This is a genomic window from Brevundimonas sp. NIBR10, from assembly GCF_027912515.1.
GTDB lineage: Bacteria > Pseudomonadota > Alphaproteobacteria > Caulobacterales > Caulobacteraceae > Brevundimonas.
This window is the reverse complement of sequence record NZ_CP115464.1, coordinates 505131-732599: the sequence shown is the minus strand read 5'-3', so window position 1 is coordinate 732599 and position 227469 is coordinate 505131. Positions and strand designations below refer to the sequence as shown.

General features: G+C 67.5%; 220 protein-coding genes and 1 tRNA gene (2 of these 221 running past the window's edge). 92 read left to right on the top strand and 129 right to left on the bottom strand.

The genetic code is table 11. From position 1 onward, the window contains the following. The 3 genes in view from O5K39_RS03550 to O5K39_RS03540 are tightly spaced (at most 48 nt apart) and all read right to left on the bottom strand, a layout consistent with a single transcriptional unit that may run on beyond the window. On the bottom strand, positions 1-1338 hold the start of the coding sequence (locus O5K39_RS03550; protein WP_271145906.1) for a TonB-dependent receptor. The gene continues 1602 nt to the left of window position 1, outside the view; only the first 1338 of its 2940 coding nucleotides appear in the window; its start codon is at positions 1336-1338; the stop codon falls past the left edge of the window. Between the two features lie 48 nt (positions 1339-1386). Then, positions 1387-2385: a FecR domain-containing protein gene (locus O5K39_RS03545; protein ID WP_271145905.1), complete on the bottom strand. Its 999-nt coding sequence runs from the start codon at positions 2383-2385 to the stop codon at positions 1387-1389. Between the two features lie 12 nt (positions 2386-2397). After that, positions 2398-2892, bottom strand: a complete 495-nt coding sequence (locus O5K39_RS03540) for a sigma-70 family RNA polymerase sigma factor (protein ID WP_271145904.1) — start codon at positions 2890-2892, stop codon at positions 2398-2400. A gap of 3914 nt (positions 2893-6806) precedes the next feature. Here O5K39_RS03540 and O5K39_RS03535 point away from each other — a divergent pair. Then, a complete protein-coding gene (locus O5K39_RS03535; protein ID WP_271145903.1) occupies positions 6807-7331 on the top strand; it encodes a hypothetical protein in 525 nt (174 codons plus the stop codon). 7 nt (positions 7332-7338) lie between these two features. Here the strand turns inward: O5K39_RS03535 and O5K39_RS03530 are convergent, their stop codons facing one another. The 12 genes from O5K39_RS03530 to O5K39_RS03475 all read right to left on the bottom strand — a co-directional run bounded on the left by O5K39_RS03530 (position 7339) and on the right by O5K39_RS03475 (position 26451). Beyond that, positions 7339-7503, bottom strand: coding sequence for a hypothetical protein (locus O5K39_RS03530; protein ID WP_271145902.1), 165 nt, complete (start codon positions 7501-7503; stop codon positions 7339-7341). Positions 7504-7674: 171 nt separating this feature from the next. Further along, positions 7675-8805, bottom strand: coding sequence for a cysteine desulfurase family protein (locus O5K39_RS03525; RefSeq protein WP_271145901.1), 1131 nt, complete (start codon positions 8803-8805; stop codon positions 7675-7677). Further along, complete coding sequence (locus O5K39_RS03520) at positions 8802-10790, bottom strand: FtsK/SpoIIIE domain-containing protein (RefSeq protein ID WP_271145900.1); 1989 nt, start codon at positions 10788-10790, stop codon at positions 8802-8804. Before O5K39_RS03520 ends, O5K39_RS03525 begins: the two co-directional genes overlap by 4 nt. 1198 nt (positions 10791-11988) lie before the next feature. After that, complete coding sequence (locus O5K39_RS03515) at positions 11989-14223, bottom strand: hypothetical protein (RefSeq protein WP_271145899.1); 2235 nt, start codon at positions 14221-14223, stop codon at positions 11989-11991. Next, on the bottom strand, positions 14220-15791 hold the full coding sequence (locus tag O5K39_RS03510; RefSeq protein WP_271145898.1) for a hypothetical protein: 1572 nt from the start codon (positions 15789-15791) through the stop codon (positions 14220-14222). Before O5K39_RS03510 ends, O5K39_RS03515 begins: the two co-directional genes overlap by 4 nt. Continuing rightward, the gene (locus tag O5K39_RS03505; protein ID WP_271145897.1) at positions 15788-17671 is read right to left on the bottom strand and encodes a hypothetical protein; all 1884 of its coding nucleotides are present in this window, start codon (positions 17669-17671) and stop codon (positions 15788-15790) included. The genes O5K39_RS03510 and O5K39_RS03505 overlap by 4 nt, the downstream gene beginning before the upstream one ends. Then, entirely contained in the window at positions 17671-18483 is an 813-nt protein-coding gene (locus O5K39_RS03500; protein ID WP_271145896.1) for a phosphoadenosine phosphosulfate reductase family protein, read from the bottom strand. Before O5K39_RS03500 ends, O5K39_RS03505 begins: the two co-directional genes overlap by 1 nt. Before the next feature lie 52 nt (positions 18484-18535). Next, positions 18536-22015 carry a hypothetical protein gene (locus O5K39_RS03495; RefSeq protein ID WP_271145895.1) on the bottom strand — a complete coding sequence of 1160 codons (3480 nt, stop codon included), beginning with the start codon at positions 22013-22015 and terminating at the stop codon, positions 18536-18538. Then, complete coding sequence (locus O5K39_RS03490) at positions 21975-22952, bottom strand: DUF4007 family protein (RefSeq protein ID WP_271145894.1); 978 nt, start codon at positions 22950-22952, stop codon at positions 21975-21977. Before O5K39_RS03490 ends, O5K39_RS03495 begins: the two co-directional genes overlap by 41 nt. Positions 22953-22996: 44 nt before the next feature. Further along, the gene (locus O5K39_RS03485) at positions 22997-24070 is read right to left on the bottom strand and encodes an HNH endonuclease domain-containing protein (RefSeq protein ID WP_271145893.1); all 1074 of its coding nucleotides are present in this window, start codon (positions 24068-24070) and stop codon (positions 22997-22999) included. Between the two features lie 230 nt (positions 24071-24300). Then, positions 24301-25224: a nucleotidyltransferase and HEPN domain-containing protein gene (locus O5K39_RS03480; protein WP_271145892.1), complete on the bottom strand. Its 924-nt coding sequence runs from the start codon at positions 25222-25224 to the stop codon at positions 24301-24303. 165 nt (positions 25225-25389) lie between these two features. Beyond that, positions 25390-26451 carry a site-specific integrase gene (locus O5K39_RS03475; protein ID WP_271145891.1) on the bottom strand — a complete coding sequence of 354 codons (1062 nt, stop codon included), beginning with the start codon at positions 26449-26451 and terminating at the stop codon, positions 25390-25392. Between the two features lie 105 nt (positions 26452-26556). Here O5K39_RS03475 and dusA point away from each other — a divergent pair, with 105 nt between their 5' ends. Together dusA and O5K39_RS03465 are read left to right on the top strand one after the other, a co-directional pair. After that, complete coding sequence (dusA, locus tag O5K39_RS03470; protein ID WP_271147219.1) at positions 26557-27609, top strand: tRNA dihydrouridine(20/20a) synthase DusA; 1053 nt, start codon at positions 26557-26559, stop codon at positions 27607-27609. After that, on the top strand, positions 27606-28436 hold the full coding sequence (locus tag O5K39_RS03465) for a sulfite exporter TauE/SafE family protein (RefSeq protein WP_271145890.1): 831 nt from the start codon (positions 27606-27608) through the stop codon (positions 28434-28436). Before dusA ends, O5K39_RS03465 begins: the two co-directional genes overlap by 4 nt. Positions 28437-28706: 270 nt before the next feature. On the opposite strand, the gene O5K39_RS03460 is transcribed toward O5K39_RS03465, so the two are convergent. Next, complete coding sequence (locus O5K39_RS03460; RefSeq protein WP_271145889.1) at positions 28707-29237, bottom strand: TIGR02281 family clan AA aspartic protease; 531 nt, start codon at positions 29235-29237, stop codon at positions 28707-28709. A 117-nt stretch (positions 29238-29354) separates the two neighbouring features. Then, on the bottom strand, positions 29355-29561 hold the full coding sequence (locus O5K39_RS03455) for a DUF1289 domain-containing protein (RefSeq protein ID WP_271145888.1): 207 nt from the start codon (positions 29559-29561) through the stop codon (positions 29355-29357). 165 nt (positions 29562-29726) lie between these two features. Here O5K39_RS03455 and O5K39_RS03450 point away from each other — a divergent pair, with 165 nt between their 5' ends. Beyond that, positions 29727-29882, top strand: a complete 156-nt coding sequence (locus O5K39_RS03450) for a hypothetical protein (protein ID WP_271145887.1) — start codon at positions 29727-29729, stop codon at positions 29880-29882. A 91-nt stretch (positions 29883-29973) separates the two neighbouring features. After that, positions 29974-30786 (top strand): crotonase/enoyl-CoA hydratase family protein, encoded by an 813-nt coding sequence (locus tag O5K39_RS03445; RefSeq protein ID WP_271145886.1) that lies wholly within the window; start codon positions 29974-29976, stop codon positions 30784-30786. A gap of 37 nt (positions 30787-30823) precedes the next feature. Here the strand turns inward: O5K39_RS03445 and O5K39_RS03440 are convergent, their stop codons facing one another. The 4 genes from O5K39_RS03440 to O5K39_RS03425 all read right to left on the bottom strand — a co-directional run bounded on the left by O5K39_RS03440 (position 30824) and on the right by O5K39_RS03425 (position 33781). Beyond that, positions 30824-31873, bottom strand: a complete 1050-nt coding sequence (locus O5K39_RS03440; RefSeq protein WP_271145885.1) for a histidine kinase dimerization/phosphoacceptor domain -containing protein — start codon at positions 31871-31873, stop codon at positions 30824-30826. 85 nt (positions 31874-31958) lie between these two features. After that, on the bottom strand, positions 31959-32135 hold the full coding sequence (locus O5K39_RS03435; RefSeq protein WP_271145884.1) for a hypothetical protein: 177 nt from the start codon (positions 32133-32135) through the stop codon (positions 31959-31961). 36 nt (positions 32136-32171) lie between these two features. After that, the gene (locus O5K39_RS03430) at positions 32172-32714 is read right to left on the bottom strand and encodes a phosphoribosyltransferase family protein (RefSeq protein ID WP_271145883.1); all 543 of its coding nucleotides are present in this window, start codon (positions 32712-32714) and stop codon (positions 32172-32174) included. A 65-nt stretch (positions 32715-32779) separates the two neighbouring features. Then, entirely contained in the window at positions 32780-33781 is a 1002-nt protein-coding gene (locus O5K39_RS03425; RefSeq protein ID WP_271145882.1) for an MJ0042-type zinc finger domain-containing protein, read from the bottom strand. A 66-nt stretch (positions 33782-33847) separates the two neighbouring features. Between O5K39_RS03425 and O5K39_RS03420 the strand changes: the two genes are divergently transcribed. From O5K39_RS03420 to O5K39_RS03400, 5 genes are all read left to right on the top strand, one after another. After that, complete coding sequence (locus tag O5K39_RS03420) at positions 33848-34558, top strand: ATP-binding cassette domain-containing protein (RefSeq protein WP_271145881.1); 711 nt, start codon at positions 33848-33850, stop codon at positions 34556-34558. Beyond that, a complete protein-coding gene (locus O5K39_RS03415; protein ID WP_271145880.1) occupies positions 34555-35436 on the top strand; it encodes an ABC transporter permease in 882 nt (293 codons plus the stop codon). The genes O5K39_RS03420 and O5K39_RS03415 overlap by 4 nt, the downstream gene beginning before the upstream one ends. Positions 35437-35451: 15 nt before the next feature. Beyond that, a complete protein-coding gene (locus tag O5K39_RS03410; RefSeq protein WP_271145879.1) occupies positions 35452-36108 on the top strand; it encodes a YdcF family protein in 657 nt (218 codons plus the stop codon). Beyond that, positions 36105-36818, top strand: coding sequence for a lysophospholipid acyltransferase family protein (locus tag O5K39_RS03405; protein WP_271145878.1), 714 nt, complete (start codon positions 36105-36107; stop codon positions 36816-36818). The genes O5K39_RS03410 and O5K39_RS03405 overlap by 4 nt, the downstream gene beginning before the upstream one ends. A gap of 259 nt (positions 36819-37077) precedes the next feature. Further along, positions 37078-37494 (top strand): DUF2442 domain-containing protein, encoded by a 417-nt coding sequence (locus O5K39_RS03400; protein ID WP_271145877.1) that lies wholly within the window; start codon positions 37078-37080, stop codon positions 37492-37494. Positions 37495-37497: 3 nt separating this feature from the next. Here the strand turns inward: O5K39_RS03400 and hisC are convergent, their stop codons facing one another. The 4 genes from hisC to O5K39_RS03380 are packed head-to-tail and all read right to left on the bottom strand — an operon-like array spanning position 37498 to position 41259. After that, positions 37498-38595: a histidinol-phosphate transaminase gene (hisC, locus tag O5K39_RS03395; protein WP_271145876.1), complete on the bottom strand. Its 1098-nt coding sequence runs from the start codon at positions 38593-38595 to the stop codon at positions 37498-37500. A gap of 12 nt (positions 38596-38607) precedes the next feature. Next, the gene (locus tag O5K39_RS03390) at positions 38608-39339 is read right to left on the bottom strand and encodes a hypothetical protein (protein ID WP_271145875.1); all 732 of its coding nucleotides are present in this window, start codon (positions 39337-39339) and stop codon (positions 38608-38610) included. Further along, positions 39339-40388: a DUF2125 domain-containing protein gene (locus tag O5K39_RS03385; RefSeq protein ID WP_271145874.1), complete on the bottom strand. Its 1050-nt coding sequence runs from the start codon at positions 40386-40388 to the stop codon at positions 39339-39341. Before O5K39_RS03385 ends, O5K39_RS03390 begins: the two co-directional genes overlap by 1 nt. Before the next feature lie 40 nt (positions 40389-40428). Beyond that, positions 40429-41259 carry an LD-carboxypeptidase gene (locus O5K39_RS03380; protein WP_271145873.1) on the bottom strand — a complete coding sequence of 277 codons (831 nt, stop codon included), beginning with the start codon at positions 41257-41259 and terminating at the stop codon, positions 40429-40431. A 65-nt stretch (positions 41260-41324) separates the two neighbouring features. Here O5K39_RS03380 and O5K39_RS03375 point away from each other — a divergent pair, with 65 nt between their 5' ends. The 6 genes from O5K39_RS03375 (at position 41325) to O5K39_RS03350 (ending at position 47503) form a co-directional block, all read left to right on the top strand. Continuing rightward, complete coding sequence (locus O5K39_RS03375) at positions 41325-42857, top strand: Mur ligase family protein (RefSeq protein WP_271145872.1); 1533 nt, start codon at positions 41325-41327, stop codon at positions 42855-42857. Between the two features lie 74 nt (positions 42858-42931). Further along, complete coding sequence (locus tag O5K39_RS03370) at positions 42932-43621, top strand: PepSY-associated TM helix domain-containing protein (protein WP_271145871.1); 690 nt, start codon at positions 42932-42934, stop codon at positions 43619-43621. A gap of 20 nt (positions 43622-43641) precedes the next feature. After that, complete coding sequence (locus O5K39_RS03365) at positions 43642-44160, top strand: DUF2271 domain-containing protein (RefSeq protein ID WP_271145870.1); 519 nt, start codon at positions 43642-43644, stop codon at positions 44158-44160. Between the two features lie 12 nt (positions 44161-44172). Beyond that, complete coding sequence (locus tag O5K39_RS03360; RefSeq protein WP_271145869.1) at positions 44173-45003, top strand: DUF4198 domain-containing protein; 831 nt, start codon at positions 44173-44175, stop codon at positions 45001-45003. A gap of 98 nt (positions 45004-45101) precedes the next feature. Next, a complete protein-coding gene (locus O5K39_RS03355; protein ID WP_271145868.1) occupies positions 45102-46133 on the top strand; it encodes an FAD:protein FMN transferase in 1032 nt (343 codons plus the stop codon). Next, positions 46130-47503, top strand: coding sequence for a sulfite reductase subunit alpha (locus O5K39_RS03350; RefSeq protein WP_271145867.1), 1374 nt, complete (start codon positions 46130-46132; stop codon positions 47501-47503). The genes O5K39_RS03355 and O5K39_RS03350 overlap by 4 nt, the downstream gene beginning before the upstream one ends. Before the next feature lie 7 nt (positions 47504-47510). Here the strand turns inward: O5K39_RS03350 and O5K39_RS03345 are convergent, their stop codons facing one another. Both O5K39_RS03345 and O5K39_RS03340 read right to left on the bottom strand, forming a co-directional pair. Continuing rightward, entirely contained in the window at positions 47511-48386 is an 876-nt protein-coding gene (locus O5K39_RS03345; RefSeq protein ID WP_271145866.1) for an alpha/beta hydrolase, read from the bottom strand. Between the two features lie 72 nt (positions 48387-48458). Further along, positions 48459-50471 carry an AsmA family protein gene (locus tag O5K39_RS03340; protein ID WP_271145865.1) on the bottom strand — a complete coding sequence of 671 codons (2013 nt, stop codon included), beginning with the start codon at positions 50469-50471 and terminating at the stop codon, positions 48459-48461. Positions 50472-50736: 265 nt separating this feature from the next. On the opposite strand from O5K39_RS03340, the gene O5K39_RS03335 reads away from it, so the two are divergent. After that, entirely contained in the window at positions 50737-51045 is a 309-nt protein-coding gene (locus tag O5K39_RS03335) for a hypothetical protein (RefSeq protein ID WP_271145864.1), read from the top strand. A gap of 72 nt (positions 51046-51117) precedes the next feature. On the opposite strand, the gene O5K39_RS03330 is transcribed toward O5K39_RS03335, so the two are convergent. Next, positions 51118-53241: a S9 family peptidase gene (locus O5K39_RS03330; RefSeq protein WP_271145863.1), complete on the bottom strand. Its 2124-nt coding sequence runs from the start codon at positions 53239-53241 to the stop codon at positions 51118-51120. Between the two features lie 110 nt (positions 53242-53351). Between O5K39_RS03330 and O5K39_RS03325 the strand changes: the two genes are divergently transcribed. From O5K39_RS03325 to trxA, 9 genes are all read left to right on the top strand, one after another. Then, positions 53352-53618, top strand: a complete 267-nt coding sequence (locus O5K39_RS03325) for a type II toxin-antitoxin system prevent-host-death family antitoxin (protein ID WP_271145862.1) — start codon at positions 53352-53354, stop codon at positions 53616-53618. Continuing rightward, positions 53615-54001: a type II toxin-antitoxin system VapC family toxin gene (locus O5K39_RS03320; RefSeq protein ID WP_271145861.1), complete on the top strand. Its 387-nt coding sequence runs from the start codon at positions 53615-53617 to the stop codon at positions 53999-54001. Before O5K39_RS03325 ends, O5K39_RS03320 begins: the two co-directional genes overlap by 4 nt. A 38-nt stretch (positions 54002-54039) precedes the next feature. After that, positions 54040-54894, top strand: coding sequence for a 1-acyl-sn-glycerol-3-phosphate acyltransferase (locus O5K39_RS03315; RefSeq protein ID WP_271145860.1), 855 nt, complete (start codon positions 54040-54042; stop codon positions 54892-54894). Further along, positions 54891-55358, top strand: coding sequence for a tRNA (adenosine(37)-N6)-threonylcarbamoyltransferase complex ATPase subunit type 1 TsaE (gene tsaE, locus O5K39_RS03310; protein WP_271145859.1), 468 nt, complete (start codon positions 54891-54893; stop codon positions 55356-55358). Before O5K39_RS03315 ends, tsaE begins: the two co-directional genes overlap by 4 nt. Next, positions 55345-56442 carry an N-acetylmuramate/N-acetylglucosamine kinase AmgK gene (gene amgK / locus O5K39_RS03305; RefSeq protein ID WP_271145858.1) on the top strand — a complete coding sequence of 366 codons (1098 nt, stop codon included), beginning with the start codon at positions 55345-55347 and terminating at the stop codon, positions 56440-56442. The genes tsaE and amgK overlap by 14 nt, the downstream gene beginning before the upstream one ends. Beyond that, positions 56439-57194: a nucleotidyltransferase family protein gene (locus tag O5K39_RS03300; RefSeq protein WP_271145857.1), complete on the top strand. Its 756-nt coding sequence runs from the start codon at positions 56439-56441 to the stop codon at positions 57192-57194. Before amgK ends, O5K39_RS03300 begins: the two co-directional genes overlap by 4 nt. Next, entirely contained in the window at positions 57191-60310 is a 3120-nt protein-coding gene (gene addB / locus O5K39_RS03295; protein WP_271145856.1) for a double-strand break repair protein AddB, read from the top strand. The genes O5K39_RS03300 and addB overlap by 4 nt, the downstream gene beginning before the upstream one ends. Next, positions 60307-63768 (top strand): double-strand break repair helicase AddA, encoded by a 3462-nt coding sequence (gene addA, locus O5K39_RS03290; RefSeq protein ID WP_271145855.1) that lies wholly within the window; start codon positions 60307-60309, stop codon positions 63766-63768. The genes addB and addA overlap by 4 nt, the downstream gene beginning before the upstream one ends. A gap of 147 nt (positions 63769-63915) precedes the next feature. Then, a complete protein-coding gene (trxA, locus tag O5K39_RS03285) occupies positions 63916-64251 on the top strand; it encodes a thioredoxin (protein WP_271145854.1) in 336 nt (111 codons plus the stop codon). A 140-nt stretch (positions 64252-64391) separates the two neighbouring features. Here trxA and O5K39_RS03280 read toward each other — a convergent pair whose 3' ends face one another. The 4 genes from O5K39_RS03280 to O5K39_RS03265 all read right to left on the bottom strand — a co-directional run bounded on the left by O5K39_RS03280 (position 64392) and on the right by O5K39_RS03265 (position 69342). Further along, a complete protein-coding gene (locus tag O5K39_RS03280) occupies positions 64392-65669 on the bottom strand; it encodes a folylpolyglutamate synthase/dihydrofolate synthase family protein (protein ID WP_271145853.1) in 1278 nt (425 codons plus the stop codon). A 58-nt stretch (positions 65670-65727) separates the two neighbouring features. Beyond that, complete coding sequence (locus O5K39_RS03275) at positions 65728-67554, bottom strand: heparinase II/III family protein (protein ID WP_271145852.1); 1827 nt, start codon at positions 67552-67554, stop codon at positions 65728-65730. Positions 67555-67561: 7 nt separating this feature from the next. Continuing rightward, positions 67562-68224 carry a ribulose-phosphate 3-epimerase gene (gene rpe, locus O5K39_RS03270; RefSeq protein ID WP_271145851.1) on the bottom strand — a complete coding sequence of 221 codons (663 nt, stop codon included), beginning with the start codon at positions 68222-68224 and terminating at the stop codon, positions 67562-67564. Between the two features lie 218 nt (positions 68225-68442). After that, positions 68443-69342: a dienelactone hydrolase family protein gene (locus O5K39_RS03265; RefSeq protein WP_271145850.1), complete on the bottom strand. Its 900-nt coding sequence runs from the start codon at positions 69340-69342 to the stop codon at positions 68443-68445. A 135-nt stretch (positions 69343-69477) separates the two neighbouring features. Between O5K39_RS03265 and xth the strand changes: the two genes are divergently transcribed. Next, the gene (gene xth, locus O5K39_RS03260; protein ID WP_271145849.1) at positions 69478-70275 is read left to right on the top strand and encodes an exodeoxyribonuclease III; all 798 of its coding nucleotides are present in this window, start codon (positions 69478-69480) and stop codon (positions 70273-70275) included. A 4-nt stretch (positions 70276-70279) separates the two neighbouring features. Here xth and ispG read toward each other — a convergent pair whose 3' ends face one another. The 6 genes from ispG to O5K39_RS03230 form a co-directional block, all read right to left on the bottom strand. After that, positions 70280-71416, bottom strand: coding sequence for a flavodoxin-dependent (E)-4-hydroxy-3-methylbut-2-enyl-diphosphate synthase (gene ispG / locus O5K39_RS03255; protein WP_271145848.1), 1137 nt, complete (start codon positions 71414-71416; stop codon positions 70280-70282). A gap of 119 nt (positions 71417-71535) precedes the next feature. After that, on the bottom strand, positions 71536-72546 hold the full coding sequence (locus O5K39_RS03250; RefSeq protein ID WP_271145847.1) for a helix-turn-helix domain-containing protein: 1011 nt from the start codon (positions 72544-72546) through the stop codon (positions 71536-71538). Positions 72547-72849: 303 nt separating this feature from the next. Then, the gene (ptsP, locus tag O5K39_RS03245) at positions 72850-75123 is read right to left on the bottom strand and encodes a phosphoenolpyruvate--protein phosphotransferase (protein ID WP_271145846.1); all 2274 of its coding nucleotides are present in this window, start codon (positions 75121-75123) and stop codon (positions 72850-72852) included. Positions 75124-75244: 121 nt separating this feature from the next. Continuing rightward, on the bottom strand, positions 75245-76066 hold the full coding sequence (locus O5K39_RS03240) for a helix-turn-helix domain-containing protein (protein WP_271145845.1): 822 nt from the start codon (positions 76064-76066) through the stop codon (positions 75245-75247). Positions 76067-76363: 297 nt separating this feature from the next. After that, a complete protein-coding gene (locus O5K39_RS03235) occupies positions 76364-77746 on the bottom strand; it encodes a CocE/NonD family hydrolase (RefSeq protein WP_271145844.1) in 1383 nt (460 codons plus the stop codon). Positions 77747-77811: 65 nt separating this feature from the next. Next, positions 77812-78423 (bottom strand): DUF2306 domain-containing protein, encoded by a 612-nt coding sequence (locus O5K39_RS03230; protein ID WP_271145843.1) that lies wholly within the window; start codon positions 78421-78423, stop codon positions 77812-77814. 131 nt (positions 78424-78554) lie between these two features. Here O5K39_RS03230 and O5K39_RS03225 point away from each other — a divergent pair, with 131 nt between their 5' ends. Further along, on the top strand, positions 78555-79346 hold the full coding sequence (locus tag O5K39_RS03225) for a LytTR family DNA-binding domain-containing protein (protein ID WP_271145842.1): 792 nt from the start codon (positions 78555-78557) through the stop codon (positions 79344-79346). A 30-nt stretch (positions 79347-79376) separates the two neighbouring features. Here the strand turns inward: O5K39_RS03225 and O5K39_RS03220 are convergent, their stop codons facing one another. After that, entirely contained in the window at positions 79377-80651 is a 1275-nt protein-coding gene (locus O5K39_RS03220; protein WP_271145841.1) for an aspartate kinase, read from the bottom strand. A gap of 178 nt (positions 80652-80829) precedes the next feature. Here O5K39_RS03220 and ubiG point away from each other — a divergent pair, with 178 nt between their 5' ends. From ubiG to O5K39_RS03205, 3 genes are all read left to right on the top strand, one after another. After that, positions 80830-81609 carry a bifunctional 2-polyprenyl-6-hydroxyphenol methylase/3-demethylubiquinol 3-O-methyltransferase UbiG gene (gene ubiG / locus O5K39_RS03215; RefSeq protein ID WP_271145840.1) on the top strand — a complete coding sequence of 260 codons (780 nt, stop codon included), beginning with the start codon at positions 80830-80832 and terminating at the stop codon, positions 81607-81609. Next, positions 81606-81932: a hypothetical protein gene (locus tag O5K39_RS03210; RefSeq protein WP_271145839.1), complete on the top strand. Its 327-nt coding sequence runs from the start codon at positions 81606-81608 to the stop codon at positions 81930-81932. The genes ubiG and O5K39_RS03210 overlap by 4 nt, the downstream gene beginning before the upstream one ends. Before the next feature lie 110 nt (positions 81933-82042). Beyond that, a complete protein-coding gene (locus O5K39_RS03205; RefSeq protein WP_271145838.1) occupies positions 82043-82267 on the top strand; it encodes a hypothetical protein in 225 nt (74 codons plus the stop codon). A 10-nt stretch (positions 82268-82277) separates the two neighbouring features. On the opposite strand, the gene O5K39_RS03200 is transcribed toward O5K39_RS03205, so the two are convergent. The 7 genes from O5K39_RS03200 to O5K39_RS03170 are packed head-to-tail and all read right to left on the bottom strand — an operon-like array spanning position 82278 to position 86436. After that, entirely contained in the window at positions 82278-82811 is a 534-nt protein-coding gene (locus tag O5K39_RS03200) for a GNAT family N-acetyltransferase (RefSeq protein ID WP_271145837.1), read from the bottom strand. Next, a complete protein-coding gene (locus O5K39_RS03195) occupies positions 82766-83233 on the bottom strand; it encodes a DUF6265 family protein (protein WP_271145836.1) in 468 nt (155 codons plus the stop codon). The genes O5K39_RS03200 and O5K39_RS03195 overlap by 46 nt, the downstream gene beginning before the upstream one ends. Positions 83234-83260: 27 nt before the next feature. Beyond that, complete coding sequence (locus tag O5K39_RS03190; protein ID WP_271145835.1) at positions 83261-84085, bottom strand: helix-turn-helix domain-containing protein; 825 nt, start codon at positions 84083-84085, stop codon at positions 83261-83263. A 1-nt stretch (position 84086) separates the two neighbouring features. Continuing rightward, positions 84087-84521 carry a DUF1178 family protein gene (locus O5K39_RS03185; RefSeq protein ID WP_271145834.1) on the bottom strand — a complete coding sequence of 145 codons (435 nt, stop codon included), beginning with the start codon at positions 84519-84521 and terminating at the stop codon, positions 84087-84089. Positions 84522-84545: 24 nt separating this feature from the next. Next, positions 84546-85385 carry a carbon-nitrogen hydrolase family protein gene (locus tag O5K39_RS03180; RefSeq protein ID WP_271145833.1) on the bottom strand — a complete coding sequence of 280 codons (840 nt, stop codon included), beginning with the start codon at positions 85383-85385 and terminating at the stop codon, positions 84546-84548. Between the two features lie 5 nt (positions 85386-85390). After that, positions 85391-85648, bottom strand: a complete 258-nt coding sequence (grxC, locus tag O5K39_RS03175) for a glutaredoxin 3 (RefSeq protein WP_271145832.1) — start codon at positions 85646-85648, stop codon at positions 85391-85393. A 56-nt stretch (positions 85649-85704) separates the two neighbouring features. After that, positions 85705-86436: a ComF family protein gene (locus tag O5K39_RS03170; RefSeq protein ID WP_271147218.1), complete on the bottom strand. Its 732-nt coding sequence runs from the start codon at positions 86434-86436 to the stop codon at positions 85705-85707. Between the two features lie 54 nt (positions 86437-86490). Here O5K39_RS03170 and O5K39_RS03165 point away from each other — a divergent pair, with 54 nt between their 5' ends. Next, positions 86491-87393, top strand: a complete 903-nt coding sequence (locus O5K39_RS03165; protein WP_271145831.1) for a methyltransferase domain-containing protein — start codon at positions 86491-86493, stop codon at positions 87391-87393. 22 nt (positions 87394-87415) lie between these two features. On the opposite strand, the gene O5K39_RS03160 is transcribed toward O5K39_RS03165, so the two are convergent. Both O5K39_RS03160 and O5K39_RS03155 read right to left on the bottom strand, forming a co-directional pair. Continuing rightward, positions 87416-87589: a Flp family type IVb pilin gene (locus O5K39_RS03160; RefSeq protein ID WP_271145830.1), complete on the bottom strand. Its 174-nt coding sequence runs from the start codon at positions 87587-87589 to the stop codon at positions 87416-87418. A 47-nt stretch (positions 87590-87636) separates the two neighbouring features. Next, on the bottom strand, positions 87637-88047 hold the full coding sequence (locus O5K39_RS03155) for a (deoxy)nucleoside triphosphate pyrophosphohydrolase (RefSeq protein ID WP_271145829.1): 411 nt from the start codon (positions 88045-88047) through the stop codon (positions 87637-87639). Positions 88048-88193: 146 nt separating this feature from the next. Here O5K39_RS03155 and O5K39_RS03150 point away from each other — a divergent pair, with 146 nt between their 5' ends. Both O5K39_RS03150 and O5K39_RS03145 read left to right on the top strand, forming a co-directional pair. Next, a complete protein-coding gene (locus O5K39_RS03150) occupies positions 88194-88622 on the top strand; it encodes a DUF350 domain-containing protein (RefSeq protein WP_271145828.1) in 429 nt (142 codons plus the stop codon). A 4-nt stretch (positions 88623-88626) separates the two neighbouring features. Beyond that, positions 88627-89445, top strand: a complete 819-nt coding sequence (locus O5K39_RS03145; protein WP_271145827.1) for a serine protease — start codon at positions 88627-88629, stop codon at positions 89443-89445. A 189-nt stretch (positions 89446-89634) separates the two neighbouring features. Here O5K39_RS03145 and O5K39_RS03140 read toward each other — a convergent pair whose 3' ends face one another. Continuing rightward, positions 89635-90522 (bottom strand): isoaspartyl peptidase/L-asparaginase, encoded by an 888-nt coding sequence (locus O5K39_RS03140; protein ID WP_271145826.1) that lies wholly within the window; start codon positions 90520-90522, stop codon positions 89635-89637. Between the two features lie 174 nt (positions 90523-90696). Between O5K39_RS03140 and O5K39_RS03135 the strand changes: the two genes are divergently transcribed. Beyond that, positions 90697-91698, top strand: coding sequence for an NADPH:quinone oxidoreductase family protein (locus tag O5K39_RS03135; protein WP_271145825.1), 1002 nt, complete (start codon positions 90697-90699; stop codon positions 91696-91698). A gap of 11 nt (positions 91699-91709) precedes the next feature. Beyond that, positions 91710-92483, top strand: coding sequence for a 2OG-Fe(II) oxygenase family protein (locus O5K39_RS03130; RefSeq protein ID WP_271145824.1), 774 nt, complete (start codon positions 91710-91712; stop codon positions 92481-92483). On the opposite strand, the gene prfA is transcribed toward O5K39_RS03130, so the two are convergent. Continuing rightward, positions 92480-93547, bottom strand: coding sequence for a peptide chain release factor 1 (gene prfA / locus O5K39_RS03125; RefSeq protein ID WP_271145823.1), 1068 nt, complete (start codon positions 93545-93547; stop codon positions 92480-92482). The genes O5K39_RS03130 and prfA overlap by 4 nt on opposite strands. Positions 93548-93758: 211 nt before the next feature. Here prfA and O5K39_RS03120 point away from each other — a divergent pair, with 211 nt between their 5' ends. The 3 genes from O5K39_RS03120 to O5K39_RS03110 all read left to right on the top strand — a co-directional run bounded on the left by O5K39_RS03120 (position 93759) and on the right by O5K39_RS03110 (position 95850). Continuing rightward, on the top strand, positions 93759-94376 hold the full coding sequence (locus O5K39_RS03120; RefSeq protein ID WP_271145822.1) for a response regulator: 618 nt from the start codon (positions 93759-93761) through the stop codon (positions 94374-94376). Between the two features lie 112 nt (positions 94377-94488). Next, a complete protein-coding gene (locus O5K39_RS03115; protein WP_271145821.1) occupies positions 94489-95265 on the top strand; it encodes a sulfite exporter TauE/SafE family protein in 777 nt (258 codons plus the stop codon). Between the two features lie 78 nt (positions 95266-95343). After that, positions 95344-95850, top strand: a complete 507-nt coding sequence (locus tag O5K39_RS03110; RefSeq protein ID WP_271145820.1) for a hypothetical protein — start codon at positions 95344-95346, stop codon at positions 95848-95850. A 43-nt stretch (positions 95851-95893) separates the two neighbouring features. Here O5K39_RS03110 and O5K39_RS03105 read toward each other — a convergent pair whose 3' ends face one another. From O5K39_RS03105 to O5K39_RS03095, 3 genes are all read right to left on the bottom strand, one after another. After that, the gene (locus O5K39_RS03105) at positions 95894-96478 is read right to left on the bottom strand and encodes a YajG family lipoprotein (RefSeq protein WP_271145819.1); all 585 of its coding nucleotides are present in this window, start codon (positions 96476-96478) and stop codon (positions 95894-95896) included. Positions 96479-96595: 117 nt separating this feature from the next. Then, positions 96596-97282 carry a response regulator transcription factor gene (locus O5K39_RS03100; RefSeq protein WP_271145818.1) on the bottom strand — a complete coding sequence of 229 codons (687 nt, stop codon included), beginning with the start codon at positions 97280-97282 and terminating at the stop codon, positions 96596-96598. Between the two features lie 61 nt (positions 97283-97343). Continuing rightward, the gene (locus O5K39_RS03095; RefSeq protein WP_271145817.1) at positions 97344-98057 is read right to left on the bottom strand and encodes a YggS family pyridoxal phosphate-dependent enzyme; all 714 of its coding nucleotides are present in this window, start codon (positions 98055-98057) and stop codon (positions 97344-97346) included. On the opposite strand from O5K39_RS03095, the gene O5K39_RS03090 reads away from it, so the two are divergent. Then, the gene (locus tag O5K39_RS03090) at positions 98056-98697 is read left to right on the top strand and encodes a thiamine phosphate synthase (RefSeq protein ID WP_271145816.1); all 642 of its coding nucleotides are present in this window, start codon (positions 98056-98058) and stop codon (positions 98695-98697) included. The genes O5K39_RS03095 and O5K39_RS03090 overlap by 2 nt on opposite strands. On the opposite strand, the gene O5K39_RS03085 is transcribed toward O5K39_RS03090, so the two are convergent. Further along, a complete protein-coding gene (locus tag O5K39_RS03085) occupies positions 98694-99086 on the bottom strand; it encodes an NtrZ family periplasmic regulatory protein (RefSeq protein ID WP_271145815.1) in 393 nt (130 codons plus the stop codon). The genes O5K39_RS03090 and O5K39_RS03085 overlap by 4 nt on opposite strands. 349 nt (positions 99087-99435) lie before the next feature. Here O5K39_RS03085 and O5K39_RS03080 point away from each other — a divergent pair, with 349 nt between their 5' ends. From O5K39_RS03080 to holA, 4 genes are all read left to right on the top strand, one after another. Continuing rightward, positions 99436-99921 (top strand): DUF3576 domain-containing protein, encoded by a 486-nt coding sequence (locus O5K39_RS03080; RefSeq protein WP_271145814.1) that lies wholly within the window; start codon positions 99436-99438, stop codon positions 99919-99921. A gap of 154 nt (positions 99922-100075) precedes the next feature. Next, positions 100076-102664, top strand: a complete 2589-nt coding sequence (leuS, locus tag O5K39_RS03075; RefSeq protein ID WP_271145813.1) for a leucine--tRNA ligase — start codon at positions 100076-100078, stop codon at positions 102662-102664. Continuing rightward, the gene (lptE, locus tag O5K39_RS03070) at positions 102661-103152 is read left to right on the top strand and encodes an LPS assembly lipoprotein LptE (protein WP_271145812.1); all 492 of its coding nucleotides are present in this window, start codon (positions 102661-102663) and stop codon (positions 103150-103152) included. The genes leuS and lptE overlap by 4 nt, the downstream gene beginning before the upstream one ends. 10 nt (positions 103153-103162) lie before the next feature. Then, positions 103163-104215 carry a DNA polymerase III subunit delta gene (gene holA, locus O5K39_RS03065; protein ID WP_271145811.1) on the top strand — a complete coding sequence of 351 codons (1053 nt, stop codon included), beginning with the start codon at positions 103163-103165 and terminating at the stop codon, positions 104213-104215. A gap of 170 nt (positions 104216-104385) precedes the next feature. On the opposite strand, the gene O5K39_RS03060 is transcribed toward holA, so the two are convergent. The 7 genes from O5K39_RS03060 to O5K39_RS03030 form a co-directional block, all read right to left on the bottom strand. Then, on the bottom strand, positions 104386-104565 hold the full coding sequence (locus tag O5K39_RS03060; RefSeq protein ID WP_271145810.1) for a hypothetical protein: 180 nt from the start codon (positions 104563-104565) through the stop codon (positions 104386-104388). Positions 104566-104591: 26 nt separating this feature from the next. Next, the gene (locus O5K39_RS03055; protein WP_271145809.1) at positions 104592-105476 is read right to left on the bottom strand and encodes a ParB/RepB/Spo0J family partition protein; all 885 of its coding nucleotides are present in this window, start codon (positions 105474-105476) and stop codon (positions 104592-104594) included. A 25-nt stretch (positions 105477-105501) separates the two neighbouring features. Beyond that, the gene (locus O5K39_RS03050) at positions 105502-106323 is read right to left on the bottom strand and encodes a ParA family protein (RefSeq protein WP_271145808.1); all 822 of its coding nucleotides are present in this window, start codon (positions 106321-106323) and stop codon (positions 105502-105504) included. Continuing rightward, the gene (gene rsmG / locus O5K39_RS03045) at positions 106313-106879 is read right to left on the bottom strand and encodes a 16S rRNA (guanine(527)-N(7))-methyltransferase RsmG (RefSeq protein ID WP_271147217.1); all 567 of its coding nucleotides are present in this window, start codon (positions 106877-106879) and stop codon (positions 106313-106315) included. Before rsmG ends, O5K39_RS03050 begins: the two co-directional genes overlap by 11 nt. Positions 106880-106923: 44 nt before the next feature. Beyond that, positions 106924-108801 (bottom strand): tRNA uridine-5-carboxymethylaminomethyl(34) synthesis enzyme MnmG, encoded by a 1878-nt coding sequence (gene mnmG / locus O5K39_RS03040; protein WP_271145807.1) that lies wholly within the window; start codon positions 108799-108801, stop codon positions 106924-106926. Positions 108802-108961: 160 nt separating this feature from the next. Next, complete coding sequence (gene mnmE / locus O5K39_RS03035; protein WP_271145806.1) at positions 108962-110266, bottom strand: tRNA uridine-5-carboxymethylaminomethyl(34) synthesis GTPase MnmE; 1305 nt, start codon at positions 110264-110266, stop codon at positions 108962-108964. Positions 110267-110456: 190 nt separating this feature from the next. Further along, positions 110457-110696: a DUF6489 family protein gene (locus O5K39_RS03030; protein ID WP_271145805.1), complete on the bottom strand. Its 240-nt coding sequence runs from the start codon at positions 110694-110696 to the stop codon at positions 110457-110459. 106 nt (positions 110697-110802) lie between these two features. On the opposite strand from O5K39_RS03030, the gene O5K39_RS03025 reads away from it, so the two are divergent. After that, positions 110803-111774, top strand: a complete 972-nt coding sequence (locus O5K39_RS03025) for a quinone oxidoreductase (RefSeq protein WP_271145804.1) — start codon at positions 110803-110805, stop codon at positions 111772-111774. 40 nt (positions 111775-111814) lie between these two features. Here O5K39_RS03025 and rho read toward each other — a convergent pair whose 3' ends face one another. From rho to hemE, 4 genes are all read right to left on the bottom strand, one after another. Beyond that, entirely contained in the window at positions 111815-113251 is a 1437-nt protein-coding gene (gene rho / locus O5K39_RS03020; protein ID WP_271145803.1) for a transcription termination factor Rho, read from the bottom strand. 218 nt (positions 113252-113469) lie between these two features. Next, positions 113470-113937: a CopD family protein gene (locus tag O5K39_RS03015; RefSeq protein WP_271145802.1), complete on the bottom strand. Its 468-nt coding sequence runs from the start codon at positions 113935-113937 to the stop codon at positions 113470-113472. Then, the gene (hemH, locus tag O5K39_RS03010) at positions 113934-115004 is read right to left on the bottom strand and encodes a ferrochelatase (RefSeq protein ID WP_271145801.1); all 1071 of its coding nucleotides are present in this window, start codon (positions 115002-115004) and stop codon (positions 113934-113936) included. Before hemH ends, O5K39_RS03015 begins: the two co-directional genes overlap by 4 nt. Then, a complete protein-coding gene (gene hemE / locus O5K39_RS03005) occupies positions 115001-116035 on the bottom strand; it encodes a uroporphyrinogen decarboxylase (RefSeq protein ID WP_271145800.1) in 1035 nt (344 codons plus the stop codon). The genes hemH and hemE overlap by 4 nt, the downstream gene beginning before the upstream one ends. Positions 116036-116559: 524 nt before the next feature. Here hemE and O5K39_RS03000 point away from each other — a divergent pair. From O5K39_RS03000 to dnaQ, 5 genes are read left to right on the top strand one after another with little or no spacing between them, the layout of a single operon-like run. Then, positions 116560-117444 carry a pyruvate, water dikinase regulatory protein gene (locus tag O5K39_RS03000; RefSeq protein WP_271145799.1) on the top strand — a complete coding sequence of 295 codons (885 nt, stop codon included), beginning with the start codon at positions 116560-116562 and terminating at the stop codon, positions 117442-117444. After that, positions 117438-118049, top strand: a complete 612-nt coding sequence (locus tag O5K39_RS02995; RefSeq protein WP_271147216.1) for a nucleoside triphosphate pyrophosphatase — start codon at positions 117438-117440, stop codon at positions 118047-118049. The genes O5K39_RS03000 and O5K39_RS02995 overlap by 7 nt, the downstream gene beginning before the upstream one ends. Further along, entirely contained in the window at positions 118046-118873 is an 828-nt protein-coding gene (locus tag O5K39_RS02990; RefSeq protein ID WP_271145798.1) for a shikimate dehydrogenase, read from the top strand. The genes O5K39_RS02995 and O5K39_RS02990 overlap by 4 nt, the downstream gene beginning before the upstream one ends. Continuing rightward, entirely contained in the window at positions 118870-119490 is a 621-nt protein-coding gene (gene coaE, locus O5K39_RS02985) for a dephospho-CoA kinase (protein WP_271145797.1), read from the top strand. The genes O5K39_RS02990 and coaE overlap by 4 nt, the downstream gene beginning before the upstream one ends. A 27-nt stretch (positions 119491-119517) precedes the next feature. Continuing rightward, positions 119518-120222, top strand: coding sequence for a DNA polymerase III subunit epsilon (gene dnaQ, locus O5K39_RS02980; RefSeq protein ID WP_271145796.1), 705 nt, complete (start codon positions 119518-119520; stop codon positions 120220-120222). Positions 120223-120249: 27 nt separating this feature from the next. Here dnaQ and O5K39_RS02975 read toward each other — a convergent pair whose 3' ends face one another. From O5K39_RS02975 to sdhC, 5 genes are read right to left on the bottom strand one after another with little or no spacing between them, the layout of a single operon-like run. Next, positions 120250-121119 (bottom strand): tetratricopeptide repeat protein, encoded by an 870-nt coding sequence (locus O5K39_RS02975; RefSeq protein WP_271145795.1) that lies wholly within the window; start codon positions 121117-121119, stop codon positions 120250-120252. 26 nt (positions 121120-121145) lie between these two features. Then, positions 121146-121943: a succinate dehydrogenase iron-sulfur subunit gene (locus O5K39_RS02970; protein ID WP_271145794.1), complete on the bottom strand. Its 798-nt coding sequence runs from the start codon at positions 121941-121943 to the stop codon at positions 121146-121148. 1 nt (position 121944) lies between these two features. After that, positions 121945-123729, bottom strand: coding sequence for a succinate dehydrogenase flavoprotein subunit (sdhA, locus tag O5K39_RS02965; protein ID WP_271145793.1), 1785 nt, complete (start codon positions 123727-123729; stop codon positions 121945-121947). A gap of 7 nt (positions 123730-123736) precedes the next feature. Continuing rightward, the gene (locus tag O5K39_RS02960; protein ID WP_271145792.1) at positions 123737-124141 is read right to left on the bottom strand and encodes a succinate dehydrogenase; all 405 of its coding nucleotides are present in this window, start codon (positions 124139-124141) and stop codon (positions 123737-123739) included. Beyond that, entirely contained in the window at positions 124138-124590 is a 453-nt protein-coding gene (gene sdhC / locus O5K39_RS02955; RefSeq protein WP_271145791.1) for a succinate dehydrogenase, cytochrome b556 subunit, read from the bottom strand. The genes O5K39_RS02960 and sdhC overlap by 4 nt, the downstream gene beginning before the upstream one ends. Positions 124591-124785: 195 nt before the next feature. Between sdhC and O5K39_RS02950 the strand changes: the two genes are divergently transcribed. Both O5K39_RS02950 and O5K39_RS02945 read left to right on the top strand, forming a co-directional pair. Further along, positions 124786-125376, top strand: a complete 591-nt coding sequence (locus O5K39_RS02950; protein ID WP_271145790.1) for a hypothetical protein — start codon at positions 124786-124788, stop codon at positions 125374-125376. A 35-nt stretch (positions 125377-125411) separates the two neighbouring features. Next, entirely contained in the window at positions 125412-126038 is a 627-nt protein-coding gene (locus O5K39_RS02945; RefSeq protein WP_271145789.1) for an isoprenylcysteine carboxylmethyltransferase family protein, read from the top strand. Between the two features lie 3 nt (positions 126039-126041). Here O5K39_RS02945 and O5K39_RS02940 read toward each other — a convergent pair whose 3' ends face one another. Further along, positions 126042-126587: a hypothetical protein gene (locus tag O5K39_RS02940; protein WP_271145788.1), complete on the bottom strand. Its 546-nt coding sequence runs from the start codon at positions 126585-126587 to the stop codon at positions 126042-126044. 138 nt (positions 126588-126725) lie between these two features. On the opposite strand from O5K39_RS02940, the gene O5K39_RS02935 reads away from it, so the two are divergent. The 8 genes from O5K39_RS02935 (at position 126726) to O5K39_RS02900 (ending at position 137677) form a co-directional block, all read left to right on the top strand. Continuing rightward, on the top strand, positions 126726-127352 hold the full coding sequence (locus tag O5K39_RS02935) for an EipA family protein (RefSeq protein WP_271145787.1): 627 nt from the start codon (positions 126726-126728) through the stop codon (positions 127350-127352). A 152-nt stretch (positions 127353-127504) separates the two neighbouring features. Then, the gene (locus tag O5K39_RS02930) at positions 127505-129679 is read left to right on the top strand and encodes a prolyl oligopeptidase family serine peptidase (RefSeq protein ID WP_271145786.1); all 2175 of its coding nucleotides are present in this window, start codon (positions 127505-127507) and stop codon (positions 129677-129679) included. Between the two features lie 151 nt (positions 129680-129830). Next, positions 129831-132023 (top strand): prolyl oligopeptidase family serine peptidase, encoded by a 2193-nt coding sequence (locus tag O5K39_RS02925; protein WP_271145785.1) that lies wholly within the window; start codon positions 129831-129833, stop codon positions 132021-132023. Between the two features lie 81 nt (positions 132024-132104). Continuing rightward, complete coding sequence (locus tag O5K39_RS02920) at positions 132105-132848, top strand: DUF1223 domain-containing protein (RefSeq protein WP_271145784.1); 744 nt, start codon at positions 132105-132107, stop codon at positions 132846-132848. Between the two features lie 71 nt (positions 132849-132919). Further along, complete coding sequence (locus O5K39_RS02915; protein ID WP_271145783.1) at positions 132920-133648, top strand: hypothetical protein; 729 nt, start codon at positions 132920-132922, stop codon at positions 133646-133648. Positions 133649-133650: 2 nt separating this feature from the next. Beyond that, on the top strand, positions 133651-135387 hold the full coding sequence (locus tag O5K39_RS02910) for a CHAT domain-containing protein (protein WP_271145782.1): 1737 nt from the start codon (positions 133651-133653) through the stop codon (positions 135385-135387). Between the two features lie 77 nt (positions 135388-135464). After that, positions 135465-136709, top strand: coding sequence for an NAD-dependent epimerase/dehydratase family protein (locus tag O5K39_RS02905; RefSeq protein WP_348637136.1), 1245 nt, complete (start codon positions 135465-135467; stop codon positions 136707-136709). 2 nt (positions 136710-136711) lie between these two features. Further along, positions 136712-137677: an SDR family NAD(P)-dependent oxidoreductase gene (locus O5K39_RS02900; protein ID WP_348637122.1), complete on the top strand. Its 966-nt coding sequence runs from the start codon at positions 136712-136714 to the stop codon at positions 137675-137677. Between the two features lie 7 nt (positions 137678-137684). Here the strand turns inward: O5K39_RS02900 and O5K39_RS02895 are convergent, their stop codons facing one another. From O5K39_RS02895 to O5K39_RS02855, 9 genes are all read right to left on the bottom strand, one after another. Continuing rightward, positions 137685-138500: a hypothetical protein gene (locus O5K39_RS02895; protein ID WP_271145780.1), complete on the bottom strand. Its 816-nt coding sequence runs from the start codon at positions 138498-138500 to the stop codon at positions 137685-137687. A gap of 3 nt (positions 138501-138503) precedes the next feature. Further along, positions 138504-138962 carry a biopolymer transporter ExbD gene (locus O5K39_RS02890; protein WP_271145779.1) on the bottom strand — a complete coding sequence of 153 codons (459 nt, stop codon included), beginning with the start codon at positions 138960-138962 and terminating at the stop codon, positions 138504-138506. A gap of 1 nt (position 138963) precedes the next feature. After that, entirely contained in the window at positions 138964-139722 is a 759-nt protein-coding gene (tolQ, locus tag O5K39_RS02885) for a protein TolQ (protein WP_271145778.1), read from the bottom strand. 199 nt (positions 139723-139921) lie between these two features. Beyond that, positions 139922-140386 carry a YbgC/FadM family acyl-CoA thioesterase gene (locus O5K39_RS02880; RefSeq protein ID WP_271147214.1) on the bottom strand — a complete coding sequence of 155 codons (465 nt, stop codon included), beginning with the start codon at positions 140384-140386 and terminating at the stop codon, positions 139922-139924. A 14-nt stretch (positions 140387-140400) separates the two neighbouring features. Then, the gene (locus O5K39_RS02875; RefSeq protein ID WP_271145777.1) at positions 140401-140793 is read right to left on the bottom strand and encodes a hypothetical protein; all 393 of its coding nucleotides are present in this window, start codon (positions 140791-140793) and stop codon (positions 140401-140403) included. Between the two features lie 58 nt (positions 140794-140851). After that, a complete protein-coding gene (gene ruvB, locus O5K39_RS02870) occupies positions 140852-141886 on the bottom strand; it encodes a Holliday junction branch migration DNA helicase RuvB (RefSeq protein ID WP_271145776.1) in 1035 nt (344 codons plus the stop codon). Continuing rightward, positions 141883-142500, bottom strand: a complete 618-nt coding sequence (gene ruvA / locus O5K39_RS02865; RefSeq protein WP_271145775.1) for a Holliday junction branch migration protein RuvA — start codon at positions 142498-142500, stop codon at positions 141883-141885. Before ruvA ends, ruvB begins: the two co-directional genes overlap by 4 nt. Next, a complete protein-coding gene (gene ruvC, locus O5K39_RS02860; RefSeq protein WP_271145774.1) occupies positions 142497-143030 on the bottom strand; it encodes a crossover junction endodeoxyribonuclease RuvC in 534 nt (177 codons plus the stop codon). The genes ruvA and ruvC overlap by 4 nt, the downstream gene beginning before the upstream one ends. Positions 143031-143091: 61 nt before the next feature. Next, positions 143092-143796: an MgtC/SapB family protein gene (locus tag O5K39_RS02855; protein WP_271145773.1), complete on the bottom strand. Its 705-nt coding sequence runs from the start codon at positions 143794-143796 to the stop codon at positions 143092-143094. Positions 143797-143893: 97 nt separating this feature from the next. Here O5K39_RS02855 and O5K39_RS02850 point away from each other — a divergent pair, with 97 nt between their 5' ends. Both O5K39_RS02850 and O5K39_RS02845 read left to right on the top strand, forming a co-directional pair. Then, a complete protein-coding gene (locus O5K39_RS02850) occupies positions 143894-145105 on the top strand; it encodes a winged helix-turn-helix domain-containing protein (protein ID WP_271145772.1) in 1212 nt (403 codons plus the stop codon). 66 nt (positions 145106-145171) lie between these two features. Further along, complete coding sequence (locus O5K39_RS02845; RefSeq protein ID WP_271145771.1) at positions 145172-146854, top strand: M20/M25/M40 family metallo-hydrolase; 1683 nt, start codon at positions 145172-145174, stop codon at positions 146852-146854. 3 nt (positions 146855-146857) lie between these two features. On the opposite strand, the gene O5K39_RS02840 is transcribed toward O5K39_RS02845, so the two are convergent. Next, on the bottom strand, positions 146858-147943 hold the full coding sequence (locus tag O5K39_RS02840; RefSeq protein ID WP_271145770.1) for a phosphotransferase family protein: 1086 nt from the start codon (positions 147941-147943) through the stop codon (positions 146858-146860). A 30-nt stretch (positions 147944-147973) separates the two neighbouring features. Beyond that, positions 147974-149476: a glycerol kinase GlpK gene (glpK, locus tag O5K39_RS02835; RefSeq protein ID WP_271145769.1), complete on the bottom strand. Its 1503-nt coding sequence runs from the start codon at positions 149474-149476 to the stop codon at positions 147974-147976. Between the two features lie 111 nt (positions 149477-149587). Here glpK and O5K39_RS02830 point away from each other — a divergent pair, with 111 nt between their 5' ends. After that, positions 149588-150436 (top strand): hypothetical protein, encoded by an 849-nt coding sequence (locus tag O5K39_RS02830; protein WP_271145768.1) that lies wholly within the window; start codon positions 149588-149590, stop codon positions 150434-150436. Here O5K39_RS02830 and O5K39_RS02825 read toward each other — a convergent pair whose 3' ends face one another. Next, the gene (locus O5K39_RS02825) at positions 150437-151180 is read right to left on the bottom strand and encodes a TMEM175 family protein (protein ID WP_271145767.1); all 744 of its coding nucleotides are present in this window, start codon (positions 151178-151180) and stop codon (positions 150437-150439) included. Positions 151181-151639: 459 nt separating this feature from the next. Here O5K39_RS02825 and O5K39_RS02820 point away from each other — a divergent pair, with 459 nt between their 5' ends. The 3 genes from O5K39_RS02820 to O5K39_RS02810 all read left to right on the top strand — a co-directional run bounded on the left by O5K39_RS02820 (position 151640) and on the right by O5K39_RS02810 (position 154815). Continuing rightward, positions 151640-152989: a site-specific integrase gene (locus O5K39_RS02820; RefSeq protein ID WP_271145766.1), complete on the top strand. Its 1350-nt coding sequence runs from the start codon at positions 151640-151642 to the stop codon at positions 152987-152989. An 82-nt stretch (positions 152990-153071) separates the two neighbouring features. Then, the gene (locus tag O5K39_RS02815; protein ID WP_271145765.1) at positions 153072-153902 is read left to right on the top strand and encodes a type IV toxin-antitoxin system AbiEi family antitoxin domain-containing protein; all 831 of its coding nucleotides are present in this window, start codon (positions 153072-153074) and stop codon (positions 153900-153902) included. Then, positions 153889-154815, top strand: a complete 927-nt coding sequence (locus tag O5K39_RS02810) for a nucleotidyl transferase AbiEii/AbiGii toxin family protein (protein ID WP_271145764.1) — start codon at positions 153889-153891, stop codon at positions 154813-154815. Before O5K39_RS02815 ends, O5K39_RS02810 begins: the two co-directional genes overlap by 14 nt. A 100-nt stretch (positions 154816-154915) precedes the next feature. Here the strand turns inward: O5K39_RS02810 and O5K39_RS02805 are convergent, their stop codons facing one another. After that, positions 154916-155554, bottom strand: coding sequence for a hypothetical protein (locus O5K39_RS02805; RefSeq protein WP_271145763.1), 639 nt, complete (start codon positions 155552-155554; stop codon positions 154916-154918). Between the two features lie 304 nt (positions 155555-155858). Between O5K39_RS02805 and O5K39_RS02800 the strand changes: the two genes are divergently transcribed. Both O5K39_RS02800 and O5K39_RS02795 read left to right on the top strand, forming a co-directional pair. Beyond that, complete coding sequence (locus tag O5K39_RS02800) at positions 155859-156347, top strand: hypothetical protein (protein WP_271145762.1); 489 nt, start codon at positions 155859-155861, stop codon at positions 156345-156347. 692 nt (positions 156348-157039) lie between these two features. Further along, positions 157040-157306 (top strand): hypothetical protein, encoded by a 267-nt coding sequence (locus O5K39_RS02795; RefSeq protein ID WP_271145761.1) that lies wholly within the window; start codon positions 157040-157042, stop codon positions 157304-157306. Here O5K39_RS02795 and O5K39_RS02790 read toward each other — a convergent pair. From O5K39_RS02790 to O5K39_RS02735, 12 genes are all read right to left on the bottom strand, one after another. Further along, positions 157303-157707, bottom strand: coding sequence for an AlpA family phage regulatory protein (locus O5K39_RS02790; RefSeq protein ID WP_271145760.1), 405 nt, complete (start codon positions 157705-157707; stop codon positions 157303-157305). The two genes, O5K39_RS02795 and O5K39_RS02790, sit on opposite strands and share 4 nt — an antisense overlap. After that, the gene (locus tag O5K39_RS02785; RefSeq protein ID WP_271145759.1) at positions 157695-157901 is read right to left on the bottom strand and encodes a hypothetical protein; all 207 of its coding nucleotides are present in this window, start codon (positions 157899-157901) and stop codon (positions 157695-157697) included. Before O5K39_RS02785 ends, O5K39_RS02790 begins: the two co-directional genes overlap by 13 nt. Further along, positions 157894-158175, bottom strand: coding sequence for a hypothetical protein (locus O5K39_RS02780; RefSeq protein WP_271145758.1), 282 nt, complete (start codon positions 158173-158175; stop codon positions 157894-157896). The genes O5K39_RS02785 and O5K39_RS02780 overlap by 8 nt, the downstream gene beginning before the upstream one ends. Beyond that, positions 158172-158777 carry a lytic transglycosylase domain-containing protein gene (locus tag O5K39_RS02775; protein ID WP_271145757.1) on the bottom strand — a complete coding sequence of 202 codons (606 nt, stop codon included), beginning with the start codon at positions 158775-158777 and terminating at the stop codon, positions 158172-158174. The genes O5K39_RS02780 and O5K39_RS02775 overlap by 4 nt, the downstream gene beginning before the upstream one ends. Further along, positions 158771-159286, bottom strand: coding sequence for a S26 family signal peptidase (locus tag O5K39_RS02770; protein ID WP_271145756.1), 516 nt, complete (start codon positions 159284-159286; stop codon positions 158771-158773). Before O5K39_RS02770 ends, O5K39_RS02775 begins: the two co-directional genes overlap by 7 nt. Continuing rightward, entirely contained in the window at positions 159283-160500 is a 1218-nt protein-coding gene (locus O5K39_RS02765) for a TrbI/VirB10 family protein (RefSeq protein ID WP_271145755.1), read from the bottom strand. Before O5K39_RS02765 ends, O5K39_RS02770 begins: the two co-directional genes overlap by 4 nt. After that, the gene (gene trbG, locus O5K39_RS02760) at positions 160497-161525 is read right to left on the bottom strand and encodes a P-type conjugative transfer protein TrbG (RefSeq protein ID WP_271145754.1); all 1029 of its coding nucleotides are present in this window, start codon (positions 161523-161525) and stop codon (positions 160497-160499) included. The genes O5K39_RS02765 and trbG overlap by 4 nt, the downstream gene beginning before the upstream one ends. After that, on the bottom strand, positions 161504-163870 hold the full coding sequence (locus tag O5K39_RS02755; RefSeq protein WP_271145753.1) for a VirB8/TrbF family protein: 2367 nt from the start codon (positions 163868-163870) through the stop codon (positions 161504-161506). Before O5K39_RS02755 ends, trbG begins: the two co-directional genes overlap by 22 nt. Further along, a complete protein-coding gene (locus O5K39_RS02750; RefSeq protein WP_081836174.1) occupies positions 163867-164826 on the bottom strand; it encodes a toprim domain-containing protein in 960 nt (319 codons plus the stop codon). The genes O5K39_RS02755 and O5K39_RS02750 overlap by 4 nt, the downstream gene beginning before the upstream one ends. A 7-nt stretch (positions 164827-164833) precedes the next feature. Continuing rightward, positions 164834-165439: a DNA repair protein RadC gene (gene radC, locus O5K39_RS02745; RefSeq protein WP_052004993.1), complete on the bottom strand. Its 606-nt coding sequence runs from the start codon at positions 165437-165439 to the stop codon at positions 164834-164836. 984 nt (positions 165440-166423) lie between these two features. Then, complete coding sequence (locus tag O5K39_RS02740; RefSeq protein WP_271145752.1) at positions 166424-167542, bottom strand: nickel/cobalt efflux transporter; 1119 nt, start codon at positions 167540-167542, stop codon at positions 166424-166426. A gap of 7 nt (positions 167543-167549) precedes the next feature. Beyond that, a complete protein-coding gene (locus O5K39_RS02735) occupies positions 167550-167825 on the bottom strand; it encodes a metal-sensing transcriptional repressor (RefSeq protein WP_035308120.1) in 276 nt (91 codons plus the stop codon). A gap of 70 nt (positions 167826-167895) precedes the next feature. On the opposite strand from O5K39_RS02735, the gene O5K39_RS02730 reads away from it, so the two are divergent. Further along, complete coding sequence (locus O5K39_RS02730) at positions 167896-169215, top strand: MFS transporter (protein WP_035308117.1); 1320 nt, start codon at positions 167896-167898, stop codon at positions 169213-169215. Between the two features lie 31 nt (positions 169216-169246). On the opposite strand, the gene O5K39_RS02725 is transcribed toward O5K39_RS02730, so the two are convergent. The 8 genes from O5K39_RS02725 to O5K39_RS02690 form a co-directional block, all read right to left on the bottom strand. Next, positions 169247-169963 carry a transmembrane anchor protein gene (locus O5K39_RS02725; protein ID WP_271145751.1) on the bottom strand — a complete coding sequence of 239 codons (717 nt, stop codon included), beginning with the start codon at positions 169961-169963 and terminating at the stop codon, positions 169247-169249. A 13-nt stretch (positions 169964-169976) separates the two neighbouring features. After that, positions 169977-170705: a HupE/UreJ family protein gene (locus tag O5K39_RS02720; RefSeq protein WP_035308114.1), complete on the bottom strand. Its 729-nt coding sequence runs from the start codon at positions 170703-170705 to the stop codon at positions 169977-169979. Next, a complete protein-coding gene (locus tag O5K39_RS02715; RefSeq protein ID WP_035308111.1) occupies positions 170702-173890 on the bottom strand; it encodes a CusA/CzcA family heavy metal efflux RND transporter in 3189 nt (1062 codons plus the stop codon). Before O5K39_RS02715 ends, O5K39_RS02720 begins: the two co-directional genes overlap by 4 nt. 14 nt (positions 173891-173904) lie before the next feature. Continuing rightward, on the bottom strand, positions 173905-175167 hold the full coding sequence (locus tag O5K39_RS02710) for an HlyD family efflux transporter periplasmic adaptor subunit (protein ID WP_035308110.1): 1263 nt from the start codon (positions 175165-175167) through the stop codon (positions 173905-173907). Beyond that, a complete protein-coding gene (locus O5K39_RS02705) occupies positions 175164-176480 on the bottom strand; it encodes a TolC family protein (RefSeq protein WP_052004992.1) in 1317 nt (438 codons plus the stop codon). Before O5K39_RS02705 ends, O5K39_RS02710 begins: the two co-directional genes overlap by 4 nt. Positions 176481-176533: 53 nt before the next feature. Further along, entirely contained in the window at positions 176534-176980 is a 447-nt protein-coding gene (locus O5K39_RS02700; RefSeq protein ID WP_088582500.1) for a hypothetical protein, read from the bottom strand. A 315-nt stretch (positions 176981-177295) separates the two neighbouring features. After that, on the bottom strand, positions 177296-178420 hold the full coding sequence (locus O5K39_RS02695; protein WP_088582501.1) for an acyltransferase: 1125 nt from the start codon (positions 178418-178420) through the stop codon (positions 177296-177298). A gap of 880 nt (positions 178421-179300) precedes the next feature. Then, positions 179301-179576, bottom strand: a complete 276-nt coding sequence (locus O5K39_RS02690) for a metal-sensitive transcriptional regulator (RefSeq protein ID WP_088582502.1) — start codon at positions 179574-179576, stop codon at positions 179301-179303. A gap of 101 nt (positions 179577-179677) precedes the next feature. On the opposite strand from O5K39_RS02690, the gene O5K39_RS02685 reads away from it, so the two are divergent. The 6 genes from O5K39_RS02685 to O5K39_RS02660 all read left to right on the top strand — a co-directional run bounded on the left by O5K39_RS02685 (position 179678) and on the right by O5K39_RS02660 (position 188082). Continuing rightward, positions 179678-182032 carry a heavy metal translocating P-type ATPase gene (locus tag O5K39_RS02685; RefSeq protein ID WP_230307595.1) on the top strand — a complete coding sequence of 785 codons (2355 nt, stop codon included), beginning with the start codon at positions 179678-179680 and terminating at the stop codon, positions 182030-182032. A gap of 282 nt (positions 182033-182314) precedes the next feature. Beyond that, the gene (locus O5K39_RS02680) at positions 182315-182995 is read left to right on the top strand and encodes a DUF305 domain-containing protein (RefSeq protein WP_271145750.1); all 681 of its coding nucleotides are present in this window, start codon (positions 182315-182317) and stop codon (positions 182993-182995) included. Positions 182996-183050: 55 nt separating this feature from the next. Continuing rightward, positions 183051-183521, top strand: a complete 471-nt coding sequence (locus tag O5K39_RS02675; protein ID WP_035308099.1) for a DUF305 domain-containing protein — start codon at positions 183051-183053, stop codon at positions 183519-183521. 137 nt (positions 183522-183658) lie between these two features. After that, on the top strand, positions 183659-185521 hold the full coding sequence (locus tag O5K39_RS02670; protein ID WP_035308097.1) for a copper resistance system multicopper oxidase: 1863 nt from the start codon (positions 183659-183661) through the stop codon (positions 185519-185521). Continuing rightward, positions 185518-187137, top strand: coding sequence for a copper resistance protein B (locus O5K39_RS02665; RefSeq protein ID WP_240612155.1), 1620 nt, complete (start codon positions 185518-185520; stop codon positions 187135-187137). The genes O5K39_RS02670 and O5K39_RS02665 overlap by 4 nt, the downstream gene beginning before the upstream one ends. Positions 187138-187308: 171 nt before the next feature. Beyond that, entirely contained in the window at positions 187309-188082 is a 774-nt protein-coding gene (locus O5K39_RS02660; RefSeq protein ID WP_164952667.1) for an HAD family hydrolase, read from the top strand. 140 nt (positions 188083-188222) lie between these two features. Here O5K39_RS02660 and O5K39_RS02655 read toward each other — a convergent pair whose 3' ends face one another. From O5K39_RS02655 to O5K39_RS02635, 5 genes are all read right to left on the bottom strand, one after another. Beyond that, entirely contained in the window at positions 188223-188630 is a 408-nt protein-coding gene (locus tag O5K39_RS02655) for a copper resistance CopC family protein (RefSeq protein ID WP_052004988.1), read from the bottom strand. Positions 188631-188656: 26 nt separating this feature from the next. After that, entirely contained in the window at positions 188657-188983 is a 327-nt protein-coding gene (locus O5K39_RS02650) for a hypothetical protein (protein ID WP_183197649.1), read from the bottom strand. A 176-nt stretch (positions 188984-189159) separates the two neighbouring features. Continuing rightward, positions 189160-189738 (bottom strand): RNA polymerase sigma factor, encoded by a 579-nt coding sequence (locus tag O5K39_RS02645; protein ID WP_230307708.1) that lies wholly within the window; start codon positions 189736-189738, stop codon positions 189160-189162. 8 nt (positions 189739-189746) lie between these two features. Next, on the bottom strand, positions 189747-190187 hold the full coding sequence (locus O5K39_RS02640; protein ID WP_088582505.1) for a periplasmic heavy metal sensor: 441 nt from the start codon (positions 190185-190187) through the stop codon (positions 189747-189749). Beyond that, positions 190184-190465, bottom strand: coding sequence for a hypothetical protein (locus O5K39_RS02635; protein WP_088582506.1), 282 nt, complete (start codon positions 190463-190465; stop codon positions 190184-190186). Before O5K39_RS02635 ends, O5K39_RS02640 begins: the two co-directional genes overlap by 4 nt. 116 nt (positions 190466-190581) lie before the next feature. Between O5K39_RS02635 and O5K39_RS02630 the strand changes: the two genes are divergently transcribed. From O5K39_RS02630 to O5K39_RS02610, 5 genes are all read left to right on the top strand, one after another. Next, positions 190582-191235, top strand: a complete 654-nt coding sequence (locus tag O5K39_RS02630) for a DUF2231 domain-containing protein (protein WP_088582507.1) — start codon at positions 190582-190584, stop codon at positions 191233-191235. A gap of 96 nt (positions 191236-191331) precedes the next feature. Further along, complete coding sequence (locus O5K39_RS02625) at positions 191332-191886, top strand: nuclear transport factor 2 family protein (RefSeq protein ID WP_088582508.1); 555 nt, start codon at positions 191332-191334, stop codon at positions 191884-191886. Positions 191887-191940: 54 nt separating this feature from the next. Beyond that, positions 191941-192411, top strand: a complete 471-nt coding sequence (locus tag O5K39_RS02620) for a DUF411 domain-containing protein (protein ID WP_306418727.1) — start codon at positions 191941-191943, stop codon at positions 192409-192411. Positions 192412-192424: 13 nt separating this feature from the next. Further along, positions 192425-193147: a PepSY domain-containing protein gene (locus O5K39_RS02615; protein ID WP_088582510.1), complete on the top strand. Its 723-nt coding sequence runs from the start codon at positions 192425-192427 to the stop codon at positions 193145-193147. Further along, the gene (locus O5K39_RS02610; RefSeq protein WP_088582511.1) at positions 193144-193485 is read left to right on the top strand and encodes a hypothetical protein; all 342 of its coding nucleotides are present in this window, start codon (positions 193144-193146) and stop codon (positions 193483-193485) included. Before O5K39_RS02615 ends, O5K39_RS02610 begins: the two co-directional genes overlap by 4 nt. 282 nt (positions 193486-193767) lie before the next feature. Here the strand turns inward: O5K39_RS02610 and O5K39_RS02605 are convergent, their stop codons facing one another. The 3 genes from O5K39_RS02605 to copC all read right to left on the bottom strand — a co-directional run bounded on the left by O5K39_RS02605 (position 193768) and on the right by copC (position 196470). Further along, the gene (locus O5K39_RS02605) at positions 193768-195054 is read right to left on the bottom strand and encodes a type II restriction endonuclease (RefSeq protein WP_221415120.1); all 1287 of its coding nucleotides are present in this window, start codon (positions 195052-195054) and stop codon (positions 193768-193770) included. A 111-nt stretch (positions 195055-195165) separates the two neighbouring features. Beyond that, positions 195166-196101 (bottom strand): copper homeostasis membrane protein CopD, encoded by a 936-nt coding sequence (gene copD / locus O5K39_RS02600; RefSeq protein WP_088582512.1) that lies wholly within the window; start codon positions 196099-196101, stop codon positions 195166-195168. A gap of 6 nt (positions 196102-196107) precedes the next feature. Then, positions 196108-196470 (bottom strand): copper homeostasis periplasmic binding protein CopC, encoded by a 363-nt coding sequence (gene copC / locus O5K39_RS02595; RefSeq protein ID WP_088582513.1) that lies wholly within the window; start codon positions 196468-196470, stop codon positions 196108-196110. A gap of 172 nt (positions 196471-196642) precedes the next feature. Between copC and O5K39_RS02590 the strand changes: the two genes are divergently transcribed. The 5 genes from O5K39_RS02590 to O5K39_RS02570 all read left to right on the top strand — a co-directional run bounded on the left by O5K39_RS02590 (position 196643) and on the right by O5K39_RS02570 (position 203346). Beyond that, entirely contained in the window at positions 196643-197005 is a 363-nt protein-coding gene (locus O5K39_RS02590) for a hypothetical protein (RefSeq protein ID WP_088582514.1), read from the top strand. A gap of 278 nt (positions 197006-197283) precedes the next feature. Next, complete coding sequence (locus O5K39_RS02585; RefSeq protein WP_240612157.1) at positions 197284-198486, top strand: TolC family protein; 1203 nt, start codon at positions 197284-197286, stop codon at positions 198484-198486. Then, positions 198483-199820, top strand: coding sequence for an efflux RND transporter periplasmic adaptor subunit (locus tag O5K39_RS02580; RefSeq protein WP_088582515.1), 1338 nt, complete (start codon positions 198483-198485; stop codon positions 199818-199820). Before O5K39_RS02585 ends, O5K39_RS02580 begins: the two co-directional genes overlap by 4 nt. After that, complete coding sequence (locus O5K39_RS02575) at positions 199817-202966, top strand: efflux RND transporter permease subunit (RefSeq protein ID WP_271145749.1); 3150 nt, start codon at positions 199817-199819, stop codon at positions 202964-202966. The genes O5K39_RS02580 and O5K39_RS02575 overlap by 4 nt, the downstream gene beginning before the upstream one ends. Then, the gene (locus O5K39_RS02570; protein WP_271145748.1) at positions 202963-203346 is read left to right on the top strand and encodes a copper-binding protein; all 384 of its coding nucleotides are present in this window, start codon (positions 202963-202965) and stop codon (positions 203344-203346) included. Before O5K39_RS02575 ends, O5K39_RS02570 begins: the two co-directional genes overlap by 4 nt. Positions 203347-203995: 649 nt before the next feature. On the opposite strand, the gene O5K39_RS02565 is transcribed toward O5K39_RS02570, so the two are convergent. From O5K39_RS02565 to O5K39_RS02555, 3 genes are all read right to left on the bottom strand, one after another. Then, a complete protein-coding gene (locus O5K39_RS02565) occupies positions 203996-204805 on the bottom strand; it encodes a DUF4198 domain-containing protein (RefSeq protein WP_271145747.1) in 810 nt (269 codons plus the stop codon). Positions 204806-204935: 130 nt separating this feature from the next. Next, positions 204936-207839, bottom strand: coding sequence for a TonB-dependent receptor (locus O5K39_RS02560; RefSeq protein WP_271145746.1), 2904 nt, complete (start codon positions 207837-207839; stop codon positions 204936-204938). Positions 207840-208641: 802 nt separating this feature from the next. Continuing rightward, on the bottom strand, positions 208642-210576 hold the full coding sequence (locus O5K39_RS02555; RefSeq protein WP_271145745.1) for an FTR1 family protein: 1935 nt from the start codon (positions 210574-210576) through the stop codon (positions 208642-208644). Between the two features lie 283 nt (positions 210577-210859). Between O5K39_RS02555 and O5K39_RS02550 the strand changes: the two genes are divergently transcribed. Beyond that, the gene (locus O5K39_RS02550) at positions 210860-211600 is read left to right on the top strand and encodes a helix-turn-helix domain-containing protein (protein WP_271145744.1); all 741 of its coding nucleotides are present in this window, start codon (positions 210860-210862) and stop codon (positions 211598-211600) included. A 46-nt stretch (positions 211601-211646) separates the two neighbouring features. Continuing rightward, entirely contained in the window at positions 211647-212498 is an 852-nt protein-coding gene (locus tag O5K39_RS02545) for a sterol desaturase family protein (protein ID WP_271145743.1), read from the top strand. A gap of 14 nt (positions 212499-212512) precedes the next feature. Here the strand turns inward: O5K39_RS02545 and O5K39_RS02540 are convergent, their stop codons facing one another. After that, positions 212513-212668, bottom strand: coding sequence for a metal-sensing transcriptional repressor (locus tag O5K39_RS02540; RefSeq protein ID WP_271145742.1), 156 nt, complete (start codon positions 212666-212668; stop codon positions 212513-212515). Between O5K39_RS02540 and O5K39_RS02535 the strand changes: the two genes are divergently transcribed. Genes O5K39_RS02535 through O5K39_RS02525 form a run of 3 tightly spaced genes read left to right on the top strand, consistent with a single transcriptional unit; the run spans position 212606 to position 213676 of the window. Then, on the top strand, positions 212606-213040 hold the full coding sequence (locus O5K39_RS02535; protein WP_271145741.1) for a copper resistance protein B: 435 nt from the start codon (positions 212606-212608) through the stop codon (positions 213038-213040). The genes O5K39_RS02540 and O5K39_RS02535 overlap by 63 nt on opposite strands. A 17-nt stretch (positions 213041-213057) precedes the next feature. Further along, positions 213058-213441 carry a copper resistance protein CopC gene (locus O5K39_RS02530; RefSeq protein ID WP_271145740.1) on the top strand — a complete coding sequence of 128 codons (384 nt, stop codon included), beginning with the start codon at positions 213058-213060 and terminating at the stop codon, positions 213439-213441. 10 nt (positions 213442-213451) lie between these two features. Next, the gene (locus tag O5K39_RS02525; protein ID WP_271145739.1) at positions 213452-213676 is read left to right on the top strand and encodes an ammonium transporter family protein; all 225 of its coding nucleotides are present in this window, start codon (positions 213452-213454) and stop codon (positions 213674-213676) included. Between the two features lie 66 nt (positions 213677-213742). On the opposite strand, the gene O5K39_RS02520 is transcribed toward O5K39_RS02525, so the two are convergent. Beyond that, entirely contained in the window at positions 213743-214048 is a 306-nt protein-coding gene (locus O5K39_RS02520) for a toxin-antitoxin system, antitoxin component (RefSeq protein ID WP_271145738.1), read from the bottom strand. Positions 214049-214373: 325 nt separating this feature from the next. On the opposite strand from O5K39_RS02520, the gene O5K39_RS02515 reads away from it, so the two are divergent. After that, positions 214374-214844, top strand: coding sequence for a DUF411 domain-containing protein (locus O5K39_RS02515; protein ID WP_271145737.1), 471 nt, complete (start codon positions 214374-214376; stop codon positions 214842-214844). On the opposite strand, the gene O5K39_RS02510 is transcribed toward O5K39_RS02515, so the two are convergent. The 10 genes from O5K39_RS02510 to O5K39_RS02465 all read right to left on the bottom strand — a co-directional run bounded on the left by O5K39_RS02510 (position 214809) and on the right by O5K39_RS02465 (position 226382). After that, entirely contained in the window at positions 214809-215951 is a 1143-nt protein-coding gene (locus O5K39_RS02510; protein ID WP_271145736.1) for an acyltransferase, read from the bottom strand. The genes O5K39_RS02515 and O5K39_RS02510 overlap by 36 nt on opposite strands. Before the next feature lie 68 nt (positions 215952-216019). Next, positions 216020-216460: a hypothetical protein gene (locus tag O5K39_RS02505; RefSeq protein ID WP_271145735.1), complete on the bottom strand. Its 441-nt coding sequence runs from the start codon at positions 216458-216460 to the stop codon at positions 216020-216022. Next, positions 216444-216884: a DUF305 domain-containing protein gene (locus O5K39_RS02500; RefSeq protein ID WP_271145734.1), complete on the bottom strand. Its 441-nt coding sequence runs from the start codon at positions 216882-216884 to the stop codon at positions 216444-216446. The genes O5K39_RS02505 and O5K39_RS02500 overlap by 17 nt, the downstream gene beginning before the upstream one ends. Then, positions 216881-218971 carry a heavy metal translocating P-type ATPase gene (locus tag O5K39_RS02495; protein WP_271145733.1) on the bottom strand — a complete coding sequence of 697 codons (2091 nt, stop codon included), beginning with the start codon at positions 218969-218971 and terminating at the stop codon, positions 216881-216883. The genes O5K39_RS02500 and O5K39_RS02495 overlap by 4 nt, the downstream gene beginning before the upstream one ends. Then, positions 218968-219570 (bottom strand): cation transporter, encoded by a 603-nt coding sequence (locus tag O5K39_RS02490; RefSeq protein WP_271145732.1) that lies wholly within the window; start codon positions 219568-219570, stop codon positions 218968-218970. Before O5K39_RS02490 ends, O5K39_RS02495 begins: the two co-directional genes overlap by 4 nt. Further along, on the bottom strand, positions 219567-222788 hold the full coding sequence (locus O5K39_RS02485; RefSeq protein WP_271145731.1) for a CusA/CzcA family heavy metal efflux RND transporter: 3222 nt from the start codon (positions 222786-222788) through the stop codon (positions 219567-219569). The genes O5K39_RS02490 and O5K39_RS02485 overlap by 4 nt, the downstream gene beginning before the upstream one ends. Positions 222789-222799: 11 nt before the next feature. Beyond that, the gene (locus O5K39_RS02480) at positions 222800-223996 is read right to left on the bottom strand and encodes an efflux RND transporter periplasmic adaptor subunit (protein WP_271145730.1); all 1197 of its coding nucleotides are present in this window, start codon (positions 223994-223996) and stop codon (positions 222800-222802) included. Beyond that, positions 223993-225246, bottom strand: coding sequence for a TolC family protein (locus O5K39_RS02475; protein ID WP_271145729.1), 1254 nt, complete (start codon positions 225244-225246; stop codon positions 223993-223995). The genes O5K39_RS02480 and O5K39_RS02475 overlap by 4 nt, the downstream gene beginning before the upstream one ends. Before the next feature lie 57 nt (positions 225247-225303). Beyond that, positions 225304-225618: a hypothetical protein gene (locus O5K39_RS02470; protein ID WP_271145728.1), complete on the bottom strand. Its 315-nt coding sequence runs from the start codon at positions 225616-225618 to the stop codon at positions 225304-225306. A gap of 98 nt (positions 225619-225716) precedes the next feature. Beyond that, positions 225717-226382, bottom strand: coding sequence for a cation transporter (locus O5K39_RS02465; protein ID WP_271145727.1), 666 nt, complete (start codon positions 226380-226382; stop codon positions 225717-225719). Between the two features lie 75 nt (positions 226383-226457). Here O5K39_RS02465 and O5K39_RS02460 point away from each other — a divergent pair, with 75 nt between their 5' ends. Continuing rightward, on the top strand, positions 226458-226952 hold the full coding sequence (locus tag O5K39_RS02460; RefSeq protein WP_271145726.1) for a helix-turn-helix domain-containing protein: 495 nt from the start codon (positions 226458-226460) through the stop codon (positions 226950-226952). A 285-nt stretch (positions 226953-227237) separates the two neighbouring features. Here O5K39_RS02460 and O5K39_RS02455 read toward each other — a convergent pair. Both O5K39_RS02455 and O5K39_RS02450 read right to left on the bottom strand, forming a co-directional pair. Next, positions 227238-227312, bottom strand: a tRNA-Gly gene (locus O5K39_RS02455). 131 nt (positions 227313-227443) lie between these two features. Beyond that, a protein-coding gene (locus O5K39_RS02450; protein WP_271145725.1) for an SDR family NAD(P)-dependent oxidoreductase crosses the window boundary here: on the bottom strand, positions 227444-227469 show its final stretch. The gene runs 757 nt beyond the window's last position; 26 of the gene's 783 nt are visible here — the last part of the coding sequence; the start codon falls outside the window, past its right edge; the stop codon is at positions 227444-227446.

Here is a 227469-nt window from a genome sequence, read left to right as displayed (position 1 = left end):
GGCGATCGTGTGCTCCGTCTCTCCATCAGGCGACACGAAGAAGGGATTGGCGTCTGCGACCTCCAGGATGGTCGCCGCCGCGACATTGTCGAAGCCATAGGTGCGGCGGCTGAACCGCACATCGGCCGTCAGATCCAGTCGATCGCCGATCGATTGCCCGACCCGGCCATAGACACTCTGGCGCTCGAGCTCCGGCGAAAGATCCACGCCGAACGACGGCGCCTGCAGATTGGCCTGGCCTGCGGCGAAGTCTGCGGGCGTCCGCGCCGCCCCGGTCGCGTTTGGCCGGATGGCGAAGCTCGCGACATAGCTGCCGATCGCCGGATCGAACGCGACGATATTGCCGGGCGCGCTGAAGATGCCGCGCCAGTCCGATCCGCCGAAGGGCCTCAGATCGCCCGTCGCCGTATAGGTGCGGTCGCGGGCGTTCAGCGGGTTCTGATGCTGGTACTCGTAGGACAGGAGCGCCGAGCCGGATGACCAGGAGGTCCCGATGAGATGCGACGCCTGAACGGTCTCGGCCCCGCCTTGCGCCGCCGAAACCCGTAACCGGCTTTCCTGCCCGTCGAACGACCGGCGCATGATGATGTTGACGACGCCGGCGACCGCGTCGGCGCCGTACAAGGCGGACGCGCCGTCCAGCAGGACGTCCACGCGCTCGACTGCGGCCGACGGCAAGGCGGAAACATCGGCGAACTCGGCCATGAAGCCTGTGCCGGCCAGACGGCGTCCGTTGACCAGAACCAGGGTGGCGTCGGTTCCCAGCCCCCTGAGATTGACACCTGTCGCCACGACGCCGTTGGAGCCGCTGCCGTCGGCGCCGGCCAACAGCGCGCCCGGCGTGCCGCTGCCCTGATAATTTTGCGGCAGGTCGGTCAGGACCTCGGCGACCGTGCCGCGCCCCCTGCGATCCAGGGCGTCGCGATCGAGAACCAGAACCGGCGAGGCCAGTTCGCCAGACCCCTTGAGCAGGGTGCCGGTGACGACGACATCGTCCACCCGGATTGTCGATTCATCGGAGGCTGCGGCCTGCGTCCGACGCAACACGAACACGCCGGGGCGGGTCTGGGTCCAGCCGAGACCGGAGCCCGCCAGCAGTCGCGCCAGACCAGCTGACGGTTCATACCGCCCCTGCAGGCCGACGGTCTGCACGCCGGCCACCATTTCGGGCGTATAGAGGATCTGCTGGCCCGACTGGGCGCCAAACACCGGCAAGGCGTCACTGAGCGCACCGGACGGAATGCTGAAAGCGCGCGCCTCCTCGGCGGCGACGGCGGTGCTGATCGCGGCTACGGATACGGCCGCCAGCGCCCCGGCGAGATAACGGTACTGACTCATATTCTGGATCCCCTCCGACGCGCGAGGTGCGTCGAAGAGGTGGACGGCTCAGCCTCGGGTTTCTCCCAATGGCTTGCGCATATTTTTATCCGCCGTCAGACGAACCGATCCGTCGGGATCTGCCTCGGCCGTGAGTTGGAACAGTTCGCAGACCGCGGACACGAACGCCGCGCGATCGCTGGTATGGAATACGCCGCTGACCGGCTGAGACCGGGGTGTTCCCGGTGCGAGGACGATTTTGTCGGTGAGATAGCGATTCACCTCATCGACAGCCTGGCCGAGAGGCGTTCCCCGGAACACGAGACGTCCATCCGCCCAGCTGGTGGCATCGGCGACATTGATGGTTTGGGTCTGAAGTCCCTGCGGCGACACCAAAGCCCGTTGCCCGGCCGCCAGACGCTTGGGCGGGCCGGCGGGCAAGTCCGGACCGCTGACTTCGACGAGACCGGAAACCATCGACACGGTCACCCCAGCCTCGGCGCGTCGAACATCGAACACTGTGCCGACGGCCCGCACCTGGGTGGCGCCCGCCAGAACGATGAATGGCCGGGACGTGTCGTGGGCGACGGTGAAGAGCGCCCTTCCCCCTTCGAGTTCGATACGGCGTTGCCCGCCGCTGAAGGCGACCTTGATGCTTGATCCCGTATCCAGTCTGACGGTCGAACCATCGTCCAGCTGGACGAGGCGCTCCTCGCCCACATCTGTCGCATAGGCGCTGCGGCCCTGGAACCAGTAGGTCCCGCCGATGGCCAGCGCGATCCCTGTGGAGGCGACCAAAGCTCCGATCCAGACCGCACGACGATCGGGCGTCTTTTTGCGCGCCAACGCATCGGCGATGGCCGTCTGGATATCCGGTTGCCCCTCCAGGACCTTGGCCCTGGACCACATGGTCTGGACCTTGGCGTAGGCCTCGTCGTTCAAGGGATTCTGTCGCCAAGCGTAGAATTCGGTGATCATGTCGGTCGAGACGCTACGGTTCGCCAGCCGGGTGTGCCAGGACGCCGCCTCCGCATCAGCCTTCGCCACGCGACGCTGTTGATCGCTCATGTCGATCTCCTTTCAGAGAGACAATCGAGCCGTACAAAGGGCTGTCGCCTTTGTCATACGCCATTCTACGGTCTTGATGGAGATGCCCAACTGCTCACCGATCTGCGCGTGGCTCAAACATGCGAAGCGACTTAACACAAAGACATCGCGCAACGGCTCTGGCAAGCCAAGGACGATTTCTTCCAGCAGCACAGCTTCCAGTTGGTCGGATTGGGCCTGGTCGGAGCGACGCAGGACATCGGCGGATTTCTCGATGACGGCGCGGTGGCGGTGGCGATCGAGCGCGAGATTAATCGCGGTCCGCAGGAGGAAAGCCTTGGGGTGGCGGATGGCGTCGACGAGGTCGAGCGACGCGATGCGGACCCAGGTGTCCTGAACGACATCGTCGGCGTCCTGGGCGCCGAAGCGTTTGCGGACGGCGCGGGTGAGCCACCGGTCGTAGCGGTCGTGCAGCGCCGCCAGACCGGGGCCGCCTTGCCTGCCTATTCGTCCATAGCCATCCGTCACGGGCTCGCCTCCAAGTACAGAGGCGAGCCCGGCCGAAGCACCGGGTGTTGAGAACATGCTTGAGCACGCGCCGACGCCTTTAGCGTCCGAAGACGCCTGGACATGCACGCCAGCCACGCCGCTGCTGCGGAACCTGGAAGTTAAGTCATTTCAAGCGAGGTTCTCACGCCTCGGCATCCCGAGGGACGCTTGGCCACGGTGAATCACTCTGCGGAAGTTTGCAAGAGCAGAACCTACCCCGGCCAGTTCTGGGACCTTTACCCGCGCCCGAGTACGCCAATGCCCCGAGACGCTCGCTAAGGCACTGAGAGCGGTACGCTGCCCAGGCATCTCGCAAAAATCAACCAATGGAATAATACTATAACGATAAAAAAAAATAACATACAATATAAATATGGTCGGCACGATCAGCAATTGTGATTGGTTGTGTTGGCGATCCTCGGCGATCATGTGGCATATCGTGCAGCTGAGCCCGCGTTGCCAAGAGGAAACGATCGCATGTTCATCTCTATCTGTTGCTGCGTCCAGAACCGGTCTGAAGGCACCGACGAGGCGGACGCCGAAATATCCTGTCAAATCGGCCCCAATATCCGAGCGGAAAGAAAAAACACTTCAGTCTAAAATATCGTCGGCTCCAGATTGCGCGAAGGTCGGTGACTGATCTCGGCTGCGCCGCGCAGCGAGCGGATGCCCCCCCCCCCTAGGATGGATCGGTAATGCCCGGTGGCGCGTCCTGTGAGCTCCGCGCGCCCCTTCGGCCTAGGTCGGCGCTGAAGCCCGCCGTCGTCAGGGGGACCAAACACGACCACGGCCGACGGAGACGCCATTATCCCCGCGGCATGCTGAGCCGACCAAGCCCGCGTCCGTCGAGTTGAATCGTTTCGCCGCCATTACACAAGAAACATTGCCTGCACCAACGCCAGTGGCCGGCACCGCGATCCAGTCGGAGCTGCCCGCAATAGCGATCGGGTGGTCCTTGGTGCAGCGCCTGAATCGGGGCGGAGGCCATTCAACCCAAGTCATGACCTTCCCAAACCTCCCCGCCTAAAGCTCGTCCGCCCCTCCGTCTTGGCGGCCACCCGGTTGCACATCGCCCATAGGCTCCGTCTGTCCATCGCGAGCCACGCGTGCTCATTGTGCCGCCCATCGGCGGATTGCAGGATAGAAGGACTTTGAAGATTGATGGGATCTCCCCGCCCCCCATTTGATCCCGGTTGCGGCGAGTAATCCGGGCCAAGGTCTCCGGTCCCGCAAGCGCGACAGGGTAATTGTCGCGTGCCGCGCTGAATGCCGCAACCACATGCCACACCCGCCGCGAGTCTCGATCTCGGCGAAAGCCTCGAGCCCTCGACCAAGGGTGATCAAGCCGCCGTCCGATGCCCCGGTGATCACGTTGTTTCGCCACCGGCCGGGCCCGCGAAGATCCACGATCACCCCGCGCCATGCCGGGACGATCCTCGCCTCCGCCATCAGGGTGGAGCCAGGCTGTCCGCCCGGTGACACGTTGGGATATCATAATATATAAAAATATAATATATTATAAAAAAATAAATATATATATTATATATATATATTTGGGGAGGATTATATATATTATTTATTTGTTTTTTTATTTTTATTATTGTGTGTGATTGTTGTGTTATTATATAATTATTTTATTCTTATTATTTTTTTTTTTGGGGTGTGTTTTTTTTTTTAATTATTTTTATATTTTTTTTTTGTGTGGTGGGTTTTTTTTTTTTTTTTTTTTTTTTGGGGGGTTTTTTTTTTTTTTGTGGGTGTGTGTGTGTGTTTTTTTTTTAAAATAAAAAAAAAGAAGTATGGTTAAATAGAATAGATTAGGGATAATTTAGAAATGGAATTAGTTTAGAGGATAGGTATATGATATAAAGTAATGAGTAAGGATTGTTTTTTTTTATAAAATATTGAGAAGGAAGATAAGGGAGATATATAAAAAGGAGAATGGGATGGAATAATAGTGGGATTGTTTGGTAGAGTGAATTGTGAGAAGGGGGAAAGATGAAAGTTCTTTATTTAGGGATGTGAATGAAAGGGAGAGAAGGGAATAAGTAAAAATATATAGAGTTTTATGAAGGGTTAGGGTTAGGGGGTGTGAATTTTGATTAAATTGTTTTTTTTGAAAATGGGAGTTGATGATTATGAGAATATAAATTTAAAAGAATAAAGTATGATGAGTAGTGAGATAAAAATGTTAATAAAAGGAAGGTTGTTAGAGGATTGAATAAGTGTAAGGAAGTGAAAGTGAAAAAAGGTTATGAAGGGATAAGGTAAGGGCAGGGGTGGAAATCATTGGAGAGATTTGGGGGTTACGATTACACCCGCCGGCCGGGTCGTCATGTGGTTGGGCCGGGGTGGGAGCGACTCTGTACCATACAGCTCCGGCTTCCTGGAGCGATCCCGCGCTCGCCGCCCCGCCAGTACGTCCGGGCGCGAGCGAAGATCCCTCCTAAAGAACCCGTACTTGATCCCCGCGTCGGGGCGGGCTCGGGTTCCCGTACTGAACCCCACCGCTGCAGGACTGGACGCCACCGTCCATCGCCGATGTCACTTCGAGCACCGCCATCCGTCACCGCGCCCGGACCAAAGCGGGCTCCCCCCTGCCCCGGCCCCGGAACCCCACCGAAATCCGGATTCGCCGGACCGCGAACAACCCTACATTCGGCGTGCGTAAGCGACCGCCCCGCCTGTGAACCGCCAGTAACGACGTCGCCGCGTCCGAGGGACCATCGAACCGGCCATGCGCGCGATCTTTCCGGCGGATACCTGATCATCCGACCCGACAAGATCGCTACCCGAAGAGTCCTGGCCGCGGCGAGTGTCGTAGACCCGCCCTGTAAAGCGGCGACGCGTCGTCCCTGGGGGGTGTCTGCTGCTGAAACCCCGGGGCCGTCACCACGTCCGCCCGCGATCAGCGGGTCCGGCAGTCCCCCATGGTCACGATCTCGCGCGTGTTCGCCATTCCGGGGTCGGCCCGCAAATGGCGCGGCCGAGAGGCAGGCGGATGTTCCCGAGCGCCTAAGAATTGCTGGAGGCCTCAGGAAACTACCGCCGGCACAAGCACCGTCTGTATATCGCGCCCAGTCGTCGACTTGAGCAGTGTAAATGTGCGCGCCGCCGGGGGCTCGCTCTGCATGGATGAGCCGCCAAACTCCGCTGGGAACCGATACCCAAGTCCGCCCTGGCCGCCTGTCAAGATGATCTCAAGCTTTAAGCTCGAAAGAAATCATACCTGGCGGCCGATCCGGTGCACGTCTGTGTCCGGCCCAAGACCGCACGCCCCGCGTCGAGCACCCTGCGGTCCCCTGTCTCACCATCCGCCCGGCTCTCCCTCGCCGAGGGCTGCGCGGGCCTACTGACGCCAGGACCCCGGACCGATCGAGAAATCACCGTCGCACCCTTCAACTGTGATCGGCCGGCCCGTTCCGCATCCGGCCACGGCGTTCAAGGCGTCCAGCCGACAGGGTCCTGGGGCGTTCGACGAGCGTTCCGCACCTGGTGTCCCCCAGCTTGACACGGACATTCCGGACGGATTTGAGGGACTTCTTTCGGTCGTCGATCAGCTGCTCACGCGGTGGAGTGGATGTTTGGGAGGTCCACCTGGTCCCTTCTCCGAAGTGGCCCTGAGCCACGCGGTCTCGTGCCCTGTGCGAACGCATGCAGGCCCGTCGCAATGTTCGTAATCCTGATCTCTGGCCTTTCGACGCCATTATGAGGCCGGGGTCGCTGGCGACGCGGAAATGGTCCGCAGCAGGCGAGCTTCCAGGCCCCCGATGTCCGACCGGCGACATCTCGATCCATGATGCACACCGCTGCGCTGGACGCCAGACAGATCGAAAAACCTATGCGCTGGATCACTCGATCGCCAAGCGCGCTGGTGGGAACGGATCGATATTTTGAGCCGCAGCCTGGACATGTTCGTGCTTCGCGGGGTGTCGACGGTGACCACCCTGATCTGCGAGGATCTGGCGCGAAATGATCCTTGTCAGGAACTGGTGCGCGGCATCGGACCCAATCTCGTGGTGGCGCTGCTGATGGACGGACCACAGCTAAAGGACCGTTGGCCTGCGCGCTACGCCACAGTTCTGGCCGAGGATCCCGGCTCTTCGGTCTTGACCTTCACCAGCCTGGGCCTGATCGAGCGGGCCAATGACACCCGCCGGTTTCCTCCGGCCCGACAGGTCGGCCTCTGGCGCGACGACGGCGGCAAGACTGTGGAACTGACGTTGCCGCAGAACGCCCAGGCCCTCTGCCTGACCTTGCAGCCCAGCCATTTTCAGGAGCGCACCCTGGACGGACGAACCGACGACGGCGACGCCCAGTCCTGGAGACTGACGGCGATCGCGCCCGTGGGGCTCCCGAACCCTGATCCGCGTATCATGATGGGAGTGTGGCCGACGCCACCGCCGACTCCGGCGTGACAACCGTTCAGGCCGCCTCGTACTCGTACTCGTCGTCCTCGACCGCTTCAGGTTCGTCCTGGTGCGGCGCAGTCTTCTTGGCCAGGGCGATGGCGGCCGGCGTCATACCTTCAACCAGCAGACGCAGCGCCAGATCGTTCTGTTCTAGATAGATGACGCCGTACTTCAGCATTTGCGTTCCCGGTTCAGGAAGGACCCGTCTGAATCATTCCCGACAATTCGAAAATGGCCGCTTCCGTTCCACACTTCAAGAGTACGAGACTTCAACGCCTGGAGCATGACCGAGTTTCGCACGCCGTTTGTGAACGCGCCAATAAAATCGCGGGCACCCGTCCGCCGCCGCCTACGGAAGTACGGTACTCCGCATTGCGGAGAGTACGATGTCGATCTCCATGGCCGTCGTCCAGGACGAAAGGCTGAACCGCAAGGTCGATTTGGCGTCCTCATAAGACAGACCCATGGCTGAGAGGACGTGGGAAGGTGCCATGGACCCGCTGTCGCAGGCCGATCCCGAGGCGATACAGATTCCCTGCAGAGCCAGTTGATCCACCACATCCTCGGCCGACAAACCCGGCAGCGTCATCGAAAGCGTATTGGGCAGGCGCGGGACCGATCGACCATTAGTCCACGAGCCGGAATGGATGCTGTACAATCCCGCCTCGAGACGCGACCTCAGATCGACCATCGTCGCCCAGTCGTTGATCCCGCGCATCGCATGCTGGGCGGCCACCGCCAGTCCTGCGGCGGCGGCGCTGTTGGAGGTGCCGCCGCGGCGGCCATCGTCCTGGCGGCCGTGGATCAACGGCGCCAGCTCGATGCCCTCCCGGACGAAAAGCGCTCCCACACCTCTCGGGCCATGAAACTTGTGTGCTGACAGGGACAACAGATCGACGTCGGCGAGGTCTCCGACCAGATCCAGCGCAACACGCCCCACGGCCTGGGTCGCATCGGTATGGATCAGAACATCCGGCGCCCGGCGCCGGGCTTCTGCCGCGATCTCCGCCACCGGTTGAAGGACGCCCGTCTCATTATTGGCGAACATGACGGAGACCAGTGCCGTATCTGGCCGAACGACCTTGAGAATGTCTGCCGCATCCACCCGGCCGTCTTGTCCGCATCCGACATAGTCGACCTGCGCGCCACGGCGTTCAGCCGCCTCAGCCGCAGCGATCAACGACGGATGCTCGATAGCCGACAGCACGATATGACCTTCGCCCGGACAGGCGGCCTGGACCACCCAGCTATTGGCCTCGGATGCGCCCGAGGTGAGGACAATGTCCCGGTGCAGGTCTGGATCGCCGAGCAGGGCGGCCAGGGCGCGCCGTGCGTCGCTCGCCGGATCGGGATCGCCGCGGGCGACGGCGGCGGCCGAGGCGGGGTTGAGGAACCTGTCCGTCAAATAGGGCCGCATCGCCTCGAAAGCCTCGGGCAGCAGCCGGGTCGTGGCGTTGTTGTCGAGATAGGCGACGATCATAGAGGGTTCGCGAGGTCCGCGCAGATCGCATCCACCAGATCCACAAGCTCGTCTTCCCCTACAAAGGGGACCTGCGCATAGGTGGGCGTGGACCCGCCGCCGAGGATAGCCGCCAGATGTCCCTTGCCGAGAAGTCGCTCTGCCGCGCCGCCCTTCATCCCGAGTGACAGATCCGACGTTCCCGCGCTGTCGACCCTCAAGATCAAACGGTTGCCCAGATTACTGCGCAACTGCATCGGAAAAACGGTGTTGTCCGGCCTTTGCGCAGCGAAGATCAGATAGATGCCGGCAGCCCGTGCCTTGACGCTCAATCGGCTGACGGCTTTTTCGACCCCTGCCCGGTAGCTGTCGATCTGCATCCAGTCGGCGAACTCGTCGTGCACCATCCAGATCAGCGGCAGAGGGGTGTCCGTTTTCTGGTTATAGCTTCGGATATTCGAAACCCGTTGGGCTTTGAACAAGCCATAACGACGCTCCATCTCCTCCACGAGCCCGTCGAGCCGTTCGAGCGCAGCCTCCGGCTGGTCGACGATGCCGTCGACCAGGTGAGGCAAGGGTTCGAACGCATAGTAGTCGACGCCAGATTTGGGATCGATGAGATGGATTCGCGCCTGATCCGGCCGATTGGTCGCCGCGATCGCCAGGATGATGCTCTGGATAAGGACCGACTTGCCGCTGCCGGTGCTGCCGGCGACCAAGGTGTGAGGCGCCGGTTCCGGCTCCAGGAACAGAGGCTGTCCGTCGTCTTCCTTGATCGCGATCAACAAGCGTGTGTTCGGAACCGCCGGGTCAGTCACCCAATCGCGCCAGACTTCGCCGATGGTCAGAACTTCTCGCACCGGGCGCTGGATCGAAATATTCACGAGGCCCGGCTCCGAACGCACGCTGAGCACGCTGAGACCATGGGTGGTCTCCAGCTCACGCACCTTTCGCTCCACGGACGACACCGTAAGGTCGTTGGTGCCCTTGAATTTAAGCAGGGCGGCGTTGGGCGTCAGGATGGCCTGTTCCAACTTCTGCGTCATGCCATAGCCCCGCAGCGCGTTCCGGCAGCGCGCCGACACCTGCTCCAGCCAGTCGGCATCCGTCACCGGGCCAGGAACCGAAGGAGCGTTCTGAAGGCGTTGTCGGAATCTGCTGAGCGGAGTCGTCGCGACCCCATGTGTTTCGGCGCGCGGTTCTGCATCCTGCACGTCAGGGGCCGGCTCATTGACCGTCTCTGCGGGCGCATCTTCGCCCGACGGCGAACCTGGAGGAGACGGGGGTGCAGTAGGCAGAGCCAGGCCGCCGCCTTCCCCATCCGGGCCTGGCGCTTGCCCGCCGCGCACCCGGAGCCGAATGGCCGAGGGATCGGCCCTGTCGGCATAGGCTCGGAGGAGCTCGCGCAAACTGTTGGGGCCGAACATTTCCTGGGTGCCGGAATGCGTGTCCGCTACTCCGGTCATCTTGTCTTCCACCAAGATGTCGTCCGAAGGAGCCGCGTGAGCGAAGACATGCGAATAGCCCCGGACCCGGAAGCGACACTCGCCACTCCTCACTGCATTGACGATCGCCTCCGCGTTCACCGGCGGTCCGCCGGGATCGTGCAGGGAATCGCGCAACATTTCGGACAATCGCGCGCGCCAGATGAACTGATCTGCCGGTTTGTCCGCAGAGTTCAACGCGCGCTCCAGCCGGCGCAAGGTGTCTCGCAACTGGCGTCCGGATTCAGACGCCTTGCCTGAAGCATTGGCCACGCCGATATATTTGGCCTCGGTCACGATGAGATCGAGCGTCTGTGTTCCGTCAGGTCCACGGCCCGGCACCATACAAAGCAGATCGGCGATCTGCCGTTCGCTTTGACCAAGCCAGGCGGCGTAATCGTCCAGAAAGATCCAGGCGCTGGAAGCTTCTTCGTCAAGTTCACGCGCCTCGACGAGATAGCGGCTCAGGACCCCCGCCGATCGCAATTCATTGGCGTTGTTGACACCGCGTTTGGCTGCCACGCAGGGTCGATGTCGCCAGCTACACGATTGGCGTTCGACAATGAGACGGGACCGACAAGGGCTTTCCAGCGCTTCATCGTCGTACCCGGGTTCCAGGGCCTAGTAATCCGCGTCCGCAGCGTCGCCCTGTCGCAGAACCGCATCCGGCGGCCTGGGAGGAGTTGATGAGATTTCGCCTCCGGAGGGAGCGTGCTTATAGCGGATGATCCTTGATCTGGCTGTGTTCAAGCTGTTTGCGATCGAGCAGATCGTCGACATTCTGCGACCAAGGCGCCCTCGAGCACGGTGATGAGTCTTCCTCGAGGATCTCCTGCGTCCCTGTTGATCGAGCATAGATCGGTACTCGGCGCTCACCGGCATGAGAATATCGCCGGCGCTTGCGTGCTGTTTGCGCCCGCGCCTGTTCGAACAGATGCGTATACAGCGTCGAGATAGGTCAGGCGGTAGACGATTGTGCAGGACAGGCGAGGAGGTAGACAAACCGTCATGAAAGATCGCCCCGACCGACGGGGCAGGTTCGGCGCGACATTCGGGACAGTCGGACAGGGAATCTTCTGCGAGCGAGAGATGGGGCTATTGGTCACCCACCCGCCAGGGTAGCACCGCCCGGGATATCTCGTCATGACGCAGAAGACGTGTGTCATCGGGCGGGATACATCGAGACTGTCGGCGGGTGTTTCGTTTCACCAGGATCGAAATTTCGCGTCACGAAGCCATGAAATCCTGCGTCGGCTCGCTGGGTGCAAGCCGTCTGACACCAGGGGTCGCGCTGTCACGAGTTCTGCCGTACGCAGAATCCCGCCGAAGCTAGGCGTCCATTCTGCGGTTGGCGCTCAATTCACGCGCTGACTCCGTAGCATGTCGCCGTCCTCGCTTCGGATTCTGAACGGTGGCTCGGTTGACGACGGCCATTGAGGCCGGGCGGCTGGCGTAGCAAAGTTGTACAAGACCACCGAAGAGATTATCGGCTTCGTTGCGTGTTGCAGGCGGAGATAGGATTTGACCAGAAGTGACTCTCGACGTCTCCCGCGCGACCGGCGGCCACTGTTGTCGGCCGCCGGTCAGTCGCGTCTCAGGTCACTGCTGGTCCCGCGACTCGGCGGTTCGTTGCAAGCTGTAGCCGATCAGGGCTTGTCGGACATGGTCGAGGAGCTCAGGCCGGGTTTCGCCCGATCCAGGCTCGCTATGGCTCAGATTCTCAGGGGCCACCAAGCGGTTCCGCCAGCATGCGGACGCAGCTCGCCAAGAACAGAGACCACCCTGGCTCTGTGAAATGGGTAGGCTGGCGCTCTAGGAAGCTCGGCGAGGATAGGCGCTTTGATAAGGCCTCTCTCCAACGGCGACCCGTACTGGATGCGCTCATCGCGGCAGGGGTGTTGTCCAGGGCAAGAACGACGCGCCGACGCACGCGCTCGGAACTAGCGGGCCCTTGCGTCGCGGCGCGCCCACGCCGATGGACATAACGGGACGCAAAACGGGGACGCAGTCCCAGCGCGGGCAAATCCGCGTCGAGGATGGCGTGCAACAACGCGCTATAGGCGTTTGCCTGCACTGCGACGCTGTCGGCGACGAAGCCAAGGTATGTGATTTCTTCAATGGCGAGCTTGTAGGCAGTCTCGAAGGTCGCATAGGCCTCAAGGAGCCGTTTGCCGCCCTCGGCGGAAAGCAGTTCGAGATCGATCAATCCTTGAACCTGGAGCTTCCAGTCCTTGGTCAGCGACTGGGGCCGCGACTTCGGAACGAAAGCGCCTCGGTCGCGCGCTCCTGCCGGCTCCAAGGTCGAAACATCCTGAAGGTTTGGACCCGCGCCTCGAGAACGGGCGCGCGCCTGTTTGGCCGCGCATTCGATCAGGGGCGTCTTGGCCGAGTTCTCTCGCAGCCGGCCAAGATCTGAAGGATACGTCAGACCGACCGTTTTAAGGTCTCCTTCCCAGACGAGCTTGATCTCCGCCGTTCTGGACGCTGCGGCGAGCGGACCCTCCCCTTCCAGCCAAACCCTGAAATTCAGCTGGCGCGCCCGCTTGCTTGTGGCAAGCGCATTACGCCGCTTGTCCTTCGCGATGGCGTCAGCGAAATTGGGGTAGTTGAACGCATCCACGCCCTCGAAGCGGATCAGTCCATCAAAGGCTGATGAAAGACCGGCGTAACGCCCGGCGAAATAGGTGCAGATCTCGTGGTTGAGCCCGAGAAACCGGCTTTGCCCAGTCTCCTGGGCCCGAACGACCAGAACTCTCTTGTGCGCGTCCAGCGGTTGATAGGTTCGCCTGAGGCACTGGACCAGACCATCGAGGAAGTCCCGGCACTCAACCTTTTGCCCATATATGAAGCGCTCCCATAGCGCTGAGAGACGAGGATCCTCGCGCATCTCATCGGCGTGGCTGGCGTAGAATTCCTCGTCCTGAATTTGCTTGGCGGGATTCGCCAGGGGCCGGCGTTCGCGAAACTCATCGAGATAGTCCAGCTCGGCGGCGGTCACCAGGTCGCTCCGGACCTGATAGAACTCATGGGTCTCCGCCCCGATGCGGCGTTTGTCGGCCTTTTGCGCCTCATCAAAGAAGGGCGCGAGATCCGCCCAGTCATGTTCAAACAGCTTGATGGTGTTGTCGCTGACGCCGTCCGGAGCTTGAATATAATCATCCAGCGCGGCGTAAATCTCCGGAGCCAGGATCTCTTCCAGCGGTGAAAGTTTTTCGCGCAGGAGAGATCTGGGCAGCGGGATCTGCTTCAGATCCCGTTTGGCCATGAAGTTCTGACGAGACCAATGGCTCTCGAAACGCGCCTTCCAAAGCGACATCCAGGTCAACTTCTGGGGCGGAATATCATCGAACAGTCGCCGATGCCGCGGCAACCCTATGGTCAGAAGGGAATGGCCGTGGGCGTGAGGAAGCGTCGCTCCCTCCGCAAGTTCTGACCTTACAGAGGACAGAAAAGCGGCGGTCTGTCGCAGCCCGACGCGGTCAATCCTGATCAGGGCCCGGAATGCTGCGATCCATTGCGACCGATGAGCCTCGTCAAGTGAAAGACCAGCAGAGGCCTCGTCGATCCAGCTCGGAGCCAGAACGTCGTCCAGCAGGGCGTCCGCGTCAATCTTCTGTACCTGGGCGACAGACTGCTGCTGGCTGTCATCCGTAAGGACCATCAGTCGCCCTTCCCGGCTACAGTCTGCGTGGCGCAGTTCCGTTGCGGCAAGGTCGGTCAACAAGGTCGCGGGCACGTCCGCCATTCCTTCAAAGACGTGGCGAGGCAGGGTGATGTCCAGGCGTGCCGCCAGAGCGTCGTTCGCCTGGATCGCGGTGATGATGGCGACGACCTCGTCATTGGCCAGCCCCTGGATGACGAAGCGAGCGGCGCCCCTATCGCCCGCATCCGCATCCAGCTTGGCCGTCAAAAGACGCGCCGCCATTCGCCCAATCAGATCGAGGGCTTCAGTCATGCCGCAACCTTCGTCGCCAACGGATTGACGACGTAGGCACAGCCGTCGGACAGCCGTTTCAGCAAGCCCATGCTCGCTAGACGGGCTTCGAGCCGGTCCCGGTTTTTGGCGAATGAGGCATGATCGAAATCGGCCGGCGCAAGCGCAGCGCGAGCCTCCTCGGGACCGAAAACCAGCCCGGCGTGGGCGTACAGATCATCAAGAAAGCGGCTGAACTCCGTCTGGGTCTTGACCCGGGTCACCACCAACATCTTCATGAAGTCATCGTTCGGCGCATAGCGATAACGGTTGGTGCCGCGTTTCGAAACCAGACCCACATATCGCCCGTAGGCCGAATGGACCCGGCCCGCGCTATTGTCGAGCTTCGTCTCCACGGCGTCTTCGAAGGCATTGCGCAGACCGTCAAGCGTGCGGGCTTTTGGATCGTCGGTCTCGAAATTGGATTGGTCCAGAAGTAGCCCACGAACCTGATCCAGGCGCTCTTCCTCGCTCGCCACCTCATCCTTGGCCAGTTCGGTCTCGAATGATGCGAACAATCTCTCCGCCTGGCCATTCACGGCTTGCCTGACAAGCGCGTCATTGGTGTTGAACGAGGCGATCGAGCGCTGCCTTACCAACCCGCGGCGTGGAGCAATTATCTCGCAGACGAGGCTTGGCCGCGTCTCGGCCCCAGCTTGGCTGGCGGCGGTCTCGAGATGGTAGAGCATCACATGCAACGACGCCAACGGTGCGAGATAGGCGAAGGCGTCCTGGGCGGGAAGATCCAACGCAATAACCGACAGCCAGTCCTCCACCAGTCGATCGAAGGCCGGATGTTGTCGATAGGGCAGAAAGGAATTGCCCAGCATCTCCTGGCCGCAACGATCGTCGCTGGGGGCGCACAACAGCGCCGCCAACTTGTTTTTCGGCTGATCCGGTGCGAAGAAATTCTCGAAATAGGGGCGCAGTTCCCCGCCCCGGCGGGCGCGGCTCACCATGTAGTAGAGGATCTCGCCCGTCCGGCCGAAATTGCCGTAATCCCGACCCGGACCGTTGCGGCCGATTATGGCGTCGGTGAAGAGGGCGTTGATGCCAAAAGGGAAAATGAACCGGGAAGACCAGCGGACGTTGCCGGACCCTTCAAGGGTGGTTTGCCTGACCAGCGCCACAAGATCAGCGAAGTCCCGAAAATATTTAAAGTTTTTTCGCAGGTAGCCGTAGGTCTCTGCAGGCGCCGTGTCCGCCCCGGACATGTCGGCGAGCCACTTGGTCCATTTCGCTTCGTCGTCCCAACCCTCTCGGGCGATGTCGAACAGGTCGCCGTTGGCATAGAGAATGTTGCGAAGTCCCATACGATAGCGAAGTTGATAGGGCTGCGGAACATCGGGCTCCGCTGGCGTGAACATCTCGCGGCCTTCCCGAGCCTGGGCGTCGGCAACGTTCAGAAATTCGAGAAATAAAAGCCAGGGTGTCTGGCGCGCCCATATTCGATGACCGAAGAGCGCCTCTTCAAACCAGACAGAGACTTCCTTGAAGACCCGCCACGTCGCCGGCACACGGGCGACATTGTTTTCGTCGAGAAAGGTCACATCATCACGCTGAGTTGTCGCGGCATCACCGCGCCATTGGCCCCGAGTTCAAGGATGAAAAGGGGCCGAGGCTTGTCCTTCGAGATGTCATAGAACTGTCCGAGGACCTGGCTCTTGAACGCTAACACGTCCTCATTGCACTCCTTCGAGAAACTGCCGGGAAGCGCGCCCTGCGCGACCCGGGTGAGGAACTCGTACCTGACCAGAGTCAGGCGGAAGTCGAGAGGCGTTCGATTTTCCCTGAGGGTGACCCGCAGCGTGGGACGGCCCTCAGCATCGCGCACGATGGCGACCTCTTCGCCGTTTAGACTGCCCCGGACGGGCACAGCGTAGAGGACGATACTGCTGATGGGAGCGGTCGTCAGGTCGAGCCCGGTCGTAAGGTGGAGCCTGTCGGTCTCCCCTACCAGCATGCCTGTCCATACCCGGTTCAGCCCGCGAACGAGGTCGTGAACCACCCCCAGGTCGACATCGCGTTCGGCCGCCAGTGGAACCAGAACATCGCGCTGGAAATCTCCCGCGGCCTGGAAAACGCTCAGACGCCACGGATCATACACGCCCCCGCCTGGAGGCAGACGGAAGAACAGCCGACGCCGCTCTCTGACCAGGGCCTCCATGAATGCCGGACGCCCTTCACCGTCATCCTCGTTTTCGAGATAGGCGTCTCGCAACCGCTCGAATTCAGCACTCGCGCCATAGAACGGATCTGCAACAAGCCATTCATCATGTTTCGCCTTCAGTCGCTCGTCCTGGGCGCCGAAGATTATCAGGCTATCGAGCGTGTTGGTGGTTTCCTGACCGACGCGGAATCCGGCAAGATGGCGGAAGACGGCGTATTGTTCGCGCCGCCGATCAGACTTCAGATTGGACCCGAAGATATTGCTGTAGAGCGCGCACTCGTGGGTCAAGCCGGCGGCCACCACATGACGAAGGTCAGCTACCGAAGCGACTCCATCCGAAGCCCCCGGCCAGCCCAGGAGAGCGTTGACCAGCAGCAGCAAAACCTCACGGATCGAAATATGGAGACCGTTTGCGTCGAGAAGCGACGTCAAATCCATCAGGCGGCTGCGGACCCGGGTATCCTTGAGAAGATCGTAGTTCTTGCGTAGTGGCGATGCCGGACCGAACGCTGGATCGTCCGCTTCATCGACGAAACAGCGCCATTCGTCCCGCTCCAGCAGACAGGTCAGAGCGCGGTCAAAGATGTCAGCGGTCTTCATTCGACTGAGATCAATCAGCGAGAGTTCGAAATCCGACGTACGCTCGCGCTCCGTCGTCAGGAGTTCGCCGATCGCCACGCCAAGGGCCTCGGCGCCGATATCTGCCGGCGGGCGATCGAAAACCTGGACGAGCTTGCCGTCATTCGCGGCGATGATGAAGCGTTCACCGTCGCCTTCGCCTTTCACCGCAGCAACGAGCCGGCGGAGTAGATCAAGTTTGTCGTCAGGCCAGGCCTGTCCTGCAGCCGGCGCCCAGCCGCTGAACTCGAAAATAAAATGCAGACGTCGGACGCCATCCGGCGTCTCGACGTCGAGAGGCAGGTAGTTTCCTCGGTCGGCGCCCGTGGAACGCACATTGGAGCCGCCAAACCGATCCCACAGGAAGTGGCAAAGACTGGTCTTTCCATCGCCCGCTGTGCCGGTAAGGATCAGATTGGTCAGTTGCCCCGCCGCAGGATTCAGCAGTTCCTCCAGATGGGTTCTACGCGGATGTTCGAACTGTAGCGCCGGGATGCGATGCCGCTTTGAGTGGGTAGCGATCGTCTCCGCGTACATCCCCTCCACCTTGTTCACTGGGCCATAGGCGCGCAGGAAACTGATCCAGCGTTCGCCTGGCGTAGGCTCGGAAGGTGGGGCCGCCGCGGCGCTGTCGAAGGTCATCAGAGCTGGCAGATCATGCAGCCGTCTCGAGGCGATTCCTCGATTTCCAGTCCGCCCAGGACCGCGACAAGCGGCCGCTTGTGTTGACGGGCGCGGCGACGTTCCTTGGCCCGCTCCCAATTGTCCTCGATCTGCGCCATCCGCTCCGGCGCTTCGATGGTCTCCAGCGATTCGTCGGTCCAGTTGAAGACCTTGCCGTTCACCCGGTTGGGCTTCTCATAGGCCTTGGCCTCCTCGAACAGCTCGGGGTGGTGCTGCTTCAGACGGACCCATTCGATCTTCTGCTGATAGAAGCAGAAGAAGCAGCCCGACCTGGTCCGGCCCCATTCGGTATAGGGCGGCAGCCCCAGACCGGCGTCCTCGAGGATACGGACCACCCCCGCATAGTCGATGCCGTCGTCCCGGAAAGGAAAGACCGGTTTGATGTTGGGCTTGTGGCTGATGTATCCGACGCGGTCCTCATCGGCCCGGATTCCCACGTAGTTCACGCAAGGTTCGTCGCCGATGTACATCTCGAAGGGTTTGAGCTTCAGAAGCTCCGTACACCACCGACGCTTGCCCGACGGCAGCATCCCGCCCTTTGTGCGCAGGACATCGTCGAAGCTCTCGCGGGTCGTCGTGCGCACCACCCGCTGCCCGAGGTACGCCTCGAGTTTTTCAATATAGTCCAGGGTGTCGGGCAGCTCCTTGCCCGTGTCATGGAAGATGTATTCCATGTTCTCGACCCGGTCGCGCATGTAGATGGCGAGGGCCGTGCTGTCCTTGCCTCCGGAGAGGCTCAGAATATGACGCACTGGTTTCTGTTCGCTCATCGCCCCCACCCCAAGTTGTCTTCATAGGTGTGTTCCAGTCCAGCGAAAAGGGTCATTCGCCGTCCGTGCGTTGGTGGGCGACAATGGCTCGTGCCGCCGCCAGAACCCCGGCGGCCCCATATTTGTCGAGCAAACCGCCGAACTCGGCCTCCAGGGAAGCGAGTTCGGGGCTCGTGGACGCGCCACGAACCAGACCGTCAAACTCCCGACCGTCGGCCGAGGTGATCATGACGTGAAACGCGCTCTCGCCAGGCTCTGCAGTGATCCGGTCCTGACTGCTGGCCACGGTCGCGGCTACGCGATCGAACCGGCGCCCCAGCAGCTTGAGCCGATGCAGGAATTCCCGCTCCTCCACCTCGCTCCAGCGCTCGGCGGGTTTTCGCCCCATATTGCTGGCCAGCGACTCGAGCCAGGCCTTGGGCCCGAGCGCGACATCTGTCAGGCGCAGAACCAGGGCCTTCAGATCCGGCTCGACCACCACATCCTTCAGAGGCTCCGCGCGCCGGGCCAGGGTCGATTGCAAGGCTGAAATGGAGCCTTCAACGCCAAAGGCGCCGCGCAAGGCCGTTGCGATCCGCTCAAGCAGCGACGGATAGGCGTCGCGCAGCTCCACCACGGCGGTCGACATGGCCTGGACGAAATCGTCGAGGCGGGTTTCGTCCAGAGGCTCGTCAGCCTTGAAGGGCGCCAGACCGCACGCGATCGGGAGGTCCGTGAAGATCAGGGCGCTGGGGTCGTGGACCCGCAGCAGTACGCTGCGGACAGCGGCCGTCATTACGCTGACGCTGCGGGTTCGGCGTGCGTGATCCGGCAGTGCGGCGACGAAGGTCAACAGCGGCCGGACCACATCGAGCAAGTCAAGGTCCACCGCATTCGGCGAGACGCCCGCCACGCCCGCCAGTCGGGTAAAGACTTCCGCCCTCACCCCCTCGACAGCGCAGTGCTGGATGCTGAAGTGCTCGGACTCCTTGAGCATCCGGGCGAACTCGGGGGCGCCCACCTGCTCGAGGTAGGTGCCGTCCTCATAGACGGCGGTGTGATGCCAATGGATGGCGAGATAGATCGCCAGCATCAAAGGGAAGACGCCGTCGCGGACGCCGTAAGGCGGCAGGCGAAGCGCCTCGGCCAGCTCCAGGAACGGGACGTGACGATCTTCCTCCGCCTTGAGAAGTTCGCCGATCCGAAGAAGCGTGGGCGCCAGATGCAGGACGTCCCGGTCAGGCAGGCCGACCGACCATTGACCGTCCCGCTGGACATGCAGTCCGCCAGCCTCGATCAGCGACCTGTAAATCGCCATCTCGGGCGGCATATGGGTTTCGTCCAGCCCCAGAAGTGGCTCGGCGGACTTGATCGACAGGGCCTCGATCAACAGGGATCGCGCCCGGGCCGCAGCGCTCGACAAGACCCGACGATTGATCAGCTCATTGCGGACGATGGGCGCGTCTTCGAACGCAACGTCGCAGATGTCCGACAGGCCTGCCGCCAGATCCCGCCCGGAACGGATGTCGAGCGACCGGCCGCGATGGAACCAGCGCGTGGTCAGGGCGCCGTCGCCGCGCAGGTCGATCAGGGCGCTGATATTGCGACGAAGCCGATCTTCGGCAATCGCGAGCTGACGATCGATTTCCTCGCGCGCGATCCGATCTCCCGCCAGGCCAGGCGTGTTCTCCATCACCCAGCGCCATGCCTTGACGTCCCGCAGGAGCGGCGCAAGTCCGCCTACGGGTTCCGGAACTCCGACCATGAGAGTTGGCGCCCAGCCGGGGTTTGCTTCCAGCTGTGTCAGTATGGCGTCGCGTTCGTCCGCGCTGCGGCTGAGCGCGACCACGATGCGGCCGTCCTGACGAACGTAGTCCATCTCCAGAGCCAAGGTCGCCACCAACTGGCTGCGATCGGTGTAGAGGACATCAAAGTGGCGCAGGGCGCCGGTCGTCACATAGTGGCGTCGTGCCACCACAGGCTCGGTCGGCAGGATTTCGCGCAGCCCCGACAGGAGGCCACTGTCGATCTCGCAGGCCTTCAGGCCGGCCTCGAAAGCCGCTTCGATATCAACGCTGGTATGTGGCCACAGGCAGAGCCCCCCCCCCGCGCCCCGATCATAGATCAGCCGCATCTCGTCGGTGATCCTCGCCACCGCTCGTTCGGCGACTGCTCTCTGACCCGGCTCCGACCCTGCGACGGCCCAGACGAGCAGATCCGGTGTGAGGCTAAAGCCGCTGTCGTCGAGCAGGTTGATCACCCCGACGGTCTTCAGGGCATCAACCTCAAGGGCATCGCGCACAGGCGCAGAGCGGAGTACGCCCTCGATGACGGCCCAACGGGTTCCCGTCGATCCGGTTTCCAGGGCGCTGGCGAGATTTACGCTCAGATAATCATAGAGATCGTGCAGCCGGTATGGACGCGTCCGCCCCTTGGCGGCGCGCGCGTGGTCCATCAGGCCATGGGGTTCGGCAGACGACAGGAAGCTGAACAGAGAGCGCTCATTCTGGCCGAAACGTCGAAGTACCCGCGACAGCACCGGAAGGACCATCGGATCGAGCGGCAGGAGGCGAGGCGCGAGCGCGACAAGTTCGTCCTGAGGCGCCCCGGCGCCATACCAGCCTTCCGCCGCAACATGGCGCATAGTGAGCGCCGCCTCATTGCCGAGGGCGGCCGGCGTGTGTCCGGGATCAGCCTCGAGCGCTGCAGCAACGAGCACGGCCGCCTGTTCGATCGGGGGCGCGAACAGGAGCTCCTCAAAGCGACCTGAGACCTTTTGCCATTCTTTCTGACGCGCGGCCGGCAGATCTTCGGCGTAGGCGCTAACGCCTTGGTGAAGAACGGCTACGACGACGAGCGGCGTTGCCCCGCTGCGCTCGGCAGCGTCCGCCAGCCGTTGAAGCACGTGCAGATCGTCGCCGCCGGGCGACTGAGCGGCGTACTCAAGATTCTTGCCCAGTTCATCCAGCACGACGAGCAGACCGTCCGCCCGGCTCTGATCTCTGAGTTGATCCCCAAATGCTTCAATCGCTTCGACGATCGCCGTAGACCCGTCCTCACCGATCGCTTCGATCGCCGCCCGTAGGCGTCGCGATGGCTTCATTTTTAGCCGAGTCAGAGTGGCTTCGACCGCCCGCAAGAGACCACGGGCAAGCGGTTCACGTTCTCCTAAAACCAGAACGGGTTCGAGTCGGACTGCGCTGGGGGCCTTGGCGAACGATACCGGCAGAGCTTCCAGTTGCCCGGCGGCGTATTTGGCGAAGGCGAGACCGAAGCTGGACTTCCCGACCCCGTAGTCACCCGTGAGGCGCCAGGCGCGAACCGTAGACTGCGGGTTCAGGCTTTGGGCGAGCCGGCTATGCGCCGCCTCGATGAAGGGAGTGACGACATAGTGGTCGCTCGACTGCGGATCTTCGAAATCCCGGTCGATCTGAACAGACCGGAAGTGACGCGGATTGACGCGAAAGGCCGTCGTCGCAGCCCCGGCCGCTCCAGCGTTCGGACTTTTGACCTTAGTCATGGGACGAACTCCGGAGCGATGCGCCCCGCGCATAGGCCGCGGTCAGGGCGCCAAGACGATCCGGCAGCGGACTGTCAGTGCGGCGTAGCTGCTGCTGGCTCAGGCTTTCGTGAAGCTCGAAGCCCGAAGTTTGTATTGCGCCCAGCAGGTGCAAACGCTCGCGGACCTCGCCCTCGGGCATCCGCAAAACACGGCCCGGGCTTCGCGAGCCATGGGCGACCTCGTGGAAGGGCGCGGTTTGTTCATCGTCTGGACGGGCGTCCCACCAATCGATCAGACAGTAGTGGAAAAGCGCCTGGCTGACGCCACGCTTCCTGCCGAGGTCGAACCCATAAACATGTTCGCGCCGGCCTGCAGTCTCGCGCTCGCCGAACTGACGCACCAGAGCCAGACCCGCCAGCGGACTATCGAGCCCGTCCTCGAGCGCACGTCCTCCCTTGGGCGCGCAATAAGTTCTCAGCCAGACCTCAAAATGCTGCTTCATCGTCACCTCCGAAAGGACGCGATCGTCCTGTTCAGCGTGACGCGCGAAGCTCTCCACCACCGCGCTTGCCGAAAATGACGGCTCATTCCAGCGGTTGATCATCAGGTCCCAGGCGAAGAACGGAGCGACGCGCAGCGTGGAGATTTTCCAGTGCAGCCACCACAGCGTTTGCGGATCTTCAAGGAACGGGTCGAACCCGTGCGGACGGTTCAGGATCAGCGCCGCCTCATTGGTCAACGCCCAGCCGTTGGTTCCCTTGGTGGCGACGCCATAAGCCTCCAACCAGCAGCGCAGAGCCTCGACCATATTCTTGCCAAGACCCAAGCGGGTTACGGACTGCAGCGTGTTGTTGAGAAGGTTTGGATCCGCTGCGATCGCCTCCACAGCCTTCGGCAACCAGGCGATCCGCAGAGCGAAAGTCTGATGCCCGGAAAACCGGTGTTCGGGCTTCCTGATCGTCGGATTTTCGAGGTCGGCGAGGGTCACAATTACACGCTAGAGAAGTGTGGATCGGAACGCCACCCGCCTGCTCATACGCCTGTTCGCTGCCACGGCGCAAAGCCTTGATTGGCCGCAATTTGAAGCAGTGGCGCATAGTGAGCCCTGTACAGACCCTCCAGTTCGACCAATGGGAGGCCGCGGACGGCGGCGACGTCGCGACCGAAGGCCAAACTGTAGGATTCTAGAAGCCGACCCTCCGGGCCGAGTATCGTCATCAGGCGATGGTGAAGACCTGCAAGCGCATTAATGTCGGTGAGGTCAGGCAGACTGTCGCCCTTCGACGAATTGGTGGCCGCCGTCACCGGCGCGAGGTTCCAGATCAGATCGTGGGCCAGGAAACTGCGCGGCAAGACATGGTCGAGTGCGAAAGCGGCGAGCCGTTCGCCCGAATAGAGATCGTGCAACGGCTCGCTCAGGGCCAGAACTTCAAACGCAGCACGCTGGGCGCGGAGATTGCGTGGATTGGGCGGCCCGAGCTTGTTTACGATGGCCGGCGTGTGGGGGTTCCGGGATTGCAGGAATGCCGCCAGCTTCATCTGCGCGAACACCTCGATCATCGACCTCTGATCGCGGAGATAGGCGCGCCAGACCGGATCCATCACAACGCGCGTACGCCGACCCTCCCGCTTCAAGGCATAGGGGGGACCAGCGCCCAAACCGATTGAGTCGGCGGCGATCGCGACGATCGCCTGCGTCCGAAGGTCTTCGCGCATCGAGGGGGCGAGCGCCTCCAACAGCCATGGCGCAAGAAAGCGGGACGGCACATAGCGGGCTAGGGCATCCAGCCTCGAACGCCCTTCGGGCCAGGCCTTCAGAACGGCACGGACACGGGCGGGCGAAGCGGCGCCCGGAAGAGCGCTCCAAGCCTGCAGGTCGAGAATGACGTCCTGCAGACGATCCAACACCCCGAAGGACAGACGGTAGAGGGCGCTGGGCGCCCAAGCGAGCACCACCATTTCGGCAATGACGTCGTCTTCCGCAGGATCCTCATGATCATCGATCAAGTTTAGGAGCGACAAGAACCAGAAGAATTTGTAGGCGCTCGCCCGCGCCTCGAACGCGCGCGAAAGTCTGCTTGCCAAAACCGGCACGACCGGCCTCAAATCGCCGCCCTCTCCTCTCCTAACGGCGCGGACACCGGACACGAGACTGATTTGCGAAGTCGAGCGCCCTCCTCCAGCATGACCCTAGGCCAAGGCAAAGAGCGAACATGGCCCATGGACGATCAAGCGCCATCTCGGCTTCTGTAGGCTCGCCCCAACACACATGACAAAATAATCCACGACCGACCGAAGTATCGGTTCACAGTTTCAACCCTTCTTTGGCGCGGGACTCAGACATCCGTAGCCGGTGCTCTGAGTCCAGCCAGCCTGCGACTCGCAGACGCGGCGACTAGGTCGGCCAAGCCTCGGGCAGCCACGAACAGCGCTTCCAGATCTTCGACGTTCACATCGTACTGGTCGGAGTATCGCGCTTCGACGTAGGCCCGTTTCAGCGTCTCAAAGCGGCGCCGTTCAAGTTTCGTCTCTCTTGGCCAAGCGGCGATGAGGGTCTTGTCCACGTCCTCCGCCAACGACCGCAGGAACTTGATATTGTGCGAGCGCGGGAAATAGAACGTATGGACCAGGAGACTGAGGATGTAGGCCGTCTCAACGGCCTGATGCAGATGGAAAGCTGCACGCTTCCGCGCATGAGAACCTTCACCTGATCGCTCTAGCCATCGCGCGGCATCCTCCAGCCAAGCGTCCAAGTCGATCTGCTTGGCCTCTAAATATCGCTCAGCTAATGCCAAGGCGTTGCTAGGCGTCATTGGCTGCGGAACTGCCAACGGATGTCCAGGCAGCTCATAGAGAACAATCCCATCCCGAACGATGTCGGTCCAAAAATACTCCCCCCGGCCAATGGCGGCGTTCACCTCGGCCAGGTCATGGACGATGATGTTTACCGTACGGCCGATGCCCGGATCATGCAGGATCTTGTCCTCGGCAACGTACCAGTAGTCGGCGATGTCGGTCAGCTTCTCGTTGCTGACGACGATCAGCAGATCAAAATCGGAGAGGTAGCCGTTCTCGGGCTCATCGACCCAGTCGTCGCGCGCATACGATCCAAACAGGATGATCTTGAGAATCTTGCCGTGTTTGCGCCAGGTTTGGGTGCCGCCGGCGATGGAGGCGTCGAACTCGGTCAGCAGCGTCGTACGCACCCGAGCCAGCTCGGCCTGCTGCTTCTCGGGCAGGTGATCGATGTCACGTTTCATCGGTCAGAACCTGCGCCGGAATGATAGGGCGACCGCCCGGGTGGTGAGAACATGGCTTTAACATGCGCCCATGCCTTTGACCGAAGTCTGAACATACGCATGGGCGACCCGAGACGGTCTGAGCACCACTATACAGCCCGCGGCTCGCCGGAAAACCACCCATGGTCATGCCGCCAGCGCCGCAGCGATCGCGTGCAGCCCTTCCGGCTTCAGGTGCGTATACCGCCTTAGCATCTTCCAGTCCCTGTGCCCGGTCACCAGCGCGACCTGCTGGATTGCAAAGCCCGCTTCGAACAGCCGGCTCGTTCCCTCATGGCGGAGGTCATGGAAGTGAAGATCTTCGATCTCCAGTTTTCGGCAGGCGCGGGTGAAGGCCGTGCCAGCGGATCGATGATTGAAGGGAAAGATGCGCGCATCCTGGTTGTCCCGGAGAGCCCGCTGCTCTTCTGCCAAGGCCAGGCCATCGAAACCTGAAACCGATAGCAGGGGGATGCGCTGGTCGTTGCCCTTCTTCTGCCGGGGGTCCTTCCGATCCCGGATAGTCAGCATCTTGGTCCGGGTGTTCAGATCGTCCCAGACCACGCGAAAGATCTCGTCCTGGCGCATCGCGGTCGCGATGGCGAACTTGACGATCCGGCTCATTGGTATCCCCTGTCGCGGATTGTCGTCGAAATGGGCGATCAATCTGGCCAGCTCGTCTTCCGTCGGGCGACGGTCGCGGTCGGTCCCCTTTCCGATGAGGCCCAGCCTCTTAAGCGCGTAGCGCGCCAGATCGACGGCTTCGACCGAAACCCGCAGGCCGTGGACCGCGGCGGCGTGCTGAAGCACGAGTTTGATGATGCCGATGTCGATCGAGAGGGTGACAGGACCTGCGCCCTCCGCGGCCCGCGCCTTGCCGAACTCGATGAAGCGATCCCGATCAAGTTCGACGAGCTTCCGCTTGCCGAGCACCCGCTTCAACATTTTGAGCGTGGCGTCCTTCGAGCGACCCGGCGCCTTACCTACCTCTTTCATGTCAGCGATGTGCAGGTCGATGAGGTCGCCGAAGGTCGTGAGCTTCGAAATCCGTGACTTGCGCGGTGACTCTCCGCGATCGATTTCGCGCTCGGCTTCGACCGCCCAAACCTTGGCGTCATCATACCGGACGAAGGTCTCGCTCAGGGCTCTCCCCTTGCGACGAACCTGGACACGCCAGCGGCCGGATTTTTGTCTGCGGATCGAAGCCATTTTTCGGGTGCAAAACGGGTGCAATGAGATGTCGAAAAGGCGCGAAAAACGTCGTGGAGTAGCGTAGAAAAGTGCACACGAAATGCCGCGTGTGCACTGATTTATATAGGAAAAGACTTGATAAATCAAGCACGTAGACTGTCCATTGCACCCATGATGGACTGGACCGACCGGCATTGCCGGGCGTTTCACCGCGCCCTGACGACGAAGGCCCTGCTCTATACCGAGATGGTGACGGCGCCGGCGGTGATCCATGGCGACCGGGAGCGGTTGCTGGGGTTCGATGCGGTCGAGCATCCGGTCGCCCTGCAACTGGGCGGATCGGACCCGGAACAGCTCGCCGAGGCGGCCCGGATCGGCGAGGCGATGGGCTATGACGAGATCAACCTGAATGTCGGCTGTCCGTCGGACCGGGTCCAGTCGGGCCGGTTCGGGGCCTGTCTGATGCGCGAGCCGGCGCTGGTGGCGGACTGTATGGCGGCCATCGAGGGGGCGGTCTCGGTCCCGGCGACAGTGAAATGCCGGATCGGGGTGGACGACCAGGATCCGGCGGTCAGCCTGTTCGCCACTGTGGACGCCTGTGCGGCGGTCGGCATCGAGGTCTTCATCGTCCATGCGCGGATGGCCTGGCTGCAAGGCCTGTCGCCCAAGGAGAACCGGGACATCCCGCCGCTGGACTACGCCCTGGTGCGGCGGCTGAAGCGGGAGCGGCCGCATCTGAGCGTTTCCATCAACGGCGGGATCGCCACGCTGGACGCCGCCGAGGCCCACCTCGATGACGCAGACGGTGTGCAGCTGGACGGGGTCATGCTGGGCCGCGCGGCCTATCACGAGCCGGCCCTGCTGGGTCAGGTGGACCGGCGGCTGTATGGGGCCGAGACGGCGGACGTCGATCCGTATCAGGCCATCGACCGCTATCGGCCCTATCTGGCGGCCCGGCTGGACGAGGGCGTCGGCCTGCACGCCATGAGCCGGCACATGCTGGGGCTGATGCACGGCCGACCGGGGGCCCGGGCGTTCCGGCGCATCCTGACAGTCGAAGCCATCGCCAGGGGGGCGGGGCTGGACGTGGTCGACCGGGCCGTCGAGGCCGTGCGGGAGGCCGAGGCGCGTCGGGCCGAGCCGCGTGAGCCGGTTGTGGGCGAACAGTCCGCGTGACGATCCTGGGCCTGCCGCTGTCGGAGATCGCCGCCCTGCTGGTCGCCGTGGTCGCGGCGGGGCTGTTCGGGGGGCTGATCGCGGGCCTGTTCGGGGTCGGGGGCGGGACGGTGATCGTGCCGGCCCTGTTCTATGCCTTTTCCGTGCTGGGGCTGGGTGGAGAGAGCAATCTGCACGTCGCCATCGGGACGTCGCTGATGACCATCGTGGCGACCTCCTGGCGGTCGCTGGCCGCGCACCGCAGTCACGGGGCGGTCGATGAGGCGGTGCTGAAGACCTGGACACCCTGGGTCGGGCTGGGTGCCCTGGTCGGCGCGGGGATAGCGGGCTTCACCTCCATGGGTGGACTGGCCATCGTCTATGGCGTCTGCCTGATGGTCGTGGCGGCACAGATGGGGCTGTTGCCGGAGCGGATCACCCTGGCCAGGGACCTGCCGACAGGCTGGGGACGGCGCGGGGTCGGGACCGGGATCGGCCTGTTGTCGGCCATGATGGGGGTGGGCGGCGGCTCGTTCGGGGGGATGCTGCTGACCCTGTGCGGGCGGCCGATCCATCAGGCGGTGGCCACGGCCTCGGGCTTCGGCATCGCCATCGGGATCGCGGCGACCCTGGGGTTCGCGGTGTTCGGCTGGGGAGCGCCCGGACGGCCGCCGCTGTCGGTCGGATACGTCAATGTGCCGGCGGCCGTGCTGATGGCGCTGCTGACCACCCTGATCGCCCCCTATGGCGCAAGGCTGGCGCACCGGCTGGACAAGCGGGTGCTGCGGCGGGCGTTTGCCGTCTATCTGCTGGTCACAGCCGCCCTGGTGGTCATCAAGGCGCTCTGATCGCGTCGACGCGACGAAAAACAGAGTCCGAAAGGTCTGAATGGTCCGAAACGCCGGACTGTCCGGACTCCAAAAACAGAGTCCGTTGAGTCCGTTGAGTCCGGACTCCGTGACCGGGACGGCGGGCGTGGAATGTCAAAGACCGGACGCCCATCCTAACACAGGGGCGAGGGGCGCCAGGTCGAAGGGGTCGAGAATCGAGCAATCCCTTGCGCAGCAAGGGATCGGAGCCGCGAAGTTGCGAAACTGGCCCCCGTTCAGGGCCGTCCGTCAGGGGCGAAGGGTGAGGGCCGCAGGGGTGGCCTCGAAGGCCGAGAGGCGGCCCAGATAGCTCATGCCCAGCAGCGACTGCTCCAGGCCCGCCTCGACGACCAGGGCCTGGACGTCATGGACCTCGGCCGAGGCGATCGACACCGAACTGAGGGTGACGGCGGCGGCGCGGGCGGGCCCGGAGGCCGTGTTGACGGTGCGGGTGAAGTCGGCGGGCGTGAGCTTGAGCCCCAGACGAAGGGCGTCCTCGCGGGTCAGGGCCACGACACTGGCCCCGGTGTCGACCAGGACGCGGACGGCGCGGCCGTCGATCCTGGCCTCGGCCCAGTAGTGGCCGTCGGCGGCGCGCATGACCTGGGCGGTTCCGGGTTTGGCGGCCGGGGCGTGGGCGGCGGCAGGCACGGCGAGCACGGTCTCGGCCCGGGCCTCGCGGCGCGAGGCGTCGGTGTGGGTCAGCCAGAAGGCGACGCTCAGCGAGGAGGCCGTCGCCATCACCATCACGGCGGCGGACTGGAAGTCGAAGCGGATCATGCGGGCTCACGCGACAGAACCGCTTCTGCGGTCACGGGCATCCTGCATGGCCTGCGTTGGGATGCGGTGAACCGATGTGGTTGACGCCCGGTTAGCGAGCTGAGCCGTTCACCGACCTCACACCGGGCCCAGTTTCGCCGGGTCGATCCGGGCGCGGCGGTCGGGCAGGTCGGCCATGATCCCGGCGCGCTCGGCGTCGGTGAAACCGGCCCAGCCGCCGATCTCCGACAGGGTCCGCAGGCAGCCCAGGCAGAGGCTGGAGGCCCCGTCGACGACGCAGACCTTGATGCAGGGGGTGGCGATGGAGCGTGGCGGTTCGGTCACAGAAGAAAGACACTCATGCGAAAACCACTCCGGAGACGGACCATTTCTCTTGCAATTTATCCATCCGTATGCGATCTAAAATGCGACGCGAAACGACTGAGAGGGTGAAAGCCCCTGCGAGCACGACGTGTCTCTTTTCCCGTTCAACGAAAGGAGACATCAACGATGAACGACAAAGACAGGAATCTCCAGCACGCCATGACGTCCTTTGCCTTCTGGGGCGGGATGCTGGTGAACTCGAACCGACAGAACCGCGCGAACGATCGCGTGGTCAGCCATCCGTCGAACTTCGTGCCGATCGAGATCAAGCGGCCCCGATAGGCCGCCGGACGCCAGAAGGCGTCACATCCCGACTTGCACATCGAAGCCCCGGTCCCGAAAAGGCCGGGGCTTTGCAATTCCGGAGACGACCATGGCCCTGATCACCCAGGAGCGGCTGACCCAGCCGGGCGGCGGATCGGTGGTGGTCCTGACCCTGGACCGCGCCGAGCGGCTGAACGCCCTGCCCGACCTGACCGACGGCGACGAGGTGGCAGGTGTCTGTGAGGCCATTAACGCCGATCTCGAGGTCCGGTGCGTGGTCCTGACCGGGGCCGGGCGGGCCTTTTCGGCCGGCGGTGACCTGAATGCCATGAAGGCGCGGGGCGAGATGTTCGCCGGATCGGGCGCGGCGATCCGCGAGCAGTACCGGCGCGTCGTCCACCGGATCGTGAGGGCCTTCTATGGACTGGAGGTTCCGCTGATCGCGGCGGTGAACGGGCCGGCGTTCGGCCTGGGGTGCGACATCGCGGGGCTGGCCGACATCCGTATCGCTTCGGACCGGGCCAGTTTCGGCGTGCCCTTCCTGAAGCTGGGCATCATTCCCGGTGACGGCGGGTCGTGGCTGTTGCCGCGCAATATCGGCTATGTCCGCGCCGCCGAGATGCTGTTCACGGCTCGAGCGATCGATGCAGAGACGGCGGATTCCTGGGGGCTGGTCAACCGGGTGGTGCCGCATGAGGCCCTGATGAACGAGGCGATGGCCACGGCGGCCCAGGTCGCCGCCATGCCGCCGCGTGCCCTGCGCATGGCCAAGACCCTGTTGCGTCAGGGCCGGGACATGACCTTCGACCAGACGCTGGAATATTCCGCCGCCATGCAGGCCCTGGCCCATCTGACCGACGACCATATCGAGGGGGTGACGGCGGTGCTGGAGAAGCGGACCGGGGTGTTCACCGGGGACTGACGCCCGACGCCCGACACCTGATGCCTGACGCCCGGGCTCAAACGTCGCCGTGGCGGATCGTTACCGTCATGCCCGGCCGGGACGCGACCTCGATATGGGCGTCCAGCTGTCTGACCAGGGCCTCGACGATCGCTGTGCCGAGGCCACCGCCGGTGGCCGGGGCCGCGATGTCCGCCTTGCCGACGCCGTTGTCCGACACGACCAGGGACCAGGCCTCGCCTGCGCTTTCATAGCGCACCTCGACGTGTGCATCGGCCAGGGGCTCGGGGAAGGCGTACTTGATGGCGTTGATGACCAATTCGGTGACGATCAGCCCGATCGAGACCGCCTTGTCCGAGCCGATCATGCCGTCGTCGGCAATGACCCGGATGTCGATGGGCTGGATGTCCGCGATCATGGACGCACCCAGGCTGTCGCACAGCTTGGTCAGGTAGGAGCCGACCGCGATCCGGTCCAGACCGCCCGAGGCGTGCAGGTGCGACTGGACCTCGGCGACCGACAGGACCCGTTGATGCGCGTCCTTGAGGTGGTCGCGTGTCTCCTCCGAGGTCACCGCGCGAGCCTTGATCAGCAGGATGCTGGCGATGATCTGCAGACTGTTGGCGACGCGGTGCTGCATCTCCTGAAGCAGGATCTGCTTCTGGCGCAGCAGTTCCTCGGTGCGTTCCAGCAGGTCGGCTTTCTCGCGCTCGATCACCCGGCGGGCGGTGATGTCGGTGAAGGCCAGCAGGATGGTGGTGTTGGGGCTGGTGTCATACACGACCATGCGGGCGTTCAGCAGCATGGTGCGCCGGCCCAGGCCCGGAAAGTCGTGATCGACCTCGAACCCGTCCATGGCCGTGTGCTCGGGGATGATGGTCTCAAGCAGCAGGCGCAGGGCCGGAATGTTCCACTGCCCGTCGCCGAGATCGTAGAGCAGTCGACCGACCGTCTGGGCGGGGTCGACCTGGAAGGTGGCGTAGAAGGCCCGGCTGGCCAGCAGGACACGGAACCGCGCGTCCAGAACCACGAGGGGCTCATGGATGGTGTCGACGATCGCCTGAGCAAGCGTCTGCGCGTCCTCGATTCCGGGGATCGGCGTCGTCATCGCTGTCAAAAAGGTCCGCGCGGCGCGGGAAATCCCCGGCCGACAAGCAAGCTGTACGCCACTGGACGTTCGGAGTCGGATAAATCTAGGGGGCTGGTCCAGGTGTCGGCTGGATGCCCGACATCTCCTGCCACAAGGCCTCATTGGCGAGGTTGCGCCAATGGTCGGCCATAGCGCGCCATTCCGGGCCGTCGCCCGTGTTCGCGGCGGCCCTCTGGTCCATTTCGCGGGCCTTGGCCAGACATTGGTCAGCGGTGCGCATCCCGTCCAACGCGGGACGACGCGGATGGGTCCACCCTCAATCCAGGGCGCAGATGTCGGGCAGTCCGCGCAGGGCGCCGGCGTTGTCGAGGCCGTAGCCGACCAGGAACCGGTCGGGGGCGGCCCAGCCGACGAAGTCGGGCTCCGGCGCGCGCGGCAGGGGGAAGGGCTTCCTGGCGAAGACGCAGGTCAGGACCTCGGCCGCGCCGGCCTCTTTCGCGATGCGGACGGATTCGGCGAGCGACAGGCCTGTGTCGAAGACGTCGTCGAGGATCAGCACCTTGCGGCCCTGAAGCGAGCGCTGGAACGGGGCATGGACGTCGATCCGGCCCCGGCTGGTCTTCTCGTCACCGTAGGACGCGAGCCACAGGGCGTCGAAGCGGACGTTGCGTCCGATCCGCGACAGGGCCCGCGTCAGGTCGGCGGCGAACCACAGACCGCCGGTCAAGAGCACCGCCGCGACCGTCTCGTCGTCGATGACGGGGGCGATGCGGGCGGCCAGATCGGCGACGACCCGGGCGATCTCCGCCTCGGACAGCAGGATTTCAGGGGCGGCCGTCGGGGGGGAGGAAGGAGCCATGACCGCCGATACCGCCTGACGGGGGCGTCTGTCGAGCGCCGGGCTGCGCGCGACGCCCCTCGAGGTCAGTGATGGGCGGCGGCGGCCGGGGCGGGATGGGCGGCGACGGGATGGGCGTCGACCGGGGTCAGGGCCGGGGGCGTATTGACCTCGTGGCTGATGGCAGGCCGCAGGGCGCCGTGGTCGTCGGCGGTCGGAAGCGGGCGCTGGACCGGCGCATGAGCGGCGTCGGCGGAGGCATCGCCGTGCTCGGGTGCGGCGTGGGGATCGGCGGCGTGGTCGGCGGGGGCTGCATGGTCGTCGCCGTGCCCGGCCTTGTCGTCGTCGCCGTGGCCGGCCTCGGCGGCCTTGGCGGTGCGGCTTTCGTCGACGAAATCGACGCCGATGCCGACGATCTTCTGGCCCGGATCGGCGACGACGGCGGCGAAACCCTGGACCCCGCCGGGCAGGACCGGGGCGGCGTCGATGGTGATGATCTTGAAGCCGATCTCGGCCCCGTGAGCATCCAGCAGGGCGACGCGGATGGCGGGCGAGACGATCTCCTTGTCGCGGATGTTGCGGATCGCGCCCGAGACGATGACCTTGCCCGGATCATAGGGGGCGACCTTGATGGCCATGGCCTCGAACGTCAGCCCGGTACGGTTCACGGGCGAGCCGACCATGGCATAGGCGCCGGCGGCACGCGGATACAGGTCCACCACCTCGACCCGGAACAGCCAGGCGGCCCCCAGGATGCCGACGAAGACGCTGGCCAGACCGGCCCAGACGGCACCGTGGGTGGCGGCGCGGCGGACGCGGCGCTGTTCCTCGGCCCGTGCGCGGAAGACCTTGGGCAGTTCGGGGGCGGGCGTCTCGGCCAGGGTCTCGGGGACTTCATCCCGCTTGCCGAAGCCCGCCTGGACCGTGGTGGCGGGATCGGCGGGTTCGGACAGCTCGAGCGGCTCGTCGGCCAGGCTGGCGTGCCAGGTGTGGGCGCAGGTGCGGCAGCGGACGCGACGGCCGGTCGCGCCGATCGCTTCATCGGGCGTGAAATAGCTGGTGGCGCAGGACGGACAGGTCAGTATCATGCGGTCTGACTGCGGAGCTTTCTCAGCCCCCTCCCGTCGGGGCTTTGCCCCGGTCCATTAGAAAAAATGACTGCTCCGCCCCGTCTCGCCGCCGCCGATGAACCCGCGTCCGAAACCGTCCGCCTAGCGGGGGTGGGTTTCGGCTATGCCGATTCGCCCGACGTGCTGCGGGACGTTAACCTCATATTGCCCCGGGGCTCTTTCCACTTCCTTACCGGGCCGTCCGGGGCCGGAAAGTCGTCTCTGCTGAGGTTGCTGACCCTGGCCGAGCGGCCGACGGCGGGCCGGATCGCCCTGTTCGGTCAGGAGGTGACCGACCTGCCGCGTGCATCGGCCCCGGCTTTCCGGCGGCGGATGGGGGTGGTGTTCCAGGATTTCCGGCTGCTGGACCACCTGGACCTGTTCGAGAACGCGGCCCTGACCCTGCGGGTCTCGGGCCGCAAGGCCGGGTCGTACGATGCCGACGTCGAGGAGATGCTGCGCTGGGTGGGTCTGGGCGAGCGGATGGATGCCCGGCCGCCGCAGTTGTCGGGCGGGGAGAAACAGCGTCTGGCCATTGCGCGGGCCGTCATGGGCAATCCCGAACTGATCATCGCTGACGAGCCGACGGGCAGCGTGGACAAGGCCATGGCGGACAAGCTGCTGATGCTGTTCCAGTCGCTGAACCGGCTGGGGGCCACGGTGCTGATCGCCAGCCATGACGAGGCCCTGGCCGAGCGGTCGGGCGCGCGGCGGCTGCGGCTGGATCGCGGCAGGCTGACCGGAGCGGTCGCATGAAGTCGCCCTTCCCCAGCCGTCCGGGTCTGTTGCCGCGCGATGCGGCCGGCGAGAGCTGGCTGGCGGCGGTGATCGCGGTCCTGTGTTTCATGGCCTGTCTGGCCGCTGTCGGAGCGATGGCGGCCGACCGGGCGGCAAGGGGCTGGGCCGGGGAGCTGAGGGCCGAGGCGACCGTCCAGGTGCGGCCCCGCGTCGGCGAGACCGGCCCCGCCGCCGCCGCACGCGCCGCCGAGACCCTGGCCGGGGTCGACGGCGTCGAGGAGGCCGTGGCCATGGATCGCAAGACCGCGGAGGACCTGCTGCGGCCCTGGCTGGGCGAGGCGGCCCTGCCCGACCTGCCCCTGCCGTTTCTGGTCACCGTGCGTCTGGACCGGGAGGCGCCCGCCTCGGCCGTGGTGCTCAGCCGGGCGTTGGCCCAGGCCGGGCTGGACGCCAGTGTGGACGATCATTCCCTGTGGCGCGGCGAGGTCGAGGGGGCGGCGAACCTGATCACCGCCATGGCCCTGGCGGGGTTCTTGTTGACTGCAGGCGCGGCCGGGGCGGCCATCGTCTATGCGACCCGGGCGGGGATGAAGGCGCAATCGGCCGTGATCGAGACCCTGAGCCTGTCGGGGGCGACCGAGAGCGGCATCGCCTGGCTGTTCCAGCGGCGCTTCGGCCTGCTGGCGGCGGGGGCCGGACTGGTCGGGGCGGGTGCGGCGGCGGCCCTTGTGGCAGGGTTGCGGGCGCTGGGCGGAGAGGCGGGTCTGACCGCCGCCCTGCCCTTGGCCTGGAGCGACGTGCTGTGGCTCTCGCCATGTCCCCTGCTGGCCGCTACGGTGGCGCTTGTGGCGGCCAGAATCGCCGTGTTCGGAACACTTGGCGGCCGCAGGGCCTGACGATAGGGAGATCAGATGAAGTTTCTGACGCTTATCGGCATCGTCGCCCTGGTCTGGGTGGTCGGCCTGTTCGCCTTTGCGGACCGGGTGCGCGGCCTGACGCCGGCGGATCCTCCAGCACGGGCCGACGCCATCGTCGCCTTGACCGGACCCTCGGCCGAACGGGTCAACGCCGCCATCCGCCTGCTGGACCAGGGCAAGGGCGACCGGGTGCTGATCTCGGGCGTCAACAAGGAGGTCCGCCGCCAGGAACTGCGAGCCCTGACGCCGGGCTCGAACCGGCTGTTCAACTGCTGCGTCGACCTGGGGTTCGAGGCCGAGGACACCGAGGGCAATGCCCAGGAGATCGCCGCCTGGGCCCGGTCGCATGGCTATGACGACCTGATCGTGGTGACATCCGACTATCACATGCCGCGTTCGCTGGTGGAGATCCGCAGCGTGGCCCCGGGCATCCGGCTGCATCCCTATGCGGTCGAGACGCCGTCGCTGGACAATACGCGCTGGTGGAAGGCGGCGGTGACGGCGCGGCGGATGACGCTGGAATACATGAAATATCTTGCCGTCCTGGGCCGCGAGGGAATGCACCGGATCACCGGCCGGCACCGCGAGCGCGAGACTCTGACGCCCACGCCCGCCGAGCCGGAGACGGCGCAGTCGGAGAAGGCCGCGTGACCACGATCCGGTCGCTGCTGTTCGTCGCCTGGCTGTATCTGTCGATGGCGATCTTTGCCGTCGCCCTGTCGCCGGTGCTGCTGCTGCCCTATCGAGCGCCGATGACGGTGATCCGGATGTGGGCGCGGTTCGTGCTGTTCGGCCTGCGCTGGATCGCGGGGGTCCGGGTCGAGGTGCGGGGCCTCGAACATCGGCCGGTGGGCGCCGCCCTGATCGCGTCCAAGCACCAGGGCATGCTGGACGTCATCGCGCCCTTCGCCTTCCTGCCCGACAACTGTTTCGTGATGAAGAAGGAGCTGATGCCCCTGCCCTTCTTCGGCTGGTTCGCCTGGAAGACCAAGATGATCGCGGTCGATCGCTCGGCCCATTCCAAGGCGCTGAAGGACATGGTGCGCCAGGCCCGCGCCCGGTTCGGCGAGGGTCGCCAGATCCTGATCTTCCCCGAAGGCACGCGCGGCCTGCCCGGCGCCGCGCCCGACTACAAGCCCGGCATCGCCGCCCTGTACCGCGACCTCGACAGTCCGTGCGTCCCCATGGCCACCAACTCGGGCGCGCACTGGCACGCCAAGGGGTTCAGGCGGACGCCGGGGACGGTGGTCTATGAGTTCCTGCCAGTGATCCCGGCGGGGCTGAAGCGAGCGGAATTCATGGCTCTGCTGGAGGAGCGGATCGAGGGGGCGTCGACGGCGCTGTTGAAAAACCCAACATGATGGGTTATTTTCGCTGGCGTCATCCTCGCCCTTGTGGCGAGGATCCAGACACTCGGTTTGTAGAAGTTCACCCGGGTCGCGCGTGCGTACTCAGCATCGTGCCCCATCCAGCCGCCGGTGAGTCTGGATCCTCGCCACAAGGGCGAGGATGACGATGGTAAATTTGGGCGTCCCGACTCGATCCTTGTGAGGCTCGGGCACGGGCCGTCGGTTCGGACTTGAAAGCTGGTCGAAAGCCGACAGGAGATGAAGGCGAAGCATGGCTGAGGTCACAGACGCCGAGTTCGAGGCGGCAACCCGGCGCGGCGAGGAATCCTTGCTCAAGGACCCCCATGCGTCAGCCGTGCGCTATGACGCGGAGTCCGGGCGGCTGATCATCGACCTGACCAACGGCTGCACCTTCGCCATCCCCGCCAGTCTGATCCAGGACGTGCGCGACCTGCCGCCCGAAGAGATCGCCAAGGTCCAGCTGCTGGGGTCTTTCGGTTCGGGCCTGGAGTGGGAAGAGGCCGACATCCACTATTCGGTCGCAGGTCTGGTCTCCGGCCATTTCGGCAATCGCAAATATATGGACGCCCTGTGGGCCAGTCGCGCCGGCAGCGTCAGCACCCCAGCCAAGGCCGCCGCCGCCCGGGCCAACGGGGCCAAGGGCGGGCGACCGCGCAAGGCGGCGTGACGATCAGCCCGCCGCGAACTCGCTGAGCGCGTCCAGGACGGCGCGGTTCTGGTCTTCGGTGCCGATCGTGATGCGCAGCGCATTGGGCAGACCGTAGCCGCCGACGGCGCGGACGATGATGCCCCGGCTCATCAGATGCTCATTGGCGGCCGAGGCTGTGCGGCCCTCTTCGGGGAAGATGACCAGGATGAAGTTGCCCACGCTGGGCAGGACCTCGAACCCGAAGCCCCGGATGGCCTGGGTCAGGCGGGGAAGCCAGGTCTGGACCAGGTCGCGGGATGCCTTCTGGTGGGCCTCGTCGGACAGGGCGGCGAGGGCCGCTTCGAGGCCCGCGCAGTTGACGTTGAACGGCAGGCGGATGCGATCGACCGCCTGGCACACGGCCAGAGGCGCATAGCCGAAACCGATGCGCAGGCCGCCCAGACCGTGGATCTTGGAGAAGGTACGGGTGACCACGATATTGGCGGCGTCCCGGGCCAGCGGCAGGCTGGTTTCCCAGTCCGGCGCGGCGACGTATTCGGCATAGGCCTCGTCGACGACCAGGATGACGTTCGAGGCCAGGCCTGCGTGCAGGCGGCGAATCTCCTCCCCGGTGTTGTAGCTGCCGGTCGGGTTGGACGGGCTGGAGATGTAGACTAGCCGGGTCCGGTCATCGACCAGGGCCAGCATGGCCTCGACATCGCATTTGTAGTTCGTCTCGGGGGCCTGACGGACCTCGGCCTCGCAGCCCTTGGCGCTGATCTGGTAGGCGAGGAAGCCGTACTGGCTGACCACGACATTGTCACCGGCCGTCAGATAGACCTGGTTCAGCAGGGCGAAGACCTCGTCCGAACCATTGCCGAAGATCAGCCGCCCGGGCTCCAGCCCATAGTGGTCGGCGACCCCGGCGCGCAGCTTCAGGGCGTGGCCGTCGGGGTAGATGTGGATCTTGGACAGGGAGGCGGCGAAGGCCTCGCGCGCCAGGGCGCCGGCACCCAGAGAATTCTCGTTGGACGACAGCTTCATCGGCTCGGCGATGCCGGCGATGGAGGCCTTGCCGCCGACATAGGGGGCGATGTCGAGGATGCCGGGCTTGGGTGTCGGGGCGAGCGTGTCGGTCATGGCGGGCGGTTCTCAGTATACGGGGGCGGCGCCGATCACGCCCTTGAGGGCGCCGGGGGCTGCCGAAAGCCGCCCGTCCTGGGCCTGCACATAGCCCGCCAGCACCACCAGCTTCAACCCGCCCGCCGCGACGAGCAGATGGCCCGACAGGCCGACCTCGGCCAGGGCGGCGGTCAGCGGGGCTTCCGACTGAGCGCTGTCGGTGATCCAGAAGGTGCGGTCGTCGCCGGTAGGACCGGAGGTTTCCTTCGAGACCATCAGGGCGCGCGGCAGGCCCAGCGCATCGTCGGGCAGGGCGGCGATGATCCGCAGCTCGGGCCGGGCCAGAAGCCGACCCCACCAGGGCTTGGGGGTGTCGAGATCGATCACGGCGCGGGCTCCGGCGAGCGCCTCGCTCAGTGCGGCGTCGGGATCGGCGACGGCGCGGACGGGCAGGCCGAAGCGGTCGGCGGCGACCTGTTGCGACGCCGGGCCGCAGGCGACGAGCGGCGGGGCGGACGGGGCCGACAAGCGGCCCCAGACGGCACGCAGCAGGACGGACTGGCGATGGCCGGGGGCCGCCGCGAGGAAGGCGCGCAGGGCCAGGGCGTCGGCATCGGGGGTCGGCGGGGCATCGTGCAGGCGACCATCGGCGATCACGGCACCCAGGGCCTCGGCCAGGGCTCGATTGCGCTGCACCTCGGCGGGGTCCAGCTCCGGCTCGACCAGCAGGGGCGGCTCTGGCGAAGATGGCTCGGGTGGCATCAGAACAGTTTCGGGGCCGGGGCGAGGGCGAAGGGGCCGAGCCAGGTGCGGCCGTCGCGGAACATGAGCGTCAGATCGACGTCGCCTGCGCCGCCCGTGACCGCCGTCGCCGCCACGGCGCCCGCCGCCCCGACCCGATTGACCCCGCCGCCGCCCGATCGGGCCAGACCGGCGATGGCAGGCAGGGGCTTGACCGCCTGCAAGGCCAGCTGGCCTTCCAGGCGCCCGTCGGCGCGGGCCGACAGGGCGCCGCTGGACAGGGTCGCCTTGCTCTCGCCCGCCTGAAGCTCGCCGCGCACCCGGGTGAAGCGACCGCCTGCGCGGGACCAGGCCGACAGGACCCCGGCCGCATCGGGGCCGTTCAGCCGGTCAGCGTGTTCGACCACGGTCTCGATCTGGGCGGTCAGGGTGCCGTCCTGGGCCATGCCCCGGACCGGGCCGCCGGTGCGCCCCTGGGCCTCGATCAGGCGGAACAGCAGGTCCACGCTGGTCGCGGCCCCGGGCTCGGTGGCCGGGGCCAGATGGGGCCGCAAGTAGAATTCGATCTGTTTCGCCGCCGAGATCGGAAAGGCCTCGGCGCCGGGCCGTGCCACGAAGGTCGGCTGGGCCAGTTCGACCGCCAGATTGGGCCAGCGCTGGGTCAGGCCATGGACGCTGGCGCGGATGGCGGGGGCCTTGATGTCGACGACACCCTTGGCCGCGCGGGTCAGGGCCAGGCCGTCGGGCGCGACGATGACCCACTTGTCGGGGTTCCAGGCCTCGGCCTGGGCCACCAGCCGAGGCGCGGTAAGCGCGTGGCCGGAGGGCGCGCGGACGGACGGAGCGGACGCCTCGACCCGAACGCGGAAGGGCCAGCCGCCGACGTCGAGTTTCTGATAGCCGACGGTCCACCCGCCGCGATTGGCGATCTGGACCTGGGCCTCCAGCCGCTCGCGCACCTGTCCGGCCAGATAGACCCACCAGACGCTCCAGAGCGCCAGCGCGATCAGGACCAGGATGAAGGGGGCCAGAAGCCCGGCACGACTGCGACGACGAGGTTGGACGGTCATGGCGCGCTGATAGCGCAGGATTCAGGCGAAGGCACGAGACTCAGCCGAACGGCACGATCTTGTTGCCGCCGTCGTGGCCGATGTCGGCGGGGCCCAGATAGGGAATGCCCGAGCGCGCGCACCAGTAGCGGACGATCTCCTCCGGGGTCAGGCCGAAGTCGGGCTCGTTGTAGGTGATGTCGGAGACGCGGCCGAGGCGGATGCCGGCGAGTTTGCGCATCGACGCCTGGCCGGTCAGGTGGAACATCATCCGGTCGATCCGGTACAGGGCCTCGCCCACCTCCTCGATCATCAGGACGTGGTCGGTCAGGTCGGGCTCCAGCGCCGTGCCCAGCAGCTGGTCGATGATGGTCAGGTTGAAGGCGACGGCCTTCTTGCCGCCGGAAACCAGCGACGGCTCCAGCCAGGACTTGCCGCCGTTGACGAGCCAGTCGAGCGCCCCCTTGGCCGTCTCATCATGACGCACCGAATCCGAGGCCATGGGGCCGTGGGCGACGTGCTCAAATCCAGCCTTGTACATCCCGGCCAGCAGGGTACCGACGTCGGAATAGCCGAGATACCGCTTCTTGCGCGCCACATCGTTCAGGTGGGGCAGCACCGCCTCGACCATCCTGCACGAGCCGTAGCCGCCGCGCGCGAACCAGACGGCGTCGAAGCGCGGGTCGTTGGCGTACTCCAGGAAGCTCTCGGCCCGCGCCCGGTCGTCGCCGGCGAAATGGCCGTGCTTCATGAAACAGGCGGGATGGAAGGTGATGGCGATGTCGCCGTCCGGGTGGTGTTCGGCGACCCAGGCCTTGACGGCCTCGGCCCGCGCCGGATCGAAGCGCGAGGACACGCAGACGACGCCGATCTTGAAGCTGTTGGCCATCATGCGGCTGGTCTCGGTCCCCGCCCGTGCTAGTCAGGGCGGCTCTCAGCCTTCCCGGTTTCGCCGACATGAATCAAGACTACTTCTTCTGCGGTATCGGCGGGTCGGGGATGCTGCCGCTGGCGATGATCGTGCAGGCGCAAGGGGGCCGGATCGAGGGGTCCGACCGGGCGCTGGATCAGGGGCGGACGCCGGCCAAGTTCGACTGGTTGCGGGCGCATGGCGTGACCCTGCATCCCCAGGACGGATCGGGCGTGACACGCGCCGACCAGATCGTGGTGGCGACCGGAGCGATCGAGGACACGGTGCCCGACATCGGCGCGGCGAAGCGGGCGGGGGCGACGATCGTGACGCGGCCGCAGTTGCTGAGCCGGCTGTTCAATGCGGCACCCACCTCGGTGGGGGTGGCGGGGACCAGCGGCAAGTCGACCATCACCGGCATGATCGCCTGGATCCTGTCGCAGGCGGGGCGGGAGCCGACCGTGGTCAACGGCGCGGTGATGCGCAATTTCGCCGATGCGGACCATCCGTTCGCCAGCGCCATCGTCGGTTCTCCCGACTTGTTCGTCGCCGAGGTGGACGAGTCGGACGGATCGATCGCCCGCTATGATCCGACGGTGGCCGTCGTGTCGAACATCTCGCTGGATCACAAGTCGATGGAGGAGTTGCGCGACCTGTTCGGCGGCTTCACCGGCCGGGCGGGGACGGCGGTGCTGAACCTCGACAACGTCGAGACGGCGGCCCTGGCGCAAGGGATGGAGGCGGAGCGGGTCGTCACGTTTTCACTGGGGAATGCGGATGCGGGCCTGTCGGCGCACGATCTGGAACCGCTGGCGGCGGGGATGCGGTTCAAGTTGCGCTTTTCTTCTCCCCTTGCGGGAGAAGGTGGCAGCCGAAGGCTGACGGATGAGGGGTCGCACCGGCGGTTGGAGTGGGGGGAGCGAATTCAGACGTCCGACGACGGCGTGACCCCTCATCCGTCTCGCTCCGCGAGCCACCTTCTCCCGCAAGGGGAGAAGGACGTGATCCTCAATGTCCCGGGGGCCCACAATGTCGCCAATGCCCTGGCAGCCTTAGGTGCAGTCCAGGCCCTCGGCGTCGACCTCGACCAGGCCGTCGCCGCGCTGGAGACCTTCGGCGGGATCAAGCGGCGGATGGAGGTCGTCGGAACCGCAAACGGGGTCACCGTCATCGACGACTTCGCCCACAACCCCGACAAGATCGCCGCCACCCTGAAGACCCTGCACGCCTTCGACGGGCGGTTGCTGATCCTGTTCCAGCCGCACGGGTTCGGGCCGCTGAAGCTGATGCGGGACGAGTTCACGCAAGGGTTTGCCGGGCTGATGCGGCCCGACGACGTCCTGCTGATGCCCGAGCCCGTCTATTATGGCGGGACGACGGATCGCAGCGTGGGGTCGCAGGATATCGCAGGCGGCGTGCGGGCCCTGGGTCGGACGGCGGAGGCGTTGCCGGACCGGGCGGCGTGCGGTGACCGGATCGTCGCGCTGGCGCAGGCAGGCGATCGGGTCATCGTCATGGGGGCGCGGGACGACACATTGTCAGAGTTCGCCGCCGACCTGCTGGAACGGTTGAGGTCATAAGAAAAGCGCAACGGAACGTCCAACCTGAGGCGTTGGTATTGCAAATCGTTCGCAAGATATGGCACAGGCCTCCCGTGACCGACGCCGCAGCCCCCCCGCGCCCCCAGACGCCCGAGAAAGCCCCGGCCCAGGCTCCGGCCCAGGCCCCGGCGCTGAACCGGGCGCGCGCCTTCTGGCTCAAGCAGCTACACAGCTGGCACTGGATCTCGGCGGGGCTGAGCCTGGCCTGCATGATCCTGTTCGCCATCACCGGCATCACCCTGAACCACGCGGCCCAGATCAAGGCCGAACCCGTGGTGACCGAGCAGACCGCCACCCTGCCCGCGCCCCTGCTGGCCCGGCTGGCCGAGATGCCGGAGGAGACGACAGGCCCGGTGCCCGACGCGGTGGCGCGCTGGGCGTCCGATACGCTCAAGGCCTCCGTCGCCGGCAAGCCGACCGAGACGACGCCGGAAGAGGTCTATGTCGCCCTGCCCCGGCCCGGCGGCGACGGCTGGATCACCATCGACCGGGCGACCGGCGAGGCGGTCATGGAGGTCACGAACCAGGGCTGGATCGCCTATGTCAACGACCTGCACAAGGGGCGGAACACCGGGCCGGTCTGGTACTGGTTCAACGACATCTTCGCCGTCGCCTGCATCATCTTCGCGATCACGGGCCTGATCCTGTTGTGGCTGCATTCGCGCAGCCGGCCATCGACCTGGCCCCTGGTCGGGCTGGGCCTCGTGATCCCCGTCGTGATCGCCCTGATCTTCATTCACTGACCGACCGAGTTCGTATCCTGATGAAATTGCTTCCCCTCGCCCTCACGACTGCGACCCTGGCCACGGGTCTGGTCGCGACGTCCGCCTCGGCCGCCGATCTGAGCGTGTCGGTCGAGCTGCCGCGCATCAACAGCGCGTCTTATCACCGGCCCTATGTCGCCATCTGGATCGAGCGTCAGGACCAGACGGCGGTGCGTACCCTGGCCGTCTGGTATCAGCAGACCCGCAACAACGAGGGCGACGGCAAGGACTGGCTCAAGGACATCCGGACCTGGTGGAGGAAGGGCGGCCGCGCCATGACCATGCCCGCCGACGGAATCTCGGGCGCGACCCGCGCGCCGGGTCGCCAGACCGTGACCATGCCGGGTGCCCGCCTGTCGGGTCTGCCCGCCGGGCAATACAACATCGTCGTCGAGGCGGCCCGCGAGTTGGGCGGTCGCGAGTCCGTACGCGTTCCGTTCCGCTGGGGCGCGGCCAACACCGGCTCTGCCCGGGGCGCGACCGAGCTCGGCGCCGTTTCCGTCACCGTCACCCGCTAAGGAGGGCCCGATATGACCCACTTCAAGACCGCCGCCGCCGCCATCGCCCTGATGGCCGCCCTGGCCGCCCCCCTGTCGGCTCAGGCCCATCGCCAGTGGATCCTGCCGTCCTCGACCGTGCTGTCGGGGACCGACGCCTGGATCGGCATCGACGGCGGCATCTCCAACCAGGTGTTCGTTGCCGACCACAACGCCATGCGGTTCGACAACGTCAAGGTGACGGCGCCGGACGGCTCGACCGTGGCCCCCGAGAACCTGATGCAGGGCAAGTATCGCTCGACCTTCGACGTCCACCTGACCCAGCCCGGCACCTACAAGATCGCCAATGCGTCCTCGGGCGTGATGGCGACCTGGAGCCTGAACGGGACACCCGGACGCTGGCGCGGCCAGGCGGCGGATCTGGCGGCCAATGTTCCCGCCGGTGCCACCGACGTGGTCTCGGCCCCCTTCGCCAGCCGGATCGAGACCTTCGCCACCCTGGGGGAGCCGACCACGACCGTGTTCCAGCCGACCGGCGTGGGGATCGAACTGGTCCCCGTGACCCATCCGACGGACGTGGTGGCCGGTGAGGCCGCGACCTTCCAGCTGATCCGCGACAACAATCCCCTGGCCGACGCCGAGGTCACCATCGCGCGCGGCGGCATCCGTTACCGCGACAATCCCGAGGAGATGACGGTCAAGACCGACGCCGAGGGCAAGTTCACCGTCACCTGGCCCGAGGCCGGAATGTACTGGATCAACACCGCCTGGCGCGCGGGTGGCCCGGCGCCCGAAGGCATGGGACGCGGAGGCCCGCCGGTGGCCTCGGCGTCCTATGTCGCCGTGTTCGAGGTCCTGCCCTGAGCCAGGGGTCCAAAGGCGCGCCTCCGCCGGTCTTCCTCGGCGGGGGCGAAGCCGCGTCCGGCGAGGACGGGGGGGAGACGCGCGTCCTGATCCCGCCGATGGCCGAGCCCCCGGTCCAGCCGCCGTCCGACGTCGTCTGGGTCATGGGTGGCGAGACCATGGGCACCACCTGGTCCGCACGCGTCATCGCCCCGCCGGGTGCCGATCCGACCGCCACGCAAGGCGCCGTCCAGGCCGAGCTGGACATCGTCGTCGCGACCTTCAGCCCGTGGGAGCCGACCAGCGAGATCAGCCGGTTCAACGCCGCGCCGCCGGGACTGTGGGCCCTGTCGTCCACCTTCTGGACCGTGCTCGAGGCGTCGATGGAGATCGCCGACGACACGAATGGCGCGGTGGATCCGACGCTCGGGGCCCTGGTCGATCTGTGGGGTTTCGGGCCTGCGGGTCCGCGCCCGGCCGACAGCCCCGTCCCGACCGAGGACGAGATCGTGGCGGCCCAGGCCCTGGGCGGCTGGCAGGGTTTGCGGATGAACCGCGAGGCACGGGGGGCGATGCAGGTCGGCGGGATACGGCTGGATTTCTCAGGCATCGCCAAGGGCCACGCGGTGGACCGGGTGTCGGAGCGACTGACCGCGCTGGGGGCGACCTCGCATCTGGTCGAGATCGGCGGCGAGCTGCGTGGACGCGGCGTCAAGCCGGACGGCCAGCCCTGGTGGGTCGAGATCGAACAGCCCCCCGGCAGCCCCTCGCCCCGCACCCTGATGGCGATGGTCGATGTGGCGATGGCGACCTCTGGCGACTATCGCCGCGCCTTCATCCACGGGGATCGGCGCTACTCCCACACCCTGGACAACCGCACCGGACGGCCGATCGACAACGGCCTGGCCTCGGTGACGGTGGTGCATCCGTCGGCGATGAAGGCGGACGCCTTTGCCACGGCCCTGACCGTCATGGGGCCGTATGAGGGGCCGGAGTTCGCAGAGGCCTTCGGACTGGCCGCGCATTTCATCGAGCGGACGCCGCGCGGGGCTATCGAGCGGATGACCCCCCTGTTCGCCGCCATGCTGGTTGATACGGACGAGGCGGCGACCAGCGGAGCGGTGACGACCGGGCCGGTGACAATCCAGTGACCACGACCGATCCGATGTCCTGGGCCGCAGCGGGGGCGGCGGTGGCCCTATGGCTGGCGCTCACCCTGATCACCATCGCAGGTGTGATCCGTACACGGAAGATCGAACGTGCGCGGTCGGAAGGATTGGCGGCAGAGGCCGGCGAAGGGGCGACCCTGGTGGCCTATGCCAGCCAGACCGGCATGGCCGAGGACCTCGCGCGGATGACGGCGCGAGCCCTGACCGACGCGGGGCAGACGGCCATGGTGGTCTCGTTCGCCGAACTCGACTTGTTCATGCTGAAGGCGGCGCGGCGGGCCCTGTTCGTGGTGGCGACCACCGGCGAGGGCGATGCGCCCGACAGCGCGGCCCGCGTGGTGCGCCGGGTGATGGGCGAGATGACGACCCTGCCGGACATGACCTACGGGATGCTGGCGCTGGGGGACCGCAGCTACAAGGACTATTGCGGGTTCGCCCATGCGGTGGACGGCTGGCTGAAGCGATCGGGGGCCGAGCCCCTGTTCGATATGGTCGAGGTCGACGACGCGGATCCCGACGCCATCCGCCAGTGGCAGCATCAGCTCAACGCCCTGACCGGATCGAATGCGGCCGCCGACTGGACCCCGGCGGCCTATCAGCCGTGGCGGCTGGAGGCGCGGACCCTGGTCAATCCGGGCGGGCCGGGCGGCGAGGCGTGGCGGCTGAGACTGGTTCCGGTCGGTGCCCTGCCCGACTGGCGGGCGGGGGACATCGCCGAGATCGGCGTGCCGGGGCCGGACGGCGGAGACGCGCTGGCGGCCCGCGACTATTCGATCGCCTCCCTGCCCTCCGAGGGTGGGCTGGAGCTGTTGGTTCGGTTGATGAACCATCCGGACGGGACGCCGGGTCTGGCGTCGGGCTGGCTGGCGAAGACCGCTGCGGTCGGTGGCGATGTGCCGATCCGTATACGGACGAACAGCGGATTTCACGGGGCCGATGCGAAGACGCCGATCATCCTGATCGGCAACGGGACCGGCATCGCCGGCCTGCGGGCGCATCTGGTCGAGCGGCCGGTCGGTTCGGCCGAGGCCTGGCTGATGTTCGGTGAGCGCAGCCGCGCGCATGACGCCTTCTTCGACGACGATCTGCGGGCCTGGCTGGGGGATGGGCGGCTGACGCGGCTGGACCGAACCTTCTCGCGCGACGCCAACGACGGCCGCTATGTGCAGGCCCTGATCGACGAACACGCCGAAACGGTGCGGATCTGGGTCGATCGCGGCGCGGCGATCTATGTCTGCGGCAGCCTTGAGGGTATGGCGACAGGGGTTCACGCGGCGCTGGAGCGCGCCCTGGGCAGCGAGACGCTGATCACCCTGTCCGAAGGCGGACGATACCGGCGCGACATCTACTGATCGTCGGTCAGCTGCCCAGTTCGCGGTGCACGAAGGCCGAGACGTCGTCGAGCACCGGGGCCTTCTTGCGGAACAGGGGCGAGAAGGTCGCGATCAGGTCGGCGTGGTCCAGGCCAGGATAGAGTTTCGCCTCTGACCGACCGCCGACGTCCTGCATGCGCTGGTTCAGGATGACGGTGTCCTCGTCGTGGACCACCGTGTCGGCCGTACCGTGTCCCAACCACAGGGGCGGGGCGTCGGCGCGCACGAAGGTCACCGGCTGGGTCAGGGTCGGGTCCGGCGCGCGACCGAAGGCGTTGACCGAGGCCGGCACGTCGAACGGCAGGAACTCGTACGGTCCCGCCAATCCCGCCGCCGCCCTGATCAGGTCGGGCTTGCCGACGGCGGCCATGTAGCGGCGATCCAGGGCGATCATCATGGCCAGGTGGGCTCCCGCCGAATGTCCTGCGACGGCCAGTCGGGCCGGATCGCCGCCGTACTGCCCCACGACTTCGGCGACCCTGGCCGTCGCGGCCGCCGCGTCCTCAATGAAGGTCGGGAAGACCACATTGGGCACGATCCGATAGTCGGGCAGGGCCACGACGAAGCCGCGCGCCGCCAGCGCCTGGGCCGCCCAGCCGTACAGGGACCGCGACCCCGAATCCCAGCCGCCGCCATAGAAGAAGACCACCACCGGCCGCAGCGGCTGGCCGGGCCGCCAGTCGGGGCCGTAGAGGTCGAACCTCTGGCGCGGATCGTCACCATAGCTGAGGTCGCGGGCGATCCGGCGCACGCCCCGGTCCCGTGGGCCCAGGGTGTTGAGCATGCCCAGCGGCGAACAGGCCGCCACCAGCCCGCCCAGCGACACGGCGCCGAGGCCGGCGAAGATACCTCTACGGGTCATGGAATCCTGAAGTCCGAAAGCGATGCGATCAGATACGCACGAACCGGCCGTTCGGCTCAATCCTGTCCGCAATCACCGTGCCCCGGCGATCAGGGCACCGCAGTTGGCGTCCTTGGCCAGGCCAGGATCGACGAAGGCGAACAGGGCCGCGACCGGCGCGACCACCGCCCCCAGCACGGCCGTCAGCCCGCCCTGCGCCACCATCTGTCCGACATCGACGCCGATCCGGGGCTGGGCCAGGGGGCCGGTGACGTTGATGGGTGTCCACAGGCGCAGCAGGCGGGGCTTCTTGGACTCGCCGTCGATGCGCAGGTTCAGGGTCTCGTCGCCCAGGTTGATCGTGCCCGACCCCTTGGCCAGGACCACATCGGTATCGATGACCAGGGTTTGGGCCCGGGCCACGCCGCCCGAGACGTTGAAGTCGGCGACGGCGCAGCGGATCGGCGACCGGCCCTGATCCCCCCTCAGCAGTCTGAGCAGCCCCGCCGAGGCGTTGACGCCGAGCAGTTCGGCGAAGGCCGAGCGCATCTCGCCGTTCGGGACGACCAGGCTGATCGATCCCTTGGAGTTGGCCGCGAACCGATGGATCGAGGCCCCCGGCCCCTCCAGCCGAGCCCGGCCGAGCGCCAGGCCACTGATCGGGCTGGACCCGTTCGTCACCGGCACGATCGACTGCAGCGGATAGCCTGACAGCCGGAAGTCGATGGCCGAATAGGGGATGTCGCGCGTGGCATTGATCCGGGCGGTGCCGTTCAGCGAGCCGCGATTGAAGGTGAAGGCGACCGGATCGAGGTTCAGGATACCCGCCTCCAGATCGGCACCCAGCCGCACGGCCCGGATATCCAGGTCGTTGGCCTTCACCGAGGCGGCCCGGTAGGTCAGGGTTCCGTCCATCGTCCGCAGCCGATCCACGGCGAGGGTCGCGTCGGGCAGCAGCTTGCCGGGCACGCCGGACGACACGGTCGTGGTGTTGTCGCCCGAGGCGCTGGTCTGGGTCTTTGCGCCCAGGATGGCCGTGAGGTCGTTGATGTCGAGCCGCTGGGACGCCAGCTGGGCCTGGACCTTGAGGCGGCCCTGGGTCTCCACGGAAATGTCGCCCGACAGGTCCGAGGCCCCGACCTGGCCGCTGAAGTCGTTGAAGGTCCAGTGACTGTCGTCGCGCTTGAGTGCGCCAGAGATCCGGTAGCGCGGCGTGTTGGGCAGGGCGATGCCGACCAGCTGGTACAGATTCGCGAGGTCCTGGCCCTGCAGGGTCAGGGTCGCCTGGACCTGACCCAGGTCGAACGGCCGGGTCACCGAACCGTCGGCCGTCAGCCGTGATCCCGCACCGGCAAGATCGGCGGTGAAATGATAGGGCCGGTCACGGCGGATATTGATGAAGGGGCCGCCCTCGATGCGCAGCGTCAGGGGCGAGCGGTTGATCGCGCCCTTGCCGTCCAGCACGAACCCGGCGTCGCCGTCATTCGCCGTCTCGCGGGCATTGACCGTGGCGTCCAGGGTGAGGCCGCGCTTGCGCTCGTCCAGCACGATATGCCCGCCCGAGATAACCAGGCGCTGGATCACCGGCAGTTTCGCACCCTCGCCGTCGTCGGGCTTGTCGGGTTCGAGATCCCAGCTCTGCCTGCCGTCTTCGGTGGCGATCAGATTGACCTCGGCCCGGTCGATGGCCAGCAACGGCATCTCGATCTGACCGCCCAGCAGCTTGCGCAGCCGCACCGAGGCCTCGATCCGACCGACGTTGGCGGTGTCCGTATCCCTGAACCAGGCGGGCCCGCCGAACTTGAGATCGTTGATGATCACCGACGGCGTCCAGCTGAACAGACGCACGTCCAGATCGCCCTGGAGCGCGACCTCGCGATCATACTTCACCGAGGCCCAGCGCCCGATCGGCCCGCGCAGCCAGTTCCAGTCGAACAGCAGCAGGAAGATCACGATGGCCGCGACCAGAACGAGGAAGACGCCGCCTGCGACTTTTTCTGTTAGGCCGGGGCGGCGAAAGCTGGTGTAGACCGGGTCGTTGGCCTTGACCCAATCGCGCCATTCGCCGGCCCTGGCACCCGCCGGAACCAGGGCGCGTGTACGCACGCGGTCCCATGACAGCGCATCCTTCAGCCTTGAAATCATTCGGTTTGGCAAGCGCGGGTTCCGGTGCGACCCCCTTCAACGCGCCATGCTCCCATGTGGCGCCATGGACCGCAAAGATTCCGTCGGCCGCGCTTCATTAACGCTCCGTGACAGGAGCAAATGTCGTCCTCATGTCACTTTGTTGTCGCGCCATCTTTACAGAAGCGAAGATCGGCGCATTATCCTCCGAACCCAGACGTATTCTCGTGCCGGGAGGACCCAAAAAATGAACAAGATGACCGCCATCACGACCGTCGCCGCCCTGATGCTGGCCTCGGCGGCCCCCGCCCTCGCCGGTGACGCCCAGACCCGCAGCGCGCCGACCCCGCAACGTGTGGTGATGATGTGCGACGCCACGCCCGCAACCGTCAGCGCCTTCCGCCGCGAACACGGCCAGCGTCCGGTCTTCGTCACCGCCGATCAGGTCCTGTCGGCCCGCGCCACCGGCCAGCAATGGTCGGCCCCCCGCTGCATGACTGCGCGTGAGCACGGTCGCCTGGTCCAGGCCATGTCGAGCTACGCCGCCGCGCGCTGATCGCCCCGACCAGCAGACAGCAAAAAGGCCGCGGTTCGCACCGCGGCCTTTTCCTTGTCCGTCGCGACGGCCCTATTCGGCGGGGCTCAGGTACCGGTCCAGCCAGCCGAAGACCTCATTATGCCATTGCAGGCTGTTGGCGGGTTTCAGCACCCAGTGGTTCTCGTCGGGGAAGACCACCAACCGGCTCTCGATGCCGCGCCGTTGCAGGGCCGTGAAGGTCGACAGTCCCTGTGACGTCGGGATGCGGAAGTCGCGGTCGCCCTGGACGACCAGCATAGGCGTCTCCCAGTCCTTGACGTGATTGATCGGGTTGAAGCGATCATAGCCGCGCGGGTTGTCGTACTGGGTGCCGCCGTATTCCCATTCGGTGAACCACAGCTCCTCGGTGCCATAGGCCATGCCGTTGATGTCGAAGACGCCGTCGTGGTTGACCAGGCATTTGAATTCGTCGGACCATTTTCCGGCGATCCAGTTGATCATGTATCCGCCGTAGGAGGCTCCGAGAGCGCAGGCGTTGTCGCCGTCGAGAAACGAATACCGCGCCTGGGCCGCCGCCCAGCCCTTCTGCAGGTCTTCCAGAGGCCGGTCGCCCCAGTGCTGGCTGATCGCATCGGTGAAGGCCTGGCCGTATCCGGTCGAGCCGTGGAAATCGATCATCACCACCGCATAGCCCGCGCCCGCATAGGTCTCGGGGTTCCAGCGATAGGACCAGCCGTTGCCGAACGACCCCTGGGGTCCGCCGTGGATCAGGAAGGCGACTGGATATTTGCGACCCTCGACGTAACCGGCCGGCTTGATGACATAGGCGTGGACGTCCTCGTTGTTCCAGCCTTTGAAGCTGAACTGCTCGGCCTCGCCGAACGCCTTGCCGTCCAGCTGGGAGTTCACATTGGTCAGGGGCAGGGGCATTTCCCGGCCCAGATACGTCTTCGCGAACAGCTCGCTCGGCCGGGTCAGGCTGTCCTGGGCGAAGACGAAGCCCGACGGCGTCTGGACGAAGGCCGAGACATGGCCCGGGCCGGTGATCGGAACCGGTGCTCCGCCGCCCTCGACGGGAATCGAGAACAGCCGCGTCTGGCCGACGTCACCGGCGACGACATACAGGGTCTGGCCGTCCCGCGACCATTGCAGGCTGTCGGCCGACCGGTCCCAGCGTTCGGCGACCTTGCGGGTCGCGCCCGTCGCCACGTCCATCAGCATGATCTGCCAGCGATCGGCCTCGAAGCCCGGCCGCGCCATGGCCCGGTAGGCCAGGGTCCCGCCGTCCGGCGAGAAGACCGGTCCGGTGTCCCAGGCGTCGTTGGCGTCGGTCAGGTTGGTCAGCTGGCCGGGCGTTGCGGTCGAGACCTTGTAAAGGTCGAAATTGGTGCTCCACGGCTCGGACTTGCCGGCCTCGCGCGCCGAGAAGACGACGCCCGACCCGTCGGGGGTGAAGGCGAACTCGCTTTCGTCGCCGAACGGCTTGGAGGGGGTGTCGCCGTCGAAGCCCTTGGTCACCCAGACCGGGTCGCCGCCGGACGTGGGCACCACGAACAGATGGTTCTGGGTGCCGTCGGCCCAGGTGTCCCAGTGGCGCACGAACATCCGGTCATAGACCTGGCCCGTCGCCTTGTCCTCGTCGACCGCCCTGGTCCGCTCGACCGTGCAGGCGATGTCGGCACAGTCGGGGAAGACCGCCAGTGACACCACGACCTGGGAGGCGTCGGGGCTCAGGCGATAGGCGTTGACGTCGAGCGCCAGCGTCGTGACCTGGGTCGCGCCCGTGCCGTCGGCATTGGCGCGCCACACCTGGCTGGTACCCGACCGGCCCGACAGGAAATAGAGCTTGCCGTCCGATCCCCAGCGCGCCGTATTGGCCCCGCCGTCCGAGATGGCCAGCCGCCGGGGCTCGCCGTCCGCCGACAGGTCCTTGATCCACAGGCTGCCAGAGCGCCGGTTGGCCGCCACATCCGTCGTCGTCACCGAATAGACCAGCCACTTACCATCCGCCGACACCTGCGGATCGCCCAGCCGGTTGGCCGAAATCATGTCCTGATAGGTGAAGGCGTTGGGCACGGCGGGCGATGCCGGTGCCGGCGTCAGGGGCTGACCCGGATTGGCCGCCTGGGCCATGGCGGCGGGAGCGCTCGCGATCAGGGCCAGTGCGGCGACGCCGGAAAGCAGGGAGCCGGAAAGCAGCGAACGATAACGCATCGAGGTGTCCTCACTGAACTGTTGCCGCTGGCGTAGCACCGTCGCCTGCCGCGCGAAAGTTGTCGAAGTCGACGACCTTAGCTAAGGTGTGGGTCCAAGGAGCGCCGCCGATGACCACCGTCACCGTCCATCACGCCAAGACCCACCTGTCCGCCCTGATCGCAGCCGCCGAACGCGGCGAAGAGGTCGTGATCGCGCGCGGATCGGTCCCCGCAGCCCGGCTGGTGCCGATCGACGCACCAGCATCATCGCCGCCCCCCCGTGCGCCCCGCGTCCCGGGCCGCCTGAAAGGGCTGGTCGCCCTGGACGACAGCTTCTTCGATCCCCTGCCGGAGGACGAGCTCCGCCTGTGGGAAGGGCGCGGTTCCGAAGGGTGAGGCTGCTCCTCGACACCCATGCCCTGGTCTGGTGGCTGGACGACAACGTCGAGCTCAGCCGCGAGGCGGATGCAGCCATCCGCGATCCCGCCAATGACGTCTGGGTCAGCGCCGTCTCGGCCTTCGAGATCGCGCAGAAGCATCGGATCGGCAAACTGCCGTCCGCCGCCCGCCTGGCGCGCAACTTCGATTCCGACGTCCTCGCAGAGGGGTTTCTGTCCCTGTCGATATCGCCCGGCGAAGCGCGTCTGGCGGGAGCGATGTTGAATCCAGATCGCGATCCCTTCGACCGGATGCTGATCGCTCAGGCATTGCTCAACGACATGATCCTGGTCTCGAACGAGAAACTCTTCGACGGCTTCGGCGTCGCCCGCCTCTGGTAGCTTGCCCCCCGGCCCCGATCCGGCGACAAGCGCAGGACATGGAATCGGCCACCCCCACCGTCAGAGAGCCCCACATCTGCGACGTGCTGATCGCCGAGCGCGCGCCCCGGCTCACGCGGTCGATCGCTTGGCCGGTGGTGCGGCCGTTACTCTACAAGCTGCTGAACTATCACGCCGCGCGGCGGATGGCCGATGGGGTCGCCGGTCTCTCGGGTCAGGCGGCGTTCGACTATATGTCCGACCTGCTGGACCTGAAGGTGTCCACCCTGAACCTGGACCGCATTCCGGCGACCGGCCGGTGTGTCGTGGTCTGCAACCACCCGACCGGGATCGCCGACGGGGTCGCCGTCTATGATGCCATCAAGACGCGCCGATCCGACGCCGTCTTCTTCGCCAACGCCGATGCCTTGCGGGTCTCTGCCCGGCTAAACGAGATCGTCATCCCGGTCGAATGGGTGGTCGAGAAGCGTACGCGCCAGAAGACCCGCGCAACCCTGGACGCCGCCCGCGCCGCCTTCGAGGCCGAGCGGTGCATCGTCATGTTCCCGGCCGGACGACTGGCGCGGGTGTCGCGCGACGGCTCCCTGACCGACCCCGAATGGGCCTCGACCGCCGCGTCGATGGCGCGGAAGTACGGCGCTCCGATCGTGCCGATCCATGTCGCGGGCCCCACGTCGCGGCTGTTCCACCTGTTCGACCGGGTGTCGCAGGAACTTCGCGACATCACCCTGTTTCACGAGCTTCTGAACAAGCGAAAGACGGCGTTTCGCCTGTCGGTCGGCAAGCCGATCCCGCCGAGCCGGCTCGATGTCGACGCGACCCGCGCCACCTATGCGCTGAAGGCTTTCACCGAACGCGTCCTGCCGACCCAGCCGGACGCCGATTTCGCATGAACGCGGATATCACGATCCCCCTCGCCGACGCCGAGGCCACGACGGCCCTGGGGGCCCGGATCGCGCCCCTGCTGAGGGGCGGGGACGCCGTCCTGCTGTACGGCCCGCTCGGCATGGGCAAATCGACCCTCGCGCGGGGCCTGATCCGGGCCCTGACCCGACCCGACGAGGACGTGCCGTCGCCGACCTTCACCCTGGTGCAGTTCTACGAGACCTCACCCCCCGTCGCCCATTTCGACCTGTATCGCCTGACCCGGCCCGAGGAGGCGTTCGAGATCGGGCTGGACGAGGCGCTGGACGAGGGCGCGGTGCTGATCGAATGGCCGGAACGGCTGGGTGACGACGTTTCCTGGATCGCGGGGACCAATCTGTTGTGTATCACCCTGTCAGAAGACGGCGCGGGCAGGGTTGCGACCGTTTCTGTCGCAGGGACGTGGGAGGCGAGGCGCGATGACATCACCTGATGATCGCGAAGAGCAGAGGCTGGCCTTCCTGGCCTCGGCCGGGCTGGCCGACGCCGAGCGCGCGCCCCTGCCCGGCGACGCCTCCACGCGGCGCTATGAGCGGCTAACCACAAGCGATGGCCGGTCGCTGATGCTGATGGACCAGGCCGCCTCGGCCGAGAGCCCGCCGTGCGATCCGTCGTGGACGCCGGAACAGCGCCATGCGGCCGGGTGGAATGCCGTCGCCCGCTTGTCCGCCGGGCGGGTCGAGGCCTTCGCCGCCGTCGCCGCTCATCTGAGGTCGGTCGGCCTGTCGGCGCCGGATATCCCGGCTCTGAATGCCCCCGCCGGACTGGCGGTACTTGAGGATTTCGGAGACGCCCTGTTCGCGCGGGTGATCGAGGCCGGACAGGACGAGACACCGCTGTACCTCGCCGCCGTCGAGGCCCTGGCCGCCCTGCATGACGCGACGACGCCCGATGTGCTGACCGGCCCCGCCGGAGATTGGCCGCTTCAGGTCTATGATACGACAGCGCTTCAGGGAGGCGCCGATCTGTTCGTCGAATGGCTGCCGAGGCTTGATCACAGGCTGGCGTTCGACGATGCTGCCATCGCCGGCTGGCGCAAGGCCTGGGCCCCGGTGGTCGAGGCCGGTGAGGTGGGGGCCACGGTCATGGCCCACCGTGACTATCACGCCGAGAACCTGATCTGGCTGCCCGACCGCGTAGGCCCGGCCCGCGTCGGCATGATTGATTTCCAGGACGCGGTCCGCGCCCATCCGTCGTGGGACCTGCATTCCCTGCTCCAGGACGCCCGCCGCGACGTACCGCCCGCGCTGGAGGCCCAGGCGCTGGATCATTATTTCGCCCTGCGGTCCCGGGTGGACCGCACCGATTTCATGCGATCCTACGCCGGGTTGGCGGCCCTGAACGAGGCGCGGATTCTGGGCATCTTCGCGCGGCTGATCGTGCGTGACGGCAAGCCGAGATACCGCGAGTTCATGCCCCGCATGTGGGCGCATCTGAACGCCAACCTGACACGGCCAGGGCTGGAGACGGTCGCCGCCTGGTTCGACCGGCATGTGCCGAAGGACGTGCGCGCATGACCGCTGTCCCGACCACCGCCATGGTCCTGGCAGCCGGGCTCGGCACCCGGATGCGGCCCCTGACCGACGACCGCTCCAAGGCCCTGGTCGAGGTCGGGGGCAGGGCCCTGATCGACCACAATCTGGACCGGCTGGCCCAGGCGGGGGTCCGGCGCGCCGTCGTCAACGTCCATGCCTTCGCCGACCGGCTGATCGACCATCTGAAGGCCTGGCGAGGCGATCTGGAGATCGTCATCTCGGACGAACGCGAGCATGCCCTGCCTCTGGAGACCGGCGGAGGGATCAAGGCGGCGGCGGCCCTGCTGGGGAATGGGCCCATCGTCGTAGTCAATATCGACAGCGTCTGGATCGAGGACGGTGAACCGCCCGCCCGCGCCATCCGCGACCTGTGCGAAGGGTTCGACCCGGCGCTTGCGACGTGCTGCCTGATGCTGGCCCGGGCCGGGCGGACCTCGGGCCTCGACGGTCCGGGGGACTTCCTGATGGACGAGCAGGGACGGCTGACGGGACGACGCACGGCGGGGGCGGCGACCGCGCCATTCAACTATATGGGCGTCCATATCGTCGATCCCCGGCCGATCTATGCCCATCCGGAGACGGAGTTCGGCCTGTTTCCCGCCGGCGGCGGCCTGTGGGGCGGGTGGGCGGCCGAGGGGCGGCTGCACGGCTTCGTCATGGAGGGCGACTGGATGCACGTCGGCGATCCCGGTGCCCGCGACGCCGCCGAGGCGCGTCTGGCCGCGTCAGCGTGACCGAACGCTTCGATCCCTTCTCGGGTGGCGGCCCCCGATGGCGCGCCATCCCCTCGCATCGACCCTTCCTCGAGGATCTGGCCGCTGGCGTCCTCGACTGGCTCGGTGACGCCCCGCCCGAGACGCTGTCCGACGCCATCATCCTGTTGCCCAACCGGCGCGCGGCGCGGGCCTTCGGCGACGCCCTGTCGCGGCTCAGCGGCGATCGGCCCGTCCTGCTGCCCCAGGTCCGACCGCTCGGTGATCTGGAGGAGGACGAGCCGCCCTTCGCGCCCGGAGAACTGGGTCTCGACCTGCCCCCCGCCATTGCGCCCCTGACCCGCCGGTTCGAGATGGCGCGGATGATCGCGACCGAACTGCACGGCGAGTACGAGGACCGTCCCGCCCATTTCGGCCCGTTGCGCGCGCTGGAACTGGCCGATGCGCTCGCCGGGTTCCTCGATTCCTGCCAGATCGAGGAGGTCTCGGACCTGTCGGGCATACGGGGGCTGGTCGAGGCGGACCTGGCCGAACACTGGCGCACCTCGGCCGACTTCCTGTCGCTGGCGGTCGAGGCCTGGCCTCGGCGCCTGTCGGAGCTTGGCCTGATCGATCCGGCCGACCGCCGCGCCCGCCTGCTGCGCCTGCTGGCCGAGCGGTGGGACAACCATCCGCCGCAGGGTCCCGTCATCGCCGCTGGTTCGACCGGCTCGGCCCCCGCCGCCGCCGATGTGCTTGGGGCCGTGGCGCGCGCGCCCATGGGCTGTGTCGTCCTGCCGGGCCTCGACCTCGATCTGGACCCCGCTGTCTGGGCCGGCCTGGGCGAGGAGGAGCAGCACCCCCAGAACGCCCTGTGGCGGCTACTGGATCGGCACGGCCTCCCCCGCGAGGACGTACGGCCGTGGTTCCAGCCACCTCTCATCCCGGCGGTTGAGGCGCGTGGCCTGGCCCGCCAGCGCCTGATCAACGAGGCCCTGCGCCCCGCCAACGCCACGGCCGACTGGCGCGTCGAGATCGCCCGTATCCGCGAGGAGGCTGCGCCGTTGACGGGCACCGACCCGATCGCCCTGGGGCTTGAGGGTCTGTCGGTCCTGACCCTGCGCACCGAGGAGGATGCCGCCCAGACCCTGGCCCTGATGATGCGCGAGACGCTGGAGACGCCCCGCCCGGATGGTACGCCCCGGACCTGCGCCCTCGTCACGCCCGACGTGGCGCTCGGTCGCCGCGTCGCCGCCCGGCTGGAGCGGTGGGGGATCGTGGCCGACAACTCCTCCGGCGCACCGCTGTCGCGATCGTCGGCGGGAGTGCTGGTCGATCTCGCCACCCGCTGGATCGCCGATCCGCTCAAGCCCCAGACCCTGCTGGCCCTGCTCAAGCATCCGCTCGTTCGCATCGATCTCGGCGACGGCGACGTCGCTGAGGCCGCCCGCGCTTTGGAGCAATACGCCCTGCGCGGACCCCGCCTGCGCCGCTGGCCCCAGATTCTCTCTCGGCTGGAAAAGGCGGGCCGGCCGCATGAGGGTGGCAAGGCTCCGTCTGACTTCCACATCGCCCGCCTCGCTCTCGCCGGAGCCCTGGCTGAACGCCTGTGCGCCCTGTCCGAGGCCGCCTGTGCCGTCTTCACACCGTCCGGCCGACACGTTCGCGCGCCGCTCGACGCCGCCGCCGTCGCCCTGACCACGCTCGTGGAGGCCCTGGCCGGTCAGAATGCCTGGGCGGGCACGGACGGAGAGGCCGCCGCCGCCCTGCTGACCGGGCTGATCGAAGGCGGTGCCGCTCTTGGTGCCGTCAGTCCCGACGATCTGGTCGAACTGGTCGCCGGGCTGCTGGCCGAGACCACGATCCGCACCGGTGGGGCGACCCATCCCAATCTGCGCATCCTGGGGGCCATCGAGGCGCGGCTGGTGCGGGCCGACCGGATGATCCTGGCCGGGCTGGAGGAGGGCGTCTGGCCCGGTCCCGCCCCGACCGATCCTTTCCTGTCGCGCCCGATGCGCAAGACCCTGGGTCTGCCCCCGCCCGAGCGCCGCCTGGGCCAGACCGCCCAGGACTTCGTCCAGGCGGCTTGCGCCGATGAGGCGATCCTGGTCCATGTCGAGCGGCGCGGCGGCCAGCCGGCGGTCAAGTCGCGCTGGCTGTGGCGGCTGGAGATGCTGACGCGCGGTGCCCACACCGAGGCGGTGCCCGTCAGGATTGCCCGACCGACCGCCTGGCCCGACTTGGCCCGTGCCCTGGATGCGCCGGAGAAGCGCGTCCCCGCCTATGCGAAACGCCCCGCGCCCCGCCCGCCGGTCGAGCGCCGCCCGCGCAAGCTGCCGGTCACCGGGGTCGAACGGTGGGTGCGCGATCCCTATGCCGTCTATGCCCGCTATGTGCTGAACCTGCGCCAGATGGACCGTCCGGGTCAGTCGGCCGAGGCCCTCGCGCGGGGGCAGGCGGTTCACAAGGCGGTCGAGCGCCTGACCCTGTCCTGGCCCGACGTCCTGCCCGATGACTGCGAGGGCGAGATCGGCAAGCTGTTGCACGAGGAACTGGGCCACCACGGGTTCGAGGACGCCGCCATGGCGCGCGAGACGCCGCTCGCCCGCAACTGTGCCCGCTGGCTGGCCGGGTTCGAGCTGCGCCGTCGCGCCCGGGGCATCGACATCCACGTCGAACAGACCGTCGCCCACACCTTCGACGCCCCCGCCGGCCCCTTCACCCTGACGGCCAAGGCCGACCGGATCGAGCTGTCGTCGTCGGGCGCGGCAGTGCTGGATTTCAAGACCGGCCTGCCGCCCTCGGCCAAACAGGTCCGCACGGGGTTCGCGCCGCAACTGACCCTGACGGGCGCCATCCTGGCCGAAGCCGGTTTCGCCACCTCCGGCCCCGTCGAGCCCGAGGAACTGACCTACGTCCGCGTCGTCGGTCGCAAGGTCGCGGGCGAGGCCAGGGTCGTCACCGAAGGGGCCGAGGCGGCGGAATGGTCGCGGGCGGCGCTCGCCGGACTGAAGGCGCGCGTGGCCCGGTTCGACAGCCCCTCGACCCCCTATCTGAGCTGGGTCGCGCCGCAGTTCATGGGCAATTTCGGCGGCAACTACGACCATCTGGCCCGCGTCTGGGAATGGCACGTCGTCGGCGACGAGGGCGAGACATGAGCGCGGCATCCCCCGGCGTCCGCATCCTGCCCGACCCGCACCAGCGGATGGCGGCCGACCCGCGCCAGTCGGTCTTCGTCACCGCCAACGCCGGCTCGGGCAAGACCTCGACCCTGGTCGACCGGGTGGCGCGGCTGTTGCTGGAAGAGGTCCAGCCCGGCGAGATCCTGTGCGTCACCTATACCAAGGCCGCCGCCGCCGAGATGCAGGCCCGGCTCTATGACCGGCTGGGCGAATGGGCGGTCATGGACGATCGCGACCTGGAACAGAATCTGGCCGATCTGGTCGGCGGGATGCCCGATCCCGACCTGTCCAAGGCGCGCCGCCTGTTCGCCAAGGCGCTGGAGACGCCGGGCGGGCTGAAGATCCAGACCCTGCACGCTTTCTGCGAAAAGCTGTTGCGGCGGTTCCCGCTCGAGGCCGGGGTGTCGCCGGGGTTCACCGTGCTGGAGGATCAGGCGGCGACCGCCCTGTCGCACGCCGCGCGCGAGGAGCTGGCCCGTGAGGCCCTGAAGGACGAGGACGGGCCCATCGGCCGGGCCTATGCCCATTTCGCGGTCGAGCTGGATTGGGCGTCGTTCGAGGCCCTGCTGGCCAAGGTCGAGCAGGACCGCGTCCGGTTGATCGACTATGTCGCCCGCGTCGCCGACGGCCGCAGCCCCTCGCCCCACGACCTGACCGGGGCCGATCCGGACACGGACCTGGCCGGTCTTCAGGCCGACTTCATGCGCTGGCTGGACCGCGACGAATGGGTGGAGATCGCCGAGGCCATGAACACCGGCTCGGTCACCGATCAGGCCTGCGCCGAGCGGATGTGGGCCGCCGACTGGACCTTCCCCGAGGTCGCCGCAGTCTTCCTGACCAGCGGTTCGCCGCGCAAATCCATGGCGACCAAGAGCGCCCCGCCCCACGCCCGCGACTGGCTGACCCGGATGCAGGACAAGGTGGTCGCCACCCTGTCCGCCGTCCGCAAGGCCCGGGTGGCCGAGGACACCGTCCACGTCCTGACCCTGGCCCAGGCCCACGGCGCCCTCTACGATCAGGCCAAGGCGGCGCGCGGCGCCCTGGATTTCGGCGACCTGGTGGCCCGCACGGTCGAGCTGTTGACCACCCGCTCCAGCGCCGCCTGGGTGCTCTACAAGCTGGACGGCGGCATCGAGCACGTCCTCGTCGACGAGGCCCAGGACACGGCGCCTGAGCAGTGGGACATCCTGCGCGCCCTGACCGAGGACTTCTTCTCCGGCGCGGGCTCCAAACGGTTCGGGGCCGGCAAGGTCGAGCGCACCGTCTTCGCCGTCGGCGACGAGAAACAGTCGATCTATTCCTTCCAGGGCGCCCGGCCGGAGCGGCTGAATCAGGAGTCGCAACGCTATGATGTGATGGTCACCGGCGCGGGCTTCGACTTCCGGGGCGTTCAGCTGGCAACATCCTTCCGCTCGACACAGCAAGTATTGTCTTTCGTCGATGCGGTATTCGAAGGCCCGGCGCGAACTACGGCCCTTGTCGGCGAACAGGTCGCGGCCATCCCGAAACACGTCGCCATGCGCACCGGAGACCCCGGCTGCATCGACCTGTGGCCCCTCTATGCCGATGAGAAGCCGCCCGAGCGCGACGCCTGGGACGATCCGCTGGATCAGGAACCCACTCAAGGGGCGCGCAAACGGATGGCCGCCGACCTCGCCCGCGACATCAGACGCCAGGTCGAGACGGGCGTCGCCGTCCACGATCGTCGCGAACGATCCTTGCGCCCCTGCGGATACGGCGATTTCCTGGTGCTGGTCCGGCGGCGCGACGCGACCTTCGAGGAGATCATCCGCGCGCTGAAGTCGGCGGGCGTGCCGGTCGCGGGGGCGGACCGCCTCAAGCTGTCATCGCACATCGCCTTCGACGACCTGATCGTGCTGGCCCGGTTTGCTCTGTTCCCCGACGACGACCTCAGCCTGGCCGAGGCTCTGCGAAGCCCGTTGTGCGACATCGACGAGGACAGTTTGTATGACCTCGCGGGGGCCGATCCGGACCGTCGCGGCCTGTGGCGCGAACTGAGCCGCCGGGCCGGTGAACGGCCGGAGTGGGGCAGGGCGCGCGATCTGATGGCCTTCGTGATCGCCGCCCGCGACCGCGATCCCTTCGCCTTCTTCGCCGGAGTGCTGAACCGGATCGACGACACCGGCGTCTCGGGCCGCGCGCGGGTCCTCGGCCGGCTGGGGCGAGAGGCCGAGGAGGCGCTCGACGAGACCCTGAACCAGGTCCTGGCCGCCGAACAGCGCGGGGCCACCGACCTGGAAACCTGTCTGTCCATGCTGGAGGCCGCCCACGTCGAGGTGAAGCGCGAGCTGGAAGGCGCGCGCGGCGAGGTCCGGGTCATGACCGTCCACGGCGCCAAGGGGCTGGAGGCCCCCATCGTCATCTTGCCCGACACCACGGCGGTGGCGAAGGCGCAAGGACCCACCCTGATGGCGGTCGAACAGGCCGACGGCTCGGAAGCCTGGCTGATGTGTCCGGGGTCGGAGAAGGAGGATTGCGACGCCTCCACCCTGGCCCGCACCGCGCGTCAGGACCGGGTCAACGCCGAGACCCTTCGCCTGCTCTACGTCGCCCTGACCCGCGCCCGCGACCGGATCGTCATCCTGGGCCGGGGCAGCGCAAAGTCGAAACAGGGCTATAACGACGGCAGCTGGTGGGACGTCCTGACGGAGACCTTCGGGCGTCTGGACCCCCGCGATATCGGCGACGGCCGCCTTCGGATCGGGCCCGACCCCGTCGTCCTCGGCGCGAAGACGGCGGGCGGCCCGGGCGCCTCGGTCACGGTTCCCGACTGGGCCCGCCAGCCTGCGACGCCCGCCCCCGGTTTCCGTATCGCCGCTCCGTCGCGGATGGACGAGGCCCTGCGTATCCCTGCGCCGTCACCGCTGGCCGTGTCCGCGACAGGCGCGGGCAAGCCGCTGGGCCGGTTCCGGCGCGGCGACCTCATCCACCGGCTGCTGGAGCGGCTGCCCGAGATCGCGGCTGAGGACCGGCCGGACGCCGCCGTCCGGATCCTGGCCCGCGAGCGCGACCTCGACGAGGCCCAGCGTACGGAGATGATCGCGGCGGCCTTCGGCGTGCTGGATGACGCCCGGTTCGCGCCGGTTTTCGGGCCGGGATCGCGGGCGGAGGTGGCGCTGACCGGCTCAGCGCCCGGCCTGCCGGGCGGGGTCTCGATCTCTGGACGTATCGACCGGCTGGTGGTGACGCCCGACCGCGTCCTGGTCGTCGATTACAAGTCCAACCGTCCGGCGCCCCCGACGATCGCGGCGGCGGACCCGTCCTATGTGCTGCAACTGGCCGTCTATGTCGCGGTGCTGAAGCGGCTGTATCCCGACCGCGCCGTGGAGGCGGCGCTGGTCTGGACCGACGGCCCCGACCTGATGGAGGTCCCGGCCGATCGCCTGGACGCTGCGCTCGCAAACGCCCGTTGAACCCCGTTGAACTTAAGGGGAATCACCCCACATCTGCCTGAACGCAGAAGCGAGGCCTAAACGCCGACCTGCCGCGCACCCATCCATGGGCTCAAGCAGCGAGGGACCGCGTCCCGAGCGGTAGCCCCCTAAAAAAGGAGCCATGACATGGCGACAATGAAAGTCACCGACGAGAGCTTCGACGCCGACGTCCTGAAATCCTCGACCCCGGTTCTGGTCGATTTCTGGGCCGAGTGGTGCGGCCCCTGCAAACAGATCGGCCCGGCCCTGGAACAGATCGCCGACGAACTGGCGGGTCAGGTCACCATCGCCAAGGTCAATATCGACGACAGCCCCATGACCCCGTCCAAGCTGGGCGTGAAGGGCATTCCCACCCTGATGCTGTTCCGCGACGGCCAGCTGTCCTCGCTCAAGGTCGGGGCCATGCCCAAGGGCAAGATCGTCGAATGGCTCGCCGAAAGCGGGATCCAGGCGAAGGCCTGAACCTTTCTCCCTCCCCTTCATGGGGAGGGATGACGGCGAAGCCGTCAGGGTGGGGCTGTCTTGCATCTCGCGCTGCCCTGACGGACCCCACCCCGGCTTCGCTGCGCTTCGCCGACCCTCCCCATAAAGGGGAGGGAGAGCTAATCCGGCCACGTCTCCTCTGAGGCCCCCAGCACCTCGCCGGCCAGGTACAGCGAACCGCAGATCACGACCCGCCCGGCCCCGAGCCTGAGCGCCGTGGCGAGTGCCGCCTCGACCGAGGGCGACGCCTGCGCCCCCAGCCCATGCCCCCTCGCCACGGCCGCCAGCGCATTCGGCTCGGCACAGGCTCCGTCGAAGCCGACGGTGAAGACGTGGGCCTCAGACCCCTTCAGGGCCTCGAAGAAGCCGCCCGCATCCTTGTTGGCCAGCATGCCGACGATCAGGGCGAGCGGACGCGGTGCTTTGGCCTGACGGTCGGCCAGGGCCTGGACCAGGGCCAGCCCCGCGTGCGGATTATGCCCCCCGTCCAGCCACAGTTCGGCTTCCGCCGCGCGCGCGGCCTCGCCATAAGGTCCGGCCGCCAGCCGCTGCATCCTCGCGGGCCATCGCACGGTCCGCAGCCCTTCCGCGATCGCGTCCTCGGGCAGGTCCAGCTCCAGCGCCACGGCGACCGCCAGCCCCGCGTTGTCGATCTGGTGTGCGCCGAACAAGGCCGGAGCCGGCAGGTCGAGGAACCGCTCAAGGTCCTGAAACACCATCCCGCCGCGCTCGGCCCAGGCGTCGAAGTCGGTGCCCATGACGGTCAGGGGGGAGGCGACCCGCCCGGCCGCCTTCTCGATCACCGCCATGGCCGCCTCGGACTGGCGGGCCACGATGCCCCGGGCGCCGGCTTTCAGGATACCCGCCTTCTCGCCCGCCACGGCCTCGATCGTGGTGCCCAGGAACTCGGCGTGGTCCAGATCGACCGGCGCGATCACGCTGATCAGCGGTCGCTCGATGACGTTGGTGGCGTCCAGCGTCCCGCCCAGGCCCACCTCGACGATGGCCAGGTCGGCGGGGACATCCGCCATGGCCAGGAAGGCGGCGGCCGTGGTGCTTTCGAACACTGTGGCCTGCACGCCCCGCACCGCCTCGATCCGGTCCAGAATGGCTTCAAGCCGCGCGTCGTCGATCAGCCGTCCCGCCAAGCGGATCCGTTCGTTGAACCGCACCAGATGCGGCGAGGTATAGGTGTGGACCCGCAGGCCCGCCGCCTCCGCCATCGCCCGGATGAAGGCGACCGTCGATCCCTTGCCGTTGGTGCCCGCCACATGGATGACGGGCGGCAGCCGATGCTGCGGCTCGCCCAGCACGGCCAGCAGGGTACGCATCCGGTCCAGCGACAGGTCGATCTTCTGCGGGTGGCGCAGGCGCAGGCGTTCCGAGATCGGGTCCATGGTCCAAGCCGTATGGGCGGATGCCGGCGACTTCAAGTCTGCCGCAGGCGAGCCCGCGTCAGACCGGATCGCCCGCCGCGCCCGCCGGGCTGAGCTTCCAGCGAATCTTGGTCTCGGCGTCGGTGCGGGCCGAGCCGCGCACCACGATCTGGAGCGAGCGTCGGGTCAGGCCCTCGTCGATATGGACGCTGGGCTCGATCGCGACGTCGGGACCGTCGGTCCTGAACCACCAGCCCCGGCCGGAATGGCCGCGCAACAGGATCGAGCGACGGTCGCGGGCCAGCGAGGCCTGGACCCCCGGCTCCAGATGGAAACGCACCGCATAGGGGGCGGCGATGGCGCGGACGACGTCGCCCTCGACATGGCTGGGGGCCGGATGCAGCCGTTCCTCGGCGCGCAGTTCGTCCAGCCTCTGATCCAGATAGAGGCGGCGCTGGTGCAGCAGGCCGAAGGGCACGGCCCAGCCGTCGTGTTCCATCTCCAGCCAGACGGCACCCTCGGCCTCGCGGTGTTCGGCACCGACGTGGATCGGGCGACCGATCAGGCGCGGGCCCAGCAACTCGCCCTTCCAGCCGCCGAGGGGATCGCCCAGCGACTGTTCGCCGAGCGTCAGGGTCGAATGGCCGGGGGTCAGGCGCAGGGCCTGGCGATCAGCAGCGCGGGGGCTCCAGCCGCAGCCGGTGACGATCCGGTCACGACCACAGGCGATCTCGAGCGCCAGCGGCTGGGCGCAGGCGGCCTCGCCCCAGGCCCCGTGGGCGGGCCGGGCGGTGTCGGCCACCACGGTCAGCAGGGCCCCGTGGATACGACGCAGACCGCCCACGCTGCCAGCGATCGGGCCCCGGGCGGCCTCGGTCGGGGACCAGTCGTCGTGGGCGCGCGCAGCTGCGACGAGGGCCGCCTGGCTGGGTCCGCCACCCTGGAAACTGGTCAGCCGTCCGTCGGGCAGGGTCTGGACACGCAGGGCCGCCGTCAGCCGCTGGATCGCCCCGCCGATGGACTCCGGCGAGGTCTCCGACAACTGCGACAGGGCGTCTTCAAGCGTCAGCAGGTCCAGCAGCAGGGCCAGACCCGCTTCGGGATTGCGCGAGGCATGGCCCCCGTCGCCCGCCACCGTGGCCCGCAAGGCCCCGGCCAGGGCATGGATCGCACGCTTGCGCAGCGAGGCCCCCGAGGGTCCGGCGATGACGCAGCCCGCTACGGCGGCGGCGACCATCCGTTCGGCCTTGCCCGCCAGCCCACCGGGCGGTCGCAGCAGCTGGCGCGCCTGACGGCCCAGGATGTCGATCAGCCTCTGGCGCTCGGCCTCGGTGGCGACCCCGCCCAGCTTTCGCGCAGCGCAGGCCAGGTTGAACACCCGCCGCGACAGAATCTCGGGCCCCCAGGCGAAGGGCGACCAGCGGGCGAAATGATCGGCCCACAGCAGGGTCAGCCGCAGGGCCTCGCGCGCGCCCTTCTCGCCCTGGGTCATCAGGCCGGGCAGCCAGGCGAAGGCGTGCAGATCGACGGCGAAGGCCTTGGTCGGACAGGGCCGGTCCCAGACGTCGCCGCCCGCCTCGACCTCCAGCGTCGAGCCCGCCAGGGTCGCACGACCGGACAGCAGGGCCTTGCCGACCTGGGCGTCGGCGGGACGGAAATCGCGCGGCGTCGCCGAGAAGGCGGTGGCCTTGGCCCCCTTCAGTGTCAGCGTATAGCCGGGCAGGCCATAGAGCTCGATCCACATCTGGCGGGTCAGCAGCCGTCCGGCGATGGCGGGCCACAGGGTCGGGCCGGTGTGCGGTCCTCCCGCGCGGACGGGGGTGCGGACGGGTGCCCCACGCAGGCCGGGGATGGCCCCAGGCGGGGGGGCCTCGGCCTCCGTCGCACGGCGGGCGAAGGGGCTCAAGGCCATCTCAGACGGCCTTCAGGGCCGCGATATTGGCGGCATAGGCGTCAGGCCCGCCCCGGAACACGGCGGTCCCGGCGACCAGGGCGTCGGCTCCGGCGGAGACGCAGGCGGCCGCGTTGGCTGCGGTCACGCCCCCGTCGACCTGGAGGTGGGCCTGCGACCCGGCCGCATCCAGCAAGGCGCGGGCCCGTTCGATCTTGCGATACGACGCGTCGATAAACGCCTGGCCGCCGAAGCCCGGATTGACCGACATGATCAGCACCAGATCGACCAGGTCGATGACGTCCTCCAGCAGGCCCAGCGGGGTGCCCGGATTGAACACCACACCGGCCTTGGCCCCCAGCTGGCGGATGCGGCCCAGGGTCCGGTGCAGGTGGGGCCCGCTCTCGGGGTGGACCGTCAGGATGTCGGCCCCGGCCTCGCGATAGGCCTCCAGCCAGGGATCGACGGGCGCGACCATCAGATGGACGTCGAACGGCAGGCTGGTGTGCGGCCGCAGGGCCTTCACCACGTCCGGGCCGATGGTGATGTTCGGCACGAAATGGCCGTCCATCACATCGACATGGACCCAGTCGGCCCCCGCCGCCTCGATGGCGGCGACCTCCGCCCCCAGCTTGGCGAAGTCGCTGGCCAGGATGGACGGACAGATCAGGGGCGCGCGGGTCATGGTCAGGGGATAGGGCGCGTCGGCGGATCGGGCAAGCCGGAGCCGATCCTGTTCTTCTCCCGCGTAGCGGGGGAAGTGTCGCGTCCCTGAGCGTAGCGAAGGCAGCGACGATGGGGGTCGTGTGAAGGGGGCGAAGAAATCTGACGACCCCCATCGACCCTGGTCTCGCTTCGCTCGACGCCGGGCCACTTCCCCCGCTACGCGGGAGAAGAAAAAGCCTACTTTAGCCTCGCCTCGAACACGCCCAGCAGCTTGGTCCAGCCGTCGGCGGCGTCGGCGGCGTTGTAGCTGGCGCGGTAGTCGGCGTGGAAGCCGTGCTGGGCGTCGGGATAGACGTCGATGCGGCTGTCGGTCTTGCCGGCCGCGGTGAGGGCCGCGTTCATGGCCTCTACGGCCGTCAGGGGGATGCCCTGGTCCTGACCGCCGTACAGGCCCAGCACGGGGGCCTTCAGGTCCTTGGCCAGGTCGACGGGCCAGGGCGCGCCGGCCGCGATCTGTTCCGGCGTGGCGGTCGGCGACGGGGCCAGCTGACCGTACCAGGCGACGCCGGCCTCGATCTGGTCGAAGCGGGCGCAGGCCTGCCAGACGACCTTGCCGCCCCAGCAATAGCCGGTGATGCCGATCTTGTCGGTGGCCCAGGGCTGGGCGGCGACCCAGTCGAGGGTGGCGGAGACGTCGCCCATGACCTGTTCGTACTTGGCCTGGCTGACGATGGTGCGGATCTGGGCGAAGTCGGACAGGGGTGCCGGGTCGGCGACGCGGACGAAGAAGGCCGGGGCGACGGCGGCATAGCCCGCCTTGGCCAGGCGGCGGCAGATGTCCTCGATATAGGCGTGGACGCCGAAGATCTCCGACGCGACGATGACCACCGGGAAGGGTCCCGCGCCCTCGGGCCGGGCGACATAGGCCGGAAGCGCGAAGCCGTCCGGGGCCGGATAGGTGACGTCAGCGGCGACCAGCCCGGCCGTGTCCGTGACCACCGGCGTGGCGCTCTGGGCCAGGGCGGCGACGGCGTATCCGCTGAAGAACAGGCCGCCCACGGCACCGACCCCCAGGGTCCGGCGCGAGAATTTCAGGTCGTCGGCGGTCTGGCCTTCGGGACGGATCAGGACGGTCATCGGGGGGCTCCGGGCGTGCAAAGGGACTGGGCCGACCTTGCGCCCGGCAGCGAAAGCCGTCGAGAGCCCAACCCGTTCCATGCGACGATACGCGCGGGGTCGCGCCGGGTGCGGCGGGCCGCTAGAAGCGGGGCCATGACCCTGCGCATCGCCACCTGGAACATCAACTCGGTCCGCCTGCGCATCGACCAGGTCGCGCGGTTCGTGGCCGAGAGTGGGACCGATGTCCTGTGCCTGCAGGAAATCAAATGCCTGGAGGACCAGTTTCCCAGGAACGCCTTTGCCGAAATGGGAATGCCGTACCTGAAGATCGCGGGCCAGAAGGGCTGGCACGGGGTGGCCATCGCCTCGAAGCTGCCGATCGAACACAGCGACACATTTCGCGCCTGCAAGCTGGGTCACGCGCGGTGTGTGTCGGGTCTGATCGCCGGGGTCGATGTCCAGAATTTCTACATTCCGGCAGGCGGCGACCTGCCCGACCGGGAGCTGAACGCCAAGTTCGACCACAAGATGGATTTCTATGAGCAGCTGACCGAGACGGTCGAGCGTCAGGACCGGTCGCGGCGGCTGCTTATGTGCGGCGACTTCAACATCGCGCCCAGCGAGTTCGACGTCTGGAACCATAAATACATGTCCAAGGTGGTCAGCCACACGCCGGGCGAGGTCCAGACGCTGAACCGGCTTCAGGCGGCGGGCGGTTTCGCCGACGTGGTCCGTGACGCCTTTCCCGAGCCGCAGAAGCTGGCCTCGTGGTGGAGCTATCGCGCCCAGGATTTCAGGGTGTCGCAGCGGGGCCTGAGGCTCGACCACATCTGGACCTCGCCGGGGCTGACGCCGTCGGTGGTGCCGGGGTCGGCGACGATCCACGAGCCGGTTCGCGCCTGGGAGCAGCCCAGTGATCACTGCCCCATTACGGTCGATCTGGACGTCTGACGACCTATTCGGCGGCTTCCAGGGCCAGTTTGGCGGCGTCCAGTTCGGCGGCCTTGGCCTCGACCAGGCTGACGATGTGATCGACCATCTCGCCGTTGGCCAGTTTGTGGGCGATCTTGCCGTTCAGATAGACCATGCCGGATCCCGCCCCGCCGCCGGTGAAGCCGACGTCGGTATACAGCGCCTCGCCCGGCCCGTTGACGACGCAGCCGATGATCGACAGCGACATCGGCGTGGCGATGTGGGCCAGCTTCTCTTCCAGGATGCCGACCGTCTCGATGACGTTGAAGCCCTGACGCGCACAGGACGGGCAGGCGATGATGTTGACGCCGCGGTGGCGCAGGCCGAGCGACTTCAGGATGTCGAACCCGACCTTGATCTCCTCGACCGGGTCGGCGGCGAGGGAGACGCGGATGGTGTCGCCGATCCCCGCCCACAGCATGTTGCCCATGCCGATGGCGGATTTGATCGTGCCCGTGCGCAGCGGGCCGGCCTCGGTGACGCCGAGGTGGAGCGGGCAGTCGATGACCTCGGCCAGTTGCTGATAGGCGGCGACGGTCAGGAAGGGGTCGGAGGCCTTCACCGAGATCTTGAACTCGTGGAAGTCGTGGTCCTGCAGGATGCGGGCGTGGTTGAGCGCGCTCTCGACCATGGCGTCGGGGCAGGGCTCGCCGTATTTCTCCAGCAGCTCCTTCTCCAGCGAGCCGGCGTTGACGCCGATCCGCATCGAGCAGCCGTGGTCCTTGGCGGCCTGGATGACGTCGCGGACGCGGGAGGCATTGCCAATATTGCCGGGATTGATGCGCAGGCAGGCGGCGCCGGCCTCGGCGGCCTCGATGCCGCGCTTGTAGTGGAAGTGGATGTCGGCGACGAGCGGGACCTTGGCGGCCTTGGCGATGGTGCGGAAGGCGGCGGTCGAGTCCTCGTCGGGGCAGGAGACGCGGACGATGTCGGCCCCGGCCTCTTCCAGCTCGCGGATCTGGCCGATCGTGGCGTTGGCGTCGGACGTCAGGGTGTTGGTCATCGACTGGACGCTGATCGGCGCGCCGCCGCCGACCGGCACATTGCCCACCATGATCTGGCGGCTCTTGCGGCGCTCGATATGACGCCAAGGACGGATGTGGGAGTGGTCTGCGCTCATGACGCCATCAAGATAGGCGCTTTATCGTGGCGGGGCCATGACACCGAAGCAGAGTGATTAGTGGTTTGTGGCTGGTGTTTGGCGTGCCTGAAACCCACCCGACCAATCACGAACCCCTTCTACTGCGCCTGCACCGCCGTATTGATCGACGCTCGCGTCTGCACCGCAGCCCGTGCAGCGGCGATCTGGGCGGCTTCGACCTGGGCGGCGGTCTGGCGGGCGAGGGCGGCGGCGCGGGCGTTGAGCTGGCTCAGGGGGCTGACGGTCGCGGGAAGGGCGCCGCCGTGCTCGCCGTTCAGATAGACGTCGAAGGCGGCCGGGTCGGAGACGTCCACCGTCGCGGCCAGGTCGATCGGCGCGCGCCAGGCCTCGCCGGCGACCATCTGGCGGGCGAACAGGACCTGACCGTTGGCGGTCGAGACGACCAGCAGGCCGGCCTTCTTGGCCTGAAGCACGACCTGGGAGGCGGTGGCGGCGGCACCGTAGATGGCTCCGCGCGGATTGAAGGCCTTCTGCACCGGTCCGGCCTGGGCTGCGGCAGCGGCCGCGACGGCGGCGGGGTCGGTCGGATCGACGCCGGTCAACTGGGCCTCCAGGCCCGGGGTGACGTACAGGGTCGGGGTGGTCTGGTCGGCCGGGGCCGGGCGCGGCGCACCGACGGCGACCACCGACTGGCCGGGCACCTGGCCCAGGGACCAACTTTCGGGGATCTCGGCGATGTCGGACGGGGCCGGGGCATGCATCAGGTTGATGCGCTGGAACACGTTCCAGCCGACGACGGCCAGACCGACAGCCAGCACGGCCCCGATCAGCCGGGGCGAATAGCGGCGCACGTCCTCGAAGGCCACGCCGACCGGTGCCTGAAGCGGCACCGAGGCGTCGGGGCTTTCGCGCTTGAACCGTTCGACGGCCAGCTGTTCGTCCAGGCCCAGGGCGGCGGCATAGGCGCGCACATAGCCGATGGAAAAGACCCGCGACGGCAGGGACGAGAAGTCGCCCTCCTCAAGCGCCTTGAGGAAGCGGGTGTGGACGCGGGTGATGACGGAGTATTCGGCCAGCGACCGGCCCGAGGCCTCGCGAGTCGCGCGCAGGCCGGCACCCAGAGTCGCGGCGTCAGCGATGGAGGGCATGGGGTCCTTCCAGTCCGGATGAGCACGAAACTCGTCGGGAACGTTTCCCGTATCCAGCGCCATTAAGCCCGACCCCACTACCGACGAATCCGTTGGGTTCGGAGACGCCGTACTCGACCAGGACGCAAACGAAATCACATTCGTCGCCGTCACATCCGTCGATACCATGTCCGGTGTGACATCCGGATCAGCCCCCGCCAACCCGTCGCGTCCGTCTTGTGGATAACCCATTTGCATCGACGTATCAACGATCTGTTAGCCATGTCCGCTTTTCCCCTGACGCGTGTGTCAGGTCGGGACGGTTCAGATCGCGACGTTCAATTTCCGCGCCAGGCTTTCGATCTCGTTGCGGATGGAACCGGCCGATGAGCCCAGCAGGCTGGTCATGCCGCGCCGGGCGGCGGCAACGTCGGCGGACAGGATCATCCGCTTGACCGGCCCCACCCCACCGGCCGGTGCCGACAGCCGGGTGAAACCCAAGGTGATCAGGGCAAAGGCCTCCAGCGGCCGTCCCGCCAGCTCGCCACAGACGGACACCGGGGTCCCGGTCTCGGCGCAGGCCTTCTGGATGGTCTGCAAGGCACGCAGAGCCGGAGGGGACAGGGGGTCGTAGCGGTCGGAGACCAGAGGGTTGGTCCGGTCGGCGGCATACATGTACTGGAAAAGGTCGTTGGTCCCGACCGAGACGAAGTCGGTCAGGGGCAGCAGCGCATCGAGGTGCCACAGCAGGCTCGGGCATTCGATCATGGCCCCGACCCGCAACAGGGCGGGCAGGGGGCGTCCGCGACGCCGGGCCCACTGGCACTCGACGTCCATCAGTTCGCGGGCCGCGCGGAACTCCTCGACCGTGGCGATCATGGGGAACATGACGCGCAGCTCGCGCCCGGCCCCGGCGGCCAGAAGCGCCCGCAGCTGGAGCCTCAGCAGGGCGGGGCGGTCGAGGCCCAGGCGGATGGCGCGGCGGCCCAGCGCCGGGTTCTCCTCCCGCTCGGTGGTCTCCATATAGGGCAGGACCTTGTCGCCCCCGATGTCGAGGGTGCGGAAGGTGACAGGCCGGTCGCCGGCGGCGTCCAGCACCAGCCTGTAGAGCGCCGTCTGGGTGTCGAGCCGGGGCAACTCCTCGGACACCATGAACTGGAACTCGGTGCGGAACAGGCCGATGCCCTCGGCGCCGACGAGGTCGAGGTTGTCGAGGTCGACGGCCAGGCCGGCGTTGGTCAGCAGGGTGATCCGCTGGCCGTCGGCGGTGACGGCGGGCACAGCCTTCAGCTTGGCGAACTCGGCCTGGCGCTCGCTGCGCACGGCCATGCGCGACTGGACGGATTCCAGCATGTCCGGGCGGGGCCGCAGGTGGGCCTCGCCGGTCTCGCCATCGACGATGACGAGGTCGCCTTCGCTGAGCCGGTCGCGCAGGCCGGGCAGTCGGCCCACGCAGGGGATGCCCAGCGCCCGGGCGACGATGGCGGCGTGGCTGGCGGCCGAGCCTTCCTCGATCAGCAGGCCCTTGAGCGTCTCGCGCGGGTACTCCAGCAGATCGGCGGGGCCGAGGTTCCGGGCCACCAGGATGGCGTCGTCGGGCAGGACGCGGCCGCCCGGACTGTCGCCCGCCAGCACCCGCAACAGCCGGTTGGCCAGGTCCTCGAAGTCGTGCAGCCGCTCCTTGATGTAGGGGTCTCTCGCCTTGGCGAAGCGGGCGCGGTGTTCGTTCCTGACCCGGTCGACGGCGGCCTCGGCGGTCAGGCCGGAGCGCACCGTCTCCAGCAGCGACCGGTTCCAGCCCCGGTCGTCGGCGAACATCCGATAGGTTTCCAGCACCTCGAACGACTGGCCGGCCAGCTTGCCCTGCCCCCCTTCCAGCAGGGCGTCGATCCCGGCCTTGAGATCGGCCAGGGCCAGGTTGAGCTTCATCTCCTCCAGCACCGGATCGGCGGAGAGCAGCTTTTCGGGCGCGAGCGGCGCCTCGTGCAGGATGACGTGGCCGAACGCCAGGCCGTCGGCGAACTTCTGGCCCTTGAGCCGTTCGGGGCGGTGCGGCGCGACCTCGACGTCGCGCAGCTCCTCCTGGGCCATCAGTTCGCCACTGGCCACCGTCTCGGCCAGGACCATGGCGATGGTCTGGATGTCCTCGACCTCGTCGGGGTCGTAGCGCCGCTCGGCCCGGTTCTGGACCACCAGCACCCCGATGGCCCGTCCGCCGCGCAGCAGGGGCGCGCCGAGGAAGGCGTGATAGGGGTCTTCGCCCGTCTCCGGCCGATAGGCGAAGGACGGGTGGGACGGGGCGTCCGACAGGCTGATCGGCTCGGCCATCCGGGCCACCTCGCCGACCAGACCCTCGCCGGGGCGCAGCCGGGTCTCGTGGACGGCGGCGGCGTTCAGGCCGTGGGTGGCGAACAGCTCAAGCTCGCCCGAGCCGCGCCGCAGATAGATGGAACAGACCTCGGCGACCATCGACTGGGCGATGGTGCGCACGACGCGGTCCAGCCGCTCCTGGGCCGGAGCCGCCCCGGCCATGGCCTCGCGGATCTGGCGCAGGAGGTTGCGCGGCCCCCTCGTCGTCAATCCGCCGCCTACCGGCATCCCGCCTCCCGTGATGAGCGACCAAGATAGGCCGCAGGTGTGACGCTCGCTATAGCCGATCCACGGGCGGAGACCGAATGACGGGCGGTTACCGGCGGGCTGCAGCCTGAGCGGCCGCCCCTCAGGCGTCCAGACACCCGACGGCGGCCAGCAGGATGCTGAACATGCCGTAGAAATAGAGCTGGTAGCCCTCCGCGAAGGCCGGGGTCAGGACCAGCCGGTCGGACGCCGGCCCGTCGGCGATCAGGCCCGCGTCCCGCAGCGTGGCCAGCACCCGCCGGACATGGGTGCGCGACACCCCCAGCCGCCGTGCGAGAGCCGAGGTGTTGACGGCGACGGTGCCCTCCGGTGCCGCCCGGCCGTCTGCGAACGCCGCCTCGGCCAGGGCATAGGCGCACATCAGCCCCATCGATCGCCGCCCGACGCCGCCCAGCGGATCGATCAGCTCCTGATCCAGGGCAGGCGCGGCCAGATGGCGGCCGGCCAGAAAGGCGACGATGCGGTCAAAGACGTCGGAGCGGTCATAGGCCGCGACCATCGGCGCGACCCGGGCGTCGATCAGGGCCAGGCTTTGCAGCTCGACCCGGTAACAGGCGCGAAAGGCCTCGACCATGGCCGGAGCGGGGACATAGCGCCGCTGTCGCCCGCGCTGAAACGGGTCGATGGGCACGATCAGCCCTGCACCCTGCATCCGGGCCAGGATGGCGCTGGCCCGCCCGGCGCTGAACAGATCCCGCGCCGCCTCCTGCAAGCCCCGGTGGTACAGCCGGTCGGTCGAATGCAGATACAGGGCCAGGACCCCGAGCGCATAGGTCGGTATGTCGCCGATGCAGCGATAGAAGCCCGGATCACGATCCAGCAGGGCCAGGGGCGCATGGGTCGAATGACGCATGGCGGCGTCGAAACCGGGCCTCAGATGGACCTGTCCGGTCGGGGGTGTCATCGCTGTCTCGGTCGCCGCGCTCATACGCCGTCCCTCATCGACAACCGTCCCAAAAGTGTCCAGTGGCGAGCCGAAAATCTTTGTTCTATCGCCGATGACAGGGCGTTCCTGACGCCCGGCCGGACGGTCTCGTGGATCGTCTCTCACGCGGCGCTGGAATGCGCCCGACAGGGCTTCTGGGGTGTCGGGGGACCGCCTTGGAGCCCTGGAGAGACCCACACGCCGCGCGTTGCCCCACGGCGCGCGGTGTTGACCGTCCGGCGTGGGGGGGGGGACGACCGCCGACCCCAGGGGGCGCTACTGCCGCGTCGTCGCCCGGGCAAGGATGCGACCGTCGCCGTAGTCGCCCTCCAGCCGTCCCGCCCGCGCCCAGTCCAGCACGGCCTGATAATAGCCGGGCGCATAGCCGAGCGACGTACGGCGGCCGTCGGGACCGGTCTCGAACCGGACGATGCCGTGATCGGTGTCGGGATATTCCAGCAGGGTGATCGGGCGTCCCTGGGCCGACAGGGCGATCAGTCGGCGGCGCGTGGCGTCCGGCGGCGCGCCGGTGTCCTTCTCGGCCTGGATCCACAGCATCGGGGTGTTCAGGCTGACGAGCACGGGCAGGGGGTCGTAGTCCCACGATGTCCCGACATCCAGTTGAGGGGCCATGGCGGTGATCTGTGCATTGGGCGTATTCAGCAGCATGCCGGTGAACTCGCCCTTGATGTCGGCGAACCAGGGCTCGGCGCGATACCGGGCGCGGACCGCCTCCAGACCGTCGAAGCCGACTGCGCCCCGTGAGGCGACGAATGCGCCGGTGACCTCGGTGATCTCGCGGGCCCTGGCCAGCACGTCGGGGCCCCAGCCCTTGGCCTTGAGGTCCTGAATGACCTGATCACCGTCCTCAGAGAGCACGCCATAGGCCAGACCGAAGCCGACGGTGACGAAATCGACGGGCGTCAGGCTGGCGGCGAGCGGCGCGACCCATCCGCCCTGGCTTGCGCCATGCAGGCCGACCCGGCCCGCGCGCGCGCCGGCCAGCCGACGGGCCTCGATCACGGCCGCTGCGGCGTCTTCGGCGAGGACATGGAAGTCCTGGGTATATCTGCCTTCCGATCCGCCGGATCCCCGTTTGGCATAGACGAAGACGCCGACGCCCGAGGCAGGGGCGAACCGCTGGAAGGCATTGAAATCCAGCGCATTGGAGCCTTCGGAACCGTGGACCTCGACCATGACGGGAACGGGGCCGTCGCCGGGCGGCAGGATCAGTCGCCCCCTCAGACGGGTTCCGTCCTGGCCGACGAAGGTCGTCTCCTGCGCGTCGAGCGCCACACGGCGGCCCGGTCGGCCGTCGAACGCGATCCGGTCCTCGGCACAGGTCCCGAGCTGTGGCTGCGGGCCCTCGACACGGTTGGTCCAACCCAGGGTGCTGACCCAGCGACCGTCGGCATTCTGGACCATCCGGCTGGTGGACCCGTCCAGCCGACGCCACCGCAGGCCCGTATTGACGTTGGGCGCCAGATCCACCCAGCTGCCGTCATCCAGACGATAGACCCCGACATGGCAGACCGCAGCGGGGTCCGGGCGTGCGCCGACATCGGCCCCGGGGAGCTGGGCCATCGCTGGAAGAGCGATGAGGGATGCGGCGGCGGCAATGGCCGCGGCCAGGTTGGCGGCGAATGGTGTGAGGGACATGGACATTTCCGATCAGGGGCGTGGGTGTTTATCGAGCTCGAAGACAGGGGGCTTGGAGCCGTTTCTCAGGGCGTCATCTTGAGGGATGGGATTGGCCTGCGACGTCGCAGCCAGAGCTCCGCCGCGATCAGGTTCGGGGCCCAGGCGAGAAACGAGATGGCGCGGTACCAAGGCAGGAAGGGCAGATCGAGGACCTGCACCAGCGGCAGGTAGAGCCGCAGGGTGACGGCGGCGAGCGTCAGGGCCCACGAACGGATCATCCAGCGGCGATGCTCGACGAACCGGCCCTGCATGGCCGCGCGCCAACCCATCAGGGTCACGGCGATCCAGATGACGCCGAGGCTGCCAAAGCCCGCCGAGGCGAGCGGACCTGCGAACGATCCGGGAGCCAGCACCAGTCCCGCCGCGCCCCCGACCAGACAGCCCACGACATAGACCCGACCGACCCAGCGATGGGGTGGCCCCCTTCGCAGGACGGGCACGAACTGCAGCGATCCCAGCACCAGCGCCGTGACCGCTCCGGCGATGTGGATGAAGATGAACGGCACGCCCGACGGGTTGCCCAAGGCCTGTTCCGCCGTCTGGGGCGGATGGATCAGATATTTCGCCGAATAGCCCGCGATCCCGAGGCAGAGCAGGGCAAGGATCAGCCAGCCGATGCCGGCGGACAAGGACATCTTGCGGAACGGAGGTCTGATCGGGGGCGTGGGAACGGTGGGCACGGGAAGTCCTCGCTGGCGGTTTCGCCCAACCTCATTGCGAGGCAGTCAGAGGGTCGCTAGGCCTGACTTCGCGAACGGCGCCGTGGGTGCGCGAACGGGACGGCATGGACGGCAAGGCGAAGAGGCCAGGATCTGCGACGGCGCGGCGGTGGGCCATCGACCTCGGCATGCTGGCCGCCATCGGCCTGCTGATGGGATTCTTGGGGCCCTTCGACAGCGACAGTGCGCCCGTCGTGCAGCGCTATCTCTACTGGACGATCTGTCTGGTCGGATGCGGGCTGATCGGGGTGGCGGCGGACGATCTGTTGAGCCGGGTCGTGAGCGTGACGTGGCGGCGGGTGGCGTTGGTCTCGCTGCTGATCACGCCGCCGGGCACTCTGCTGGTGCTGGCCACCCAGAACGTGCTGATGGGGCAGCCGTTCGGCTGGGCGGTGTTTCTGGACCTGCTCTGGCAGGTGTGGCCGATCGTGCTGGCGGTCATGGCGGTGAGGGCCCTGGTCTGGCGGCGGCGGCCGACACGGATCGAGACGCGAACCATCATCGCCCCGCCCCTGCCCGAGGCCGAGGCGGTGTTCAGGCGACGCCTGTCCGCCAGACGGCGCGGGGCCCGTCTGATCGCCATCGAGGCTCACGACCATTATCTCAGGGTCCACACCGACGCGGGCGAGGAGCTGATCACCCTGCGGTTGGCCGACGCCCTGGAAGAGCTGGCCCAGGCCCATGGATGGCGGGTCCACCGGTCATGGTGGGTGGCCGCCGAGGCGGTGGAGGCCGTGCGATGGCGGCGCGGCGCGGGCGAGGCGCAACTCGTTGGCGGACTCAAGGTGCCGGTCAGTCGAAGCCATGGCGCGGTGCTGAAACAGGCCGGCTGGTTCTAGCCGTCGCGGATGTCGAACCTCGACGTCGCCCTAGAGCGCGTCCAGCCCGTAGGCGGCGTGCAGCGCGCGCACGGCCAGTTCGGCATAGGCGTCCTCGATCAGGACGCTGATCTTGATCTCGGAGGTCGAGATGGCCTGGAACTTCACGCCCTTATCGGCCAGGGCCTTGAACATGGTCTGGGCCACGCCGGCGTGGCTGCGCATGCCCACGCCAATGACCGAGACCTTGGCGACGTCGGCGTCGACGCGGATTTCCTCGAACTGGATGTCGGCCTGCGCCGCCTTCATCAGGTCGGAGGCGCGGACGGCGTCGCGCCGGCCAGTCGTGAAGGTCAGGTTGACCGCGCCCTCGGTGCGGGCCTGAGACTGGACGATCATGTCGACGTTGACGTTGGCCTCGGCCAGGCGGGTGAAGACGTCGGCCGGGGCATCGGTGCGGTCCGACAGGCCCAGCAGGGTGATCCGGGCCTCGTCGCGGCTGACGGTCACGCCCGATACGATGCGCTTTTCCACGATGTCTTCCTCGTCACAGATCAATGTACCGGCGCCGACCGGCAGGTTTCCGTCCTCGTCGGGTTCGACGAAGCTCGACAGCACGCGCACGGGCACGCGCTTGGCCATGGCCAGTTCGACTGACCGGGTCTGGAGCACCTTGGCGCCCAGGGAGGCCATCTCCAGCATCTCTTCGTAAGAGACGCGGTTCAGCTTGGTGGCCTTCTTCTCGATGCGCGGGTCGGTCGTATAGACGCCGTCCACGTCGGTATAGATGTCGCACGGGCACTCCAGCGCCGCCGCCACCGCGACCGCCGATGTGTCCGAACCGCCCCGGCCCAGCGTCGTGATCCGGCCGCCCGGGGTCACGCCCTGGAAGCCGGGGATGACGGCGATCTCGCCCAGATCCATGGCGGCGCCCAGCACCTCGCCCGGCACGTCCTCGATCCGGGCCCGGCCGTGGGCGTCATCGGTGATGATCGGAATCTGCCAGCCCATCCAGCTGCGCGCGTTCAGGCCCATGTTCCTCAGGGTCAAGGACAGCAAACCCGCCGTCACCTGTTCGCCCGAGGCGACGACGACGTCGTATTCGTCGTCCGAGAGCGGCAGGCCCGGCGCGGCGGGGCCCGCGCCGTCAGTCCAGGCGACCAGTTCGTTGGTCTTGCCAGCCATGGCCGAGACGACCACGGCGACCTGTTTGCCCGACTTGACCTCGGCCGCGACGATACGGGCCGCTCTACGGATACGCTCGAGGTCGCCCATCGAGGTGCCGCCGAACTTCATCACCAGTCGTGTGGTCGCAGGCGTGGTCATCGGTCTGGAGCCGCTCCGGGCGTTTGGGGTCAAGGCGTGCGGCCTTCTAGCGGCGCGAGGGGCGGTTCACAACGCAGCTTTGCTGGAAGGGGCGATCAGATCGCGTGACCGGGCCCCGAACGGGACTTGCGACGCCGCGACGCTTGACCCCCGGACGGATCGGCGCGAGGCGTCGGGGATGAGCGACGCACAGATCCTGAATGCCGACACCGCCGCCGGGCCCTCGATCGATCCGGCCGATGTGGCGCGGTTCTCGGCCCAGGCGGCCGAATGGTGGGACGAGCGGGGGCCATTCGCGCCGCTGCACCGGTTCAACCCGGCCCGACTGGCCTTCGTGCGCGACCGGGTGGGTGCCCATTTCGGGCGCAATACGCGGGGCAGGGCACCGTTCGAGGGGCTGAGCCTGATCGACGTCGGGTGCGGCGGCGGGCTGCTGGCCGAGCCGATGGCGCGAATGGGGTTCGCGGTCACCGCCATCGACGCCTCGGCCGAAAACATCGGCACGGCGCGGGCTCATGCGGAGCCGCAGGGACTGGACATCGCCTATCGGTCCGCGACCGTGGAGCAGATGGAAGACGAGGGCGCGGGCCCGTTCGACGTCGTCCTGACCATGGAGGTGGTCGAGCATGTGGCCGATCCCGAGGCCTTCCTGCGCAGTTGTTCGCGGCTGGTGAAGCCCGGCGGAATGTTGATCGTGGCGACGCTGAACCGAACCCTGAAGTCGCTGGCCCTGGGCAAGATCGCGGCGGAATATGTGCTGGGCTGGGTGCCGCCGGGGACGCACGACTGGCGACAGTTCCTCAAGCCCGACGAGATCCGGCTGATGCTGTCGGCAGAGCCCGTGGCGGTGTCGGGGCCGTTCGGCCTGTCGCTCGATCCCTTGACGGGGCGGTGGAGCGAGGGCGACGATGCGGCCATCAACTATATGATGATCGCGACAAGAGGTCAGGCGGCATGATCGAAATTCTGATGGCGGCGTCGCTGGCGTCCCAGTCCGTCGAGGAGATCCAGCAGGCCCCGCGCCTGGCCGGTGTGGTCGGTGTCTGTGCGCGCTGGGAGAGCGATTCCCTGCGGGTCGTCGAGGTGATCGTCGTGCGGCCCTCGGGCAATGCGACGCTGGACGCCGCCGTGCCTCCTACGGTCAAGGCGACGGCCTGGCCCAAGCCGGCCGGCGACACGGGCGGCTGGACCGGGCGCTGGGTCGCCATCGGCGGCGTGCCCATCCCGCCGGGGCCGCAGCCCGACTGCTCGGCCCTGCCCCCGCCACGACCCGCGACCTGATCGGCCAAGGCTTACGGCGAATTCATCCAGGTTGCGGTCTTGTAACGGGACAGGCGGCCGTGGGCGGTGAGAGACAGCAGATATCGCTCTCTCTGAACCGGACCACCGCCATGAAACGCCTTCTGATCCTTTCCGCCGTCGCGGCCGCCGCCCTGGCGACCTCGGCCTGCATCACGGTGATCGACGCCGATCACGATGACATGGCCTGGCACGGCGAGAACGCCCAGCCGTTCGACGCCGCCCGCAGCGAATGCCGCGCCGCCCCCCGCTATCAGGGCCAGGGGTCCGACGCCTTCCGCGACTGCATGGCCACCAAGGGCTGGACCCGCAGCTGACCTGAAGGGCTCAGAGCGGCCGGATCATGTAGCGGGCGTCAGACCCGTATCCGGCCAGCTTTGCCGCGATCGCCGGGCTTTCGCGCACCGCAAAGCCGTGCCGAGCCCAGAAGCCGGTCGCGTCATTGACGGCGACCAGGGCCAGGGCGGGCCAGCCCTGCGCCTGCGCCTGATCGGCCAGCCGCTCGACGATCTGACCCGTCGAGCCCTGCCCCCGCGCTTCGGGGTGCAGGCAGAGGTCATGCAGATACATCACCGCCGCATCGTCGGGGATGGCGGCGATCAGGGCGTTCAGCGCCGGGGCCTGGTCCTCTCGCCACGGATAGGCGACCAGATAGCCGAGCGGCCTGTCCCCGGCGTCGGCCAGGACGAAACAACCCCGGGGCCAGAGGGCCAGCCGGTTCGCGAAACAGTCCCGGTCCTCGAAATGATCGGGAAACCCGATCAGGGCGATGTCGGCGACCGCGTCGAGGTCGCCTTCGGCCATCGGTCGCCAGATCAGCGCGGGCAGCGGGTGTTCAGGGGTTTCGCCTCGAAGGTCCATGCCATGCTCCGCGCCTCACCACCGATCGTGCCCTCGATCCGGGCATACAGGGCGTCACCGGCCCGCTCATAGAGGATGCGCGTCGGGAAGTCGTTCGCGGCGTTCTCGAACACCGCCCGGTTCGCACCGCTCTCGATCAGTACGAAGCGGGTCGGCGGCGCGCCGTTCGGCTGGGCCACATAGGCGAGACCCTCGGGCGTCGGAACGATGTGCGAGACCTCGAACGACGGACGCCCCCGCGCCGAGATCGTGACCGCATGGCCGACCATCAGCCCGGCGCGCAGATCGCTCCAGGTCTCGGACACCTCGCCGCCGCCGGAACAGTCCAGCCAGTAGCCCGCCATCCACGAGAGGTCGGGCGACGGCGCGGGTGCCGGTGTGGCGATCTGGATCAGGGCGGCGGTCAGCAGGGCGGTCAGCATGGCGGTCTCCATCGGTATGGACCGACCCTAGAGCGGCGAATGGGGCGAGGGCTTGTAGGATTGCGACGCCAGGCGGCGGGCCAGTTCGACCTGGTCGCGCGCCCAGTCGGTGGCGGTGCAGCCCAGATATCGCCGGAAGTCGCGCGCCATCTGGGGCTGGTCGAAATAGCCGGCCTCCAGACCCGCCTCGAGCCAGGGCATGGGATCCGATGACGGATCGGCGGCGTGGTCGAATACCCGCCGGAAACGCAGGATCGACCTCAGTTCACGGGGAGAGATGCCGACGCGATCGCGGAACCGGCGCTGGAGCGCGCGCTGTTCGGCAGGGGCGCGGGCGAGGGTCGGCGCCTCTGCATGGGCGGCATCGACCTCGGCGCGGATCAGGGGGTCGATCGTCCAGCCGTGTTCGCGACGGTCCGCCTCCAGCACGGCGACCATGACGGCGACCTGTCCCTGCGGATCGCCTGCCGGGGCGGTGACACCCGCCAGCCGCCCGGTCATGTCGAGACGGCGATCCACGGCCAGATGCGCCGAATGGCCCAGCCAGTCGCGGGCGCCGTCGGGCTCGAACCGGACGGCCACCAGTTCGACCGGACCGACCGGCCGCAGGGCCAGGGGCCGGGTCATCTGGCCCGCGAACAGAGCCCCTGGCTGGAGGCGGAAGACGCCGTCCTCGCCCGCCTCCTCGTACGGCGAACCGATGTCGAGGATCAGTTCGGGACAGCCGTCCGGCGCGATCCGCTGCACGCCCCCGGACGGGTTCGGCGAGGCATAGGTCCAGATGGTGCGCACGAAGGGCCGCAGCGAGGCCGGCGGATCGTGTTCGGCGTAGTGATCCCCGCCTGCGCTCACGTCAGTTGATCTTGGCCGGATCGGGCGGGGCGGCGGGGAGGGGGGCGCAGGGGACGCCGTCGGCCTTCAGGGCCTTGACCTCGGTGGGGGTGGCCTCGCCGTAGATCTCGCGCTTTTCGGTCGTGCCTTCATGGATGGCGCGGGCCTCGCGGGCGAAGGTGTCGCCGACATAGTCGAAATTCTGCTCGACGTGGGCGCGGACCTCGCGGGCGGCGTCCATCATCATGGTCTGGAGTTTGGCGGCCATCTCGGGCGAGGCGTCGGATCGTTTCGTTCCGGCGACGGCGGGGGCCATGATCTGTTTCGACACGGCACGCGAGCCGCAAAACGGGCATTCGACCAGTCCGCGCGCCGCCTGGTCGTCATAGTCCGAGGACGAGCCGAACCAGGCCTCGAACGGGTGGGCGTGATCGCAATGCAGGGCGTAGCGGATCATGGGGCCGGTCTACACGGGGGAGGGTTAAAGAGGTGGCGCGAAATCGCGGTCGTGGCGCAGGGCGGGCACCGAGGCGCGGGCCTGTTCCACCTGGGCGAAATCGAGCGTGGCGTGAAGCACGGCCGGTTCGTCGTGGTCAAGGCGGGCGATGACCTCGCCCCAGGGCGCGATGACGATCGAATGGCCCCAGGTGGCGCGGCCGTCCTCGTGCACCCCGCCTTGCGCCGGGGCCAGGACATAGGCGCCGGTTTCGATGGCGCGAGCCCGCAGCAGGGTCTCCCAGTGGGCGCGGCCGGTCGGCACGGTGAAGGCGGCCGGGACCGCGATCATCACCGCCCCCGCCTTGGCCAGCTGGCGATACAGGTGCGGGAAGCGCATGTCGTAGCAGACACTGAGGCCCAGCCGGCCCCAGTGGGTATCGGCGACGCAGGCCCCGTCGCCCGGCCGGATGCCCGCGCTCTCGCGATACCGCTCGCCATTGGCCAGGTCGACGTCGAAGACGTGCAGCTTGTCATAGCGGGCGACAATGACGCCGTGGGCGTCGATCAGCAGCGACCGGTTGGCGGCGCGCGCATCGCCGGCATGGCCCGAGTTGACGATGGCCGAACCAATCAGGATCCAGACACCCAGTTCCGCCGCCAGATGGCGCAGGCCGATGACGACGGCGTCCTGATCCTCGTCCACGATGCCGACACGGCGGGTATCGGGACGCTGGTCCAGCCGGTTGCTGGCCTCGGGCGTCAGGATGAATTTCGCTCCGTCGGCCGCCGCCTGGCGGATCAGGGGCTCGACATGGGCCAAGGCCGCCTCCGCCGTCGCCGGGGTGCGGGTCTGGATCAGGGCGATGTCGAGCCCGTGAGACACGGCGATCAGGCTGCCAGAAGCGGATCGAGCCCGCCGCGCCGCTCCAGCGCCTGGATGTCGTCGCAGCCGCCGATGTGTTTTCCGTCGATGAAGATCTGGGGGAAGGTGGCGCGGCCGCCCGACTTCTGGATCATTTCCTGCTTCTTCTCCGGGTCGCTGGAGGCGACGATCTCCTGATACGCGGCACCCTTCTTGTTCAGCAGGGCCAGGGCCGAGGCGCAGTAGGGGCAACCGGGTTTGGTGTAGACGACGATCTCGGCCAAGGCATGGACTCCACAGGGGTTTGGGTGTGGCGTTCCGGTCGGACGCCTTCTGACGATTACATAGGCAGTTCGCGCGCGGTTCGCACCCTCGCAATGACGGCCAGGTCCACGGCGCGGGCCCCGGCGTCGATCAGAGCCCTGGCGCAGGCCTCGCCCGTGGCCCCGGTGGTCAGGACGTCGTCGATCAGAAGGATGCGCCGACCCTTGATCCGGCGACGACCGGCCTCGGTGACGGCAAAGGCCCTGGCGACGTTCAGGCGCCGACCCCGCATCGACTTGCCGCCTTGCGTCGTCGTGGGCCGTTCCCGCGTCAGGGCGTCGGGCAGATAGTCGAGGCCGGCATGGCGGGCCAGGGGCCGGGCGATCTCGGCGGCCTGGTTGAAGCGCCGCGACAACAGCCGCATCGGATGCAGGGGCACGGGGACGACGGCGTCGGCCTCGGCGATCAGATCGGATGCCGCGCGGCCCAGCCAGCGGGCGAAGAGGCCTGCGAACTGCTGCTGGTCGGCGTGCTTGAACTTGAGGATCAGGCCGCGCGAGGCCTCGTCATAGACGCAGGCGGCCCGGGCGCGGGCGAAGGCATAAGGGCTGGCCAGACAGGCAGCGCAGCGGGTGTCGGCGAAGGCCCCGCCGTCGAACTCGAAGGCCGCGCCGCAGCCGTCGCAGACGGGAGCCTCCAGGAACTGGACCCGGCTCCAGGCGTCGGCCGACAGGCCCGCAGCGGCCGTAGCCTCGCGGCTGTCATGGGCGACGGGCGGCAGGATCAGGTCGGCCAGGCCGCGCCCCATCTCGGTCAGGGTCGGAAGGCGAGGCAGGCGAAACGCGGCGCGGCCCGCTTGGCTTTGCGGCGTCGAACCCCCATCCTGAACCTCCATGAGCACCCCCTCCGGCCCCCGGTCATCTTCGACAGCCGCCGCCGCGCCGTCCGGCTGGCCCGGTCCGCCGCCCGCTTCGGATCGGCCGACTTCCTGCACGCGCGGGCCGCCGATGACGCGGTGAACAGTCTGGAAGCCACCCTGCGTGATTTTCCCGTCGCGGTCGACCTGTCGGCGCATCCGGGGCCGTTCCGGGAGCGGTTGAGGGACAGTATCGCCGCCGCGCGGGTCGGGGAGCCGCGCTGGACGGGGTCGCAGGCCGCCGCGGCGGGCGCGCAGGATCTGGGGCTCACTGACGGTTCGACCGATCTGATCGTGTCCCTGATGACCCTGCACTGGGCCAACGACCTGCCGGGGGCCCTGAGCCAGATCCGTCGGGCCTTGAAGCCGGACGGGTTGTTCCTGGGGACTCTGCTGGGGGCCGGGACGCTCAAGGAGCTGCGCGCGGTCCTGACCGAGGCGGAGCTTGAGGAGCGCGGCGGGACCCAGGCGCGGGTGTCGCCGTTCGCCGACGGATACGACGGCGCGGCCCTGTTGCAGCGGGCCGGGTTCGCCCTGCCGGTGTCGGACGTGGACCGGGTGACGGTGCGCTATCCCGACCTGTTCGCCCTGGTCCGCGACCTGCGCGCCATGGGCGAGACCAACCAGCTGGCCGGGACGGTCCGCCCCCTGACCCGTTCGATCATCGGCCGAGCCGCCGTCCTCTATGCGGAACGGTACGGCGAGGCGGACGGCAAGATCCCGGCCACCTTCGAGATCGTCAATCTCGCCGGCTGGGCCCCGCACGAGAGCCAGCAGAAGCCGCTGAAGCGGGGCTCGGCGACGACGCGGCTCGCGGATGCGTTGAAGGTGAGCGAGCGGCGGAACTGATCCCGCGTTCCGCTCGTCCTGCCTACATCGCGTCCCGCACCGCATACATGGCTGTGTTGAAGATGGCGGAGGCCTGGTTGCCGAAGGCGGTGACGGCCGAGACGATGACCAGGAAGATCAGGGAGATGATCAGGCCGTATTCGATGGCGGTGGCCCCGGACTCGTCGGTCAGGAAGCGGTCGAGCAGGGTGCGCATCGGTCGTCCTTTCCGGGTCTGTGCGCTGTCCTGGCGCAACCGTTGATCTAGAGCAGGTCGCGCAGCCAGGCGACCAGGGGGGCGTCGGCCGGCGGCATGGGATAGTCCGAAAGCTTGCTCGGCTTCACCCAGGCGAGGGCGGCGTGCTCGTGGGCCACGACCACGCCGGACCAGCGTCGGCACAGATACAGTGGCATCAGAAGGTGAAAGCTTTCGTAAGCGTGGCTGGCAAAAACGAAGGGTGCCAGGCAGGATTCGGTGACCTCGATGCCCAGTTCCTCGCGCAGTTCGCGGATCAGGGCGGCCTCGGGCCGCTCGCCGGCCTCGACCTTGCCGCCCGGAAACTCCCACAGGCCCGCGAGTTGCTTGCCCTCGGGCCGTTTGGCGATCAGCACCCGCCCATCGACGTCGATCAGGGCGACAGCGACGACGAGGACGGTGGGCAGGGTGTCGGACATGGCTTGGCCATAGCGCATCGGCGGCGGCGCGGAAATCTTTCGTCACAGAGTGTGGCGTCGGCGCGCTTGCGGATTGGGGCGGGATTCGGGCAAGGACGATCGACCGGCCGCATGGCCTAACCGCTTGAGTTCACGGACCGTCGTCCTTGCCCGACATCCTCGCCAGCCCCGAAATCCAGGCCTTCGCCAGCGGGTTCCCGGTGATGATCGGCCATGTGCTGCTGACCTTCGCCCTGCTGGCGCTCGGCGCGACCCTCTATGCCTGGCTGACGCCGTGGAAGGAGATCGCCCTGATCCGCGAGGGCAATGCGGCGGCCTCGGTGGCCTTTGGCGGGGTGCTGATCGGCCTGGCCATTCCGCTGGCGGTGTCGCTGTCGGTCTCGACCTCGCTGAGGGATATCGGGGTGTGGGGGATCGCGACCCTGGTGCTGCAGCTGTTCGCCTTCCGGGTCGTGGACCTGATCCTGACCGGCCTGCCGCAGCGGATCCAGGAGGGCGAGATCTCGGCCGCCGTGCTGCTGGTCGCGGCCAAGCTGGCCACCGCCCTGATCCTGGCCGCCGCCCTGGCGGGATGAGCGGGTGAGGATCCCCGACTGGGTCATCTATGGCGCGGTGATCGCCGGGCTTTTGATCGCCTCACTGACCGGCCGCGAGAACGCTGACGCTCCGCCCGCCCCACCGCCGCCCGACGCGGCCGAGGGCGCGCTGCTGGGTCCCATCACCCCGTTCGATCCGGCCATCACTGTTGATGCCCCCGACATACCGTTCCAGCCCGCCGCCGGGACCGCCTTTTCCATCGCCGAGACCGGCCGCTGGGCGACCGCCCGCCATGTGGTCGAGGGCTGCCGCCGCCCCGCCATCGTGATCGGCGGCGACCGGGCCGTGGCGGCCTCGGTGCGGCTGGCGCGACAGGCCGACATCGCCATCCTGATCACCGACGGGGGGCCGCCTGCCCTGCCGGTGCTGACGGAGACCCTGCGGATCGGCGAACGCGCCTTTCATCCCGGATTCCCGCAAGGCCGCGCCGGAGAGGCCTCCAGCCTGTTGCTGGGCCGCGAAACTCTGCGCGTCCGGGGGCGGGGCCAGCGCGACGAGCCGGTGCTGGTCTGGGCCGAGACCGGGCGCACCGAGGGTCTTGCGGGGACGCTGGCCGGGCTGTCGGGGGCCCCGGCCCTGGACCGCGAGGGCCGCGTCCTGGGCGTCACCATCGCCGAGAGCCCGCGCCGGGGCCGGATCTACACCACCTCGCCCGAGACCTTCGGCCCCGCCGTCCTCGGCGTCGCCGCCCCGGGGGCCCGGCCTCTGGACGAGCCGGTCACGGTCGAGAACTACGGCCGGGTGGCGGACACCCTGCGGCGGGAGTTGCGGGTGGCGCAGGTGGTGTGTCTGTCGGTTTGATTCTCCTCCATGTTCGCCGCTTGGCGAATGGGGAGGTGGCGCGGCGCTTCGTCTGCGCCGTTACGGAGGGGGCGACACGGTGTCTGGCGTGAGGGCTGCCCAAGGCTTCGCCGTCGATAGCGTGCGCCACCTCCGTCAGCTCGCAAGGGGCTCGCTGCCACCTCCCCATGCTTCGCACGGGGAGGAGAACTAGCGTCCGAACACCTCGACCCCGATTTCACCATCCGGCCGCAGCCAGGCGCGCTTCATGCCCTGACTGTTGAAGGGGTCGGCGATGTTGCCGGAGGCGTCCAGCGCGATCATGCCGCCGTCGCCGCCCAGGGCGCCGATCTCGTCGATGACCACGCGGGTCGCTCCGGCCAGGTCGTGGCCGCTGCGTGTCCGCCAGCTGACCTGGGCGGCGGCGGCGGTGCGGACGAAATACTCGCCCTGGCCGGTGCAGGACACCGCCACATGGTCGTCCGCCCAACTGCCTGCCCCCGGAATCGGGGTATCGCCGACCCGGCCGGGCATCTTTCCGAACACGCCCGCCGTGGAGGTGCCCGCCGCCAGGACTCCGTGGGTGTCCAGCACGCAGCAACCGACGGTGCCGTGGGACAGGGTGCCTGGCGGATGATTGTCCTCGCCCTGACCGGCATGGGTGAACCACGCGGCCTCGTCGCCGATCGGCTCCAGCCCCTGGTCCATGGCGAACAGGGCCGCGCCCTCCCCGGCCAGCATGACGTGGGGCGTGAGATCCATCACCGCCCGGGCCGCCGTGATCGGGCTCTTGAACCCTTGCAGGGCCGCGACGGCCCCGGCCCGGCGGGTCGACCCCTCCATCAGGCTGGCGTCCAGCTCATAGGCCCCGGCCAGGTTGGGCGAGGCGCCGCGACCGGCGACGTAGAGACCGGATTCCTCCAGCAGGCCGACCGCCTCCACCACCACGTCCAGCGCCGACGCGCCATCCTCCAGCCGCGCCTTCATGGCCTCGACCACCTCGCGCATGTGGACGATCTCGCGGTCGTAGTTGCGCTCGCGCCGGGCCCCGGCGCCGCCGTGCAGGATCAGGGCCGGGCGGGTCGTTCCAGCGGGCATGAAGGGCTCCAAAGTGCGGCCGCGTTCGATCGGGCCTTTTCTTATCGAGAGGGGCTGATTAGCGTTCCCGCGACGCGAACGCCACGGGGGCGTTGGCCGACCCTCACCTGACAAGACCGCCTCAAGCAGCGCAACGCGCGTTAGGCGGTCCGAGCGAAGCGAGACCCTGAAAAGATGCGCGCTGTCCTGTCCAAGGCCGTCGGCGGCCCCGAGACCCTGGTGTTCGAAGAGGTGCTGGACCCCACGCCCAAGCCCGGCGAGGTCATCATCGAGGTCAAGGCGGTGGGCATCAACTTCCCCGACACCCTGATCATCGAGGACAGATATCAGTTCAAGCCGCAGCGCCCCTTCTCGCCGGGTGCCGAGGTCGCAGGGGTGGTCGAGGGCGTCGGCGAAGGGGTCAAGGGCGTGTTCAAGGGCGACCGGGTGATCGCCGTGCCCGGCTGGGGCGGCCTGGTCGAGCGGATCGCCGTGCCCGCAAAATCCGTCATCAAGATGCCCGACACCATGTCGTTCGAGGAGGGCGCCGCCCTCATCATGACCTATGGAACCAGCTATTACGCGCTCAAGGACCGGGCGAACCTGAAGCCCGGCGAGCGGCTGCTGGTGCTGGGGGCAGCCGGTGGGGTCGGTTCGGCTGCGGTCGAGCTGGGCAAGGCCATGGGTGCCGAGGTCACGGCCGTCGCCTCGACCAACGACAAGGTCCAGTTCGCGCTGGAGCTGGGTGCCGACAACGGCCTGATCTATCCGGCGGGTGCCATGGACAAGGCCGCGCAGAAGGAACTGTCGGGCGAGCTCAAGTTGGCCTGCGGCAAGGACGGGCCCGACGTGGTCTATGACGCGGTCGGCGGCGACTATGCCGAGCCGGCGCTGCGGTCGATGGACTGGTACGGGCGCTATCTTGTGGTCGGCTTCCCGGCGGGCATTCCGTCCTTTCCGCTGAACCTGACCCTGCTGAAGTCGGTGCAGGTGATCGGGGTGTTCTGGGGCGCGGCCGTGGCGCGCGATCCGGCCGGCCACGCCGCCAATGTCGCCGATCTGCTGAAGCTCTACGCCGAGGGCAGGATCAAGCCGCGCATCTCCAAGACCTTCCCGCTGGAACGGGCCGGAGATGCGATCCAGGCCCTGGGCGACCGGTCGGCCATGGGCAAGACCGTGGTGACGGTCGAATCCTGAAGGCGCGGGGCGTGAGCGACATCCGGCTATCGCCCGATCTGGACGTCGCATCGCTGGCGGCGGCCTTCGCCGGGCGGCAAAGGCTGCATATCCCGAATATCCTGGCTTCCGCCTCGGCCGAGGCGGTGGCCAGCGTGCTGGAGGCCGAGACGCGGTGGAAGACCACGGTCGCGGCGGGCGGGGCCCATTTCGAGGTGCCGCTGGACGGTCGTCGGGCCGCCGACCCCGCGCGTCAGTCCTGGCTGGACGAGGCGGCGGTCGATGGGACCAGCCCGGTGCCGCAATACATCTTCGACACCCGCCGGCTGGGACTGGAGCGGGTCGGTCTGGATGACGGGCGCGACACACAGGACGCGGCCGACGCCGTCCTGGACTGGTTGAACAGCCCGGAATGTCTCGACTTCCTGCGCAAACTCACCGGTGATGACCGCATCGACCTGTGCGACGCCCAGGCCAGCCGCTATCGCCCCGGCCATGTCCTGACCGCCCACAACGACACCTCGGTGGGGAAGAACCGGCTGTACGGCTATGTGCTGAACTTCAGCCGCGACTGGCGGGCCGACTGGGGCGGCAACCTGGTCTTCTATGGCCGCGACGGACATATCGAGCACGGCTGGGTTCCGGCCTTCAATGCGCTGAACCTGTTCGTGGTGCCGACCCGCCACGCCGTGACCCAGGTATCATCCTTTGCGGCGCGGGACCGGCTGTCGATCGTCGGCTGGGTCCGGTCGCACCAGAAGGTCGGACCCCAGACCCGCGAAGAGGCGCGGTCGGTGGCCTATTAGGAGAACTCCGCCTCCAGGTCCGCCAGCCGGGCGGCCTGGTCCTCGGCGATCAGGGCGTTCAGCAGGGGATCGATGTCGCCCTCGATGATCTGGGGCAGGCTGTGCAGGGTCAGGCCGATGCGGTGGTCGGTCACGCGCCCTTGCGGATAGTTGTAGGTGCGGATGCGTTCGGAGCGGTCGCCCGAGCCGACCTGGGACTTTCGCGCATCGGATCGGGCATTGTCCTTCATCTGGCGCTGCATGTCGTAGAGGCGGACCCGCAGGTTCTTCATCGCCTTGTCGCGGTTGACGTGCTGGGACTTCTCCGACGACGTCACCACGATCCCGGACGGGAAGTGAGTGATGCGCACGGCGGAATCGGTCTTGTTGACGTGCTGGCCGCCCGAGCCAGAGGCGCGGAAGGTGTCGATGCGGATGTCCTTGTCCTGGATGTCGATCTCGACGTCCTCGACCTCGGGCAGGACGGCGACCGTGGCGGCCGAGGTGTGGATACGCCCTTGCGTCTCCGTCGCCGGGACGCGCTGGACGCGGTGGACGCCGCTCTCGAACTTCAGCCGGCCGAAGACGCCGTCGCCGGTGACGGTGGCGATGATTTCCTTGTAGCCCCCGGCGTCGCCCTCAGTCGCCGAGTCCAGCTCGACCCGCCAGCCGCGCGTCGAGGCATAACGCGAATACATCCGGAACAGGTCGCCGGCGAAGATCGCGGCCTCGTCCCCGCCGGTGCCGGCGCGAACTTCCAGCACGGCCGAGGCGTTCTCGTCGGCGTCACGCGGAGCCAGCAGCAGGGCGACGTCCCGCTCCATGTCGGGCAGCCGGGCGTTCAGGGTATCGAGCTCGTCGGCGACCATGGCCGCCATCTCCGGATCCTCGGCCATCCCGGCCAGATCCTCGATCTCCGCGCGGGCCCGGGCCAGGGCCTGAACCGCGTCCGCGACCGGCTTCATCTCGGCGTGTTCCTTGGACAGGCGCACGATCTCCTGGCCATCGCTGGCCGCGCCCATCCGCGCCTCCACCTGGTGGAAGCGGTCGAGCACCTGATCGAGCCGGGCCTGGGGCAGTCGCAAGGGAGAAGTCGCCTGTTCTGGAAAGAGGGCGGTCTTTACGCCGACAGACGCCGTGATGTCGATGCAGCCGGGCTCGCCTTGCGGCCGATGCGCGCGATGGCGAGATTGTGACCGCCGCGTGAGCCGCTCTCACGTTGGCGTCAGAGGCGGTTACGGACAGGGCGGCCGAGGCTTAGGTGCGGTGCTGCTGTTCAACCCGGAGGCTGCCCCGATGTTCGACCGTCCCCCCGAAACACCCACCACCAAGGCCCCGCTTCAGGACAGTATCGAACGCCTGTGCGCCCTCTACGATCGGCTGCTGGGTCAGGTTCACGGGGACGGGATGACCGAAACCGCCTCGGCCGAGCTCAAGGCCCTGGCCGGGGTCTATGACCTCGACATCGACCGATCCGACGCCGAAGTCTGGGCCGACCTGCGCGCCGTCCTGATCCGCCAGACCGCACCAGGCGACACCACCGCGCCCCTCTCCACCGAGACCTTCACCCTGATGCTGGTCGAGGATGACCCGGAGACGGCCGCCGACCTGACCGCCCTGCTATCCGAGGCCGGCCACCGCATCATCGGTCCCTTCCACAGCGCCGAAGCGGCCGAGGCGATGGCCGCGCTTCAGCCGATCGACCTGGCCCTCCTGGACATCAACCTGTCGGGCGAGGGGGACGGCATCGCGCTTGCCCGGACGCTCAAGACCCGCTGGGGCGTGCGCAGCCTGTTCCTGTCGGGCGACCTGCCGGCCGCCGCGCGCCATGCCGAGCTGGCCGAGGCCCTGGTGCTCAAACCCTATACGGGCCGTGAGGTGCTGGACGCCGTGGCCCGGACCGGAGCCAGCTGAGCCCCATCGCCCTGGCGATGCGAGGAATACTCCCCTCCACCGCTAGGATTTGTCGCTTTACCGTGGGCCGGTCGCGTCTGAAAACCCGACCACGGTTTCAACACAGGCCTCCATGCAAGATTTCTGGATCTTCCTGCTCGTCGGTTTCGGCGCCCAGATCGTCGACGGTGCCCTGGGCATGGCCTACGGCGTGATCTCGTCGACGGTGCTGCTGGCTTTCGGGGTGCCGCCGGCGACGGCCTCGGCCAGCGTCCACGCCGCCGAGGTCTTCACCACGGCCGCCTCGGCGGGCTCCCATGCCGTCAACAAGAACGTCAACTGGGGCCTGTTCGTGCCCCTGGCCCTGGGTGGTGCCCTGGGCGGTGGGATCGGGGCCTTCGTCCTGACCAGTATCGACGGCGATCTGCTGAAGCCCTGGATCACGGCCTATCTGTCGATCATGGGCTTCGTCATCATCTGGCGCGCGACCAAACAGACGCGCGAACGGATCTTTCCGACGAAACTGGCGGGGCCGCTGGGTCTGGTCGGAGGCTTCTTCGACGCCATCGGCGGCGGGGGATGGGGCCCCACGGTCACCACCACCATGGTCGGCTCGGGCCAGGATCCGCGCGTCTCGATCGGCACCGCCAACACCGCCGAGTTCTTCGTCACCGCCACCATCTCGGCGACCTTCCTGGCCGCGCTCCTGACCGGTCACTGGCAACAGGCGGACGGGGTCGTGAACCACGCCATGTCGGTGGTCGGCCTGATCGTCGGCGGTCTGCTGGCCGCGCCCTTCGCCGGCATCATCGCCCGGATCGCCCCCAAGCGCGTCCTGACCTATGGGGTCGGCGCGGTGGTCCTGCTCAGCGCCGGCTATCAGGCGCTGCGGCTGTTCGGAGTGCTCTGAAGCCACTCTCCCCGGTTGCAGCACAGCCGCTTTCGGCTAAGTCTCGGCCGGCGTCGGAAAGATGCGAGGGAGTGAAACATGCGTCTCGAAATATCCAGGGCGATCGTGGTTCTGGCGACAGGCCTTTTCTTCGCAACCGGTCTGTCCGGCTGTGTGACGTCGAGTACGGGTGATACCATCAAGCCGCTGTCGGCCGATCGGGCGCGCGATGCCTCGATCGGAGACATCGTTCTGGTGGCCAAGCCGGACACGGTGTCGGCCGAGTTCGCCGGCATCTTCGAGACGCGGGTGCGCGAGGAACTGGCCAAATGCGCGACGGGATCGAGTCCCTTGCGTCTCAACGTCCGCATCATCGAGATGAAGGGTGCCAACGCCGCGATGACCGTCCTGGTCGGCGATTCCAACGTCATTCGTGGCTCCGCCGCCCTGGTCGATCCGGCCACGGGAGAGATCGTCGGCGACTATGAGATCAACCAGTCCACGGGTGGCGGCGGCCTGATCGCGGCCGTCAGCATGGGTCAGGCCGAGGAACAGATGAGCCGGGCGTTCGGCAAGGCCCTGTGCGATCGGGCCTTCGCAGACTGACGGATCGGCCTCCCCATCCCGGGATCGGGAGGCCGTCGTTCGATTATTTCGACAGGGCGGTGGTAAAGGCCGGGTCGTCCATCAGGGTGGCCAAGGCCGCCGACAGGGCCTGGGAAAGGCTGGTCGCGGCATTGCCTCCATTGGCCAGTTGCACGCTCCGTTCGGCCGAGCCCTCGATGCGGCGGCTATAGACCTCGGCCCCCGAACGGCCGGCGACGGTGACGGTCATGGCGACCGTGCCCGTCGATTTGCCCGCGAACATCCCAACCGAGAAGTCGTTGTAGAAGGTCTCGACCGAGGCGTTGATGCGCGATCCGGCCTCCCCGACCGCATAGCCGCGCTGGCGCAGTTCGTCGGCGATGGCGGCGCGAACGATCTCGGTCACCTCTGTGTCAGAGCGAATCGCGGCCATCTCCATGCCGTAGCCGTTGATCTGGGCACCGATACGGGCGCGGTTTTCGGTACGCGCGTCGGTGGAGGCGACCGTGACCTGGATCGATCCGGCACCCGGCACTGGCGCGGCCTGACTGACGGTGTAGGGAACGGGCACGACGTCTTCGGACGTTGCGCAAGCTGAGAGGGTCAGGACGGCGGCGAGGGCCGTAACGCTGGCGAGACGAATGGACATGGATTCCCCGAAAGACGCTCCGACCGACACGGCCGGCGACGTCATTCTAGCGGGGTCGCCACAGAGGACCAGTCGCGTCGCCACGATAAGTTGCGCGGCAGGAAAATGGCTCTGGGCTCACGGCTGTAGCCGATAGCCGCCTGCATCGGTCAGCAGCAGCCGCGCCGCGCCCGGCTCGGGCTCGATCTTCTGGCGCAGGCGATAGATGTGGGTCTCGAGCGTGTGGGTCGTGACCCCGGCGTTGTAGCCCCAGACCTCGGTCAGCAGTTCCTCGCGCGAGATCGGCTTGGCCCCGGCGCGGTACAGATACTTGAGGATATTGGTCTCTTTTTCCGTCAGCCGGATCTTCTTGCCCTTGTCGTCGAGCAGAAGCTTGCCCGCCGGGCGGAACTCGTAGGGACCGATGGCGAAGACGGCGTCCTCGGACTGTTCGTGACTTCTCAGGTGGGCACGGATACGGGCCAGCAGGACCGCGAACCGGAAGGGCTTGGTCACATAGTCGTTTGCCCCCGAATCCAGCCCCAGCACGGTGTCGGCGTCCGAATCCTGGGCCGTCAGCATAATGACGGGGGTCGATACCCCGTCCTTGCGCAACAGCCGGCAAGCCTCGCGCCCGTCCATGTCGGGCAGGTCGACGTCCAGCAGGATCAGATCGGCGCGGATCTCTCGCCCCAGCCTCACGCCCTCGGTCGCCGTCGCGGCCTGGACCGTGCGGAACTCCTCGTGGAGGGCCAGCTGTTCGGCCAGAGCCTCGCGCAGGTCGTCGTCGTCGTCGATGATGAGCAGGGTTTTGGCTGTGGGCATGTCTTCAACAATGGCGAGGCTTGACCGATCCGCCAAGGGCAGGCCGGAAAATGAAGCGGAATCAGACCCTAGAGGGTGCCTCGGGCGACTTTCGTTCCCCGAAGATCGCCGATCCGACCCGGACATGGGTTGCGCCGAACCGAATCGCCGTCTCGAAATCGCCGCTCATCCCCATGGACAGGACCTTCAGGCCGTGGCGTTCGGCCAGCTTTGCCAGCAACGCAAAATGAAGTCCCGCCGCCTCGTCCACCGGCGGAATGGCCATCAACCCCTCGACGATCAGGCCGTAGTCGTCGCGGACGCTGTTCAGGAAGGCGTCGAGGTCGCGGGGGATGATCCCCGCCTTCTGAGGCTCCTCGCCCGTATTGACCTGGACCAGCAGGCGCGGTGCTCGCCCCGCCTTCTGGATCGCCGCCGCCAGGGTCCGGGCCAGGCTGTCGCGGTCCAGGGTCTCGATGACGTCGAACAGGGCCACCGCATCGGCCGCCTTGTTCGACTGCAGGGCCCCGATCAGGCGCAGTTCGACATCGACGGGCCGAGCGCGTTCTTCGGTCCAGCGGGTCTGCGCCTCCTGCACCCGGTTTTCGCCGAAGACGCTCGCTCCGGCGGCCAGGGCGGCGTCGATCGCCTCGCGGTTTTGCGTCTTGGACACGACGGTCAGGGTGACGGAGGCAGGATCGCGACCGCAGGCTTCTGCGGCGACCCGGATGCGCGCCTGCACGACGGCCAGCCGATCGGCGATGGACGCGGGGCTCTCGACGGGAGATGAGGGCATGATGGACCTCTCGGGTGACGCAAGGACACTGTGGGACGCCGCCGTGGCTCTAGCCCGCGCGGCCGCGCCTGTCAGCCCGCGCGGATTGCCGCCCCTGCTGTTCTTCACCGACCCGGTGCGCACGCCGGAGCCGTGGCGAACGGCCGAGCGCCTGCCGGAGGGGGCCGGCGTGGTGTATCGGGGCTTCGGAGCGCCGGACGCCGATGTCGTGGGCCGACGCCTGCGCCGGATCACCACCGATCGAGGCGTCAGATTGCTTATCGGCCTGGACGCCGATCTGGCCGAACGGATCGAAGCGGACGGGGTCCACCTGCCCGAACGGGCGGCAGGTCAGGCGACGGCGCTGCGGGCGCGGCGTCCCGACTGGCTGCTGACGGCGGCCTGCCATCGGCCTGAGGGGGCTGCGCCACAGGGTCTGGACGCCCTGGTGCTGTCACCGATTTTTCCCGCCGGCGGGACATCGTCCGTGAAGCCGGCCCTGGGGGTCGAGGCGATCGGGGCCGTCGTTCGGTCAACCGGCCTGCCGGTCTATGCCCTGGGTGGCATAGGTCTGGAGACGGTGGGCCGGTTGGCCGGGAGCGGCGCGTGCGGCTTGGCTGGGGTCGACGCCATCCAGCGGGCGTTCGGGCCGAAAACCTAGAACCGGAAGATCGATTCCAGACGGATGCGCGGCTGGGAGCGGCGATCGGTCTCGGCGGCGCGCGCCGGATCCTGGGCCGGGCGACCCAGGGTGGCAGCGGCACCGACGCTGATGCGCGGGGTCACGGAATAGTAGGCACCGGCTTCGGCGTCACCCCAGCGGGCTTCGCGGCCCACGGGCTGGTTCATGTTGAAATTCAGGCCCCAGCGGCCGTTCTCGTTCCAGCGCAGGCCACGACGTTGCGGGGCGGCCTGGGAACGCTGGGCGGCGGAGGCTTCGGACAGGGAAACGGCGGGCGCGCGCGAACGCGTCTGCGCGGAGGCTTCTCCGGCGACGGTCACAAGGGCGGCGGCCCCGATAAGTCCTGCGATGATCGCGCCGAACCGCATTTCCAACCCTTCATCGCGGCAAGGGTGCCGCGCTACAGACGAACCGGTGTCTTCACCGTGAACAGCCGCGATTAGACACCCCGCGACCGTTCGGTCAACGCAACGAGCCCAAATCACCCCGGTTCCAGTGACTCTGGACCGGGCTGTGGCCCATGCGTCACGCGACAGGTGGGGGCCGGGTCGACCGCTTGCAACGCCACGGGGGCAGCTTCGCCTTGTCATTGCCCCTTTTCAGCGTGTTATAGAGCCTCGCTACGGCGTCGACCTTGCACAGGCGGCGCTGTCGCGCCTGCGCGGCCTATCTGGCCCAAGCGGTTCGGCGTCCACAGACTTGACGGAGATTTTCTTGATGGCCCCCCACACAGCGACGGCCAGGACCCGGTCAACGACCCTGACCCGGGGCGTCGCGATCGCCGCCATCGCCTCCGGCCTGTTGCTGTCCGCCTGTGGCGGAATCCCCTTCATGGGCAAGCCCGACAACACGGCGGCCCGCACGGCCGCGGCCCAGGCGGGGATCGGCGTCAACGCCTATCTGTGGCGCGCCACCCTCGACACCCTCAGCTTCATGCCCCTGATGACCGCCGATCCCTGGGGCGGCGTCGTGAACTATGACTGGTACATCAACCCCCAGACGCCCAACGAGCGATTCAAGGCCACGGTCTTCATCCTCGACACCCGTCTGCGGGCGGATGCGCTGAACGTGACGGTGACGAAGGAGGTCAAGGACGCCTCGGGCGCCTGGACCGGCGCGCCCGTCGCCGCCCAGACCGAGACCGACCTCGAGAACGCCATCCTGACCAAGGCGCGTCAGCTGAACCTCGCCAACGCGGGCTGAGCCAGGCTCAATCCGCTCTCTTTTGGGGCGCTAACGCTCGGCTCGCGGAGCCTCGCTGCTTGAGCGCGACGCGCGTCCCGATTTTCTTGGGCCGTCTTGCCATTCGGGCTATGTGAGCGCGGAGGGGATCGCCCTCTCCGCTTCCAGGATTCCCGTGGCCCGTTACGACCCCAAGACCGCCGAACCCCGCCAGCAGGCGCGCTGGGCCCAGGCCGACGCCTTCGTCGCGAAGGATACCGGCCGGCCGAAATACTATGTGCTCGAGATGTTTCCCTATCCGTCGGGCAACATCCACATGGGCCACGCCCGCAACTATGTGATGGGCGACGTCGTGGCACGTCACAAGCGGGCGCAAGGCTTCGATGTCCTGCATCCCATGGGCTGGGACGCCTTCGGCATGCCGGCCGAGAACGCCGCCATGGAACGCGGCATCCACCCCAAGGGCTGGACCTACGACAATATCGCGGCGATGCGCGAACAGCTGAAACTGCTGGGCCTGTCGCTGGACTGGAGCCGCGAATTCGCCACCTGCGACCCGGAATACTACGGCAAGCAGCAGGCCTGGTTCCTGGAGCTGTATCGGCGTGGCCTGGTCTATCGCAAGGACGGGGTGGTCAACTGGGATCCGGTCGACAACACCGTTCTGGCCAACGAACAGGTCATCGACGGACGCGGCTGGCGCTCGGGCGCGATCGTCGAGAAGCGCAAGCTGAACCAGTGGTTCCTGCGCATCACCGACTATGCCGACGACCTGATCGAAGGGCTGAAGACGCTGGAAGGCCGCTGGCCCGACAAGGTCCGGCTGATGCAGGAGAACTGGATCGGAAAGTCCAAGGGCGCGACCCTGTGGTGGGACATCGTGGAAGCGCCGGACTTCCTGCCCGCCTCGCCTGAGGGTGAGCCCAATCACGCCCGTGACCCGATCGAGGTCTATACCACCCGCCCCGACACGCTGTTCGGGGCCAGCTTCCTGGCCCTGGCCCCCGACCATCCCCTGACCCGGGCGATCGCCGCCCACCGCCCAGACGTCGCCGCCTTCGCCGAGGCCTGCGCCCGGACCAGCACCTCCGAAGCAGACATCGAAAAGGCCGAAAAGCTGGGCGTCGACCTGGGCGTGCGGGTTCGTCACCCCTTCGACCCGGACAGGACCCTGCCCGTCTGGGCGGCCAATTTCGTGCTCTCTACATACGGATCGGGTGCCATCTTCGGCTGTCCGGCCCACGACCAGCGCGACCTGGATTTCGCCCGCAAATACGACCTGCCGGTCACCCCGGTGGTCAAGCCCGACGGGGCCGAGGACGTCGAGATTGGCACCGAGGCCTATGTCGGCCCGGGCTCCATCTTCAATTCCGACTTCCTGGACGGCCTGTCGGTCGAGGCCGCCAAGGCCGCCGCCATCGAGCGCGTCGAGGCCGCCGGTCAGGGCAAGGGGGCGACCATCTATCGCCTGCGCGACTGGGGCGTCAGCCGCCAGCGGTATTGGGGTTGCCCGATCCCGGTCATCCACTGCGAGGCCTGCGACGTCGTTCCGGTTCCGGCGGATCAACTGCCCGTCGTCCTGCCCGATGACGTGACCTTCGACGTGCCCGGCAACCCCCTGGCGCGGCATCCGACCTGGAAACACGTCAAATGCCCGTCCTGCGGGGCAGACGCGACGCGCGAGACCGACACACTCGATACCTTCGTCGATTCCAGCTGGTATTTCGCCCGCTTCCCCGATCCGACGGCCGCCGAGCCGATCAACGCAGCCGCCGCCGACCACTGGCTGGCGGTCGATCAGTATATCGGCGGGGTCGAGCACGCTGTCCTGCACCTGCTCTATGCCCGGTTCGTGACCCGCGCCCTGGCCGACGCCGGCATGCTGTCGGTGCGCGAGCCCTTCGCCGGCCTGTTCACGCAAGGGATGGTGGTCCACGAGACCTACCGCCGCGCCGACGGGGCATGGGTCGAGCCCACCGACGTGGACCTGACCAATGATGCGGGGGTCCGCAGCGCCCGCCAGCTCTCGACTGGCGAGACCCTGATCATCGGCGACATCGAGAAGATGTCCAAGTCCAAGAAGAACGTCGTCGCGCCCCAGGAAATCCTCGACAGCCACGGCGTCGACGCCGGCCGCCTGTTCGTCCTGTCAGACTCACCGCCCGAGCGTGACGTTCAGTGGACCCCCGGTGGGGTCGAGGGCGCCAGCCGCTTCGTCCAGCGCGTCTGGGCCGAGTTCGAAGCCTATGATGCGGCTCCTGAGGGCGACGCCACGGCCAACACCGCCCTGGTCCGCGAGACCCACAAGGCCATCAAGGCCGTGTCCGAAGGCGTCGAAGGCTTCCGCTTCAACTCGGCCATCGCAAAACTGTACGCCTTCCTGGCCACCGTCCGCGATGCGAAGGACGCCGGCGGCGAGGCGAAGGCGCAGGCCCTGTCGGCCCTGGCCCGGCTGATCGCCCCCTTCACCCCCCACCTGGCCGAGGAAGCCTGGGCGCGGCTGGGCCACGACGGCATGGTGCTGGACGCCCCCTGGCCCGTCTTCGACGCGGGCCTGGCCGCCGACGACGAGGTCGTCCTGCCCATCCAGATCAACGGCAAGCGCCGAGGCGAGATCACGATGCCGTGCGGTGCCGATCCCAAGGCCGTCGAAGCCGAGGCGCTCGCCAACCCGGCCGTTCAGGCCTATCTGGAAGCCAACGCCCAATCCATCCGCAAGGTCATCGTCGTGCCCGACCGCATCGTCAATCTGGTGGCCGGATGAGCCGGGGGCACCCGGCGGCGCTTAGCCTCGTCGCGATCGCGGTCGCGGGTCTGTGCACCAGCGCGTGCGGGTTCACGCCGATGTACGCCACGGGCGGAGTTCCGGTCATGTCGCGGATCGCGGTGACGGCCGAGGACAACCGCCTGGGTTATCGGCTGCGCGAGCAGTTGGAGGATTCCCTCGGCTGGGACCGGGGATCGCAGCCGGCCTGGCGGCTGACGACGTTGACGGAACAGAGCCGCCGCCCCCTTGGCCGCCGGATCGACGACACCGCCACCCGCTATGAATTGACCGTCCGCACGGCCTGGACGCTGACTCCGACCGGAGCCGGCACCCCCCTGACCGGCGTCGAGACCGCGACCCTGACCTACGCCGCTGCAGACCAGCCCTATGCCGCCATCGCCGCCCAGCAGGACGGCGAGGACCGCGCCGCCGCCGAACTGGCCCGTCTGATCCGTCTGGATATCCTCAGGGCGTTGTCGGAATGAGCCCGCGCCGATGATCCTGGCCAAGCGGCCCGAGATCGACCGCTTCCTGGCCCGTCCGGACGCAGGGATCCGGGCCGTCCTCATCCACGGCAAGGACCGCTCGGGCGTTTCCGAGCGCGCCACCGTCCTGTGCAAGACGGTCACGCCGGACCTGAACGACCCCTTCAACGTCACCGTCCTGACAGACAGCGATATCGACGGCGACGAGGCGCGGCTGGAAGAGGCCCTGACGGCGCTCAGCATGATCGGCGGGCGGCGTCTGGTCCGCGTGCGGCTGGGCGGCGACAAGGCCTCGATCGACAAGATGCTGGCGGCCGTGGTCAAGACCCACGGCGACGGCGGCTTCAACCCCGACGCCATGCTGGTCATCGAAGCGGGCGCTCTGGGCCGCGACTCGGCGCTTCGCAAGGCCGCCGAGGCGGGCAAGGGCTCCGCCGCCATCGTCTGCTACGAGGACGAGACCGGCGACGTGGCCCGCATGACCCGCGAGGCCCTGGCTGGAGAGAAGGTGTCGCTGACGTCAGACGCCCTGGACCGTTTCGTGTCCCGCCTGCCCCGCGAGCGCGGCCTGATGCGTCAGGAGATCGAACGGCTGGTGCTCTACATTGGCCCCGGGTCCGGTCGCCAGATCGATGTCGCCGAGCTGGAGGCCCATCTGGGGGTCGAGCCCGACGCCTCGCTTCAGGACGCGGCGCTGCAAGCCTTTGGTGGCCGTCCCGCGCCGTCGCAATCCGGCCTGCGCCGCGCCCTGGCCGAGGGCGAGAGCGCCGTCATGGCGGTGCGCCAGGCCTCGATCCATCTGGGCAAGCTGCGCCGCATCAATGTGCTTCAGGAAGCCGGCAGCGGGGCCAAGGAGGCCGCCAAGGCCGCCGGCGTCTTCTGGAAACAGGAGGCCGAAATGCTGCGTCAGGCCCGCGCCTGGCGTCTCGACGACCTCGACCGGGTGCTGGACAGTATCAACACCGCCGACGTGGCGACGAAGACCACGGGCATGCCCGAGGCGTTGATCGCCGAGCGGCTGCTGCTGGAGATCGCGGCGCGGGCCAGGCGGCTGGGGCTGTAACTGATCTTCTTCCCCCGCTTGCGGGGGAAAGCGGTCCGTCGATCGCGCAACGATCCAGGACCGATGGGGGAAGTCTTGCTTCTTCGCTTCCTTCACACGACCCCCATCGTCGCTGCCTTCGCTTCGCTCAGGGACGCGACACTTCCCCCGCTACGCGGGAGAAGAAGATATCATCCCCGCTTCGACGCCTTCTTGAAGGCGGGCTTGGCCATGGCGGCGCTCTTGGCCTGAGCGGCTTTTTCGGCGTGCTGGGCGGGCTTGAAGCCGCCGCCACCGCCGGCAGCACCGGCCTTCTTGGCGGCGAGGACGCGTTTCAGGGCTTCGGCGGGGGTCTCGGGCGTATCGTTCATGGCGTCAGCCTAGCACGGGATGGCCGCTACAGGCGCATAAGACGCCGACACAGATCATCGAGCTGTTCGAGCGTGGCGTAGGACAGGACCAGATCGCCCTTCCCGCCCCGATCGGCCAGCGAAACCTTCAGCCCCAGGGCGTCGGCGAGGTCGTTCTCCAGCGCCGCGATGTCGGCGGCACCCTCGCGGGAACCGCCTCCGGCCTTGGTTACCGGCGCGACCGGACCTGCAGCCGCCTTGCGGGCCAGGGCTTCTGTCTGGCGGACGTTCAGGCCGTCGCGATGGACCTGTTCGGCGAGGGTTGCGGGGTCGGGCGCGGTCACGAGGGCCCGCGCATGGCCGGCGCTGAGCCGTCCGTCGCGGACATAGTCGATGACGCCGTCGGGCAGTTGCAAAAGGCGGATGGTGTTGGCCACATGGCTGCGGCTCTTGCCGACGATGCCCGCGACCATGTCCTGGGTCCGCGCAAACTGTTCCATCAGCTGTTTGTAGGCCTCGGCCTCTTCGATGGGGTTCAGGTCAGCGCGCTGGACGTTCTCGATGATCGCGACCTCGAACACCTCGGCGTCGTCCATTTCGCGGATGACGACGGGCACTTCGGTCAGGCGGGCGGCCTGGGAGGCGCGCCAGCGGCGTTCGCCGGCGACGATCTGGTACAGGTCCGACTGGCCCGTGATCGGCCGCACGAGGATGGGCTGAAGCACCCCTTTGTCGCGGATGGAGTTGGCCAGTTCGTCCAGCTGTTCCTGGGCGAAGATCTTGCGGGGCTGGTGGGGGTTGGGCTTGATCTGCTCGATCGGCAGGGTGGTGACGCCGCGCGACGCATCGCCCGTGACCGACACCGGCTCATTGATGGTCTCACCCATCAAAGCGGACAGACCGCGACCCAGACCGCGTTGACGTTCAGACACTTCAGGCAATTCCGTTCGTTAAGGTTCAGGCGGCGAGTTGGGCGCGGCGACGGCGCTCGCGGCCGACCACTTCCTTGGCGAGGCGCAGATAGGCCTGGCTGCCAGTGCATTTCAGGTCATAGATCAGCACAGGCTTGCCGAACGACGGAGCCTCCGAGACCCTGACGTTGCGGGGAATGACGGCGTCATAGACCTTGTCGCCAAAATGGCTGCGCACATCGGCCGCGACCTGACCCGACAGGGCGTTGCGACGATCGTACATGGTCAGGACCAGACCCTGGATTTCCAGTGACGGGTTCAGGCTCTGACGGACCATCTCGATCGTCTTCATCAGCTGCGTCAGGCCCTCCAGCGCAAAGAATTCGCACTGTAAGGGCACCAGCACCCCGTCCGCCGCCGCCATGGCGTTGAGCGTCAGAAGGTTCAGGGACGGCGGGCAGTCGATGAGGACGTAGTCATACGCGGTATGGCCAGCATCGGCGGGCTTTTCGAGGGCATCGCGCAGCCGATACGACCGCCGGTCCGCCTGGCTCAGCTCGATCTCGACGCCCGACATGTCGGCGTCCGCAGGGATGATGAACAGGCCCGGTACGCTGGTCTGGACCGCCGCCTCGTGGATCGACCGTCCGTCGACCACCACGTCGTAAATCGTGATCCGTCGTGTTTCACGTGGAACACCCAGACCCGTGGAGGCATTGCCCTGGGGGTCCATGTCGACGATCAGGACCTTCTCGCCGATCGCGGCCAGGGCGGTGCCCAGGTTTATGGCGGTCGTCGTCTTGCCCACCCCGCCCTTCTGGTTGGAGACGGCAAGCACACGGGTTCGCTTTTCGCGTTCAAGAGCCACGGCGCAGTGTCCTGACGGTTAGGATTCGTCCGCGCGGATCGCTGCGGGAGACGGAGAGGTCTGCATCCACTTGCCAGACCTTGCGGGCCTCTTGCAACTCGGCTTCGGCCTTCTCTCCCTTGAGAAACAGACCTTGTGCACCGCGCTTCAGATAGGGCTGTGCATAACCCAGAAGTTTCTCCAACGGGGCGACCGCGCGGGCCGTCACGACATCGACCTTGATCTCCTGTTCCTCGGCCCGACCCCAGACGACGGTGGCCGGCAGGTCGAGCTGATCGACGATGGTCTGGAGGAAACGGCAGCGCTTCTGGAGCGAGTCGATCAGCCAGACATGGGCGTCGGCGCGGCCTTTCAACAGGATCGAAAGGACGACCCCCGGGAACCCTGCCCCGGCCCCCAGATCGGCCCAGGTCCGGGCATCGGGCGCGAGGTCGAGCAGTTGCGCAGAATCGAAGGCGTGCCGATTCCAGAAGTCCGGCAGGCTGTCCGGCCCGACGAGGTTCATCACCGCATTGGCCTCGGTCAGCCGATCGAGAAAGACGGCGAGGTCCGCCATCCGCTCGGGCCAGGCCCCGGTGGCCGTCTGGAATTCGGCGGGGGTCACGCGGCGACGTTGTCCGCTTTGGCGGAACGTTTCACGTGCGACAAAAGCGCGGTCAGGGCACCGGGCGTCATGCCCTCGATTCGCCCCGCCTGGCCCAGGGTCGTGGGACGCACCAGGCTGAGTTTCTCGCGCAGCTCGTTCGACAGCCCGCCGATCGCCGCGTAGTCGATCTCGTGCCCCAGGGCCAAGGCTTCCTCCCGGCGCAGGGCCTGAGCATCGGCCGCCTGGCGGTCAAGGTATACGGCATAGCCCGCGTCGATCTCGACCTGCTCGCGCACGGCAGCGGGCCAATTCGTGATCACGGGATAGGCCCCGACGAACGCCGACAGGTCCACGCCGGGATAGGCCAGCAGATCACGCATCGACCGCCGCTGGCCGTCGGGATTGACGGTGATTCCCAGCACCTGCGCCTCCTTGGGGGTGAAGGTTGTTTCCCGGACCAGGGCCGAGGCTTCGGTCAAGGCGGCCGCCTTGGCTCCGTACCGTGCGGCGCGCTCGGACGAGACGATTCCGAGTTCGATCCCGAGCGGTGTCAACCGTTGATCGGCGTTGTCGGCCCGGAGCGTCAAACGGTACTCCGCACGGCTCGTGAACATCCGGTAGGGCTCGGTCACACCGCGTGTGACCAGATCGTCGATCATCACCCCGATATAGGCCTGGTCCCGCCCCAACTGGATTTGCGAGGCACCTGAAGCCAGACGCGCCGCGTTGAGCCCCGCAATCAACCCTTGACTCCCGGCTTCCTCATACCCCGTCGTGCCGTTGATCTGACCGGCCAGAAACAGACCCGGCCGCCGTTTGACCTCGAGCATGGGGGTCAGCTCGCGCGGATCGACGTAGTCGTACTCGATCGCATAGCCGAACCGGAAAACCTCGACCGATTCCAGCCCGGGCATGGTCCGCAGAAACGCCATCTGGGTCTCGGGCGAGACCGAGGTGGAGATGCCGTTCGGATAGACCGTCGGATCGTCCAGCCCCTCGGGTTCCAGGAAGACCTGGTGCGAGGTCTTGTCGGCGAACCGCACGACCTTGTCCTCGATCGAGGGGCAATAGCGCGGGCCGCGTCCGGTCAGGTGTCCGCCATAGACGGCGCTTTCACCCAGATTGGCTGCGATGATGTCGTGGGTCGCCTGGGTCGTGTGGGTGATGCCGCAGGCGATCTGGGGCAAGTCGATCCGGTCGGTCAGGAAGCTGAACGGCACAGGGACATCGTCGGCCGCCTGCATCTCCAGCCGGTCCCAGGCGATGGTGCGGCCGTCTAGCCGCGCCGGGGTGCCGGTCTTCAGCCGCCCCATCAGCAGGCCTGCGTCATAGAGGTCGGCGGCCAGCCCGGTCGAGGGCGCGTCGCCGCGTCGGCCGGCGGGCGTCCGCTCCTCGCCGCAGTGAATCACGCCGTTCAGGAAGGTGCCCGTGGTCAGGACCACGGCCCCGGCGCGGATCGCCACCCCCTCCCCGGTCGTCACCCCGCAGACGCGGTCGTCGTCGAGGATCAGCCCCTCGGCGGTTCCGGCCATCAGGGTCAGGTTCGGTGTCCGGGCCAGCTCGGCCTGCATGGCCTCGCGGTACAGGCGGCGATCGATCTGGCTGCGCGGCCCCTGAACGGCGGCACCCTTGGAGCGGTTCAGTAGACGGAACTGGATCCCGGCCTTGTCACCGAGCCGTCCCATCAAGCCGTCCAGGGCATCGATCTCGCGCACCAGATGGCCCTTGCCCAGGCCGCCGATGGCCGGATTGCAGCTCATCTCGCCGATGGTCTCGAGCTTCTGGGTCAACAGCAGGGTGTGCGCACCCGACCGTGCCGCAGCCGCCGCCGCCTCACAGCCGGCATGGCCACCGCCGATGACGATGACGTCGAAGGTCGAAGGGGAGTTCATGGCGCGGGACATAGGGGAAACGGGCGTGTTTCGCCAGTGACCGAGGGAGGTTCGAGGTTCGAGGGCTAAGGGGCGAGGATCGAGGAAAGCGAGACTCGCCATCGATCACGGCGACGCTCCCCCTGCTCGAACCTCAAACCTCAAGCCTCGAACCTGTCCTCTACTTCCCGATGCAGAAGGTCGAGAAGACCTCGCCCAGGACGTCCTCGACGCCGATCGCGCCCGTGACGCGGGCCAGGGCGTCGGCGGCGCGGCGAAGGTCGTCAGCGGCCATCTCGGGGGCGATGTCGAGGGCAATGCGGCCTGCCTCGACGGCGGTGAGGGCCTCGGTCAGGCGCAGGCGGTGGCGTTCGCGCGTCACGGCCGGGAAGTCGGCGCCCGACAGATCATCGGCCAAGCGGGCGGCGATCCAGTCGTGAAGCTCCGCAAGACCCTGACCCGTCGTCGTGCTGAGTGTGATTGCGGCGTGGTCCGGTGACGTCCCCGGCGCGGCAAGGTCCGCCTTGGTCAGGACCAACAGGTCGTCGGGACGGGCGAAACCGGCGGCCACCCCCTCGGGATCACCGGGAGCCCGGACCCATAAACGCAGGTCGGCGTCGGCGGCCCTCGCCCTTGCGCGGCGCACGCCTTCGGCCTCGATGGGGTCGTCGCTGTCGCGCAGGCCAGCGGTGTCGGACAGGGTGACGGCATAGCCGCCGATGACAAGCTCGGCGTCCAGCACGTCCCGCGTGGTGCCGGCGATCGGGGTCACGATGGCTGCTTCACGTGAAACAAGAGCGTTGAACAGGGACGATTTGCCGGCGTTGGTCTCGCCGATCAGGACGATGCGATAGCCCTCGCGGACACGACGGCCCCGGTCGGCGTCGGAGAGGGCGGCCCGCAGATCCGCCGTCAACCGGTCCAGCACGGGCCCTGCGGTCCGGGCCAGATTGTCCGGGATCTCCTCGTCCGGAAAATCGATCTCGGCCTCGACCAGGGCCAGGGCCGTCAGCAGATCACGCCGGAACCCGCCGTAGGTGGCGCTGAGCGCGCCGTCGAGCTGGCCGAGCGCCTGGGCCGCCTGGGCTGTGGTTTCGGCATCGATCAGATCGGCGACCGCCTCGGCCTGAGCCAGGTCCATGCGGCCGTTCTCGAACGCGCGGCGGGTAAACTCGCCGGGATCGGCGGGGCGCAGGCCGAGCGCGATCAGCGCGCTTGACGCCGCCTCAACGACCGCCCGCCCCCCATGCAGATGCAGTTCCGCACAGTCTTCGCCGGTGTAGGAGTGCGGACCCGGAAAGCGGAGGACCAGCGCCTGATCAATGACGGTGCCGTCGTGGGTCAGGGTGCGCAAGGAAGTGAGGCGAGGCTCCAGCCTGCCTGCGCCGAGGGCCGCAAGAACCGCATCCGTCCCCGGCCCCGAAAGGCGCAGGATGGCGATGGCCCCGCGTCCCGGCGGGGTGGCGAGGGCGAAGATGGTGCTCATAGCTCTCCTCCCCGTTTCCGCAGCGAATGGGGAGGTGGCAGCGAGCCTCTTGCGAGCTGACGGAGGGGGCGACACGCTGGGGTGAATGGGAGGCGTGTGGCCGGAAAAACCTGGTCGCCCCCTCCGTCACGCCGCGAAGGCGCGGCGCGCCACCTCCCCATCGCTATGCGACGGGGAGGAGAGTCTTGCATCACGGCTTGGTCACCGACGTCGCCGCCGCCTGCATCAGCTGGCGGAACTGGTCCTGAGCCTGGAGGCCGAAGCTGGTCCAGGACTTCATCAGTTCCTCGGGCTGCATGGCCGACATGTTGGCGTCCATCCGCTTCTGCATCTCAGCGACCAGATGGTCGTTCAGCGGCTCGACATTGGGCAGGCCCAGAAAGGCGCGCGCCTCGGCGGGTTCGCACTCGATCTCGATATTGACTTTCACGGCGGCGCTCCGACCTAGAGTTCATGCGTTCATAGGCCGATCCGGCCCCCGAAAGGAACCCGCCAATGCCCACCTCGCACCCCTCGCCCACCAGGAACCCGACCTGATGCGCGCCGTCAGGATGGAGGCACCCGGCGGGCCCGAGGCTATGACCGTCATCGATGTCCCGACCCCCGAGCCCGGGCCCGGTCAGGTCCGCGTCCGTCATGAGGCCATGGGGCTCAACTTCATCGATATCTATCAGAGGACCGGCCTCTATCCCCTGCCCTGTCCGACGGGTCTCGGGCTGGAGGGGGCCGGCGTCGTCGAGGCGATCGGTGAAGGCGTGACCCGGTTCAAGCTCGGCGACCGCATCGCCTATGCCAGCGGTCCGGTCGGTGCCTATGCCGAGGCTCATGTCGTCGAGGCGGCCCGGGCGGTCCATGTGCCGGACGAGATTCCGCTCCCCGTCGCGGCGGGCGTGATGCTCAAAGGCATGACTGCGGAATACCTTGTTCGGCGAACGTTTCACGTGAAACAGGGTCAGGTCATCCTCGTCCACGCGGCCGCCGGAGGGGTCGGTCAGATCCTGTGCCAGTGGGCCAAGGGGATCGGCGCAACGGTGATCGGCACAGTCGGATCGCCTGAAAAGGCCACCTTGGCCCGGACGCGCGGCTGCGACCACACCATCCTCTATCGCGACGAGGACATCGCCGCACGAGTGCGAGAGATCACCGACGGCAAGGGTGTCGCCGTGGCCTACGACTCGGTCGGGGCCACGACCTTCGAGGCGTCTCTGGCCAGCCTCAGCCGGCGCGGGATGCTGGTGATTTTTGGCAACGCCTCAGGCCCGGTCCCGCCGTTCGATCCCTTGAGACTGTCGCGTGGCGGGTCGCTGTTCGTCACCCGGCCGACCCTCTTCGACTATATCGCCACCACCGAAGAGCTCGACGACAGCGCCGCCGCGCTGTTCGCCGAGATCGCCTCGGGACGCGTCAAGATCGAGATCGGCCGGACGTTCAGGCTGGAGGATATCCGGGAGGCGCACCGCACGATGGAATCCCGCGAGACGACGGGATCGAGCATCCTGGTGCCGTAGTCTCCTCCCTATCGCGCGGCGATGGGGAGGAGACGTCGCCTTACGTATTCATCGACTGGAAGAAGTCGGCGTTGTTCTTGGACTGGCGCAGCTTGTCGAGCAGGAACTCGATCGCGTCCTGCGGCCCCATGGGGTTCAGGATGCGGCGCAGGACATAGGTCTTGGTCAGCTGATCCTTGGGCGTGATCAGCTCTTCCTTGCGGGTGCCGGACTTCAGCACGTCGATGGCGGGGAAGATGCGCTTGTCGGCGACCTTGCGGTCCAGCACGATCTCGGAGTTGCCGGTGCCCTTGAACTCTTCGAAGATCACCTCGTCCATCCGGCTACCGGTGTCGATCAGGGCCGTGGCGATGATGGTCAGCGATCCACCCTGTTCCACATTCCGCGCCGCACCGAAGAACCGCTTCGGCCGTTGCAGGGCGTTGGCGTCCACGCCGCCGGTCAGGACCTTGCCCGACGACGGGACGGTCGCATTGTAGGCCCGGCCCAGACGCGTGACCGAGTCCAGCAGGATGACGACGTCACGCTTGTGCTCGACCAGCCGCTTGGCCTTTTCGATCACCATTTCGGCGACGGCGACGTGGCGGGTGGCGGGCTCGTCGAAGGTGGAGGCTACGACCTCGCCCTTCACGGTGCGCTGCATGTCCGTCACTTCTTCGGGGCGCTCGTCGATCAGCAGGACGATCAGGAAGACCTCGGGATGGTTCTTCTCGATCGACTTGGCGATGTTCTGAAGCATGACCGTCTTGCCGACGCGCGGCGGGGCGACGATCAGGCAGCGCTGACCCTTGCCCAGAGGCGCGACGATGTCGATGACCCGGCCCGAGCGATCCTTCAGCGTCGGATCTTGGATTTCCATGTGCAGCCGCTCGTCGGGATAGAGCGGGGTCAGGTTGTCGAACAGGACCTTGGTCGAGACCGTTTCCGGGCTCTCGAAATTGATCGTGTCGACCTTGAGCAGGGCGAAATAGCGCTCGCCTTCGCGTGGGCCACGAACGGCCCCGTGGACCGTGTCGCCGTTCCGGAGGCCGAAGCGGCGGATCTGCGAGGGCGAGACATAGATGTCGTCCGGACCCGGCAGGTAGTTGGCGCCGGGGCTGCGCAGGAAGCCGAAGCCGTCGGACAGGATTTCCAGAACCCCGTCGGCGATGATCTCGACCTCCTCGTCGGCCAGGGCCTTGAGGATGGCGAACAGCAGGTCCTGTTTACGCAGGTTGCCGGCGTTCTCGATCTCGAGCTGTTCGGCGAAGGCGACCAGGTCGGCGGGGGTCTTGTCGTTCAGTTCCTGAAGCGTGATCCGGCCTGACGGGACGACGGCCTCGCCCTCCTCCTCGTCCTCGGCTTCGGCGGCTTCGATGGCGCTGTCAGCGGCGGCGATCTCTTCCGGGGTCGCGTCGGGCGACTGATCTTCGGACGACGGCGTATCCAGGGCCTCGGCCTCGGAAGCGGCGGAATCGGTGTCGGATGCGTCGGTCATGTCGGGATAGCACTCGGCCGCGCGCCCGGACGCCAGGCGGCGCGGGACGGGAGGCTTGGAAAAGATTGGCCTTGTGGGCCGGAGGGAGGGCGTCGGGTCCGGCGGCGGCTTAACAAGCCAGGCGCACCGGTCGGCGCAGAGAGAAGGGCAGCGCAGCCGAAGCCACGCCTCACGCGCAGCGAAACCACGGATCGGGGGGCGGGGTCAAGCGTGACCGCCTAGCTAAGCGTCCACTCTGTCGTCACCGAGAGGACCATGACGATGGCCAGCAGGAAGGGAATCTCGTTGGTCATGCGCCAGAATTTCGAGGTCCGTACCGACGTCCCCGCCAGGATTCGCTTGCGCTCTGCCGACAGGAAGCCGTGCCAGCCGAACAGCAGGGCGACGCCCAGCAGCTTCACGACCATCCACGGCTGGGCGAGGAACTCGGGGCCCCGCATCTGCACGTCGAGATGGATCAGCCAAGCCCCGAAGATCAGCGACAGGGTCGCCGCCGGGTTCAGAATGATCTTCAGCAGCCGCCCCTGCCAGGCACGCAGCAGGGTCCGCATTTCGGTCTTCAGCGGCTCGGGCTTGTCGGCCTGTTCGGCGTCATAGGCATAGAGGCGTGGCAGGAACAGCAGGCCGGCCATCCAGGCGATCACGGCCAGGATGTGCAGGCCCCGGGCGATGTCATAAGCGTTCATGCGGCGCGGCTTTCCTGCTCGGCCTGATAGGGACAGGCCTTCCAGCGCGCCTTGCAGCCCTGACCACAGGGGGCGGTGGCGATGGTATCGCGGCCGAGCGCCCCGGTCACGGCCTCGGCCAGCTGGGCGATGAAGGGCGCGGCCAGGCTGACCGTGGGGGTGCGCAGATAGGGGGCGACGCCGAGGCTGTGGGCCAGTTCGCCGTATTCGATGTCGAGCTCGACCAGGGTCTCGATGTGCTCGGAGACGAAGGCCACCGGCACCACGATGACGCCGACACCGTCACTGGCCGCCTGGGCGATGCCGTCGGGTGTGGTCGGCCCCAGCCATTTCATCGGCCCGACCCGGCTCTGATAGCAGAGGACGTGGTCCACGCCTTCGCCCAACCCGGCCATCACAGCCGCGACAGTGGATTCGACCTGTTCCTGATACGGATCGCCCTTCTTCAGGACCAGGCTCTCGGGGATGCCGTGAGCCGAAAACAGGACCCGCACCGGCTCGTCGCCGGCCTGGATCAGGGCGGCCCGGATGCCCTTGACCTGGGCTTCGATCCATCCCGGGGCCTGGGGGTAGCAACAGACGGCGCGGGTGCGGCCGGGTCCTGAGTAGGCGGCGTTCCAGGCCTTGAGCGACGACTCGGTCGTCGTCGTCGAGAACTGGGGATAGAGCGGCAGCAGAACCACCTCGTCAGGCGCAAACGCCGCGACCTCGGCCGCGACCTGTTCCGTCAGCGGGTTCCAGTAACGCATGGCGATGAAGGTGCGCACCGTGTCGCCCGGCAGGCCCTCGGACAGCACCGTCTCCAGAGCCACCGCCTGTTTGCGGGTCTCGGGCAGCAGGGGCGAGCCGCCGCCGGCATCCATCATCGCGTAATTGGCCTGGGCCGAGGTCTCTCGCCGCGACGAGATCACCCGGGCCACAGCGTTCCTCAGAAATCCCGGCAGGCCGATGATGGCCGGGTCGCTGAACAGGTTGAACAGGAAGGGCTTGACGGAGGCCGCGTCATCGGGCCCGCCCAGGTTGAACAGGACGACCGCGATCCGACGGTCCGGGGTCGGGCCGGTCACTGCGCACCGATCCGCTTCAGCACCTGTTCGACATGGGCGATCGGCACATCGGGCAGGATGCCGTGGCCCAGGTTGAAGATCCACGGCCCGTCGCCCCAGGCCTGCATCAGCTGATCGACCCGCCGGTCCAGCAGATCGCCGCCGACGCGAAGCAGCAGGGGATCGAGCGCGCCCTGGATCGGCTTGATCGCCTGGACCCGTTTGCCGACCTCCAGCGGACAGGCGGTGTCGAGCGCCACGGCCTGGACGTCGACCTCACGGGCATAGCGTTCGGCATGGGCCGCCGAGCCGCGCGGAAAGCCGATCAGGGGCACGGTGACGCCGAGCTCGCGCGATCGGGCGACCAGACGCTTGTGGGGCTCCAGCACCAGCCGGTCGAACAGGTCGTCGGGCAACCCTTCTGCCCAGCTCTCGAAGATCTTGAGCACCTGGGCGCCGGCGTCCTGCTGCATCCGGAAATAATGGGCCGTCGCCTCGATCAGGACGTCGAGCAGCCCGTCGACCTTCTCGGGCTCGGCATAGGCATAGGACCGGGCCGTGGCGCGCTCGCCCTTGCCGATCCGGTTGTGGTGGCCGTCCAGCATATAGGTCGCCACCGTCCAGGGTGCCCCGGCGAATCCGATCAGGGCCCGTTCCGGCTCCAGAGCCGCACGAACCCGTGACAGCGTCTGGCCGATCGAGGCCAGGTGGTCGCCGGCCACCGGCGCCAGCTCCGCCATCCGCCCGACGACGGGCATTTCGCCCAGACGCGGTCCCTCCCCCGTCTCGAACCAGACATCCTGACCCAAGGCCTGGGGGATCAGCAGGATGTCGGCGAAGACGATGGCGGCGTCGAAACCGAACCGGCGCATGGGCTGAAGTGTCGCCTCGGCCGCCATCTCGGGGTTCATGCAGAAGGCGATGAAGTCGGGAGCCTCCGCCCGCAGAGCCCGGTACTCCGGCAGGTAGCGCCCGGCCTGACGCATGAACCAGACGGGCGGACGGGGCGTAGTCTGTCCGGCGAGGACTTGGAGCAGGGCAGGCGTTGTCATGACCCGCCTCTACGAGACCCCCGCCTGCGTCTCAAGCCCCGCTCTCAAGCCTGACCCTCCCCTTCACCTGATCAAGAATAGAAAAAAGATGGAGGCAGAAGGTAGGGCCCGGGATGGCGGGGATGACATGGCCTCATTGCCATGAACGTAAACAGAACCTTAACAGACGCGTGACGGTCTCTGCGCGCATTCATCGCACCCTGTCGAAACCGTGGATAATCCTTAACCAACCCTTAACGCGCGGGCGTTTGAGCGCCGTTCGGGCGGTTGATGACGACGGGCACCGTTTACCTTTCGTTAGGACTTTCCCCACGCAGGCGAACGGCGCGTGTCAACCTTGGGACAGTCGAGGCTCTGGCGGTTCAAACGGCGCCCGCGATCCCGTCTCGCCGTCCCGAGGGCGCGGCGCTATAGAGAACGATGCCCCGGCGACGGGACGTTTCGACCCGACTTGAACGCCTCGTCCCAGGGGTGATCCACAGGAAGCCACGGATGCATCCCCACCTCAGTTTGCGGACCCCGTCGTGAGCCCCGCCCCGGCGGACGGCGCGCGCGGACCCGGCGTCTCGCGACTGGCGACCTATTTCCACGTCCACCTGGTCTCGGATTCCACCGGCGAGACCCTGAACGCCATGGCCAAGGCGGTCACCGCCCGGTTCGACGGCGTCATCCCGATCGAGCACATCTATGCCCTGGTCCGGTCGTCCAAACAGATGGAGCGGGTGCTGGAGGAAATCGCCGTGGCTCCGGGCGTGGTGCTTCATACCCTGGTCGATCGCGACCTGCGGGCCCAGCTCGAGAAGGGCTGCCGGACCCTGGACATGCCGCACATCGGGGCGCTGGATCCGCTGGTCGGGGCTCTGTCGCGCTATCTGGGGGCGGCCCTGTCGACCCGGATCGGGGCCCAGCACGCCCTGGACCACGAATATTTTAACCGCATCGCGGCGCTAGACTACGCCATGGCCCATGACGACGGCCAAGGGACGCTGGAACAGCTGGAAGGTGCCGACGTCGTCCTCTGTGGCGTGTCCCGCACTTCCAAGACCCCGACCTGCATCTACCTGGCCCACCGGGGCATCCGCGCCGCCAATGTTCCCCTGGTCCCGGGCCAGGAGGACGGCGAGCGGCTGGTGGCCCTGCGCAATCCCCTGGTGGTCGGCCTGACCGTCTCGCCCGATCGCCTGATCCAGATCCGCAGGAACCGCCTCGACGGCCTGAACGCCGACCGGTCCTCGGCCTATGTCGACCACGACGCCGTCCGTGACGAGACGGTCAAGGCCAGGCGGGCCTTCGAGCGTCGCGGCTGGCCCACCATCGACGTCACCCGCCGCTCGGTCGAGGAAACCGCCGCCGGCATCGTCAACCTGCTCAGCGAAAAACGCACCCGCCGCCTCGGAGCCGCCTGGTGAGGCGCGACGGCGCCAGCGACACCCTCGTACTCGCGTCGGGCAGCAGCGCCCGGGCGTCGATGTTGGCGAATGCGGGGGTCAGTTTCACGGTCGAGGTCGCGGGGGTGGACGAGGACGCCATCAAGGTCGCCATGGCCGATGCGTCGCCTGAAGAGCTCGCGGTCGAGCTGGCCTGTGCGAAGGCCCTCGCCGTATCCCGCCACCGGCCCGAGGCCTGGGTGCTGGGGGCTGACCAGACTTTAGCCTTTGACGGAGGCCTGATCTCCAAGGCCGGGTCGGTCGAGGAAGCGTGGGCGCGACTGGCGACGATGCGCGGCCGGACCCACACCCTGCACTCCGGCGCGGCCCTGGCCAGGGACGGCGCGGTGGTCTGGTCGGGGGTCGATACGGCGCGGATGGTGATGCGCCAGACGTCCGACGCCTTTCTGGATGCCTATGTCGCCGAAGAAGGCGAGGCGATCCGGTCCTGCGTCGGCTCCTATCGGCTGGAAGGCCTGGGGGCCCAGCTGTTCGAGCGGGTCGAGGGCGACTATTTCACCGTCCTGGGCCTGCCGTTGTGGCCGGTGCTGACCGAACTGAGGCGCTGCGGCGTGTTGAGCACATGAGCCGTCTGATCACCGGCGCGGCCAGGCTGGGCGGCATCGTCGGCCGGCCCGTGGCCCATTCTTTGAGTCCGGTCATCCACAATGCCTGGATCGAAGCCGCGGGGATGGACGCCGTCTATGCGGCCTTCGCCCCGCCCGACGAAGCCGCGTTCGAGACCCTGGTAGCGTTCGGCCGGGCCGGGATGCTGGCCGGGGTCAATGTCACCGCCCCGTTCAAGGAACAGGCTTTCGCCCTGGCCGACAGCGCCAGCGCGGAGGCGACCGCCTCGGGCTCGGCCAATGTCCTGGTGTTCGAGGACGGCCGGGTCCACGCCGATTCGACCGACGGGTTCGGCCTTCTGGCGGCCCTGGCCGATCAGGCCCCTTCGCTGACGTTAAAGGGCGCGACCGTGGTCATGCTGGGGGCAGGGGGCGCGGCGCGGGCGGCGGCCCAGACCCTGGCGGCGGCGGGAGCCCAGGTCCGGCTCGTCAATCGGTCGCGTGACCGGGCCGAGGCGCTGGCCGCCGATCTGGGCCCTGCGGTGTCGGTTGCGAACGAGGCGAGCGCCTTCGACGGCGCGGCCCTGATCGTCAATGCGCTCAGCGTTCCGCCGACCCTGGACCTGGGGCAGCTGGCGGCGGGGACGGCGGTCATGGACATGACCTATCGGCCGGTCGAGACGGATTTCCTCAAGGTGGCACGGGCACGGGGCCTGACGCCGGTGGATGGGCTGGGGATGCTGATCGGCCAGGCGGGGCCGTCGTTCCGGGCCATCTTCCGCGTCGAGCCGCCGGCGCTGGACCTGCGGCCCCTGCTGCTGGCGGCGATCGGAGACCCGGCTTGATCATCGTCGGCCTGACCGGTTCGATCGGCATGGGCAAATCGACGACCTCGGCGATGTTCGCCGACGAGGGTGCGGCCGTCTGGAACGCCGACGACGCGGTCCATCGGCTCTATGCCCCAGGCGGTGCAGCGGTCGGGCCGGTGGGCGAGGCCTTCCCCGGCGTGGTCGTGGACGGGGCCGTGGACCGGACTCGGCTGGCCGAGGCCCTGGGCCGGGACGACACGGCCTTCAAACGGCTGGAGCGGATCGTTCATCCCCTGGTCGCCGAGGGGCGGCTGGAGGATCTGGCGCGGGCGGAGGCGCGGGGCGTCCGGCTGGCGGTGCTGGACATCCCCCTGCTGTTCGAAACCGGCGGCGATGCGGCCATGGACGCCGTGGTCGTGGTCAGCGCCGACCCGGAGATTCAGCGCGCGCGCGTCCTGGCCCGGCCCGGAATGACGGCAGAGCGTTTCGCCGCCATCCTGGAACGCCAGACGCCGGACGCGGAAAAGCGTCGCCGCGCCGACTTCGTCATCGATACCGGGCGCGGGCTGGACGCGGCGCGGGTGCAGGTGCGCCGGATCGTCGAAACTGTCCTCAGTCCAGGCTGGTCTTCGCGGCGGCCCGGCCTTTCCTGAGGCGGCGAACGGCCCCATAATTCGCTCATGGCCCGCGAAATCGTCCTCGACACCGAAACCACCGGCTTTGACCCCAGGACGGGTGACCGGCTGATCGAGGTCGGCTGTATCGAGATCCTGGACCTGTTGCCGACGGGGCGGACCTTTCACCGCCTGGTCAATCCCGAGCGTCTGATCCCGCCCGACGCCATCCGGGTCCACGGCATCACCGACGACAAGGTCAAGGACGCGCCGAAATTCGCGGAGATCGTCATCGACCTGATGGACTTCATCGGCGACGCGCCCGTGATCGCCCACAACGCCCAGTTCGACCGCAACTTCATCGATCATGAGTGCGGCCGCTGCGGCCAGGCCCTGCTGCACGAGACCCGCTGGATCGACACCCTGGCCCTGGCCCAGGCCAAGCATCCGGGCCAGCCGAACTCGCTGGACGCCCTGTGCAAACGCTACAAGATCAATCTGGCCGACCGCACCTTCCACGGCGCCCTGATCGACGCGCGCCTGCTGGCCGAGGTCTATCTGGAGCTGCGCGGCGGCAAGGAACGGGTCCTGGACCTGACCAGCCGCAAGGGCGCCGAACAGGCCGCCGCCTTCGCCGCCGCCGGCGGTCACGGCCTGCGCCCCCGCCCGCTCGCGCCCCGCTCGACCGAGGCCGAACGCGACCGCCACCTCGCCTTTCTGGCCGCGACCCTGAAGGACCGCTCGCTGTGGGACGGCTACGGGGTCGGCTGACGCTGGTCTGCGCTGCCTGTCAGCGGTCTAAGTCGACGGTACTCTGCTGTCCTGTCGCGCAAGAGCTTCGTATCCGCTTATCTGTGCAGCCAGTACCGCAGCCGCCGCCCGGCCTTCCGGCTCGGGGTCTTCGGTCGTCGCGATCAATATCCAGCGCCTCGCCTCGGCGAGGAGTACAAGATCAACTGGGCCAACAGGAGCATTCGGTACTGCACGGGTGAGCGCAGATCGCCCGATGAGAAGAGCGGCGTCCTTTCGACCGACGGAATAGGCCTTCTCGAACCAGATCCCGGCTTCGACCCGGTCGACGGGCCCGCCAAGGCCGTTCCACGCCATAGTTGCGCGTTGGAAAGCCGCATTCCTCTGGTTCTGCGAGGCGGCCTGCTCATACCAGAAGCGCGCCTGCCCGTAGTCGCGCTGAACGCCTTCGCCTCGACCATAGAAATTACCGAGATCGGTCTGGGCGTCAGGATCGCCCGCTTCGGCACCCCGACGGCACAGGGCGAAACCCCTTGCCGGATCGGCAGGCACTCCCTCGCCGAAGGCGTAGAGGTTGCCCAACGCGCACAGCGACTTGGCATAGCCGCCCTCGCCCGCCGCCGTATAAAGGGCAACCGCGCGAGCCATGTCCTTCGGGGCACCTTCATAGCCGTTCTGATAACATTCGGCAGTGAAATGGGCCGCTTCGGCGGAGACGTCCGCCGCCGTACCCCAAGCGCGGCAGGCGGCCGGGAAATCCCGCGCCTTGATCGCGGTCAGACCATCAAGGAAAGCCTGTGCCCCCGGAACTCCTGAGGCGATAAGGATTTCGAGTTCTTCCTGCGACCCTGTCTTGCCATAGCGGGCGACGGCGGCGCTCAGGTCTGGACGCGCGATCGGCCCCGCCGCATCGGACAAGGCCAACAGCGCGAGCCAGATAAGCACTACGCCGCCTGCTTCTTCCGACCCGGGGCGACCATCAGCTTCTTGGTTTCAGCGATGGCCTTGGCGGGGTTCAGGCCCTTGGGGCAGACCTGGGCGCAGTTCATGATGGTGTGGCAGCGATAGAGCTTGAACGGGTCCTCGAGGTCGTCGAGCCGCTCCTGGGTCTTGTCGTCGCGACTGTCGGAGATCCAGCGATACGACTGCAACAGCGCCGCCGGCCCCAGGTACTCGGTCTGGTTCCACCAGTAGCTGGGGCAGGAGGTCGAGCAGCAGGCGCACAGGATGCACTCGTACAGGCCGTCCAGCTTGGCCCGGTCCTCAGGCGACTGGAGCCGCTCGGTGGTCGGGTCCTCGTCGTCGGATTGCAGGTACGGCTTGATCGAGTCGTACTGGGCGTAGAACAGCGTCAGGTCGGTGACCAGGTCCTTGACCACGGCCTGGTGGGGCAGGGGGGCGATGGCGATGGTCGAAGACGAGCATTCGTCCCAGCCCTTGGTGCAGGCCAGGGTGTTGCGCCCGTCGATGTTCATCGAACAGGAGCCGCAGATGCCCTCGCGGCACGAACGCCGGAACGACAGGGTCGGGTCGATCTCGTTCTTGATGTGGATCAGGGCGTCCAGCAGCATCGGCCCGTGGTCGTCGGACGAGACCTGGTATTCGTCCCAGGTCGGGTCGGCGTTCACGTTCGGATCGTAGCGATAGACCTTGTAGGTCTTGACGTTCTTCGCGCCGGCCGGAGCCGGATAGACCTTGCCCTTGCTGGGCTTGGAACCGCGCGGGAGGGTGAGTTGAACCATCTCAGTAAACCCTCGCCTTGGGCTTGATGTACTCGATGTCGGCGGACATCGTGTAGGTGTGGACGGGACGGTAGTCGATCGTGACCCCCTCGCCGGGTTTGCGCCAGGCCAGGGTGTGCTTCATCCACTGCTCGTCATGACGGTCCGGGAAATCCTCGCGGGCGTGGGCGCCGCGGCTTTCCTCGCGGTTGGCCGCGCTCTCGATCGTGACCAGGGCCTGGTCGATCAGGTTGTCGTATTCCAGAGCCTCGACCAGGTCGGTGTTCCAGATCAGGCCGCGATCGGTGGTCTTGATGTCGGCTGAACGGGTGTGGATGTCGCGCAGTTTGGCGACGCCCTCGTTCAGGGTCTCGCCCGTGCGGAACACGGCGGCGTCCGACTGCATCGCGTGCTGCATCTCGTTGCGCAGCTTGGCGGTGGAGTGGGTGCCCGAGGCGTTCCGGAACTTGTCGAGGCGGGCCAGGTGCGGGGCGGTGGCCGAGGCCGGGGCGGCAGGCACCGGCGCGGCCTTGTCCACCACCTCACCGGCACGAAGGCCGGCGGCGCGGCCGAACACGACCAGGTCGGTCAGGCTGTTGGAGCCCAGGCGGTTGGCGCCGTGCACGGACACGCAGGCCGCCTCGCCCACAGCCATCAGGCCGGGCACCACGGTATCGGCATTGTCGCCGACCTTGGTCAGGACCTCGCCGTGATAGTTCGTCGGGATGCCGCCCATATTGTAGTGGACCGTCGGGATGACCGGGATCGGCTGCTTGGTCACGTCGACGCCGGCGAAGATCTTGGCGCTTTCAGAGATGCCCGGCAGGCGCTGGTGCAGGATCTTCGGATCGAGGTGATCCAGGTGCAGGAAGATGTGGTCCTTCTTCGGCCCCACACCGCGACCTTCACGGATCTCCATGGTCATGGAGCGGCTGACGACGTCGCGCGACGCCAGGTCCTTGGCCGAGGGGGCGTAGCGTTCCATGAACCGCTCGCCTTCGGAGTTGGTCAGATAGCCGCCCTCGCCCCGCGCGCCCTCGGTGATCAGACAACCCGAGCCGTAGATGCCGGTCGGGTGGAACTGGACGAACTCCATGTCCTGGAGCGGCAGGCCGGCGCGCAGCACCATGGCATTGCCGTCGCCGGTGCAGGTGTGGGCCGAGGTGGCCGAGAAGTAGGCGCGGCCGTAACCGCCGGTGGCCAGGATCACCAGCTTGGCGCGGAACTGGTGGATGGTGCCGTCGTCGAGCTTCCAGGCGGTGACGCCCGTGCAGGCCCCGTCCTGCATGATCAGGTCGAGCGCGAAATACTCGATGAAGAACTCGACCTCGCGACGCACCGACTGGCCGTACAGGGTGTGCAGGATGGCGTGACCAGTGCGGTCGGCGGCGGCGCAGGTGCGCTGGACCGGGCCTTCGCCGTAGTTGCGGGTCATGCCGCCGAAGGCGCGCTGATAGATCTTTCCCTCGTCGGTACGCGAGAAGGGCACGCCCCAGTGTTCCAACTCATAGACGGCCTTGGGCGCCTCGCGGACCAGGTATTCGATGGCGTCCTGGTCGCCCAGCCAGTCCGACCCCTTGACGGTGTCGTACATGTGCCATTTCCACGAATCCTCGCCCATGTTGCCGAGCGAGGCGGAGATGCCGCCTTGCGCCGCCACCGTGTGGGAGCGGGTTGGGAAGACCTTGGTCACGCAGGCGACCTTGAGGCCCTGCTGGGCGGCGCCGAGCGCGGCACGAAGGCCCGAGCCCCCGGCACCCACGACGACGACATCGTATTCGTGATCGATCAGATTGTAGTCAGCCATCAGGCGTTCAGGCTCCGAAACCGGCAGGCAGCGGCGCAGATCCCAGCGCCAGCCGCACGATGAAGAAGACGCTGGCCGCCGTAAGGGCCAGGAAGACGATGTTCAGCAGGGCCAGCAGCAGGGTCTTGGTCCCCGGCTTGTGGATATAGTCCTCGACGATGACCTTCCAGGCCAGGCTGGCGAAGCCGAAGAAGACGATGGCCGTGACGATCGCCAGGCCCGCGTTCAGGGTGTTGGCGAACCAGGCCAGGGTGGCGTCGTAACCGGCCCCGGTCAGGGTGAAGACGCTCGAGGCGACCCACAGGCCCAGGGGCATCAGCAGAAGCAGCAGGACCTTTTCAGTGGTCCACTCGCCCGCGCCGTGGCGTTCCGAGACGCGGACGCCGTTCTTGTACTTGGCCGCACCGCTCACAGCGACACCCTCCCCGAGGCGAACAACAGGATCCAGAACAGCACCGCCAGCGGCACGGGGCCCCAGACGGCGATGTTGGACAACAGATTGGCCGGCGCGATCGTCAGGCCTTGGCCGGCGTCGTTGATGAGGTGGCGCCCGCCGTTCAGCAGCAGGGAAAACAGCACCACCGTCAGGCCGAACCCGACCAGCAGGCCCAGCGGCGATCCCATCAGGCCCAGGGCCGTTGCATAGGCGTCGGGACCGTAAGCGAGCGCTCCGAGACCGGCCACCAGAATCGCGGCGGCGACGGTCGCAGCCCCGATCGTGACGCGGAACAGGATCGAGGCCGTCATGGTGACGTGCCAGCGCCAGACCTGAAGATGCGGCGAGAGGGGGCGGGGGCGGCCGTTGGGCTGAAGGACAAGACGACCGGTCTGGGCGTCGGTAGGGTCGTTCGAGCTCGTCATGCGAATCGTTCTCAAAACCCAGCGAATTCAGTCGCTCGGGCAGGTGGCAAGGCTTTAGTGACGCGCGCGGGCCGGTGTCAACGCGACCCTTGTGCACTGCGGCGCAAAATCTTGCAGAACGTCGGAACCGATCACGTTTTCGCGTGTTGCGCATCGGCACTAGTCACGAGTCCCGTCTCGCGACAGTTTGGCGACATGCTGCTGCTCGTCATCATGCTCGCGGGGCTTTCAGGACAGGAACGCGCTTATTCGACGCGGACCGAGGTTTATGTGCCGCCGGTGGTCCGACCTTACGAACCGCCTTCCAGCTTCGGCCGTCAGATCGCGGAGGGGGACGCCGATGCCTCGGTACGCCGTCGGCCGATCACCGCTCCGGTCGCGGTCGAGGCCTATCGCAACAATTACGAGGGCCGCCGTACCCCCGCCGAACTCAGCTATCAGCAAGGCGTCGAGGCCGCTCGCCTGCGCCAGAACGCGCGGATGGGTTCGCTCGACGGCCTGTGGCGCGTGGTCGATGCGGAGGGCCGTCCCGTGCTGGATCTGGTGCTGAGCGATGACGGCGCAGGGCCCGTCGAGGGCGCGCTGCGTCCCGCACGGTCGGACCGCACGGCGCTGGTTGAGGTCGTGTCGGCCGGGGACGGCGCGCGCACCGTCACCGCCGCACTGGGCCCGGACACGCTGACCCTTCGGCTGCATCCGGCCGGATCGGGCTGGACCGGCGAACTGACCGGGCTGGGTGCGACGCGTACCGTGACCCTGGCGCGACCCTCGGGCTGGGCCCCTTAATCACACAGCAAGACGATCGTGCCAGAGAGGACGGTATGACCCTCGCCGCCGCTCCCGACGATCGCCGTTTCCGCCTGCACCGCTGGCTCGACGCCGGCGAGCGGGTGGCCATGCTGGTCCTGTATGGCTGGCTGGTGTGGCGTTTCGCCGCCAGCCTTTCGACCACCCCGGCCAACATCATGTTCCTGATGTCCGAGGGTCTGATCGCGGCCATGGTACTGCTGCGCCGGCCGACCGAGCAGATCAGCGTCCGGCCGATGGACTGGCTGACCGGGGCGCTGGGGGCCTTTCTGCCCATGCTGGTGATCCCGGCCTCGGGCGGACTTTCCGCCGGGGCGGTGTTTCTGGCCGTGGGTTTCCTGATCTCGATGGGGGCCAAGCTGTCGCTGCGCCGCTCGTTCGGACTGATCGCCGCCAACCGGGGCGTGAAGCGGTCGGGGCTCTACGCCGTCGTCCGTCACCCGATGTATCTGGGCTATGTCATCGCCTATGCGGGGACGCTGATGCTGAACCCGTCGGTGTGGAACGCGGTCCTGCTGACCTTGTGGCTCGGGTTCGAGATCGTCCGCATCTATTCCGAAGAAGCCATTCTGATGCGCGACCCGGCCTATCAGGAGCACGCGAAGAAGGTCCGGTTCAGGCTGATCCCCGGCGTCTGGTAAGGATCAGACCACCGCGTAACGGGTCTCGATCCCGTCCGGCTCGAAGTCGTGGGCGGCGAGGCTGTCCAGACACTGCGACACACGCTGCTGGAACAGCGCCGTGTCCCCCGCCGCGACTGATGGCAGCAGATAGTCGGTGACCTCGGCCCGCACGGGCAGGGTTCCGACCGGGCCGGGCACGCTGAGCGCCAGCCTCAGCCCTTCCGACAGCCACTGGGCCACCGTGTCGAACATCTCGTCGCCGGTCAGGAAGTCGGTGCGACGCACGACATAGAGGGTGATCTCGCCGGTGGTCAGGCCGTCGGGACGGACGATGATCCCGCTGAGGTCCGGTCGCCAGGCCTCGGACAGTTCGACCACCCGCCAGACGCAGAACCAGGTCCGGCAGGTCGGCGGCCGGACCGAATGGACGGAACACCCCGCCCCGTCGACGCAGTATCCGCACAGGGAACCGGTCGGCTTGGCCAGTTCGGGCAGGTCCAGCGGGATGAAGCGGCAGCATTCGACGCAAGGCCCGCATTCGCGGCCGGGGATCAGGGGCAGGTCCATGGGGCCTCATAGCGGGTTCGCAGGCCTGCGTCGGCAACCTCTCGTTAACCTCGTCGCCGCAAGGCTGACTCAAAACCCGCGCAGGCTGCGTTTCAGGCCCGCGACGACGGGCGAACGTCATTTCCTCGGGGACCTCTCATGCATCGCCGCAATCTGATCCGCTCCGGTCTCGCCGTCGCCGCGACCACGGCCCTTCCGCTGGGACTCGGAGCCTGCGCCTCCACGGGACGCCAGCCCAACGACCCCGCCTATCCGATCTCCTCGGACAGCGCCGCGCCCGCCTATACCGCCGACGAACTGGTCGCAGCCGGGTCGCGTGAGCTGGGCATCGCGGCCGAGAGCATGGGTTCGGTCATCGAGCGCATCTTCGCCGATCAGGGCGACCGCCCGACCGCCTATATCGCAGGTGAAGAAGGCGCCGGCGCCGCCGGCATCGGCCTGCGTTACGGACGCGGTGCCCTGCACATGAAGGACGGCCAGGCCCCGCAGGACGTCTTCTGGCAGGGAATCTCGATCGGCTGGGACGTCGGAGGCAATGCGTCGCGGGTCTTCACCCTGTGCTACGGCCTGTATGCGCCGGACGCCATCTACCGTCGCTATCCGGGGGTCGAGGGCTCGGCCTATCTGATCGGCGGCCTGGGCGTGAACTATCAGCGCGCGGACGGCATCGTGCTCGCGCCGGTGCGCACCGGCGTGGGCCTGCGTCTCGGTGCCAACGTCGGGACCATGGCCTACAGCCGCCAGCGGAACGTCCTGCCCTTCTGATTTCCGGCAGGGGAAGGGCAGACCGGGAAGTGAACGGACCGGCTCAGGTTCCAGCCGCGCGCATGTGACAAATCGGTAAGGTTCAGACCCCGCCGCTTGCCGCCTGCACGGCCGTCTCTAAGGTGCCGGCTCCCCCGTATCCGGAGCTTTTCATGATCCGTTCGCTCGTCTCCGCCGCCGCCCTTTCCGTCGCAATGGGAACCTTTGCCATGGCCCAGGTCGCAGGTTCGGCGCCGACCCCGCCCAATCCGCCGCTGGCGGAGGGGGCTTTCGCCACCTCGGACGCGACCGATCCCTATCTGTGGCTGGAAGAGGTGGACGGGGCGCGGGCGATGGAGTGGGTCAATGCCCACAACACCCGCACCTTCGCCGTGCTTCAGGGCGACCCGCGTTATGAGGGGCTGCACCAGCAGGCCTTGGACATCGTCCAGTCCCGCGACCGGATCCCGGCCGTGGGCTGGAACCGCGACGGCACGCTGAGCAATTTCTGGCAGGACGCGGAGCACGTCCGCGGCCTGTGGCGCCAGACCACCGTCGACAGCTATCGCACCGCGACCCCGGAGTGGGAGACGATCCTGGACATCGACGCCCTGGCCACCGCCGAGGGCAAGAACTGGGTCTACAAGGGGACCAACTGCCTGCCCCCCGAGGAGCGGCTGTGCCTGGTGTCCCTGTCGGACGGCGGCAAGGACGCGGTGGTGCTGCGCGAGTTTGATGCCGTGTCCAGGACCTTCGTGGAGGGCGGTTTCGTCCTGCCGGAATCCAAGGGGGGTGCCGCCTGGATCGATGCCGACACCCTGTTGATCTCGCGCGACTTCGGCCCCGGCACCCTGACCACCTCGGGCTATCCGATGGTGGTCAAGCGGCTCAAGCGCGGTCAGTCGATCGACCAGGCCGAGACCCTGTTCACCGGGCAGCCCACGGACGTCTCGGTCAGCGGCTATACGCTGCGCGATGCCGACGGGGCGGTGAAGGCGGTGCTGATCAATCGCGGCGTCTCCTTCTACGAGAGCGAGACCTGGCTGCTGAACACCGACGGCACGACGCGCAAGCTGGATCTGCCGGCCAAGTCGGACATCAACGGCCTGGTCGCGGGTCAGCTGGTCGTCTCGATCAAGCAGGACTGGACCGCGCCATCGGGCCAGGACTTCAAGACCGGCGACGTCATCGCCTGGAATCTCGACGCCTGGCTGGGCGACCCCAGGGCCGAGGCCAAACTGGTCATCCGCCCGACCGAGCGTCAGGCGATCGAGGGCATCGGCACGACCCGCAACCGTCTGATCGTCGCCCTGTACGACAATGTCCGGGGTTCGGTTCAGGTCTATGATCCGTCGGACTGGAGCCATGAGCGGATGGCCCTGCCCGAGAACGTCACGGTCGGCGTCGGGTCCGGCTCCGACACCGACGATCGCGTCTTCGTCAGCGTTTCGGGCTATCTGACGCCCTCGACCCTGTATCTGGCCGATGCGGCGGGTACGGGCGCGGAGGTGATCAAGTCCCTGCCCGCCAAGTTCGACGCCACCGGAATGCGCGTCGATCAGTTCGAGGCGACCTCGGCGGACGGGACGAAAATCCCCTATTTCGTGGTTCACAAGGACGACATCCAGATGGACGGGTCGAACCCGACCATCCTGTACGGCTATGGCGGGTTCGAGAGCTCGCTGCTGCCCGGCTATTCGGCCACGGTCGGCAAGCTGTGGCTGGAACGCGGCGGGGTCTATGTGATCGCCAACACCCGCGGCGGCGGCGAGTTCGGACCCAAGTGGCACGAGGCGGCGCTGCAGGAGAACCGCCAGCGGGCCCACGAGGACTTCCAGGCCGTGGCGCTCGATCTCGAGGCGCGGCGCATCACGTCCCAGCCCAAGCTCGGCATCATGGGCGGCTCTCAAGGGGGTCTGTTCATGGGGGCGATGCTGACCCAGCGGCCGGACCTGATCAACGCCGCCGTCATCCAGGTGCCCCTGTTCGACATGCTGCGCTTCCACAAGTTGCTGGCCGGGGCCAGCTGGATCGCCGAATACGGCAACCCGGACGTGCCGGTCGAACGCGCCTGGATCCAGCAGTATTCGCCCTATCAGAACCTGAGGGCGGGGCGACCCTATCCGGAGGTCTTCATCCACACCTCGACCAAGGACGACCGCGTCCATCCGGGCCATGCGAGGAAGGCCGCCGCCCGGCTGGAGGAACTTGGCTATCCGGTGCTGTTCTATGAAAACACGGACGGCGGACACGCCGCGGGGGCGAATCTGCGTGAAACCGCGCGTCGGCTGGCGCTGGAGTACACCTATCTGACGCGGCGGTTGATGGACGCCCCCGCGCAGGAATAGGCTGCCCTCACCGCTCATCCCGGCGAAAGCCGGGACCCTGTGCTTTCGCTGAGGCACCGAGCATCCGGGATTGATGTCAGCGCGGACAGGGTGGCACCGATAGCCCACAGAACTGGGTCTCGGCTTTCGCCGGGATGAGCGGAGTTTGAAGATGCGTTCGGGGACCAAGGCCATACTGTCCATCGCGGCAATAAGCTGTCTCGCCACCACCGCCCTGGCCCAGTCCCGCCCCCCGCACATGCCCACGGACCTGTCCCCCGCAGGGGTCCGCGCCGCCGACGACCATCTGGCGCTGGAAGAGGTCGAGGGCGCCGAGGCCTTGGCCTTCGTCGCGTCGGAGAACGAGAAGAGCCTCGCCACCCTGACCGGCGACCCGCGCTACGAGACCTTCCGCCAGCAGGCCTTCGACATCCTGTCGGCCACCGACCGGACGCCGTCCCCCACCTTCCTCGGCGACGGCATCGGCAATTTCTGGCAGGACGCGGAGCACCCGAAAGGCATCTGGCGGCGCACCACGCTTGCCTCCTATCGGACGGCGACGCCCGAATGGGAGACCCTGCTCGACATCGACGCCCTGTCGGCGGCCGAAGGCAAGGACTGGGTCTGGAAGGGCGCCAACTGTCTGGCGCCGCAGGAGACCCGCTGCCTGATCTCCCTGTCAGACGGTGGCAAGGACGCCGTGGTGGTGCGCGAGTTCGACACCGTGGCCAAGGGCTTCGTCACCAACAACGGCTTCGTCCTGCCCGAGGGCAAGCACCGCATCGCCTGGCTGGATCGCGGCACGCTCCTGGTCGCCACCGATTTCGGGCTCGAGGACGGCAAGCCGACCCTGACCGAGAGCGGCTATCCTTTCATCGTCAAGGGCCTGCGCCGGGGCGGCACCCTGGCCGACGCCGGCGAGATGTTCCGGGGCGCCGCCACCGACGGCGGCTACGGCGTCAGCCCGGCCGTCTATCGCGACGGCGAGGGCAATATCCTGGGCGTGCTGGTCAACCGGCCGCTCGACACCTACCGCGCCGAGACCTGGATGCTGGACGGGTCGAACATGATCAAGCTGGTCCTGCCCGAGCGGATTTCGATCCAGGGCATGATCGACAAGCGGCTGGTCTTCACCCTGGACGAGGACTGGACCCGGCGCGAGGGCCAGAAGCGGACGGCGGGCTCCCTGCTGGCCGTGACCCTGAACACTTTGCGCCCGCCGACCCGCACCGGGGACCTGTTCATCTCGACCGAGGCCGACGTCGTCTTCACCCCCAATGCGCGCCAGTCGATCGAGGACGTGGCGGTCACCGACGAGAAGATCGTCGCGGTCGTCAACGACAACGTCAAAGGCCGCATCATCGCCTTCAACAACAACGCCACCCGACCCTGGACCTCCACCCTCCTGCCCGCCGCCGACAATGCGGCGGTGCATCTGGGTGACGTGGCGCGCAAGTCCGGCCAGGTCTTCTATACGTTCGAAGGCTTCCTGACGCCGTCCACCCTGGCCCTGGCCGACCTGACCGCCGCCACCGCCGACCGGATCAAGGTTTCGCCCGCCCGGTTCGATGCCTCGAAACACGTCGTCGAACAGTTCGAGGCGACCTCGACCGACGGGACCAAGGTGCCCTATTTCCTGGTCCGTCCGATCGCCGCGCCGATGGACGGATCGACCCCCACCATCCTGTTCGGCTACGGTGGGTTCCAGATCGCCTTCCCCCCCGCCTACAAGCCCGAGATGGGCAAGCTCTGGCTCGAGAACGGCGGGGCCTTCGTCATCGCCAACATCCGGGGCGGCGGCGAGTTCGGCCCGGCCTGGCACCAGGCGGCGCTCAAGGAAAACCGCCAGCGCGCCTTTGACGACTTCGCCGCCGTGGCCCGCGACCTTGCGGCCCGCCGCATCACCTCGCCGCGTCGCCTCGGCATCTATGGCCGGTCGAACGGCGGCGTGCTGACCTCGGTCTCGATCACCCAGCACCCGGAACTCTACAATGCGGCGGTGATCGAGAGCCCCCTGATCGACATGCTGCGCTATCCGGACCTGCCGGCGGGCGCGTCCTGGATCGGTGAATACGGCGACCCGCGCATCCCTGAGGAAGCCGCCTATATCGCCCGCTATTCCGGTTACCAGAACCTGCGCGAGGGGGCCCGCTACCCCCGGCTCTACATCACCACCAACACCCGCGATGACCGCGTCCACCCGGGCCATGCGCGCAAGTTCGCGGCCCGTTTGGGGCAAATGGGCTACGACCACCTCTATTACGAGGAGACCTCTGGCGGTCACTCCAACGACGCCGACCCGGTGGCGAACGCCCGCCGCTGGGCCAGGCATTACGTCTATCTGAGCCAGCAGCTGATGGATTAGCGATCCTCCCCCGTAGGGAGGATCTTCCTCTCACGCGAATATGAAGGGCGGTGATCGAACCGCTCCGCTACGGTTCCGGCCATGAGCTTCAAGGGCTGGATCATCGCGGGGGCCGTGCTCGCCGCCGGAGCCGTGTCGGTCGGCACCTCGGCTCAGCCGGTCGCGCCCGCCCGGCCGCCCGTTCGCGCCACCCCCGCCGAGCCCGTCGTGGTCGAGCTGTTCACCGCCCAGGGCTGTTCGGGCTGCCCCGCCGCCAACCGCGTGGTCGAGGCCCTGGCGCAGGAGCCCGGCGTGATCGCCCTGACCTATGCGGTCGACTACTGGGACTATCTGGGCTGGCCCGACACCTTCGCCCGACCCGAATTCGCCCAGCGCCAGCGGGCCTATCTGCAGGCCATGCGTCTGCGCGGCGTCTATACGCCCCAGGTCATCATCGACGGCCGTCGCCAGCTATCGGGCGCGCGCCGCGCTGACGTCCAGCAGGCCGTCGACCAGGAGGCCGAGCGCCGCGTCTTCCCGCCCCAGGTCGAGTTCCGGGAAGCCGGCGACCGCGTCGGCGTCGGCTCCGGCACCGCGCCCGAAGGCGGCGCCGAGGTCTGGGCCGTCACCTATCGCCCGGGCCCGCAGAGCGTCACCGTCGGCGGCGGCGACAACCGGGGCCGGGTGGTGCGCCACGTCAATGTGGTCCGCTCGCTGAACCGGCTGGGTCCCTGGACCGGGCGACCGGTGCTGTACGACCTGCCCGAAGCCGAGGCGGGCGAGGCGGTTGCGGTGCTGGTCCAGGCGAGGGCCGATCGAAGGATCCTGACGGCCGCCACCCTCTGATCCGAACCCGCGTTCGCCCGATCACGTTCGGTCAGTTTCCCTGAAAAGCGTTTTGGGTTCAGAGTGATCGGATGCGGCCGATCCTTGTCCCGACCCGGCTGTGGGGAACGATGATGAAGACCTTTGCGCGCCTGCGCCCCCTGCCGACGCTGGCCTGTGTGCTCATGGCCGGCCTTGCCGTGGCCTGTGCGGCCGGATCGCGCACCGTCGCCGAAGCGGTCCAGGCCGACGCACTCATGACCATTTCGCCCGAGGCCGAGGGGGTGACCCAGATCGTCACCGCCGCCCATGTCGCCGCCTGGGGCCGGACCCATTCCGATCCCGGCGCCCTGATCATGGCCGCGCGCATCCTGGCCGAGGTGCCGGTGCGGCCCGGCATCGACAGCGGTGAGGCCGTGCTGACGCCCGACAGCCTGCTCGACGAAGCCGCGACCTTTGCCAACGGCAGCCAGGGGGTGCTGGACGCCATCGCCCGGCTTCGCACCGGCACGCGCGGCGTGCGGTCCTCGCCCTTCGGCCAGGGCCCGATCTTCCAGGTGCGCGAGATCAAGGCGCGCGAAACCTATGGGTTCGAGGTCGAGGCGCGCGGCGGCGAGGTGCTGCGGGTCGCCGCCATCGGTGACGGCGACACCAATATCGACATGTCGGTGCGCGACGAGGGCGGGGCGCTTGTGTGCGAGGACGGTTTCGGCGACCACTATCCGGTCTGTACCGTCCAGCGACGCCAGGGGGGCAAGGTGAGGATCGATATCGTCAACCGGGGCGCGGTCTGGACCAAGGTCCAGATCCTGAGCAACTGAGCATGGCTGTCTGGCTTAGACTGACCGCCGTGGTGGCGGGCCTGGCCCTGATCGCGGGCCTGTCGGCATCGGCAGTGGCCCGCACCGAGGACACGCCGCAATCCCTGCGCGCCGAGGCCTTCGAGGCGGCCCAGTGGGCCATCGCGTCCGACGCCGCCGACGCCCTCGCCAAGGTTTCCGCCCGGTTCGCGCAAGGGGACGACGCCCTGGGTCGGCTGGCCGAGGAGCGCGAGACCCTGATCACCACGCGCGACCGGCTGGAGCGGGAACTGGAGCGGCTCTATGCGGTGGACGGTGCCGACGGCCAGACCCAGCGCGCCGCCACCCGCACCACCTATGAGACGACGCTCGCCCGGCTGAAGACGGTCGATGCCGACATCGAGGCGCGGTTTCCCGCCTACTCCGAACTGACCAGTCCGCGCGCCCTGTCCGTCATCGAGGCGCAAGGTTTGCTGAAGCCCGACGAGGGCCTGCTGCTGGTGCTGGTGAACCCCGAGGCCACCTATGTCTGGGGTGTGTCGCGCGACCGGATCGAATGGGCGCGGGCCGAGGACCTGGGCGAGGAGGCCATGACCGCTTCGGTGGCCAGGCTGCGCGCCTCCCTGACCACCGCCGCCTCGCGCAGCGATCCGGGCATCGATCCCGCCATCTTCGCCGGGCGGCCCGTGACGGCCTTTGACCGGGCCGAGGCGCACCGGCTCTATACCCGGCTGGTCCAGCCGGTTGAGAGCGTGTTCGAGGGCAAGACGACCCTGATCACCGTCGTCACCGGCGCCCTGACGACCCTGCCGTTGGCGGTGCTGGCCACCGAGGCCCCGATCGGATCCGACACCGGGCCGGACGCCTTTTCCACCACTAACTGGCTGATCGACCGCTACGCCCTGGCCACCCTGCCGTCGGTGTCGAGCCTGAAGGCTCTGCGCTGCTATCTGGTCGCCGATCCGGCCGAGCGCTCCTCGGGGTGTCCGCCGATGGCGGGCACCGCCCAGGCCTCGACCCGCCAGGCGGCGACGAGAGGGTTCTCGATGGCCGCCTTTGGGGCACCGATCCTGGCCGGAGCGCCCCAGAACGGCTCGCGCGGCGCGCCCTCGGCCGACGGCGTCATGGGCGAGGGGCGGCTGGCCGATGTCGCCAAGCTGCGCGCGCTTCCCTATCTGCCCGGCTCCAAGGCCGAGCTCGACACCCTGAAATCCCGCTATCCCCGCGCCCTTGTGCGCACCGGCGCGGCCGCCACCGAGACCGCCGTCCGTCAGGGGGATACCGGGGCCCTGTCCCAGTCGCGCTTCGTCGTCTTCTCGACCCACGGCCTGATGGCCGGGTCCACCGTGTCCGAGCCCGGTCTGGTCCTGACACCGCCCGAGACCGCGACGGAGGCCGACGACGGCTATCTGAGCGCGTCGGAGGCGGCCCAGCTGCGGCTGCGGGCCGAGTTCGTGGTCCTGTCGGCCTGTAATACTGCGGCCTCGGACGGCACACCCGGCGGCGAGGGTCTGTCGGGACTGGCCCGCGCCTTCTTCTATGCCGGCGCGCGGTCGGTGCTGGTGTCGCACTGGGAGGTGTCAGACGTGGCCACCACCGAGCTGATCGCCGACACCTTCGCCGCGCTCGACGCCCCCGGTGCCGACATCGGCGACCGCGCCAAGGCGCTCCAGACGGGAATGAAGGCCGTCCGCGCCAACCGCCTTTGGGCCCACCCCGCCTTCTGGGCTCCCTTCACCCTGGTCGGGGAGCCGGGCTGAACGAACGGCTCCGCTTTGCCCCTGTGGCCGGCATGGTCTAGTCAGGGCCCCTGATGCGAACGGCGAAGGGCGACCCGATGAAGGTTCTGGTTCTGGGCGGCGACGGATTCTGCGGCTGGCCGACGGCCCTGCACCTGTCGGCGCGGGGCTGGGACGTCACCATTGTCGACAACCTCAGTCGCCGGAACATCGACAACGAGCTGGAGGTCCAGTCCCTGACCCCGATCCGGACCATGGGCGAGCGGATCGCCGCCTGGAAAGATCTGACCGGCCGGACCATCGGCTTCGTCAACATGACGGTGGGCAAGGAGTTCGACCGCCTGGTCGCGCTGATCAACGACAAAGCGCCCGACAGCATCGTCCATTTCGCCGAGCAGCGGGCCGCCCCCTATTCGATGAAGTCGGCGCGGCACAAGCTCTACACCGTCGACAACAACATCAACGCCACCCACCACATCCTGGCCGCCATCGTCGAGAGCGGGCGCGACGTCCATCTGGCGCACCTGGGGACCATGGGGGTCTATGGCTACGGCACGGCGGGCCTGCGCATCCCCGAGGGCTATCTGAAGGTCACGGTCCAGACCGACAACGGCCCGGCCGAGCAGGAGATCCTGTTCCCGCCGAACCCCGGCTCGATCTATCACATGACCAAGACCCAGGACGCCCTGCTGTTCCAGTTCTATGCCCGCAACGACGCCCTGCGCATCACCGATCTGCACCAGGGCATCGTCTGGGGCGCGGAGACGGCCGAGACGCGGATGGACGAGCGGCTGATCAACCGGTTCGACTATGATGGCGACTACGGCACGGTGCTGAACCGGTTCCTGATGCAGGCGGCGGTCGGTTATCCGCTGACGGTGCATGGGGCGGGCGGCCAGACGCGGGCCTTCATCCATATCCAGGACACGGTGCGCTGCGTCGAGCTGGCGTTGCAGAACCCGCCGAAACGCGGCGAACGGGTCAAGATCCTGAACCAGATGACCGAGAGCCACCGCGTCCGCGATCTGGCGGCGCTGGTGTCGCGCCTGACTGGGGCGCAGATCGCCCACCTGCCCAACCCGCGCCAGGAAGCCGACGAGAATGAGCTGATCGTCGCCAACGACCAGTTCCGCGACCTGGGGCTCAAGCCCATCACCTTGGCCGAAGGCCTGATGGCCGACGTCGCCGAGGTGGCGGGCCGCTATGCCGACCGCGCCGATCGGTCCAAGATCCCCTGCGTCTCCACCTGGAACGCCTGTCGCGCAGAAGCCTGCGCTGAGCCTGCGCAGTCGACCCGTCCCGAGCCCGCCCCCGTCATCCCGATCCGGGCGGGCGTCGCCTGACCTTGGCCCCGTCCCTGCTGGTCTTCGGCGGCGGCTATGTCGGCCGCGCCGCCGCGATGGAAGCCCTTGCGCGTGGCGGTCGGGCCGTGGCGACCTCGCGCGATCCCCAACGGCGTGCGGCCTTGTCGGTCGAGGGGATCGAGGCGATCGACCCGACTGATCTCGCCGCGCTGGACGCAGCTCTTTCCCAAGCCACGGCCGTGCTGGTTACGTCCGCCCCTGACGCCAAGGGCTGTCCGGCGCTGAGGGCGCTCTCGGCGACGCCTTCGGCCGGATCGGCCTGGCCCGATTGGATCGGCTATGTCTCGTCCACGGCCGTCTATGGCGACCGGGCCGGCGGCTGGGTGTTCGAGGACGACGCCCTGAACGCCGCCACGATCGAGGGCGCGCGCCGGGTGCGCGCCGAGGCCGACTGGCTGGACGCCGGGCGTGGCATGGGGCTGACGGTGCAGATCTTTCGCCTGCCCGGCATCTACGGCCCCGGCCGGTCGGTGATCGACAAGCTGAAGGACGGCACCGCCCGGCGGGTGAAGAAGCCCGGTCAGGTCTTCAACCGCATTCATCTGGACGACATCGTCTCGGGCCTGTTCGCCTCAATGGATCGCCCCCATCCGGGCCGCGCCTACAATCTGGTGGACGACGAACCGGCGCCCGCTGACCTCGTCATGGAATGGACCGCCGATCGTCTGGGCCTGCCCCGCCCGCCCGAGGTCGCGTGGGACGATGCATCGGTTTCCGACGTCAGCCGCCGCTTTTACCTCGATTCCAAACGCATCTCGAACGCCCGGGCCAAGGCGGAACTGGGGTGGCGGCCGAGGTATCCGACGTGGCGTGAGGGGTTGTCTGCGCTTGCCACATCGATGTTCCGGATTGTCCTCGAACCAGGAAACGGCTTGCCGTTGCTCCCGCGTCGCGGGGCAACGGTGACCCTCGATACGGTGAACCCTGCCCGGGATAGTGAGGTTTGAGCGCCGCCTAACGATTACGGCAAGCGCGCTCGGTGTTGAAGACCGGAGCGAACTGGCCGCCGGGGAAGCCGGACGGTACGTCGAACGGCGCGGTCTGGCGCAGAGCCCGCATCGCGCCGTCGGCGGCGGCCCGATAGACGGGGCTGGACTCCGGGTCGACCAGGGTGGGGCCGGCGGTGATGCGACCGTCCGGAGACAGGGTGATGTTGACCCGGATCCTCAACTGGTTCGCCCCGGGGATGTCGCAGGGCAGGGTCCAGTTCGGATAGACCTGGTTGAAGATCGCCGTCAGTTGAGGGCCCGAAGCCTGGCTGGCCCGGCCGGTGCCCTGCTGGCCCGTGGTGGCGCGAGGGGCGGTGGGGCCAGGTCGTCGGGGACCCTGGGCAAGGGTGCTGAGATCGAGGGTCGGTTCGTTGCGCCGGGGTGTCGGGCGCGGCGGCGTCGGGGTCGGCCGGGGTGGCGCAGGCCGCGCGGGCGTCGGCGGACTGGGGCGCGGGGGCGTGGGCCTGGGCGTCGGTGTCGGTCTGGGGGCGGGCGTCGCGGGCCGCAAAGGCGCCGGTCTCGGCGGCACAGGCGTGGGAACCGGCGGTGTCGGCGCCTCGACCGGAGCGGAGGGGGCGCTGGCGGCGTCTTCGGTCACGACCTCTTCGGACGGATTGTCGGCAGAGGCGGCCTCGATCACTTCGGACGAGACGATGGAGACCGGCACCGAGGACGGGACGATCGGCGGCAGCTCCTTGGTCGGCCAGGACACGAAGGCGAGCGCCAGCACGCCTGCGTGCAGGACGATCGATCCGACGATGGCGGGACTTGGCCGTTCCAAGATCTAGCCCTGCGGTTCCGGGGCCGTGTCGGTGATGAGGTTCAGCTTGGTGAAGCCACCCGCCGATAGCCGCGCCATGACCCGTGCCACGGCCTGGTACGGTGCCCGGCCGTCGGCGCGCACGAAGACGGGCTTGCTCGACGGATCGTCGGTCCCTGCGGCGGTGCCCACGCGATCCAGCAGCTGGTCGTAGGACGTCTCATCCTTGTCGATGAAGATGGCACCGTCGCGGTCGATGGAGACGGTGACGGGCTCGTTGTCGGTGTCCACGGCCCCGGCCTCGGTCTGGGGCAGTTCGACCGGCACCCCGACCGTCAACAGCGGCGCCGAGATCATGAAGATGATCAGCAGCACCAGCATCACGTCCACCAGGGGGGTGACGTTGATCTCGCTCAGCGGCCGCTTCTTTGCCCTGCGCCGCCCGCGCACATGGCCTTGGCCTGCGCCTCCGCCCATCGCCATCTCAGTCGGCCCGGCGGATGGCGAAGTCGGACGGGGGAGGGGGCGGCGGCGCGACCGGAGCGTTCGGGGCACCCAGACGCCGCGCCACGGCGGCCTGGAGGTCGTCGGCGAAGCTCTCCAGTCGGCCGGAGAACTTGCCCGCGTCGATCGAGAACTTGTTATAGGCGATATAGGCCGGGATGGCGGCGGCCAGGCCGATGGCGGTGGCGAACAGGGCCTCCGAAATCGCGGGGGCCACGGTGGTCAGGTTGGTGTTGCCGGCCGAGGCGATCCGTCCGAACGCATTCATGATCCCCCACACCGTCCCGAACAGGCCGATGAAGGGCGAGGCGGTGGCCACCACCGACAGCACGCCCAGACCATGCTCGATGCGGATGCCCTCGCGCGCGATAATGGAATCCAGCGACCGGTCGATCCGGCTGATCAGCAGATTGCCCTGCTGTTCGGTCAGGGTTCCGCGCGCCCGGGTCTCGCGCCAGTCGGCCAGAGCGACGACCAGCATCCGGGGCAGGGCATGGGCCGGATTGGGCCCGGCCTGTTGGGCGATATCCTCCAGCGACCGGCCGGAACTGAGGGCTTTCTCGAAGGTGTCGGCCTGGCTGTTCAGGGCGGTGAAGCGGAACGCCTTGTCGATGATGATGGCCCAGGACCAGATCGAGGCCCCGGCCAGGCCGATCATGACGATCTTCACGACCCAGTCGGCCGTCATGAACAGGGTGACGGGGTTCAGCATTCCGGGGTCGGCGGCGGGCACGGTCATAGGCGGATCGGTCCTGAAGGGCTCATGCCCATGGTGCGGGTGGGCGTGACCATAGTGTGGCGTAGACGTGGGGTCAGGGACACGGTCTAGCGTGCGTCGGGCCCTGCGTCATGCCCGCGCGCGCTTCAGGCGTGCGACAGGCTTAACGCGCCGCCCGACGGGGGGCCTGTTCGCCCGAACATCCAGATCTCTGTGGCCGTCACCCGGGCTTCGTCCCCGGTTCCGGTGCCAGCCAGGGTTTGACGCCGTCGAGCAACGCCCGGGTCGGCCGTCGCGGCCGACCGTCCAGATGGATGCAGACCGCCGTCACCTGCGCCCGGCACAGCACCTCGCCGTCCCGCTCCACCGTCTGGGAAATCAGCAGGCGAGGCCCCTTGATGGCGTCATAGGTGGTCCGCACCACCAGGGCGTCGTCGATCCGCGCGGGCTTCAGGAACCTCAGGGTCAGATCTGCGACCACGAAGGCCGTCGGCTCAGCCGAGTCCAGCAGGGCGGCGTGCCCCACCGTGGTCAGCCTCAGAAAATCCGACCGGCCCCGCTCCAGATAGCGCACATAGTTGGCGTGATAGACTAGGCCGGTGAAATCGGTGTCCTCGTAATAGACCCGGATCGGCAACAGATGGTCCCGGCCCTCGAACCGGCCGGCGGTGGGTTGGTCCATCACGGGCTCGGCGGTACTCATGACGCTGGAACCGAGTTGACGGAGTTCGAAGCCGAGGGTTGAGCCAGGAAGGCTGGGCAGAACCGTTGCTGCACCTCGCGGAATTCGACCGGCATCGGGTCGTCGGAGAACAGGATACGATTGGGCCGCGATACGAAGGCTACCGCCGTCGCCTGACCTCGCACACCGGCATAGCCGCACAGGGCCCGGCCCCGCCCGGCCTCGGCGTAGCGCACCTCGGCGGTCGGTCCGCGCTGCTCGCGCAACTGCCGCACCGCGCGCTCGCCAGCGGTCGGCTGGGGTGCCGGTCTGGCATTGTCATAGATGACCCAGGCGCAGACCCCGCCCAGGGCCAGCACCAGGGCTGCCATCACCAGCATCAGCCGTTGCACATTCAGGCGTCTCGCCATCGGCGTCTCCTTCCCGGTCAGCATGACGGGGATCGGCCGCGCGGTGAAGTCCGGACCGTCAGCCGCCGCTGAAAAGATCGCCGACCGTCGGCGGCTTCGGCGGTTCCGTCAGGCCCAGGTGCGCATAGGCGCGGGCGCAGGCCATGCGGCCGCGGGGCGTGCGCTGGATGAAGCCCTGCTGGAGCAGGTAGGGCTCGATCACGTCCTCGACGGCGTCGCGGGCCTCGGCGATGGCGGCGGCAAGGGTGTCCATGCCAACGGGGCCGCCGCCGTAATTCTCGATCAGGGCCTTGAGGAAGCGGCGGTCGTTGGCGTCCAGACCCGCCTCGTCGATCTCCAGCCGGGCCAGGGCGCGGGCCGCCACGATGCGGTTGATGACCGCCGCGCCCTCGGCCTCGGCGAAGTCCCGGACCCGGCGCAACAGCCGCCCGGCCACGCGCGGCGTGCCCCGGGCGCGCGAGGCAATCTCGCGGGCGCCGTCGTCGTCGATGGGGGCCCCGAGCTTTCGCGCCGCGCCGGTGATGACCCGGACGAGTTCCTCGGGGGTGTAGAACTCCAGCCGTAGCGGGATGCCGAACCGGTCGCGCAGGGGCGTGGCCAGCAGGCCCGCCCGCGTCGTCGCGCCCACCAGCGTAAAGGGGGCCAGGTCGATCCGCACCGACCGCGCCGAGGGCCCCTCGCCGATGATGAGGTCCAGCACATGGTCCTCCATGGCGGGATAGAGGATTTCCTCCACCGTCGGGGCCAGGCGGTGGATCTCGTCGATGAACAGGACGTCGCGCGGTTCGAGATTGGTCAGGATGGCGGCCAGGTCGCCGGCCTTGGCCAGGATGGGGCCGGAGGTGGCGCGGAAACCGACGCCGAGCTCGCGCGCGACGATCTGGGCGAGGGTGGTCTTGCCCAGGCCCGGGGGGCCAAACAGCAGGACGTGATCCATGGCCTCGCCGCGTTTCCTCGCCGCGTCGATGAAGATCTTCAGATTGCCCTTGGCCTGCTCCTGCCCGACGAATTCCGACAGGGTCTGGGGCCGCAGGGCGCGGTCGTATAGCTCGCCGGGCGCGGGGTCGGGGGAGATGATGCGGTCGTCGGTCACCGCCCCAACTCCTGCAAGGCCGCGCGGATCACGGCGGACAGGTCTGCGTCCTCGCCCAGCCGGATCAGGGCCTGATCGACCGCTCGGCGGGCGTTGATTTCAGCGACGCCCAGACCCAGCAAGGCCGACACCGCCTCTCCGGTGACGGACGGCGCGGGCGGCACGATCTCGGCGTGGATGCCCGCTGCCGACGGCGTGAACGACACATCCCCCAGTGGCTTGCCCTTCAGCTCGGTGACGATCCGCAGCGCCAGCTTCGGCCCCACGCCGTTGGCCCGGCCGATTGCGGCCTTGTCGTCGCGCGCGACGGCCCCGGCCAGTTCCCCGGGCGGCAGGACGTCCAGCACCGACAGGGCCGCCTTGGGGCCGACGCCCTGGATGCCGGTCAGGGTCGTGAAGGCGCGCCGTTCGTCGCGGGTCAGGAAGCCGTAGAGGCGCGGTCCGTTCTCGGCCGACCAGCTGGATTCGATATGCAGGGTCGCCTCGTCGCCGGGTGCCGGGAGCCGTTGCAGGGTCCGCGCACCACAGGCCACGACATAGCCCACCCCAGCGCAGTCGATCAGGCAATGCGCCTCTTCGACCTCGGCCAGGATGCCGCGCAGACGGCCGATCATGCCGCCACCCGCGCGAGCAGGGCCCGCTTCCTCAGTTGCGCATGGGTGATCGCCACGGCCAGGGCATCGGCCGCATCCGCCTTCACGTCGCCGGAGGCCGGCAGCAGCCGCTTCACCATGAAGGCGATCTGGCCCTTGTCGGCATGGCCCGCGCCGACGACGGCCTTCTTGATCAGGTTGGGCGAATATTCCGCGACCGACAGGCCGCACCGCGCCGGGGCCAGCATCACCGCCGCCCTGGCATGGCCCAGTTTCAGGGTCGAGGCCGGGTTGACGTTGACGAAGACCTCCTCGATCGCCGCCTCGTCGCAGGCATGGGCGGCGCAGATCTCGCCGACCGCTTCGAGCAGATGCAGCAGCCGCTCGCTGAACGGGGCCTTGTCGTCCGGCGTCACCACGCCATGCGCGATCCAGCGCAGACGCGAGCCCTCGGCCGCCACCACGCCCCAGCCCGTCCGGCGCAGGCCGGGGTCGAGACCGAGGATGCGGACCGCTCCGCCACCTGAAAACTGAGTCGCCGCGTTCGTCATTCGTTCCTGTCATGCCAGACAGAAGGTTGACGGACAATGACCACGATGATTCCGGTCGTGCTCAGTCGTCGCGCGGATCGATCGTGACCCCGCCCAGTCCCGGAACGGCCGCCAGGTCGTCGGCCAGGGTGGCGAGGTCTCCGGCCTTGATGCGCAGGCGAAAGGCCTCGCTGCGGGCGGACCGGTCGGGCTCGATCTTCTGTTCGGTGATGCGAAAGCCGGGATCGACGGCGGCCAGCCGGCGCTCCACCTCTGCGCGGGGACCCGAGGCGCTGCCTGGCCAGGAGACGGCGACGTCCACCGTGATGAGCCCGGGCAGCGCCTTGGCCACCATCCGGAGCAGAACCAGAATGGCCAGGGTCACGACCGTGCCCGTGACGCCCAGCCCATTCAGCCCGGCTCCGAACAATATGCCCAGGGCCGAGGTGATCCACAGCGACGCCGCCGTGGTCAGGCCGTGGATCGACAGGCCGGTGCGGAAGATCACGCCGGCGCACAGGAAGCCGATGCCGGTCAGGACGCCGTGGGCCATCCGGGTCGGGTCGGTGACGATGTTCTCGTCCGGCAGGGCCTGGAACGCCCAGTCGGCCTGGGTCATGGCCGCCTGCATCAGCAGAGCCGACGCCAGACAGACCAGGATGTGGGTGCGGAACCCTGCCGACCGCCCTCGCCACTCGCGCTCCAGCCCGATTGCCCCGCCTGCGATCACGGCGCCGATGATGGGTGGGCCGTGAGCCTGAAGGTCGGAAAGCCAGTCCTCGATCATGATCCGTGAACGGACGGCCTGGGGTCGTGTTCCGTCAGGTCCGATTTCGGCCAGACCGCCCGATGACGGGGCCCAAGACTTGGGCCACCATGGCGAAATGACGATCGAGATCACCTCAGCCCAGGCCCGCCGCATCGCCCTGGCCGCCCAGGGTTTCGGCCGGCCTGCGTCGGCCGAGCCGGGCACGCGTCAGGTCAACGACCTGGTCCGACGGCTGGGCGTGGTCCAGATCGACAGCGTCAATGTGGTCAGCCGGACGCACTATCTGCCGCTGTTCTCGCGGCTCGGTGCCTATGACCGGGGTCTGCTGGAGCGCGCCGCCTGGGGGCCGGGCAAACGCAGTCTGTTCGAATACTGGGGCCATGAGGCGTCCTTCCTTCCGGTCGAGAGCCAGCCCCTGCTGCGCTGGCGAATGGCGCGGGCTCAGGGTGGCGAGCTGTGGACCGGGCTGGCGCGGTTCGGACGCGAACGGCGCGACTATATCGACGGCGTCCTGACCGAGATCGAGCGTCGTGGGTCGGTGACGGGCGCGGACTTCGCCGCCGGGCCGCGGGGAAAGCCCGGCTGGTGGGAGTGGTCGGACGGCAAGCGGGCGCTGGAGTGGCTGTTCTGGTCGGGCTTCATCACCACCCGGACCCGCCGGGGTTTCGAGCGGGTCTATGACCTGACCGAGCGGGTCCTGCCCGCCGCCGTCGCCGACGCCCCGACCCCGGACGACGCGGAGGCCCAGAGGGGGCTGATCCTTATCGCGGCCCGCGCCATGGGGATCGCCACCGCCGCTGACCTGCGCGACTATTTCCGGCTGTCGCTGGAGGATTCGCGAGCCCGGCTGGCCGAACTGGTCGAGGCGAGGGCCCTGACTCCCGTCACCGTGCGGGGTTGGTCCAAACCGGCCTATCTGCATCCCGAGGCGAGGCGACCCCGCCGCGTCGAGGCCTCGGCGCTCCTGTCGCCGTTCGACAACCTGATCTGGTTCCGGGACCGGACAGAGCGGCTGTTCGGCGTGCGGGTGCGGCTGGAAATCTACACCCCGGCGCACAAGCGCGAGCGCGGCTACTACGTCCTGCCCTTCCTTCAGGACGAGGCGATCACCGCCTGCGTCGACCTGAAGGCCGATCGTCAGAAACGCGCCCTGCTGGTTCAGGCCGCCTGGAGCGAGCCTGAAGCCGACGGCGACACGCCGATCAGGCTCGCCACCGAACTGCGCCGGATGGCCCCATGGCTGAATCTCGACACCGTCACAGTCGTCGGGCGTGGCGACCTGGCCCCGGCGCTGGAGACGGCGCTGAACGCTGGGCCGCCGATCTGACCTGAACTCCGGCGACAAGGGCTGTGCGCCGCGCTAGGCTCGTTGCGACAACAGAGGGTGATGCGGATGACGGTCGGGTCAAGCGGTGCGGTGGCGGCCATGTCCCTCCAGGCCGAAAAGCGTATCACCCAGGCTCTGCGAGACGCCGGAGCCGTCTCGCCCGACACCGCCATCGCCCTGGCTCCAGGCCGCCTGATCCAGCGAGGGGCGCTGCGTCGCCTGGTGCGTCGCAGCGCCGTCGTCGAGGCCGGCGAGGGCCGTTACTGGCTGGATGATCCGGCCTATCAGGAGATGCGCAACACAAGGTCCAGCCGGGCGATCCTGTTGTTGTTCGGCCTGGCCGCCGTGCTGGTCATCGGTGCGGCCGTCTTCGTGAGCAAGGCGGGGGCCCAAACGCCGACCGTGGCGCCGCAACCGCGTCCGGACCAACTGGCCTTCCGCGCCCTGTACGAGGAACTGGTCGAGACCAACACCACCCTGTCCGAAGGCGACTGCACCCTCGCGTCCAACCGGATGCTGGCCCGGCTGACCGCCGCCGGTTACTCGGCCGAGGACGCCCAGGTCATCGTCCCCGAGGACCAGCCCAAATTCGGTTCGCTGGTCGCCACCCTGAAAGGTTCGGACGCGTCGGCCCCCGCCATCCTGTTGCTGGCCCATATCGACGTGGTCGAGGCGCGGCGGTCGGACTGGCAGCGCGATCCCTTCACCCTGGTGGAGGAGGACGGCTATTTCTATGCGCGCGGCGCTTCGGACGACAAGGCCCAGGCCTCGGTCTGGGTCGACACCTTCATCCGGCTGAAGGCGGAGGGATTCCAGCCCCGCCGCACGCTCAAGATGGCCCTGACCTGCGGGGAGGAGACCAACGATCACTGGAACGGCGTCCAGTGGCTGCTGGAACATCGGCCCGAGACGCTCAGCGCCGGTTTCGCCCTCAATGAGGGCGCGGGCGGCAACCTCGACGCCGACGGCAACCGTCTGGCCCTGAACGTCCAGGCGGGTGAGAAGGTCTATCAGGACTTCACCCTGACCCTGACCAACCCCGGCGGGCACTCGGCACGGCCGAGGAAGGACAATGCCATCGCCGCGATGGGGGCGGGGCTGGACCGTCTGGTGAGGCACGACTTCCCGCTGGAGGTCACGCCGGTCACCCGCGCTTATTTCACCGCCCTGATCCAGACCTCACCACGGTTTGCCGACGACCTGCGCCTGCTGACCGCAGAGGTGCCGGATGCGGCGGCAGCCCTGGGGCTCGGGGCGGCCAATCCGGTGTGGAACGCCATGCTGCGCACGACCTGTGTCCCGACCCTGATCGAGGGCGGCCATGCGCCGAACGCCCAGCCCCAGAAGGTCGAGGTCAACGTCAACTGCCGCATCCTGCCCGGCCACACGATCGCGGAGACCCAGGCCGAGATCGAACGGGTCCTGGTCGTGCCGGGCGTGACGATCGCCACGGTCGGCGAGCCCAGCCCGATCGCGCCGCCGCCGCCCCTGACGGCCGAGATCCTCGACCCGGTGCGCCAGGTCGCGGGCCGGATCTGGCCGGGCGTGCCGGTGGTGCCGACCCTGTCGACGGGGGCCACCGATGGCCGCTTCACCAATGCGGCGGGCATCCCGACCTATGGGATGACCGGGATGTTCACCGACCCGGACGGCAACGGGGTCCACGGCCTGAACGAGCGGCTGCGCGTGCGGTCCCTCTATGAAGGTCGCGACTTCCTCTACGAGGTGGTCAAGCTTTACGCGAAATAGGCGTCAGGCCCCCGCCCGCTTCGCATAGGTCCAGGCCGCGTCCGACAGGGGTCCGACCTGGGCCGCCATGGACCGGGCGTGGGCGCTGGCCGCCGTGCCGTCGCGGACCCGTCCGGCGATCCCCTGGCAGATCGCCGCCAGCCGGAACAGGTTGTAGGCCAGCAGCCAGTTCAGGTCGGCCGGCACGCCTGCGCCGGTCTTCTCGGCGTAGCGCTCCGCTGTCTCTTCCAGCGTCGGGATGCCGAGTGCCTTCAGGTCCGCGCCCGCAAGCCCGTTCCTCTGGCTGGCCGGCAGGACCCAGCCGATCAGCATGTAGGAGAAGTCCGCCATCGGATCGCCGAGCGTCGACAGTTCCCAGTCCAGCACCGCACGAACCTCGGGCCCGTCGGCGGCGACGATCAGGTTGTCGAGCCGGAAGTCGCCGTGGACGATCCGTGTCGGCCCCTGCACCGGCAGGGTCGCGGGCAGGAATTCGATCAGCCGGTCCATGGCCGGGACCGGATCGATCTCGGACGCCCGATACTGTTTGGTCCAGCGCCCGACCTGACGTTCGAAATAGTTGCCGGGCTTGCCGTAGTCGCCCAGGCCGATCGCGGCGGGATCGAAGCCGTGCAGACGCGCCAGGGTATCGGTCTGGGCCTCATAGATGGCGCGCCGTTCTGCGGCCTCCAGCCCCGGCAGCTTGAGGTCCCACAGGACCCGGCCCTCGACCTTGTCCATGACGTAGAACATCGAGCCGATCACGGCGTCGTCGGTGCAGAGGGCATAGGGCCGGGCGACCGGGAAGCCTTGCGCGTGCAGGGCCGAGATCACCGTGAACTCGCGGTCCATGGCGTGGGCCGAGGCCAGCAGGACGCCCGGTGGCTTGCGACGCAACACATAGGCCCGGGTCGGTGTCGTCAGTTCATAGGTCGGGTTCGACTGGCCGCCCTTGAACTGGCGGATCGTCAGGGGTCCGGCATAGCCCTCGACATTGTCGCGCATCCAGGCGTCGAGAGCCCCCGCGTCCAGCGCATAGCGGGGATCGACCTCGCGCGTGCCGCCGAACGTGGCCTGGGCATCTTCGGAACTCGTGGCGGCGTCGGTCATGGGCTTCCTCCGGCGTCCTTTGCGGACGCTCTATTCGCTGGCGATGATGGCGGCGCGGACGGCCCCGCGCCATCCCTTGAGCAGGCGGTCGCGTTCGGCCTCGTCCATGCGGGGCGTCCAGACGGCGGGGGCCTCCGAGGCATGGGCGGTCAGGTCAGGGATCAGGCCGACGCCGAGCGCCGCCAGCTTGGCCGCGCCCAGGGCCGTCATCTCCTGGAACGCCGGCCGCTCGACCGTGACCTGACAGATGTCGGCGACGAACTGCATGGCAAAGGCATTGGCGGTGACCCCGCCGTCGACCTTCAGCACCTTCAGCGGCGGGGCCCCGTCGGCGGCCAGGGCCTCCAGCAGGTCATGCGTCTGATAGGCCAGGGCCTCCAGCGCGGCCCGCACGAAATGGGCCGGGCCGGTGTCGCGCGTCAGGCCGACGACGGCCCCGCGCGCGTCCGGCTTCCACCAGGGTGCGCCCAGACCCGTAAAGCCGGGCACCAGATAGACCCCGCCGTTGTCCTTCAGCCCCTGCGCCACCCCTTCGGACTGGCGCGATTCCGAGATCATCCCGACCCCGTCCCTCAGCCACTGGATCGCCGACCCCGCCGAGAAGATGGAGCCTTCGAGCGCATAAGCCACCTCGGGGGCGGCCGCCTCGCCGACCTGATAGCCGAGGGTCCCCAGCAGCCGGCTTTTCGACGCCACCGGCTCGGCCCCGACGTTGGCGACGAGGAAGGCGCCGGTACCGTAGGTGATCTTGGCGTCGCCGGGCATCAGCGCCCCGTGCCCGACCAGAGCCGCCTGCTGGTCCCCCGCCGACCCCGCGATGGGCAGGGGGCGGCCGAACAGGGCGGGGTCGCTCTCGCCCGAAACCTCGGCGCAGCCGACGATGCGGGGCAGTGCGGTCATGGGCACGTCGAACAGGGCGCACAGGTCTTCGCGCCACGCCCGCGTCCTGAGATCCATCAGGGAGGTGCGGCTGGCGTTGGTGGCGTCGGTGACGTGACGAGCCCCACCGGTCAGCTTCCAGACCAGCCAGCTGTCGATCGTGCCGAGTTTCACCTCGCCCTTCGCCGCCCGGTCCCGCATCCCGGTCTTGTCCAGCAGCCAGGCGTATTTGGTCGCCGAGAAATAGGGATCCAGGATCAGGCCCGTCGCCGCCTGCACCGCCGGTTCATGCCCCTCCGCCGCCATCCGCGCCGAGACGTCGGCCGTGCGCCGGTCCTGCCAGACGATCGCCCGGTGCAGGGGCTCGCCCGTGGCGGCGTCCCAGATCACCGCCGTCTCGCGCTGGTTGGTGATGCCGATGGCGGCGAAGCGGCTGATGCCGCCGGCCTTTTTGACCACCTCGCGACAGGTCTGCAGCGTCGCCGTCCAGATCTCGGCCGCGTCATGCTCGACCCAGCCGGAGTGCGGGAAATGCTGGGCCAGCTCGATCTGGCTGATCGCCACGGCCCTCAGCGTATGGTCGTCACACACCTCGAAGGCGATGGCCCGGCTGGAGGTCGTGCCCTGGTCGATGGCGAGGATCAGGTTCGGCATCCGTCGTGTTTAACCGGATGACCGGGCGTAAGCCAAATGGCGCGTCAACGCGTCAAGCTTGGCTTAGGCTCTCTGTGTTAGGGTGGCGGTCCCAGCAGAAAGCTCGGTCCGATGTCGCTCGCCACCCTCGCCCTGTCACAGCCCCGCACGCTCGCGCCGCAGAGCGCGGTCAGCGCCCTGGCACCGTCGGATGCCAGGGCCGCCAAGGCTCGTGCGACGTTGACGGGCATCAAGACCGCGACCGCCGCGCGCGCCGAACAGCCGTCTCCGGTCGAGGACCAGACCCGCAAACAGCGTCTGGCGCGGAAGGACCAGGCCCGCCAACAGGTCCAGGTCCTGGTCGAGCGCATCCGCACCCTCAAACAGTTCGCCTCCGACAACCCCCAGGTCATGGCCAAACAGCTGGCCCAGATCGTCAAGCAGCTGAAATCGGCGCTCAAGGCCTATGCCGAGGCCGGCGGCACGCCCCCGCCCGGTGCCGGCGCGAGCACCGGCATGACCGCCCCGTCTCGGACCACCAAGGCCGAGGCGAAGGCTGATCCTGACGCCGATCCTGCGGTGTCAGAGGGCTCGGATGCGGACGCCGTCGAAACAGAAGCGCCGACCGAGCCGGCTGTCCGACCGGACGCAGAACAGACGGCCGAGGCCTGGACCGCCCTGCGCGCCGAGGTTCGACCCGCCGACATCTACAAGGACATGAAGCACAGGCTTTCCGGCTCCGAGGCCGCCGCCGACATGACCTTCGTCAAGGAGGTCCGGGGCATCGGCAAATGGATCAAGGAGTTGCTCGACAAGGCGAAGGTCCAGATGGCCTTCAAGCCCATGGATGACGAGACGAATACGGCGTTCGAGGACGCCGACGAGGGCTTGAAGGCGATCGACAAGGCCCTGGACGACCTCGACCGGGGTATCCGCGCCTCGTCTCCCGAAGCCGGTCTGTTTGCCGCCCTCTACGCCTGATCAGGCCAGCCCCTCCGGCGCGGCCGCCTTGCGCCGCACGCCGAACAGGCCCCGGCCGCTGCGGCGTCGGTGGATCAGATTGGCGAAATACAGGGTGAAGGGGATGATCCAGTAGGCGAAGCCCGGTGCCCAGGGTGCGATCCGCGTCGGAATGATCCAGGCGAGCGCCGCCGAGAACAGCCCGGCCAGGGTGATCATGCCCCAGATGGCGCGGCTTTCCGCCGCTTCATCACGGTCTTCCTCGGCCAGGCCTGCGACCGTCCCCCGCTTCAGCGCATGGCCGTACAGCAGGAAATACAGCCAGCTCAGGAAGGCGAAGCCGATCCCATAGATGGTGTAGATGATCCGCAGTTGGGCATACGACGCGATCAGGTCGCGCCCCGGCAGCCGTCCCCCCGAGAAATACCCCGCCCCCGCCTCGGTCAGCAGCCGCAAGGGGAAGACGTAGACCAGGATCATGAACACGATCATCAGGCTGAGCGTCGCCGACCAGCTGTCACGGATGGGCGCCAGCCGTCCGAAATTCCTGTGCGCCAGCCAGAACATCACCACCAGCCCGAACCCGCAGGCAAAAGCCGGCACACGGCCGAGCGCATGCAACAAGTCGGCGAAATTCTCGAGCGGATTGGCCCCGGCGATGATCAGCAGGGTCACGGCGAAGGCGAAGGATGCGTCCACGAAGGCGTCAAGCCGCGCGGTCTCCACCGGCCTGACCGTCGACCCCAGATCCTTCTCCACGCTCATGCTCGCCCTCCGCCGCGAAACCTGAAGGATTTCATCGACCGGAGCAATGCGGATGACGGCTGCGTCAGACCCCGTCAGCGCAGAAACAAAAAAGCCCGATTTTGCGACCGGGCTCTTTCTGAACGACTGGAGCGGGCGGGCAAACAGATTCCAAAATCTCGACCCCAACCTTGGCAAACTCACGCAGCCCGGGCGTAGACAGCAAAAAGGCCCGACCTTGCGATCGGGCCTCTTGGTACGACTGGAGCGGGCGAAGAGATTCGAACTCTCGACCCCAACCTTGGCAATGTTGGGGATCAGCATTTCCGGGCTTTTCAGGGCGCTCCAAAATGCGCTCTTACTAACTGTTTTTCATAGGTTTTTACGTTCATCCGATTGCGGAGCGTTTCGGCCGGTTTCGTTTGAGTTGGTAGCGGAGTGGTAGCGGTGGCTCGGAAATGAGCGTATATTTCTATCACCATGACGAAGCAAAAACTCACCAAGCGCGTGGTTGAGAGCGCGCCCGTTCCGGAGACCGGCGAGGGTCGAATCTGGGATAGCGAGATCGCTGGCTTCTGCCTTCGTATCTATCCCGGAACCGAGACCCGACAGGGTCATGCCGCCAAGCCGGTCCGAAAAATCTTCGCCATCAAGTACCGGGTCCGCGGGATCCAGCGCTGGCTGACGCTCGGCGAGCATGGAGACGGGCCGGACAAGCTCACGGCGGATCGGGCTCGCAGGGAGGCGGCGTCGGTCGTGGTCGATGCCCGGCGCGGCATCGATCCCGGCGAAGCCCGCAGGCGCATCGAGGGGCTCACCGTCAAAGGCCTGGTCGAGCTTTATCTGGAGAAGGGGCCGAACGACAAACCGACCAAACGGGACTCGTCGTGGGCCATGGATCGGACCAACCTCGAGCGCCATGTCGTCCCCCTGCTTGGGAAGATGGCTCTTGATACGGTCACTCGGGACCACATCACCGGGATGATCCGATCGATCTCGGCCGGGAAGACGGCCAAGGATGTGAAGACCAAATTTCGAGGTCGTTCCATCGTGAAGGGTGGCGCCGGGATCGCTGACCGGACCTATTCCACCCTGCGGGCGACCTTCAACTGGGCGATCGACAGGGGGCATTTCGCCGGGCCGAACCCCTGCGCCAAGGTCGAGCGCAAGCTCCGGCCGGCGGTCGAACGCTTTCTGTCAGAGGCCCAGGCCCAAGACCTGATCGCCGCCCTCGACGCCCTGGAAGCGGATGCGACGATTTCGGAGCGGCAGGGCGCGGTCTATCGCCTTCTTCTGCTGACCGGCGCGCGGCGCAACGAGATCGCTGGCCTGCGCTGGACGGAGGTCGACTTCGACCGGCGCCGGCTCGTCCTGCCGCCGAGCCGCACGAAGGCCGGCGGCCGCACCGGCGATCGGCGGATTTCTCTGAACGACCTAGCGTATGGAATCCTGCAGCGTCTCTACAAGACCCGCGGTCGAAGCCAGTTTGTCTTCCCGGCCACCAAGGGCGACAACGGATATGCGACGTCCGAATCCAAGATCTGGCGCGACAAGGTGCTGCCCAAGGCCAAGCTGGAAGGGGTGCGCATTCATGACCTGCGCCACAGTTTCGCGAGTTTCGCCCTGGCCGACGGGGCCAGTCTGCCCATGATCGGCAAGGCGCTCGGACATGCCAACAGTCGCGCCACGGAACGGTATGCGCATCTGAGCGACGATCCGGTTCGGGCGCTTGCGGAGCGGATTGGTGAGCGCTTCAGCCCAAGGCTTGAACCTCGGCCGACGCGCTGGATTCCTTCGATTCAATGCTTTAGTTTGACTTTATGGATATGAAGACACTGTGAGTGTCTTGATATGCTTTTTCCCAAACCTGTAAGTTTGACAATATTCATATTAGGACACTAATAGTGTCCAAATGCTAGGAAAGCTAAACAAACTCGAGCGCATTCTGCCGGAAGGCCTTCTGGTCGATTCCGGCTGGATGAACGAGAACGGCTATCCCAATTCTCTCCGTGCCAAATACGTCGCGTCGGGACGCCTGGAACGGACGGCGCGGCGGGTCTATCGCCGTCCACGCGGAACCCTCGACTGGCCGACAGCCGTCCTCTCGCTCCAGGCCCTCCTCGACTATTCCATTGTGATCGGAGGCCGCACCGCGCTCGAGTTGCAGGGCTATGCCCACTACCTTCCTGCCGCCCGCAAGGAAGTTCATCTCTATGGCGACGAGACCCCGCCGACCTGGCTCGCCGACCTGCCGTTGGACGTAGAGTTCAAATATCACCCGTCCCAAAGGCTCTTCCGGAACGCCCGATACTTCGAGGTCGCCCGGCTCCGAGACGACTCCGGCGAAACCGGCCTCCTGGCGGACTGGGCCCGCACCGCGGTGGTCGACACACCGCTGGGCCACTGGCAATGGCCCTTGCGCCAGTCGACGCCCGAGCGCGCCATCCTCGAGCTTCTGGACGAACTGCCGGATCATGAGAGCTTCGACCAGGCGGACCAGTTGATGGGCGCCCTGGCCACCCTCAGCCCGCGACGGCTCCAGCGTCTGCTTGAGGATTGCGTGAGCGTGAAGGTCAAACGCCTCTTCTTCTATTTCGCCGACCGGCACGGTCACGCCTGGCTCAAAGCCCTCGACCGCAGCACGATCGATCTGGGCAGCGGCAACCGTGTGCTCGTCAGGAGCGGCCGCCTCGACCCGACCTACAGGATCACCGTGCCGAGGTCGCTCGATGCCGGTCAGTGACGTCTACGCCCGCCAAGTCCGCCTTCTCGTCCGCACCCTTCCGCTCGTGTTCCAGGAACCCTGCTTCGCCCTGAAGGGCGGCACCGCGATCAATCTGTTCGTTCGCGATCTGCCGCGTCTGTCGGTGGACATCGACCTGACCTATCTCCCCGTCGAGGATCGTAATGCGTCTCTCGCCGCGATCGATGCGGCCCTGAGGCGGATCGCCGACGAGGTCGAACAAGCCCTGCCGGGATCTGTCGTCGTCCGCGGCAAGGGCGGAGCCCAGCCTGTGATCGACAAGCTGCTTGTTCGGGCCGACGGGGCGGTGATCAAGGTCGAGGTGACGCCCGTCCTGCGCGGTGTGGTGTTCGAGCCTGAGATCCGACCGGTTTCGGCGGCGGTGGAAGAGCGCTTCGGCTATGCCGAAGCCCGGATGGTCTCCCACGCGGATCTCTACGCCGGCAAGATCATGGCGGCGCTGGACCGCCAGCATCCCCGAGACCTGTTCGATGTCCGCGATCTTCTGGCCAATGAGGGGATCACCCCGGAGCTCAGACAGGCCTTCGTGATCTATCTGGCCAGCCACCACCGGCCCATGGCCGAGGTGCTCCGCGCCCATCCCAAGGACGTGGCCCAGGAGTTTGAACGCGGGTTCGACGGGATGACCGAAGACCCGGTGGACCTCGAGGATCTTATCGCCGCACGCACGGCTCTGATCACCGCCGTTGTGGATGACATGCCCGAGGCGCACCGCACCTTCCTGATCGGGTTCAAGACCGGCGCGCCCGACTGGGACCTGATCGGCCTGCCCGACGCCGCCCACCTCCCCGCCGTGCGCTGGAAGCAGCAGAACCTCGACCGTCTGGAGCCCGCCCGGCGAGCGGACATGGTCGAACGGCTTCGAGGAACCTGGCTGTCACCTCCTAGCTGACAATCCCTAGGCCGCGTCGCCCGCTGCATCTTGACCGGAGGGTCGGGCGACCGAGCAACGGGTCGCGCTCGATGGGCACGCCGTCGCACCCGACCGCAAGTCAATCGCGTCGTGCGTTGACCCGCCGGACGAGGACGCCCATCGCCCCCGGTTGCAGACGCCACAGGCGACCAGGCCGGGATGCCCCGATGACGAGGGCTTCCTCCCCACTTCCGGGCGCGTAGTATTCTATGCCATCTGCGTCCGACGGTGCCGAGATGAAGCATCCCGGCACATAGCGATTGCTTTTGATGGCCCGGTCGATACGCAAATTTCGGACACGTGCCGGCAGCTTGCTGGTCGCCGCATGGAAGGCGTCGACATAAAGCCACTGCGGCCGATCATCGTCCGCACAATGCTCCCGGAGCGCCTCGAACCCCGGCAGATCACCGGCAAGAAGCAGGCTCGCGCCGAGCAGGGGTGCCGTCTCCAGAGGATCGGAAACGTCCAGGATCAACAATCGGCGGCACTGAGCGATCGCCGCGTCATACTCTCGCCGGTCAAAACAGCATGCGGCGTAGCCGGCGCAGGCCCGCAGATAGGGTCGAGCATGCAGATTGCTCCAGAGGATGCCGAGGTCCGCGTCCAGGCGAACGCCCGCTTCCCGGCGTGCGAGCTCCCGCGCGGCGAGCCAGGCCGTCGCCGCCTCAACAGTCCCAGGTGGCGACACGTCCGCCGCAGCCAGATAGCCGTCGATCAAGGTCGGGTCGGCGCGGATGGCCTCCAAAGCCAGTGCGGATCGCTCGCTTCGCGGCGCCGCGTCCAAGGCGTCGAGGCAAGCATAGGCTTCCTCGCGCGCATCCTGAGGGGTCGCCCTCCAGAACAATCATCGGCATACGCGGTTCATCGCAGTCCAACCTCCTCTGACTTCAAGACGCGCCAGAGCCGGTGGGTTCAACGAATGTCCAGCCCTTGTCCCAAGTCATCGGCTGGCCGGAGAGCGACCGGGTCGCCGGGCACCACCATCGTTCATAGCGCTCGCCCTCGAAGGCTACGCGATCCCTATGACCGGTATCCGGGAAGGCGGCGTCCAGGCGCGCTTCAAGCCTTTCATGGTCGGTTCGAGCCAATACGCCCGACGCTTTCAGCGATCGTGTGAGCGAGGCGACCATCTCGCGGGCTTCATCGACGCGCCAAGCTATCGCGAGGCGGCGGCGGTGATCGGGGCGATCTCGGAGCAACCCGGCGTCCGCGCCCACCGGCCCGCCATTCTCCGTGGAGCGCACAATATGCTGAAGGCCTGCATGGCGTCGCCGGACGTCCTGCCGGCGGACGCGGCGACGATCGTGCGGGAACAGTCACGCCTGATCGGGCGACCGCTCGCGAAACGCACCGTGGGGAGCACCCTTCTTCTCAAGGGCCTGGAGGCGGAAATCTGCGTGGTGCTCAACCCGGAGCTCATGGACGCCAAACATCTGTATGTCGCGATGACGCGCGGGTCCAAACGGCTCGTCATCTGTTCGCGAGACCAAGTGATACGGCCCCGGCCCTAGCCGGTCGGCGTCGGTCGGATCGTTGATCGGCCCGCCGCGGATCGCAGAGGCCCGCTCGGGGCGCTGACGGCGCGCATCCGGCAGCGGCTTAGGCTATGAACCGCCGCCTGCCACCACTCACCTCCAAAGTCGAAAATACCGCGCCGATCTGGCCGCGGGAACGGCTCTCCGGTCTGTTGCCCGCAAGCCCGACTTTCATTTTTGGGTGACAAATGACGAACCCCGACTAGATTATCTCTCAGCACGCCCGGTCTCCTCTGCGTCTCAGGACGTACGGGCCGGGTTTCGTGTTTCTGGGGTGCGCTGATGCCGACACCCTATGCCAAACAGCCTGTGGCTGTCCCTGACCAGATCGCCCTGCTTCGCGGACGCGGGCAGGAGATCAAAGATGTGGACCGGGCTGAAGGCGCCCTGACCAAGGGCAGGTATTATCGGTTCTCTGAATATTGGCGTCTGGTGCGGGAGTCGGAGGTGGTCGAGGCGGGCAAGGGCCCATCGTGCGCGAGACCTTCGGCGCCGACGCCCGTTTCGCTGATGTCGTCGATCTCTACGTTCTCGACAAACGCCCCTTGGTCGGCGCTCAGGTGGCGCCCTGGCTGTCCTAACGGCGAGAGACAGAAATGCCGGTCGGATGGCTAAAGGCTTCCGCGACAGGGCTCACGGAAAAGCCGACATCCGTTATGAGAGTCCGCATGGCCAAATACGATCCGCTTCGGGACTATCTTCGCAGGCAGAAGACCGACGAGCTTGAGCTATCCTTCGCCGAGATGGAGCGCAAGATCGGCTATATGCTGCCCAAGAGCGCGGGCCTGCCGCAATGGTGGGCCAACCCGACCGACCCGGCGACGCCCTCCGTACAGAGCAGGGCCTGGGGCGACGCCGGCTTCGACGCCGTCCTGATCGTCGGCGCGGACCGGGTCCGTTTCAAGCGGGTCGAACCAACTGCCTGCCGCCCCTAGCCTCCGAAGTCGAACGCCGTCTGGTTTTCAGGAACGGCTGCTTTGCGTTTGCGGCGAGTCTTGGCGGACAGGTCCGGGCTCGTCACGATTTCCGGCGGCGGCTCTGGCTGGGGCGTTTCCAGAACGGGCCTGAACGATGGCTTCACGGGCTCGGGCCTTGCCGGAATGGCGCGCGGCTCCGGCAGGCGGCGCGGCGTCCGCGCTCGTCGCCAAGCCAGGATTTCGCTTTGCCACCAACCGACCCGGTTGCGAGAGACCTGAACACAGGCCGGGAAATCTCCGGTCTTCTGCATGCGCCAGACCGTCGTCCGACTCAGACCGCAGATCACCTTGACCTGCGACCAGGGCAGAATCCGGTCTTCCAACGCGTCGAACGGAGGCGGCTCGCTCAAGCTGTCCATGACACCGCCTCGTCTGCCCGGCGCTCCAGAACCTCGGCCAGCAACCGGGCGTCTCGCGCCGCATCCACTGGATCTCGAACCTCCCAGGTGCGAAGAACGTCCTTCAGGGCGAAGCTGACCGCCGGATCGCTCAGCAGGTCCGCCACGCTGGGCGCCCACTCCGTTCTGAAGCCTTCCAATCCCGCCTCAGCCATGACGCCGGCCCCTGGCCGCAGGCGGGGCAGACGCGCGAAGGTCGCTGACCTGGTTCAAGGCCCAGTCGCGCAGCACGCCACGCGGATAGTAGGGCCTGTGCCGGACGTGGAGGCAGGGCGGCCCATTGCCTCCGGTGGACCATAGCCGGGCGAGGGTCTCCGGCTTCATGCGGATGCCGAACTGCACCAGAAAGGCGGAGGCCTCCTTGCGAGTCAGCAGATCCTCATCGGCGGCGTCAGTGACCTCCGCCACCGGTTCTGTCGCGGGGATCATCGATCAGCCTCCGGCGCCCGGCACTCCCGTGAATTGCGGGCGCCCCTCCCGGCCGAGAGCGCGAGGTAGCAGTCAACGGCTGCGGCCACATAGGCTTGTGTCTCCGCTATGTTCGGTATGCGCCCGAGCCGGGCGACACGATCCGGCCCCGAGTTATACGCCGCGAACGCAAGCCGGACGTCGCCGAAGCGGAGCAGCTGCCGGGCCAGATAGTCCGCCCCGCCGTTGAGGTTCTCAATCGGATCGAACCGGTCTCTGACCGCGAGATCCGCTGCCGTTCCCGGCATCAACTGCGTCAGGCCGCCGGCCCCGACCGGAGACACGGCATCGACCCGGTATGCGGATTCCACGATCACAAGGGCATGAAGCATCTTGGGGTCGATCCCGTGGCGCTCGGCGGCGACGGCGATCGCGTCCATGAACGGCTGTGAAAGGGTCGGGAGTCGGGGCGTGAGGTCATCGCCGCCCACCACGTCCGACACAGGCTGCGCGGCGGGACGGCCGAACAGATCGCCGCCGGCGTTGCGCCAGTCGACCGTTTGAGCGGATGCGTTGCCCGCTGCAAGCGCCAGGGCCAGAGCGGCCAAAAACGGTTTCACCATGTCAGGGTCTCCCGAAACACCCCCTCCAGGTCTCGGGTCCGGACGGGTCCAAAATAACGACTGTCGAAACTTCCGGGCGTGTCGCCGAGCAGGAAAAGCTCGTCTGGAGCCAGACGGCGGCAACCCATCCAGGCGGGCAGAGCATTGCCGCGACGATCACGATCCAGAACCGGGGCCACGCGGCTAGGCATTCGAACTGCAGCTCCCTGCCGGCAGACCGGATCGCCGCCGACGGCCGCCACCCGTTTGATCAGCAGGACCTCGTCCGGCATGCCGAGTGCGCCCAGGTAGCGCCGGGCGATGGGAGGTTGGGGCAAAGCGACCATCGCACCCCTCTCCGGCGCGCCGCCAAGCTGTCGCAGATAGAGGCCACGCGGGACGCTGGGGCTCTCGTTGACCAAAGCCAGGGCTGGCGTCTGGTCGGCGATCAGGGAGCCCAGGGTGAGGAAGAAGACGGTGACACCGAGCACGGCCCAGCGGTTTCCAGTATCGAGAGGGGTCCAGGTCATGGCTGGTAAGGCTCCAGGATCAGGTCGCGGGTGATCATCACGCGGACTGGAGCCCCGGCGCGCAGACGGATCGACGGCCGGACGTCCAGCTCCCGGTCCACGAGCCGCCCCCCGACCTGGGAGCCCTCAATGGCGGCGGCGTCCCCGGCGTCGCCGAGCAGGCCGCCTGAACCCTCGCCATCGCCGTCGCGTGCGATCTGACCGAGGGTGGTGATCGCGCCGGCGAACAGGGTCCCGACCAGCAAGGGGAATAGCCGCCGATCGACCTGGCCCCGAACCCCGACCGCGCCCTGCGCGTCTACGCCGGGCTCGCCGGTGAGGACGAGACTTTTGCCGTTGGGCAGGATCAGCCGGTCCCAGGTCAGGAAGGCGCGTCGGTCGCCGTAGGCGCTTTCGCCCTCATGACGGCCGATGAGCCGGGTCCCCTGGGGCAGGACGAGATGGTGGCCGCTGACGGTGTCATAGACGTTCTGCGAGACCGTCGCGACGACCGGCCCGGCGCGCGCGGTGTCCACCCCGGTCAACAGGACCGCAGGAATGATCGCGCCGGCCTTCAGCTCATAGGGCGACAGCGGCGCCGTCAGGGTGTGTCCATTATAGGTGGCGCCGACGTCCGCAGCGTCCGCACGAGCGCCGGCCGTCGCTGAACCCGCCGGGGCACGCGGGGCAGGACCGGCCCCGGTCGACGACCCCTCGAAGAACAAGCCCGATCGCGCCGCTTGGTCGCCCGGACTGGGCCCGGTCGCCCGGGTCGTCCGCGATGGCGCATAACCGGCGCTATACCGGGCCGGCGCGGGCGGCGGCGGCGGAACACCCGGCTCAGCCGTCTCGGGCCCGGCCCCATTGCGCGGCTCGGGCAGCCGGTCATAGGTCGCCGGCTGGTCGGTGACCGCTTCGGAGGGCCGAACGGAGCCCCGGGCCTGGTCCTCCCGGCCTTGAACGGCGCGGAGCCGGGCGCTGTCGCGCAGTTCCGGCTGGACGACGAAGGCCCAGGCCAGGGAGCCGGAGACGAGGATCACGCCGCCGATCACGATCGTCTGGACGACCGACTTGCGCAGCCGGGTGACCGGCGGCCGCGGCGCCCGCATCGACAGGCCAGGCGGCGGCGCCTTGGCCTTGCTGGTGATGTCGGGTCTGACCTCAGGGCCGACGCCGGACGCTGCCGAGGAATCGACGTCGTCGGGATTGTGGGGGGTATCCTGGAACGAGGTCATCGGGCGGCTCCCTGGAGGCGGCGGATACGAACGATCTGGGGGCGACGATCGCCGAGCCTGAGCTCGGCGCGATCGAAGACGCGATCGACGATGAACAGACCTCCGGCCTGGCGGTAGTTGACCATCTGGGTCTCGCCGTCGGCGGCGATCACGAAGAGGGCCGGCGCCTCGTCGATCTGAAGATCGGGATCGAAGGCGATGAAGGTGCGCTGCCCGTCGTTGAAGACCGAAGCCGGCGTCCACCGTGCACGGCGCCCTTGCGGCTCTATCCGGTAGCGGGCGTCGATAGGCCCCTCCGGCATCGCCACCGGGTCCGACACGCGGATTTCCGCCGCCTCGGCGATCGGCGCCATGGCCAGGGGATCCATCGCCCCGGTGTCCCAGGCGACCGCCGCGTTGAAGCCTGAGGCGTCACCACTCTTCAGGTCGATGAAATAGACCCGCCGGTTGGTGGTCAGGACCAGGTTGGTCTCGAGTCCTCGTTGCAGCGGCTTGAGGAGGACGTGGGTTCGCTGACCTGCGCCCTCCCCGGACGTGGTCTCCCCGATCTGCCAGCGGACGGTGTCGCCGGCCGCCTTGGAGACCAGGGTCTCGCCGGCCCCCAGGGTCAGGGTGGTGACCCGCAGAGGCGCGGTCCAAACCTCGAACACCCGACCCGGAGACCAGGCGAACACCTGGACCCCGCCGACGAAGGCGTCCGATCGCGAGGCGGCCCGGGCGTCGAGGTTGGCGGCGACGATGGCGCGGCGGCCGGTCATCCCCGTCGCTGGCGCCACGGCCGTCGGCTTCGCCTCATAGGGCGTGCCGACGGGAACGGCGGGCGCCGGGGTCGCATCGGCGACCAGCGCAGCATCGACCTGCACCGTCGATTGCGGCAGGGCTCCCGCTTCGGCGATGACGGCAGCCTCGGCCTCCACGACAGGCAGGGGCGCAACCGTCGGCGGCATGGTCGTTCGGCCGAATACGGCGCAGCCGGACAGGCTGAGGCCCAGGCCGGCCAGGATCAGGAAGCGTCGGGGGTCCATGATACGTCCTCGATTTTCAATCCAAGGGGGTTCTTCATCAGCTCGGCCTCGGTGCGGGGCGGCTGGGTCGTTGTCGTGATCAGGGCGCGCCAGCGCTCGACGCCGGCCTGCTGGCCGTTGACGAAGACCGCGCGCACGCGCCCCTGGCTCATGTTGTCTGCGACGATGGCGGCGATCTGACGCCCCTTGCCGCAGCCGGTGCCGTCGCCGAGGAAAAAACCCCGACGGAAAGTGAACGCGTCGCTTTGATCATCGCGCACGAGTGCCACCTCATGCGGTGCTTCGCCGAGGCGGAACCGGCCGGGCAGGAAGGCCGAATGGGCCTCGCCGGCGTAGATAACCGTCTCCGTCTGGGCGTCGGAGATCCGGCCCTCGTCACGAACGGCTGGCGGCAACACCGGTCGGTACGTCGGCCCGGGTGGCGCAACGGAGGCCATCGGGCCCGACTCCACCAGGGGGGACGGATGCGGCCGGGGATCAGGCAGAACGATCCTCGTCAGGGCATGCGCCTGATAGAGGCCAACGTCCCGGCCCTCTCCGGCCCAAGGCCGCGCCTCATAGGCAAGGGGTGTTGCACCGGCCAAGAAGGCCAGTCGGCCTGCGGGAAGGGCGAGACCCCGCTCGCGCGGCGCGAGGAAGGCGGCGGCGTCCAGCGTCAACCGCACGCGAGGGCGGGCTGTGCCGCGATCCGGAAGGCCCGCGAGGATCCGGGCGGTCGCCTCAAGATCTTCGGGCTGGTGAAGAAGGCCGTCCCAGACGGCTATCCCGCCGCGATCCATAACCAGCAGGCCGGTCTCGACCGAGGTGCCGTGTTTGGCGAAGGCGCGCGCGGGAAACGCCACGGCGGCCACCATGACGCCGTGGCCTTCGAGCAAGGCCGAGTCCGACCGCGCGACGTGCGCGCGTCGAACGAGGACGGTGAACAGCCGCGCGATCAAGGCTGTAAGCGCCGCCCCGGGATCGTCGGCCAGCGCGCGGATCAGACCCCGCGTCGCCACATCGGTCCGCACGGCGTGAAGGGCATGGTTGACGCCTTCTGTCTCCGGCTCCGGAGCCTCGACTTCCGGCGGAACATAGGCCGGTGGCGCCGCGGTCCGACGCGCGGCCTCCGGCGCGGCGTCCTGATCCTCTTCGTCGATCTCGGGTTCCTCCGGCGTGTAGCAGCGGACTTCGACGCCTGCCTCCGCGGCCGGCCACAGGACCATCGTGGTCACGACCCGGCCCCCGCATCCAGTCTGGTCTGATGCAATCTTGGCGTGGATCATGTCGACGATCGCCAGATCAGCCACGTCGGGGTGCTCGACGTCTGCCAGGGCGATGCGGGCCTTCTCGGTCCGGTCGTTGAACACCTCCCTCTGCGCCCGGTAGCGCGCCATCTCTTCGGCGGGGAGTGAACCGCCATACACATAGCCGAGCGCCTCCAGATCGTCGGGAAGCTCTGGCTCCGGGCCGGCGGTCACGTGAACCGAGATCCCTTCGGCCTCGAACACGGCCGCGATCCCACGTGCGCGACGGGTCCAGACCTCGGTCAGGATGTCGGGGTCGAGCAGGACCGGCGGCAGTTCACCGAACAGATCGCTCTCCGTCCGCCCCCCGGCGTCAGCATAGGCCTGAGGATCGACCAGGGCGCAGCGGCGATCGCGCGTGGTGACCCGGCTGTCGTCGAGCCGCTCCTTCACCCGCCATTCCTGGAAGCCCTGGCCGTCCAGCGTCATCTGGGCGATGTCTTTCTGCTCCTGAAGGTCCGGCAGGCGCGCCAGCAGCCGGGTCTGGCGAAGCGTGATCCGGCCCGCTTTCAGCGCCACCAGAGCGGCCGGCGCGACCCCGGACAAGGCGGCCAGCCGTTTGATCTCGATCTCGTCATAACCGAGCGCCCGCGCCATGGCGGTGATCGTCAGTTTCGACTTCAGCATCCGGCCAATGGCGGCGATGACATCGGCCACATGGACCGGCACGGCGGTGTTGGTCAAAAGCACCGCCGCCGCCTGGCGCGCCGGATCGGTCTCGACATAGGTCCGGACAGGATAGTCCTCGTCGATGTCGCCGGCCTCCAGCAGGCTCGCCAGCGCCAGACGACGACGACGACCGTCTAGGGCCATGAACGGCTGCTCCTTTTTGCCGCGACCGGGCCTGACGGTCACGGGCTGCAACTGACCGGCCGCCTTCAGGGTGGCGGCCAGGGTCGGAATATCGTCGTCGGGCGGTTCGCCATAGCGCAGGTTCTCTCGCGCGATGCCGAGATCCCCGAGGCGGACGATGCGTTCCACGGGCGTGAAGATGACGGCCGGGGTTGGGGTTTCAGGAACAGAGGTTGTTGAGGTGATGACGGGAACGAGGTCGGTCATGAGGTCTCTCCTGCCGGGCGACGGGGGCCATCCCCGTCACTCCGGCGCCCCTCAGAGCCCTCGCTCCCCCTTTGCGACGCCGCCGCGACCGCGACCTCGTTCCAGTCGCCGAACGGCGGCTCGGGCCATGACACCTCAACCTTGAGACCGTCATTCACCAGGCGGCGGCGGAGCCGGGCAGCCGCCGCCTCACCGGCCTCGCCACGGTCAGCGGCGATCAGGACCCGGCGCACCCAGGCGGGCGGGCTCCAGGCGACGAGGTTATTGGCGGCCATAAGAGCCCAGCCGGGAAGACCGAAGCGGTCGATGGCCGACAGGGTCGTGACCACCCCTTCGCCCACCAACATCTCTTCGGCCGCAGGCGAGAGGCGAACGGCCGCGCCGGGCGGGACCTGACCCACAGTCTTTCGGGCCAGGCGCAGACCGCCGGCGGGCAGACCATTGGTCTCGAGATAGGTCAGCTCGACCGCCGTCAGACGATCCTCGGCGTCGCTGACCCGGGCGATCAGAGCGGGACGCACGCGCCTACCACTCTGATAGACCGACAGTGGCGCGGAGGGGTGCAGGCGAAGATTGTAAGCGGCGGCTCCGGTCATGACTGCGCGCCGTCGCAGATAGAGACTGGCCGGACCGTGGGGCGGTCGCTCCGTCGTCGCGGTCCACAGACGCGATGCGGTCTCGACGCGAAGGCGCCGGTCCGGTCTCGGCGATGAGGACCGTCCGCGCCCGCCGCCGGTGAGCCGACCGGCGTCATCGATAAAGCCGCGAAGGCGAAGATCATCCCGTGCGGTGCGCCAATCGGCGCCGCCGAATCCGTGGATGATGACCCGATCATCGGCCAGCATCAACGAAACCGAACGGTCCGCCGTGCTGTGGCCGGGTGCGGGGATGCTGGCGCGCGAACCTCCGGCATAGAGGTCGCCGCCCAGGGCGGCGACAATCGCGTGAAGGGTCATGGCCGCCTCAGATCAGGCCGAGCTGTTTGAAGCTCGCCGTACCCTGACGGCCGATGACGAGATGGTCGTGCACTTGCAGGCCGAAAACGCCGGCGGCGTCCACGATCCTGCGGGTCATCTCGATATCGGCCCGTGACGGGGCCGGGTCGCCGGACGGATGATTGTGGACAAGGATGAGCGCCGAAGCCGAGAGTTCCAGCGCCCGCCGGACGACTTCACGGGGGTAGACCGGGGCGTGATCGACCGTGCCTTCGGCCCGGAATTCGTCCCGAAGCAGGATGTTCTTCTTGTCGAGATACAGGGCGCGGAACTGCTCTCTCGGTTCGTGGGCCAGGGCCGAGCGAACATAGGCGACCAGGGCGGACCATGATGACAGGACGGGGCGGCGGCAGGCCTCCGATCGGGCCAACCTGATACTCAGCCGGCGCAACATCTTGAGATCCGTGATCGTGGTCGCGTCGAGCGTGGCGGCCCGCGCCAGCTCGTGCGGATCCGCCGCGACGACGGCGGCGACCGTGCCGAACACCGCCAGCAAGGTCGCTGCAGCCTGCGCGATGTCACGCTCCGGCATGGTGCGTGTCATCAGCAGGGAAAGAAGGGTGGCGTCGTCCATCTCCTGCTCAAGGCCCGGCGACGCCGCGAACAGGTCTCCCGAACGCAGGCCGGAAGGCCTGAATGTTGATGAGGACAAGGGTCGCATCGCGGGGCTCCAGGGGCTGCTGGCCCCGGATCGGGGCGACCACCCCCCGCCCTTCCTTTTTCTCCAATGCCCGTTGGCTAAGAGGGGCGATGGCTTCAGGCTGCGCCCATGAAATGGCTCCTGATCCTCACTGGTCTTCTCCTCGCTCCCGCCGTCGCCCACGCGGATCCGTGCGAGGGCCGTTTGCCTGACCGCGCGGGCGCGTCCTTCTCCGGTCTGGTGCGCTACATCGGTGACGGTGACAGCCTGTGTGCGGGCCCCAACAGTGACCCCTCGACCTGGATTGAGGTCCGGCTGTCGGATTTTAACGCCCCCGAGCTCCACAGTCCGACCGGACGCGCTGACCGGGACCGATTGTCGGGCTTGGTTCGCGGACGTGTCCTGACGTGCGTGGCGGTTCGCGGTCGTAACGGTCGCGTCATCGTCTATGATCGGGTGATTGCCTCATGCCGCCTTAATGGTCGAAGGGTCGGCGACCTGCTGCGTGCCGCCGGTGGACGCGAAGGGGGAGATTAGGACGCGAGCCTGCTGGACCCCGCAAGCCCTGCCGAAATCCAACTTGGAGTGGCAGTCCCCTCGTCCATCCGCGCGCATGTCGGACCCCTTGGCCACTTCCCTTCCGAGTTCCCTGCGAGCCATCAGCTAGGAGGAAGTCGTCGGCTCGCGGGGGCCCAAGGTCATAGGCGGATCGCTGCGGCAAGTATGTGGATGCGAGGCGCCCTACGAGCGTCCCGTCAGGCGACGTCGCAAGTCGCGTTCGATGGTTTTCCTCTGATGCGGAGTGAGTTTGCGCCACCCCGCGACTTCCAACCGCGTGCGTCCACAGCCTGCGCAAAAACCGGAGCGGGCGTCGAAAGTGCAGACATCGATACAGGGTGTCTTGGCCATCCCACCTGTCTACCGGGCCAGGGAGACGACGGCCTGCCAGGTCAAGACCAGGCCGACGACAGCGATCAGAACCCCTGAAAAATAGGGCGCCTTTCGTGCAAAAGCCGCGAAACCTCCCGACCAGCGCTTCTCCGCATGCCGCATCCCGATCGCCGCTGCGACACCGACGGTGACCATGGTCGCCGCCAATCCGATCGAAAAGCACAGGACGAGGGTCGCACCCAAGGCAACCTGCTTCAGCTGCAGGCAGAGCAGCAGGACGGTGATCGAGGCCGGGCACGGGATCAGGCCGCCTGTCAGGCCGAAGAGCATGATCTGCCAAGTGGTCACCTTGCGGTTGGCGAACCGCTTCTTGATGTCGTTGGCGTGGGCGCGTTCGTGGGCGTCCTGATAGCCGGGGTCCGAGACATCAAGCCCGCCGTGGTCATGAGCGTGTTCGTGATCGTGTTCGGCGAACTCGACATCGAACTCGTGGGTGTGATTGCCGTGGCCCAGGACCAGCCTTGCGGTGAACGCATGGGGTTCAGGAATGACGTCTGCCGATTCGAGATAACCGTCGCGTGTCTCGAAGTGGAATGTCTGGACGGAGCCGTCCGCCCGGGTGGTTGCGACGATGACGTCGTCGGCCCTCGGAACCGGCCCTTTCTCCGGAGCGAACCGGAACCGTGGGGGCACGCCGTCCTCGAAGATACTCAGGCTGACGACGCCATGGCCGGTGTCGATCCAGCGCGTCTCGTCGTGGTCATGGTCGTGGTCACGATCATGCTCGTTGTGGACGGCGTTCTGCTCGCGCCATGTGGCGAAGAGCATCCATGCGGCGACACCGAGGATGATCACGGCCGAGGCCAGCTGGAACCAGCCCTCCGAGGCTTCGATGTCGAAAAACTGGCCGAAGTAGAGCCCGGTCAGGGCGATGGCCCAGACGATGGCCGTATGGGACAGCGTCGCCGACAAACCCAGCAGGATCGCCTGCCAGACCGTACCGCGCACCGCGACGATGAAGGCCGCCATCATCGTCTTGGAGTGGCCGGGCTCCAGCCCGTGCAAGGCTCCCAGCAGCAGGGCGGAAGGAATGAACAGCCAGGCATGGGCCGAGCCCTGCGCGAGCAGGTCTGCAAACGGGGTCATCGGCGTCTCACAGGTATTTGGTGATGTCTTTGAACTCGGCCATGGCCCGACGGGCCTCGGCCGGGTCGCCCTCGGCCGCATGGGCGAGGCAATGGTCGATGTGATCGTGGATCAGGGTCTTCTTGGCCGCCGCCACGGCCTTCTCGATCGCATGAAGCTGCTGGGCGAGATCCAGACACGTTCGCCCACCCTCGATCATGGCGATGGTCTTGCGCAGATGACCCTCGGCGCGCTTCAGCCGATTGATGATCTCGGGGTGGGATTCGTGGACGACGTGAGCCATGAGGCTATGCTATCCCCCTGGAGGGGATAAGACCAGCCTCTCTTGGTTACCCGCCGCAGGACGACGTTCGATGTTTTCACCGCTTCGCCATGCCGGTTACCGGCATCTGTTCATCGCCCAGGTCGCGGCCCTGCTCGGCACGGGCATGGCGACGGTGGCGCTGGGTCTGCTGGCGCATGATCTGGCCGGGGCCAATGCCGGCGAAGTCTTGGGGATGGCCCTGGCCATCAAGATGATCGCCTATATCGGCGTCGCGCCCTTCGCGAGCGCCCTGGCGGCCAGGCTTCCCCGCAAGGCCCTGCTGGTCTCGCTGGATGTCGTCCGGGCCTGTGTCGCCGGCGCCTTGCCGTTCGTTGGCGAGGCCTGGGAGGTCTATGCCCTGATGACGGTGCTGTACGTCGCCTCGGCGGCCTTCACCCCGGCGTTCCAGGCGATGATCCCCGACCTGCTGCCTGACGAGGCGGAATACACCAAGGCCCTGTCGCTCTCGCGCCTCGCGGCCGATCTCGAGAGCGTGGCCAGTCCCGTGCTGGCGGCCGTGCTCCTCGCCTTCATGAGCTACAACAATCTGTTCGCCGGGACGTCCCTCGGCTTCGTTATCTCGGCCCTTTTCGTCGTCACGGCTGCACTGCCGGTACTGACGCAGACGGCTCAGAAACCCTTCATCCAGCGGCTCACGGGCGGGGTTCGCCTGTTCGCTTTGACGCCACGTCTGCGCGGTCTGATCGCCATCAGCATCGCCGAGGCCGCCGGCGGGGCCATGGTGTTCGTCAACACGGTCGTCCTGGTGCAGTCCCGCTTCGCCATGTCCGGCCAAGCCGCCGCCTGGGCGCTAGCGGCTTTCGGGGCGGGGTCGATGGCGGCGGCGATCGCCCTGCCTCGCCTGCTGGACCGGGTCGCAGACCGGACCGCCATGTTGTGGGGCGCCGCGATCATGACCCTGGTGCTGCTTGGAGGATCGGTGCTGGCGACCACCTATGTCGCCCTGCTCATCCTCTGGGCCGTCATGGGCGTCGGCTATTCGTTGACCCTCACACCGGCGGGTCGCGCCTTGCGTCGGTCTTCCAACGCACAGGATCGTCCGGCCCTGTTCGCGGCGCAGTTCGCCCTGTCCCACGCCGCCTGGCTGATCGCCTATCCGGTCGCCGGTCTGGTCAGCGCGGCTGCGGACCCCAGCGCGGCCTTTCTGGTGCTGGCCGCCCTGTGCGCGTTCGGAACGGTCCTAGGATTTGTAGTCTGGCCTGCGAACGACCCGACGGACCTGCCGCATCGGCATGACGCACCGGCCGAAGACGATCCGCATCTGGACGGTCAATCCGGAGAGGCGTTGCACAGCCATCCCTTCGTCATCGACGAGCGCCACCCGCGATGGCCGACGACGAAGGAGTGAGCCCAAGGCGGGAGACATCCGACCGTAAGCCTCAGTCGACGAAATCGACGCTCTCGTAGTCGCCCGAGGTTTGAAGCGTGATGGTGACACGCTCGCCGCTGCGGTTACGCCAGAACCAGCCGTGATGACCCGCGAAAGCGGCCGTTAGCACCCCCGTCTCGCGGGCGGAGGTTCCCTTGCTATAGCCGTGATAGGTGATCCCTTGGCCGTCACCATGGGTGTCATAGTTCACCGCCGGGCCACTGGTGGACCAGGTGAAGTTCGCCTTCGCGCCGTCCCCCATGGCCATTTTGATCTCGGCCCCCTCGTCAGGCTCAAGGGTCAGGGACGTGCGATGGCTGCGACCCGCCGATGCGCCATTGGTTGTCGTAGCTGCGGCTGCCGTCTGGGTCGTGACCGCTGGCGGGACGGCTTCGGTCTTGGCAGACCTGGCCGGCTCCTGAGTTGCGGTGTCTGGTGAGCCCACTGGTGCGGCTGCCGGCAAGGCAGGCGCGGTCCTCGTGGATGTAATGATCGCCGCCGTTGAGGCCGCTTCAGCCGCAGCTTCAACGGCGAGTTGGCGCTTGATCCGGCCCATCTCGGTCAGCCCGAAGACCGAGCCGATGCGGGTAGGATCGACGCCGTACTCGGCTGGAAGGACCACGGTGACCAGCAGGGCCGAGGCGATGACGACGGCGACGCCGGTAGACTTGAGCAGCTTGGCCGTCGACGGCAGTTCGGCGGGATCGGGTTGATTGAGATTTTGCATGGAAGGTCTCCCGTCAGGCGACGAAGAAGCCGACGAGCTGATAGCCCGTCAGGATGAAACCGAGGATCATGAGGATGACGTTGGCCAGATAGGCGTGGCGCCCGAAGCTGGCGGTCCGGCGCCAGAATCCCATGGCGATCAGGATGGCTCCGAGCGCCAGAAGCTGGCCGATCTCCACGCCGATGTTGAAGGCGATCAGGTTGACCAAGAGGCCGTCTGAAGACAGCTGGAAGTCCTGCAGTTTGGTCGCCAGACCCAGGCCGTGGAACAGACCGAACGCCAGGGTCGCGGCCCTGGCGTCCGGCTGGACACCGAACCAGCGTCGGTAGGCCCCCATGTTGTCGAGCGCCTTGTAGACGACGGACAGGCCGATGATGGCGTCGATCAGATAACTGGAGACGTTGACGTTCAGCATCACGCCCAGCAGCAGGGTCGTCGAATGCCCGACGGCGAACATGGTGACGTAGAGGCTGATATCCTTGAGGCGGTAGAGGTAGAAGATCACCCCGAACAGGAACAGCAGATGGTCGTAACCGGTGACCATGTGCTTGGCCCCCAGATAGACGAAGGGCCAGAAGACGATGCCGGACGTCTCCTGGATGTAGCCCTTGTCCCCTGCCGCCACCCCGTGCGCCAGGGTGGCGGTGAACAGGCCGTTGAGGAAGAGCACCAACAGGCCTGCGCTCAGCAGGCCGATGGGCGTTCGCAACCAGGCGGTCGCGCGCTGGAGACGCGGGTTCATGAAGTCCTCCGGGAGTATGCGAAGGGAAGCCGCTCACGCCACGACCGTCTGACGCCGTTCGGCGAAGACGGGCGGCCGTGGACGAGGCTGTAGAGGGCGGGGAGCACGAGCAGGGTCAGCAGGGTCGAGGAGATGATCCCGCCGATGACGACCGTGGCCAGCGGGCGCTGGACCTCGGCGCCGGCTCCGACGTTCAAGGCCATGGGCACGAAGCCGAGGCTGGCGACGAGCGCCGTCATCAGCACCGGGCGAAGACGGGTCAGCGCCCCCTCCCGGATTGCCTCGCCAAGAGGCTTCCCTTCGGCGATCAAGCTGCGGATGAAGGTGACCATGACGACACCGTTGAGCACGGCGACCCCGGACAGGGCGATGAATCCGACCCCCGCCGAGATCGACAGAGGCAGCCCACGCAGCATCAGGGCGGCCACCCCTCCGGTCAGGGCCAGAGGCACGCCGGAGAAAACGATGGCCGAGTCCTTGACCGAGCGGAACAAGGCGAACAGCAGGCCGAAGATCAGCAGCAACACCGCGGGAACCACGAGTTGCAATCGTTTGGCGGCCGAGATCAACTGCTCGAACGTTCCGCCATAGGTGACCCAATAGCCGGCCGGTATGGCGACCTCAGCATCGACCCGGTCCTGAACCTCGCGGATGAACGAACCCAGGTCGCGGTCGCGGACATTGGCCGTGGTCACGATGCGGCGTTTGCCGTTCTCTCGGCTGATCTGGTTCGGACCCTTTGTGAGTTCGATCGTGGCGACCTCATTCAGGGGCACGAACTGACGCGGCTGTCCTTCGCCCGCCGGGAGCGGGACCTGGAGACGACCGATGGCGTTGGTGTCGGCGCGCAGACGCTCGGGCAGGCGGACAACGACGTCGAAACGACGGTCACCCTCGAAGATTTGCCCGGCGGTCGTGCCGCCCATCGAGGTGGAGATAACCGACTGGACGTCTTCGATGCTCAGGCCAAGGCGCGCCATGGCGGGTCGGTTGGGTGTGATCTGGAGCACCGGCAGGCCGGTGATCTGTTCGGTCTGGGGATCGGCGGCCCCGTCCACCGAGGCCACGATGGCTTCGATCTCGGCGCCGAGGCGCAGCAGTTCGTCGAGATCGTCGCCATAGACCTTGATGGCGACGTCGGCCCGCACCCCGCTCAGCAGTTCGTTGAACCGCATCTGGATCGGCTGGGTGAACTCGTATTTGCTGCCGGGAATCTCATTCACGGCCTCTTCCATCTCGGCGACGAGGTCGCCGCGAGACTTGCGAGGGTTCGGCCAATCCTTCCTGTCCTTCAGCATGATGAAGGTGTCGGCGACCGAGGGCGGCACCGGATCGGTGGCGACCTCGGCGGTGCCGATCTTGGCCACGACCCGCTCCACCTCGGGGAAGCGGGCGATGCGGGCTTCCAACGCAGTCTGCATCTGCACGGCCTGGGTCAGGCTGGTGCCCGGGATGCGCAGGGCGTGCATGGCGATGTCGCCTTCGTCGAGATTGGGCACGAACTCCGAGCCCATCCGCGACGCCCCGAACCCGGCGAGCAGCACCAGCACGACCGCAATGCCGATCATCAGGCTGCGGGTCCTGAGCGCGAAGTCGAGCGCCGGCTGATAACCCACCCGGGCCCAGCGCATCAGGAAGCTGTCCTTCTCCTCGACCTTGCCGGTGACGAACATGGCGACGGCGGCGGGTACGAAGGTCAGGGACAGCAGGAGCGCTGCCGTCAGGGCGATGACGACGGTGATCGCCATCGGGTGGAAGGTCTTCCCCTCCACCCCGGTCAGGGCGAAGATGGGGACATAGACCAGGGTGATGATCATGACCCCGAATAGCGAGGGCCGGATTACCTCGCTGGAGGCGGTCGCCGCCAGATCGAACCGTTCCTCGCGGGTCAGGATACGACCCAGGCGATGCTGGGCCTCGCCGTAGCGCCTGAGGCAGTTCTCGACGATGATGACGGCGCCGTCCACGATCAGGCCGAAGTCGAGCGCGCCGAGGCTCATCAGATTGCCGGAGGTTCCGGTCCGCACCATGCCGGTGATGGTCATCAGCATGGTGACGGGAATGACCGCCGCCGTGATCAGGGCCGCGCGGATGTTGCCGAGCAGCAGGAACAGCACGACGATGACCAGCAGGGCGCCCTCGACGAGGTTCTTTTCGACGGTGTGGATGGCGCGTTCCACCAGTTCGGTGCGGTCGTAGACCGGCGTGGCGACGACACCGGGCGGCAGGGCCTTGGCGGCTTCCTGCAGGCTGGCGGCGGCGGCCTGGGCGACGATACGGCTGTTCTCGCCAGCCAGCATGAGAACCGTCGCAAGGACCGTCTCCTTGCCGTTCTCGGTCGCGGCGCCGGTGCGAAGTTCCTGGCCCATTCCGATGTCGGCGACGTCCAGGATGCGGATCGGAACGCCCCCACGCGTGGCGATCACGATGTTGCCCAGGTCTTCACTCGTCGAAGCCTGCCCCGGCACCCGGATCAGATACTGTTCGCCGAAGCGCTCGACATAGCCCGCGCCGACGTTGGCGTTGTTGTTGTCCAGCGCTTCGACCACCTCGGCCATGGTCACCCCGTAGGCCGCCAGCCGCTGCGGATCGGGTGTGACGTGATACTGACGCTCGTAGCCGCCGACGGTGTTGACCTCGGTGACACCGCGCGTGTTGCGAAGCTGGGGCCGGATGACCCAGTCCTGAAGCGTGCGCAGGTCTTCGGTCGTATAGGGCTGGCCGTCGGGACGTCGTGCACCCGGCTCGGCCTCGACCGTATACATGAAGATCTCCCCGAGGCCGGTGGCGATAGGGCCAAGTTCAGGGGTGACGCCGGGGGGAAGCTGACCGAGGGCGCTTTGGAGGCGCTCATTCACCAGTTGGCGTGCGAAATAGATGTCGGTGCCGTCGTCGAAGATGACGGTCACCTGGCTCAACCCGTATCGCGAAACCGAGCGGGTGTATTGAAGGCCCGGAACGCCTGCGACGGCGGTCTCGACGGGGAAGGTGATGCGCTGTTCGGCCTCCAGCGGCGAATAGCCGGGGGCTTCGGTGTTGATCTGAATCTGGACGTTGGTGATGTCCGGAGTGGCGTCGATCGGCAGGCGCTGGAAGCTCCAGACGCCGATGGCGCAGGCCAGGAGGACGAGCCCCATGACCGCCCATCGGAAGCGGATCGACAGGGCGATGATGCGTGCAAGCATGGTTCTCGCGCCCCCTAGTGATCATGGCTCGCGCCGGACTTTTCGATGTCCGCGCGAATGAGGAAGGCGCCGTCCACGACGTATTCGGTTCGGGGTTCGAGCCCGCCAAGCACCTCGGTCCACTCGTCGGTCCTTCGGCCCAGTTCGAGCATCCGCACCTCATAGGTGTTGCCGACCTTGGCGTAGACGACCTGGAAATCGCGGAACGGCTGGATGGCCTTGGTCTGGACGGCGAGAGGCACTGCACCCTCACCGACCTGAACGGTGCCCTGTACTCCCAGGCCCGGCCGCCAGACGCCGCCCTGATAGGCCAGTTCGACATGGGCGATCAGGGTCTGGCTCATCGGATCAGAGCCGGGCAGGATGGTTTCGATGACGCCATTGAAACGGTGGTCACCTGCCAGACTGGTGACCTCGACCCGCTGGCCCCGGCGGACACGTTCTGCATCGCGCGGATAGAGGGCGAACTCGGCATGGAGGCGGGTTGGGTCGCCGATCACCAGCATCGGCTCGCCGCCCGCGCCGGTGATGGCCCCGGCGTTGACGTTCTTGGCCATGATGACGCCGGAGATCGGCGCGGTGACGGAATAGGTCTGGAGGCTCTCGCTGGACTCGACCCGCGCCACAACCTGGCCTCGCGATACGCGCTGGCCCAGTTCGACGTTCAACGCCATCACCCGACCCGGATAGCGGGCGAAGACATCGCTCTGGCCCTCAGGCGTGATCTCGACCCGACCGCTCAACGGCAGAGACTCGCCCAGGACTGCGGAACCGGCGCGCTGCGTGGTGACGCCACCGGCGCGGGCGGCGTCGGCTGAGATGACGGTGCGACCCTCATAGGACTGGTAGGCCCAGGTCGATCGCTTGCCGTTCTGGGTCGCCGCGACCGCCACGTCGAAGGAGTGCGGCTCGGAGACGACACCGGGGCTGGCGAGATAGTCCTCGGTCGGGATGAAGGTGAACCGATCGACCTTCGGCCCGAGACGGGTCAGGGCCATGGTCGCCTGGACCTGACGTGGATCGAGCGGCTTGTCCTTCAGATAGGGATAGAGCCGGAACAGGGGCTCTGGTCCTTCCTCGAAGATGGTGATCTCAAGGGCGAAGTCTCCGTCGCGGAGCATCCGGCCTCGGTGAGGGCCACGCTCATAGTCGGCGGCGGCAGCCTCGCCGTTTTCGCCTGCCTTTTCGGCGGGCTTGTCTCCGCAAGCGGCGGCGGCGAAGGCGAGGACGATCGCGGACGCAACGAGCCAGCGCCGCGAAGGTGTCAGGCGGATCATGGTTGAGTCTCCAGGGCGAGGATCAGGGCGCCGTGCGCGCCGGTCAGTCTGTCGAGGCGGGCGCGATCGATATGGAATTGCTTGAGCACCGCGACGCGGCGGGCGCGGGTCTGCAGCAGGGCGGTCTGGGCGGAGATGACGTCGTTGTAGGTGAAGCCGCCCCTGTTGAAGCCGTCGCGCACCAGAACGACGGCGCGCTCGGCCTGGGGAAGGGTTTCCTGCCCGATCCTGCGAGCTTCGCTGGCTCGGGCCATGACCTGAACCTGCAGGCGCGCGATCTCACGTTCACGGTCGATGCGGGCGGCGGCGAGATCACCCTCGGCGGCCAGCCCCTCCGCTCGGGCGCGGTCGATGGCCCCGAGGTTCTGGTCGTAGCGACCAAGGGGAATCGACGCGCCGACGACAAAGCCGAGGTCGTTGCCGTCCCCGAAGTGACGGACGCCGGCGCTGACCGTGGCGTCCGACCGGGCGCGGGCCGTCTCCACCGCCACCCGGGCGACGGCGATGTCGCGCTGTGCGACGAAGATGTCCAGGTCCGCCTGGGCGACCCCATCCGTGACGTCGAGCGCCGACCGGGTGTCGGCGAAGGTCTCGGCGCCAAGGGTGAAGTCCGATGACCCATCCCAGAACCGGGCCAGCGAAATGTTGGCGACCCGGACGGTAATCCCGGCCTGATCGAAGTCGATCTGGGCCTGAGCCAGTTCGGCCTCGGCGCGCGCCCCGGCGAACAGAGGATCGCGCGCCATGTCCACGCGGCGACCGACCTCGGTCTGGAACCGTTCGGCGAGGTCAAGGCGCTCGCGGGCGATCTCCAACTCGGCCTGAGCCGCCAGAGCTTCCGCCCAGGCGCGCTGCACCTGTTCGAGCCGGTCCAACTGGCGAATGCGCGCGGTGGCGTCGACCAGCAGCCCTTCGGCTTCGGCGAGAGAGACACGGGCGGACCTGTCACCGCCCCGCTCGAACCGTTGCTCGACTGTGAGCGTGGTCTCGGTCCGACGGAACAGGTCGCCTCCGCCGATGGTCGGAAAGTTCTCGACCATCACCCCAAGCGTGGGGTTGGGACGAACGTCCGCCTGACGCACGGCTGCCCGCGACGCCTGTCGCCGGGCCTGGGTCGGTGCCAGTGAGGGATCGACCAGGGCGGCTCGACGCAGCGCCTCGTCCAGCGACAGTACAGGCGCGGTGGACGTGGCCGCCGCATCCTGTGCGACAGCAAGGGTCGGCGGCAGCGAGGCCGCCAGAATGAGCGCGAGGGCCGACACGGCCGTCAGTCGCGCCCACGGCCCGGCAATGCCGGACGATGGGGTCTTCAAGGGATTCTCTCCGGGAAACGGGGGTGCACGCGCGACCGATTGGCCGCGTCGGATCAGATGATCGTGCGCGTCCGTCTGGGAGGGTATTCAGGCCCGTCGCCGTCGTGGGCCGGACGTGCGCCATCGCCCGCCGGCTGGATCAGCACGGCGTTCATGGCGACGAGGGGGCTCAGATCGCGGTTGAGGATCGGGATGGCGGTGTGGCTGTCGCCGCTCGTATGGTGGTGATGGCTTGCTGGACGCCCGGCCTCGCCCTCGTCTTCGCCGTCTTCGGCTTGATCCAGTGGATCCTCGGCCGGCGCGTCGGGGGCGATATGGACGTGCAGCGAGCCATGATCGACGTCCGCGATCTCTGCGTGATCACCGTGGCCGATCGCGACTGCCGGCCAATCCGACGCATGGGCAATCTGGTGCCGCCCTTCCTGAACCCCATGCAGGCTCAACGTCGCCACGAGGGCGGCGCACAGGCTGACGCAAATGGTGCGAAACAGGCGAGACAAGATTGAACGGCTCCTTCATCCGCCATAGTGCGACCCGATCCCAATGGCAACGGTCGAGGTTGCCGCATCACGATATGGCTAGGATTCGTCCTTCAGGTGGATACGTGATGGCGGAGGTCGGGAGCTCCGTTGACGGCTGCGACGATGCGAACATTGATCGATCCGCCAGTCGTGGTAAGGGGCGGCATGGGAGTGACTCACTATCATTCTCAAAATGTTTTCTTGGTGGGCTGCGGGTCGCTGCGGCGCCAGTGCGGCGCCGACCGGTCGGGATTGACCGACGCCGAGGCAGTACCCACGTCTCGTGGCCCGGGGTCAGGCCGGCGCTGCGGGCCGGGCTCGCCGGCTTTCGAACCGGCGTCGGATCCAGGTTCGCCCAGGTTTCTCAACGAGCAGATGCAGGGCCGCCGCGATCAGCGCCGTGACGACGAACAACCCTGCCAGTTCGACTGGCGTGATGCGGAAGGCGCTGTCGATGCCGCGCAGTTCGGCGACCACGCCCTTGAAGGCGACGAGGACGGGCATGTGCACGAGATAGAGGGCGAAGGAGGCTTCACCGGCGAAAACCAGCGCAGGGGCGGCGAGAGGCCCCTCGCAGTCCGCGCGTGCGAGCAGGGACCAGGTCAGGATAACGGGGGCTGAGAGGGCGACGATGATCCGGTCGTCCAACGACAGCTGCATAGCGCCGAGCAACACGAGGGTAGCAGCCAGGGCGGCGGCGATGGCGACGGGCCGGCTCCAGCGCCAGCGATGGCCCAAGCCGTAGAGCGCCATGCCGATCAGAAAGGCCGGCGCTATGCGCAAGATGCCCATGTCGTCCTCGGCCCGAGGCAGAACCTTGCCGAAGGTTGAGACGTAGGCCGCGTCGATGACAACATAGCTGACGATGCCCAAGCCGAGCAGGAACCAAGGACGATGTCTCATCCGGATGGAGAGAAGGGCGTAGGCCGGGAACAGCAGATAGGCGAACCATTCCGCCGAGAGCGACCAGGACGGGCCGCTCCAATTGTATCCGATTTCGCTTGGAAACCACGCCTGTACCAGGAACAGGGTCTTGAAGAAGCCCTCTGTCGTGTAGGTCGAGAGATCGAACGGAACGCCAGAGATTGAAGCTCCGAGCACCATGATCAGAACACCGCCTAAAATCGCCAGATGGAGGGGATAGAGCCGAGCCAAGCGGGCCACGAGGAAGCGCCTGTAGCTGAACGTTCCTGCGGCGAAAGCGGGGCCGTAGACGTGGGCCAGAATGAAGCCCGACAGCATGAAGAAGGCGTCGACCCCCAGCCGGCTTCGCTCGATGATCGGGCTGTAGCCCAGGGCCGGATCCCACTGAAGCTGGTAGTGGAACAGCACCACGCCCATGGCCAGGAAGGCCCGCAGGCTGGTCAGGGCCCTCAGATCAGCCGGGTAGCCTTCGTGAGTCGGAGAAACGGACGTCATGAACGATGGCCCCCACGGCGGGCGGCACAGGACGGACCGCTTAATTGGTCTACGCATCGGTCGCCGCCATCCCTCATCCTCTCGCATCCGGGGGTCAGGCCTGCCGCGCTGGAGAAAAGGCCATGATCTGATCCTGCGCCGCTCGCGGGCTCATGGCGGTCGGCTTGCAGGTTTCATCGGAAGGCGGGATGACGCGTGCCACCGGCTCAGCCCACAGTTCAGCGCGGGCCGTGGTGAACGATGGCCTGGATCTCATCGAGCGCGGTTTTCTCCATGGGCGATGGATGGGCCGTCTATGCGGGCGCGCACGAAGACCACGTCGCCCACCCATGTCGCAATCCAGCTGACCGTGGCTCGCGCGGGCTCGGTCCGCGTGGTTCTGGACGACCGTCCGCCCTGAGCCGTCAGGCGATCGTCATCGGGCCTTCTGGCGCTGATCGGCCGGCCCTCGCCTCGTCATTCCGCCCTCTCCGACGGCCCTGTCGAGCCCTGAGGCCCAGCCGGACCGCATCGTGGCGGGCTTCAAAGAACAGCTCGGCGTCAAGGTATGTAAGCTGGATGCACGCCTTGAAGGGGCGCTCCTCAAGCCGTCTGAGGACCCGGCGCCCGGAGCCGTCGCCCGTGGGGCCTGGTCGGTCGGCGCCTCAAGGTCCTGGCCTAGGCGCAGATGCAGGCTCCACGTCTTTGCTACGCTCCCGTGATTTTCCGTGGGTTTTTCGGCCTGTTCACCAGCCTGTGGGATCATCTCTTGGGCAAGTTTCCGGTCCGGGGTCCACACGCCCCGGGCAGGCCAGATCGGCCGTCGGCCCGACTACCCGAGAGGATATTTTAAGACGCTCGCCGAACCAATCCGACGGGATGTCTAGGGAAATGTCCTGCGCTACCGCGAGGCGCGTCCGAGAAGGTCGATCAGTTCTGTGGCCTTGGCCTTGCGATCGGAGAGATCGTCGCCGGTCATCGCCCCCATGACGCAGTGGTCAAGGTGGTCTCTGAGCACCTCGCTCTCGACGCGCAGCAGGGCCGCCCGTACGGCCTGGAGCTGGGTGAGGACCTCCACGCAGTAGCGGTCCTCCTCGACCATCCGGGCGATGCCGCGCACCTGGCCCTCGATCCGGTTCAGGCGGTTCAACACCTTGGGTTTTGTTTCCGTCTGCATCCAATTCCTCGCTCTGACCGTTCGACCATACCCCAGGACAGCGCCTTGCGCGATACCCCCTTAGGGTATATATGGCGTCCAGCTGTTTCAAGGAGCCCGCCATGTCCATGCCCTCCCCTTCGCATCCGCCCGACCACAGCTGCTGTTCGGCCAAATCGGCGGACAGCGGCGCGAAGGCGGTCGATCCGGTCTGCGGCATGACCGTCGATCCGGCGACCACAGCGCATCGGGCGGCCCACGACGATAAGGACTATTTCTTCTGTTCGGCGGGCTGCCGGACCAAATTCATCGCCGATCCGGACCGCTATCTCGGCGAGGCCCGGCAACCGGCGCCTGTCATCCCGGGCGCCATCTACACCTGCCCGATGCATCCGGAGGTGCGCCAGGAGGGCCCGGGCTCCTGCCCGATCTGCGGCATGGCGCTGGAGCCGGAGACCGTCACCGCCGAGGCGCCGGTCAATCACGAACTGATCGACTTCACCCGCCGCCTCTGGGTTGCCGCGGTCCTGACCCTGCCCGTCTTCGCGCTCGAGATGGGCGGCCATCTGACCGGACTGGCGATGCGGATTTCGGGCCAAACCTCCAACTGGATCCAGTTCGCGCTGGCGACGCCCGTGGTGCTGTGGGCCGGCTGGCCGTTCTTCCAGCGGGGCTGGGCTTCCCTCCGCAACCGCAGCCTCAACATGTTCACCCTGATCGCCATCGGCGTCGGCGCGGCCTGGATCTACAGCGTGGTCGCGGTGCTGGCGCCGGCTCTGTTCCCGGCGGCGGTCCGCCGGATGGACGGCAGCGCGCCGGTCTATTTCGAGGCAGCGGCCATCATCACCGTCCTGGTTCTGGTGGGCCAGATTCTTGAGCTGCGCGCGCGCGAACAGACGTCCGGCGCCATCCGGGCGCTGCTGGATCTGACGCCCAAGACCGCGCGTCGGGTCCGCGACGACGGCGGCGACGAGGACGTCACGCTCGACCTGGTCGCCGTCGGAGACCGGCTGCGCGTCCGTCCCGGCGAGAAGGTGGCGGTCGACGGCGAGATTCTGGACGGCCGCGTGACCATCGACGAGTCCCTGGTCACGGGTGAATCCATGCCGGTGACCAAGGACGTCGGCGACAGGGTGGTTGCCGGATCGCTCAACAAGACCGGCTCGTTCGTGATGCGGGCCGACAAGGTCGGCGCCGACACCCTGCTGGCCCAGATCGTCCAGATGGTCGCCCAGGCCCAGCGCAGCCGCGCGCCGATCCAGCGTCTGGCCGACAAGGTGTCCGGCTGGTTCGTGCCGGCAGTGATCGGCATCGCGGTTCTCGCCGCCCTCGTCTGGGGCCTGGTCGGTCCCGAACCGCGCCTGTCCTACGCGCTGGTCGCCGCGGTCTCGGTGCTGATCATCGCCTGTCCCTGCGCCCTGGGCCTGGCGACGCCGATCTCCATCATGGTCGGGGTGGGGCGCGGCGCCCACGCCGGCGTGCTGATCAAGAACGCCGAGGCGCTGGAGCGTTTCGAAAAGGTCGACACCTTGGTGCTCGACAAGACCGGTACCCTGACGGAGGGGCGACCGTCGGTGACGGCCATCCGGCCCGCCGCCGGGTTCGACGAGGCCGAGCTTTTGAGACTCTCCGCCAGTCTGGAGCGGGGCAGCGAGCACCCGCTGGCCGACGCCGTCGTCCGCGCCGCGGCGGATCGCAAGCTCGTGCTGTCGGAGGCGTCGGAGTTCGACAGCCCGGTCGGGCGCGGCGTCACCGGGGTGGTCGACGGCCGCCGCGTGGCGCTCGGCAACGGCCGCTACCTCAAGGAGATCGGCGTCGAGGTCGCGGCGCTCGAGGCCGAGGCCGAGGCGCTACGCCAGAACGGCGCCACCGCGATCTTCGTGGCCGTTGACGGGGTGGCGGCCGGAGTCCTCGGCATCGCCGACCCGGTCAAAGCGACGACCGCCGAGGCCATTCGCGCTCTGAAGGCCGCGGGCCTGCGCCTGGTGATGATGACCGGGGACAACCGGACCACGGCCGAGGCGGTGGCGCGCCGGCTCGGCATAGACGATGTCCAGGCCGAGGTCCTGCCGCAGGACAAGGCGGCGGTCGTCGAGCGTCTGCGGGCCGAGGGCCGCATCGTGGCCATGGCCGGCGACGGGGTCAATGACGCCCCGGCCCTGGCCGCCGCCGATGTCGGGGTCGCCATGGGCGCCGGGTCGGACGTGGCCATCGAGAGCGCCGGCGTCACCCTGCTGGGGGGCGATCTCCAGGGCATTGTCCGGGCGCGCAAGCTGTCGAAGGCGGTGATGAGCAACATCCGCCAGAATCTCGTCTTCGCCTTCGGGTACAACGCCCTGGGCATCCCGGTCGCGGCGGGGCTGCTGTACCCGATCTTTGGCCTCCTGCTGTCGCCGGCTCTGGCGGCGTTGGCGATGGCCCTGTCCTCCGTGAGCGTCATCGGCAATGCGCTGCGGCTTCGTGCGGTCAGACTTTAACGGGGGCGGCATGGGGGACCGGGGCCAGGAGAAGGCGACGATCGGCGTTTGCGCCATTACGCACTCCGGCAGCCGATCCCTCGCCTGATCCAACAGCGTTCGGGTATATTTGATCAAGGCGGAACCGTGTCGGAGGACCCGGATTTAACTGGCGTTCATGTCCGGTTGCGCAACGGCGCCGAGATCCCGGTTCAAGTCCGCGTCCCGCCGCCGCCTCGCCGGCGCCCTCTTCAACTAGCCGCCGGCCGATTCGCCGGCGCCGCCCTACGCCGGAGACACCCGATGTTCAACCTGACCTTCACACGCTCGTCCGTTCTGCTCGCCGGCTGTTCCGCTCTCCTCGTGGCGGCGTGCAGCCCGGCCGCCGAGCCGCCGGCGGCCTCCAAGGCCGACGAGTCGGCGCAGACTCCGGAGCCCATGGCGATGGCGCAGACGCCCTTCTCCGCCGCCGAGGCGAGGATGCACGAGGCCATGAGGTCGGCGACGGGAGCCAGCGCCGGAGAGGCATGGGCCCGCAAGATGATCCCCCATCACCAAGGCGCCCTCGATATGTCCCAGATTTTGCTGCGCGACACGCGGGATGCCGACATTCGCCGGATGGCGCAGAAGACCGTCGAGATGCAGACCGGGGACATCGCCGAGCTCCAGCGTTGGCTCGAAACAAACGTGGGGGCCGCAGCCGGTGCGGCAGCGCCGGGCGGAGGCGGTGAGCCGCCGTTCGCGCCGGCCGAAGCGAAAATGATGGAGGCCATGATGGCCGCGACCGGGGTCGACACGGACCAGACCTGGGCTCGCAAGATGATCGCGCATCACCAGGGCGCCCTCGACATGGCCCAGGTGGTGCTGCGCGAAAGCCAGGACGCCGACATCCGGCGCATGGCGCAGAAGACGATCGAGATGCAGACCGCGGACATCGCGGAGCTGCGCGCCTGGCTGGAGGCTCATCCCGCCAGCGCAGGATGATCCGGCGTCGGCGAGAAGTCCCGTTGCAGATTTGCGAGTAGAGGAAGAACAATCGATGGAAAACATGAAGACCATGCACGCCATGAAGGGGAGCTATCGGTCGTTCGCGATCGAGCTCGTCCTGGATTTCATCATCATGTACCTCGTGATGTACACGATGATCGCGTCCCTCAATCATTTCTACTTCAACCTCAACAACGTCTACATGACCCTCATGATGGTCTCGCCTATGGCGATCCTCATGCTGGTGTTCATGCGGTCGATGTATCCGTCGAAACGGACGAATCTGCTGATCGGCGGGGCTGCCGCCCTGGTGTTTGCGGTCAGCTTCTGGGGTATGCGGACCCAGGCGGCGGTGGGAGACACGGAGTTCCTGCGTTCGATGATCCCGCACCACTCCGGCGCCATCCTGATGTGCCAGCAAGCCTCGCTGACGGATCCGGAAGTGCTCGGTCTGTGCGAGGAAATCGTCCGCTCCCAGGAACAGGAGATCGCCCAGATGAAGGCTCTTCTGGCGCGGCGGTAATTCGGCGGGCGGCCGCGAGGGCCGCCGGCGCGGTCGGCTCTGCGGCAGCGTGTCGCGAGGGCCGACCGCGTCGCCTGCGTAAATCCCTATAGATCGTCGCCGTACGGAGGCGCGGTCATGACTTTCAGGAGTATCCCATGAAGCTGGATCGTCGACTACTGCTGCGCGGCGCTGTCGCCGGAGGCGGTCTCGCGGCCCTGCAGGGCTTGATGCCCGCCTGGGCCCAGACAGGTTCGCCGGGGTTGCGGGCGGACCTGCCGACCCTCACCGGCCCGAACATCGACCTGACGATCGGTCAGTCGCCGTTCACCGTGAACGGGCGCACCGCCACGGCCACAACGATCAACGGCGTGCTTCCCGCGCCGGTGCTCCGTTTGCGCGAAGGCCAGAACGTCCGCCTCGCGGTGACGAACCAGCTTGATGAGGACACATCCATCCACTGGCACGGCATCCTGCTGCCGTTCCAGATGGACGGTGTGCCGGGCGTCAGCTTCCCCGGCATCCGCCCGCGCGAGACCTTCGTTTACGAATTCCCGGTCCGGCAGTCCGGCACCTTCTGGTACCACAGCCACTCAGGACTGCAGGAGGCGCTCGGCCATTACGGGCCCATCGTCATCGACCCGGCGGGCGCCGACCCGGTCGCCTACGACCGCGAACATGTGCTGGTCCTGTCGGACTGGAGCTTCATGCACCCGCACGAAATCTTCGACAAGCTCAAGAAGAGCCCCGGTTACTTCAACCGCCAGCGCACCACCCTGGCCGGCCTGCTGGACGGCAGCGACCGGATGAGCCTGGAAGAGCGCCGGATGTGGGGCGAGATGCGCATGGATCCGCGCGACATCCTCGACGTCAACGGCTCGACCTACACCTATCTGATCAACGGCCACGGGCCGCGGGAGAACTGGACCGGTCTGTTCCGGCCCGGCGAGCGGGTGCGGTTGCGCATCATCAACGCCTCGGCCATGTCGATCTTCAACGTGCGAATTCCCGGACTGCCGATGACCGTGGTTCAGGCCGACGGCGAGAATGTGCGCCCGATCGAGACCGACGAGTTCCAGATTTCTGTGGCCGAGACCTATGACGTCATCGTCCAGCCGACCGAGGACCGCGCCTACACCATCGTCTCCGAAGCCATCGACCGATCGGGCATGGGGCGGGCGACCCTGGCGCCGCGTCTTGGAATGACCGCCGAGGTTCCGCCGCTGCGGGAGGTTCCCAACCTGACCATGAAGGACATGGGCATGGGGGACATGGGCGGCATGGGCGGAATGGATCACGGGTCCATGGGAGCCCAGCCGGGCGGAGCCATGGCCGGGATGGACCACGGGGCCATGACCGGAGCCTCCGGCGGAGCCATGGCGGGCATGGATCACGGCGCCGTGCCTGCCCAGCCTGCCGGGGCGATGCCTGGAATGGATCACGGCTCCATGGCCGGAATGAACATGCGCGATCCCGAGAATGCGCCGCCCGACATGGCGGTCGGTGTGGGCGTCGATGCCATCGCGATGGCGCCGGCCAACCGCATGGGCGAGCGTCCGATCGGGCTTCAGGATGTTCCGCATCGCGTCCTCGTCTACACCGACCTCGTCTCGCTCCAGCCCAACAAGGATCAGCGTCCCCCGTCCCGGACGATGGAAATCCATCTGACCGGCAATATGGAGCGGTTCATGTGGGGCTTTGACGGCCGAAAATTCAGCGAGCTGGTCGAGCCGATCCGGTTCGAGCGGGACGAGCGGGTGCGCGTGACCCTGGTCAACGATTCCATGATGGCGCACCCGATCCATCTGCACGGCCATTTCTTCGAACTGGTCACCGGGGGCCCTGCCGGGCACCAGCCGCTCAAACACACTGTCAACGTTCCGCCGGGCGGCAAGGTCAGTTTCGACCTGACCGCCGACAACCCCGGCGACTGGGCCTTCCACTGTCACCTATTGCTGCACATGCATGCCGGGATGTTCAATGTGGTCACGGTCCGTCCGATGGAAGGAGCTGCATCGTGAAGACGTCGGTCGCCGTCCTTCCCCTGATCCTCGCCGCGGCCTCCGCGGCGGCGGGAACGCCTGCGCTGGCGCAGAGCCACGCCGGGCATGCAACGCCCGCGCCTGTTCGCCAGACGCTTCCGGAGGGTTGCGTCGCGCGCGGCTCCTCCACCGCCGATGCATCCCGGATAGGGACGGCCGGAGCGCCGACGTGCCCGACGGGCGCGGTGCCCGTCCGTCTGCAGGCTGGGGCGATGCCGGCGGGGCACGACATGTCGACCATGGGCCAGACCCGGCCTGCGCCGGCCATGCCTGCGGGACACGACATGTCTACGATGCCCCAGACGCAGCCCGCTCCAGCCGCCGCGTCTAGACATGCCGGTCATGACATGTCGACCATGGGTCAGACCCAGCCCGCGCCGGCCATGCCGGCGGGGCACGACATGTCGGCTATGGGCCAGACCCAGCCGGCTCCGGCCGCCGCGTCCCCGCATGCCGGCCATGACATGTCGGCCATGGGTCAGACCCAGCCTGCGCCAGCCATGCCCGCGGGGCACGACATGTCGACGATGGGCCAGACTCAGCCGGCTCCGGCCGCCACGTCCCCGCATGCCGGTCATGATATGTCGACCATGGGTCAGACCCAGCCCGCGCCAGCCATGCCGGCGGGACACAACATGTCGACGATGGGCCAGACCCAGCCGGCTCCGGCCGCCGCGTCCCCGCATGCCGGCCATGACATGTCGACCATGGGTCAGACCCCGCCCGCGCCGGCCATGCCGGCGGGGCACGACATGTCGACGATGGGTCAGATGCCGGCCGGACACGACATGTCCGGAATGGCCATGCCGCCCGACGTCCCGACCAGCGCGAACAATCCCGGACGTCCACCGGAAGCCCCCGCTCCGGCGGGCGCGGCAAGCGGGCCGGCCAATGCCGCCGACCTGCTGTTCGACCCCGCCGAAATGGCGGCGGCCCGCGCCCAGCTGTTGGTCGAGCACGGAAACGTCCGCACGACGGCGGTCATCATCGACCAGCTCGAAGCGACCTTTGGCGACGACGAGGAAGGCTACGCCTGGGACGCCCAGGGCTGGACCGGCGGCGACATCAATCGGTTCTGGTGGAAGTCGGAAGGGGAGGGCGCTTTTGACGGCGAGGTCGAGGAGGCCGAGATCCAGGCCCTCTACAGCCGGGCGTTCCGACCCTTCTTCGACTTCCAGACCGGCCTGCGGCAGACCTACCGGCCCGAGGGCGACCGGACCGATCTGGTCGTCGGCATTCAGGGTCTGGCGCCCTACTGGTTCGAGGTCGATGCGGCGGCCTTCCTGTCCAACAAGGGCGAACTGACGGCGAGGGCGGAGGCCGAATATGATCAGCGGATCACCAATCGCTGGATCGTGCAGCCCCGGGCCGAGGTGGTGCTGTCGGCGGAGGACATCCCCGAACTCCGGATCGGGTCCGGCCTGTCGACGCTCCAGATCGGGGCCCGCTTGCGCTACGAGTTCCGCAAGGAATTCGCACCCTATGTCGGCGTCGAATGGACCAAGAGCTTCGGCAATACGGCGGACTTCCTGGAAGCTGACGGGCGAAGCTCGGAAGACACCCGGCTGGTCGTCGGCATTCGGGCGTGGTTCTAGCGAAGCGGCGGCGGGTCTTGTCTTGACGCCGGCGCCCCCACAGGCACGCAACGGGTCGGTTGTCAGGACGCCCCCGCCGGGGCCAGGGCCTCGCTACAGCCTGTGCCTTGCGCCGGCCGGTGACCGGCCCGGTGTTGTCCAATGACAGCGGGGCGGCGGATCCGGGCCGTCGTGATCGATCTGGATGACACCCTGCTCTCAGCCTATCGCCGCCCTGATCTGGCGTGGCGCAGCGTCTGTCAGGTATACCAGACCGAGCTTGGCGACCTCGCTCCGGACGTTGCAGCGCGCGCCCTGACGGAGGCGGGGCGGGCCTTCTGGAGCGATCCGGACAGCCACGCCGTGGGCCGCGCAGACCCGAAGCAGGCCCGGCGCGTCATCGCAGCCAAAGCCTTCGAGGCCTTGCGGCGCGACAGTAGTCCAACGGTATCTCCCGAGATCGCAGAGCGCATCGCCGACGCCTTCAGCCTCCATCGCGACCGGCAGATGCGGCTCGAACCCAAGGCGGACGCCGTGTTGGTCCAACTGCGGGACGCTGGATACCGGCTCGCGCTGCTCACCAACGGCGCCGGTCCACTGCAGCGCGCCAAGATCGAGCGTTTCGGTCTGGCTTCGCGTTTCCATCATATCCAGATTGAAGGCGAGGTCGGCGTTGGCAAGCCCGATCCGGGCGCGTTCAGGCGAGTGTTTGCCGCCTTGAACGTCGATCCGCCCGAGGTCTGTGTCGTCGGAGACAGTCTGGAATGGGACATTCGCCCGGCCAAGGCGCTGGGCTGTTTCACCATTCTGTACGACCCGGAGGCTGGCCAAGCTGTAGGACGCGGTTTCGGCGACGCCCACGTTGTGACCCGGACATTGGCGAGCTTGGCGCCCCACCTTCAGGAGCGTAGTTCGCCCCCCGGCCGGATGGATCGCGCCGGCCGGCGATCACGGCGCGCCGACTGAGCCCAGGGCTGAAAGACCATCGCGAGGGGTCAGCCGGGGAGCCGACCGCTGATCGACGACGGAAAAACGCCGCGCGGCAGGTCGCGCGGCGTTCCTTCCACATCCGGCTTCGGCCCCTCAGGAGGCGGGAGGCCGATCCCTCAGTGAACCATGAAACGGACGAGGCCGTTCATCTGGTGGCCGTCGGCGCCCTTCGCGGCCCAGGCGGCGGAATAGGATCCGGGGGCCAGGATGGGGAGGGGCGCGCTGACCGTGGTGACCGGCGCCGCGTCGTCGACCACAGCCACGTCGATGGACCGGGCGTCAGGGCCCGTCAGCCTGAGAGAGGTCAGGGTCATGGCGTGCGGGAACGTCGCCGAGAAGGTCGTCGGCGCGACCGCTAGCATGGCGTTGTCCGCGGGCGCGGTGACGACGCCGTTGGCGGGGGCCTGCATGGCGGCGTGATCCTGCGCCGACATGCCCGCGTGCGAATGGCTCTGGGCCTGGGCGAGGGAGACGGGAGCCAGCGCCGCCAGAGCGGCCAGGCTGGTGAGGATTGAACGGTTCATGAGAGACTTCCTGATGCTTACGTGGACTACTGGTTGGGCGGCATGGTCATGCCGTCCATCTTCGACATGTCATGGCCGGCCATCGGATCGGCCGGCGGCGGCGTCGGGGCGGGTGCTGGCGCCGGCGCGGGGCGGGTCGGTCGGGGCGTCGAGGCCCGGGGGGACGGCGCCGGGGCTGGTGCGGCGGCCTGCGGCTGCGGGGTCGGCTCGGGCGTGGCGACCGGCGCGGCCTCCATCGGGGTCGTCGCCGAGGCGCCCGGCGCCGTCTGGGCCTCGACCGGTTGAGGGTCGGCGGCCGGCTGGCAGGCGCCCAAGGTGATCGCCGCTGCGGCGGCTAGGATCGGGACTCTCATGTGACAAGCTCCTGAAAGAAAAGGGCGATGATCGGGTCGATTTCCCGCGACGCCCTCATACTAGAATACGCGGACGGGCGCCGCATCCCTCGCCGCCTGGAGGTCGATCGACGGAGCGCCGCTGCGGCCCGAGCGGGGCTAAGGCGCGACGAAGGTTCCGAGGACCCTCGAGCTGATCACTCAAGAGCGGCCCGGACAGCGGGCGTGTCGTCCAGCGCCTCGGACAGCTTGCGACGAGCCCGCGCCACGCGGGTCTCCACGGTCTTGATGGAGACACCCAGCATCCCGGCCGTTTCCGCCTGACTGCGCCCTTCGATTGCCGTCAGCATAAGCGGAGCCTTGAGGTGCGGCGGCAGACGGCTCATGGCCTCGTTCAACCGCGCCAGCCTTGCGCTGGCATCCATCCGGTCATCCACCGCCTCGGCCCCGTCCGGCACGGACATGGCTTCCGGCGACGACAGGTCGACGTCGCCCCGGATGAGCCGCCGAACGAAGCGGCGACGGCTCCAGTCCCGGCATTTATTGAGTGCGATGGTCCGGATCCAGGCCTCGAAGGGTCGGACCGGGTCGTAGCGGCGAATGTTGATCCAGGCCGCCGCATAGGTGTCCTGCAACAGGTCCCAGGCGTCCTGTTCATCGCCGACATAGCGCCGGACGAAACGGAACAGAGAAGTCTTGGTCTGCCGCATCAACTCGCTGAAGGCCGCCCGGTCCCCGCCGGCGGCGCGGGCTGACAGGTCGTTGGGGCTGTCCACGCGGAACGCTAGCCTTCGTCGGGCGCGAGGGCCTCGACGATACGGTCGTCGAATACCTCGGCCTGGGCCGGCGTCAGAACGGACCGCATCTCGAAGACGTGGGCGATCGTCTCCTTCTGCAAGGCGCCCATGGCGACGTGGAAATGGTCCACCGCCGCCTGGACCTGGGGACCGTCGCCGTCGCTCCGTGCGATCGCGCGCGCCAGTTCCTGATTGGCCGCGCGGACGTCCGCTTCGAGCGCGGGCCGGCGCGCGGCGAACCGGGCTTCGACTGCGTCGATGCGGGTCAGCTGGTCGGGCGAGAGCTTCAGGTCGTGGTGCACGATGTCGTGCAGGGATGGCGGTTCGCGCCGGCTCAGCACCCAGCTGGCGCTGATCCAAGTGCCCGCGCCGCTGGCGACCGCCGCCAGGACGGCCGTCAGGGCGATGGCCTGCCAGCCGCGCTTCATCGGCCGGTTTCCAGTCTCACCAGAGGCGACAGGCCCGCGTCGACCGTGAAAATGGCCATCTCCCCGGCCGGTCTGGGGGCGGCGACCGCGCCGACGCCGCCTGCCGTCAGGCCGGTGACCAGGGCCATGGCGACGGCCCCCAAACGCAGTTGCGACGCGAGCCTTTCGCCGCGAAGCGCGTCGACCCGGCTCCAGACGAGCGGTTCGAGCCCGTCGAGCGACCGGCCCAAGGGCGTCGCCGCCGATCCGGCCAAAAGATCATCCAAATTACGCGCCATCGAACACTCTCCTTGCGCCCCTAATCCCTACTACGCCGAAACAAGCCAAATCCCTCAAACGAGGGGACGGCCTCCCCGGTGCGTAGTTAGCAGAAGGGACGGGATGGGAGAGAACAATGTCGATACGCAAACTTCTGTCGGGGATCGCCCTGGTGGTGGCGCTGTCTGTCAGCGCGCCCGCGTTCGCGCACGAGGATCATGACAAGCAGGCCGCGGCCCGTGCCCAGGCCGCCGCGCCGGCGGGCGCCGTGCCAGAAGGCGGCGTGATGGCCATGCCGGGGATGGCTATGGACATGGACCACGGGGCCATGACGGCGGACGAGGGTCCCAAGCCAATGCCCCAGCGCCTGTATCGCTGGCTCGGCGCCATGCATCCCGCCGCCGTCCATTTCCCGATCGCGCTGTTCCTCGTCGCCGCGCTCCTCGAGATCGCCGCCCTGACGCTGCGTCGGCCGGTCCTGACCCAGGGCACGCGGGTGATCATCGCCCTGGCGGCGATCTCCGCGGTCGCCGCGGTGGCGCTGGGATGGTTCGCTATGGGGCTGCCCGGGAAGGACGATGTGACTCACCTCTACCATCGGTGGCTCGGCACCTCGATCGCCGCGCTCGGCCTGCTGAGCTGGTGGGCGAAGGAACAATGGGTCCGCCGGCCGGGGCGCGGGCGCGAGCTGATCTACATCGGTCTTTTGACCGTGACCGCCGCCGCCGTGGTGGTCAACGGCCTGCTGGGCGGGATGCTGACCCATGGCATGAGGCATCTGATGTTCTGACGGCCTTGGGGTCCGTCGTCGCCCGAACGCCTCGTTCTTCATCTACTTCGCCGGACCGGGTTCTACTGCGGCCGCGGCAAACCAGGAGACTGCACCATGATGTTCCGTTCAGCACTCGCCGGATCGGCGGTCGCCGCCCTCCTCGCGACCTCCGGCCAAGCGCAAGCTCAATCACAGGCGCCGGCCCGCTCCCACGCCCCCGGCTCGGCCCATACGCCAGGCTCGGCGCACGCCCCCGGCGATGCGCAATCCGCTGACGAGGCCCAGGTCCGAGCGGTCGTCACCGCCTACAAGGACGCCATCGAGCGGATGGACGTGTCGCAGACGCCGGCCCTGTTCTGGACCGACTCGGAGATCTTCGAGAACGGCGGCGTGGAGGGATCGTTCGCCTATTATCTGGAGCACCATCTCGGGCCCGAATTCGCCGATCTGGCCGGCTTCGACTTCCGCAACCACGAAATGAAAGTCGAGGTTGACGGCGACACCGCCTTCGTGAGCGAGACCTACACCTTCCACATCACCTTCAAGTACGGAGCCCGGGCCCCCATAGAGCGCCGCGGCGCCGCCACGAGCGTCCTGCGCAAGCGGGGTGACGAGTGGAGGTTCGACGTCTATCACTCCTCGGCCCGGCCCTTCCGCCCCGCCGCCTGATCGCGGCGGCGACCGTCATCGGCGGCCTCCAGATATCGCTCGCCAGAGGGACCCATGAGATCGATGCCCACCCTTTCACGCCGTGCGTTTCTGGCCGCGGGGGCCGGCTCCGTCGCCGTCGCGGCCTGCGCTCCGGGCGCCCGTTCATCGACCGAGCTCGCGGTCTACAAGACCCCGACCTGCGCCTGTTGCACGGCCTGGGTGGATCACATGCGCGCCGCCGGCTTCAAGGCGCGGGTCAACGAACTCCCGAGCCTTCGCTCTATACGCAGCACCCAGGGCGTGCCCGAGGCGCTCGCCTCCTGCCACACGGCCATGATCGGCGGCTATGTCCTCGAGGGCCATGTGCCGGCCGAGGATGTCCGCAAGCTTCTGGCCGAACGTCCCGAGGCCGTGGGCCTCGCAGTGCCGGCGATGCCGCTGGGGTCTCCCGGCATGGAGACGCCAGACGGCCAACGTGAGCCCTATGAGACCCTGCTGATCCTCAAGGGCGGCGGTACGCGCGTCTTCGCGCGTCACGGCTAGGCGAGGCCCAGGGATGAAGGTTCTCAAGCTCTCCACCCAGCTGCACAAATGGATTGCGCTCGTCGTCGGCCTTCAGGTGCTGTTCTGGGTCGGCGGCGGTCTGGTGATGACGGCCATTCCGATCGAGACGGTGCGCGGCGAACATCGGGCGGTTGACCTCAAGCCGAGCCCGCTGGAGCTCGGCGCGCTTCCGGCACTGAGCGAGATCGCGCGCCGAGCGGGCGTCGCGCCTGTCCAGGCGGAGCTTCACACGACGCCGCGGGGGGCGGCCTGGACCTTGAAGCCGGCGTCGGGCGAGCCAGTCGTCGTGTCCGCCGCGACCGGCCGGCCGTTCGGACCGATGTCGGCCGCCGACGCCTCGGCCTTCGCCAAGGGCGCGTACAAGGGCGAGGCGCGGGTTTCCGGCGCGGTTCTTCTGGCGACGGCGCCCGAGGAGACGGGACGCACCGGACCGCTGTGGCGGGTAGACTTCGCCGACCGCGAAAAGACGGCCTTCTACCTGTCGCCAGCGACAGGCGAAGTGGTGACGCGCCGCTCGGGCGTGTGGCGGATCTTCGACTTCTTCTGGCGACTGCACGTCATGGACTGGAACGACGGCGAGGACTTCAATCACCCCCTGATCATCATCACTACCGCCTTGACCCTGAGCATTGTGATTTCGGGCTTCATCCTGCTGTGGATACGGATCTCCCGCGACCTGAAAATGGCGCGTGCGGTTCGCAAGCGGGAGCCATGAGGCAGGCGACGGCTCGATCACAGGAAGCTCTGCCAAGAGACAACGACCGGACTTCACCACCGCGTCTCGCCGCCCTGACCACCGCCTGGCCGCCGCACATCCTGCGGCAAGAGGACGTCGCGGCCAACGGGGCCGAAATGTTCGCCACGACCCACGGCGGTTTCGAGCGGCTGGCGCCTATCTATCGAAACGCCTTGATCGACACACGGCATTCGTGCGTCCCAATGGACTGGTATCTGCAGCCGCACAGCTTCGCGGAGCGGAACGACCTGTTCCTGGAACACGCAGTCGCCCTGATGGCCGAGAGCACGACGAGCGCGCTGGAGCAAGCGGGGTGATCGCGACCTTGGCCGGTTTTGGACCACTCGGATCATCACCTGCCCGGCGCGCCGCTAGTCCGATCCGGCCCTTCCGGGTCATTCGTCATCCCAACTACTGGATCGCATCTCTTGAGATCGCCATGTTGCCGCTGGTTTTCGGCCAGGTCTGGATAGCAGTGGTGTTCACCGCGCTTAATGCCATGCTGATCACCTGGCGGGTGCGGCTGGAGGATCGCGCTCTTGCCTATCAGGCCTGTGAGCCAGAACGACCTGGATGCGAGGCGGGCCAGTCACCGACGATCAGGTCACGCGGTGCGAAATCTCGGTCAGAGCCCTGAGACCGGTTCCGAAGCGGGCGATTGATGCCCGGTGCCGTTCCAGTTCTCCGTAGGGCAGATAGCGCACATTGAGATCGGCGATCCGGCTGAAGGCCGGACGTTGCAACTGCGCCCGCACATCGTTTTCGCGGCTGTCGGGAGCGACCAGGAAAAGGCCGGCGGAGATGTTTAGTTCGCCTGACAGGGCGAGGTCCAGCATTCGCACGACACCGGAGTAGATCGTGGTGGAATGCTCGACCTCGAAGGCGGCCGCCACGCGGTCCGCGTCTCCCTCCAGCCAGAGTACGTCGATCAGCCGGATGGACTCGGCGCCTGGACCGTTCGCCAGCGACGGCGGTAGTTGTTCTAGGCAGCCCTCGCTCAGGCGTGCGCCCTCGTGCTGGCGCCCGCGGTCATTGGACGCGATCCAGACCCTGTAGCCCAGCGCGCGACCCAGATCACGGACCCAGGCCTGGATCTCTGTGTGGGTCCGGTCCGTCTCGCCCTGCTGGAGCGCGGTCTTCTCGAACTTGACCGCTTCGGCGCGCGCTTCGGCCAGCCGCGCGTCCCAGCCGCTGGCGGACAGACTCTCGTCGTCCAGGGGCGGCGCGGGATAACGGCCGGAGCCCACGTCGAACAGGAAGCCCGCGATCGCCCCGAGATCGTTGGACAGAAGATCGCTGTAGCGAGCGTTGAGGGCCAAAATTCCTTGCCGCATCGCAAGGTAGTGCTCCCAGCTCCCGAGCTTGACCTTTGATCCGGTGATCGCGTTGTAGCCGTTGACGATCGCGGTATTGAACGGCGAAACGTGGGTGGGATGGAGAAAATAGATCAGGTTGGCCACTGCAGGCCCGAGTCCCTTGATTCGGAGTTGGTCGATCGTGCGGATGCCCGCGAGAATTTCCGTTGCTGTCGAACAACAGCTGCAGTGATGCAGGAGCCGGCCGAAAGCGCGTTGATTGGCCGGGTTTTCGTAGATGTCCGGGATGCGAAGTTTGGGCTTCCAGAGGAAGGCATGGTCCGCGCCCTTGAAGATCTGCCGTTGTTCGGCCACCGAATGAACGATCGTCTCCAGCGACGACCCGCGATAGGCCACGCCGAACCGGCCTGCTTCGATCTCCTTGACGACCTGGCCGATGCCGCGACGGATGGAGCGGAAATTCTTCAGACGCTCGTCCCACAAGAACCAGGTCTGGTAGGTCGCAGCCGGGTCGCGCCGCCACTGTTCAATAAGATCACGAACTCGATCTGACACGGCGCGCCCCCTCAATTCTTGAGCAGTCTAGGCGGGTCCAGGTCGCTGGGCCAACGGCCATTCGCAGCCGGTCCCAAGAGCGCGTGCGACGCACCTGGCTCCAGCGCGTTCGGCGCGCGCCAACGGCTACATCGCCATTTCCATGGCCGAGACCGGAGCCAGGGTTCCCATGATGGACACCAGGGCCAGCAGCCCCAGGGCGAGGAGGGTCTCCATCACCAAGCTGCGTTTCAGCCGTGAAATGGCGGGGCCAAGATACTCGGGATCGTCCAGGGCGCTGCCGAGGTGGGGCGTCAGATAAAAGCGGTTCGCGGCCGCCAGAACCAGCATGAGCGCGAAGAGCACGAGCTTGCCCGTCAACAGCAGACCGTAGGGCGTGCTCAAGAGGCCAGCGATACGATCGGGTCCGACCATGAACCAGCTGTTCACCAGTCCGCTCAGAACCAGGACGGCGACCGATGCGGATCCGACGCCGGCGAATCCGTGAAGGGCTCGATAGAGGATCCTATCGCCATCGACCGTTTCTGACCGCCGCCGCAACGTCAGGATCAGCAAGGCCGCGAGCGCGCCGAGCCACACCGCCGCCGCCCAGCTGTGCAGGATCGCGGCCGTCAGATGAACATAGCGCCCCGCGCCTTCGGTGGCCGCGCCGTGTCCCGTCCAGGCGAAGCTGGCGCCGACGATAAGACCGGCGACAGCGACGAATTTCCACAGGCCGCGGGACGGCTTGTCTTGAATGAGCGCAAGAAGCGCGAGCAACGCGGCCAGCGTCCGGACGAGAAAGGCGGGTCCGAGGCTCGTGCCCGTGAGCATGAAGCCGAGCGTCGCCGGCTTGAGACCTTCAGTCAGCGAGCCCGCCATCACAGCGGTCTGGGCCGCGAAGGCGGCGGCGGAGCCTATGGCGACCACGGCCGCCGCGCTGACCAGCAAGGATCTCGTCCAGCCGAGGGCCACCGCGTCCGACCCGCGCAACCCGTAGAGGAGGAACAGCGGCGTCCCGAGCAGGACGACCGCGCCGCCGTACTGCGCGAGCCGGAGCAGGATGACCAGAACGTCGAGCACGATGGGTCAGCGTACCGTGAAGGCGATGGCGCCGGTCATACGGTGGCCGTCGGCGGAGGCGGCATGCCAGTTGAGGCTGTAGGCGCCGGCCGCGAGCGGTCGCGCCGTCCGTCCCGAAACGGTCATGCCGTCATCGGAGACGGTGGTCGCGACCGGGAATTTGGCACCGGCGGCGTTCACGACCTCGAGGCCCGAGAAAGCGGGAACGACGCGTTCGCTGAAGGTGACCGTCAGCGAACGCGGCGAGGCGATGCTCGCGCTCGCCGCCGGGTTGGAGGCGACGACGCGCGCGTGGGCGGCAGCCTGCGTCGCCCCCAACAGCAGGGCGCCGACCGCGCCGACGACGGAAAGGATTTTGCGAGTGGTCATAGGGAGGCTCCGAAACCAGAGGGGTTCAATGAGTTATACGGGCGCCGGGGTTGAATCCCTCGTTCGAACTGCGGGCGGGCGCGCGCTGATCCGGAGCATTGCGTTGCGCGCGCCCGACGCCAGCCCGTCGGTCGCTTGACACGGCCGGCCGACGGGCGTGGGATGACCGCGCATGTGGAACCTCGTCCGCACCCTTCTGTTCGCCCTGGCGGTGGCCGGCTTCGTCGGCCAGTCGTCCGCGCACGCCACGCCGTTCCAGGTATTCGAAGCGACGGGCGGCATGGCGGACATGGATTGCGCCGAGATGATGGTGATGGCGGACGGGCCTTCCGGCGGCGCTACTAGCCCTTGCGACGAGATGACGCCCGACTGCATCGCCAAGATGGGCTGCGCCGCCGTCGCGGCGCCCATGCCGCCGGCGCCGACCGTTCAACGGCCTTCGGCTCCGCGGGGACTCCGGTTCGCAGCCGTCGATGTCGTGCGAGAGGGCGCAGGCCCGCTTCCACTGAAGAATCCGCCGAAACGGCTGGCGTAGACCGCTTCCGCTGATCGAAGGCCGTGAGCGCCGTTGCGCGGGCGACCGCCGATCGATCGATCCGAGCCCTTCGCCGATGTCCCGCCCTCAAGGCGGGTCAAGTGGTTTCGAGGAATTCCATGACCATTCGTTTGAGGTCGGCGATACGCGCGTCTGCGTGTCCGCCGCCCCGTGTCCGCCGGCCGCGCGTCCTAACGCGACGCGCCGAGGTTTCGGCGCCGTCCGCGCGCCGTGCTCTGATCGCAAGCTGGGCGATCCTCCCGGCTTCCATTTTGCTCGTGAGCGTCTGGACCGCGCCTTCCAAGGCCGACCCCCAGACCTTCGACGAGGCCCTGGCCCGCGCGGCGGCCGGAGCGCCCGGCCTCAGAGCCAGCGCCCTGGGGGTGGACGCCGCGCGTGCGGCGGCGCGGGCCGCCGGCCGGCTGCCGGATCCGCGTCTCACGTTCGGCCTCGACGGGTTTCCGGTGACCGGGCCGTTCACGGGCCAATTCGACCAGGACGACTTCACCATGCTCAGGATCGGCGTCGAGCAGGACGTGCCGAGCCGCGCGCGCCGTCGCGCTGAGCGAGACATCGCCGAGGCGCAGATCGGCATCGCCGGCGCCGAGGAGTCCGTCGCGCGGCGGGAGGTCCAGATCGCAACGGGACTGGCCTGGATCGACCTCTTCTACGCCGAACGCCGCCTCGCGGCCCTGGATGACGTTCTGAAAACCCTTGAGCCGCTGTGGAACACCGCGCCCGCCGGAGTCGCATCGGGCGCCTATCGGTCGGCGAACGCCCTCGGTCCGGTCCAGCTCAAGGCTAATTTGGACGATCGCCGCAGCCGGCTCGTCGCCGACTTGGAGAAGGCCCGGTCTGAGCTGGCGCGCTGGACGGGCGATAACGATCCCGAAACGGCGGGCGCGCCGCCGCAAGACGATCTCGACCTGGCCGCCTTGCGGGACGGCATCGCCCGGCTGCCGGCCGTGCGCGTCTATGGCGCCGCGGCGCGGCGCGCCGACGCCGAGGTCGATCTGGCGCGCGCAGGACGTCGGCCGGACTGGTCGTTCGAGGCCAGCTATGGCCGCCGCGACGAGCGGTTCGGCGACTTGTTCTCCGTCGGCGCGAGCGTGCGGCTGCCGATCTTTCCGGGGCAGAGGCAGGATCCCGTCATCGCGGCGCGCGCCGCTGACGCGCTGCGGGTCACCGCCGAGCGTCAGGACGCCGAGCGTCTGTTGACTGCTTCGCTGAGGAGCGCCTTGGCCGAACACGCGACGGCCAAGGATCAATGGCTCCGGTCGCGCGACGTCGTTCTGCCCAACGTCCTTCAGCGTTCCGATCTCGAAACCGCGAGCTATGCGGCGGGCAGGGCGGGCATCGTTGAAGTTCTCGAAGCCTTCACCGCCGTGGCGAACGCCCGGCTCGACACGCTCGATCGCGAGGCCGCCGTGATGCGCCAGGTGGTCCAGATCAGTCTCACCTATGGGAACACCGACCGATGAACGCCCTTCGCAACAGACGCCTGGGCATCGCCATGGGCGCGCTTCTTCTGGTCGGGGTCGGCGTCGGGGCCGGCGTCGTCATCGCCCCGCGCCTGGACGGGGCCGCCGACGGGACCGCCGAGGGAGGAGGGGAGCGCGAGATCCTCTACTGGTACGATCCCATGGTTCCGAACGAACGATACCCGGGACCGGGGAAGTCGTCGATGAACATGGATACCATCCCCAAATATGCGGATGAGGGGGGAACCAACGCCACCCCGGGCGTCCGGATCGATCCGGCGCTGAGCCAGAATCTGGGGGTCCGGTATGCCACAGCCCGCCGTGGCGTTCTCGAGGGCGATCTCAGCGCCACAGCGGTGGTCGAATACAACGAACGGGACATCGCCGTGGTCCAGTCGCGCGCGGACGGCTTCGTGCAGCGGGTCTACAACCGCGCGCCGGGCGACGTGATCGCCGCGGGCGCGCCCCTGGTCGATTTGCTCATTCCGTCCTGGGGAGGAGCCCAGACGGAATATCTGGCCGTGCGGCGCACCGGCAATACGCCCCTAGTCCAGGCGGCGCGGCAGCGACTAGTGCTGATGGGCATGTCCGAGAGCCTGATCACGTCGGTCGAGCGCAGCGGGCGGGCGCGGAACACCATCACCATCTCGACGCCCACCGGCGGCGTGATCAAGACGCTGGGCGTGCGCGCCGGCATGAGCGTCGCCCAGGGCATGACCCTGGCCGAGATCAACGGCCTGAGCACCGTCTGGATCAACGCCGCCATCCCGGAGGCCCTGGCGAGCCAGCTGAGGGTTGGGAAGTCTGTCGAGGTGGCCCTGGCCGCCTTCCCGGGCGAGCCGTTCACGGGCCGCCTGACCACCCTGTTGCCGGAACTCGTCGGCGACAGCCGCACGGTCACCGGACGGATCGAAATGGCCAATAGAGGGGGGCGTCTGCGCCCCGGCATGTTCGGTCGGGTCACCTTCGGCGGCGGTTCGACGTCGGATCTGATCGTGCCGACCGAGGCGGTGATCCGGACCGGAGAACGTGACATCGTCATGCTAGCCCTGCCGGAGGGCCGCTATCAACCGGCCCAGGTCCGGATCGGACGGGAAGCCGGGGGGCAGACCGAGATCCTCGCCGGTCTCAGGGAAGGGGAACGGATCGTCGCGTCGGGGCAGTTCCTGATCGATTCCGAAGCCAGCCTGTCAGGCGTCGCGGCGCGGCCGATCGGCGAGACTTCCGGGCCCGCGCGCGCCCCGGCGTCGCCGACGGTCGGCCGGCCTGCCGCCGCCGCCCAAACGGGCGAATCCATGGCCGCGCCCGCTCAGCGCGGGAGGTCTGGGCGATGATCGCCGCGATCATACGCGCCTCGGTCAAGGGACGCTTCCTCATCCTTGTGGCCGCCCTCGCCCTGCTCGCCGCCGGCCTCTTCGCTGTTCGCACCACGCCGGTCGACGCCCTGCCGGACCTGTCGGACGTGCAGGTCATCATCCGCACCAGCTATCCAGGGCAGGCCCCCCAGATCGTCGAGAACCAGGTCACCTATCCTTTGGCGACCACCATGCTGTCGGTGCCCGGCGCGCGAACGGTTCGGGGTTATTCCTTCTTCGGCGACAGCTTCGTCTATGTGCTGTTCGAGGATGGAACGGACCTCTACTGGGCGCGCTCGCGGGTCTTGGAATACCTTAGCCAAGTCCAGGCGCGGCTTCCCGCGACCGCCCAACCTGCGCTGGGTCCGGACGCCACCAGCGTGGGCTGGGTCTATGAATACGCCCTGGTGGACCGCACTGGCCGCACCGACCTGGCGCAGTTGCGAAGCCTGCAGGATTGGTTCCTCCGGTACGAGCTGAAAACCGTGCGGGGGGTCGCCGAGGTCGCCAGCCTGGGCGGCATGGTGCGGCAATACCAGGTCGTGCTCGACCCCGTCAGGCTCGCGTCATACGGCATCACCCATCAGGCGGTGGTGGAAGCGCTCCAGCGCGCCAACGGCGAGACGGGCGGCTCGGTGCTCCAGCTCGCCGAGGCCGAATACATGGTGCGCGCCAACGGCTATCTGACCGAGCTCGACGACTTCCGGGCCGTGCCGCTTCGCACGGGGGCTGGAGGGGTTCCGATCAGCCTCGGAGACGTCGCGACCATCCAGATCGGCCCGGAGATGCGGCGCGGCATAGCGGAGCTGAACGGCGAAGGCGAGGTCGCCGGCGGCGTCGTCATCCTGCGGTCCGGTGCAAACGCCCGCGCGACGATCGCGGCGGTCGCTGAAAAACTCCAGATACTCAAGGCCGGATTGCCGCCGGGCGTAGAGGTGGTGACGACCTACGATCGGTCGCTGCTCATCGACCGGGCGATCGACAATCTGAGCGGCAAGCTGATCGAGGAGTTCATTGTCGTCGCCCTCGTCTGCGGCCTGTTCCTCTGGCACGCCCGGTCGGCGCTAGTCGCCATCCTGACCCTGCCGCTGGGCGTGCTGGCGGCCTTCCTGATCATGAATCTTCAGGGCGTGAACGCCAACATCATGTCGCTGGGCGGCATCGCCATCGCCATCGGGGCCATGGTCGATGCGGCGGTGGTCATGATCGAGAACGCCCACAAGCATATCGAGCGATGGGAACACGACCACCCGGACCACAAGCTCGTCGGCGAGGACCGGTGGAAGGTCATCACCGAGGCGGCCGTGGAAGTCGGACCCGCGCTGTTCCTCAGCCTGTTGATCATCACCCTCTCGTTCATTCCAGTGTTCAGCCTACAGGCCCAGGAGGGCCGGCTGTTCGCGCCGCTGGCCTTCACCAAGAGCTATGCGATGGCGGCCGCGGCGATCCTGTCGATCACGCTCGTGCCGGTTCTGATGGGCTATCTGATCCGGGGAAGAATCCCGGCCGAACAGAGCAATCCGATCAACCGCTGGCTGACCCACATCTATAGGGGGCCGCTGGACTGGGTGCTACGGCATCCCAGGAAGACCTTGGTGGCCGCCTTGCTGGTATTCGCCACCACGGCCTGGCCCCTTAGCCAGCTCGGCGGCGAGTTTATGCCGGCGATGGACGAGGGCGACCTGCTTTATATGCCCTCGGCCCTGCCGGGCCTGTCCCCGGCCAAGGCCGCGGAACTGCTGCAGCAGACCGACAGGATGATCCGAACCGTGCCCGAAGTGGCGACCGTATTCGGCAAGGCGGGCCGGGCGGAGACGGCCACGGACCCGGCTCCGCTTGAGATGTTCGAGACCACCATTCAGTTCAAGCCTCGCGATGAATGGCGGCCCGGCATGACCCCGGAGAAACTGGTCGAGGAGCTTGATCGCGCGGTTCAGGTTCCCGGATTGTCCAACGTCTGGGTGCCTCCCATCCGCAATCGCATCGACATGCTGGCGACGGGCATCAAGAGCCCCGTCGGCGTCAAGGTCTCCGGCGCTGACCTGGCCGCGATGGACCGTATCGCGGCCCAGGTGGCCGAGGTCGCCAAGACCGTGCCGGGCGTGACCTCGGCCCTGGCCGAACGCCTGACCGGCGGGCGCTATGTCGACATCGACATCGACCGAGAGGCGGCGGGCCGCTACGGCCTGAACATCGCCGATATCCAGTCGATCGTCTCGGGGGCTGTGGGCGGGGAGACGATCGGTCAGACGGTGGAGGGGCTCGCCCGCTATCCGATCAGCGTCCGCTATCCCAGAGAACTGCGCGACAGCCTGGAGCAACTGCGCGCCCTGCCGGTTCTGACGCCGTCGGGTCAGCAGATCACCCTGGGCACGGTCGCCGATATCCAGATCGCGGACGGCCCTCCGATGCTGAAATCCGAGAACGGCAGACTAACCACCTGGGTCTATGTCGACGTGCGCGGCCGCGATCTGGCGTCCGTCGTCGCCGATCTGCGTCAGGCCGTCGCCAGCGAGGTGGAACTCGCGCCGGGCGTCAGCATCGCCTACTCGGGCCAGTTCGAATATCTCGAACGGGCGGCCGAGCGGCTGAAGATCGTGGTTCCGGCCACGCTCGTGATCATCTTCATCCTGCTCTATCTGACCTTCGGTCGCTTCGACGAAGCACTGCTGATCATGGGCACCCTGCCGTTCGCCCTCACCGGCGGATTCTGGCTGCTCTATCTGATGGGCTTCGACCAGTCGGTCGCGACCGGCGTGGGTTTCATCGCCCTGGCCGGCCTTTCGGCCGAGTTCGGCGTGGTGATGCTGATCTATCTCAAGCACGCTCTCAGAGACCGGGGGCCTGACCCGGACCGGGAACAGGTCGAAGAGGCCGTTCGCGACGGCGCGCTGCTGCGGGTTCGGCCCAAGGCGATGACGGTCGCGGTGATCCTGGGCGGTCTGTTCCCGATCCTGATCGGCCACGGCGCGGGGTCAGAAGTCATGACCCGGATCGCCGCCCCGGTTATCGGCGGCATGATCACGGCGCCTTTGCTCTCCATGCTCGTTATCCCCGCAGGCTTTCTTCTTCTAAGAGGCCGCAGGTTCCGTTCGACCCCAGTCCTTCGAGGAGACACACAATGAAGCGCCGCATAATCCTGCTGACCGGCCTTGCTGCTGTTATGGCCGCCTGCGGCCAGCAGGCGGAGCCCGAAACCCCGGCGATGCCGATGGCCGAGCCCGGATCACCGAGGGCAAGCATTGAGGCGGGTGGCGCATCGTCGTCCCCGGGCGCCGGCTCGCGAACGGCAGATGGTGCGGGCGTTATCACGGCCGTGGACCCGGCGGCGGCGACGATCACCATTAACCACGAACCAATCCGTTCGATCGGATGGCCCGCAATGACCATGAAGTTCAAGGCATCGCCGGCTGCATTGCAGGAGGCTACTGTCGGTGACCGCATTCAGTTCGATCTGACGGTTCGTGATGGAGCAGGAGAAGTGACGGCGATCTACCCCCATTGATCCTCGGAGGCATTGTCCGGCGATGAGGGGACGGACCAACGCAGTGCGTGGGACGTTGGTGCTTTGCCGACCCAGGATGCGGGCTGTGTCGCGGTGCTCGGATCGAAAGACGACACCAGTCCTGCTTAGCCGCGCTCTGTAATGTCTTGCGCGGTTGAGGGGATGAAATTTGTACCTTGGCGGCCTGTTGCGTATTGAGCCGCCCGGAGACGTAGAAACCCGACTCGGCCTGGGCCTTCCCCTGTCTTCCAGGTACGGTGACGCTTTGACAAAAAAGCGGACTTGGCTTGGCAGCCGATGCCCGACTCGAAGACAGTCACGACGTCCTGAGCGCTTACCTACAACTTGACGATCCGGGGCCGCGGGCGCCGGGGGCGCGGGGGCCTGGCTCGCTCGTTGACGAAATCCACCGTCATCGCCATCCCGACGACTGACTCAGCCAGGGGCCGGCGTATCGACGCTGACAACGATTCCGAGCGCGTCTTCCGGGTCGCGGCCCAACGGTCCCTAGATCCGACTGGAGCGAGACGATGAAGCCTCGCTCCAGGGACGCATTGAGAACACTTTGGGCGTCGCGCGAAGGGCTCGTGCGGGCTTTGGCGCCGGAGCGTCGTGGTCGCCTCACGCTCGTCTGTCTAGCTGCGCAAGATCACCGGGGGCTGCCGTCACGACGCGTTGCTGCCTCGAACGTCAGCGACGCATTGTTGGTGATAAAGCGTCCGCCCGTCTCTGTCGGCCGATCCAGGGTCGCCGCGACAAGCATCACCGGCCCGGTCACCCCCTCGGGAAGGCGCAAGCGGCCCTCCTGATCGGTCAGAACCTCGCGCCGCTCCCCCTCTCCGAAACTCACGGTGACCGGGTGCGCTGTCAGCGGGCGGCCGTTCCTGACGAGTTGGAATCTCACGGGAGAACTCTCCCCGGCGTCGAACTCGGGGAGCAACTCGACCTCGAGTCCTGCGGGACCCGTCGAAGCGGGGCTGCAGGTCTGGAAGCAAACGAGCGTCTTGGCCAGCCGGCGAGACTGCACATGGAGTGTCGCACCCCGGGGCAGAATTCCACGAACCGCAGACACCTCCTCGGCCTTGAACGGATGCTCCTCGAGGTAGGTGTCGACCTGATCGGGCCGCCAGTTCGACTCGCCCCAGATCGTCTCCACCGCGACGACAGCCATCCCGGTGCTTTCGCTCGAGACGGCGAGACGCAGGGATTGGGCCGTCTGGGCTTCAACCGTGACGGTGGCCGGGCGGCCATCGACCATCGCCCGAACCTCGGCGAGGCGGGTGCGCGGCGAACCCACGTTGAGCGCGGGAAAGTCCGACGAGGACGTCGCATGGACGATGAGCGGTCGCCCGCTCGGACCGACGAAACTCGCCGGGATCAGAAAGAAATCATGGGCGGCCGCCGCGCCCGCGAAAAGCCCAAATCCAGTCGCCATCAGCAGTGCAATACGTCTTCTCATGTTGTTCTATCCTTCACTCGATCAGGTGTTCCGCCGGCGTACGCCGAGCAGGGTTGTGGATTCCGTTCGCTCCCCTCGAGCCTGCACGAGGCTCGCGGCGGCGCTTCAGCGTGTGGCCCTCCTGACATGCTCAGAAACGAGCGGTCAGGCCGACGTAGTACCGACGACCGATCAGGTCGTAGGTCGACGGGTCGGTGTTGGCGGCGATTGCCGGGGAATAGACCGGCGGCTGCTCGTCCGTGAGATTGTTCACGCCGGCCCGGAGCGAGACCCTCTCGTTCACCCGGAAAGAGGCATTCAGGTCGACGTAGTGGATGGCGTCGATGACCTGGCTGCGGTTGTTGAAGTTCTCGACCGAACCCTGGTAGCGCCACCGGACGCCGACGTTCCAGGGGTCCTGGATCCAGTTCAGGGTCGACAAGAATTTCCACTCCGGCAGCGTCAGGCCGAAACTGTTCGAGACCGTGCCCTTCCGATCCGTGAAGGCGCCGCCAGGGATGTCCTGACGCTGCCATTCCTGAAGCTTCGTGCCGGTAATGTTGAACGCCAGAGCGCCCCAATCCGGCGCGCCGATGTCGCCGAGATCGAGATTCCAATCGACCTGGAAGTCGATCCCCTGGGTCTGCAGCGTCCCGAGATTGGCGTTGGTTTCGAGGGTGCTCGTGATCTGCCCCGAGTTCGGGTCGCGGCTGAACAATCGGCAGAAGACGTTGTTCGGGTCATAGGTCGGGTTCGAGGTGCCGTTCTGATTGTAGCAACGACGCAGTTGTTCGGTCGTCGAGACCGTGCCGACGACCTGTTCGATGGCGATGTCATAGTAGTCGATCGAAGCAGAGAGTCGGCTGAGCCACGGGCTCGCGAACTGCGACTGCCAGGTGACGCCCACGGTGAAGGATTCAGCGGTTTCCTCCTCAAGCAGAGGGTTGCCGCCGGTGAGCCCGGAGACTTGCGAGTTGGAGAATGTGAACGAATCGATGACCTGGCCCGGGACGTTCTGCGCCAGGCACAGGGCCCGCACAGCGTTGGCGTCGGGCGCGCCCGGCGCACGGTACGCCCCGCGGATGTCGCAGGGGTCGCCCGAGAACTGGCGCACACCGGTCGAGGAGACCGGCACTCCGATCGACGGGAAGCTCAAATTCTGCGCTGCGAACAGTTCGCCGATCGAGGGCGCGCGGACCGCCCGCTGAACGCCGCCGCGGAACCGCAGCCCGGTCACCACCTCCCAGCTGAGATCCGCCTTGTAGGAACTCACGCGCCCGATGGTCTCGTACTCCGAGGCGCGGTAGCCGAGGTTGGTCTCGAGGTTTCGCACGAAGGGCAAATCGCTCAGCAGCGGGATCAGGATCTCGCCGTAGAGTTCTGAAACCTGATCCGAGCCCGCGAGCGGCAGGCCGGAGTTTCCGGCTAGTTCGGGCCCGACGACTCCATTCAGAGTGAAGGTGCTCAGCAGAAGGTTGTCGGGAACAAAGTCGTAGTTCTGCTCGCGGTAGGAGGCCCCGACGGCGGCTCGGACTTCGCCGGCGGGCAGGGTGAAGACGCCGCCCTGCAGGTTGAGCTCCGCGACCCTCTGATCGTTCGTCGTCGTATTCTTGGCGACACGACCGACGTAGCCGATGCATGCGCTGCTCAGCGGGTTTGTTCCGAACGGGTTGAAGCCGCCAGCGCAGATCGACGCACCGCCGTCCGGAGCGTCCAGAAGACGCTGCAGCGCGGAGCGCGAGAGGTAGCCGGTGTAGACGGTGCCGTTGTCCACCCGCCCGTAGGAGACATAGGCATCGTACGTCCAGTCGCGGACGCCGACCAGATCACCGCGCAGTCCTGTGGTGATCTGATAGACGTTGTAGTTCTCAGTCTGGCGTCTCGGGCCGAGCTCGTTGAAGCGTTTGTCGAGGCGGAAGTTCCCGGCCGGATTTGGGCGGGAGTTCAGCACGCCACGCAACTCGGCAGGAATGAACGGGTTCGTCGACGGGATGCGGAACCCGGTGGTCGGACCCGTGGCGGGATTGGACGCGAGCTGATTGCCGCTCTCGTACTGGGAGAACATGAAGTCGGCGTAGAGCTCCGCCGCTGCGGTGATCTCGTAGTCCGCGGCGGCGTACACATTGTAGCGCGTCTGCGGGATGATCATGTAGTTGCGGTCACCGGTGGCGTAGGTGAAATCGGTCTGCTGCAGCGGACCCGGCGTCCGGAACCCTTCATAGTCGATGCCGCCCGGGCTGACGTAGTCGCGCGCGCCCTGATAGGTGAACAGCGTCCCGTTGTTGTTGAAGCCGAAGGTGTCGCCACGCGCGGCCCCGGGCACCGCGGCGTTGACGGCCACGGCCGTGGGAAGGTTGGTGGCGTCAAACACCGTCGAGCCCAGAGGAGAGGTCCCCGCGAAACCCCCGATCAACGAGAATGAGCGGTCGGCGTTAAGGACCGAGGCGCGGTTCGAATAGCTCGCCGAAACCACGGCGCTCCCGCGGCCCTCGGCGATGTCCCCGCCGATCGTCAGGCTGACCGCTTCCGCGCCCGCGTCGCCGCGAGCCGAGGCGCCGTACTGCAGGTCCAGCTGGATGCCTTCGAAGTTCTGGTTAAGCAGGAAGTTAAGGACACCGCCTACAGCGTCCGATCCATAGGTGGACGAGGCGCCGCCAGTGATGGTCTCGATGCTGGAGATCAGCGGCGTCGGCAGCAGGTTCAGGTCCACGACGGACGAGGCGTTAGACGGCACGATACGGCGGCCGTTAAGGAGCACCAGCGTCCGCGTCGCGCCGAGCCCTCGCAGTTGGACATTGGCTTGACCCGCCAGGTTCGGACTGTTCGAAGCCGCGTTCCCCAAGGCGGTGAACTGGGGCAGGTCGTTGATGAGGCTCTCGATGTTGACCGATCCCGTCGCCCGGAAGTCTTCCTGGGTCACGGTGACGATCGGGCTGTTGGCGCTGTAATCCTGGCGCGCGATGCGGGAGCCGGTGACGACGACCGTGTCTATTTCGACGGCAGCTTCTGGGGACTGAGTTGCCGTGGGTTCTTGGTCCTGCGCTGCGGCGGGCATTGCCGCCAACGCGGTAGCGGCGATCGCCAAGCCGGACAGAAAGGAAGACGTGATAAGTCGGCTTCGAAAAGAGACGTCGGCCAAAGGCTTTTCCTCGTTAGTTTTCCGGCCGAATTGTGGCCCCCAATCTTGAACTACGCAGCACAAGAGGACGCCCCCTCGCTCCTCCGCAACTTTTTTAGGCTGCGGAAGACCCGCCCTACGCGCTCACTCAGGCAATCCCTCCTTGAGGCGCCCGGGATGCACTCGCGAACGGTCCACCCGCTTTACAGGGAAGGCATCGCGCTCCCACTCGGCCGAACGGCTTTCTCAACACTGGCGCGCTTGCGAGACGTTGGCCCGGGGTGGCATAACGACCGGCCAGAGCTTGCGCCGGCGCGTCGCAGACCCGTCTTACGGATCAGAAAGGCTCCTTGTACTTCGTCCAACGAGGTCGGGAAGACGCAGACGGTTTTGGCGCGACACGCGCGCATGAACACAAAGAACCCGCAGTGTGTGCCGGGCAGGCCCGCGTCAGCGACACTCCACGGTCAGTTGACCGAGTACATGAAACGGCCGGAGCCGGTCCTGGGCTTCCGGGCCGATGCACGCGATCACCAGCGCTTTGGCCCGCACTTGCACCCGCAAACTGAAGGTCAGTTCAGCCTATTATGTCAGGCGGTCCGGGGCGCGGACGCTCACGAGGCGTTACGGCGTCAGATGCTTCGTCGTCGGCCTGGTGCTAGGACAGACGCCCAGTAAAGGCGCCAGCATTGGCGAATGACCCATGCCGAGACTTAAGGTCCGCGACGGACATCAGCCGTCATCGGGACACAGCTCCGCCGCCGCGCGGACCAGATGCGCGCGCGAACCCGATCACCAGAACAGTCGCCGTGCCTAATTGAACCGCCAGTCCTTCAAGCGTCGGATAGAGGCCGAGGATTTCGATGCGCGGAACCCACGAAACCGGGTGGATGTCGATCCACCCCGCCTCCTGCAACGCGGCCACGCCTTTGCCAACGAGGACGACCGACAGGACCGCCATCAGGATCGAGCTCAACGAGAAGAACCGGCCGATCGGCAGACGTTTGCTGTAGGCCAGCAGGGCCCAGGCCACGACGGCCAGGATCACCACGGCGGTAAGGGCGCCGGTCAGCATGCCGACATGGCCGCCCTGGCTCCAGATCGCCGCGTAGAAGAGGATGGTCTCGAACACCTCGCGGTAGACCACCACGAAGGCCAGCAGGAACAGGAACCATGCGGACCGCTTCGACAGCGCCTTGGAGAGCTTGTCGCGGATATAGGTCTGCCAGGCGTCGGCATGCGACTTGCCGTGCATCCAGATGCCGACGGAGACGAGCACGACAGCCGCCAGAAGCGAGCCGAAGCCCTCGGTGAGTTCCCGGCTGGCGCCGCTGATGGAGATGAAGAAGGTCGCGGCCGCCCAGGTGGCGCCGCCGGCGACCAGTGCGGCCACCCAGCCGCCGTGAACGTAACGCAGCACCTCCGGCCGTTCGGCCTTTCGGAGGAAGGCGATCATCGCCACGACGATGAGCAGCGCTTCCAAGCCTTCGCGCAGCAGGATGGTGAAGGCGCCGAGGAAGCTGGCAAGATTGTCGGCCTCCTGGGGCGCGAGCGCGCGTTCGGCCGTGTCGAGCAGGGCGTTCAGGCGCGCGATCCGGTCCGCGACCTCCTCGGCCGGAGCACCCTTGCCGATCGAGGCGCGCAGGTCGGTCATGGCCGTCTCGACCCGCCGCAGCAGCGCGCCGTCGCGGGCGCCGAGCGCCGGTTCCACGGGCTCGAAGCCGTCGAGATAGGCCGACAGGGCCAGATCGGTGGCGGCCTTGCGGTCGCCCCGGCGATAAGCGGTCTCGCTTTCGGCCAGACGCGTCCGGGCCAGGGTCAGGGTCGAGCCTTGAGGGCGGCTCGCCGCCTCGGGATGGCGGCGCAGATACGCCGTGACCGCGCGCGCCTTGGTTTCGCCGAAGCGTGTGGCCAGGTCCGCCGGCGTGGCCAGGGTGACGGCGGCCAGATCGGGATAGGCGGCGCGGATCGCCGGATCGCTTTCCCAAAGGCGCTGGCCTTCGGCGGCTTCGGCGTCGGTGAAGGCGAAACGGCCGACATAGAAGGCCAGGGCCCAGCGGTCCTCGGCCGGCAGGTGGGCGAAGCTCGCCATGGCCGTGCCGTCGAGGCCCTGGTCGATGACCTGATAAAGGCCGAACACGCTGCGTTGACGGGCGCGTTCCACATCCGCGAAGGCGATCGGAGGCGGGTCGAGCCCCCCGGCGCCCGGTCCGTCGGCGCGGCCCGTAACGCCGTGGCAGACCGAGCAGTGCTCCGCATAGAGCGTCGCGCCCCGGGCGAGATCAGGCGGGAACGACGGCGCCAGTGGGCTCGGATAGGCCGTCAGCACCGCGGCGGCCAAGGCTTTGGCCTGATCCCCCACGACCCCCGGGGCCCGCTTGTCTCGAATAGCCGCCTGCAGGGCGACCGCATCGCGCAGCAGGCTCGCCTTGGCCGGATGGGACGGCAGAGCGTCCAGCCGCGTCCGGATCTGGCCGCCGAACTCGACCATCTCGCCGTATTCGGCCGCGTTGGTCACCTGCCCATTCGCCACCGCGCCGGCGTAATCGACCGCAACATAGTCGAGGAGCCGCCAAGCGACCTGCGCCTCCGAGGCGGACCGCGTCTGAGCGGGAGCCGGGGTGGCCAGCCCCATCGCGAACAGCAGGGCGAGCAGACGGAGCAGGAATTGCATGGGGGGGGAAGCCAGTTGTGAGTGGCTCGCATTAGCACTCGCCCCAGAAACTGTCGTGCCTTATGTGACGCCGAGGGGTCGCGGCCGCCGGCGCATTTCGCCGTCATTTATGATAGCTGGGGCTGCAGGCCCACGATGCGTGGAGCCCTAATTCGCATGGGGCCAGGCATGTACCGATCTGCGCCGTCCCGGGCATGCCGGGTGGCTTGCGGATTTTGGAGGAAGGCGCGATTACGCCTGCCATCAGCTCCGGTCATGGGACCGGCGCGAACGTTGCGAGTTCATGGCCTGGGCCTCATCGAGCACGAATTTCGCCTTTGGCGACGGCTGGGCCGCCTATGCGGGCCCGCATGCGGACCATGTGACGCACGCCCATGTCGCGATCCAGCTGGCCGTGGCCCGCACGGGCTGCATCCGCGCCGTTCTGGACGACCATCGCGCCCTTAGCGGCGAGGCGCTCATCATCGGTCCCCGAGTGCGCCATCGGATGACGGACATGGGCGGGCCGGTCATGTTGCTGTATCTGGAGACGCATACGACGCTGGCGTCCAGACTTCTGGCTTTGATCGCGCCGGCCGACGCGGCGGTCGCTCCTCCGTCTTTGGCGGCGCTGTTTAATCCTTGGGCCCCGCCGGACCGCATCGTCGCAGGCCTGAGATGCGGGCTCGGTGTGGAGGAGGCAAGGCTGGATCCACGGCTTGAAGGCGCGCTCCTGAAGGCATCCGAAGATCCGGCCCCCGGCGCCGTCGCCCGGGCCGCCCTGGCGGTCGGCCTGTCGCCCGCGCGCCTCAGGGTCCTGGTTCAGGCGCAGATGCAGGCCCCGCTGTCTCAATGGCTGCTGTGGCGAAAGCTGCAAAGGGCCGGGCGCGAGATGGCGGTGGGCGCGGGACTGGCGGAGGCGGCAGCGGCCGCTGGCTTCGCGGATCAGGCCCACCTGAACCGCGTCACGAAACGGATGTTCGGCTTGACGCCCTTGCAGGCGTCAAGCGTCGCGCGATCCGTGGGCAATCGGTTCATTCAATAGGTGGCGATCGAACCGCATCATCTTGGGCGTCATAGGAGCCCTCGCGATGCCTCAGATCCGCTTTGTTATCCGTCTCGCTTATGCGCCCGCGTTTTTTGTTGGCTATCTATGGTTCGCCGTGACTTTGGCCCACAAAGGTGCCCCGCTTTGGGCCCTGCCGATCCTGCTCGGCTCAGCGCTGGCCGTGTCCTTCGTGGCTGAGCGTCTTGCGCCCTACGAGAAGGCCTGGAACCGCTCGCACGGAGACCGCGGACGCGATCTGATGCACGCGGTGGTCAATGAGGTCTCGATCGCCCTGTCGGTGCTGGCCCTGCCGCTTGTCTCCGGCTTGATCCCGAATTTCGGTCTCTGGCCCACCGGCTGGCCGTTGTGGGGACAGCTGACGGTCGCAATCCTGGTTGCGGATTTCGGCATCACCCTGGCCCACTATGTCAGCCACCGCATCCCGGCGCTGTGGCCGTTGCACGCCGTGCATCATTCCGTCGAACGGATGTATGGGTTCAACGGCTTGCTGAAGCATCCGCTTCATCAGGCGATCGAACTTGCCGCCGGGACAGCGCCACTGGTGCTGCTTGGCATGCCCCAGGACGTCGCCTGGCTGGTAGCGTTCGCCGTGGCGATCCAGTTGATCCTTCAGCATTCCAATGTCGACATGAAGATCGGGCCTTTGGCCTATGTCTGGGCGGTCGCCCCCGCGCACCGGCACCATCATCTTGCGTCGCCGATCGACGGCGATGTCAATTTCGGCTTGTTCACCAGCCTGTGGGATCATTTGCTGGGAACGTTCCGGTCGGGGTCCGACACGCCCAAGGCGGGCCAGATCGGAGTGTCCGGTCGGCCCGACTATCCGAGGGACTATCTGAGGCAACTCGCCGAACCGTTCCGACGGGACGTCTGAGGGCCCGTCCCTCGCTAGCGTGAGGCGCGGCAGAGAAGTTCAATCAACTCGCTCGCCTTGGCCTGTCGATCGGCGAGGTCGTCGCCCGTCATCGCCCCCATGACGCAGTGGTCGAGGTGGTCCTTCAGGACCTCGCTCTCGACGCGCAGCAGGGCCGCCCGCACCGCCATCTGGTCCTGGGACTCCAGGGACTGGCCCCCTATTGGTTCGAAATCGACGCGGCCGCCTTCCTGTCCACGAAAGGCGACCTGACCGCTCGCGTCGAAGCCGAATACGATCAGCGCCTCACCCAGCGCCTGATCCTTCAGCCGCGCCTCGAAATCGACGCCTCGGCCAGCGATATTCCGGAACTGGAGATCGGCTCGGGCCTCTCTTCGATCGAGGCTGGCCTGAGACTGCGCTACGAATTCCGCAAGGAGTTCGCCCCCTATGTCGGCGTCGAGTGGAGCCGCGCGCTCGGAAACACCGCCGACTACATCGACGCCCGAGGCGGCGAGGCAGAAGACACCCGCGTCGTCGTCGGCCTCAAGGCCTGGTTCTAACCGAAGGAGACTACCCCATGATCCGCGTCCTCACCCTCACCGCCGCTTTGGCCTTCGCGAGCGCCGCCGCCGCCCAGGACCCGCGCGCCGGCCACGCCGGAATGCAGCACCAGGCTCCGGCCGCATCCGGCATCGTCACCACCTCGGCCGACGGCGCCATGACATCCGGTTCGCCCGAACGGTTCAGCGCGACCTTCCCTCACCCAATGATGCTGAAGACCGTGACCCTCACCGCCGAAAGCCAGGCGCCGATCGTCGTCACCGCTCCAGATGCGCCAGCCGCCGCGACCGTGAGCGTGGCCTTGCCGCGTCTCGCACCGGGAACCTATGCTGCCGCCTGGGCCGCCGAAGGTCCGGACGGCCACAAGATGTCCGGCTCTGTCAACTTCATGGTTCACTAGGAGAACGACGATGAAAGTTTCCAACCTGCTGGCCGCCGCCGGTGCGCTCCTCGCTCTGAGCGCCGGGGCGGCTCTGGCCGCCGAAGGCTGCGACTGCTGCAAGGACATGGCTGCCGACGCCGCCATGACGTGCTGTGACGAGATGAAGACCGAGCCTACCCCAACCGACCCCGCGCCGCCCGCCCCGTCTCCTTTGGATACGCCGGCGCCGCAAGGGCACGCTGACCACGGCTGATCGGCTGCATCTGACTCGCTTCCGGCCAGCCCTCTCAGAAAGGGCGCCGCCGGAAGCGGACAGAGATCAGGCCTGCGGGTCTCGCTCGTGCGCGAGCGCCAAAGCCGGATTTCGGCCATCGGGCGTCACTCGAACAAAGCGGACGGTTTCGGCCCGGGTCTGCGGCTCGGCGACGAACCCGGCGTCCGCGAAGGCGACGTGTTGAGGTTTTTGGAGTCCGGAAGGATCGCATCGCCACCAATCGTCCATGGTCGCCGCCTTCGGCAGAATACCGCCGACAATCCGTTCGATGTCCCTGAAAGTCAGCTCGATCTCGTCGCGCTTCTGGCGTCGCAGGAAGGTTGCGAGGGGCGTATATTTGGCCACGGCCATGTCTTCTTCTCTCATCGCTTAGGATTAGGCTCGGACGCCAGACCATCCCGCCAGCCTGCATCACGCGGTCCCGGGTCGCTTGGAGACTGAGGCGCGCGGGCCGTTGCCGACCTACGCATAATAGACTCAAGTCATCGTCGCATCTGCTCCGTCTTGCCGCAGTCCGGCGTGTGGGCGAGCGATAGACCGGGCTGGTCCTATTAAAGTCACCACAGAACGGTGAACAGCAATCACTCGAGACTGCACCGCCCGCGACACCCTGCCCGTCGCCAAACCTCGCGGGATCCTTCAGGGTGGCGATCCTTCAGTGATCGAGAGTCATGCCATGGCTGCACCTGCACCTGCACCTTCGCGCCGCACCATGCTCGTGGCATTGCCCGGATTGGTCCTGGTCGCCGCTCCCGCCCTGGCGGCGCCGCCCAGGCGAATGACCGCCTACAAGACGCCCTGGTGCGGCTGCTGTGGCGGCTGGATCGCGCACATGCGTCAGGCGGGCTGGACCGTCGAGGTCGTCGAGCGCGAGGACCTGGCGCCGATCCGGGCGCAGCATGGGATTCCCGATCCGCTCGCTTCTTGCCACACGGCCGTCGTCGGCGCCTATGCGATCGAGGGTCATGTCCCGGCCGGCGACGTCGCTCGGCTGCTGCGCGAACGCCCGGCCGCAAAGGCGTTGAGCGCGCCCGGCATGCCGGCAGGTTCGCCGGGCATGGAGGCTGCGGGGCGAGAACCCTATACGACCGTGCTGATCCTCAATGACGGTTCAACCCGCGTGTTCGGCCGACACAACGGCGCCTGACCGACCTGCCCTCCCCCCGGGGGGACGCGAGGCACTGAGCCAAGTCTGGACGGGCCGGTCGAAGCCGTAGCGGAACACTGCGGCGGCGGCGAAGGCGCCGACGAAACCGACGGACCAAAGCGCCCAGCGGTCCCCCGCTGACAGAGCGTCCTGACCGACAGCCTCAAGCAGTCCGAACCAGACGATGCGGCTGACCTCATTGGTCAGGAACATCGAGAATGACATCAGGGCGAGATGTTCGATCAGACGCGAGGGCTTGCGCACGGGTACGGCGCCGGCGGCCCAGATGATCACCGTCATCAGACCGAGGGCGAGCAGGCTGAACGTGCCGAAGGTCTGGAGAATGACCAGCGCGCAGCCCGCGGCGACACCGATTGCGCCGGCGAGGCGAGGCGCGACATAGACCCGCGAGCCGTAGAAGGCCGCCGCGACGCCCAGCAGGAAGAGCGGCAGGGCGCGAAGGATTCCGAACCGCATCGGAAGGCGATAGAGGGGATCGCCCAGCCACTGGGAGGCAGCGAGGTTGGCGACGAGGACGAAGATCACCGCGCCCATCACCACGACGGCCGGCGGCCAGCGCCACAGGGCGCGGCAGATCCACGGCAACAGGAGATAGCAGCCGATCAGGGCTGAGAGGGTCCAGGTCGGCGCGTTCCACCCCTGTCCGCCGGGCACGCCATAGGCCTGGACCAGCAACATTTGCGCCGGCAGCTGCGACCAGTCGAACCACTGAGGATTGCTGGGCGAGACGCCCGCGAGCGCGGCGCCGCCGACGAGAGCCACGAGGATGAGGCTGACGACGAGGTGGGCCGGAATGACCCGCAACAGGCGCTGGCGCGCATAGGCGCGCAGCGAGGCCTCACCGGCGGCCAGCCGGTCGCCATAGATGCGGGCCAGGACGTAACCGGAGTCGATGATGAAGAAGTCGGTGAGCAGATAGCCGCGGTCGAACACCGGATGCAGTTGCGGCAGCGGGACCGGAGAGGCCTCGCGGAAATGATAGAGGATGATCAGCGCCCCGACGATGAAGCGGAGCGCGTCGAGCCAGCCGCCGCGGGCGATGCGCGGCGGAATCGGGTTCATCGGCTCTTCGGCGACGCGGAGCATGCCGGACCTTACGCGGGGAGCGGCCAAGGAAAGGTTAGCGCCGGGCCCGACGTGGGCCGACGGGTGCATCAGTCCTTCGCCGTACCCGCAATGACGGGCTGTGCGACCGTCGTATGCCGATGAACCGGTATGACGATATCGGCCCGGGCGGCGAACAGGGCGGCCGTCCCGATCAGCCACAACACGCCGATTCCGCCGGCGATCATCCGACCCCCGCGGTCCCGAGGTCCTACCGCATAAGAGGCTACGCCAACGACGCCCAGGATCACGGTGTAGCCCAGATACAGGGGGACGCCGTGAGATCCAGACAGAATGAAGGCGAGGCAGAAGACGACGCCGGCCGCCAGCAGGCTTGCGACCGCCGCGACGCCCAGGTCCAGGGTCAGGTTCGGCTTGGTCGGGGCCTTCGGCCGCGACCGCCTGGTCTTTGCGCGGCCCTCCTTCCAGCGAAGGTCGCGACCCCGGACAGTGAACCGCTTCCCTGCCACGGCGTCAGGGCCTGACGCCACTGGGCGGGTCGTCTTCGTGCCGCGCCAGCAGTATCCTCATCCGGAGGATCTCGGCCTCCTGGGCGGCGATGATCTCGCGGGCGAGGCTTTGGACGTCCGCGGCCTCACCGTGCGCGACCGCGATCCTGGCCATGGCGATGGCGCCCTCGTGATGCGCGATCATGCCCCGCAGGAAGTCGATGTCGGCGTCGCCGGTATAGGCGATGGCCATGCCTTGATGCATCAGGTCGTTCGCTTCCCGGAAGGCTTGGGTCGAGGGAGCCTCCCCCGGCCTCGCGCCCTGAGTGTCGTGAGCACCGACATCCTGGGCCGATGGTGGGGGAGCCTCGGCGTCAGGCCGCGACCGTCCCGACAGCATGCCGTAGGCGAAGGCCGACAGCGCAAGAAAGACGGCGACGACCGAAACCCATCCGATGCGCTTCATGCGACAGTTCCCTTCAGGTTTGGAGCGGCCACGGTTGCTACGCCATTCGAAGGCCCAGCGGGGCTGGTAGGGTCGCGGTAGCCGAGGAGCCGGAGGGCGTTGAACACGACCAACAGGGTCGAGCCCTCGTGCATCGCCACCGCCGGCCCGATGCCCAATCCGAAGATGGTGGCGGGCACAAGGAAGGCGACGACCCCGAGGCTGACGACCAGGTTCTGCAAGATGATGCCGCGGGTTCGACGGCTCAGCCCGACCGCAAACGGCAGTTGCGAGAGGTCGTCGGACATAAGGGCGACGTCAGCGGTCTCCAACGCGACGTCGGACCCTGCGGCGCCCATGGCGATGCCCACGGTCGCCGTGGCCATGGCGGGGGCGTCGTTCACGCCGTCGCCCACCATGGCGATCTTGCCCTCGGCGCGAAGCCGCTTGATGGCGTCGACCTTGTCCTCGGGCATGAGATCGCCCCAGGCTTCGGTCAGACCAACCTGGCTGGCGATGGCCTGAGCCGCCTTCTGATGATCACCCGAGATCATGATCATTCGTGAGACGCCCAGCCCACGCAGGGCATCGAGCGTCGTGCGGGCTGCGGCCCGTGGCGTATCCAGCAGGCCGATCACGCCCAGATCGCGTTCGTCACGTCGTACGACCATAAGGGTTCGACCGGCCAGCCTCAGGCGGGTGACAGCGGCCTGCGCCTCGTTGCTGAGCGGGCTGATCCCGTCCACGCCGAACATCTCCGGCTTGCCTATCCACACCTGTCCGTCGTCGAACCGTGCGGTGACGCCCTTCCCAGTCAGGCTCTGCAGGTCTGAGGCAGCCGGGATCGCTGTGCCTTGAAGGCGCTCCAGGCCGTCACGCGCTATGGCCTCCGCCAAGGGGTGATCGCTCAGGCGCTCGACCGCGACGGCGGTTGTCAGAAGGTCGAGTTCCTTCGCGCCGCCCACGGGCACGATGTCGGTGATCCGAGGCCGTCCCTCCGTCAGGGTGCCGGTCTTGTCGAAAGCTATGGCGTTAAGCGATCCCAAGTTTTCAAGGGGGGCTCCCCCCTTGATCAGGACGCCAGCTCGGGCCGCACGCGCGACACCCGAGAGAACGGCGCTGGGCGTGGCGATGGCGAGGGCGCAAGGGCTGGCCGCCACCAGGACCGCCATGGCCCGATAGAAGCTGTCGCGGAACGGCTCATCGACCACGACCCAGGCGAAGAGCAGGATGAAGGCGAGGCCGAGGACCACCGGGACGAAGATCCGTTCGAAGCGGTCCGTAAATCGCTGGGTGGGGGACTTCTGGGTTTCGGCCTCGCTCACCATACGGACGACCTTGGCCAGGGTCGTGTCGGTGGATTTGCGCGTCGTCTCGATCTCGATCGCGCCAGCCCCGTTGATGGTGCCTGCGAAGACGATGGAGGCGGGACCGACCTGCGCTGGGCGCGCGCGGGCCGTGGCGGCGTCGGGAACCGGTTGCTTGTCGACCGGCATGCTCTCGCCGGTGACCGGGGCCTGATTGATGCTGGTCGCGCCCACCACGACAAAGCCGTCGGCCGGCAGCCGTTCGTTGGGCCGCACAACGACCGTGTCGCCGACCTCGACCTCCTCGACCGGCACTTCCACGATCTGGTCGCCGCGGCGCACGTGGGCCGTGCGAGGCGCGAGGTCGGCGAGGGCTTCGATCGCGCGTTTGGCACGGCCCATGGCGTAGTTCTCAAGGGCGTGGCCGATGCTGAACAGGAACAGGAGCAGCGCGCCCTCCGCCCAGGCCCCGAGAGCCGCCGCCCCGGCGGCGGCCACGAGCATCAGCGTGTCGATCTCGAAACGCTTGTTGCGGAGATTTTCGAAAGCCTCGCGGACCGTGAAGAAGCCGCCGAAGCCGTAGGCGATCAGATACAGACCGAGAGGCAGCCAAGCCGTGACGCCGGCCGCGAGCTTTTCGAGGGCGAAGCCCAAGGCCAGGGCCCCGCCACTTGCCACGGCGAAAATCACCTCAGTGTTGGGCCCGAACACGCCGCCGTGTGCATGCGGATCGGCCCCTGCCTTTTCGCTCGCATGGTCGTGGCCGTCCCCGGCTTGATGGTCGGTAGCGGACGAACTCATCGGACCGCCTCCTTATTGTCTTCGGCGCGAGCCGCGTTCTGCAAAATTTCGACGCCGCCTTTGATCGCGAGCGCGGCGACCAACAGTCCGACCACGAGGTCCGGCCACGACTGATCGAGCCACAGCACAAGCCCGCCGGCGACGAGAATCCCGCCGTTCGCTGCGAAGTCGTTCAGACTGAAGGTTTCGGCAGCCTCCATGTTGACGTCGTCGGAGGTGACTCTTTTGAGCAGCAACAGGCAAACGAGGTTCACGACCGCTGCGACGAGAGCCATCCCCATCATGGTCCAGCCGACAGGTTCCGCGCCGAACCACCATCGCCGGCCGACGTCGATAACGACGCCGGCGGCAAAGAGCAGCAACAGGACACCGGACAGACGGGCTGCACCTCTTTTCCAGGACAAGGCTCGGCCTACGGCCAGGAAGCTGATCAGGTAGACAACCGAGTCCGCTCCATTATCGACCGCATTGGCCAGCAGGGCGCTGGAGTCCGCGAAAATGCCGCCGGCGCCCAGACCCACGAAAAGCAGAGCGTTGAGGATGAGGACCACCAGCAGCGTACGGCGCTGCTGGTGGTCCTCCGAGGATCGAGACGTCAATCGTCCATTCCTTCCGAGGCTCTGTGCTTGACCGCCCTGGCTGCGAAGGTCGGCAGAACGAGCAAGGTCAGGATGGTCGCGGTCAGAAGACCCCCGATCACCACTGTCGCCAGCGGCTTCTGGACTTCGGCCCCGGCCCCGTGCGCCAGCGCCATCGGTATAAAGCCGACGATGGCGACCATTGCAGTCGTCAGCACCGCGCGAAGGCGGCTGGAGGCGCCCTCTATGGCGGCATCATAGGGCGTGAGACCCGCCGTCAGCCGTTCGCGGATCGCCTGCATCAGGACGAGGCCGTTCAGGGTCGCCACACCGGAGACGGCGATGAAGCCCACCGCCGCAGAGACCGAGAACGGCATCCCGCGCAGTAGCAGCGCGAGCGCGCCGCCAACTAGGGCCAAGGGCACGCAGGCAAAGACCAGGCCGGCCTCCGCGAACGACCCCAGCGCCAGGAACAGCAATACGCCGATCAGCACGAAGACGATCGGGATCACGAGTCCGAAGCGCTGCACCGCACGCTCAAGGTTCTCAAACTGCCCGCCCCACTTCAGATAAACGCCCGCCGGCAGGTCAATCTTCGAGACCTGGCTTTGGGCATCGGTGACGAAGCCGCCCAGATCGCGACCGCGAACATTGGCCTGAACCACCATGCGGCGGCTGCCATTCTCGCGACTGATCTGGTTCGGGCCTTCTCCGACCTGGATGCGCGCCACCGAGGACAGCGGTACGATGACCCCCGTGTCGGAGACGATCGGGAGGGCCGCCAGAGACGCCGGATCATTGCGGGCGTCGTCAGGCAGGCGGACGACGACGTCGAAGCGTCGGTCGCCCTCGAAGATCCGCCCGGCTTCGGCACCACCGACACCGGCCGAGACCGCCTCGCTGACATCTGCAGCGGACAGGCCGTAGCTGGCGGCGGCGATGCGATCGACGCTGACGGTCAGGGTGGGCAGGCCGGAAGCCTGCTCGACCCGAACGTCCGCCGAGCCGGTCGTCGCCCTAAGCGAAGTCGCGACCTGATCTGCCACGCGCTGGAGCGTTTCGAAGTCGTCGCCATAGACCATGACGGCGAGATCGGTGCGAACGCCGGAGATCAACTCGTTGAAGCGCAGTTCGATCGGTTGGCTGAACTCGAAGTTGTTACCGATCTGTAGCGCCGCAACGCCTTCGATCCGTTCGATCAAAGCCTCCTTCTCCAGGCTCGGATCGGGCCAGTCCTTGCGATCCTTCAACACGATGACGCTGTCGGAGATGTTCGGCGGCATGGGGTCCACCGCCGCCTCCGCCGTGCCGGTGCGCGAGAACATGGTCTCGACCTCCGGCTGCGCCTTGATGGCGCGTTCCAAAGCCATCTGCATGGCGAGGGACTGCTCCAGCGAGGCCGAGGGCACGCGCAGCGCCTGCATGGCGATGTCGCCCTCGTCGAGCGTCGGAATGAACTCTCGGCCCAGCGACATGAAGGTGACCGCGCCGATGGCAAGGGTCGCCACGGCGGAGATCAGCACGATCTTGGGACGTGCGACCGCCGCCTGGATCGCAGGCTGGATGAACCGGCGAGCGAACCGCAGAATCCAGGTCTCGTGTTCCACCGCTCGACCGTCAGGACCGATGTGAACCGACTTGGGCTCACGCACGAGCAGGGCCGTCATTGCGGGCACGAAGGTGAAGGAGAAGATGAAGGCGCCGACCAAGGCCAGCATGACGGTCGCGCCCATGGGCTGGAACGTCTTGCCCTCGACGCCTTCCAGCATCAGCAGCGGGGCGAACACCAGCAGGATGATCAGTTGTCCAAAGGCGGCCGGCTTGACCATCTGACGGGCGGATTGGACCGCCACGTCCAATCGCTCATGGCGAGTCAACATCCGTCCCAGAGACGCCCGGCGCTGGGTCAGCATAAGCAGGGTGTTCTCAATCACCACGACAGCGCCATCGACCATCAGACCGAAGTCGAGGGCGCCCAGGCTCATCAGGTTACCGCTGATACCGAACCGATTCATGCCGATGACGGCGAACAGGAAGGACAACGGAATCATCAAGGCGGTGATGCTCGCCGCTCGAATGTTGCCCAGCAGCAGGAAGAGAACAACGATGACCAGCAGCGCGCCTTCGGCAAGGTTGCGGGCGACCGTCGAGATGGTCGAGTTGACCAGTTCGCTGCGGTTCAGCACCGGCACAGCGACGACACCGGGAGGCAAACTGTCGTCCACGACCGACAGACGTTCGGCGGCGGCCTGAGCCACGGTGCGGCTGTTGCCGCCCGCGATCATCAGCGCCGTGCCGAGCACCGCCTCGTGACCGTCTCGGCTGGCGCCGCCCAGACGCGGAGCCTGGCCGATCTCGACCGTCGCGACATCGGCGACCCGAACGACCAGACCCCCGCGATTGACGACCGGTGCCTGCGCCAGATCGTCGATCGTCAGCGCCAGGGCGTCGGTGCGCACGACCAGGGCTTCGCCCGCGCGCTGGATGTAGCCCGCGCCTGCCTGGGTGTTAGCGCGCTCGACCGCCTCGACCAGATCATTGAGGCCCAGCCCATAGGCCGCCAGTTGCGACGCATTGGGTCGGACGGCGTATTCCTTGACGTAGCCTCCGACCGTATCGACCCCGGCGAGACCGGTGGTGGTGCGCATCTGCGGCGCGATGATCCAGTCCTGGACCGTGCGCAGATAGGTGGCGCGCTGCTCGGGCGTGGTCAGCCGCTCGCCCTCGGGGGTCAGATAGGCCCCGCCGGCCTGCCAGCCGGGTTGGCCGGGCTTGGACAGGTTATTGCTGTTGAAGGGCACATAGTCGACGGTCCACATCAGAACCTCACCGAGGCCCGTGGTGATGGGTGAAAGGCCCGGCTCCACGCCCTCGGGAAGTCCTTCCGACGCTGCGGCGAGACGTTCGGCGACTTGCTGACGCGCGAAATAGATGTCCGTCTGGTCGGTGAAGATCGCGGTGATCTGGCTGAAGCCGTTGCGCGATAGCGACCGCGTGCTGGTCAGCCCTGGGATGCCGGCCAGGGCCGTTTCCAATGGATAGGTGACCTGACGCTCGATCTGTTCGGGGGCTAGGGCGGGGGCGACCGTGGTGATCTGCACCTGACGGTTGGTGATGTCGGGGACCGCGTCGATCGGCAGTTTGGTCAGTTCGAACAGACCCAGCGCCGCGACGAGGCTGACGGCAAGAACGATGAACCAGCGGAACCTGACGGACGCTGTGATGATAGCTGTAAACATGATCGTCGCCCCTAGTGGCCGTGCTCGGCCTCGCCCTTGGCGAGTTCGGCTTTAAGGAGGAAGGCGTTGGCCCCGGCGATACGTTCAGAACCCGTCAGGCCGCTCAGAATTTCCGTGCGATCTCCCGCCTGCCGACCCGCAAGCACCGGGACTGCGCGGAAACCTTCGGCTGTTCGCACGAACACGACGCTCGCGCCTTCCACCGTCTGGATCGCGTCTGATGGCACGGTTAGGCCACTAACAGCGTCGCCGCCGGTGACGACCGTCCCCGACACCGCCGATCCGGCGGGCGGCAGACCGCCTCCTGACGGGCGCGCGCGAATTATAGTTCCGCCGCCCTCACCGCCTGCGCCCGCCGCAACGCCGGTGACCACAGCATCGAACTCGCCGGCCGGTCCTTGCACGCGCACGGATGAACCGGCTCGAACTTGGGCTGCAAGCGCCGGGGGTGCGTTGAAGACGATCTCGACCCGCGCTGGGTTGGTGACCTCGGCGATGACACCGCCCTGAGCGGCAAACCCACCCGGCCCAACCTGAACGCTGGTGACCACGCCTGAAATGGGACTGGTCACGCTGAGACGTCCGGAGGCGTTGGGCGATCCAGCGGCGGAGACTCGCGCCCTCGCGGCGCGGGCCGCGGCTTCTGAACTGAGCGATTGGGCACGAGACGTCTCGACCTCCTGACGAGCGACGACGCCAGCTTCCTCCAGATTTCGGTCACGTTCATAGGCGCGGCGGGCGGCATCAGACGATGCGGCCGCCGCGGCCGCATCGGCGCGGAGGGTCGCGGCATCGCCGCTGACCAGGATTGCCAGCGATTGTCCGGCGCGCACCGATTGACCCGGCGCGACCAAAACCCGTTCGACGCGGCCACCGACGCTCGCGGCGACGGCCGCCTTCGCATCAACCATCGGCTCGACCCGGCCCGACAGGCGGGTTTCGCCGCCACCACCGCCGGTCACGGCGACGATGGCGATGTTGGCGGCGGTGATCTGAGCCGACGTCAGGAGGACGACGCCTTCTTCGCCGCCCGCTTCCTCGCCCTCGGCGTGCTCGCCCTCCTCCTCGGAATGTCCGGCTTCACCCTCCGCCGCCGGAGCCTCGGCGGGTGAGCGGGTCATGGCATAGAGCCCCGCGCCACCCAGGACGACGACGGCGGCGACCCCGGCCATCAGCCAAGTTTTATTGATCTGTGGTGTGCGTTTCATAGCGATGTTCCAAACGGGGCGCGGCCTTGCAGGCGCGCGAGATCGATTTCGGCCCGGACCCGCGCGAGGCGGGCGTCCACGGCGGCGTTGCGGGCGGCGATGAGGGCGGCGCGGGAAGACCGCAGTTCCAGTTGCGAAATCCGTCCCGCCTCGAACCCGATCCGCGAGAGGCGATAGGCTTCCTCGGCGGCCGTGACCCCGGCGTCGGTGGCTGACACACGGCTTGCCGAAGCCCGCAGACGCGCCGTAGCCGCGTTACGGTCAGCCTCGGCCTCCTGTCTGGCACCGGCAAGTCGAGCGTCCGCAGCCCTAAAGTCGGCTTGCGCAGCGTCAATGTTGCCCCGGTTTCGGTCGAACAGCGGCAGTGGCATGCTGAGGCCGAAGGTCAAAGCCGTCGCGTCCTCCGCTTCGTAGCGGCGGAAGCCTACCGAGGCGCGGACATCGGGCCGGGCGCGGATGCGTTCGACCTCGATACGGCTTTCGGCCGCCGCCCGCTCGGCCTCGGCCACGCGGACCTGCGGCGTCGCGTCCGGCGTCACGCCTGCTGCTGCAGGCACCCGGTCGATCAGGCTGACGTCGATCGAGGTAACCAGCGTCGGCAGCATCGCCACGGCGGTCAGCCGCGCGAACGCCGCGTCCCGTTCGGCCTCGGCCTCGTCCAGGGTCGCGCGGGCGGCGGCGGCTTCGCTCTCGCCCTGAATGCCGCGCAGCAGCGGCTCGCGCCCCTCTTCGACCAGCATCAATGCCGCGCGGGTGTCGGCGATGGTGACCGTCAGGGCCTCCTCGGCCAGCATGAACCGCCGCTGGGCGGCTTCTGCCTCGGCATACACTAGGGCCAGCCTCGCCCCCGCCTCGACGGTCGCCAGGTCACGCCTCAGACCCGCCGTGCCGGCGTCGGCCCGCGCGACCTCGACCCGCGCGCCGCGCCGTCCCCAAAGTTCCAGGTCCTGGGACAAGGACAGGGTCGTTTCGGCGTTGTCGTAGCCGGAAAAGCGACCGGTACCGAAGGCGTTCTCCGCCTCCAGCCCCAGTTCGGGATTGGGGCGGACGCGCGCCTGACGGACGCGCGCCTCGGCCGCGTCGAGCAGAGCGCCGGCCTCAACGGTCGTCGGCGTCAGGCCGATGCGTTCAAGCAGCGCCTCGAACGAGGGCGCGGGTTCGGCCCAGGCGGGGCCGGTGACCGCCGTCGCCATCGCGACCACGGCACAGCCGATCGCGAGACGCGACCGACCAGATTTCAGGGGTGGCATGTTCCATATCCCAGCAGTTCCAGACGAATGACGCGCGCCAGCAGGCGCAGGGCATCGTCAGGCTCTGGGAGGGCGTTCCAGGCCGCTGGGCGCGCGAGACGCCATCGGCTCGTCAGCCGGGCGCAGCAGACTTGGCGCGACGGCCGCCGTCACCGCCACGGATTGGGGCGAGGACGGCATCGCGGTGCCGCCGTGATGGCAGTGGCCGTGGGAGCAGATGACGTGACTGTCCAGATCATTGACGGGATCGGCCGGGGTCTCCCTGACACTCTCCGAGGCATGCGCGGTCACCATATCCGGGGCGCAGGTAGCGGCCTCGACAGCGGACGCGAGGACAAACAGGGCCATGAACGACGCGAGCAGCGCCGCCATCCAACCTTGTCTGGCCGAGGAGAATCCCATGGCCTCCCATAACACGGTCCGCCGCCACTGCAATCGCAACTTCGTCGCAGACCCTTTGCGCCTTTTCCTCATGACTGGGTCTCCGGTTGGCGTGCGGCCGCCCTGAGCTCCGCCCGCGATTGGCTGACGATAGACCAGGCGGATTGCAGGAACACCGCAGCGAGAATGCCGCCTGCAACCAGATCGGGCCAGCGCGAGGCGGTCAACCAGACGAGGCCGCCGGCCGCCGCGACCACGAGGCTTTCGATCAGATCGTTGCGCGTGCAGAGCCAGACGGAACGGACATTGGCGTCGCCATCGCGATGCTGCACGAGCAGCAGGGCGGCGATTGCGTTGGCGAGGAAGCCAAACAGGCCCAGGCCGGTGATCACCGTCCCTTCGGGCGGCGCACCCGACACAGCCCGCCAGATGGCGAAACCGAGGATGAACCCGGCCAGCAGCCCCAGGCTCGCGCCCTTGAGCAGAGCGGCCCGGGAACGGACCCGCACGGACCTGCCGATCGCCCACAGGCTGATGGCGTAGGTCGCGCTGTCGGCGAGGAAGTCTAGCGCATTGGCCCCGAGAGACGCCGAGCGCTGGGCCAGGGCGCCGCCCGCGACGGCCACGAAGGCCACCGCGTTGATCGCGATTACCGCGAGCAGGATGCGGCGGTAGGCGGGCGAGGCGCCGTCGAATTTGACGGTCGCGCCGCAACAGGCGGCGGCGGGTCCGTCTTGGATCAGGGGCTCGGTCATCGGAGGCTCCGGCTGGACGTCGGGCGACTTATGCATCCTCTAGCGACTAGAGGATCAAGCGCTTATTCTCACGTCATGGCTTCTTCCGTCCCCTCGCTTCTCCAATCTATAGGCAAGCTCGCCGCGGCCACGGGCGTGAAGGTCCCGACCATCCGCTTCTATGAACAGATTGGCCTCCTGGCGCCGCCGCCTCGCACGGCCAGCGACCGTCGCCTCTATGACGGCGCCGCCCTGCGTCGGTTGTCCTTCATCCGTCATGCACGTCAGCTGGGGTTTGACTTGGACGCCATCCGCTCGCTGCTTGATCTGTCGGACCATCCCGATCGGCCCTGTGGCGATGCCAATGCGATCGCTCAGCGTCATCTGGCGGACGTCACGGAGAAGATCGCGCAACTCCAGGCCCTGCGAACCGAACTGTCGCGGATGTCGGCGGAATGCGCCGGCGGCCGGGTGTCGGCCTGCAAGGTGATCGAGGTGCTGCACGATCACGACCTGTGCGCGGAAGGCGACCACCGGGCCTCTACGGTCACAGGATCCCATGCTGTTTCGGCAACACACGGGCCGGGGTGACCAGGGGGAGCAATCTCGGCGGACCAGAAGCGGACGAAGCGTATGGCATCGTCTCCAAGGCACTATTTCCCGAGATCTGCTCGCGAGCCGATATCTTCAGAAATTAATGCGATCTTTTCAGCAGATTTCAGGGGCTTTCACCGCAATGCGCCTTGCCAGTGGACAGACGAACGCTCGCCAGCAAAAGATTTTTGGTAGCGGTGTGGTAGCGGCGTAAAAAATAGGGTGGGCGATCCCGTTGGGATCGCCCTGCCATAACCTATTGATTGCCTTGGCAATCTCGACTGGAGCGGGCGAAGAGATTCGAACTCTCGACCCCAACCTTGGCAAGGTTGTGCTCTACCACTGAGCTACGCCCGCACTTCAGTCGGAGGCGGGCGTATAGCGGAGGGGCGAACCTTACCGCAAGACCCCTAACGCAGAATTCCAACAGCGAGGCTCCGCGAGCCGGGCGGCAGCCCCCTTGGAGGCCGGCTGATCGGCTCTACCGATCAGCGCGGCGCGAGCCGTATGGCTC

Coding starts and splice junctions, on each gene's coding strand:
- O5K39_RS03545 (WP_271145905.1), bottom strand. CDS start 2,385: ATGAGCGATCAACAGCGTCGCGTGGCGAAGGCTGATGCGGAGGCGGCG.
- O5K39_RS03530 (WP_271145902.1), bottom strand. CDS start 7,503: ATGCTGAAGTACGGCGTCATCTATCTAGAACAGAACGATCTGGCGCTG.
- O5K39_RS03525 (WP_271145901.1), bottom strand. CDS start 8,805: ATGATCGTCGCCTATCTCGACAACAACGCCACGACCCGGCTGCTGCCC.
- O5K39_RS03515 (WP_271145899.1), bottom strand. CDS start 14,223: ATGACTGAAGCCCTCGATCTGATTGGGCGAATGGCGGCGCGTCTTTTG.
- O5K39_RS03505 (WP_271145897.1), bottom strand. CDS start 17,671: ATGACCTTCGACAGCGCCGCGGCGGCCCCACCTTCCGAGCCTACGCCA.
- O5K39_RS03500 (WP_271145896.1), bottom strand. CDS start 18,483: ATGAGCGAACAGAAACCAGTGCGTCATATTCTGAGCCTCTCCGGAGGC.
- O5K39_RS03495 (WP_271145895.1), bottom strand. CDS start 22,015: ATGCGCGGGGCGCATCGCTCCGGAGTTCGTCCCATGACTAAGGTCAAA.
- O5K39_RS03480 (WP_271145892.1), bottom strand. CDS start 25,224: ATGAAACGTGACATCGATCACCTGCCCGAGAAGCAGCAGGCCGAGCTG.
- O5K39_RS03475 (WP_271145891.1), bottom strand. CDS start 26,451: ATGGCTTCGATCCGCAGACAAAAATCCGGCCGCTGGCGTGTCCAGGTT.
- O5K39_RS03460 (WP_271145889.1), bottom strand. CDS start 29,237: ATGATCCGCTTCGACTTCCAGTCCGCCGCCGTGATGGTGATGGCGACG.
- O5K39_RS03450 (WP_271145887.1), top strand. CDS start 29,727: ATGAACGACAAAGACAGGAATCTCCAGCACGCCATGACGTCCTTTGCC.
- O5K39_RS03445 (WP_271145886.1), top strand. CDS start 29,974: ATGGCCCTGATCACCCAGGAGCGGCTGACCCAGCCGGGCGGCGGATCG.
- O5K39_RS03440 (WP_271145885.1), bottom strand. CDS start 31,873: ATGACGACGCCGATCCCCGGAATCGAGGACGCGCAGACGCTTGCTCAG.
- O5K39_RS03435 (WP_271145884.1), bottom strand. CDS start 32,135: ATGCGCACCGCTGACCAATGTCTGGCCAAGGCCCGCGAAATGGACCAG.
- O5K39_RS03430 (WP_271145883.1), bottom strand. CDS start 32,714: ATGGCTCCTTCCTCCCCCCCGACGGCCGCCCCTGAAATCCTGCTGTCC.
- O5K39_RS03425 (WP_271145882.1), bottom strand. CDS start 33,781: ATGATACTGACCTGTCCGTCCTGCGCCACCAGCTATTTCACGCCCGAT.
- O5K39_RS03420 (WP_271145881.1), top strand. CDS start 33,848: ATGACTGCTCCGCCCCGTCTCGCCGCCGCCGATGAACCCGCGTCCGAA.
- O5K39_RS03415 (WP_271145880.1), top strand. CDS start 34,555: ATGAAGTCGCCCTTCCCCAGCCGTCCGGGTCTGTTGCCGCGCGATGCG.
- O5K39_RS03410 (WP_271145879.1), top strand. CDS start 35,452: ATGAAGTTTCTGACGCTTATCGGCATCGTCGCCCTGGTCTGGGTGGTC.
- O5K39_RS03400 (WP_271145877.1), top strand. CDS start 37,078: ATGGCTGAGGTCACAGACGCCGAGTTCGAGGCGGCAACCCGGCGCGGC.
- hisC (WP_271145876.1), bottom strand. CDS start 38,595: ATGACCGACACGCTCGCCCCGACACCCAAGCCCGGCATCCTCGACATC.
- O5K39_RS03390 (WP_271145875.1), bottom strand. CDS start 39,339: ATGCCACCCGAGCCATCTTCGCCAGAGCCGCCCCTGCTGGTCGAGCCG.
- O5K39_RS03385 (WP_271145874.1), bottom strand. CDS start 40,388: ATGACCGTCCAACCTCGTCGTCGCAGTCGTGCCGGGCTTCTGGCCCCC.
- O5K39_RS03380 (WP_271145873.1), bottom strand. CDS start 41,259: ATGATGGCCAACAGCTTCAAGATCGGCGTCGTCTGCGTGTCCTCGCGC.
- O5K39_RS03375 (WP_271145872.1), top strand. CDS start 41,325: ATGAATCAAGACTACTTCTTCTGCGGTATCGGCGGGTCGGGGATGCTG.
- O5K39_RS03365 (WP_271145870.1), top strand. CDS start 43,642: ATGAAATTGCTTCCCCTCGCCCTCACGACTGCGACCCTGGCCACGGGT.
- O5K39_RS03360 (WP_271145869.1), top strand. CDS start 44,173: ATGACCCACTTCAAGACCGCCGCCGCCGCCATCGCCCTGATGGCCGCC.
- O5K39_RS03355 (WP_271145868.1), top strand. CDS start 45,102: ATGGCCGAGCCCCCGGTCCAGCCGCCGTCCGACGTCGTCTGGGTCATG.
- O5K39_RS03345 (WP_271145866.1), bottom strand. CDS start 48,386: ATGACCCGTAGAGGTATCTTCGCCGGCCTCGGCGCCGTGTCGCTGGGC.
- O5K39_RS03335 (WP_271145864.1), top strand. CDS start 50,737: ATGAACAAGATGACCGCCATCACGACCGTCGCCGCCCTGATGCTGGCC.
- O5K39_RS03330 (WP_271145863.1), bottom strand. CDS start 53,241: ATGCGTTATCGTTCGCTGCTTTCCGGCTCCCTGCTTTCCGGCGTCGCC.
- O5K39_RS03325 (WP_271145862.1), top strand. CDS start 53,352: ATGACCACCGTCACCGTCCATCACGCCAAGACCCACCTGTCCGCCCTG.
- O5K39_RS03315 (WP_271145860.1), top strand. CDS start 54,040: ATGGAATCGGCCACCCCCACCGTCAGAGAGCCCCACATCTGCGACGTG.
- tsaE (WP_271145859.1), top strand. CDS start 54,891: ATGAACGCGGATATCACGATCCCCCTCGCCGACGCCGAGGCCACGACG.
- amgK (WP_271145858.1), top strand. CDS start 55,345: ATGACATCACCTGATGATCGCGAAGAGCAGAGGCTGGCCTTCCTGGCC.
- O5K39_RS03300 (WP_271145857.1), top strand. CDS start 56,439: ATGACCGCTGTCCCGACCACCGCCATGGTCCTGGCAGCCGGGCTCGGC.
- addA (WP_271145855.1), top strand. CDS start 60,307: ATGAGCGCGGCATCCCCCGGCGTCCGCATCCTGCCCGACCCGCACCAG.
- trxA (WP_271145854.1), top strand. CDS start 63,916: ATGGCGACAATGAAAGTCACCGACGAGAGCTTCGACGCCGACGTCCTG.
- O5K39_RS03280 (WP_271145853.1), bottom strand. CDS start 65,669: ATGGACCCGATCTCGGAACGCCTGCGCCTGCGCCACCCGCAGAAGATC.
- rpe (WP_271145851.1), bottom strand. CDS start 68,224: ATGACCCGCGCGCCCCTGATCTGTCCGTCCATCCTGGCCAGCGACTTC.
- O5K39_RS03265 (WP_271145850.1), bottom strand. CDS start 69,342: ATGACCGTCCTGATCCGTCCCGAAGGCCAGACCGCCGACGACCTGAAA.
- xth (WP_271145849.1), top strand. CDS start 69,478: ATGACCCTGCGCATCGCCACCTGGAACATCAACTCGGTCCGCCTGCGC.
- ispG (WP_271145848.1), bottom strand. CDS start 71,416: ATGAGCGCAGACCACTCCCACATCCGTCCTTGGCGTCATATCGAGCGC.
- O5K39_RS03250 (WP_271145847.1), bottom strand. CDS start 72,546: ATGCCCTCCATCGCTGACGCCGCGACTCTGGGTGCCGGCCTGCGCGCG.
- ptsP (WP_271145846.1), bottom strand. CDS start 75,123: ATGCCGGTAGGCGGCGGATTGACGACGAGGGGGCCGCGCAACCTCCTG.
- O5K39_RS03240 (WP_271145845.1), bottom strand. CDS start 76,066: ATGACACCCCCGACCGGACAGGTCCATCTGAGGCCCGGTTTCGACGCC.
- O5K39_RS03235 (WP_271145844.1), bottom strand. CDS start 77,746: ATGTCCCTCACACCATTCGCCGCCAACCTGGCCGCGGCCATTGCCGCC.
- O5K39_RS03230 (WP_271145843.1), bottom strand. CDS start 78,423: ATGTCCTTGTCCGCCGGCATCGGCTGGCTGATCCTTGCCCTGCTCTGC.
- O5K39_RS03220 (WP_271145841.1), bottom strand. CDS start 80,651: ATGACCACGCCTGCGACCACACGACTGGTGATGAAGTTCGGCGGCACC.
- ubiG (WP_271145840.1), top strand. CDS start 80,830: ATGAGCGACGCACAGATCCTGAATGCCGACACCGCCGCCGGGCCCTCG.
- O5K39_RS03210 (WP_271145839.1), top strand. CDS start 81,606: ATGATCGAAATTCTGATGGCGGCGTCGCTGGCGTCCCAGTCCGTCGAG.
- O5K39_RS03205 (WP_271145838.1), top strand. CDS start 82,043: ATGAAACGCCTTCTGATCCTTTCCGCCGTCGCGGCCGCCGCCCTGGCG.
- O5K39_RS03200 (WP_271145837.1), bottom strand. CDS start 82,811: ATGGACCTTCGAGGCGAAACCCCTGAACACCCGCTGCCCGCGCTGATC.
- O5K39_RS03195 (WP_271145836.1), bottom strand. CDS start 83,233: ATGCTGACCGCCCTGCTGACCGCCGCCCTGATCCAGATCGCCACACCG.
- O5K39_RS03185 (WP_271145834.1), bottom strand. CDS start 84,521: ATGATCCGCTACGCCCTGCATTGCGATCACGCCCACCCGTTCGAGGCC.
- O5K39_RS03170 (WP_271147218.1), bottom strand. CDS start 86,436: ATGGGGCGCGGCCTGGCCGACCTGATCCTGCCGCCCGTCGCCCATGAC.
- O5K39_RS03160 (WP_271145830.1), bottom strand. CDS start 87,589: ATGCGCACCCTGCTCGACCGCTTCCTGACCGACGAGTCCGGGGCCACC.
- O5K39_RS03155 (WP_271145829.1), bottom strand. CDS start 88,047: ATGTCCGACACCCTGCCCACCGTCCTCGTCGTCGCTGTCGCCCTGATC.
- O5K39_RS03140 (WP_271145826.1), bottom strand. CDS start 90,522: ATGCCCGCTGGAACGACCCGCCCGGCCCTGATCCTGCACGGCGGCGCC.
- O5K39_RS03135 (WP_271145825.1), top strand. CDS start 90,697: ATGCGCGCTGTCCTGTCCAAGGCCGTCGGCGGCCCCGAGACCCTGGTG.
- O5K39_RS03120 (WP_271145822.1), top strand. CDS start 93,759: ATGTTCGACCGTCCCCCCGAAACACCCACCACCAAGGCCCCGCTTCAG.
- O5K39_RS03115 (WP_271145821.1), top strand. CDS start 94,489: ATGCAAGATTTCTGGATCTTCCTGCTCGTCGGTTTCGGCGCCCAGATC.
- O5K39_RS03110 (WP_271145820.1), top strand. CDS start 95,344: ATGCGTCTCGAAATATCCAGGGCGATCGTGGTTCTGGCGACAGGCCTT.
- O5K39_RS03105 (WP_271145819.1), bottom strand. CDS start 96,478: ATGTCCATTCGTCTCGCCAGCGTTACGGCCCTCGCCGCCGTCCTGACC.
- O5K39_RS03100 (WP_271145818.1), bottom strand. CDS start 97,282: ATGCCCACAGCCAAAACCCTGCTCATCATCGACGACGACGACGACCTG.
- O5K39_RS03090 (WP_271145816.1), top strand. CDS start 98,056: ATGATGGACCTCTCGGGTGACGCAAGGACACTGTGGGACGCCGCCGTG.
- O5K39_RS03095 (WP_271145817.1), bottom strand. CDS start 98,057: ATGCCCTCATCTCCCGTCGAGAGCCCCGCGTCCATCGCCGATCGGCTG.
- O5K39_RS03085 (WP_271145815.1), bottom strand. CDS start 99,086: ATGCGGTTCGGCGCGATCATCGCAGGACTTATCGGGGCCGCCGCCCTT.
- O5K39_RS03080 (WP_271145814.1), top strand. CDS start 99,436: ATGGCCCCCCACACAGCGACGGCCAGGACCCGGTCAACGACCCTGACC.
- lptE (WP_271145812.1), top strand. CDS start 102,661: ATGAGCCGGGGGCACCCGGCGGCGCTTAGCCTCGTCGCGATCGCGGTC.
- holA (WP_271145811.1), top strand. CDS start 103,163: ATGATCCTGGCCAAGCGGCCCGAGATCGACCGCTTCCTGGCCCGTCCG.
- O5K39_RS03060 (WP_271145810.1), bottom strand. CDS start 104,565: ATGAACGATACGCCCGAGACCCCCGCCGAAGCCCTGAAACGCGTCCTC.
- rsmG (WP_271147217.1), bottom strand. CDS start 106,879: ATGGCGGACCTCGCCGTCTTTCTCGATCGGCTGACCGAGGCCAATGCG.
- mnmG (WP_271145807.1), bottom strand. CDS start 108,801: ATGAACTCCCCTTCGACCTTCGACGTCATCGTCATCGGCGGTGGCCAT.
- mnmE (WP_271145806.1), bottom strand. CDS start 110,266: ATGAGCACCATCTTCGCCCTCGCCACCCCGCCGGGACGCGGGGCCATC.
- O5K39_RS03025 (WP_271145804.1), top strand. CDS start 110,803: ATGCGCGCCGTCAGGATGGAGGCACCCGGCGGGCCCGAGGCTATGACC.
- rho (WP_271145803.1), bottom strand. CDS start 113,251: ATGACCGACGCATCCGACACCGATTCCGCCGCTTCCGAGGCCGAGGCC.
- O5K39_RS03015 (WP_271145802.1), bottom strand. CDS start 113,937: ATGAACGCTTATGACATCGCCCGGGGCCTGCACATCCTGGCCGTGATC.
- hemE (WP_271145800.1), bottom strand. CDS start 116,035: ATGACAACGCCTGCCCTGCTCCAAGTCCTCGCCGGACAGACTACGCCC.
- O5K39_RS02990 (WP_271145798.1), top strand. CDS start 118,046: ATGAGCCGTCTGATCACCGGCGCGGCCAGGCTGGGCGGCATCGTCGGC.
- dnaQ (WP_271145796.1), top strand. CDS start 119,518: ATGGCCCGCGAAATCGTCCTCGACACCGAAACCACCGGCTTTGACCCC.
- O5K39_RS02970 (WP_271145794.1), bottom strand. CDS start 121,943: ATGGTTCAACTCACCCTCCCGCGCGGTTCCAAGCCCAGCAAGGGCAAG.
- sdhA (WP_271145793.1), bottom strand. CDS start 123,729: ATGGCTGACTACAATCTGATCGATCACGAATACGATGTCGTCGTCGTG.
- sdhC (WP_271145791.1), bottom strand. CDS start 124,590: ATGACGAGCTCGAACGACCCTACCGACGCCCAGACCGGTCGTCTTGTC.
- O5K39_RS02950 (WP_271145790.1), top strand. CDS start 124,786: ATGCTGCTGCTCGTCATCATGCTCGCGGGGCTTTCAGGACAGGAACGC.
- O5K39_RS02945 (WP_271145789.1), top strand. CDS start 125,412: ATGACCCTCGCCGCCGCTCCCGACGATCGCCGTTTCCGCCTGCACCGC.
- O5K39_RS02940 (WP_271145788.1), bottom strand. CDS start 126,587: ATGGACCTGCCCCTGATCCCCGGCCGCGAATGCGGGCCTTGCGTCGAA.
- O5K39_RS02935 (WP_271145787.1), top strand. CDS start 126,726: ATGCATCGCCGCAATCTGATCCGCTCCGGTCTCGCCGTCGCCGCGACC.
- O5K39_RS02930 (WP_271145786.1), top strand. CDS start 127,505: ATGATCCGTTCGCTCGTCTCCGCCGCCGCCCTTTCCGTCGCAATGGGA.
- O5K39_RS02925 (WP_271145785.1), top strand. CDS start 129,831: ATGCGTTCGGGGACCAAGGCCATACTGTCCATCGCGGCAATAAGCTGT.
- O5K39_RS02920 (WP_271145784.1), top strand. CDS start 132,105: ATGAGCTTCAAGGGCTGGATCATCGCGGGGGCCGTGCTCGCCGCCGGA.
- O5K39_RS02915 (WP_271145783.1), top strand. CDS start 132,920: ATGCGGCCGATCCTTGTCCCGACCCGGCTGTGGGGAACGATGATGAAG.
- O5K39_RS02910 (WP_271145782.1), top strand. CDS start 133,651: ATGGCTGTCTGGCTTAGACTGACCGCCGTGGTGGCGGGCCTGGCCCTG.
- O5K39_RS02905 (WP_348637136.1), top strand. CDS start 135,465: ATGAAGGTTCTGGTTCTGGGCGGCGACGGATTCTGCGGCTGGCCGACG.
- O5K39_RS02890 (WP_271145779.1), bottom strand. CDS start 138,962: ATGGCGATGGGCGGAGGCGCAGGCCAAGGCCATGTGCGCGGGCGGCGC.
- tolQ (WP_271145778.1), bottom strand. CDS start 139,722: ATGACCGTGCCCGCCGCCGACCCCGGAATGCTGAACCCCGTCACCCTG.
- O5K39_RS02875 (WP_271145777.1), bottom strand. CDS start 140,793: ATGGCGAGACGCCTGAATGTGCAACGGCTGATGCTGGTGATGGCAGCC.
- ruvA (WP_271145775.1), bottom strand. CDS start 142,500: ATGATCGGCCGTCTGCGCGGCATCCTGGCCGAGGTCGAAGAGGCGCAT.
- ruvC (WP_271145774.1), bottom strand. CDS start 143,030: ATGACGAACGCGGCGACTCAGTTTTCAGGTGGCGGAGCGGTCCGCATC.
- O5K39_RS02855 (WP_271145773.1), bottom strand. CDS start 143,796: ATGATCGAGGACTGGCTTTCCGACCTTCAGGCTCACGGCCCACCCATC.
- O5K39_RS02850 (WP_271145772.1), top strand. CDS start 143,894: ATGACGATCGAGATCACCTCAGCCCAGGCCCGCCGCATCGCCCTGGCC.
- O5K39_RS02845 (WP_271145771.1), top strand. CDS start 145,172: ATGACGGTCGGGTCAAGCGGTGCGGTGGCGGCCATGTCCCTCCAGGCC.
- O5K39_RS02840 (WP_271145770.1), bottom strand. CDS start 147,943: ATGACCGACGCCGCCACGAGTTCCGAAGATGCCCAGGCCACGTTCGGC.
- glpK (WP_271145769.1), bottom strand. CDS start 149,476: ATGCCGAACCTGATCCTCGCCATCGACCAGGGCACGACCTCCAGCCGG.
- O5K39_RS02830 (WP_271145768.1), top strand. CDS start 149,588: ATGTCGCTCGCCACCCTCGCCCTGTCACAGCCCCGCACGCTCGCGCCG.
- O5K39_RS02825 (WP_271145767.1), bottom strand. CDS start 151,180: ATGAGCGTGGAGAAGGATCTGGGGTCGACGGTCAGGCCGGTGGAGACC.
- O5K39_RS02820 (WP_271145766.1), top strand. CDS start 151,640: ATGACGAAGCAAAAACTCACCAAGCGCGTGGTTGAGAGCGCGCCCGTT.
- O5K39_RS02815 (WP_271145765.1), top strand. CDS start 153,072: ATGCTAGGAAAGCTAAACAAACTCGAGCGCATTCTGCCGGAAGGCCTT.
- O5K39_RS02810 (WP_271145764.1), top strand. CDS start 153,889: ATGCCGGTCAGTGACGTCTACGCCCGCCAAGTCCGCCTTCTCGTCCGC.
- O5K39_RS02800 (WP_271145762.1), top strand. CDS start 155,859: ATGACCGGTATCCGGGAAGGCGGCGTCCAGGCGCGCTTCAAGCCTTTC.
- O5K39_RS02795 (WP_271145761.1), top strand. CDS start 157,040: ATGGCCAAATACGATCCGCTTCGGGACTATCTTCGCAGGCAGAAGACC.
- O5K39_RS02790 (WP_271145760.1), bottom strand. CDS start 157,707: ATGGACAGCTTGAGCGAGCCGCCTCCGTTCGACGCGTTGGAAGACCGG.
- O5K39_RS02785 (WP_271145759.1), bottom strand. CDS start 157,901: ATGGCTGAGGCGGGATTGGAAGGCTTCAGAACGGAGTGGGCGCCCAGC.
- O5K39_RS02780 (WP_271145758.1), bottom strand. CDS start 158,175: ATGATCCCCGCGACAGAACCGGTGGCGGAGGTCACTGACGCCGCCGAT.
- O5K39_RS02775 (WP_271145757.1), bottom strand. CDS start 158,777: ATGGTGAAACCGTTTTTGGCCGCTCTGGCCCTGGCGCTTGCAGCGGGC.
- O5K39_RS02770 (WP_271145756.1), bottom strand. CDS start 159,286: ATGACCTGGACCCCTCTCGATACTGGAAACCGCTGGGCCGTGCTCGGT.
- O5K39_RS02765 (WP_271145755.1), bottom strand. CDS start 160,500: ATGACCTCGTTCCAGGATACCCCCCACAATCCCGACGACGTCGATTCC.
- trbG (WP_271145754.1), bottom strand. CDS start 161,525: ATGGACCCCCGACGCTTCCTGATCCTGGCCGGCCTGGGCCTCAGCCTG.
- O5K39_RS02755 (WP_271145753.1), bottom strand. CDS start 163,870: ATGACCGACCTCGTTCCCGTCATCACCTCAACAACCTCTGTTCCTGAA.
- O5K39_RS02750 (WP_081836174.1), bottom strand. CDS start 164,826: ATGACCCTTCACGCGATTGTCGCCGCCCTGGGCGGCGACCTCTATGCC.
- radC (WP_052004993.1), bottom strand. CDS start 165,439: ATGGACGACGCCACCCTTCTTTCCCTGCTGATGACACGCACCATGCCG.
- O5K39_RS02740 (WP_271145752.1), bottom strand. CDS start 167,542: ATGACCCCGTTTGCAGACCTGCTCGCGCAGGGCTCGGCCCATGCCTGG.
- O5K39_RS02735 (WP_035308120.1), bottom strand. CDS start 167,825: ATGGCTCACGTCGTCCACGAATCCCACCCCGAGATCATCAATCGGCTG.
- O5K39_RS02730 (WP_035308117.1), top strand. CDS start 167,896: ATGTTTTCACCGCTTCGCCATGCCGGTTACCGGCATCTGTTCATCGCC.
- O5K39_RS02725 (WP_271145751.1), bottom strand. CDS start 169,963: ATGCAAAATCTCAATCAACCCGATCCCGCCGAACTGCCGTCGACGGCC.
- O5K39_RS02720 (WP_035308114.1), bottom strand. CDS start 170,705: ATGAACCCGCGTCTCCAGCGCGCGACCGCCTGGTTGCGAACGCCCATC.
- O5K39_RS02715 (WP_035308111.1), bottom strand. CDS start 173,890: ATGCTTGCACGCATCATCGCCCTGTCGATCCGCTTCCGATGGGCGGTC.
- O5K39_RS02710 (WP_035308110.1), bottom strand. CDS start 175,167: ATGATCCGCCTGACACCTTCGCGGCGCTGGCTCGTTGCGTCCGCGATC.
- O5K39_RS02695 (WP_088582501.1), bottom strand. CDS start 178,420: ATGACGTCCGTTTCTCCGACTCACGAAGGCTACCCGGCTGATCTGAGG.
- O5K39_RS02690 (WP_088582502.1), bottom strand. CDS start 179,576: ATGCAGACGGAAACAAAACCCAAGGTGTTGAACCGCCTGAACCGGATC.
- O5K39_RS02685 (WP_230307595.1), top strand. CDS start 179,678: ATGTCCATGCCCTCCCCTTCGCATCCGCCCGACCACAGCTGCTGTTCG.
- O5K39_RS02680 (WP_271145750.1), top strand. CDS start 182,315: ATGTTCAACCTGACCTTCACACGCTCGTCCGTTCTGCTCGCCGGCTGT.
- O5K39_RS02675 (WP_035308099.1), top strand. CDS start 183,051: ATGGAAAACATGAAGACCATGCACGCCATGAAGGGGAGCTATCGGTCG.
- O5K39_RS02670 (WP_035308097.1), top strand. CDS start 183,659: ATGAAGCTGGATCGTCGACTACTGCTGCGCGGCGCTGTCGCCGGAGGC.
- O5K39_RS02655 (WP_052004988.1), bottom strand. CDS start 188,630: ATGAACCGTTCAATCCTCACCAGCCTGGCCGCTCTGGCGGCGCTGGCT.
- O5K39_RS02650 (WP_183197649.1), bottom strand. CDS start 188,983: ATGAGAGTCCCGATCCTAGCCGCCGCAGCGGCGATCACCTTGGGCGCC.
- O5K39_RS02640 (WP_088582505.1), bottom strand. CDS start 190,187: ATGAAGCGCGGCTGGCAGGCCATCGCCCTGACGGCCGTCCTGGCGGCG.
- O5K39_RS02635 (WP_088582506.1), bottom strand. CDS start 190,465: ATGGCGCGTAATTTGGATGATCTTTTGGCCGGATCGGCGGCGACGCCC.
- O5K39_RS02630 (WP_088582507.1), top strand. CDS start 190,582: ATGTCGATACGCAAACTTCTGTCGGGGATCGCCCTGGTGGTGGCGCTG.
- O5K39_RS02625 (WP_088582508.1), top strand. CDS start 191,332: ATGATGTTCCGTTCAGCACTCGCCGGATCGGCGGTCGCCGCCCTCCTC.
- O5K39_RS02620 (WP_306418727.1), top strand. CDS start 191,941: ATGAGATCGATGCCCACCCTTTCACGCCGTGCGTTTCTGGCCGCGGGG.
- O5K39_RS02615 (WP_088582510.1), top strand. CDS start 192,425: ATGAAGGTTCTCAAGCTCTCCACCCAGCTGCACAAATGGATTGCGCTC.
- O5K39_RS02610 (WP_088582511.1), top strand. CDS start 193,144: ATGAGGCAGGCGACGGCTCGATCACAGGAAGCTCTGCCAAGAGACAAC.
- copC (WP_088582513.1), bottom strand. CDS start 196,470: ATGACCACTCGCAAAATCCTTTCCGTCGTCGGCGCGGTCGGCGCCCTG.
- O5K39_RS02590 (WP_088582514.1), top strand. CDS start 196,643: ATGTGGAACCTCGTCCGCACCCTTCTGTTCGCCCTGGCGGTGGCCGGC.
- O5K39_RS02580 (WP_088582515.1), top strand. CDS start 198,483: ATGAACGCCCTTCGCAACAGACGCCTGGGCATCGCCATGGGCGCGCTT.
- O5K39_RS02575 (WP_271145749.1), top strand. CDS start 199,817: ATGATCGCCGCGATCATACGCGCCTCGGTCAAGGGACGCTTCCTCATC.
- O5K39_RS02570 (WP_271145748.1), top strand. CDS start 202,963: ATGAAGCGCCGCATAATCCTGCTGACCGGCCTTGCTGCTGTTATGGCC.
- O5K39_RS02565 (WP_271145747.1), bottom strand. CDS start 204,805: ATGAGAAGACGTATTGCACTGCTGATGGCGACTGGATTTGGGCTTTTC.
- O5K39_RS02560 (WP_271145746.1), bottom strand. CDS start 207,839: ATGCCCGCCGCAGCGCAGGACCAAGAACCCACGGCAACTCAGTCCCCA.
- O5K39_RS02555 (WP_271145745.1), bottom strand. CDS start 210,576: ATGCAATTCCTGCTCCGTCTGCTCGCCCTGCTGTTCGCGATGGGGCTG.
- O5K39_RS02550 (WP_271145744.1), top strand. CDS start 210,860: ATGGCCTGGGCCTCATCGAGCACGAATTTCGCCTTTGGCGACGGCTGG.
- O5K39_RS02545 (WP_271145743.1), top strand. CDS start 211,647: ATGCCTCAGATCCGCTTTGTTATCCGTCTCGCTTATGCGCCCGCGTTT.
- O5K39_RS02540 (WP_271145742.1), bottom strand. CDS start 212,668: ATGGCGGTGCGGGCGGCCCTGCTGCGCGTCGAGAGCGAGGTCCTGAAG.
- O5K39_RS02530 (WP_271145740.1), top strand. CDS start 213,058: ATGATCCGCGTCCTCACCCTCACCGCCGCTTTGGCCTTCGCGAGCGCC.
- O5K39_RS02525 (WP_271145739.1), top strand. CDS start 213,452: ATGAAAGTTTCCAACCTGCTGGCCGCCGCCGGTGCGCTCCTCGCTCTG.
- O5K39_RS02520 (WP_271145738.1), bottom strand. CDS start 214,048: ATGGCCGTGGCCAAATATACGCCCCTCGCAACCTTCCTGCGACGCCAG.
- O5K39_RS02515 (WP_271145737.1), top strand. CDS start 214,374: ATGGCTGCACCTGCACCTGCACCTTCGCGCCGCACCATGCTCGTGGCA.
- O5K39_RS02510 (WP_271145736.1), bottom strand. CDS start 215,951: ATGCTCCGCGTCGCCGAAGAGCCGATGAACCCGATTCCGCCGCGCATC.
- O5K39_RS02500 (WP_271145734.1), bottom strand. CDS start 216,884: ATGAAGCGCATCGGATGGGTTTCGGTCGTCGCCGTCTTTCTTGCGCTG.
- O5K39_RS02495 (WP_271145733.1), bottom strand. CDS start 218,971: ATGAGTTCGTCCGCTACCGACCATCAAGCCGGGGACGGCCACGACCAT.
- O5K39_RS02485 (WP_271145731.1), bottom strand. CDS start 222,788: ATGTTTACAGCTATCATCACAGCGTCCGTCAGGTTCCGCTGGTTCATC.
- O5K39_RS02480 (WP_271145730.1), bottom strand. CDS start 223,996: ATGAAACGCACACCACAGATCAATAAAACTTGGCTGATGGCCGGGGTC.
- O5K39_RS02475 (WP_271145729.1), bottom strand. CDS start 225,246: ATGCCACCCCTGAAATCTGGTCGGTCGCGTCTCGCGATCGGCTGTGCC.
- O5K39_RS02470 (WP_271145728.1), bottom strand. CDS start 225,618: ATGGCGGCGCTGCTCGCGTCGTTCATGGCCCTGTTTGTCCTCGCGTCC.
- O5K39_RS02465 (WP_271145727.1), bottom strand. CDS start 226,382: ATGACCGAGCCCCTGATCCAAGACGGACCCGCCGCCGCCTGTTGCGGC.
- O5K39_RS02460 (WP_271145726.1), top strand. CDS start 226,458: ATGGCTTCTTCCGTCCCCTCGCTTCTCCAATCTATAGGCAAGCTCGCC.